The organism is Corallococcus silvisoli (assembly GCF_009909145.1).
Classification (GTDB): domain Bacteria; phylum Myxococcota; class Myxococcia; order Myxococcales; family Myxococcaceae; genus Corallococcus; species Corallococcus silvisoli.
This window is the reverse complement of record NZ_JAAAPJ010000003.1, coordinates 1-230,686: the sequence shown is the minus strand read 5'-3', so window position 1 is coordinate 230,686 and position 230,686 is coordinate 1. Positions and strand designations below refer to the sequence as shown.

The 230,686-nt window shown below is 71.3% G+C and carries 179 protein-coding genes (1 of these 179 cut by a window edge); 105 read left to right on the top strand and 74 right to left on the bottom strand.

The window, feature by feature from the left end; all coding sequences use genetic code 11:
* From GTY96_RS07455 to GTY96_RS07445, 3 genes are all read right to left on the bottom strand, one after another.
* Positions 1-471, bottom strand: the start of a protein-coding gene (locus GTY96_RS07455) for an RluA family pseudouridine synthase (protein WP_161664300.1). The gene continues 1,272 nt to the left of window position 1, outside the view; only the first 471 of its 1,743 coding nucleotides appear in the window; it begins with the start codon at positions 469-471; its stop codon lies beyond the left edge, outside the window.
* Between the two features lie 124 nt (positions 472-595).
* Entirely contained in the window at positions 596-1,318 is a 723-nt protein-coding gene (locus tag GTY96_RS07450) for a hypothetical protein (RefSeq protein WP_143899404.1), read from the bottom strand.
* 530 nt (positions 1,319-1,848) lie between these two features.
* On the bottom strand, positions 1,849-2,748 hold the full coding sequence (locus GTY96_RS07445; RefSeq protein WP_161664299.1) for a LysR family transcriptional regulator: 900 nt from the start codon (positions 2,746-2,748) through the stop codon (positions 1,849-1,851).
* Between the two features lie 103 nt (positions 2,749-2,851).
* Between GTY96_RS07445 and GTY96_RS07440 the strand changes: the two genes are divergently transcribed.
* Positions 2,852-3,466: a glutathione S-transferase family protein gene (locus tag GTY96_RS07440; RefSeq protein WP_161664298.1), complete on the top strand. Its 615-nt coding sequence runs from the start codon at positions 2,852-2,854 to the stop codon at positions 3,464-3,466.
* Positions 3,467-3,540: 74 nt separating this feature from the next.
* Here the strand turns inward: GTY96_RS07440 and GTY96_RS07435 are convergent, their stop codons facing one another.
* Together GTY96_RS07435 and GTY96_RS07430 are read right to left on the bottom strand one after the other, a co-directional pair.
* Positions 3,541-5,148 carry a hypothetical protein gene (locus GTY96_RS07435; RefSeq protein WP_161664297.1) on the bottom strand — a complete coding sequence of 536 codons (1,608 nt, stop codon included), beginning with the start codon at positions 5,146-5,148 and terminating at the stop codon, positions 3,541-3,543.
* 122 nt (positions 5,149-5,270) lie between these two features.
* Positions 5,271-5,486 (bottom strand): hypothetical protein, encoded by a 216-nt coding sequence (locus GTY96_RS07430; protein ID WP_161664296.1) that lies wholly within the window; start codon positions 5,484-5,486, stop codon positions 5,271-5,273.
* A gap of 265 nt (positions 5,487-5,751) precedes the next feature.
* On the opposite strand from GTY96_RS07430, the gene GTY96_RS07425 reads away from it, so the two are divergent.
* The gene (locus GTY96_RS07425) at positions 5,752-7,992 is read left to right on the top strand and encodes a hypothetical protein (RefSeq protein ID WP_161664295.1); all 2,241 of its coding nucleotides are present in this window, start codon (positions 5,752-5,754) and stop codon (positions 7,990-7,992) included.
* 366 nt (positions 7,993-8,358) lie between these two features.
* The gene (locus GTY96_RS07420) at positions 8,359-8,736 is read left to right on the top strand and encodes a hypothetical protein (RefSeq protein WP_161664294.1); all 378 of its coding nucleotides are present in this window, start codon (positions 8,359-8,361) and stop codon (positions 8,734-8,736) included.
* A gap of 107 nt (positions 8,737-8,843) precedes the next feature.
* Here the strand turns inward: GTY96_RS07420 and GTY96_RS07415 are convergent, their stop codons facing one another.
* Positions 8,844-9,890 (bottom strand): AraC family transcriptional regulator, encoded by a 1,047-nt coding sequence (locus GTY96_RS07415; RefSeq protein ID WP_161664293.1) that lies wholly within the window; start codon positions 9,888-9,890, stop codon positions 8,844-8,846.
* 61 nt (positions 9,891-9,951) lie between these two features.
* Here GTY96_RS07415 and GTY96_RS07410 point away from each other — a divergent pair, with 61 nt between their 5' ends.
* Positions 9,952-10,626, top strand: coding sequence for a hypothetical protein (locus GTY96_RS07410; protein ID WP_161664292.1), 675 nt, complete (start codon positions 9,952-9,954; stop codon positions 10,624-10,626).
* Positions 10,627-10,954: 328 nt separating this feature from the next.
* Positions 10,955-11,101: a hypothetical protein gene (locus tag GTY96_RS07405; RefSeq protein WP_161664291.1), complete on the top strand. Its 147-nt coding sequence runs from the start codon at positions 10,955-10,957 to the stop codon at positions 11,099-11,101.
* A gap of 339 nt (positions 11,102-11,440) precedes the next feature.
* On the opposite strand, the gene GTY96_RS07400 is transcribed toward GTY96_RS07405, so the two are convergent.
* The gene (locus GTY96_RS07400; protein ID WP_161664290.1) at positions 11,441-12,679 is read right to left on the bottom strand and encodes an MFS transporter; all 1,239 of its coding nucleotides are present in this window, start codon (positions 12,677-12,679) and stop codon (positions 11,441-11,443) included.
* A 271-nt stretch (positions 12,680-12,950) separates the two neighbouring features.
* Here GTY96_RS07400 and GTY96_RS07395 point away from each other — a divergent pair, with 271 nt between their 5' ends.
* Complete coding sequence (locus tag GTY96_RS07395) at positions 12,951-14,267, top strand: glycoside hydrolase family 2 TIM barrel-domain containing protein (protein ID WP_161664289.1); 1,317 nt, start codon at positions 12,951-12,953, stop codon at positions 14,265-14,267.
* Positions 14,268-14,295: 28 nt separating this feature from the next.
* Here the strand turns inward: GTY96_RS07395 and GTY96_RS07390 are convergent, their stop codons facing one another.
* Complete coding sequence (locus tag GTY96_RS07390; protein ID WP_161664288.1) at positions 14,296-15,402, bottom strand: hypothetical protein; 1,107 nt, start codon at positions 15,400-15,402, stop codon at positions 14,296-14,298.
* 121 nt (positions 15,403-15,523) lie between these two features.
* Between GTY96_RS07390 and GTY96_RS07385 the strand changes: the two genes are divergently transcribed.
* Entirely contained in the window at positions 15,524-16,666 is a 1,143-nt protein-coding gene (locus GTY96_RS07385; RefSeq protein WP_161664287.1) for a tetratricopeptide repeat protein, read from the top strand.
* Here GTY96_RS07385 and GTY96_RS07380 read toward each other — a convergent pair.
* From GTY96_RS07380 to GTY96_RS07370, 3 genes are all read right to left on the bottom strand, one after another.
* The gene (locus tag GTY96_RS07380) at positions 16,641-18,779 is read right to left on the bottom strand and encodes an FUSC family protein (protein ID WP_161664286.1); all 2,139 of its coding nucleotides are present in this window, start codon (positions 18,777-18,779) and stop codon (positions 16,641-16,643) included. The two genes, GTY96_RS07385 and GTY96_RS07380, sit on opposite strands and share 26 nt — an antisense overlap.
* 170 nt (positions 18,780-18,949) lie before the next feature.
* Entirely contained in the window at positions 18,950-20,053 is a 1,104-nt protein-coding gene (locus GTY96_RS07375) for a hypothetical protein (protein ID WP_143899390.1), read from the bottom strand.
* Positions 20,054-20,182: 129 nt separating this feature from the next.
* Positions 20,183-20,743 carry a DUF2378 family protein gene (locus tag GTY96_RS07370; protein ID WP_143899389.1) on the bottom strand — a complete coding sequence of 187 codons (561 nt, stop codon included), beginning with the start codon at positions 20,741-20,743 and terminating at the stop codon, positions 20,183-20,185.
* A 288-nt stretch (positions 20,744-21,031) separates the two neighbouring features.
* Here GTY96_RS07370 and GTY96_RS07365 point away from each other — a divergent pair, with 288 nt between their 5' ends.
* The 6 genes from GTY96_RS07365 to GTY96_RS07340 all read left to right on the top strand — a co-directional run bounded on the left by GTY96_RS07365 (position 21,032) and on the right by GTY96_RS07340 (position 25,911).
* On the top strand, positions 21,032-22,474 hold the full coding sequence (locus GTY96_RS07365) for a tetratricopeptide repeat protein (RefSeq protein ID WP_161664285.1): 1,443 nt from the start codon (positions 21,032-21,034) through the stop codon (positions 22,472-22,474).
* A gap of 107 nt (positions 22,475-22,581) precedes the next feature.
* Positions 22,582-23,457, top strand: a complete 876-nt coding sequence (locus tag GTY96_RS07360) for an ATP adenylyltransferase family protein (protein ID WP_161664284.1) — start codon at positions 22,582-22,584, stop codon at positions 23,455-23,457.
* 105 nt (positions 23,458-23,562) lie between these two features.
* Positions 23,563-24,375, top strand: coding sequence for an SAM-dependent methyltransferase (locus GTY96_RS07355; protein WP_143899386.1), 813 nt, complete (start codon positions 23,563-23,565; stop codon positions 24,373-24,375).
* 100 nt (positions 24,376-24,475) lie between these two features.
* Positions 24,476-25,123, top strand: coding sequence for a hypothetical protein (locus GTY96_RS07350; RefSeq protein ID WP_235685438.1), 648 nt, complete (start codon positions 24,476-24,478; stop codon positions 25,121-25,123).
* A gap of 8 nt (positions 25,124-25,131) precedes the next feature.
* Positions 25,132-25,593, top strand: coding sequence for an SMI1/KNR4 family protein (locus GTY96_RS07345; protein ID WP_161664283.1), 462 nt, complete (start codon positions 25,132-25,134; stop codon positions 25,591-25,593).
* 120 nt (positions 25,594-25,713) lie between these two features.
* Positions 25,714-25,911 carry a hypothetical protein gene (locus GTY96_RS07340; RefSeq protein WP_235685437.1) on the top strand — a complete coding sequence of 66 codons (198 nt, stop codon included), beginning with the start codon at positions 25,714-25,716 and terminating at the stop codon, positions 25,909-25,911.
* Between the two features lie 4 nt (positions 25,912-25,915).
* Here the strand turns inward: GTY96_RS07340 and GTY96_RS07335 are convergent, their stop codons facing one another.
* Complete coding sequence (locus tag GTY96_RS07335) at positions 25,916-26,491, bottom strand: isochorismatase family protein (protein WP_161664282.1); 576 nt, start codon at positions 26,489-26,491, stop codon at positions 25,916-25,918.
* Between the two features lie 3 nt (positions 26,492-26,494).
* On the bottom strand, positions 26,495-27,697 hold the full coding sequence (locus GTY96_RS07330) for an MFS transporter (protein ID WP_161664281.1): 1,203 nt from the start codon (positions 27,695-27,697) through the stop codon (positions 26,495-26,497).
* A 100-nt stretch (positions 27,698-27,797) separates the two neighbouring features.
* Here GTY96_RS07330 and GTY96_RS07325 point away from each other — a divergent pair, with 100 nt between their 5' ends.
* On the top strand, positions 27,798-28,250 hold the full coding sequence (locus tag GTY96_RS07325) for a MarR family winged helix-turn-helix transcriptional regulator (protein ID WP_161664280.1): 453 nt from the start codon (positions 27,798-27,800) through the stop codon (positions 28,248-28,250).
* Between the two features lie 20 nt (positions 28,251-28,270).
* On the opposite strand, the gene GTY96_RS07320 is transcribed toward GTY96_RS07325, so the two are convergent.
* Positions 28,271-28,861 carry a hypothetical protein gene (locus GTY96_RS07320; RefSeq protein WP_143899382.1) on the bottom strand — a complete coding sequence of 197 codons (591 nt, stop codon included), beginning with the start codon at positions 28,859-28,861 and terminating at the stop codon, positions 28,271-28,273.
* 142 nt (positions 28,862-29,003) lie between these two features.
* Between GTY96_RS07320 and GTY96_RS07315 the strand changes: the two genes are divergently transcribed.
* From GTY96_RS07315 to GTY96_RS07300, 4 genes are all read left to right on the top strand, one after another.
* Entirely contained in the window at positions 29,004-29,516 is a 513-nt protein-coding gene (locus GTY96_RS07315) for an RNA polymerase sigma factor (RefSeq protein ID WP_143899381.1), read from the top strand.
* Positions 29,509-30,234 carry a hypothetical protein gene (locus GTY96_RS07310; RefSeq protein ID WP_161664279.1) on the top strand — a complete coding sequence of 242 codons (726 nt, stop codon included), beginning with the start codon at positions 29,509-29,511 and terminating at the stop codon, positions 30,232-30,234. The genes GTY96_RS07315 and GTY96_RS07310 overlap by 8 nt, the downstream gene beginning before the upstream one ends.
* A 37-nt stretch (positions 30,235-30,271) precedes the next feature.
* Positions 30,272-31,819 carry a caspase family protein gene (locus GTY96_RS07305; protein ID WP_161664278.1) on the top strand — a complete coding sequence of 516 codons (1,548 nt, stop codon included), beginning with the start codon at positions 30,272-30,274 and terminating at the stop codon, positions 31,817-31,819.
* 68 nt (positions 31,820-31,887) lie between these two features.
* Positions 31,888-32,397, top strand: coding sequence for an FmdE family protein (locus tag GTY96_RS07300; protein WP_161664277.1), 510 nt, complete (start codon positions 31,888-31,890; stop codon positions 32,395-32,397).
* 6 nt (positions 32,398-32,403) lie between these two features.
* Here the strand turns inward: GTY96_RS07300 and GTY96_RS07295 are convergent, their stop codons facing one another.
* Positions 32,404-32,781: a DUF1304 domain-containing protein gene (locus GTY96_RS07295; protein ID WP_161664276.1), complete on the bottom strand. Its 378-nt coding sequence runs from the start codon at positions 32,779-32,781 to the stop codon at positions 32,404-32,406.
* Between the two features lie 92 nt (positions 32,782-32,873).
* On the opposite strand from GTY96_RS07295, the gene GTY96_RS07290 reads away from it, so the two are divergent.
* The 12 genes from GTY96_RS07290 (at position 32,874) to GTY96_RS07235 (ending at position 46,051) form a co-directional block, all read left to right on the top strand.
* A complete protein-coding gene (locus GTY96_RS07290) occupies positions 32,874-33,467 on the top strand; it encodes a TetR/AcrR family transcriptional regulator (protein WP_143899376.1) in 594 nt (197 codons plus the stop codon).
* Between the two features lie 88 nt (positions 33,468-33,555).
* On the top strand, positions 33,556-34,941 hold the full coding sequence (gene dbpA, locus GTY96_RS07285; RefSeq protein ID WP_143899784.1) for an ATP-dependent RNA helicase DbpA: 1,386 nt from the start codon (positions 33,556-33,558) through the stop codon (positions 34,939-34,941).
* Positions 34,942-34,997: 56 nt separating this feature from the next.
* Positions 34,998-36,200, top strand: coding sequence for a tetratricopeptide repeat protein (locus GTY96_RS07280; protein WP_161664275.1), 1,203 nt, complete (start codon positions 34,998-35,000; stop codon positions 36,198-36,200).
* 390 nt (positions 36,201-36,590) lie between these two features.
* Positions 36,591-37,826 (top strand): hypothetical protein, encoded by a 1,236-nt coding sequence (locus GTY96_RS07275; protein WP_143899374.1) that lies wholly within the window; start codon positions 36,591-36,593, stop codon positions 37,824-37,826.
* 42 nt (positions 37,827-37,868) lie between these two features.
* Positions 37,869-38,129, top strand: coding sequence for a hypothetical protein (locus GTY96_RS07270; protein ID WP_143899373.1), 261 nt, complete (start codon positions 37,869-37,871; stop codon positions 38,127-38,129).
* 124 nt (positions 38,130-38,253) lie between these two features.
* Positions 38,254-39,696: a porin family protein gene (locus GTY96_RS07265; protein ID WP_143899372.1), complete on the top strand. Its 1,443-nt coding sequence runs from the start codon at positions 38,254-38,256 to the stop codon at positions 39,694-39,696.
* Positions 39,696-40,580: a hypothetical protein gene (locus GTY96_RS07260; protein ID WP_161664274.1), complete on the top strand. Its 885-nt coding sequence runs from the start codon at positions 39,696-39,698 to the stop codon at positions 40,578-40,580. Before GTY96_RS07265 ends, GTY96_RS07260 begins: the two co-directional genes overlap by 1 nt.
* Positions 40,581-40,619: 39 nt before the next feature.
* Positions 40,620-41,336: a MotA/TolQ/ExbB proton channel family protein gene (locus GTY96_RS07255; protein ID WP_143899370.1), complete on the top strand. Its 717-nt coding sequence runs from the start codon at positions 40,620-40,622 to the stop codon at positions 41,334-41,336.
* Positions 41,336-41,752, top strand: coding sequence for an ExbD/TolR family protein (locus tag GTY96_RS07250; RefSeq protein ID WP_143899369.1), 417 nt, complete (start codon positions 41,336-41,338; stop codon positions 41,750-41,752). The genes GTY96_RS07255 and GTY96_RS07250 overlap by 1 nt, the downstream gene beginning before the upstream one ends.
* 12 nt (positions 41,753-41,764) lie before the next feature.
* A complete protein-coding gene (locus GTY96_RS07245) occupies positions 41,765-42,502 on the top strand; it encodes an energy transducer TonB (protein ID WP_161664273.1) in 738 nt (245 codons plus the stop codon).
* 19 nt (positions 42,503-42,521) lie between these two features.
* Positions 42,522-45,122, top strand: coding sequence for a TonB-dependent receptor domain-containing protein (locus GTY96_RS07240; protein WP_161664272.1), 2,601 nt, complete (start codon positions 42,522-42,524; stop codon positions 45,120-45,122).
* 2 nt (positions 45,123-45,124) lie between these two features.
* Positions 45,125-46,051: a hypothetical protein gene (locus GTY96_RS07235; protein ID WP_143899366.1), complete on the top strand. Its 927-nt coding sequence runs from the start codon at positions 45,125-45,127 to the stop codon at positions 46,049-46,051.
* Positions 46,052-46,240: 189 nt separating this feature from the next.
* Here GTY96_RS07235 and GTY96_RS07230 read toward each other — a convergent pair whose 3' ends face one another.
* The 3 genes from GTY96_RS07230 to GTY96_RS07220 all read right to left on the bottom strand — a co-directional run bounded on the left by GTY96_RS07230 (position 46,241) and on the right by GTY96_RS07220 (position 48,926).
* The gene (locus GTY96_RS07230; RefSeq protein WP_235685436.1) at positions 46,241-46,915 is read right to left on the bottom strand and encodes an abortive infection system antitoxin AbiGi family protein; all 675 of its coding nucleotides are present in this window, start codon (positions 46,913-46,915) and stop codon (positions 46,241-46,243) included.
* A 140-nt stretch (positions 46,916-47,055) separates the two neighbouring features.
* On the bottom strand, positions 47,056-48,309 hold the full coding sequence (locus GTY96_RS07225; RefSeq protein ID WP_143899781.1) for an APC family permease: 1,254 nt from the start codon (positions 48,307-48,309) through the stop codon (positions 47,056-47,058).
* Positions 48,310-48,392: 83 nt separating this feature from the next.
* Positions 48,393-48,926, bottom strand: coding sequence for a hypothetical protein (locus GTY96_RS07220; protein WP_143899365.1), 534 nt, complete (start codon positions 48,924-48,926; stop codon positions 48,393-48,395).
* Between the two features lie 127 nt (positions 48,927-49,053).
* Between GTY96_RS07220 and GTY96_RS07215 the strand changes: the two genes are divergently transcribed.
* A complete protein-coding gene (locus GTY96_RS07215; RefSeq protein ID WP_161664271.1) occupies positions 49,054-50,184 on the top strand; it encodes a hypothetical protein in 1,131 nt (376 codons plus the stop codon).
* Here GTY96_RS07215 and GTY96_RS07210 read toward each other — a convergent pair.
* Positions 50,168-51,217, bottom strand: a complete 1,050-nt coding sequence (locus GTY96_RS07210) for a GNAT family N-acetyltransferase (RefSeq protein WP_143899363.1) — start codon at positions 51,215-51,217, stop codon at positions 50,168-50,170. The genes GTY96_RS07215 and GTY96_RS07210 overlap by 17 nt on opposite strands.
* A gap of 244 nt (positions 51,218-51,461) precedes the next feature.
* Positions 51,462-52,463, bottom strand: a complete 1,002-nt coding sequence (locus GTY96_RS07205; protein ID WP_143899362.1) for an endonuclease/exonuclease/phosphatase family protein — start codon at positions 52,461-52,463, stop codon at positions 51,462-51,464.
* Positions 52,464-53,401: 938 nt separating this feature from the next.
* On the opposite strand from GTY96_RS07205, the gene GTY96_RS07200 reads away from it, so the two are divergent.
* A complete protein-coding gene (locus GTY96_RS07200; protein WP_143899361.1) occupies positions 53,402-54,952 on the top strand; it encodes a DUF4153 domain-containing protein in 1,551 nt (516 codons plus the stop codon).
* A gap of 25 nt (positions 54,953-54,977) precedes the next feature.
* Entirely contained in the window at positions 54,978-55,862 is an 885-nt protein-coding gene (locus GTY96_RS07195) for an EamA family transporter (RefSeq protein ID WP_143899360.1), read from the top strand.
* A 30-nt stretch (positions 55,863-55,892) separates the two neighbouring features.
* Here the strand turns inward: GTY96_RS07195 and GTY96_RS07190 are convergent, their stop codons facing one another.
* A complete protein-coding gene (locus GTY96_RS07190; RefSeq protein ID WP_143899359.1) occupies positions 55,893-56,507 on the bottom strand; it encodes a CAP domain-containing protein in 615 nt (204 codons plus the stop codon).
* 181 nt (positions 56,508-56,688) lie between these two features.
* Here GTY96_RS07190 and GTY96_RS07185 point away from each other — a divergent pair, with 181 nt between their 5' ends.
* The 4 genes from GTY96_RS07185 (at position 56,689) to GTY96_RS07170 (ending at position 60,288) form a co-directional block, all read left to right on the top strand.
* Positions 56,689-57,141 (top strand): putative toxin-antitoxin system toxin component, PIN family, encoded by a 453-nt coding sequence (locus GTY96_RS07185; RefSeq protein WP_328700791.1) that lies wholly within the window; start codon positions 56,689-56,691, stop codon positions 57,139-57,141.
* Between the two features lie 97 nt (positions 57,142-57,238).
* Positions 57,239-58,660 carry a LysM peptidoglycan-binding domain-containing protein gene (locus tag GTY96_RS07180; protein ID WP_161664269.1) on the top strand — a complete coding sequence of 474 codons (1,422 nt, stop codon included), beginning with the start codon at positions 57,239-57,241 and terminating at the stop codon, positions 58,658-58,660.
* A 15-nt stretch (positions 58,661-58,675) separates the two neighbouring features.
* Positions 58,676-59,389, top strand: coding sequence for a purine-nucleoside phosphorylase (gene deoD / locus GTY96_RS07175; protein ID WP_143899357.1), 714 nt, complete (start codon positions 58,676-58,678; stop codon positions 59,387-59,389).
* An 11-nt stretch (positions 59,390-59,400) separates the two neighbouring features.
* Positions 59,401-60,288: an alpha-ketoglutarate-dependent dioxygenase AlkB gene (locus tag GTY96_RS07170; protein WP_143899356.1), complete on the top strand. Its 888-nt coding sequence runs from the start codon at positions 59,401-59,403 to the stop codon at positions 60,286-60,288.
* A 625-nt stretch (positions 60,289-60,913) separates the two neighbouring features.
* Here the strand turns inward: GTY96_RS07170 and GTY96_RS07165 are convergent.
* On the bottom strand, positions 60,914-63,193 hold the full coding sequence (locus tag GTY96_RS07165) for an RIO1 family regulatory kinase/ATPase domain-containing protein (protein ID WP_161664268.1): 2,280 nt from the start codon (positions 63,191-63,193) through the stop codon (positions 60,914-60,916).
* Positions 63,194-63,494: 301 nt separating this feature from the next.
* Here GTY96_RS07165 and GTY96_RS07160 point away from each other — a divergent pair, with 301 nt between their 5' ends.
* A complete protein-coding gene (locus GTY96_RS07160; protein ID WP_143899354.1) occupies positions 63,495-64,232 on the top strand; it encodes a L,D-transpeptidase family protein in 738 nt (245 codons plus the stop codon).
* 65 nt (positions 64,233-64,297) lie between these two features.
* On the top strand, positions 64,298-65,800 hold the full coding sequence (locus GTY96_RS07155; RefSeq protein WP_161664267.1) for an amidase: 1,503 nt from the start codon (positions 64,298-64,300) through the stop codon (positions 65,798-65,800).
* Between the two features lie 9 nt (positions 65,801-65,809).
* Here the strand turns inward: GTY96_RS07155 and GTY96_RS37520 are convergent, their stop codons facing one another.
* Positions 65,810-67,228: a hypothetical protein gene (locus tag GTY96_RS37520; RefSeq protein WP_235685434.1), complete on the bottom strand. Its 1,419-nt coding sequence runs from the start codon at positions 67,226-67,228 to the stop codon at positions 65,810-65,812.
* Between the two features lie 170 nt (positions 67,229-67,398).
* On the opposite strand from GTY96_RS37520, the gene GTY96_RS07145 reads away from it, so the two are divergent.
* The 4 genes from GTY96_RS07145 (at position 67,399) to GTY96_RS07130 (ending at position 75,457) form a co-directional block, all read left to right on the top strand.
* Positions 67,399-70,524, top strand: a complete 3,126-nt coding sequence (locus GTY96_RS07145) for a tetratricopeptide repeat protein (protein ID WP_161664266.1) — start codon at positions 67,399-67,401, stop codon at positions 70,522-70,524.
* A gap of 342 nt (positions 70,525-70,866) precedes the next feature.
* Positions 70,867-71,733 (top strand): NAD-dependent protein deacetylase, encoded by an 867-nt coding sequence (locus GTY96_RS07140; RefSeq protein WP_161664265.1) that lies wholly within the window; start codon positions 70,867-70,869, stop codon positions 71,731-71,733.
* Positions 71,734-71,875: 142 nt separating this feature from the next.
* Entirely contained in the window at positions 71,876-73,903 is a 2,028-nt protein-coding gene (locus GTY96_RS07135; RefSeq protein WP_161664264.1) for a protein kinase domain-containing protein, read from the top strand.
* Between the two features lie 15 nt (positions 73,904-73,918).
* Entirely contained in the window at positions 73,919-75,457 is a 1,539-nt protein-coding gene (locus GTY96_RS07130; protein ID WP_161664263.1) for an adenylate/guanylate cyclase domain-containing protein, read from the top strand.
* Positions 75,458-75,460: 3 nt separating this feature from the next.
* Here the strand turns inward: GTY96_RS07130 and GTY96_RS07125 are convergent, their stop codons facing one another.
* The 12 genes from GTY96_RS07125 to xdhC form a co-directional block, all read right to left on the bottom strand.
* Positions 75,461-76,141: a Crp/Fnr family transcriptional regulator gene (locus GTY96_RS07125; RefSeq protein ID WP_143899348.1), complete on the bottom strand. Its 681-nt coding sequence runs from the start codon at positions 76,139-76,141 to the stop codon at positions 75,461-75,463.
* A gap of 413 nt (positions 76,142-76,554) precedes the next feature.
* The gene (locus GTY96_RS07120) at positions 76,555-78,990 is read right to left on the bottom strand and encodes a penicillin acylase family protein (RefSeq protein WP_161664262.1); all 2,436 of its coding nucleotides are present in this window, start codon (positions 78,988-78,990) and stop codon (positions 76,555-76,557) included.
* On the bottom strand, positions 78,987-80,396 hold the full coding sequence (locus tag GTY96_RS07115) for an MFS transporter (RefSeq protein ID WP_143899346.1): 1,410 nt from the start codon (positions 80,394-80,396) through the stop codon (positions 78,987-78,989). Before GTY96_RS07115 ends, GTY96_RS07120 begins: the two co-directional genes overlap by 4 nt.
* Before the next feature lie 101 nt (positions 80,397-80,497).
* Complete coding sequence (locus GTY96_RS07110; protein ID WP_161664261.1) at positions 80,498-85,078, bottom strand: type I polyketide synthase; 4,581 nt, start codon at positions 85,076-85,078, stop codon at positions 80,498-80,500.
* Entirely contained in the window at positions 85,071-88,394 is a 3,324-nt protein-coding gene (locus GTY96_RS07105; protein ID WP_161664260.1) for a non-ribosomal peptide synthetase, read from the bottom strand. The genes GTY96_RS07110 and GTY96_RS07105 overlap by 8 nt, the downstream gene beginning before the upstream one ends.
* Positions 88,395-88,396: 2 nt before the next feature.
* Positions 88,397-94,363: a type I polyketide synthase gene (locus GTY96_RS07100; protein WP_161664259.1), complete on the bottom strand. Its 5,967-nt coding sequence runs from the start codon at positions 94,361-94,363 to the stop codon at positions 88,397-88,399.
* Between the two features lie 45 nt (positions 94,364-94,408).
* Entirely contained in the window at positions 94,409-99,067 is a 4,659-nt protein-coding gene (locus GTY96_RS07095) for a type I polyketide synthase (protein WP_161664258.1), read from the bottom strand.
* A gap of 39 nt (positions 99,068-99,106) precedes the next feature.
* Positions 99,107-104,548 carry a non-ribosomal peptide synthetase gene (locus tag GTY96_RS07090; protein WP_161664257.1) on the bottom strand — a complete coding sequence of 1,814 codons (5,442 nt, stop codon included), beginning with the start codon at positions 104,546-104,548 and terminating at the stop codon, positions 99,107-99,109.
* A gap of 633 nt (positions 104,549-105,181) precedes the next feature.
* On the bottom strand, positions 105,182-106,330 hold the full coding sequence (locus GTY96_RS07085; protein ID WP_161664256.1) for a methanobactin export MATE transporter MbnM: 1,149 nt from the start codon (positions 106,328-106,330) through the stop codon (positions 105,182-105,184).
* Between the two features lie 13 nt (positions 106,331-106,343).
* Complete coding sequence (locus GTY96_RS07080; RefSeq protein WP_161664255.1) at positions 106,344-107,216, bottom strand: MbnP family copper-binding protein; 873 nt, start codon at positions 107,214-107,216, stop codon at positions 106,344-106,346.
* 84 nt (positions 107,217-107,300) lie between these two features.
* Positions 107,301-111,128, bottom strand: a complete 3,828-nt coding sequence (gene xdhB / locus GTY96_RS07075; RefSeq protein ID WP_161664254.1) for a xanthine dehydrogenase molybdopterin binding subunit — start codon at positions 111,126-111,128, stop codon at positions 107,301-107,303.
* Positions 111,125-111,943, bottom strand: coding sequence for a xanthine dehydrogenase accessory protein XdhC (gene xdhC, locus GTY96_RS07070; protein WP_161664253.1), 819 nt, complete (start codon positions 111,941-111,943; stop codon positions 111,125-111,127). The genes xdhB and xdhC overlap by 4 nt, the downstream gene beginning before the upstream one ends.
* 230 nt (positions 111,944-112,173) lie before the next feature.
* Between xdhC and GTY96_RS07065 the strand changes: the two genes are divergently transcribed.
* Together GTY96_RS07065 and GTY96_RS07060 are read left to right on the top strand one after the other, a co-directional pair.
* Complete coding sequence (locus tag GTY96_RS07065) at positions 112,174-112,611, top strand: DUF2383 domain-containing protein (RefSeq protein ID WP_143899336.1); 438 nt, start codon at positions 112,174-112,176, stop codon at positions 112,609-112,611.
* Between the two features lie 169 nt (positions 112,612-112,780).
* Positions 112,781-113,614 carry a hypothetical protein gene (locus GTY96_RS07060; protein WP_161664252.1) on the top strand — a complete coding sequence of 278 codons (834 nt, stop codon included), beginning with the start codon at positions 112,781-112,783 and terminating at the stop codon, positions 113,612-113,614.
* A 4-nt stretch (positions 113,615-113,618) separates the two neighbouring features.
* Here GTY96_RS07060 and GTY96_RS07055 read toward each other — a convergent pair whose 3' ends face one another.
* The 3 genes from GTY96_RS07055 to GTY96_RS07045 all read right to left on the bottom strand — a co-directional run bounded on the left by GTY96_RS07055 (position 113,619) and on the right by GTY96_RS07045 (position 117,318).
* Positions 113,619-114,713, bottom strand: coding sequence for a hypothetical protein (locus GTY96_RS07055; RefSeq protein ID WP_161664251.1), 1,095 nt, complete (start codon positions 114,711-114,713; stop codon positions 113,619-113,621).
* Between the two features lie 11 nt (positions 114,714-114,724).
* Positions 114,725-115,282: a DUF2378 family protein gene (locus tag GTY96_RS07050; protein ID WP_143899333.1), complete on the bottom strand. Its 558-nt coding sequence runs from the start codon at positions 115,280-115,282 to the stop codon at positions 114,725-114,727.
* Positions 115,283-115,413: 131 nt separating this feature from the next.
* The gene (locus GTY96_RS07045; RefSeq protein WP_161664250.1) at positions 115,414-117,318 is read right to left on the bottom strand and encodes a M4 family metallopeptidase; all 1,905 of its coding nucleotides are present in this window, start codon (positions 117,316-117,318) and stop codon (positions 115,414-115,416) included.
* A 255-nt stretch (positions 117,319-117,573) separates the two neighbouring features.
* On the opposite strand from GTY96_RS07045, the gene purL reads away from it, so the two are divergent.
* Positions 117,574-121,470, top strand: a complete 3,897-nt coding sequence (gene purL, locus GTY96_RS07040) for a phosphoribosylformylglycinamidine synthase (protein WP_161664249.1) — start codon at positions 117,574-117,576, stop codon at positions 121,468-121,470.
* Between the two features lie 24 nt (positions 121,471-121,494).
* Here purL and GTY96_RS07035 read toward each other — a convergent pair whose 3' ends face one another.
* From GTY96_RS07035 to msrB, 3 genes are all read right to left on the bottom strand, one after another.
* Positions 121,495-123,414, bottom strand: a complete 1,920-nt coding sequence (locus GTY96_RS07035) for a glycosyl hydrolase family 18 protein (RefSeq protein ID WP_161664248.1) — start codon at positions 123,412-123,414, stop codon at positions 121,495-121,497.
* 135 nt (positions 123,415-123,549) lie between these two features.
* Entirely contained in the window at positions 123,550-125,463 is a 1,914-nt protein-coding gene (locus GTY96_RS07030) for a glycoside hydrolase family 18 protein (RefSeq protein ID WP_161664247.1), read from the bottom strand.
* 113 nt (positions 125,464-125,576) lie between these two features.
* Positions 125,577-125,999: a peptide-methionine (R)-S-oxide reductase MsrB gene (msrB, locus tag GTY96_RS07025; protein ID WP_143899328.1), complete on the bottom strand. Its 423-nt coding sequence runs from the start codon at positions 125,997-125,999 to the stop codon at positions 125,577-125,579.
* A 213-nt stretch (positions 126,000-126,212) separates the two neighbouring features.
* Between msrB and GTY96_RS07020 the strand changes: the two genes are divergently transcribed.
* A complete protein-coding gene (locus GTY96_RS07020) occupies positions 126,213-126,632 on the top strand; it encodes a CBS domain-containing protein (protein ID WP_143899327.1) in 420 nt (139 codons plus the stop codon).
* Positions 126,633-126,703: 71 nt separating this feature from the next.
* On the opposite strand, the gene thrS is transcribed toward GTY96_RS07020, so the two are convergent.
* Both thrS and GTY96_RS07010 read right to left on the bottom strand, forming a co-directional pair.
* Complete coding sequence (thrS, locus tag GTY96_RS07015; RefSeq protein WP_161664246.1) at positions 126,704-127,906, bottom strand: threonine--tRNA ligase; 1,203 nt, start codon at positions 127,904-127,906, stop codon at positions 126,704-126,706.
* Between the two features lie 254 nt (positions 127,907-128,160).
* Positions 128,161-130,008: an OPT/YSL family transporter gene (locus GTY96_RS07010; RefSeq protein WP_161664245.1), complete on the bottom strand. Its 1,848-nt coding sequence runs from the start codon at positions 130,006-130,008 to the stop codon at positions 128,161-128,163.
* 136 nt (positions 130,009-130,144) lie between these two features.
* Here GTY96_RS07010 and GTY96_RS07005 point away from each other — a divergent pair, with 136 nt between their 5' ends.
* The gene (locus GTY96_RS07005; RefSeq protein ID WP_161664244.1) at positions 130,145-131,740 is read left to right on the top strand and encodes an MBL fold metallo-hydrolase; all 1,596 of its coding nucleotides are present in this window, start codon (positions 130,145-130,147) and stop codon (positions 131,738-131,740) included.
* Here GTY96_RS07005 and GTY96_RS07000 read toward each other — a convergent pair.
* Positions 131,692-132,723, bottom strand: coding sequence for a hypothetical protein (locus GTY96_RS07000; protein WP_161664243.1), 1,032 nt, complete (start codon positions 132,721-132,723; stop codon positions 131,692-131,694). The two genes, GTY96_RS07005 and GTY96_RS07000, sit on opposite strands and share 49 nt — an antisense overlap.
* A 190-nt stretch (positions 132,724-132,913) precedes the next feature.
* On the opposite strand from GTY96_RS07000, the gene GTY96_RS06995 reads away from it, so the two are divergent.
* A complete protein-coding gene (locus tag GTY96_RS06995) occupies positions 132,914-133,732 on the top strand; it encodes a methylase (RefSeq protein ID WP_143899322.1) in 819 nt (272 codons plus the stop codon).
* A gap of 302 nt (positions 133,733-134,034) precedes the next feature.
* Entirely contained in the window at positions 134,035-135,354 is a 1,320-nt protein-coding gene (locus GTY96_RS06990; protein ID WP_186001811.1) for a carboxylate--amine ligase, read from the top strand.
* Here GTY96_RS06990 and GTY96_RS06985 read toward each other — a convergent pair whose 3' ends face one another.
* From GTY96_RS06985 to GTY96_RS06975, 3 genes are all read right to left on the bottom strand, one after another.
* The gene (locus tag GTY96_RS06985; RefSeq protein ID WP_161664242.1) at positions 135,355-136,806 is read right to left on the bottom strand and encodes a type III PLP-dependent enzyme domain-containing protein; all 1,452 of its coding nucleotides are present in this window, start codon (positions 136,804-136,806) and stop codon (positions 135,355-135,357) included.
* Positions 136,807-136,820: 14 nt separating this feature from the next.
* Positions 136,821-137,681 carry a glycosyltransferase family 2 protein gene (locus tag GTY96_RS06980; protein ID WP_143899320.1) on the bottom strand — a complete coding sequence of 287 codons (861 nt, stop codon included), beginning with the start codon at positions 137,679-137,681 and terminating at the stop codon, positions 136,821-136,823.
* A gap of 229 nt (positions 137,682-137,910) precedes the next feature.
* Complete coding sequence (locus GTY96_RS06975) at positions 137,911-138,081, bottom strand: hypothetical protein (protein ID WP_161664241.1); 171 nt, start codon at positions 138,079-138,081, stop codon at positions 137,911-137,913.
* A 176-nt stretch (positions 138,082-138,257) separates the two neighbouring features.
* Here GTY96_RS06975 and GTY96_RS06970 point away from each other — a divergent pair, with 176 nt between their 5' ends.
* A complete protein-coding gene (locus tag GTY96_RS06970) occupies positions 138,258-139,028 on the top strand; it encodes an arginyltransferase (RefSeq protein ID WP_161664240.1) in 771 nt (256 codons plus the stop codon).
* 31 nt (positions 139,029-139,059) lie between these two features.
* Here GTY96_RS06970 and GTY96_RS06965 read toward each other — a convergent pair whose 3' ends face one another.
* A complete protein-coding gene (locus GTY96_RS06965; protein ID WP_328700790.1) occupies positions 139,060-139,959 on the bottom strand; it encodes an alpha/beta hydrolase in 900 nt (299 codons plus the stop codon).
* Positions 139,960-140,095: 136 nt separating this feature from the next.
* Between GTY96_RS06965 and GTY96_RS06960 the strand changes: the two genes are divergently transcribed.
* From GTY96_RS06960 to GTY96_RS06940, 5 genes are all read left to right on the top strand, one after another.
* On the top strand, positions 140,096-140,905 hold the full coding sequence (locus GTY96_RS06960) for a glycosyltransferase family 2 protein (RefSeq protein ID WP_161664239.1): 810 nt from the start codon (positions 140,096-140,098) through the stop codon (positions 140,903-140,905).
* Positions 140,905-142,071: a GNAT family N-acetyltransferase gene (locus GTY96_RS06955; RefSeq protein WP_161664238.1), complete on the top strand. Its 1,167-nt coding sequence runs from the start codon at positions 140,905-140,907 to the stop codon at positions 142,069-142,071. Before GTY96_RS06960 ends, GTY96_RS06955 begins: the two co-directional genes overlap by 1 nt.
* Positions 142,072-142,124: 53 nt before the next feature.
* Positions 142,125-143,261, top strand: coding sequence for a glycosyltransferase (locus GTY96_RS06950; RefSeq protein ID WP_143899316.1), 1,137 nt, complete (start codon positions 142,125-142,127; stop codon positions 143,259-143,261).
* A gap of 87 nt (positions 143,262-143,348) precedes the next feature.
* Positions 143,349-145,031, top strand: coding sequence for a glutamine--tRNA ligase/YqeY domain fusion protein (locus GTY96_RS06945; RefSeq protein WP_143899315.1), 1,683 nt, complete (start codon positions 143,349-143,351; stop codon positions 145,029-145,031).
* A gap of 185 nt (positions 145,032-145,216) precedes the next feature.
* Complete coding sequence (locus GTY96_RS06940) at positions 145,217-146,374, top strand: hypothetical protein (RefSeq protein ID WP_161664237.1); 1,158 nt, start codon at positions 145,217-145,219, stop codon at positions 146,372-146,374.
* Here GTY96_RS06940 and GTY96_RS06935 read toward each other — a convergent pair.
* The 3 genes from GTY96_RS06935 to GTY96_RS06925 all read right to left on the bottom strand — a co-directional run bounded on the left by GTY96_RS06935 (position 146,369) and on the right by GTY96_RS06925 (position 147,896).
* Positions 146,369-146,857: a GNAT family N-acetyltransferase gene (locus GTY96_RS06935; RefSeq protein ID WP_143899313.1), complete on the bottom strand. Its 489-nt coding sequence runs from the start codon at positions 146,855-146,857 to the stop codon at positions 146,369-146,371. The genes GTY96_RS06940 and GTY96_RS06935 overlap by 6 nt on opposite strands.
* A gap of 81 nt (positions 146,858-146,938) precedes the next feature.
* The gene (locus GTY96_RS06930; RefSeq protein ID WP_143899312.1) at positions 146,939-147,367 is read right to left on the bottom strand and encodes a tetratricopeptide repeat protein; all 429 of its coding nucleotides are present in this window, start codon (positions 147,365-147,367) and stop codon (positions 146,939-146,941) included.
* A 25-nt stretch (positions 147,368-147,392) separates the two neighbouring features.
* The gene (locus tag GTY96_RS06925; RefSeq protein WP_161664236.1) at positions 147,393-147,896 is read right to left on the bottom strand and encodes a DUF3592 domain-containing protein; all 504 of its coding nucleotides are present in this window, start codon (positions 147,894-147,896) and stop codon (positions 147,393-147,395) included.
* Positions 147,897-148,106: 210 nt separating this feature from the next.
* On the opposite strand from GTY96_RS06925, the gene GTY96_RS06920 reads away from it, so the two are divergent.
* Positions 148,107-148,940: a 3'(2'),5'-bisphosphate nucleotidase CysQ family protein gene (locus tag GTY96_RS06920; RefSeq protein ID WP_161664235.1), complete on the top strand. Its 834-nt coding sequence runs from the start codon at positions 148,107-148,109 to the stop codon at positions 148,938-148,940.
* On the opposite strand, the gene mug is transcribed toward GTY96_RS06920, so the two are convergent.
* Positions 148,941-149,495 (bottom strand): G/U mismatch-specific DNA glycosylase, encoded by a 555-nt coding sequence (mug, locus tag GTY96_RS06915; protein WP_201755909.1) that lies wholly within the window; start codon positions 149,493-149,495, stop codon positions 148,941-148,943.
* A 142-nt stretch (positions 149,496-149,637) separates the two neighbouring features.
* Between mug and GTY96_RS06910 the strand changes: the two genes are divergently transcribed.
* Complete coding sequence (locus GTY96_RS06910; RefSeq protein ID WP_161664234.1) at positions 149,638-150,906, top strand: glycosyltransferase 87 family protein; 1,269 nt, start codon at positions 149,638-149,640, stop codon at positions 150,904-150,906.
* Between the two features lie 85 nt (positions 150,907-150,991).
* A complete protein-coding gene (locus tag GTY96_RS06905) occupies positions 150,992-151,300 on the top strand; it encodes a hypothetical protein (protein WP_143899308.1) in 309 nt (102 codons plus the stop codon).
* Between the two features lie 12 nt (positions 151,301-151,312).
* On the opposite strand, the gene GTY96_RS06900 is transcribed toward GTY96_RS06905, so the two are convergent.
* Positions 151,313-151,687, bottom strand: coding sequence for a DUF423 domain-containing protein (locus GTY96_RS06900; protein WP_143899307.1), 375 nt, complete (start codon positions 151,685-151,687; stop codon positions 151,313-151,315).
* Between the two features lie 102 nt (positions 151,688-151,789).
* Here GTY96_RS06900 and GTY96_RS06895 point away from each other — a divergent pair, with 102 nt between their 5' ends.
* Together GTY96_RS06895 and GTY96_RS06890 are read left to right on the top strand one after the other, a co-directional pair.
* The gene (locus GTY96_RS06895; RefSeq protein ID WP_143899771.1) at positions 151,790-152,458 is read left to right on the top strand and encodes an SET domain-containing protein; all 669 of its coding nucleotides are present in this window, start codon (positions 151,790-151,792) and stop codon (positions 152,456-152,458) included.
* 50 nt (positions 152,459-152,508) lie between these two features.
* The gene (locus tag GTY96_RS06890) at positions 152,509-153,444 is read left to right on the top strand and encodes an acyl-CoA dehydrogenase family protein (RefSeq protein WP_161664233.1); all 936 of its coding nucleotides are present in this window, start codon (positions 152,509-152,511) and stop codon (positions 153,442-153,444) included.
* 66 nt (positions 153,445-153,510) lie between these two features.
* Here the strand turns inward: GTY96_RS06890 and GTY96_RS06885 are convergent, their stop codons facing one another.
* Positions 153,511-154,218, bottom strand: a complete 708-nt coding sequence (locus GTY96_RS06885; protein WP_143899305.1) for a DUF1178 family protein — start codon at positions 154,216-154,218, stop codon at positions 153,511-153,513.
* Between the two features lie 119 nt (positions 154,219-154,337).
* Here GTY96_RS06885 and GTY96_RS06880 point away from each other — a divergent pair, with 119 nt between their 5' ends.
* Positions 154,338-155,171, top strand: a complete 834-nt coding sequence (locus GTY96_RS06880) for a hypothetical protein (RefSeq protein ID WP_235685433.1) — start codon at positions 154,338-154,340, stop codon at positions 155,169-155,171.
* Positions 155,172-155,183: 12 nt separating this feature from the next.
* Positions 155,184-156,494, top strand: coding sequence for a M18 family aminopeptidase (locus tag GTY96_RS06875; RefSeq protein WP_143899303.1), 1,311 nt, complete (start codon positions 155,184-155,186; stop codon positions 156,492-156,494).
* A gap of 86 nt (positions 156,495-156,580) precedes the next feature.
* Here GTY96_RS06875 and GTY96_RS06870 read toward each other — a convergent pair whose 3' ends face one another.
* On the bottom strand, positions 156,581-158,701 hold the full coding sequence (locus GTY96_RS06870) for a M4 family metallopeptidase (protein ID WP_143899302.1): 2,121 nt from the start codon (positions 158,699-158,701) through the stop codon (positions 156,581-156,583).
* A gap of 441 nt (positions 158,702-159,142) precedes the next feature.
* On the opposite strand from GTY96_RS06870, the gene GTY96_RS06865 reads away from it, so the two are divergent.
* A complete protein-coding gene (locus GTY96_RS06865; protein WP_328700788.1) occupies positions 159,143-159,664 on the top strand; it encodes a DUF2378 family protein in 522 nt (173 codons plus the stop codon).
* 19 nt (positions 159,665-159,683) lie between these two features.
* On the opposite strand, the gene GTY96_RS06860 is transcribed toward GTY96_RS06865, so the two are convergent.
* A complete protein-coding gene (locus GTY96_RS06860; RefSeq protein ID WP_143899300.1) occupies positions 159,684-160,697 on the bottom strand; it encodes a S1 family peptidase in 1,014 nt (337 codons plus the stop codon).
* A gap of 177 nt (positions 160,698-160,874) precedes the next feature.
* Between GTY96_RS06860 and uvrA the strand changes: the two genes are divergently transcribed.
* The 3 genes from uvrA (at position 160,875) to GTY96_RS06845 (ending at position 168,070) form a co-directional block, all read left to right on the top strand.
* Positions 160,875-166,178, top strand: a complete 5,304-nt coding sequence (gene uvrA / locus GTY96_RS06855; protein WP_161664230.1) for an excinuclease ABC subunit UvrA — start codon at positions 160,875-160,877, stop codon at positions 166,176-166,178.
* A gap of 34 nt (positions 166,179-166,212) precedes the next feature.
* Positions 166,213-166,773 (top strand): glutathione peroxidase, encoded by a 561-nt coding sequence (locus GTY96_RS06850; protein ID WP_186001809.1) that lies wholly within the window; start codon positions 166,213-166,215, stop codon positions 166,771-166,773.
* A 151-nt stretch (positions 166,774-166,924) separates the two neighbouring features.
* Positions 166,925-168,070: a chemotaxis protein gene (locus GTY96_RS06845; protein ID WP_143899298.1), complete on the top strand. Its 1,146-nt coding sequence runs from the start codon at positions 166,925-166,927 to the stop codon at positions 168,068-168,070.
* Positions 168,071-168,085: 15 nt separating this feature from the next.
* Here GTY96_RS06845 and GTY96_RS06840 read toward each other — a convergent pair whose 3' ends face one another.
* The 5 genes from GTY96_RS06840 to GTY96_RS06820 form a co-directional block, all read right to left on the bottom strand.
* Positions 168,086-168,661: a DUF4136 domain-containing protein gene (locus GTY96_RS06840; RefSeq protein WP_143899297.1), complete on the bottom strand. Its 576-nt coding sequence runs from the start codon at positions 168,659-168,661 to the stop codon at positions 168,086-168,088.
* A gap of 128 nt (positions 168,662-168,789) precedes the next feature.
* Positions 168,790-169,278: a hypothetical protein gene (locus tag GTY96_RS06835; RefSeq protein WP_235685454.1), complete on the bottom strand. Its 489-nt coding sequence runs from the start codon at positions 169,276-169,278 to the stop codon at positions 168,790-168,792.
* Positions 169,279-169,283: 5 nt separating this feature from the next.
* A complete protein-coding gene (locus GTY96_RS06830) occupies positions 169,284-169,826 on the bottom strand; it encodes a zf-HC2 domain-containing protein (RefSeq protein ID WP_143899295.1) in 543 nt (180 codons plus the stop codon).
* Positions 169,826-170,449, bottom strand: a complete 624-nt coding sequence (locus GTY96_RS06825; protein ID WP_255441967.1) for an RNA polymerase sigma factor — start codon at positions 170,447-170,449, stop codon at positions 169,826-169,828. The genes GTY96_RS06830 and GTY96_RS06825 overlap by 1 nt, the downstream gene beginning before the upstream one ends.
* Positions 170,450-170,555: 106 nt before the next feature.
* A complete protein-coding gene (locus GTY96_RS06820; RefSeq protein WP_143899294.1) occupies positions 170,556-171,032 on the bottom strand; it encodes a peroxiredoxin in 477 nt (158 codons plus the stop codon).
* Positions 171,033-171,155: 123 nt separating this feature from the next.
* On the opposite strand from GTY96_RS06820, the gene GTY96_RS06815 reads away from it, so the two are divergent.
* From GTY96_RS06815 to GTY96_RS06795, 5 genes are all read left to right on the top strand, one after another.
* A complete protein-coding gene (locus GTY96_RS06815; RefSeq protein ID WP_161664450.1) occupies positions 171,156-172,322 on the top strand; it encodes a YcaO-like family protein in 1,167 nt (388 codons plus the stop codon).
* A gap of 104 nt (positions 172,323-172,426) precedes the next feature.
* A complete protein-coding gene (locus GTY96_RS06810; protein WP_161664229.1) occupies positions 172,427-173,596 on the top strand; it encodes a TfuA-like protein in 1,170 nt (389 codons plus the stop codon).
* A gap of 470 nt (positions 173,597-174,066) precedes the next feature.
* Positions 174,067-175,971, top strand: a complete 1,905-nt coding sequence (locus GTY96_RS06805; protein ID WP_201755907.1) for a serine/threonine protein kinase — start codon at positions 174,067-174,069, stop codon at positions 175,969-175,971.
* Positions 175,972-176,088: 117 nt separating this feature from the next.
* A complete protein-coding gene (locus GTY96_RS06800) occupies positions 176,089-176,994 on the top strand; it encodes a DUF2381 family protein (RefSeq protein WP_161664228.1) in 906 nt (301 codons plus the stop codon).
* A 71-nt stretch (positions 176,995-177,065) separates the two neighbouring features.
* Complete coding sequence (locus tag GTY96_RS06795; RefSeq protein ID WP_161664449.1) at positions 177,066-177,839, top strand: DNA-methyltransferase; 774 nt, start codon at positions 177,066-177,068, stop codon at positions 177,837-177,839.
* Here GTY96_RS06795 and GTY96_RS06790 read toward each other — a convergent pair.
* The gene (locus tag GTY96_RS06790) at positions 177,818-178,456 is read right to left on the bottom strand and encodes a hypothetical protein (RefSeq protein WP_161664227.1); all 639 of its coding nucleotides are present in this window, start codon (positions 178,454-178,456) and stop codon (positions 177,818-177,820) included. The genes GTY96_RS06795 and GTY96_RS06790 overlap by 22 nt on opposite strands.
* Before the next feature lie 110 nt (positions 178,457-178,566).
* On the opposite strand from GTY96_RS06790, the gene GTY96_RS06785 reads away from it, so the two are divergent.
* From GTY96_RS06785 to GTY96_RS06775, 3 genes are all read left to right on the top strand, one after another.
* Positions 178,567-179,850, top strand: coding sequence for a dicarboxylate/amino acid:cation symporter (locus tag GTY96_RS06785; protein ID WP_161664226.1), 1,284 nt, complete (start codon positions 178,567-178,569; stop codon positions 179,848-179,850).
* 72 nt (positions 179,851-179,922) lie between these two features.
* Entirely contained in the window at positions 179,923-180,405 is a 483-nt protein-coding gene (locus tag GTY96_RS06780; protein WP_143899289.1) for an FKBP-type peptidyl-prolyl cis-trans isomerase, read from the top strand.
* A 63-nt stretch (positions 180,406-180,468) separates the two neighbouring features.
* Entirely contained in the window at positions 180,469-182,364 is a 1,896-nt protein-coding gene (locus GTY96_RS06775; protein WP_143899288.1) for an OPT family oligopeptide transporter, read from the top strand.
* A gap of 14 nt (positions 182,365-182,378) precedes the next feature.
* Here GTY96_RS06775 and GTY96_RS06770 read toward each other — a convergent pair whose 3' ends face one another.
* The 3 genes from GTY96_RS06770 to fusA all read right to left on the bottom strand — a co-directional run bounded on the left by GTY96_RS06770 (position 182,379) and on the right by fusA (position 187,578).
* Positions 182,379-183,200 carry a flagellar motor protein MotB gene (locus GTY96_RS06770; protein WP_235685432.1) on the bottom strand — a complete coding sequence of 274 codons (822 nt, stop codon included), beginning with the start codon at positions 183,198-183,200 and terminating at the stop codon, positions 182,379-182,381.
* A 208-nt stretch (positions 183,201-183,408) separates the two neighbouring features.
* Positions 183,409-185,343 carry an ABC-F family ATP-binding cassette domain-containing protein gene (locus GTY96_RS06765; RefSeq protein ID WP_143899286.1) on the bottom strand — a complete coding sequence of 645 codons (1,935 nt, stop codon included), beginning with the start codon at positions 185,341-185,343 and terminating at the stop codon, positions 183,409-183,411.
* Between the two features lie 117 nt (positions 185,344-185,460).
* The gene (gene fusA / locus GTY96_RS06760; protein WP_143899285.1) at positions 185,461-187,578 is read right to left on the bottom strand and encodes an elongation factor G; all 2,118 of its coding nucleotides are present in this window, start codon (positions 187,576-187,578) and stop codon (positions 185,461-185,463) included.
* Between the two features lie 157 nt (positions 187,579-187,735).
* Between fusA and GTY96_RS06755 the strand changes: the two genes are divergently transcribed.
* Positions 187,736-188,098 (top strand): nuclear transport factor 2 family protein, encoded by a 363-nt coding sequence (locus GTY96_RS06755; RefSeq protein WP_143899284.1) that lies wholly within the window; start codon positions 187,736-187,738, stop codon positions 188,096-188,098.
* A gap of 25 nt (positions 188,099-188,123) precedes the next feature.
* Positions 188,124-188,456, top strand: a complete 333-nt coding sequence (locus tag GTY96_RS06750; protein ID WP_143899283.1) for a hypothetical protein — start codon at positions 188,124-188,126, stop codon at positions 188,454-188,456.
* A gap of 16 nt (positions 188,457-188,472) precedes the next feature.
* Here the strand turns inward: GTY96_RS06750 and sthA are convergent, their stop codons facing one another.
* From sthA to GTY96_RS06730, 4 genes are all read right to left on the bottom strand, one after another.
* The gene (gene sthA, locus GTY96_RS06745; protein ID WP_161664225.1) at positions 188,473-189,876 is read right to left on the bottom strand and encodes a Si-specific NAD(P)(+) transhydrogenase; all 1,404 of its coding nucleotides are present in this window, start codon (positions 189,874-189,876) and stop codon (positions 188,473-188,475) included.
* Positions 189,877-189,972: 96 nt separating this feature from the next.
* Complete coding sequence (locus GTY96_RS06740) at positions 189,973-190,800, bottom strand: pseudouridine synthase (protein WP_161664224.1); 828 nt, start codon at positions 190,798-190,800, stop codon at positions 189,973-189,975.
* A gap of 46 nt (positions 190,801-190,846) precedes the next feature.
* Positions 190,847-191,074 (bottom strand): hypothetical protein, encoded by a 228-nt coding sequence (locus GTY96_RS06735; RefSeq protein ID WP_143899280.1) that lies wholly within the window; start codon positions 191,072-191,074, stop codon positions 190,847-190,849.
* Between the two features lie 97 nt (positions 191,075-191,171).
* Entirely contained in the window at positions 191,172-191,918 is a 747-nt protein-coding gene (locus tag GTY96_RS06730; protein WP_161664223.1) for an RNA methyltransferase, read from the bottom strand.
* Between the two features lie 268 nt (positions 191,919-192,186).
* Here GTY96_RS06730 and GTY96_RS06725 point away from each other — a divergent pair, with 268 nt between their 5' ends.
* Positions 192,187-197,898: an alpha-2-macroglobulin family protein gene (locus tag GTY96_RS06725; RefSeq protein WP_161664222.1), complete on the top strand. Its 5,712-nt coding sequence runs from the start codon at positions 192,187-192,189 to the stop codon at positions 197,896-197,898.
* A gap of 5 nt (positions 197,899-197,903) precedes the next feature.
* Positions 197,904-200,261, top strand: coding sequence for a penicillin-binding protein 1C (gene pbpC, locus GTY96_RS06720; protein ID WP_143899277.1), 2,358 nt, complete (start codon positions 197,904-197,906; stop codon positions 200,259-200,261).
* Positions 200,262-200,283: 22 nt separating this feature from the next.
* Here pbpC and GTY96_RS06715 read toward each other — a convergent pair whose 3' ends face one another.
* On the bottom strand, positions 200,284-202,098 hold the full coding sequence (locus GTY96_RS06715) for a CotH kinase family protein (protein WP_161664221.1): 1,815 nt from the start codon (positions 202,096-202,098) through the stop codon (positions 200,284-200,286).
* A gap of 356 nt (positions 202,099-202,454) precedes the next feature.
* On the opposite strand from GTY96_RS06715, the gene GTY96_RS06710 reads away from it, so the two are divergent.
* A complete protein-coding gene (locus GTY96_RS06710) occupies positions 202,455-202,925 on the top strand; it encodes a hypothetical protein (protein ID WP_143899762.1) in 471 nt (156 codons plus the stop codon).
* Positions 202,926-202,946: 21 nt separating this feature from the next.
* Here the strand turns inward: GTY96_RS06710 and GTY96_RS06705 are convergent, their stop codons facing one another.
* The gene (locus GTY96_RS06705; protein WP_161664220.1) at positions 202,947-206,537 is read right to left on the bottom strand and encodes a PD40 domain-containing protein; all 3,591 of its coding nucleotides are present in this window, start codon (positions 206,535-206,537) and stop codon (positions 202,947-202,949) included.
* 183 nt (positions 206,538-206,720) lie between these two features.
* Here GTY96_RS06705 and GTY96_RS06700 point away from each other — a divergent pair, with 183 nt between their 5' ends.
* Complete coding sequence (locus GTY96_RS06700) at positions 206,721-208,169, top strand: LVIVD repeat-containing protein (RefSeq protein ID WP_161664219.1); 1,449 nt, start codon at positions 206,721-206,723, stop codon at positions 208,167-208,169.
* 99 nt (positions 208,170-208,268) lie between these two features.
* A complete protein-coding gene (locus GTY96_RS06695) occupies positions 208,269-209,273 on the top strand; it encodes an EAL domain-containing protein (protein WP_456318756.1) in 1,005 nt (334 codons plus the stop codon).
* Here GTY96_RS06695 and GTY96_RS06690 read toward each other — a convergent pair.
* The 3 genes from GTY96_RS06690 to GTY96_RS06680 form a co-directional block, all read right to left on the bottom strand.
* Positions 209,263-210,603, bottom strand: coding sequence for a hypothetical protein (locus GTY96_RS06690; RefSeq protein WP_161664218.1), 1,341 nt, complete (start codon positions 210,601-210,603; stop codon positions 209,263-209,265). The genes GTY96_RS06695 and GTY96_RS06690 overlap by 11 nt on opposite strands.
* An 84-nt stretch (positions 210,604-210,687) precedes the next feature.
* Positions 210,688-212,013 (bottom strand): flavin monoamine oxidase family protein, encoded by a 1,326-nt coding sequence (locus GTY96_RS06685; RefSeq protein WP_161664217.1) that lies wholly within the window; start codon positions 212,011-212,013, stop codon positions 210,688-210,690.
* 129 nt (positions 212,014-212,142) lie between these two features.
* Positions 212,143-212,748 (bottom strand): hypothetical protein, encoded by a 606-nt coding sequence (locus GTY96_RS06680; RefSeq protein ID WP_143899270.1) that lies wholly within the window; start codon positions 212,746-212,748, stop codon positions 212,143-212,145.
* Between the two features lie 279 nt (positions 212,749-213,027).
* Between GTY96_RS06680 and GTY96_RS06675 the strand changes: the two genes are divergently transcribed.
* The 23 genes from GTY96_RS06675 to GTY96_RS06565 all read left to right on the top strand — a co-directional run bounded on the left by GTY96_RS06675 (position 213,028) and on the right by GTY96_RS06565 (position 230,474).
* On the top strand, positions 213,028-213,306 hold the full coding sequence (locus GTY96_RS06675; RefSeq protein WP_143899269.1) for a hypothetical protein: 279 nt from the start codon (positions 213,028-213,030) through the stop codon (positions 213,304-213,306).
* 144 nt (positions 213,307-213,450) lie between these two features.
* Positions 213,451-214,008, top strand: coding sequence for a hypothetical protein (locus GTY96_RS06670; RefSeq protein ID WP_143899268.1), 558 nt, complete (start codon positions 213,451-213,453; stop codon positions 214,006-214,008).
* Positions 214,009-214,103: 95 nt separating this feature from the next.
* Positions 214,104-214,538 (top strand): tetratricopeptide repeat protein, encoded by a 435-nt coding sequence (locus GTY96_RS06665; protein ID WP_143899267.1) that lies wholly within the window; start codon positions 214,104-214,106, stop codon positions 214,536-214,538.
* A 25-nt stretch (positions 214,539-214,563) separates the two neighbouring features.
* Positions 214,564-214,959, top strand: coding sequence for a hypothetical protein (locus GTY96_RS06660; RefSeq protein ID WP_143899266.1), 396 nt, complete (start codon positions 214,564-214,566; stop codon positions 214,957-214,959).
* A 9-nt stretch (positions 214,960-214,968) separates the two neighbouring features.
* Positions 214,969-215,805, top strand: a complete 837-nt coding sequence (locus GTY96_RS06655; RefSeq protein ID WP_143899265.1) for a sigma-70 family RNA polymerase sigma factor — start codon at positions 214,969-214,971, stop codon at positions 215,803-215,805.
* Positions 215,687-216,247 carry an ATP-dependent helicase HrpB gene (locus GTY96_RS06650; RefSeq protein ID WP_235685431.1) on the top strand — a complete coding sequence of 187 codons (561 nt, stop codon included), beginning with the start codon at positions 215,687-215,689 and terminating at the stop codon, positions 216,245-216,247. The genes GTY96_RS06655 and GTY96_RS06650 overlap by 119 nt, the downstream gene beginning before the upstream one ends.
* Positions 216,248-216,355: 108 nt before the next feature.
* Positions 216,356-217,180, top strand: a complete 825-nt coding sequence (locus GTY96_RS06645; protein ID WP_143899264.1) for a type III secretion protein — start codon at positions 216,356-216,358, stop codon at positions 217,178-217,180.
* A 116-nt stretch (positions 217,181-217,296) separates the two neighbouring features.
* A complete protein-coding gene (locus GTY96_RS06640) occupies positions 217,297-219,441 on the top strand; it encodes a hypothetical protein (protein ID WP_161664216.1) in 2,145 nt (714 codons plus the stop codon).
* Positions 219,442-219,465: 24 nt separating this feature from the next.
* On the top strand, positions 219,466-220,143 hold the full coding sequence (locus GTY96_RS06635) for a FliH/SctL family protein (protein ID WP_143899262.1): 678 nt from the start codon (positions 219,466-219,468) through the stop codon (positions 220,141-220,143).
* A 31-nt stretch (positions 220,144-220,174) separates the two neighbouring features.
* Positions 220,175-221,488, top strand: a complete 1,314-nt coding sequence (gene sctN / locus GTY96_RS06630) for a type III secretion system ATPase SctN (protein WP_143899261.1) — start codon at positions 220,175-220,177, stop codon at positions 221,486-221,488.
* A 61-nt stretch (positions 221,489-221,549) separates the two neighbouring features.
* Positions 221,550-222,038 carry a flagellar assembly protein FliH gene (locus GTY96_RS06625; RefSeq protein ID WP_143899260.1) on the top strand — a complete coding sequence of 163 codons (489 nt, stop codon included), beginning with the start codon at positions 221,550-221,552 and terminating at the stop codon, positions 222,036-222,038.
* A 35-nt stretch (positions 222,039-222,073) separates the two neighbouring features.
* Entirely contained in the window at positions 222,074-222,982 is a 909-nt protein-coding gene (locus GTY96_RS06620; protein ID WP_143899259.1) for a flagellar hook-length control protein FliK, read from the top strand.
* On the top strand, positions 222,979-224,346 hold the full coding sequence (gene sctQ / locus GTY96_RS06615) for a type III secretion system cytoplasmic ring protein SctQ (protein WP_161664215.1): 1,368 nt from the start codon (positions 222,979-222,981) through the stop codon (positions 224,344-224,346). Before GTY96_RS06620 ends, sctQ begins: the two co-directional genes overlap by 4 nt.
* 93 nt (positions 224,347-224,439) lie before the next feature.
* Positions 224,440-225,096 (top strand): flagellar biosynthetic protein FliO, encoded by a 657-nt coding sequence (locus GTY96_RS06610; protein ID WP_161664214.1) that lies wholly within the window; start codon positions 224,440-224,442, stop codon positions 225,094-225,096.
* A gap of 10 nt (positions 225,097-225,106) precedes the next feature.
* Positions 225,107-225,931, top strand: a complete 825-nt coding sequence (gene sctR / locus GTY96_RS06605; protein ID WP_143899256.1) for a type III secretion system export apparatus subunit SctR — start codon at positions 225,107-225,109, stop codon at positions 225,929-225,931.
* Positions 225,932-225,947: 16 nt separating this feature from the next.
* Positions 225,948-226,214, top strand: a complete 267-nt coding sequence (gene fliQ / locus GTY96_RS06600; RefSeq protein ID WP_014398418.1) for a flagellar biosynthesis protein FliQ — start codon at positions 225,948-225,950, stop codon at positions 226,212-226,214.
* A 14-nt stretch (positions 226,215-226,228) separates the two neighbouring features.
* Complete coding sequence (locus GTY96_RS06595) at positions 226,229-227,029, top strand: flagellar biosynthetic protein FliR (RefSeq protein WP_235685430.1); 801 nt, start codon at positions 226,229-226,231, stop codon at positions 227,027-227,029.
* A gap of 18 nt (positions 227,030-227,047) precedes the next feature.
* A complete protein-coding gene (gene sctU / locus GTY96_RS06590; protein ID WP_143899254.1) occupies positions 227,048-228,130 on the top strand; it encodes a type III secretion system export apparatus subunit SctU in 1,083 nt (360 codons plus the stop codon).
* 10 nt (positions 228,131-228,140) lie between these two features.
* On the top strand, positions 228,141-228,422 hold the full coding sequence (locus tag GTY96_RS06585; RefSeq protein WP_143899253.1) for an EscU/YscU/HrcU family type III secretion system export apparatus switch protein: 282 nt from the start codon (positions 228,141-228,143) through the stop codon (positions 228,420-228,422).
* A 46-nt stretch (positions 228,423-228,468) separates the two neighbouring features.
* On the top strand, positions 228,469-228,951 hold the full coding sequence (locus GTY96_RS06580) for a hypothetical protein (protein ID WP_143899252.1): 483 nt from the start codon (positions 228,469-228,471) through the stop codon (positions 228,949-228,951).
* Positions 228,952-228,954: 3 nt separating this feature from the next.
* Entirely contained in the window at positions 228,955-229,431 is a 477-nt protein-coding gene (locus GTY96_RS06575; RefSeq protein WP_143899251.1) for a SycD/LcrH family type III secretion system chaperone, read from the top strand.
* A 99-nt stretch (positions 229,432-229,530) separates the two neighbouring features.
* Positions 229,531-230,112, top strand: coding sequence for a hypothetical protein (locus GTY96_RS06570; RefSeq protein WP_143899250.1), 582 nt, complete (start codon positions 229,531-229,533; stop codon positions 230,110-230,112).
* Positions 230,113-230,252: 140 nt separating this feature from the next.
* Complete coding sequence (locus tag GTY96_RS06565) at positions 230,253-230,474, top strand: hypothetical protein (protein WP_121725455.1); 222 nt, start codon at positions 230,253-230,255, stop codon at positions 230,472-230,474.
* Positions 230,475-230,686 lie beyond the last annotated feature (212 nt).

Below are 230,686 nucleotides of genomic sequence, written 5' to 3'. Positions count from 1 at the left end.
CATGGCTTCGCGCTCCGTGGCCTCGCGGGCCTGCCGTGCGTCGTCGTCCGAGCGCAGGCGGAGCAATTCCTCGGAGGTTCCCCACGCTTCGGCGCGGGCCAGCAAGGCCTTCACCGTGGCGTCGGCCACCGGCTCCACCCGGGAGCGGGCCTCGCGGTCGAAGACGGGTGGGACGAAGCCCGGCACGTCCCAGCTTCCCGCGAGCATCGCGGAGAAGGCACGCAGCACGCCCAGCGCCCCATCTGGCCGCCGCACCACGAGCACACCGAACATCTTCCCGCCGTCCGGTCCCTGCAGGATGTGGCTGGAGAGTCCCGGGGCGATGACTCCCTCGCGCAGCGACGCCTGCAATGACTCGGCGGCCCGTCGCGCGAGGTCATGTGGCCCCAGGGCGTCGAAGGGACTTGGGAACGTCCCGGGCACTTCATCCGTCCGGGGCGCCGGTTCGAGGAGCGTGACGAGCGAGTCCACGGCCTTGGGGTAGCACGAAACCGCCGAGAAGGGCGGAGTGGGGCCGGGACCAACTCCCGGCAGGCGTCCAGGGAGTCCAAATCGGCCCGAGGCTCGCTGGCCATCCCCGGCACGAAACGACCGGTCATGCGAAGAGCGGCTTGCCTTCCTCCATGGCTTCGCGGATGTGACGCGCGCTGACGCCTTCTTCCCCCTGGACGAGCGAGGGATGGAGGATGCCCTTGACCGAGATCGCTTCCTTCGGTGAGAAACCGAAATAGCTCGGCTTCTTCAGTTCCGTACCCTCGTCCCTGGCCCGCTTTTCCGCCTCCTCCGCGTACTGCGAGAACGCGTGGTAGCTGCTCTTCTCGACGCGGAGCAGCCGCGCCTGGGGCTTCTGGCCAATCTCGAAGAGGCCATCTCCCGAAGCATCGAGCCAGCTCCCGGCGATCAGCGCCTCCTTGACGGCGAAGTGCGCGGGCTTGCTGAGATTGGTGACGAGCAATCCCTCCACATGCATTGATTTGCCAACGTAAAGCATCGCGTCTGCGTCGACGAAGGCCTGCTGACAGAAGATCGATCCTGTCACGAAGAGCGCACCGTAAAAGTCGCCCTGGATGAAGAAGAGCGGACCGTTGACGGTGAGGTTACCGTCAATGACATGCAGCGTGACGTCCCCGTCGTCGGCCGCACCAAAACTCACGGGGCCGTCGATGACCACGTCGCCATCGTGGACGAGGTAGTGCGGGGGATCTTCGGGGAAGACCTCGCCGAGGCCGTCCTCGCTGATGCTGTTGATCTCGTACTTCGCGCTCGCGTCCTCGAAGGGGAGCTCACTCCACTCCAGTTCCTTGTTCTCCGTAAACATCGTTTCCTCTTTCAAGATGCGGTCGCGCCGGTGTCAAAACCCGCTCTCGAACGTACCTGTCGGTGCCCGGGCCTGTCGAGGTCGCGACGGCGAATGGGTCTCGAAACAAGTGTCCTGTGCCTGGTTCGTAGCCAGTATTCGGTCGTTGTCTCATGCGTGCGTCGCGGTCGTCTTCGACAGCGCGTCAAGGCGAGTGCGCGCGGCGCGCGGTGGTGGGCTTCGTCAGCTCGGCCTGTCTGCCGCGGCGACGTCGTCCTTGGCGAAGGGAGACGCTGGTGCATGTTCGCCGCGGGGTTGCTGGTGCCGCGGGTCGCTGGCAGGCGGTATATTCCGTCGAACCCATGGATGACGAGACGCAGCGGGCGATCCTGAGTCGTTATACCGAGCGCGATGGCGTCGTGGTCTGCACCCTCTCCGGCCTTGGAGAGGAGGTCGTCGTCGAGACGACCTTGGATCCGAAGACGTGGAGCGCTCTGGGCGATGGCTACGCCAAGGACGCTACTGAAGCCCGGCCGAGGAGCGCGGTCCCCTCACGCGCGCTTCCGCCGAGGCCTGCCGCGGGGCGGCGTCTCCGGCTGGGCCAGCGTTGCCATGGCATCCACGAAGCGCCGGACCTTGGCCGGGAGGTTCAGCCGGCTCGGGTAGACGACGTGGATGGCTCGCAGCGCCGCGGGCCTGGGGCCGAAGAGGACCTTGAGCCGGCCGTCGCGGATCGCGTCCTGGCTGAGGATGTCCGGGACGCGCGCGATGCCGACTCCGGCGATGGCCGCCTCGCACGCCAGCTCATGGTCATTCACGATCAGGACCGGATCGATTCGAGACTTCACTCCCTCCGCCTCCCAGGTCTCGAACGGGCTGAAGCCAATACAGCGCGCGGAGCGGAGCTCCCTGGCGCTCGGCGCGCCGTACTTCGCCAGGAAGCGGGGGCTCGCCACGAAGCGGACCGGCCCCTCGCCGAGCTTCTTCGCCACGAGCGACGAGTCGTTGAGCGGGCCGATGTGAACCGCGACGTCCAGCCCCTCTTCGATGAGGTGGATCCTGCGGTCCGCCAGCACCAGCTCCACTCGCACCTGCTCAAAGCGGGCGAGGTACTCCGAAATCACGGGGCTCAGGAATCGCCGCCCGTAGAGCATGGGGGAAGACACCCGCAGCAGGCCGACGGGCTCCTCATGCCGCTGTTGCACCTCGCTGTTCGCCTCGTCGATCAGCGCGGCGATGGCGGAGCAGCGCTCGTAGTACGTCGCTCCGGCCCCCGTGACCCGCAGGCGCCGCGTCGTCCGCTCCAGCAGCCGCACGCCAAGCCGCTCCTCTAGCTTGCTGATGCGCTCGCTGATGGTCTGCTTGGTGATGCCCAGCTGTCGCGCCGCCCGGGTGAAGCTCTCCTCACGGACGACCGCGGCGAAGAGCAGCATGTCGGCGGGTGGGATCATGACCGTCAAGCCTAGCCTGACAATGAGTTCGCCTGGGGCCAGATTGTCCGGGCGCCTGGGGCGCCGCATGTTGCCGCCTCTCGCGACCCGCAGGAGCGCACACATGAAGCTCTACGCTGCCCCCCGAACCCGAGCGGTCCGTGCCCGATGGCTGCTGGAGGAACTCGGAGTGCCCTACGAGCTGATCAAGCTCGATCTCACCCAACAGGAGAACCGCGCCCCCGCGTACCTGGCGGTGCATCCCCTGGGCGAAGTCCCTGCCTTGGTGGACGGGGACGTCACGCTGCTCGAGTCCCTGGCCATTTGTCTCCATCTGGCCGACCGGTTCCCGGAGAAGCGCCTGGCGCCGCCGGTGGGGGCCTCGGAGCGCGGCCCCTATTACCAATGGATGGTCTTCGCCGAGGTGAGCCTCGATCCGGTGGTGATGGAGTTCTTCAGACGCGCGCCGTTGACCGAGCAGAAGAACTCCGGCGCGCGCCCGGATGAAGAACTCTCGAAACACAGGGCCCGCCTCGCGGCCGTGCTCGACGTCATCAACGCGGGCCTCGGCGACCGTGAATTCCTCGTGGGAGGCGCCTTCACGGCCGCCGATGTGGTGATGGCGTCCATCCTCCACCTGGCGCATACGCTGGGGCTGCTCGATGGGCAGCCGAGGCTGATGGAGTACGTCAGGCGCCACACGCAACGTCCGGCGGTGCGGAGGGCGGTCTCGGGATGAGGGCGCCGTAGAAGCGCGGGGGGCGCCACGCCCGCGCCCTGGGGGCTCCTCCCGGGGCGCGGGCATGCGGCGGACTACTTCGCTTCGGCCAGGCCCGCCGGACAGGAGAAGCTGGCGGGCATGGACCACAGCTGGAAGGAGTTCGTGTCGTCGGCGGCGCGGAAGTAGATGCGGTTGCCGATGCGGGTGAAACCATCGGGGTTGGAGGAGCCCGCTCCGGGGCGGATCTCCGCGAGCTGTCCGGTGGTCGCCGCGCTCCCCTGGGTGAACCAGGGCTCGATGCCCGAGCCGCTCTTCGAGGCGACGAAGAGGACGGGGCCCGTGCCCGTGGGGAACAGCGGGGAGGCGTACTCGTCGCTCGTGCTCAGCGTGTGGGAGAGCTGGACGGTCCCCGCCCCCGTTCCATTCGACGCCCACAGCGACACCTCCCGAGGCGCCGGGCCCGAGGTGCCAATGGCCACGGAGAAGTAGAGCTTCCCGCCCGAGGTCGCGGTCCGCTGCACGCTGGGGTACGCGCCCTCCTGGTCCGCATAGGGATTGGGGAGGGTCGTGACGGAGGCCTTGCCTCCTCCAGCCAGGGAGACACTCTCGATGCGCAGCCGCTTCGTGTTGGAGTCCACCGAATACAGATAGACAGACGTGTTCAGCGCACCGAGCAGCTGGACGAATTTGCCGAACGTCTCCAGGCGGACGGTGCCTCCCGGCGTGCCATCCGTCTTCCAGACCTCGGTGTTGGGGCCGTCGCTCAACAGGAACAGGCCCAGGTTCCCGGCGAAGCCCGTCTGCGGGATGAGGACCGCGTCCGCATCCAGCTTCTTCACCCAGGAGGTGCCGGCCGGGGTGCCATCCGTGCGCCACAGGTGGGTGCCCTGGCCGGGCGTGTTGACGAAGAAGAGCCGGGCATTGCCCACCTCGAATGACGTGTAGGGGGGCGTCGCGAGGGGACCGAAGTTCCCCAGATGCAGGGTGCCTGCCGCGGTCCCGTCCGTGCGCCACAGCGAGGTGCCAGTGCCGGGAGTCTCCAGGAAGAAGAGCAGGGTGCTGCCCAGCATCGATGGGGAGACGAGCTTCCCAAGGGTGCCGAAGTTCACCACCTGCACCGTGCCAGCCGCGGTCCCGTCGGAACGCCACACCTCCACCTGCGGATTGCCGGGCGCGAAGGCCCACTCCCGGATGAAGGTCAGCCGCCCGTTCTGCGCGGCGGTGAACGCGAACCGGGTCCCTTGGGGGCCGGGCGTCACGTCCTTGACGAGGTGTGTCCCGGCGCCGGTGCCGTCGCTGATCCACAGCTCCTGTCCGGTGCCCGGATCATCGAACTGGAAGAAGACCTTTTTCCCCACGGGAACCAGACTGGTCATCCGGGGGACGCCCACGGAGGCGGGTGGAAACGACTTCACCTGGACGGTGCCAGCCTCCGTGCCATTGCTGCGCCACAAGACCGCGCTGCCGTCGAAGAGGTTGGTGGCGAAGTAGAGCGCCCCCTGCACGTCGACCAGCGATTCCGGGTAGGGGCCGTTGACAGAGGCGCCAGACCCCGGAGGAACCACGACCTTGACGCGCGAGGCCACCCCGGCGGGGCAGGCCTGCGCGGTGACCTCGCGGGTTTCAACGCCTTCGTCTGGGAGAGCCCCACACCCGGCCAATCCCAGCCACACCAGGGCACATCCACTCCGTACTCGCATGTCCGCTCCTCTCCGGCCCGAAGCTTGGGACGGTGGGGCGCGCGTTCGAGTTCGCCAATGGGGCCCGGAGGGCAGGGGTCCACTCCGGGACAGAGGCCCCCCAGGCCCCGGTGGGGCCGCGCTCAGCAGCGCTGCTGACAGCGGAGATAGGCTTTGTCGCAGTTCAGCAGGCAGAGGTCGTCCCCATGACACCCACCCACGCAGTAGCCATGGTTGTAGGAACAGGTCTCCCCGCACGTCATCGGGGCGGCGAGGTCGCCGGAGGACGTCGTGGCTCCCGCCACGGCACCCATGCCCACGCCCAATACGAGAGAGATTCCCACGAGCCATTTCTTCATTTTTTGCTCCTCGAGACGCGCCCATTCGCGCGGCGGAAGGGTGTGAGATGGGCAAAGACAGGCGAAGCGAGTAGGGTGTGACCCTGTTGAGTGGCTGACACAGGCTTTGGTGCATTCCCACCGGGTTGGAGACGACGCACGCGGCTTGTCTCCCGATACTCGGGGACGTGAGGTGAGGATGACCCGGTTCCGTTGTCCCAAGTGCAATAAGACGGTGGACAAGGAGTTCTACATTGGCCGGCAGCGGTGCCCTACGTGCAATGGGGTGATGGACAGGCTCGGCGAAGTCGATGCGCCGATAGAGAAGAAGCCGCTCCAACTGCAGCCCTTGCTCCCAAGGCAGAAGCAGCCCGAGCCGCCGCTCCAACTCCTGCACCAGGGCGGCGCGCAGCCGAACCTGCTCCGGCAGTCGCAGAAGCTGAAGCTCTGCCCCAACTGTCATGGCCCCATTCCGCCCGGGGGCGGGGGGTGTCCCGACTGTGGCCACAAGCTCCGTCAGCCGAAGCCCGGAGACGTCCAGCCGGGAGAAAACACGCTCGCACTCGAACTGGTCCTGACGTTGATCGATCGCTGGATCAATACCTTCAACTTCTGGAAGGACTTCGAGCTGCAGCCGTTCGAGCTGACGAAGAAGGACCTCGAGTCGAACACCTTCTCCGCGGCCAAGGTGGTCGACTCTCTGCTGCGACTGCTCGCGCGGCCCATCCCCTTCAGCAACCAGCGGAATGAGATGGCGCTGTTCCATGTCGCGCTTCGCAAGGTCGTCATCCTCGCGAAGACGCAGAAGGGCATGCTCGTCAAGCCCAATGACTTCGACCTGCTGTTCCGGCGGGTCTTCTTGAATCGTCTGAACATGCTGAAGTACCTGCTCCACCTCCATGAGCGAGGGGAGCAGCCCTCACCGATGTCGTCGCCGATGGTGCCCACGAGCAGTCTGATGGACGAGTGGCGGATCCAGCAGCGGCAGGTGTGGACGATGACGATGGGCGAGGCGATCTACCAGGAGTACCTCGAGAAGCATCAATCGCAATACGTCGCAGCCATGAAGCTGCTGAAGCAGCAGAAGGTCCTGCCGGGGACGTGCGGCCTTCGCCCGGCGTCGATCATCGAGCTGAGCGAGTGCAATCTCTGCTTCGTCATCGATGAGCTGAATACAAAGCTCAAGCCCAAGGGGCCGTGTGTCAGCAAGACCGAGTTCTATCAGCTATTGTACAGCGGGAAGATCTATCAGGCGTCGGGTTATTCGAAGTGGCAGATCGATCCCCTCGAAGTCAAGAAGACCTATACCCGGCTGTCGCAGGAGGAGGACAAGCGGCAGATCTCCCTGACGTGCGCGGAGTGGATGCTCTACGAGCACCTCATCAAGCTGCCCATGTACTTCAAGCATGGCACGGAGACAGAGGCGATCAAGGACAGCCACGCGTTGATGTCGCCAACGGTCGGGCACCAGAATCCGAAGTACACCAGCAAGACAATGGACGCCAAGTTCGGCCACATCGAGTACGTCTTCGGCCGGCTGGAGTTCACGTACAACGCCATGACCGGTGGATCCCGGTACGGCGACACGGTCCTGTGCATGGGCCTTGACGAGATCGGGCCAGAGCTGTGCATCTCCCTCCATGATCAGGGGATCCCCTTCGACAACGAGAACACCCACAAGAGTGTCGTATTCAAGCACCCGGTCCGGAAGATCTTGTTCAGGGATAAGCATTGCAGTGAGTGGCTTCAGGATTACGGAGAGGGGCTGAAGATCTACAACTGCTTCCTCTTCGAGGTCTTCTACGGGCAGTGGGGCTGTCGCGCCGCGCTCGCGCTCTCACTCATCCGGGAGCTGCGCCGATATCGAGGTCAGCAAAATCTACTCGACCTGATCATCGAAAACCTGTCCGTCCTACCTGCCACGATCGACAGTCCAGAGAAGAAATCCGTGGCCACCCTTCTGCATGAGATCGTCAAGGCGTTCTTCCGTACGGAGATCCGGGTGCCCTGCGTCCTGAGCCTTGAAGAGCCGACAGTCGTGACGATCTTCGACCAGACGGTCGACCAGGAGCCCCGGGTGCGCGACGCCACCAGTCAATGGGCGAGGCCCAGGGCGCTCCCGTACGTGGATTATGGTCGCGAGATGTCGGTCAAGCGGCTCATCTACTGCCTGCTGCGGATCGCGCAGATCAACCTCGAGGATGCGGGCTTCGACTTCGAAAAACAGATCAAGCAGAAGTTCCACGTCCTGCAGGGGCTCTGCACGTCCGCGGCGCAGGGCAACCGCGTCACGCTGAATCAGGTGCAGGAGTACTTCCGGCCGTACAAAGGGAAGTTGGACAAGCTGGACGCCAAGAAGAAGGTGAAGAAGACGAAGAGGCAGGCCTTTGTGTTGAACTGCGACAGCCTGTGTGGGGTGATTCATCAAATATTGCTCAACATCGCCGAGCTTGCCCGCACAGGTCACAGCGATCTGCTCACGCCGCTGCAACTGCGGTCGATGGTTCCCTTCAACAAGAACCTCTAGGCCTTTTCCTGTGCTTCCTGCCGTTCGGGCCTCACTCCCCCTCGTCCAGGCTCTCGCATCCCATGGCCAGTGCCCGTCCTGCCTGCACTCGCCCCCAAGGCGTCATCAGATGGGCATCCAGCCGAGGCGACAACGTCCCTGACGCAGGGGGATGCCTCGAGGGCTGCGCGGATGTGCCTCCGCGGCGAAAATTCATGATGATTTCGTGATTGGACGTCCGGGAAGGCTGCGCTGAAGAATCTCCACGCTGCCTTTGCCTGGAACGGAAGTTCGGGGTGGCCGAGCCATTGAATGCAGGCTGATGACCCACTGGGATGAACCCTGCCGAAAAACACCAGTTCCTCATCCCGAGGAGGAGAACCCAACGTGAAGAAGATCCTGATCGGCGTTGCCGCAATGGCCTCGCTTACTGCTTGCGGCAACAGCGTGTGCGAGAATCTCAAGGATGGATTCAATAAAGCGAATACCCAGAGCAGGGCCTGTGGCGCCGTGCCGGACGATCCCGACTACACGCTCGAATTCACGGACGAGCAGATGGAACGCTGTGAGAAGGGCATGATGGATAGCTGCTCGGACGACGACAAGAAGAAGCTTGATGCCCTTGCGGACTGTATGAAGGCCGTTCCAGCCTGTAAATCAGCTTCCGCGGAGGAACTGGACGCGATGGGGCTGAAGTACGATAACTGTTTGTTTGATAACCTCATGGGCCTCAGCGAGGCCTGCATCAACGGCCGCGCCGGATAGACCGCATCCGCAGTCATCGTCGTCATGTCATCTGAGCCTGATTCCCGCGCTGGCGAATCGGGCTCCCTTCGCTCAAACCGCGGCACAGGGCCGCGTGCTGTAGGTCATCAACGCGGCACAGGGCTTCCGCGCCGGGCGCGGAGCGCGTCGCTCTGTCCCCGTGCCTCGCTCGGAGTCATCCCCGTCCACCGTCGGAACGCGCGATGGAAGGCGCTCGGCTCGGAGTAGCCAAGCAGATAGGCGACCTCCGCGATGGCAATCCTTGGATCGGCGAGATGGCGGGAGGCGAGCTCGCGGCGGAGGTCATCCAGCAATCCGTCGAAGCTCGTTCCCTCTTGAGCGAGTCGGCGCTGCAAGCTCCGCTCGCTCATGCGCAGTCGCGCCGAGATGTCCGCGAGGGTCGTCGCTCCTTCTGGCAGGGCCGCCGCCAGCAATCGGCGCACCTGTGAGAGGGTGCTCTCGGGCCCCACGGGCCGGGAGGCCAGGAGGAGCTCGGCGAAGCGCTCCATCACCTGGGACAGCGATGGGTCCGCCGCCAGAACGGGGTGCTCGAGCACCCCGTGGTCGAGCTCCAGCGCATTCACCCGTGCCGAGAAGCTGGGCCGCACGCCAAACAAGCGCTCATGCTCCAAGGTCGACGTGGGCTCGAGATGGATGAACTCGACCTTGCGTGCGCGAACGGAGACTCCGGCGAGCTGCCGGCCCACCGCGATGATTGACGCAAGGGTGAACTCGCTCGCGTGACGACACGGCGCCATCCCGGCGACCTGGAACGCGTGCTCGACGCGCATCACGTCGCCCTTGTTGGAGAGCGTGAAGGCGGCGGCATCGTGAACGATGCGGTTGTAGCGAGCGAGGCGTTCGAGAGACGCGCGGACCGTGGGCGCGCTTCGAATGGCGTAATCCAGGACGTCGAACGTCCCAGGGCGCAGGCCCTCCGCCGCATGGAGTCCGAACTGGGCATCCCCGCTCAGGCGCTCCGCTTCCGACCAGAGCGCGTTCTCGACCTCGAGGGGGATCCGCGCATCCGGGTCCTCAGCCGACTTGGGGTCGAAGCCCGTCGCGGCCTGGAGCGCCTGAGGTGCCACGCCTGCCGCGCTCGCAGCGTGAACAATCAACGCCCCGATGCGGGCGGATACGCGGATCGCAACCACCGAGCGATTATCGCCCCCGGGGCGCAGGGGTGCAACAGACCCCAGTCTCGCGAAGGCCTGCGTGGCGCCCGCGGTCAATCGTTCTGTCGTCCGCGGTCACCAGGCCTTGGCCGAGGATGCGGCAGTCTCCGCGATGAACGGAGACCTCATGCGTCCAGCTTGGACCCTGCCTGCGACACCTTTGCTCTGCCTCGTTCTCGCCGTGAGCACCCCAGTCCTCGCCGCATCCCGCGAAGAGGTCGCGCTCGCTCCCTCGGCGTCGCCCGTCCGCGTGGACGTGGAGGTCGACCCCATCGCGTACGCGCTCGGGGGCTACTCCGTCCATGCCGGCATCACCTGGAGGCGTCTGCGGCTCGACCTGGGAGCATTCGCCCTGGACATCCCGCACTGGCTCGACGGCAACGAGGGCTTCAAGACCTCCTTCGACGGCTATGGCGTCAAGCTGCAATACTTCCTCTGGGGAGAGCAGCACGGCGGATTCATGGGGGTGGACATGGGCGCCAGCCGTCTCCTCGTCCGGCGGGATGGCACGGAGTTGGCCGCTCGCCCCAATCAGCTCACCGTGGGGGTGAATGCCGGCTGGCGATTCGATGTGGTCGCAGGATTCTATGTCACGCCATGGGTGGGTCTGAGCTGCGATCTCGCAGCTCGTGACGTCACCCTGGGGGATGGGATCTACACACGCAACACATGGACCGTCTTCCCGACCGTTCACCTCGGATACCGGTTCCGCTGAAGGCTCGAGCGCGTGCCTCCACTCCGCGCGTGCTCCGCTCCTCGTCCAGGCTTTTAAATCCCATGCCCCGTGGGGCGCAGCACCCAGTCGACGCTCAACCCCTCGTCGCCAACTACGCGAAGGAGCACGACTGCCTGCGCCGCCGTGACGAGGCCAAGACGCGCGTCGCCATCCAGGTGGATCCGAAGCTGATTGAACCGCGCGCCAACGCCATGGCCACGGTCTCCATCTACGTGACCATCTGGTTCGTAAAGCGAAGGTCGTATCCGTCGCTCGGGATGGTCATCTCGAGGTCCGGGTTGCAGCTCAGGCTTCCTCCCCGGGAAACGTGGACTCGAAGACCGGCGCGAAGGTGCTCGAGCAGTTGGCGGAACTGCACGGTGCAGGCTCAACGCTGGTCATGATGACGACCGACGCGGCGAGCGCGAACAAGGCCACGCGCACGCTGAACCTCGTCGACGGCCGCATCGTGTAGGACGGGCAGCCTCGCCAAGGCTCGGGAGCGTCATGGAACGCCTGCTCCATGACCTACGCTCCGTGTGGCGCGCGCTGCGAAAACGTCCCGACTTCGTGAGGTGGCTGTGCTCATGGCTTGAGGTTCGATTGCGGGAGCGGAGCCGGCAGGACCGACAATCGCGCGGTGGCGTGCTCGCAAGTGGCACATGGCCACAGAGAGAGTCGGAACCGTTTCAACCGAATGAAGCATCACCTCGACGAGCGCGCATCGAGGCTTCGGCCGACCGTGTAATCCGGGCTGGGGACCTGACGGTCGTGACCTACCGCCAGACCTCACGCCGCGCTCCTGCCTCCAGGCTTACGTGGACGGGCGTTCGAGTGTCTCGGGCATGGCCCGAGCGAAGAGCGCGAAGGCGACCGCCGCGACCGTCGCCAGGAACAGGAAGCCCGCGGAGTAGCCCAGATGGTGAACGAGCGTGCCGGCGATGACCTGGCTGAGCGAGGCGCCAATGCCCACCGCCATGGTGATGGCGCCGAGTGTGACGTTGAACCGGCCCGTGCCGCGTGTCAGGTCCGCGATGACGAGCACGGACACCACCCCGAAGATGCCCGCGCCCACGCCATCCAGCACCTGGATGGCCACCAACAGGGAGGGGTCGTGCGTGAGGGTGTAGAGCACACCACGGATAGGCAGCACGCCGAACGCGAGCAGCATCAGCGGCTTGCGTCCCCATGTCCCCGCGCGGTGCCCGGCCCACGAGGCCAGCAAGGAGATGACGAACTGGGTCGTCACCACGCAAGCGGACATGAACAGCATGGAGTCGCGGCCACGGCCCTTCGCCAGCAGCTCGCCCAGCAGGGGTAGCATCGCGGCGTTGGCGAAGTGGAACATCACCGCGCACGTCAGGAAGGTTCGCAGCCTGGGGTCCTGGAGCAACTGCCGGAGGCTGGCGGTGTGCTCGGGCCCGCCGTCCGGCTTCGCGCCCCGGGCTCGCTCGAAGTCGATCTCCTCGGGACGGATGAAGCGCAGGCTGAGGAGGGTAGGCACGGTGAGGGCCATCACGAAGTAGAAGACCGACGAGTTCGAGACGAAGTGGCCCAGCAGCCCCGCCACTATCGCGGTGTTCACATTGCCGGCGGAGTTGAAGGTCTGATTCCTGCCCTGTCGGCGGTCGAAGAGGGCAGGCCCCACCAACCCCAGGGAAATGGCGCAGGTGGTAGGGATGAAGATGCTGGAGACACCTCCCACAAGGGCCTGGGCGAGGATCTCCGGCCAGAACGTCGGGAAGCTCACGATGAGCCAGGCGCCCACGCCCAGGGTCGCGACGCCCGCGGCGATGAGGGAGCGCTTGGAGTGGACGCGGTCGGCGAGTTCGCCCGCCGGCAGTTGCGTCACGATACCTGCGATGCCTCCCACCGTGAGCGCGAGCCCGACGTGTTGTTCGTTCCATCGGTGGGCCGCCAGGTAGATGGCGAAGAAGGGACCGATGCCGGTCTGCACGTCGGCGAGGAAGAAATTGAGGCAGTCCAGTGCACGCAGCGACGTGCGGGATGGGGCTGGAGGACTTCCCGCGGACTGGATGGGGGCGGAGGGCATGGGCGTGTTCCGTGAGCGTACCCCGCGAAGATGAAAGAGACCGCGTGCCGGAGCTCATGGATGGCCAACGGAGCGGATGCGGCCATGAGGCCCCTCTCCCTGTGCCGGGGAGGTTTGTGTCTCGTCTGACGCACCGAACTGGCGATGCCTTCTGTGTGACATCGACGCGCACGGATGTGGATCTGCTCCTGAGCAGAGAGTAAGCGGACAGTTTGTCTATCCTTGATGCCGCTCGAGCCCCACCTCCTCCTCGTCCAGGCTTTCACATCCCATGGCCACTGCCCCTCCTGCCGCATTTGGTGTCCTGCTGGTGACCGCGCTGCTGCTCCCCATGGGGGGCGTGGAGGCCCGCACCTCCATCGTGAAGGCAGGGGAGGGGTGGAAGCTGGAGGTGGACGGCCAGCCCTACGTGGCGAAAGGCGTGACCTTCAGCGGCACGGGCGGTCCCTCGAACTTCGACGCGGATTGTGAACGCCTGCGCGCCCAGGGCGTGAACACGCTGCGCACCTGGGGCACCGGTGAGGAGACAGTCGCGCTGCTGGACGCCGCGCACAAGCACGGCCTGCGGGTCCTGGTGGGCCTGTGGCTGCGGCCGGGCCGCGCCGGCATGGAGAACGATGACGCCTTCGACTATGCGCGCGACGCGAAGGGCCGAGAGGCGCAGCTCCAGGCCACGCTCGCCCAGGTGCGCCGCTTCAAGGACCACCCGGCGGTGCTTGCCTGGGGCCTGGGCAACGAGGTCATCCTCAACTCTCCGGATGAGCCATCCAAGGTCGCCTACGCGCGCTTCCTGGAGAAGGTGGTCCGGGCGGTGAAGAAGACGGACCCCGGACACCCGGTGCTGTCCGTGGATGCCTGGACGCTGGGCGTGCCGTTCTGGGAGAAGTATGTCCCGTCGCTGGATGCATATGGTCTGAATGTCTATGGCCGGGGCATCCACGCGCTGCCGGACGCGGTGCGGCAGGCCGGTGGGCGCAAGCCGTGGTTCATCACCGAGTTCGGCGCCCAGGGCGAATGGGAGGTCCCGAAGGACGCTCGCGGCGTGCCCCAGGAGCCAGGAGACGCGGAGAAGTACGACGTCATCGTGGACGGCTGGCGCAACGCGCTGGCGCCCCAGGTCCAGGCGGGCCGGTGTCTGGGATTGTTTGTCTTCAACTACAGCTCGGCGTTCGACCACACCGGGCTGTGGTTGGGCATGCTGTCGGGCACCGCCATGCGGCCGGCGTGGCACGCGGTGCGCGAGGCCTACACGGGCACGAAGCCCGTGCCCGCGCTGCCGGTGCCGGTGCGGCTGGAGGTCCAGGGCCTGGAGAAGGAAGGCGCGGCCACCTGGGCGAACGTGGCCTTCGACGTCACCGCCGCCACGCCGCTGGAGGTCTCGTTCGCCTACAACGCACGGGGGGCGCCCACCCGCGAGGAGCGCGACCGCGTGACGGCGCTGGAGGCGCGCAAGGGCGCCACGCCGGGCACGTGGCGCGTGCGGCTGCCGGTCGTGACGGGCGCCATCAAGCTGTATGGGCTGGCGAAGGACGGCGCGGGAAATCTGGTCGCGGCCACGACGTCCGTGGCGGCGCAGGCCTCTCCGTGAACGGAGCGCTCCTGGCGCGAGGGCCTCCCTACTTGGTCCAGCTGTCCCCGTGGCCCTTGGTGAGGCCCAGGGCCTTCACCCAGTAGTTGGCGTGGAGCGAGGCCGGGGACAGGACGGGCCCACCGCCCTCGATCTGTCCGTCCTTCACGGCGTCCACCTCCCAGTTCTCGTCCTGCGGCCGGTAGTGCGCGTGGCGCCGCTTGTGCTCCGCCATGCCCGAATAGATGCTCTGGATGCCCAGCGCGCCCGCGAGGGTGCGTTTCTGCTGGGGGATTCCGTCCACGAACGAGTTGCGCATCTGGGAGCGCAGGCTCCCGGACTGGACGGGGCCCCCGCAGAAACCAAACGCCTCCGCCCGGGAGATGTAGTGGCGCGCGATGGTCCACATCATGGGGTGCCGTGCCGGCGCGTACATCGCCCACATGTCGGTGCCGTTGAACTCCGACATCTCGTCCGTGTCGTCCTCCTGCATCCCCATCTGGAGCGCCAGGTCATCCTTCATGAAGCCCGGAGGCTTCGCGTTGAAGGTGAGCGTGTCCTCCAGCTTGAGGAACGTGGGGACCTTGGGGGGCTTCGCGAGCATCTTCTCCAACTGCTTGGGCTCCTCGATGACGCAGTTCGCGTCGAAGAAGTAGCCGCCGTTCACGCCCAGCGTCAGGAAGGTCAGGATGTCCTTGGCGGGCGCGTGGCCTCGGTTGCCCAGGTAGAACTTCAGGAGCTGGTCCAGCTTGTCCAACTGGAGCGCCCCCAGCTCCTTGCGCACGACCGGAGCGCCCAGGACCTCGTCCAGGCCATGCACCTTCACCCGCTTGCCCAGGGCCTTCTCGAACTCGGGGGCCATCTGCGGCAGGACCCAGAAGTACACCGTGGCCGACGCGGAGAAGCGGGCCGCGATGTCCTTCGGACTTCGGGTGTTCGAGTCGTTCGGCTTGCCCGTCCCGTACCAGACGAAGTGGAGCGGCGTCTTGTGGCGGGCCGGGGCGCGGACGGGAAAGGACTCTGGCCCCTCGACGTCGACCTTCAGGACGCTGAACGGGTTCCAGGTGGGGTCCTGGTCCAGACTGGGCCCTCCTAAGCGTGGCCGGCCTCGGTCGACGACGGAGAAGGAGGACGAGGGCTTGGGGGGCTTCGGCATCCCCGTAGCATTCTGGGTTCTCCCCTGGGGGGCAACGCCGTGGGAGGTCGGGTCCGCGCCGACGTGTGTTTCCTGCGGACAGGTCGTGCCGGATGGGTCCGCGCGCATAGAGTGCGCAGCCATGCACTTGCGCCTCGTCTTCCTTCTCCTGGGGTGTGTCGCGACCGGCTGTGCCCACCGCGAGCTTCGTCCGGCCTTGCCTCCGCCGACCGCGAGCCATGGTCACCTGTCGCTGGCCATGGAGTACTTCCTGGAGGATCCGAACTCCGTCGAGGAGCGGATCGCCCGGACCCCGAACTTCGCTTCCTCCGGCTCCACACGGCCTCTGCTGGACGGTCCCACGCTGGAGCTGGAACCGGGGCAGGCTCCTGGGGTCTTCGAGGAAGCCACCCAGGTCCTGAAGGGGCAGCCCACCGAACCCCAGGTGCGTCAGGCCTTGAGCGAGCTCCAGGCCGCGTGTGACGCGGACCATGAGGCCGCCTGCCGGTTCCTGAAGGAGCAGAGCCTCCAGCCCGCGCGGCTCGAAGGGGACCTGAGCCACCCCCTGGGGCCCAGCCTGTCCTCCAGCCGCGAGTTCGCGGTGGTCATCGTCCAATGCCGTCTGGACGCGGACGGGCGGATGCGGGACTGCCAGGCCATCGAGGATGGGCCCCTGCCATTCGCACCCAATCTCATCGCGCAGCTGAGCGCGTGCCGTTACCGGCCCTGGACCCTCGCGGGGCATCCGATGAGCACCCCGTTCGGCATCACCTTCAACCTCCACCGCGGAGGCTCCAGCGAGCTCTCGCTGGAGCAGAAGGTGGGTTGGGCCCAGCAGCGCGCCGCCCGCTTCCCCGAGAGCAGCGCCGCGTGGGGCAACCTCGCCATGCAGCTCGCCGTGCAGCGGCCGGATGATCCGGCGTACCCGCGGGCCCTGGAGCGCGCCTACGCCATGGCCCCCCAGGACCGATGGACGGCCACCGAGATGGCGTGGCGGCGCGTCCAGTCCGGGCAGTACGCGGCGGCCCTGACGGCGCTTCGCCCGGTGATCCGCCGCTCCGCGCGACATGAACCGCTCAACCCCTATGTGCTGGAGACCGCCGCCGCCGCGCACTTCGGCCTGAGGCAGTGCACCGAAGCGCTGGCGGAACAGCAGCAGGCCGTGGCCCTGCTGCCGAAGGCGTGGCCCGAGCCGGAGCACGCGCGCTTCCAGCTCAAGCTCCAGGAGTATCAGACCGCGTGCGCCGCGCTCCCGGCCGTCAGCGCAACGCCGGATCCTCGCTGATCCGCGCCACCGCGCCGTGGAGGATGCCCAGCTGCCGGGGCACGCGCTCCAGCAGCGCGCTCAGCACCGGATCGCCGCTGGTGCGCGGCAAGGCCAGTGACGGCAGGGGCGGGGGCTCCCGCCGCTCCTGCAGCGCGCGGGCGAGCAGCTCCAGGCTGTCGCTGGCCCGCTGCGCCAACTGCTGCGGCAGCACGGAGGTCGTCCGGTCCTCGAACCGCCCCGTGCCCAGCGCGGTGACGGCCAGCGCGAACCTGCGCGTGTAGGTGAGCAGGGCCATGCCGGGCTCCAGGTGCTGGGGCGGGCCACGGTACTCCGTCATCAGCCGCTGGAAGGACGACTCGGCCTCCAGGAGCGCCTGGTCCAGCCTCCGGCGCTCCTCGTTCACCGCGGGCTCCGTGCCGCTGCGGTGCGTGGCCAGCTGCTGCAGGTACTTCCCGTCCGCGCGCAGGGCGGAGGCCGCCGCGTCCGGGAAGCGGCGGCGCTCCGGGCTGGGCCACAGCGTCCACGTGCCCAGCAGCGCCAGCGTCCCCGCGATGAGCACGCCCAGCGAGCGCTGCGACGCGACCGTCCAGTCCCCGGAGCTGAGCGTGGCCATCAGCAGGTAGTCCGGCGTGAGCAGCACCTGGAACGCACCGAAGTTCAGGGGGAGGAGCGCCACGGAGATGGCGGTCAGCACGCTGATGACCGCGACCATCAAGGGCGGCGTGTGCACCGTGGTCGCGATGAGCGCCGCCAGGCTCGCGCCCACCAGCGTCCCCATCGTGCGCTGGAGCACGCGCTCCTCCGTGCTCCCCGCGTGGGGCTGGAGGATGGAGATGACCGTCAGGCTCACCCAGTGCGCGTCGCCCACCTGCAGCGCGCGCGTCAGCCCCAGCGCCGCCGTGGCCACCATCCCCGTGCGCAGCGCGTGCCGGAGCACCAGCGAGTCCGGGTGCAGGTTGTCGCGCAGGGGCCGCCACGCGGAGAACCCAGGCGCCTTCGGGAGGCCCTTCACCGTGCCCTTGCCGCGCTGGGACACGGGGTCGCCGAAGAGCAGGCCGGAGGCCGTTTCGTGCGCCACGCCCGCGTACTCGCGCAGCCGCGCCAGCAGCGCGGCGACGTGCATGGACAGCGGCCCTTCCGCGCCCTGACGCACGGGCGGCGCGGCCATCCTCGCGGGTTGCCGGCGCTTGGGCCTCAGCACCAGCCGGGGTGGGGCGCTCATGCCTTCGTTGCGCTCCTGCCGCAGCGCTCGCGCCACCCACAGGTCCATCGCCGCGAAGGCCTCGCACAGCCGCGCCACGCGCTCCCGCGTCGCGTTCATGTGCGGGTCGCGCCCCACCACCTGCATCGCCTCCGCCAGCGAGCTGAGCAGGGCCACCATCGGCTCCGCCAGCTCCACCAGGACCAGCAGGTGTTCGCCGCGCCGGGATTCGTCCGGCCGCCCGCGCCGCGTGGCCGCGAGCACGCCGCGCGCCCGTTCAATCTCCGGGCGGATCCTCGCGTGGCGTTGGAGCCCATCCGCCCACTGCGAGGCCGTGGCCCCGTCCAGGGTCCCCGTGTGCAGCTCCTCCGCCGCGCTGGCGAGCCCCGCGTAGACGCGCGCCACGGCCCGGCGCGCGGGGCGGTAGGGCCTGAGCGGCCAGAGGACCAGCGACAGCGCCATCGCCCAGAGGCCGCCCATCAGCAGGGCCCCGCCGCGCAGCAGCGTTTCGCGCAGGGAGGAGGTGGGCGCCCCCAGCGACACGACGAAGATGACCGCGAGCTGGCCTCCCACGGAGCCCGCGGTCTCGCCGTAGCTGCGGGCGAAGTTGGCCGCCGTGACGCCCAGCAGCAGCAGGCTCGCGTCCACCCAGTACGTCCGTCCCGCGGGAGCGGCGAGCATGCCGACCAGCGACCCCAGCACCGTCACCACGCCCATGACGCGCGCCCGCGCGTGATACGAGCCGCCCTTGTCCGCGAGCGTGACGAGCAGGCCGGTGAGGCCCGCCCAGCTGGCTTCGGGCACGGTGGAGAGGAAGGCCAGGCACAGGGGCAGCGCGGTGGAGATGGAGGCCCGCAGGCCCGCCCACAGCGCCGGTCTTCCCGGCTCCACACGAAAGAGCGACTGGAGGTGTCTCAGCAGCCGGTGCATGGAGGTCGGGGAGGTGGCAAGCCGTCACCCCAGAGGGTGGCCATGGACGTCCTGCTCCACAGACAGGGACCGCCCCTTCCCCTCCTGTCCGGACGGCCCCGCGGCCCCGGGCCCGCGGGGTCCTCCCTCCCGCACGTCCAGGACAGGGGAGCGGACCGGCCCCTCCCGGCTCAGCCCGCTCCGCGCGCCGCTTCGCCAGCGGCTCCGGCCATGGCCCCAATCGCTGCCTCGGGCGGCTCCCCGGGCGAAAGCGAGGTGCCGTCCCAGGGGATGTAGCGCACGCCCGGCATCGGCTCCGGCCCGTGGAACTCCAGCGCGCCCACGGTGGAGGTGAGCCGCTGCGTGAAACGCCACGCGGCGAAGGGATGGGGACGGCGGAAGAGCTGCAGCTCGCACCGGGCCACGTCGCTCTGGGCCACCCGCACGTCCCAGCCCTGGGGATCGCGGTACAGGTAGCCCACCAGCGTGCGCGGGTCGCACCACGCGCGGCCCTCCACGGCCACCGTCGCGGACGTGGCGCGGAAGGAGAGCTCGCCGGAGGCGGGCGACGTCATCCGCGTGAAGAACAGGTTGGGCATTTCGTGGAACGTGTGCTGCGTGTCGCGCGTGCGCAGGAAGACGGGGGACAGCCTCGGGTGGCCCCGCTTGCGCTTCGCGCGCACCGCCATCGTCTCCAGTCGCGCCGCTGGGTCCTCACGGAAGCGCGGGCAGTACAGCCACGTGAGCTCCTCCAACCGCCGGTGGCCCCACAGGTGCTTCTGCAGGCCGGGAGCGCCCCTCACGGCGATGCGCTCGCCGTCCACCGTCACCGTGCCGTCGAAAGAGAGGTCATCGTGCACGTGGGCGACGCGCGTGGGCAGCGGCAGGAGCGCGGCGCCGCGCGGCTCGCGGCGCACCGGGAGGCTGCCCTCGGAGGTGAAGCGCAGGTCCCACGCGATGGCGTGGCCACCGGAGGCCACCTGTCCCTGGCAGCGGCCGGGCGACAGCTCCGAGTCCGCGATGCGCACTCCGCCGGACGGGAGCGCCGTGAAGGCGGAGGCCGGGTGGATGGACTTGAGCGCGACCGCGGGCCGGTCCTTCGAAGCGCAGTCGAACGCCGCCGCCCAGACCGTGGCGCGAGGCTCGCCCGCGGTGCCCGGGGCCGGGGTGAACAGCGTGTAGCGCAACCACCAGGCGCGGTCTCCGCCGGGGTCGAGCACCACCAGGAACCAGATCTCGAAAAATCCCCGCTGACCGTTCCAGCGCGGCAGGTTGGCGCGCTCGCTCGACGGCATTGGATGCATCCCCCTCTCGCGGCCTGGCACGGCCCCAGCTCCGCGCCCGGCGGCTTCACGCTGGCAGATGCGGCCCCGTGCGGGCAAGAGGGCCGCGGGTCGCGGATCCGCGGGGGGCGGCCCGTGTCGTCAGGAGCCTGACGCGCCCCAGGACACGCGATAGGTGACGCTGTCGTCATCGAACTGCACGACGTCCACCTGCGTGGCGGGGCCACTGGCGGCGCGCACCGTGGCCAGCATCACGCCCTGCTTGAAGTAGCGCAGCAGGCCGGGCTCGTTGAGCCACAGGTCCGCTTCGCGCTCGCCGCGCTCGGTGATGCGCACCTCGGTGTAGTTGTTGCCGGTGCGGAAGCTGTGCTGCGAGCGGTGCAACATCCGCTTGGGCCCGATGAGCCGCAGCACGCCCAGCAGCGCCCGGCCCACCATCGTGTCGCGGTAGCCGTCGATCATCCGCTCGCCCAGCATCCGCCACGCCACCGGCTCCGGCTGCTCCGGGTGGAGCGACTTCGCCGTCAGCGCCACGCAGCGCGTCCAGGTGTCCAGCGAGTACGCCGGTTGCAGCGGCCGGTCCAGGTCCAGCCCCTCCTTGCGCAGCTGCTCCTTGAGGGCGAAGGAGACCTTTCCGGACAGTCCCCGGACGAAGAGTCCCTCGACGATTGTCGGGAACACGAGCTTTTCGGCGGCGGCCATGAAGACCATTCCGCCCAGCCCTTCCGGTTCCGGTCAAGCCCTACCGGGTGCGTGTCGTCCAGAGTGAGAAAGCCGGCCCCTCCTCCGCGACGGTGGCGCGCCCCTTCCCGCCTCTGTCACCCGTGGTGGAGTCCTCCAAGCAATACATGAAAAACAAGTGAATCCATCCACGTCGGGTCGCGCCCCGGGCACCGGAGCGAGCCCTCTGGAGCGCGGGGGCCGGCGCCTTCGTCGGAGTGAATCCGCGAGGGGGCATCTGGTAGCGTGCCCCGTCCCTGGTTCCCCCTCATGACGTCCCGTGTCCTGACGTGCCTGCTGTTCTCCGCGCTGTGCGCGCTTCCGGCCCTGGGCGCGAGGCCGGTGCCCGCGCCGGCCGCGGACGGGATGGCGATGCTCCAGCGGATGGACACGGCCCGCGTCCAGGGGAGTCCCAGCACGCTGCGCACGGAGCTGGACGCCCAGGAGGCGAAGGCGCCCCGGGATCCGATGCCCCGGGTGTACCGGGCCTTCCTCGCGCTGCCTTCGGACGCGAGCTTCAGCGAGTTCAAGGCGCTCGCGGTGGTGTATCCGGAGAACCCCTGGCCGCACGTGGGCATGGGGCTCGTGTACGTGCGCTGGGGCATGTTGAAGGACGCGGCCGCTCCGCTGGAGGTGGCGCGCAAGGCGGTGCCCGGCTTCGCGCCCGCGCTCTGGGTGGACGGCCTGCGGCTCCAGGCGGAGGGCAAGCCCGTGGAAGCGGAGGCGCGGCTGCGCGAGGCGCTGGCGAAGCTGGACGTCCCGCGCTTCCGCACCGACCTGGCCTTGCTCCTGGCGGGCCGGCCGGGTGGGGCGGCGGAGGCGCGCGCGCTGCTGGTGCGGTCGGTGAAGGAATGGCCGGAGCAGCCGGAGGCGCTCCAGGTGCTGTCGCGGCTGGCCCGCGAGGCGGGGGACGCGAAGGCGGGCGCGGAGGCGGGCGCGTTGCTGGTCGCGCTCCAGCCTCACGACCGCGAGGCGCACCGGCGGCAGGCGGAGGCGTGGCTTGGCGCGGGGGACAAGGCGCAGGCGGTGAAGATGCTGGAGCGGTACTCGGTGCTCGGGGGCGCGGACCCGGCGGTGCTCGCCACCTGGGTGCGGCTCAACGTGGACCTGAACCGCCCGGAGGACGAGGAGAAGGCCCTGGTGCGGCTGGCGGCCGTGACGCCGAAGGATCCGGAGCCGCTGCTGCGGTTGGCGACGCTGGCGGAGGCGAAGCCGGACGCGGCCGGGACCGAGGCGCGCCTGGATCAGGCGGTGGCGCTGGCTCCGGAGCGCGCGGACATCCAGGCGCGGCGGGCGCGGCTGCTGCTCAAGCAGGAGCGCTTCTTCGAGGCCGTGATGGCGTATCGCGCGGCGCTCGCGGCCCCGGAGCGCCCGGTGCCGGAGGCCGCGGAGGAGTTCGCGCAGCTCTCCAAGCGGCTGCGGCTGCCCGCGTCGCCCGCGAAGGGCACGCTGGAGCAGGTCTACGACCGCGTGTCGCTGGGGCTCGTGGCGCTGTACCTGGACCACCTGATGGAGAAGCCGGAGCTCAAGGGCAACTTGAAGGTGCGCGTGGACCTGGACGCCACGGGGAAGGCGACGAAGGTCGTGGTGCTCTACGACAGCCTCCAGGACGTGCTCATCACCCACCACGCGCAGGTCGCCTTCATGGACGCCCAGTACCCGCCCGACAGCGAGTCCCCGGTGTACCAATACGTCTTCCGTCCTCCGCGCTGAGGTGGACACCCCGGCGCTTCCCCTCCGGCAGGCGGGTTGACGCTGGCGGCGCGGGACGGCACAGACTCGGGGGCACGCCTTCCAGGCACCGACCGGGAGCTCCGCCCTTGAACGCCACGCCGCCGCTGACGCCCGAAGCCCTGTGGCCGCGCACCCTGGCGGTCACCCGGCACGCGCTGGAGACCGGGGCGTTGCAGCCCATCACCACCGAGGCGCGCACGGTGGCGGACGCGGGCGCGACGTTCCAGGTGCGGGTGCTGGGCCGGGTGGCGCTCAAGGAGCGCAAGCCGCCCGCGCCCTCGGGTGGGGCGCCGTTCAACCCGTTCGCGCACCCGGAGCCGGACCTCGTGCTGGGCGACGTGCCTCCCGCGCACGTCTGTCTGCTCAACAAGTTCAACGTCGTGGAGCACCACCTGCTGCTGGTGACGCGGGCCTTCGAGTCCCAGGACGCGCTGCTGACGGCCGGGGACTTCGACGCGCTCGCGACGTGTCTGGAGGGCCTGGACGGGCTGGCCTTCTACAACGCCGGGGAGACGGCGGGCGCGAGCCAGCGGCACAAGCACCTGCAGCTGGTTCCCCCGCTGGGGCCGGACCGCCTCCGCGCCCCGGTGGAGGCGCTGCTTCCCGCCACGCTGCCCGCGCCCGGGCGCGTGGTGGCCGCGAGCGCGCTGCCGTTCCCCCACCTGCTGGCGGGCCTGGGCCCCTGGGAGGCGCCGGGGCAGGGGGCCCGGATGCTGGCGGCGTACCGGCTCCTGCGCGACGCGCTGGGCCTGGGCGAGGCGTCGCGCGCGCCGTACAACCTGCTGGCCACGCGGGACTGGATGCTGCTCGTGCCCCGGAGCCGCGCGGAGCACCTGGGGGTCAACGTCAACGCGCTGGGCTTCGCGGGCTCCCTCCTGGTGCGCGCGCCCGAGCAGTTCGACGCCGTCGCGGCGCTGGGCCCCCTGGAGTTGCTGCGCCACGTCGCGGGCCTCGCGCCGTAGGGACGGGTGCAACCGCGAGCGCGGAGCGGCACAATGCGCGCGCAGCTGGCTCACCCGTCGGAGGCAGGACGCGGGTGGGGGGCCCGGACCGATGGAGCGACGACCATGGATGTGAACGAGCTGGCCCGCGTGCCGGGCGTGAATCCCCAAGTCCCCGACGCGGCGCGCATCTACGACTACACGCTGGGAGGCATCCACCACTTCGAGTCGGACCGGCAGGCGGCGGAGTACATGTTCTCGCTGCTGCCTTCGACGCGGAAGTGGGTGCGGATGCTGCGCGCCTGCCTTCAGGCCGCGGCGAAGCGGCTGTCGGCGGAGGGCTTCACGCGCTGGGTGGACTTCGCGTCCGGCCTGCCGACCAACGACCACGTGCACGGGGTGCTGCCTCCGGACGTGAAGGTGCTGTACTCGGACATCAATCCGCTGACGATGGCGCAGGCGCGCGTGCTCCTGGGGGATGAGCCGCGCGTGCGCTACCTGGAGTGCGACATCCGTCAGGCGAAGGCGTTCCTGGAGCGCGCCGACGTGCGCGAGTTCCTGGGCGGCCAGCGCAAGGTGGCCCTGGGCGCCAACGGCATCACCGTGTTCCTCAAGCCGGAGGAGAACCGGCAGTTCTTCCGCGACCTGTATGACTGGGCCGCGCCGGGCTCGAAGCTCTTCACCACCTTCGAGACCAAGGACCCCGCGAAGACGACGCCCCAGTGGGAGCAGTTCGTGGGGATGTTCCAGAAGATGGGAGAGTCCTTCGAGCTGCTCTCCCTGCCTGAATACCTGGAGCTCTGCGGGCCGTGGACCCCCGGCCCTGGCGGTGTCGTGCCGGTGAGCCGGTTCCTGGGCCTGCCCGACGACGCCATCACCGAGGAGGACCGGCAGGGCGTGGGCATCGAGTTCTACGCCGTCGTCCTGGAGAAGAAGTAGGCCCTCACCCGCGGCCGAGCAGCGCGAGCAGCGCATCGGTGGTGTCCACCTCTCCGGCCTAGTTTAACTTGCAAGCTTGTCCGTGATTTCATTGCTTGCCGTGGCAGCCGCCATCCTCACTCCGCGCGCCGCGAGCTCCGTCCTCGTCCTCGTCCTCGCCCTCGTCGGGTGCGGCTCGGCCACCGTGACGGGTGGAGGCAGCCCCGCGCGGGCGAAGTGGGTGGGTCCAGTCGTCACCACGCCGGACGGCGGCCAGCTCCGGACGACCCTCTACTATGGGCCCTGGCAGTGCAGCGCCGCGTTCATTGCCCGGTGCGAGTCGAAGTGCACGAGGGAGGGGCGGGCGCTCATGGGCTGCATGTGGCTGGCCGACATCAAGGGCGACTGGCGGGGGCGATACCTCTTCTTGCCCGCTGAAGCTGGCGGGCGCCTCGCCATCACCCACTGCTGCTGCGACTACCCCAAGGTCGCGGACCTCCAGTCGCGACGAGATACCTGGGACAGCGCGCGCAAGGTCTTCCGGCACGAGTGGGGGGCGGAGTTCGGCGAGTGGCCCCAGACGGCTGGAAGTCTCTGGGCGGGCCACCACGTCTTCGACCTGGCGCACGGTGGTGCGCCCACTGCACCCGGAAACGTGCTGCCTGTCCCCGACGCCGTCCACAAGGTATTCAACGCCGAGTACCCCGCCTGCTACGCGCCAGGTGGCAGGTGGCTGACTCCCGGCCCTGAGCGCCCCTACGGGGATTGAGGGTACCCATGTCCATGGCTCGACTGCTGGCCGAAGTCTCCGCCCGTCACTTCCCCAACCCGCCCGCGACGCCTGCCCAGGTGGCAACGTTCGAGGCGCGCGTCGGCTGGAAGTTGGATGCGGACCTGTGCGCCTTCTACCTCCACTGCGATGGCGCTGCGCTCTTCGATGCTCCGCCCGAGATGAACTACCGCATCCTCCCGCTGGATCGGATTGAGCGCGCCCGAGCGGCCATCCGCGGTAGCGAAGAGGACAAGGACGGGTCGCCGTCGCACTACACGCTGGTGGACATGCAGGACACCAACTTCGTCATCTTGGACGTGGCCAGTCGCGAGCACGGCCGCTACCCGCTGCTCGACGCCTTCCACGAGACGTACCCGGAGGAGGCGCCGCGCATCGCCGCATCCTTCGAGGAGTTCCTGGCGAAGGCGCTGCGCAGCGGAAACAGGGCCTTCTGGTTGGCGGACTGAGGCTGTTGCAGCGGCCTCAATCAAGCCATTTGGCCAGAAGCCTCTCATACAACCTGGACGTGTGGAGGTGCTCCAACGCGCTCAACTCACCCGACGCCCCAGTGGGAGCAGTTCGTGGGGATGTTCCAGAAGATGGGAGAGTCCTTCGAGCTGCTCTCCCTGCCTGAATACCTGGAGCTCTGCGGGCCGTGGACCCCCGGCCCTGGCGGTGTCGTGCCGGTGAGCCGGTTCCTGGGCCTGCCCGACGACGCCATCACCGAGGAGGACCGGCAGGGCGTGGGCATCGAGTTCTACGCCGTCGTCCTGGAGAAGAAGTAGGCCCTCACCCGCGGCCGAGCAGCGCGAGCAGCGCATCGGTGGTGTCCACCTCTCCGATGCGCGGGAAGATCTTCGACATCGCGAAGTCGTGCGCGGCGATGTCCGTGTCCGTCATGGCATCGGACGCGAAGGTGAGGTTGTACGCGCGCTCGTGCGCGGCCCGCGCCGTCGTGTCGACGCCGATGCTCGTCGCCACGCCCGCCAGCACGATCCCCGTCACCTGCCGGCGCCGCAGCTGGAGGTCGAGCTCCGTGCCGTAGAACGCGCTCCACTGGTGCTTCGTGATGAGCAGGTCCCCCGGCTTCGGCCCCAGCTCTGGCACCAGCTGCGTGAACTCCGGCGCGTTGGGGATGGGACGCGCGGGCACCTGCGTGCGCGACCGGAGCCGGTCTCCGCCGTCCGGTGAGAAGGAAACCGTCACCAGCACGACGGGCAGCCCGACGCGCCGGAAGGCCTCCGCCAGCCGCACCGTGTTCGCGACGACCTCCTGGAAGGGGTGCACGCAGGGGACCTGGGACAGCCCCCGTTGGAGGTCGATGACGACGAGGGCGGTCCTGGAATCCAGCGTCGTGGCGGGCATGCTTCACCTTTCTTTCGTGGAGAGGAAACGGACTCCGATGAGCGCGGCGGCGAAGCCCGCGGCGGCACCCACGCCCAGCGCCCAGCGCGGGCCGAACGCGTCCGCCACCCAGCCGACGATGGGGGCCCCGATGGGCGTCCCCCCCAGGGCGATGGCCAGCAGGATGGCGAGCACGCGTCCCCGCATCACGGGCTCCGTCGAGAGCTGCACCACGCTGTTCGCCGTGGTGGTGAACGTCTGCGCGGAGACGCCGATGAGGACGAGCGCGATGCCGAAGAGGCCGTAGCCCGGCATGACCGCGGCGAGCGCCAGTCCGCCCCCGAAGATGGCGGCCCCCGAGACGAGCAGGCTGGCGCGGGGATGCGGGCGCCGGGCGGAGAGGAGCGCCCCCGCCACCGAGCCCATCGCCATGATCGACGTCAGCAGCCCGTACCGGCCCGCGCCTTCGTGGAAGACGCTGACGGCCATGGTGGAGATGAAGATGGGGAAGTTGAGCCCGAACGTCCCGATCAAGAAGAACATGATCAGGATGGCCCGCAGGTCGGGCCGCCTCCAGACGTAGATGAAGCCGTCCACCAGGCCCCCTCGCGTCCGCGGTGCCCGGTCGCTCCGGTGCAGCTCCTCCACGCGAAGCAGGCTCAGCGAACACAGCACGGCGATGAACGAGGCGGCGTTGAGCACGAACAGCCACCCGGAGCCCACGGCGGAGATGAGCACCCCCGCGATGGCCGGTCCAATCATCCGCGCGGCATGGAACGAGGTGGAGTTCAGCGCCACCGCGTTGGACAGGTCCTCTTCGCCCACCAGCTCCGACACGAACGTCTGCCGCGCGGGGGCGTCGAACGCGGTGACGCAGCCCAGGAGGAACGCGAACACGTAGACGTGCCACAGCAGGATGCGTCCGCTGAGCGTGAGCAGCCCCAGTCCCAGGGCCAGCGCCCCCAGCAGCGCCTGCGTGGCGAACAGCAGCTTGCGCCGGTCCAGGTGGTCCGCCGCGAAGCCCGTCAGGGGCAGGAGGAGCAACTGCGGCCCGAACTGGAGCGCCATGACCACGCCCACCGCGGTCGCGTTGTTGTGCGTCAGCTGGGTGAGGACGATCCAGTCCTGGGCGGTGCGCTGCATCCACGTGCCCACGTTGGACACAATCGCCCCGGCCGCCCATGTCCGGTAGTTGAAGCCTCTCAGCGAGCGGAAGGTCCCCTGCATTCGTATACCCGTGCATCAATATGATGCACCCGTGCACGATTCGTCAAGCGAACCGCCCTGTGCGTTGCGCGCGCTCCACCCGGCGACTACGCTTGGAGACGTGGACCGGCGCGACCCTCACGACTTCTTCGAGCAGCTCACCGCCGTGTCGCGGCGCCTCCGGTCGGTCGCGGCGCAGGCGTATTCGACCTTCGAGGTGGGGAGCGCGCAGGCGAAGTTCCTGCGGCACATCGGCCGCAACAGCCGCATCTCACAGGCGGACCTGGCGAGGGCCACGGAGACCGCTCCGACGCTGACCGGCCGAGCGCTCGAGACGCTGATCGAGCGCGGGTGGATCCGCCGCAAGCGCAGCGAGGAGGACCGCCGCCAGTACGCCCTGGAGCTGACCGCCTCCGGGCAGCGCGCGCGGGAGCGGGTGGAGGCGGTGCGCGAGGGGCTCATCTCGCGGCTCGCGACGGTGCTCGATGACCGGGACGTGGAGGACTTCGAGCGCATCGCGAAGAAGATCCTCGCCGCGTTCGAGCCCCCGTCCGACCCGCGCTCAGGGGAGTAGGGGCCTCGCGCGCGGAGGGCCTACTCGCAGCGCTCGCCCGCCAGCGCGCAGCGTCCGTACGCGCAAGGGGTGAAGGGCGCGTTGGCGCAGCCGGAGGACGGGCAGGCGCAGGTGGTGACCCGGTGGGTGTTCGGGTCGCAGCAGGGCCCATAGCCGGAGGTGTTCGGTCCCGCATCCACGGTGCCTCCGTCAGGCGCGCCCGCGTCGATGTCAGTGCCGCCGTCAGGCGTGCCCGCGTCGATGTCGGTGCCGCCGTCCTGGACGCCGGCGTCCAGGGGCATGCCGCCATCGGCTTCCGGGCCCGCGTCGGCGCCGCCTGCGTCAGCCGTGCCCGCGTCGATGTCGGCGCCGCCGTCCGCGGTGGAGGACGCGCCTCCGTCCTTGCCTGGGCCGCAGGACTGGCTCTGCGACTCCGCGCAGGTGCCGGCCGCGCAGGCCCGGAAGGTGGCCGGGCAGCCATCAGGAGCGTCGCAGGGACAGGTGTCCACCTGCCCGGAGACGCAGCAGACCGCCCACGTCACCTCGCCCAGGGGGTCCGGGTCTTCGTACAGCGGATCGAAGCAGCCGGCGCCCAGGAGCGCGAGCAGGGTGGCGGTGAGCAGTCGGTTCACGTGTGGTTGGGACACCCGGTGGGAGCGACCTGGGACATGCCCCCGGTGCGCGGCTAGTATCCCACACCCCATCGCGCGAGCGATGTCCCAGGCCACCGGGGCCGGGTGTCTCAAGGACGAACAGGAAGGTCGGACCAGGCGGATGGCGAGCGGGCTCGATGCGGAGGAGCTCAGGCAGCTCTACGAGCGCTTCGCGCCCGTGGTGCACCGTCGCGCGCTCGCGCTGCTCGGACGCGATGCCGACGCGTGGGACATCGTGCAGGAGGTCTTCGAGCGCATGTTGACGGCAGGCGCGCGGTTCCGGCGGGAGGCCCGCCCCATGACGTACGTGTACCGCGTCACCACCAACCTCTGTCTCAACGCGCTGCGCTCGCGCCAGCTGCGCGAGCCGGGGCTCGTGGCGGCGGAGGAGGCCACGGTGCCCACCCCGGGGCAGTGGGAGGCCGCGGACTTCATCCGCCACCTCGTCGGACGGATGGGCGAGCGCGAGCTGGAGGTGGCCACGCTGCACTTCTTCGACGGGCTGACGCAGGAGGAGATCGCCGGGATGCTGGACGTGTCGCGCAAGACCATCGTCCGGGACCTGGACTCCATCCGGAAGAAGGCCGCGGAGCTGGGGCGGCTGCCGGAGTCGCTGGAGGTGGAGCGTGGCTGAGCATCTCTCGCGGCTGGAGCTGGATGAGTGGTTGGCGGGGCTGGATGCGTCGGGGCGCGCGGAAGGCCACGTGGCGTCGTGCGCGGCCTGCGGACAGCTGGCGGAGCGGCTGCGGCGGGAGCGCGAGTCGAGCCTGCGAGCGCCCCGGGCGAACGCGGTGCTCGCCCGGCTGGAGGAGCAGCGGGCGCGGTCGGCGCGGTCGCGCTGGAGCTGGAGCTGGGGCGGGCCGCTGGTGGCGGTGCTGGCGATGGGGCTCGCGCTGGTCGTCTACGTGCCGAGGGGCCTGGAGGACGGCGTGAGGTTGAAGGGGGACGTGGCGCTGCGGCTCGTGTCGGAGGAGGGCCTGCCGGTGGCGAGCGCGCGGCCCGGTGCGCGGGTGACGCTGGCGGTGGGGACGGGGACGTTCCGGAACGTGCTGGTGCTCGCGGTGGACGAGGCCGGCGCGGTGGACGTGCTCTGGCCTCGAGGGGGACACACGAGCGGCGCGGTGGCGCCGGGCGCGCAGGTGCGGCTGTCGCCGCCGCTGGAGGTGACGCCAGGGTCGGTGGCGCTGCATGCGTTCTTCTCGGATGCGCCGCTGGCCGCGGAGCCCGCACGCGCGGCGCTCCTGGCGCGCGTCGAGGAGGCCCGGGCGAAGGGGCTGGGGCCGTTGGAGGCGGCGACGCCCGATGATGTCGGGAAGGCCCACGCCGAAGTGCGGCTGGGGGTCGAGCCGTGAGGAGGGGGAGTGCCCTGGCGTCAGGGGGGGCCGAGCGATGATGCGGCTTCTCGCCTTGGGCGCGCGGGGGCTCGCGCTCCTCCTGGCCGTGATGGGCGCGGCGCGCGCTGGCGCGGAGGAGGCGCCGCGCCGTTGGGCGTTGATCGTGGGAGAGAACCAGGGACTGCGCGGCGAGGAGCGCTTGCGCTTCGCGGAAGCCGACGCCCGCCGGATGCGTGAGGTCCTTCAGGAGGTGGGCACCGTGCCGCCGGAGCGCACCGTGACGGTGCTGGGCGCGGATGCCACGGCGCTGCGCGAGGCCCTGAGCCGCTTCGGCGCGAGGCTGTCCTCCGAGGCGTCTTCGCGCGACTGGCTGCTGCTCTACGTCTCCTCGCACGCGGGCGACGGCAGCCTGCACCTGCGCGGCACCGAGCTGCCCATGCGGGAGCTGGTGGACTTCCTCAAGGGCGCACCGGTCGGCGTGGGGCTGCTCATCCTGGACTCGTGCCGCTCCGGTGTCGCCACGCGCATGAAGGGCCTGAAGCCGGTGGAGGCCCCCGTCACCATGGAGGCGGCGGACCTGGAGGGCCGGGTCGTCATCAGCGCCTCGGGCGCGGATGAGTACGCGCAGGAATCGGATGTGTTGCAGGGCTCGTACTTCACGCACTACCTGGCGGTGGGCCTGCGCGGCGCGGCGGATGACTCGCGGGACGGACGGGTCACGCTGGAGGAGGCCTACCGCTACGCCTACGCGCGGACGTTGGAGTCCACCCTCGTCTCGCCAGGAGGCATCCAGCGCCCCACGTTCCGGATGGACCTGCGGGGACGCGGCGAGCTGGTCCTCTCCGAGCCCCAGCAGGCGCGCGGAAGGCTGACGCTCGACGTGAAGGCGCCGGGCCGCTGGCTGGTCATGGCCTCGGAGAGCGGCGCGCTGGTGGCGGAGGTGAACAAGGGCGAGGGCCCCACGACGCTGGCCGTGGCGCCGGGCGCCTACCGCCTGTTGATGAGCGCGGAGGAGGGCTACCTGGAGCGGTCGGTGCGGGTCCCCGTCAACGGAAGCGCTTCCGTGGGGGGAGCGCCCCTGGAGCAGGCCGCGCGGCTGCGGCTCGCGCGCAAGGGGGGCGCCGCGTCCTCGCTGCTGCTCGCGGTGGGGCCGTCGGTGACGTCTGGGATTGTCGCGGGCCTGCCGTCCGTCGTGGGCCTGGACCTGCGCCTGGAGCGCGACGGCCGCCTGGGCCCGGGGCTCGACGCGTCGGTGTTGGGCTTCGCGGTGCGGCGGGGGGCGGGCCGGCGGGTGTCCTTCCAACAGACGGAGGTGGAGCTGCGCCTGGGGGCGGGGCCGCGATGGCGGCACGGCGCCTGGACGTTCAGCGGCACCCTGGAGGCGGGGGCGCTGGCCGTCTTCCAGTCGCGGCTCCCATTCGATGAGTCGCGCTTCGGCCTGGAGCCCCTGGCGCTCGTGGCCGCGGGGGTGCGGCTGGACATGGGCCGCCGCCTGTCGACGTTGCTGAGCGCCTCCGCGGGAGGCGTGGTGGCCCGGCGCGAATCCGGAGTGTCGCTGGTGCCCAGGGGCTCCGCGTCCCTGATGGTGGGCTTCGCCCTCTGAATGTGCTGACGCGCAGGGCGGGTGGTTTCAGCTAGAACGCCGCGCGGGACCCTCTTCCCGGAGCCTCCATGTCCACGCGCCGTCACCTGCTGCTCGCCGTCATGCTGGGACTCACCCTGGGCTGCGCCGGAGCACGTCCCGCCGAGGCCACGTCCGACGAGCCCGAGGCCTTGACGCGGGTGGCCCTGGTGCACGGTGGCGCGGGACCCTGGGCGGTGGCGGGCTACCGCATGGGCGACTTCGCGCTCCATCAGCTGGGCCTGCCCCGGGGCAGCTTCAAGCTGGAGGTCATCCACCACAGCCCGGCGCAGGTCCAGTACACCTGCGTCGCGGACGGCGCCGCGGCGGCCACCGGTGCCAGTCTGGGCAAGCTCAACCTGTCGCTGGTGGCGGCGCCCGCGCCGGAGGACACCGCGACCACCTTCCGCAACCGCGACACCGGCCAGTCCCTCACCCTGCGCCCGTCCGCGAGCTTCGTGCAGCGCTTCCGCGACGTGCCGCGAGAGAAGCTGGGGGAGGCGGGCCGCGCCGTCCTCACCCTGCCGGACGCGGACGTCTTCGAGCCCGTCGCGCCCTGAGCGCCGTCAGAAGGCGACGAGCGCGATGGCCAGCAGCGGCAGGGCCCCCTGGACGAGGCTCGCCCGGAGGAAGTGGCGGTTGCTGCTCACCAGCACCAGCGCCGCCATCAGCATGCACGCGCAGCCGAACACGACGACGGCCACGCCCGACGCCACCGCGCCCGTGTGCACCAGCCCCACGCCGACGAACACGCCCAGCGCCAGGAACAGGTTGTAGAAGCCCTGGTTGAACGCCATCGGCTTCACCACGTCCGCGTCCGCCTGCGACTTCAGCCCGAAGCGCCGCCAGACCTTCGGCTGCGAGAACGCGATGCTCTCCAGAAAGAAGAACAACACGTGGATGAGCGCGGCGATGACCGCGAAGAGCTGTGCCAGTGGCGACATGATTGTTCCCCCTCCGGGGATGGATTATTCTGAACCAGTCAGTTCCGAATCCATATTGAAACGACCGGTTCAGAATTGTCAAGGAGGGTGACGTGGCGCGGACACGGGCGTTCGACGAGACGGAGGCGGTGCGGGCCGCGTTGGGGGTGTTCTGGTCGCGGGGCTACGAGGCCACGTCGCTTTCGGACCTGGAGGCCGCCACGGGGCTGAACCGCTCCAGCCTGTACCAGACGTTCGAGAGCAAGCGCGGGCTGTTCGCGCGGGCCGTCGCGCTGTACCTCCAGGAGGTCATCTCTCCCCGGCTGGGGGTGTTCGCGAAGGAGGCGCCGGGCCTGTCGCAGGTGACGGAGTACTTCGAGGCGCTCGCGACGACGATGAGCACCGCGCCGCCGGTCCTGACGCGGCGGGGCTGCCTGCTGGTGAACACGGCGACGGAGCTGGCGCCGCATGACGCGGAGGCCCACCGGGCGGTGGAGGACTACCGGGACCTGTTGCGGGGACACCTGACGCGGGCGCTGGAGGGGGCGGCCCGGGCCGGGGTGTTGCCGCGCAAGTCCGTGGGCCGCCGGGTGGAGCTGCTGCTGGGGGCGGTGATTGGCGTGTTGGTCACGGCCCGCGTGGACCCGGGCGCCGCGGCGAAGCTGGCCCGGGCGGCGGCGAGCGAGGCGGCAGGCTGGGCCGAGTAGGGGGGCGCCGGGCTTGTCCGGCCCGGGAAGGCTGGTACAAGGGCGCGTTCTCCCGAGGCGCCCCGTGCCTCCGTTCCCCGAGGCTCCGATGGACTTCTCCGCGCTCGCGCTGTCACCCCCGCTGCTCCAGGTGTTGGAGGAGCTGGAGTTCCGCACCGCCACCCCCATCCAGGCGCAGAGCATCCCGGTGTTGTTGCAGGGCAAGGACCTGGTGGGGCAGGCGCGCACGGGCAGCGGGAAGACGGCGGCGTTCGCGCTGCCCATCCTGCAGAAGGTGAAGCTCACGCAGGACCGGCGGCTCCAGGCGCTGGTGCTCTGTCCGACGCGTGAGCTGTGCGCGCAGGTGGCGGGGGAGATCCGCCGGCTGGCGCGGCGGATGCCGGGGGTGCAGGTGCTGGCGCTCGCGGGCGGGCAGCCCATCCGGCCGCAGGTGGAGGCGCTGGAGAAGGGCGTGCACATTGGCGTTGGGACGCCGGGGCGCATCCTGGACCTGCTGGACCGCGAGGTGCTGGACACGCGGCATCTGGCCACGGTGGTGTTGGATGAAGCGGACCGGATGTTGGACATGGGGTTCCGCGAGGACATGGAGCGGGTGCTCGGGGCGACGCCCTCGAAGCGGCAGACGGTGCTCTTCTCCGCGACGTTCCCGGACGACATCGAGAAGCTCAGCCGCGCGTTCCAGAAGGACCCGGTGCGGGTGTCCCTGGCGCAGGAGGAGGCCGCGCCGGACATCCAGCAGGTGGCGTACGCCTGCCAGCCGGAGGACAAGCAGGCCCTGCTGATGCGCCTGTTGCGCCAGCACCAGCCGGCCTCCGCCATCGTGTTCTGCAACTTCAAGGCGGTGGTGGTGGAGCTGACGCGCGCGCTGGTGCAGGCGGGGGTGAGCGCGGACGGGTTGCAGGGGGACCTGGAGCAGTTCGACCGGGACCGGGTGATGGCGAAGTTCCGCAATCACAGCACGCGCGTGCTGGTGGCCACGGACGTCGCGGGCCGGGGCATCGACGTGGAGGCGCTGGATGCGGTGGTGAACTACGAGATGCCGCAGCAGCCGGAGGCCTACGTGCACCGCATTGGCCGCACGGGGCGCGCGGGCCGGCGCGGTCTGGCGCTCTCGCTGGTCACCCGCTCGGACAGCCGCAAGGTGGAGGACATCGAAGCCACCACGGGCGTGAAGCTGGAGAAGGGGGACGTGGACGCGCTGGTGCCGGAGAACGTGACGGGCGTGTCGCTCATCTCCGGTTGGGAGACGCTGTCCATCTCCGCCGGGCGCAAGGACAAGATGCGTCCGGGCGACATCCTGGGCGCGCTCACGGGCGAGGCGGGAGGGCTGAAGGCGGAGGACGTGGGCAAGATTGAGATCCACGACCATCACGCCTTCGTCGCCGTCTCCAAGCGCGTGGTGAAGGTCGCGTTCCAGCGGCTGAGCGAAGGGCGCATCAAGGGACGCAAGCACCGCATCGAACGGGTGCGGTAGGGTCCATGATGCAATCATGATGAGAGGGTTCGGGGATGCCGTGAGAGATTGCGAGCATGCCCGGAAAACTCGTGTGTCTGGCTTTGTTGGCCTTGAGCGTGGCGTGCAGGACCGCCGCGCCCGCCGCCGTCCAGTTGACCCGAACGCCCGCCGCGGTGGAGTGGGAGGCGCAACTGGATGCGGTCCGGTTCTCGCCCGCGGGGCCCGCCCAGCAGCAGGTGTTCGAGCGGGTCCAGCAGGCGCTGGAAAAGGCTGTTCAAAAAGACACGGAGGACGCGCACCTGCATTACCTGTTGGGGCGCGTGTATTTCTATGGCGAGCGTGACGCGGAGGCGGGGCGGGAGTTCGACAAGGCGCTGGCGTTGGCCCCCGAGGTCGCGGAGTACCACTACCTCAAGGGCTATTCGCTAGGGGTCGTTTCGGACAGCCAGGGCTCCATCGCGGAGTTGACCCTGGCGACAGCGCTCGCACCTCGGGTGGTGAAATACTGGTCTGCCTTGGGCAATGCCCTGGCCTTGGCGGGGGACGCAGGCAGGGCGCGAAAGGCATTCGAGCATGCACTCTCATTGGATCCCGATGACGGGGAGTCCGCTGGCGCGCTCGGACTGATGCTGTTGGACGGGGGACAGGAGGCGGAGGCCTTTCAATGGCTGTCGAAGGTGACGCCTCAGGCTCCACGCCATCCGATGACCCGGTACAACATCGGGCAGGCCTACCAGAAGAAGGGCGACCACCCGCGGGCGCTGGCGCACTTCCAGGCCGCCGCGTTGGACCTGCCCGATGACTGGCGCACGCTCGCGAAGCTGGTGCAGGAGCACGAGGCGCTGAAGCAGTTCCCGGAGCGTGACGCCGCGCGTGCCCGGTTGGTGAAGCTCCACCAGGAGGGCAAGGTGGACAGTGGCGTCTTCGTCCGGGAGCAGTTCAAGGAGGGCGACGCGACGGTGATGGTCGCGGAGCACTTCAAGCTCGAAGGGGACTGGGCCGTGCGCTACACGTTCTACGTGGAGACGCCCGGGTCGGGAGGGGCCCCCGTCGCGTGGCGCCTGAGCCTGGGCTCGTACGCATTCACCAACGCCGCGCGAGAGCCCGGCGCCACGGGGCGGGTCTTCCACTTCGACGCCTATGCGGCGGACGACTCACACCGGACCTTCGCCTTCTTCAATGGCGAGCCGTCGTATGAGGACACCCGCAAGCTGGCGGTGGCCGTCCTTCGCGATGAGGTGAAGCCCCTCTCCGGCACCCGCGTCGAGCGCAAGTAGCTCACCGTCCCTCCGCAAGCCCGCGCCGAGGCCTTCGCCCGCTCCTCCCTTCTGCTGGGGGTGAGCGGGTTCGGCTGTGCCGCGCATCCCGCGCGGGCAAGGAGGGGCGCGTGACACAAACGACACGCCCACGGCTCGTGTTTCGCGTCCGTGACCATTCATCCCGGGGTTCGTGTCATTTCCGTATCGAAACCGTCACGACGCCAATCCCATTGAAAACTCTTGCGGCGACGCCATCTGGCGACTTTCGCCCTCTCCAAAACCCTGTAGAGAGCATCGCGAGTTCCCCGGCAGATCCAGCCATGGGAGTCGCGCCCGCAATCGCAGGCGCATGGCCTGGAGCTGCCGTCACTGGTTGAAACCCACCGCCTCCTGTCCAGGAGACCCACCATGCGTCGTCGTTTGACTGGATTGCTGGCGCTCGCTGCCCTCACCGGGGCGGCTCCGGCGCTCGCGGATGACTGTGCCACCCTCGCCACCAACCAGGGCAAGCAGCTGCTGCTGGTGACCGGCTCCACGGCCCTCAAGCCTCTGCTCAACGTCATGGGCCCGAAGCTGGCGGCGGCCCCCAACAACATCCTCATCGCGTACCTGGGCAACGGCTCGTGCAGCGGCGTCAACGGCGTGGTGGCTCCGGACCAGAACCTGGTCGCGGCGGGCTCCTCGCTCTCCTACTTCCCCGAGTCCTTCAACGACGGCGCCGCGGGGACTCCGCCCACGTGCACCCTGTCGGCGGCCGCCGCCACTCAGCTCGCCATCTCCGACGTCTTCGTGGAGACGTGCACCCGCGCGGTGCGCCCGTCCACCATCGGTGACTTCACCGGCCCCGCGCAGGTCATGACGTTCGTGGTGCCGCCGACCAGCACCCAGTCGGCCATCACCGCCGACGAGGCCTACTTCGCGTTCGGCTTCGGCGGCGCCCAGGGCAAGCAGGCCGCCCCGTGGACCGACCCCAACTTCTTCTTCATCCGCCCGGACAGCTCCGGCACCCTGCGCATCCTCGCCTCCGCCGTTGGCGTGCCCAACGAGAAGTGGTTCGGCCAGCGCAAGAACAGCGCGGGCAAGGACGCCGGCTCCGGTGACGTGCTCGCCTCCGTGAGCTCCAGCGCCAACGTCGAGGGGACCATCGGCATCCTCGGCATGGAGGTGGTGGACGCGGGCACCAACCGCGAAAAGGTGAAGGTGCTGGCCCTCAAGGGCCGCGGCCAGAAGTTCGCCTACTACCCGGACGCCACCAGCACCTCGCATGACAAGATCAACGTGCGCGAGGGCCGCTACGCCGGCCTGGGCTACGCCCACCTCGTCACCCCGGTGAACGCCCAGGGCGTGCCCACCAACGCCAACGCCAAGACGTTCATCGACGTGGTGCTGGGCACGAAGGCTCTCGCGGGCGTGGACCTGGTGAAGACGGTCGCCCAGGACGCCAAGCTCATCCCCCTGTGCGCCATGAAGGTCAGCCGCACCGCCGAGGGCGGCGACCTGCACCGCTTCAAGCCCGCCGCCGCCTGCGGCTGCTACTTCGAGAGCCTCGTGGGCACCGCCTCCTCCTCCTGCAAGGCGTGCACGGCGGACAGCCAGTGCAGCAGTGACCAGTCGTGCCAGAGCGGCTTCTGCGAGGCGAAGTAGGCCCGCGCGGCTTCAACCCCTGACTTCACTGAGGAAACCTCCATGTCGACCCGAATGATGCGGCTCCTGGCCGCGGGCGCACTCTGCGTGCTCGCCCTGACCGGCTGCGGCGATGACAAGAAGCCTGATTCCAATCCTCCCGACGACGACGGCAACCCGACGGAGGAGCAGACCTGCTTCAAGACCCCCGCCGACGTGAACAACGAGATCATCAACTCGTGCCCGCCCGCGGGCGTCACGCAAATCACCAAGAACCCCTCCCTCCCGCTCAACGCGGACGGCACCCTGCCGTCGCTGCCGTAGCGAGCATCCGTTGAACGTCCGTCCGCCGCGCTCTCCTCGTATGTCCCGCTCCCTGAACCCCCAGTTCTCTCGCCGCGCACACGCCCGCCTTCGCGGGGGCGCGTGGCCGCTGGTCACGGCCGCCGTGATGGCCACCGCCAGCACCGCGTGGGCCCAGACGCCGCCCGAGGCCCCCGGGGGCAGCGGCGTCCTCTCACCCGCGGGAACCCAGGAGTCCCCGTCCATCGCCGCTCCGCCGGCCGGTGGAGTGGGGAAGAGCGCGGCGGACGTGCGCCTCGAATCCCTCGAGCAGTCGCTCGCCGCCGAGAAGTCCAGCCGGGACGCGGAGGTGGCCGCCCTCAAGCTGGAGCTGGAGCGCCTGCGCCCCCCCGCGCCGCCCATCCTTCCTGAGGCGAAGGCGAGCCCGGTGGACTTCCGGCTCTCCGGCTTCCTCCAGTCCGACGGCGTGCTGATGCGCCAGTCCTCGGAGGACGAGCTGAACCCCGCCACGGGCGAGCCGCTCAACCAGACACGCTTCCTCATCCGCCGCGCCCGCGTGCGCGCCGAGCTCACCGCGCCGTGGATCTCCGGCGCGCTCGAGCTGGATGGCAACACCGTCAAGGGCCCCGCCGCCCGCCTCCAGGCGGCCGAGGTCAGCCTGCGCTACCAGCCGGACGCGGACGCCCCGCCGCTGGCCATGGCCACCGTGGGCCTCTTCAAGATCCCCTGGGGCCACGAAGTGCTGGAGAGCGACCGCGTGCGCCCCTTCCTGGAGCGCAGCAACGCCGCCTCGGCCCTCTTCCCCGGCGAGTATGACCTGGGCGCGCAGCTGTCCGGCGGCTGGCGCTTCCTGCGCTACGCGGTGGGCGTGATGAATGGCCACCCCCTGGGCGAAAAGTCCTTCCCGGGACGCGCCCCGCTGGCCCTCAAGGACGTGGTGGGCCGCCTGGGCGTGGACACCCAGCTGGAGCGCGTCGGGGTGCGGGCCGGCGTCTCGTACCTCGTCGGCCACGGCTTCACCCGGGGCGTCGCCGCCACGAAGGACCAGGTGACCTGGCGCGACATCAACGAGGACGGCCAGGTGCAGCTGCCGGAGATCCAGATCATCCCCGGCTACCCGGCGCAGGCCTCGCAGTCCTTCTCGCGCGACGCGATGGGCGCGGACCTCACGGTGACGGTGCCCGTCACGGAGCGGGTGACGCTGCAGGCCCTGGGCGAGCTGTACTGGGCCTCCAACCTCGACCGCGGCTTCCAGGTGGCGAACCCGGTGGGTGCCGGCCGCGCGCTGCGCGAGCAGGGCTATCTGGTGGGCCTCACCGCGCAGGTGGGCCCCCACCTCTTCGCCGGCGTGCGCTACGACTTCTATGACCCGGACCGCGACGCCAGCGAGGTGCGCAACGGCACGCAGGTGGTGCGCACCAACGCGCTGTCCACCACCGCGGTGGTGCTGGGCGCGCGGCTGGCTCCCTACGGCCGGGTGATGGTGGAGTACGACCACAACACCAACGCGCTGGCACGCACCACGAGCGGGGCCCCCACCACCCTGCCGGATGACGCGCTCACCGTGCGCGGCGAGGTGGTCTTCTGATGCGGCTCGCGACGACGATGGTGCTGGCGCTCCTGGCGCTGGCCGGCTGTGGAGAGACGAGTGATTCGGGGCTGGACGCCCTGATGCAGGTGGCCGGAGCACGGCACTACCCCCAGGAGCTGCAGGCCCCCGAGGGCGGCCCCGACCTGGTGGACGTCACCACGTCCAACACCCTGGTGCGCGCTGGCGTCCAGGCCAAGTCCTTCAGCGGGCTGGCCGTCAAGGGCGCGGAGGCGGTGGCGCTCAGCTTCTCCGGCGAGCAGGGCCACTGGCGCATCCCCACCGGCAACGTGGACACCCTCAACCAGGACCTGGTGACGTTCAGCGCGCAGCTCGCCTTCTCGCCGCGCGTGGAGGCCGGGCGCTACGAGGTGGTGGCGCGCGCGCTGGACGGACAAGGCCGCGCCGGCCCGCCGCGCGCGCTGGGCGTGGACGTGATGGCCAGCGCCGCCCCCGCGGGCAGCCTCGTCATCAGCCTCTCCTGGGACACGCAGGCGGACCTCGACCTGCACGTCACCATCCCGGACGGGGTGGAGATCTGGGCGCGCAACATCAACTCGTACACGCCGCCCACCGTGGGCGTCATCGACCCCTCGCAGGTGGAGGCCGGGGGCGTGCTCCTGTACGACTCCAACGCGCAGTGCGTGCTGGACGGGCGCCGCCAGGAGGACGTGGTGTGGAGGCAGCCGCCCCCTTCCGGCCACTACGTGGTGCGCGTGGACGCCTTCAGCCTGTGCGCGGAGGCCGGCGCCAACTGGAAGGCGGAGGTGCGCCTTGCCGGTGAGGTCCTCGGCCGCGCCGCGGGCAGCATGGTGGAGTCCGACACGCGCGGCGCCCACGAGAAGGGCGCCGGCTTGCTGGCCCTTGAGTTCGACATTCCCTGAGCCGTTCCGGGTTTCGCTTTCGCGCTTCGCGAGGAGTTGATGATGTTGGAGAAGATGCATGGTGCGGTGCAGATGGGCAGCACCGCGGTGCTGTGGCTGTTGATTGCCCTGTCGGTGATGTCGGTGGGCGTGGTGGTGGACCGCATCGTGTATTTCCACAAGCGCCGGGTGGACCCGCGCAAGCTGGGCCGCGCGCTGGTGGAGCGGCTGCGCGCCGGGGACGTGGCGGGCGCGCGCGCGGTGCTCGCCCACCACAAGAGCATCGAGGCGCAGGTGCTGACCGAGGCGCTGGAGTGGTACGCCGACGGCGCGGACGCGGTGGCGGAAATCCTCGGCAGTGGCCTGAAGGACCGGCGGCCGCAGTTCGAGTCCGGACTGCTCTTCCTGGGCACGCTGGCCAACAACTCGCCCTTCATCGGCCTGTTCGGCACGGTGCTCGGCATCATCACCGCCTTCAAGGAACTGGGCAGCGCGCAGGCCGGTGGTGGAGGCATGGGCAACGTCATGGGCGGCATCGCCGAGGCGCTCATCGCCACGGCGGTGGGCATCCTCGTGGCGCTGCCGGCGGTGGTGGCCTTCAACTACTTCCAGAAGAAGTGCAACGAGGTGGAGGACAACGTGGCGACGCTCGGCGGCCAGCTGCTGGCCCACCTGCGCAGCGCGCACCCGGCGCGCACCACGACCGAGGCGCCCTCGAACGGGGCGGCTGCGCTGGCCGCCAGGTCCCCCGTCCGTGAGCGCGAGGTGCAGACGTAATGGCTGGCACGCTCGGAGGAGGCGGGGGCCGCCGCGGCGGCACGATCTCCAACATCAACGTCACGCCCCTGGTCGACGTGGTGCTGGTGCTGCTCATCATCCTGATGGTGTCCTCGACGTACATCGTGGCGCAGACGCTCAAGGTGCAGCTGCCGCGCGCCTCCAGCTCGGACGGCATGGCGGAGAAGCCCACCACGGTGGTGGTCCAGAAGGACGGCAAGCTGCTGATGGACGAGCAGCCGGCGGAGGAGTCCCTCGTGCGCGAGCGCCTGACGGCCGCGGTGAAGGCAAACCCGGACATGAACCTGGTGGTGAGCGCGGACAAGGACACGCCGCATGGCGCGGTGGTGCACATCATCGACCTGGCGAAGGTGACCGGCATCACCCACTTCGCCATCAACGTGCAGGCCGACTGAGAAGACGACGCCATGCGCGGTAAGCCCCTTTTCATCTCCCTGGCGCTCCATGCGCTGGCGGTGGCGCTCATCTTCTGGTTGTCACGCACCCCTACGCAGCACCGCGCCATCGCCGTCGCGGTGGTGGAGGGGGCCAAGAAGAAGCCGGAGCCCAAGCCCGAGGAACCGCCGAAGCCCCCACCGCCGCCGCCGGCGCCCCGCCCGCGCCGTCCGGAGCCGGCGCCCGAGGTGGCCGCCGCGGCCCCGCCGCCTCCCGCGTCCGCCCCCGCGCCGGCCCCCCGGCCCGCGGCCCTCTCCACCGGCCTGACGCTGGGCAACGACGGTGGCGGCCAGGGCGGCGGCATCGCCGTGGGCGGGCTGACGCGTGGCCCGACGACTCGCGGCGACGAGCCCGCTCCCTCGAAGCAGCCCATCGCGCGCCGCGAGCCGGTGAAGCCCCCGCCGCCACCGGACGAGGACCCCTGCACGGAGGCGCCCACCAAGCCGGTGCCGCTCGTGCGCACGCCGGACATTGAGTACACCGCCCAGGCGCGCGCCGACGGCGTGGAGGGCCGCCTGGTGCTCTCCGTCATCATCTCCGCGGACGGCAGCGTCGCGAGGGTGGACGTGGTGAGCACCGTGGAGGCGGCCCTGGACGCCGCCGCGGTGGCCGCGGTGAAGCTGTGGCGCTTCAAGCCCTCCACCGCCTGCGGAAAACCCGTGACCGGCGGCGTCTTCACGCTCGCCCGGCGCTTCGAACTCGGAGACTAACGTGGTGCGCGAAGGGCGAATGTTGGTGGCGGCAGTGCTGGCGCTGGTGTGCGCGCTGGGGAGCGCGCGCGCCCAGGAGCAGCAGCAGGGGCAGCTCACGAAGGCCCCCAAGCTGACCACCTTCGTGGAGGCCGAGTACCCGGCGGACAAGCGCGAGAGCGGCGTCACCGCCTCCGTGCTGCTGGGCATCGAGATTGCCGCCGACGGCACCGTGGAGGATGTGAAGGTGGTGGAGAGCGGCGGGGCGGACTTCGACGCCGCCGCGGTGGCCGCCGCCCGCAGGTTCGTCTTCGAACCGGCCGAGGTGGACGGCGTGCCGGCGCCGGTGCGCATTGAATACCGCTACACCTTCAAGATCGACGAGGTGAAGGTGAAGCTGGGGCCGCAGGTGAACTTCGAGGGCGTCGTCCTCGAGCGCTTCACCAAGAAGCCCCTGGCGGGCGTCACCGTGACGGTCGTGGACACGGGCGCCACCCTCGTCACGGACGAGCAGGGCACGTTCTCCTTCATCGACGTGCCGGTGGGCACGCACCAGGTGCAGCTCTCCAGCGCCACGCTCATCACCGTCTCCACGCAGGAGGACATCGCCGAGTCGAAGAAGAAGACGGTGCGCTACCTGGCCGAGGAGAAGCAGGAGGGCGTGGACGAGGAGGTGGTGGTGCGCGCGCCGCGCATCCGCAAGGAGTCCACCGAGGTGAGCATCCGCACCGAGGAGGCCCGGCGCGTGCCCGGCACGCAGGGCGACACCCTCAAGGTGGTGCAGAACCTGCCGGGCGTGGCGCGCTCGTCCTTCGGCAGCGGGCAGCTCGTCGTGTGGGGCAGCGCCCCGCGCGACACCCGCGTCAACGTGGACGGAGTGGAGATTCCGGCCCTCTACCACGTGGGCGGCCTGCGCTCGACGATCAACTCCGGGCTGGTGAAGGGCATCGACCTGACGCCCGGCGCCTACGGCGGGGACTACGGGCGCGGCCTGGGCGGCCTCGTGCGGGTGGAGACGCGCGCGCCCCAGGCGGACGGCGTGCACGGCGTGGTGTCCGCGGACGTGATGGACGCCTCCGCGCAGCTCTCCGCGGCGGTCACCCCCACGCTGCGCGTGGCCGGCGCCGTGCGCTACAGCTACCTGGACCGCGTCCTCACCGGCGTGGTCTCCCAGGACGTGGGCGATTTCTTCCCCATCCCCCGCTACAACGACTACCAGCTCCAGGGGCAGCTGGACCTGCGCAAGGACGAGTCGCTGAGCGCGCTGGTGCTCGGCTCGAACGACTACCTCAAGCGCACGGTGGCCTCCAGCGACCCGGCGCAGGTGCGCTCGGAGACGACGGACAGCTCCTTCTCCCGCGTGATCCTGCGCTACAGCCGCATCCTGGAGGACGGCTCCAGCTTCGTGGTGACGCCGTCGGTGGGCATGGACTCCAGCCATCAGCTCGCCACCTTCGGGCCCACGCCGGCGCTGCTGGACATGAGCGGCGTGCGCTGGGGCGTGCGCGGCAGCTACCGGCGCAAGGTGGATCGCGGGGTGACGCTCGCGCTCGGCCTGGACCTGCAGGGCGCGCCCACCCATGTGCGGCGCCAGGGCTCGCTCAACCTGCCCGCGCGCGAGGGCGACATCTTCGTCTTCGGTCAGCGCCCCAGTGACGAGAGCAACGCGGACACCTGGGACGTCAACCAGGTGACGGTGTCTCCGTACGCCACCGCGGAGCTGCGGCTGGGCGCGCTCACCCTCAACCCCGGCCTGCGCCTGTCTGGCTTCCTGCTGGAGGCCAGCCGGCTGACGCCGAGCGTGGGCGGAACGCTGCCCATTGGCCGCTCCACCCTCACCCCCGTCATCGAGCCGCGCCTGTCCGCCAGCTACAAGCTGCGCAAGGACCTCACCCTCAACGCCGCCGCGGGCGTGTACTACCAGGCCCCCGCGCCCGAGGAGATGAGCGCCGTCTTCGGCAATCCCACGCTGCTGCCCCAGCGCGCCGTGCACGCCACCGCCGGTGCCTCGTGGCGCATCACCGGCACCCTCACCGCGGACGCGGTGGGCTTCTACAAGACGCTCGACAACCTGGTGGCCCGCAGCCCCTACGCCACGCCGCAGCTCGCGCGCGCCCTCACCCAGGACGGCACCGGACGCAGCTACGGCGCGCAGTTCCTCGTGCGCCAGGAGCTGTGGCAGAACTTCTTCGGCTGGGTGACCTACAGCCTCAGCCGCAGCGAGCGGCGGGACTCGCCGGACGCGGCCATGCGCCTGTTCGACTACGACCAGACGCACGTGCTGGGCGTGGTCGGCAGCTACCAGCTGGGGCCGTGGACGCTGGGAGCCCGCGTCCGCTTCGCCACCGGCGCGCCCCGCACGCCCGTGGCGAGCGCCTTCTACGATGTCCGCGACGACGTGTACCAGCCGCTGTTCGGCTCGCAGAACTCCGTGCGCATTCCGTCCTTCTACCAGGTGGACCTGCGCGCCGAGCGCGACTTCCAACTCGGGGGCGGCACGCTCAATGTCTACCTGGACATGCAGAACGTGACGAACCGGCAGAACCCCGAAGAAATCACCTACAACTTCGACTACCGCGAGCGGAAGTACATCGTCGGACTGCCCGTGCTCGCGGTCGCCGGCCTGCGATACCAGTTCTGACGATGAAAGCTCTCCAGACCCTCCTCGCCGTGGCCGTGCTCGCCGTGGGCTGCCGCCCGGACTTCGGCACCCGCTCCTCGCGCATCACCGAGCCCCGCATTCTCGCCGTGAAGGCCACGCCCGCGGAGGCACGCCCCGGAGAAGTCGTGGCGTACCGCGCGCTGGTGGCGATGGCGGACGGCGCGCCCGCGCTGAGCTGGTCCACCTGCGCCACCTCCAAGCCCGCCACGGAGAACAACGTGGTGGGCGCCAGCTGCCTGGGCAAGGATGTGCGCGCCTTCGGCGGTCGCGGCCCGGAGACGTCGGGAGAGGTGCCCGCGGATGCATGCACCCTGTTCGGTCCGGACACACCGGCGCCCCGCCCGGGCGAGCCGCCCTTCCGCCCGCATGATGCGGACGTCACCGGCGGCTACTACCTGCCGGTGCGCGTGGACCTGCCGGGGTCGGACCCGGCGGTGGCGCTCGAGCGCATCCGCTGCAACCTGGTGGGCGCCAGCCCCGAGGTGGCCCGCGACTTCCGCGAGCGCTATGTGCCCAACCTCGCCCCGCACCTGCTGGAGGTGACCGCGCAGGTGGACGGCGCCCCGGTGGCGCTCGACGCGCTGCCCGCCGGAGCCACCGTGACCTGGCGCGCCCGCTGGAGTGGCCCGGAGGACGTGGAGCCCTCGGCGGAGACGTACGTGGTGTTCGACGTGGTCTCCCAGTCACTCGTCGAGCGGCGTGAGAGCCTGCGCGTCTCCTGGTACTCCACCACGGGCGACTTCGAGGCGGACCGCACCGGCCGGGGCGAGGACGAGACCGAGTCCTTCAGCGAGAACACCTGGACGGCGCCGACCACGCCCGGGCCCGCGCAGCTGTGGGTGGTGTTGCGCGACGCGCGCGGCGGCGTGGACTTCCTCGCGCTGAACGGGGCCGTCGTCGCTCGCTGATGGCAGGAGGGCCGCCTTCGGGAGTCGTCCCCGAGGTGGCTCAGCCGCCTGGAGGCACGTGCTTCTCCCGGAGGGAGCTTCGGGAGAAGGCGTGTGCGCACCGCGCAAGGCGGGCCCTCGAGCGCTTCCGATGCGGCTTCGGCTTGATGGGGGCGGTGACCCCTCACGAAGGACCGCACGCTGTCTGCGTCAGCCCGGGGCGCTCTTGCGCTCCGGTGCCTCCGCCTGCTCCTTCAGCGCCTCCAGGATCTGCTCCGCCTTCCAGCCGGGATCCAACACGGGGCAGAAGTAGCCCGGGCCCGCGCGCTCGCGCACCGCCCAGGCGAAGAAGTCGCGCGCCACGCCGTGGACCTCCTCCGGGAGGAAGAGCGCCGCGACGTCGTACTCCGTGAAGCGCAGGAGCCCCGGGACCCGCCACTCGCGCTCCCAGTCGAAGCGGTAGCTGTAGGGCGCGTTGTGCGCATCCCCCTGGATGTCCACGAAGGGCGTCACCGCCCACACCGGCTCCTTGTGCGGCTCGCTCGCCGACAAGGCTTGATCCAACTGGTGCCGCATCGCCAGGTGCGCCGGGGAGCCATATTGGACGTACCAGACCGGTCCTCCGCCCTGCGACAGGATGAAGCTCTTGCGGAAGGCGATGCCGTACAGGCTCCGCCGCTGGACCAGCCGCGCGAGCTGATCGAGCGGAATCTCGCTGAAGCACACCGAGCGGTGCCGGTCCGCCACCGCCGTCTCCCGCCGCGCGATGCCAAAGCCCTCCGCGCCGGGGATGAGCGTGCGCGCTCCCAGGATGCTCATCATGTTCTGGTACGCGTCGTGGTACGGCGGCCCTGGCTTCGTGAAGTGCACCACGAAGTCGGACATGTCCCGCCACTGCGCATTCGCCTGATACCCGAGCATCGCCTCGAAACCCCCGCGCGAGTCTCCCGGTCCCATCCCCCCATCGCAACACAACGTGCGGGTGCGCCCCCGCGCCTGCCCCCTCCACGGCCGGGCGGAAGCGCTCAGGGCAGGCGGGCGGGCACGGGGAGCCTCGGCCGCGAGAGCCGCATCAGCGCGAGCCCCGCGAGCACCGCCACCGAAGCCACCCCCGCCTCGCGAGCGCTCGCGCCGAACGCCACCAGCGTCAGGCCCAGCCCCAGCGTGGGCACCGCGAGCAGCGCGTGCACCGGCCGCAGGTCGCGCTCCCGGCGCAGCGACAGCACCGCGAGCGCCGCGGCGGTGACACCGAACTGCATCAGCACCGCGATGGCGGAGAGCGCGAAGAGCTCCGACAGGTCGCCCAGGTTCACGAACCCCAGCACCAGCGCCCACGTCACGGCGAGCGCTCGCATGGGCACCCCCGACTCCGACATGCGCTCCAGCCCGAACAGCGAGCGCTCCCCGGAGGCCAGCGCGGACAGGTAGCGCGGCGTCGTCACCATCATCCCCACGCAGATGCCCAGCGCGGACACGCTGGTGCCCACGCCCACCAGCCGCGCCAGTCCCGCGCCGCCCCACACCTCCGCCGCCTGGGCCAGCGGCGCCGTCGCCCGCGCCAGGTCCGGCAGCGCCGCGACGCACGCCCACACGAGCCCCATGTACAGCAGCACCGCCACCAGCAGCGAGCCCACCGTCGCCATGGGCACCGTGCGCTCCGACGCGCGCACCTGCCCGGCGATGACCGGCACGATTTCAAAGCCCTGGTAGGCGAACATCACCGTCAGCCCCGCCTTCAGCCAGGACGCTCCCGTCACGGGCGCCGGGGGCGGCACCTGTCCGGCCGGCAGGAAGAAGAACGCGGCCAGCAGCGCGCCCAGCGGCACCAGCTTGAGCACCGTGAGCCCCGTCCAGGTCTTCGCCGACACGCGGATGCCGGAGGCCACCAGCGCCGCCAGCCCTGTCACCAGCGCGGAGGCCAGCAGCCGCTCGCCCAGCGGGCCTCCCAGCCCCACCGACGGCGCCACGGCCCGCGCCAGTCCCGCCATCACCGCGGACGTGCTCAGGAAGGCGCTGACGTAGGCCACCCAGCCGACCAGGAAGGACGCGCGCTCGCCAAACGCCGCGCGCGCGAAGACGACGGGCCCGCCATCCGAGTCGAACCGCCGGCCGAGCACCGCGAACGCGAGCGCCACCGGCACCAGCGCCAGCCCCGTGAGCGCGAAGGCCCACACCGCGCCCAGGCCCGGGGCCTGCGCCGCGACCTCCGCGGGCGCGAAGAAGATGCCGACGCCCACGATGCCGTTGACGCCCAGGGCCAGCAGTTGGAAGGGCCCGATGGTTCGCTCGGGCGCCGCGCCGGAAGGAGGAGGGGACACGGCGCGGACTTCACTACACCCGCGCCCCGGGCACCATCCCACGCTCAAGGATGGGAGAGCACCACGCTGAGCGCGGCCATCCGCCCGGCCGCGGACTCGTGCTCCAGCGCCTTCGGGATGACGACGTGCACGTTGTTCTCACGCTGGTCGCCGCAGGCCCGCGTCCCGATGTAGTGCTTGCGGTCGCGCTCGATGATGAGGTTGTAGCCGCACGGCCCCACCGTCCCCGCGATCTCATCCGGGCTGACCGTCAGCGACGAGGGCTTGCCCGCGAAGGTGCCCGCCACCTCCACCACCTCGTCCCGCTGTCGCACGGAGAGGTCCACCGGCTTCTGGTCCACGCTGCCCTGGATGCGCCGGTCCGACAGCTTCAGGTCCACGGGTTGCTGGAAGGCCTGTCCTTGCAGGGCGCTGTCCGTCATCCGGAGTCGCAGGTCCGGGCCCTGGAGGCCCTGCGCGTTGACGCTCGCGCGCACGGTCGTCCGGGGCGACAGCAGCTCCACGGTGTCGGTGCTCCTGGCGATGGCGGAGCCGCCCGCGAGCAGGGCGGCGACGGTGAGGATGCGGGCGGTTCTCATGCTCCAAAGCTGGGGCGTCGGGCCACGCGCCACCAGGGCCGCACCCTGGCTGCTTGGGGGGCGGTGCCCGGGCGGAGCGGTTCCTCCTCCCGCTCCAGCGAGGCGGCGCCGTGATATCCGTGCAGGCGTGTCCCGCGCGCGCCTGCTGGCCGTCCTCGTCGCCTTGGTCGCCGTCCTGGTCGCTGTCTGGCAACGCGCCCGGGCGGTCGAACGGCTGTCGCAGGACTTCGACGAGGCGACCTACCTGCCCATCGCCTACACCTATGCCCGCCTGTTGGAGCAGGGCCGCTGGGGCGACGTGGGCGAGGTGCGGGAGAACTTCGAACATCCGCCGCTGGTGAAGCTGCTCTTCGCGGAGGCGGTGCGGGTGTCAGGCGCGCCCGAGCCGGACTGGGCGAACGTGCCCATGGGGCAACCCCTGCCTGACGCCGCGCGCCCCGCGTTCCGGGTGACCCGAGGCCTGTCCGCGGTGGCCGGAGTGCTCCAGGTGGGGCTGGTGGCGCTGGTGGATCCGTTGGGAGCGCTCCTGCTCGCGTGGGACCCGTACCACACGAAGTACACGGCCCAGGCCTATCTGGAGGCGGTGCCCGGGCTCTTCGCGGTGCTCGCGCTGCTCGCCTTCGAGCGCGCCCGGCGGAGCGGCTTCGCGCCGGGCTGGACCGCGGTGTCCGGCGCGTTGCTCGGTCTGGCGGCGGCGGGGAAGTACCCCTATGGGCTGGTGGGCGGGCTCACGTTCCTGCCGTTCCTGGTGACGGGCGCGAGGACGCGGTGGCGCGCGTGGGCCGCCATCGTCGTGCCGACGGCGGCGGTGTTCGTGCTCGTGAACCCCGCGCTGTGGTCCTCGCCGTTCGCGTCCCTGTGGGAGTCCATCTCGTTCCACTGGGACTACTCACATGGCGAGCATGTGCGCCGCAGCGCGCTGCCCTGGTATCAGCCGCTGGCGTTCCTCGTGAGCCCGTGGCTGTCGCGCTCGCAGGAGGGCATCTACCTCACGGACTTCAACGCATGGGCGCTGCTGGCGCTGGCGTGCGTGGGCCTGCCGAGGACATGGCGCGAGCGGCCCGTGTGGGCCGTGGGCGCCGTCGTCGGGCTGGTGTTCCTGCTGCTGTGGAACACCAAGTGGCCGCAGTACCTGCTGCTCGTCCTGCCGGCGCTGTGCGTCTGCTCTGGCGGGGGCGTGCGGACCGTGGCGGGGTGGGGTGTCTGGCTGGGGCGGAGGGTCCAGCGCTCGCGCGGGCGCGTCAGTGCAGGTGCGTGAAGACACGCGGGGCCGCGGGGAGCTCCATATCGCTGGTGGGCAGCAGGCACGTCACCTTCGCGCGGCGGGGGAGCGGCACCCAGCCCGCGCGCAACAGCAGGGAGGTGGGCAGGCCGGGGCCCCGCAGCATCCCGGCGCAGGCCACGCCCCGTTGCTCCATGTCCTGCATCGCCACCTGGAGGAGCCGCTGCCGGTCGGTGGCGGACACGGAGTCCTCGAAGGCCACCAGGTCCACGACCTCCGTGGTGATCTCCCCGGTGCCGGTCATCAGGACGCTGTGGGAGCTCACCAAGCCCCGCACGACGCCGTCCTGCTCCAGCACGAAGGTCCGGGGCACGTCTCGATATTGGAGTTGGTGCGCCAGCTGTCCGGCCGTGTACGCGCAGCCCAGCGTCACGGGCCGAAGCATCTGCTGGACCAGCGTCATGCAGCGGTCCAGGTCGGTGGGGCGATAGCGCCGGATGTCCCGGGGGTCCGCCTCGCGGAAGCGGTGGCGCAAGAAGGGCCGTGCCAGTGAGAACAGCTTCCGCTCATGAGGCGTGAACGACCAGCGGGCCATGGCCTGGGCATCAAAGGCATACATCCAGAGTCCGAGCCCCCGGAACAGGCGCGTGTTCCAGGTCCGCTGCCAGAAGCCGCGCGGCCGGAGCTCACCCGTCGTGCATCCCAGCGCGATTCGCGCGGCCCGGTCCTGGTGGCGCCGCAACAGCTCCTGCGCCAGCCGGCCACCGATGCCCTGTCCGCGGTGTGAGTGCGCGACGGTGGCCCGGAGTCCATGGCTTCCGTCCACTTCCACGCGCCCCAGGCGGATGCGCGCGGGCTCCGCGAAGAGGGTGCCCACCAGCGTCCGGCCCTCGTAGGCGGCCAGCAGGTAGTCGCGCGGCGCCTGTCCGCCCCGGAACAGCCGCCAGTCGCAGAAGCGGGTGTCCCAGACCGGGAGCGGCGTCGTCCTGCCATAGGTGGATTGCCAGACGCGGTTGAGGAACCAGGAGGCCTCGGGGGCGTCGCCGTCGAACGTGCGCACCTCAATCATGGCCTGCCTCCGGGGACAGGATGCCGGAGGGACTGGAGGTGGCGTGTCGCCCACCCGCCTCGCCATGAGATTGCATTCATGGCGTGGAAGGTAGGGAGGGCGGCCGTGCGGGGAAGCGGTCGCCAGGGATGCTCATTCCCTGGCTGTCATTGATACATCAAACCCGCGCGTGCCTCGTGCGGTGGTCCACAGGCACCGCGCGGGAAGGGCGGGGGAGTGTGCGGGGCCCGGCGTCCTGGATGCGTCAGGGGCGCGAGGCGAACCCGAAGTCCGCGTACACGGCGCCGTGGTCGGAGCCGCCGTAGCTGTTGCCATCGCGGGCGACGCGGAAGGAGCCCGGCACGTAGGTGCCACCGCCGCGCGCGAGGAAGAGGTGGTCGATGGCCTGCCGCTGGCCGGAATAGACATACGTCCACGTCTCGCTGTCCGGGCGGTCGCTGGCGACGCGCAGCAGGGCGCCGTCCTTCTCCAGGGCGTTGATCGCGTCCGAGCCCGGGGTGTCGTTGAGGTCGCCTCCGAACACCACCAGCGCGGAGGGGAACTCCTTCGCCACGGCGGTGACGGTGTCCCGGGAGACGGTGGCTTCGGCGAAGCGGCGGCCGGGATCGTCGTCCACCTTGGAGCGGAAGTGCGCCGCGAAGACGATGGCCCGTTCGCCGTTCACGTCCACGTGCACTTCGAGCAGTTCGCGCGAGAAGCGCGTCGAGGAGCCGTCCGGCCGGACGAGGTAGTCGCGGTGGTGGCGGACTTCGATGATGGGGTATCGGGAGAGGACCGCGACGTCCACCGACGCCGGGGCTCCGGTCTCGCCCAGCTCGGAGTAGTCGAAGCCGGGCGTGTGGGCCTGGAGTGCGTCCAACGACCTCTGCGTTTCGACCTCCTCCAGCATCACCACGTCCGCGTTGAGCGCCGTGATGGCCCGGCCGAGCCGGTCCACCTTCTGCGCGAGCTCCGCCTCCGTGGGCAGCTCCTCATAGGCCGAGCCGCCACAGGAGCCCGAATCACAGACGGTGTCGAAGAGGCGGTGCACGTTGAAGGCCGCGATGCGAACGCGGGGGCCGGATGGATCCGGAGGCGTTCCGCTGTCGGCCTCGGTGCAGGCGCTGGTGAGACACGCGCCGGCGTCGGGGACCGACAGCGGTTGCGTAGGACGGCCGCCGCAGCCCGCGAACGCGAGCAGCAGACCCCAGAGGGCGGGGTTCGAGCGGAGACGGAGGGGGAAGGGGAGTCGCGACGAGGGTGACATCGGGGCGGCAACCTATCACCGCGTTTCATCGCGGACCGCGCGGACAATCTCGAAGTGTTTGACGACGCAGCGCGACTCGCTCGCTGCGTCGTACTTGGGGGCCGCGAAGCGTCCGGCCCGCGAAGTGGCGCGGGAAACCGAGTCGTCGCGGCTCGTCGTGAGGTGGATGCAGTGGAAGGCCGGTGGAGTCAGGGGTCGCTCACGCGGAGTGCGCGGGCCGGGCCTCGCGATGCTCGCTCCGCGTGGGTTGGCGGAATGCCACACACGGCTCACGTGAAGAGGAACGGTGTGTCCACGGGTCGCTTGCCTGGGCTGGGGCTTGGGCCACCGGAGGTTCAGGCCGCGTGGGCGAGCTGCGCGGCACCGCGAGGCGCCCCATGCTGAGCGGGTTGCTTGGGCTCCGGGAGATTCAGGCGGACTGGGCGGGCCGGGCACCACGAGACGCCTGAGCTGAGCGGGTTGCACAGGCCAGGGGAGACTCACATCGCGCGGCCAGGCCGGGCACCACGAGACGTCTGCTCTGAGTAGTTTGCTCGAGCCACGGGAGACTCACATGGCGCGGCCGGGCCGGGCACCACGAGACGCCTGAGCTGAGCGGGTTGCACGGGCCAGGGGAGACCACGTGGCGCGGCCGGGCCGGGCACCACGAGACGCCTGAGCTGAATGGGAGGCTGGGGCCCAATGCCGCTCACGGGGTGGCTGGGCGGACCGCGGGCCCCGTCGCTGCTCGCGGCGTGCGACCGATGCGGTGCCTCATCCGACCGCCCAGACCAGGAAGCCCCGCTCCCATGCCCACGCGCCCCGACCGGCCACGGGAGAGGGGGCGCCGTTCGGCGGGCTTCCGCGACCGCTCGTCCCCGAGGCGTGCCGCCGTGCCGCCGGGCGTGCGCATGCTGTCTTCATACCGGGCGCTGACGCGCTCGCGAGGTGCCGCCACCATGACCCCGTCCCTTCCGCTCTCCCCACTTCCTCCTCCGGCCACCGCGGCCGCGGCCCCGTCCCGTCCGTGGCTGCCCTGGGTGCGCGCGCCGCGCCAGATGCTGGGCGCGTCGCTGGCGCTGGGGGTGTTCGCGGAGGTCCTGCTGGACCGGGCGCGTTGGGGCCTGGGCTTCCCCGTGCTGGTCGCGGCCCTGGTCGGCGCGCTCGCGTGGCTGGGCGGGCGTGAGGGCTGGCAGCGGGCGCGGCCCAACGCGTGGCTGCTGTCGCCGCTGGGGATCGTCAGCGTCTTCGTGGCGGTGCGGGACAGCGAATGGCTCCTGTCGCTCAACCTCCTGACCGCGGGCGTGCTCTTGATGTTGCTCGCTCACTTCTGGGCCGCGGGCCGGCTGGAGCGGCTGGGGCTGACGAGCTACGTCTCCGTCGTCCTGGGCTCCGCGATCCAGACCCTGCGCTATCCTCCGGTGCTCGTGCGCGACAGCGTGGACGTGCGCGGCCTGCGCGCCCACGGCCCCCGCATCATGTCCCTGGTCCGCGGCCTCCTGCTGACGCTGCCAGTGCTGTACGTGTTCGCGCTGCTGCTCGACTCCGCGGACGACGTCTTCTCCCTGGCGATGCAGCGCCTGCTGTCCTTCAACCTGGGCCTGGACACCCTGGTGGGGCGCGGCATCGGCGTGGCGTTCAGCGCGTGCGTGGCCGCGGGGGTGCTGGGCCACGCGCTGCGCCGCCGCGCTCCGAAGGAAGCCGGTGAAGCGGAGGTGGAGCCCGCGAAGCCGCGCCTGGGCCTCATCGAAGCGCTCATGCTCATCCTCGCGGTGGACGTGCTGTTCTTCGTCTTCGCGGCCATCCAGGTGGCATACCTGTTCATCGGAGACGCGTCGGCCCCCGCGCCGGGCTACTCCTTCGCGGAGTACGCGCGCCACGGCTTCTTCGAACTGGTGGTGGTCTCCGTGCTGACCCTGGTCCTGGTGCTGGCCCTGACCCGCTGGACGCGGCGTGAATCGCCCGCCGCCCAGACCGCGTTCCGCGCGGGCACGTCGCTGATGGTGGGGCTCACGCTGGTCATCCTCGCGTCGGCGATGAAGCGCCTGTCGCTGTACGAAGACGCGTTCGGCTACACGCTGCTGCGCCTGTACACGCATGTCTTCATGGTCGCGCTGGGCGCGGCGCTGGCCTGGCGTGCCGTGACGCTGTGGTGGCAGCAGGAGCGCTTCGCGGTGGGGGCCTTCACCACGGCGCTGGGCGCGGTCATCGCGCTCAACCTCCTCAACCCCGAGGCCTTCATCGTCCGCCACAACCTGGAGCGGCATGCGCGCACCGGTTCGTTGGACATCGAAATGCTTTCCCAGCTCTCAGCGGATTCGGTGCCGGGCCTGGTGCGGTCGCTCCCGGCGCTCTCGGAGTCCCAGACGGTGCTCATGTCGGGCGTGCTGGCTCGGCACCAGGACCGGCTGTCGGAGCAGGACACGCTGCCCGAGTGGAATGTCTCCCGCTTCCTGGCCCGGCGAGCGCTCCTGCGCACCGGCACCTCGAGCGCCCCCGTGAATCCTTGAGGCGTCATGGCTAGAGTCCGGCGCCATGACCGAAGCCGCCGGACGCCGGACCTCGACACTGCCGCCCATCCCCGCGGTGCTCATCGCCGTGGTGAGCGTGCAGGGCGGCGCGGCGCTCGCGAAGGGGCTCTTCCCCGTGTTGGGCGCGGCGGGCGCGGCGGGCCTGCGGCTGGTGCTCGCGTCGGTGATGCTGCTGGCGTACTTCCGTCCCGCGCTGACGCGCTACACGTGGGCGCAGTGGTCCGCCGTCCTCCCGTATGGCGTGGCGCTGGGCGTGATGAACCTCACGTACTACCAGGCCATCGCGCGCATCCCGCTGGGCCTCGCGGTGACGTTGGAGTTCGTGGGGCCCTTCGCGCTCGCGGTGGTGGGGTCACGCAAGGCCCTGGACTTCGTGTGGGTGCTCTTCGCGGCGACGGGCATCGTGCTCATCACCCCGTGGACGGCGCGGCCCGGAGCCTTGGATCCGCTGGGCGTGGTGCTGGCGCTGACGGCGGGCGCCTGCTGGGCGCTCTACATCCTGATGGGCGGGAGGCTGTCGCGCCGCGTGCCCGAGGGAGAGGGCGTGGCGGCGGGCATGGTGGTGGCGACGCTGACGGTGCTGCCGTTCATGCTGATGGACGGCCACCTGGAGCGGCTGACCCCCGGGCTCTTCGCGGCGGGGCTGGGCGTGGCGCTCCTCTCCAGCGCGCTGCCGTACACGCTGGAGATGATGGCGCTGGGCCAGCTGTCCAGCCGCACCTTCGGCATCCTGATGAGCCTGGAGCCCGGCGTGGCCACCGTGCTGGGCTGGGTGTTCCTCCGCGAGCAGCTCACGCCGCTGCAATGGCTGGCGGTCGCGTTGGTGAGCTGCGCCTCGGCCGGGGCGACGCTGACGGCGAAGCGTCCACCTCCGCCCGTGGAGGCCTGAGCCTCCGGGACGGAGTTCACGAAGGGACGGCTACGGCGTGCCGAAGTCCTGCGTCCAATACGCGCGGTAGGTGCTGGAAGGCGCGTTGAAGTAGCCGATGCCGGTCTGCTTCAGCGCCCCGTTCATGATGTTGTTGCAGTGGCCCGTGCTGGCCATCCAGCCATCCACCACCGCCTGCGCGGTGCCGTAGCCCGCGGCGATGTTCTCCGCCGCCGTCCGGTAGCTGTAGCCCGCGGAGGCCATGCGCTGCCACGGCGAGGAGCCGTCGGAGCCCGTGTGGTCGAAGAAGTTGTTCGTGCCCATGTCCTTGGAGTGCTTGCGCGACGCGCAGCGCAGCTTCGTGTCGAGCGTGAGCGCTCCCACCGCCGGCTTCGCCACGCCTCCACAGGTGGCCCCCGCCGCGCGGCGCTGGTTGATGAGCGTGAGGACGTTGTTCTCGAGCGTCACCCACGCCGGGTCCCACGTCGTCACGTCGTCACAGTAGGCCGCGCTCGCGCTCAGCCCGTCCCCGGCGGCCTCGCTCTGGACCGGGGGCACGACGACGCCCTCGCCTCGCGGCGTGGGAACGTCCTCGCCACCACAGCCGCCCAGCAGGGAGGCGACGCCCAACAACGACAGACACAGCGTGCGGGGGAACACCGTCATGGACAGACCTTTCACCGGCGCGTGCCGGTCAGGGAGGGGATTTTGCGAAGTCCATCTTTGTCCGCTAATCCAGGTCTGCGCCATGGACGCCGCGTGTATTGCGATTGACGCGCGAGCGGGTGTGGTTGTGTTGGCGGCGTTGCTGGCGGAAAGTTCCTCATCCGTGAAGACACCTTCCGCTGTGGCTGCCATTCGTTCCGTCGTGCTGGACACCAACGTGGTGCTGGATGTGTTCGTCTTTGACGACGCCTTCACCCGGCCATTGAAGGAGGCGCTGCTCACGGGGGCGCTGACGGCGTGGGTGGACCGGCACACGCTGCGGGAGCTGGAGCTGGTGCTGGCCTACCGCTCGTTCGCGCTGAGCCCGGAGGCCCAGCGGAAGGTGCGCGATGACTATGGGGCGCTCGTGCGGGTGTCGGAGGGGGAGGGGGCTCCGGTGGAGCTGCCGCCGTGCCGGGACCGGGATGATCAGAAGTTCCTCGCGCTGGCGGCGCGCGTGGGGGCCGCGTGGCTGGTGAGCAAGGACAAGCGCGTGCTGTCGATGGGCGGTGGGCGGCGGCTGCCGTTCGAGGTCCTGTCGCCGCGGCGCGCATCCCAGCTCGTGGAGGCCGAGGTCCCTCCGCCGGGCGCGTGATCCGCGCCTGAAGCAAGCAGGCAGGGGTGCGCACAGGCAGTCAAAATCGCGATGCGCGCTTGGAGCCATGGGCTTTCTCGGGTCATTCTCGCCCCCGGTGCGTTCCTCACTCTTGATCCTCCTGTTCTGCGCCGGCTGTGCCGCGCGTGTCGTCACTCCCGCCCCGGCCTCCGCTCCGGCCCCGGCTCCGACCCAGGCCGCGCCGCCAGCGCCGCCCTCGGAGGCCCCGGCCGCGCCGCCGCCCGCCGAGGTCAGCACCCCGGGCGCCGCGGCCCCGGGGGAGACCCAGGTCGTGGCCCCGGCGAGCGTGGCCGCCGCGCCGGCCTCGTCGCCGTCCCCCGCGGAGATCGCCGCCGTCATCACCGACGCCGCCGTGCGCGACACCCCCTGCCCGGCGGAGCCCGAGGAGGACGATGACGACGCGACGGTGGCCACCGACGACGAGGGCGTGAGCGAGGAGGGCGAGATGCAGGCGCCGCTCGCGCCCGCCGCTCCGGCGGGGCCGCTCTACACCGCCGACCTGTCCGACGAGGCGCTCACCGAGGCGTGGAAGAAGGACCCGGCCACGCTGGGCTCCATGTCCATTGGCTTCGTGGAGAGCGGCCGGCAGATCAACAGCCGCCGCGTGCCGGATGACAAGGATTGGCTCGTCGTGTCGCCGGAGATCGCCTACGGCACGGAGGAGACGGTCAGCTACGTGGCCGCCGCCATCCACGCGGTGCGCGCGCAATACCCGAACGTGCCCCCGCTGCGCGTCAACCGCCTGTCCACCAAGGACGGTGGCTACCTGCGCCCGCACAAGAGCCACCAGAACGGCCGCGACGTGGACCTGGGCTTCTACTACCCGACGGCGGATCCGGTGCGCGAGCGGGAGCGGGAGCGCTACATCGACGTGGCCATGAACTGGGCGCTGGTGCGCTCGCTGGTGGTGAACACCGACGTGCAGATGATCCTCGTGGACAAGCGCGTCCAGAAGGTCCTCTACGACTACGCGCTGTCCATGGGCGAGGACAAGGCGTGGCTCGACTCCCTCTTCAACGGAGGGTTCAACTCGCTCATCAAGCACGCGCGGCGGCACCGCGACCACTTCCACGTGCGCTTCTTCAACGGCCGCGCGCAGGAGCTGGGCCGCCGGGTGGCGCCGCTGCTGGCGCTCCAGCCGGACCAGAACCTGATGATCTACAAGGTGCGCAACGGGGACACGCTGGGCGCCATCGCGATGCGCAACAACTCCAGCGTGGTGGCCATCAAGAAGGCCAACCGGATGCGCAACACGTTCCTGAGCATTGGCCGGAGGCTGGTGATTCCGCTGAAGGGCCCGTGCACGCACTGCCCCATTCCTCCGCCGGTGCAGCTGCCTCCGCGCCGCCTGCCACCCACGGTGGAAAGCCCCGCTTTGGTGAACACGGCGCCCGCGGCTTCAGGCAAGCTGCCCACCCCGTGTACTCCCGCCGCGCCGGCACCGACGCCGGTGGCGGTCCCGACGGGTGCTCCGTCCGGTCTGTCGACCGCGCGCTGAAAGGCCTCACGTTCCATGGCAACTCCGCACATCTCCGCCTCCCCCGGTGACTTCGCCGAAGTGGTCCTCATGCCGGGAGACCCCCTGCGTGCCCGCTACATCTCCGAGCGCTTCCTGGAGAACGCGCGCCCCGTCACGTCGGTGCGCAACATGCTGGGCTTCACCGGCACCTTCCGGGGCAAGCGGCTGTCGGTGATGGGGCACGGCATGGGCGTGCCCTCCATCTCCATCTACGCGACGGAGCTGGTGAAGACCTACGGCGCCAAGGTGCTCATCCGCGTGGGCAGCTGCGGCGCGCTGCGCACGGACGTGAAGCTGCGCGAGGTCATCGTGGCGCAGGGCGCGGGCACGGACTCCAACGTGAACCGCATGCGCCTGATGGGCTACGACTTCCCGGCGGTGGCGGACTTCACGCTGGTCCGCCGCGCGGTGGAGGCGGCGGAGAAGCGCGGCAAGCCGTCGCGCGTGGGCAGCGTGTTCACGTCGGACCTGTTCTACCACCCGCAGGAGGAGCTCAACGCGACGCTCGCGCGCATGGGCATCCTGGCGGTGGAGATGGAGATCGCCGGGCTCTACGGCGTGGCGGCCCAGTTCGGCGCGCGTGCGCTGGGGCTGCTCACGGTGTCGGATCACATCCTCACGGGTGAGAGCCTGTCGCCGGAGGACCGGCAGACGACGTTCGACGAGATGATCGAACTGGCGTTCGACGTCGCCGTCTCCGAGGCGTAAGGGACCCGCGCATGGCCTTGCCTCCCCGCAGGGGTCCGGGTTCCCCGCTGGCGCGCAAGGCGGCGCAGCGCACCCCGGGCCACCACTACAACGCGAGCTTCCTCGCCGCGGGAGAGCGCGCGGAGATCCTCGCGTGGCTGGGCACGCTGCACCCGCTGTGGGAGGAGCGCTATTCAAAGCACTTCCCCCCGCCGGAGGGGCAGGTCCAGCGGCGGTTGCTCCGGCCGGTGTACTGGCTGGGCAACTGGCAGTTCGCGTGCCTCGACTACTACCGGCCGCCGAAGGGTGTGAAGGACCGCTGCGTGAAGGCGGAGCCCTTCCCGGCGGTGCTGGAGCGGCAGATTCAAAAGGTAGAGGCGCTGGCGCGGCGCATGTTCCGTGGGCCGGACATGCCGCAGGGCTGGCACCTCAACACGTGCCTGGTGAACTTCTACGGCAGCCGGTTGGAGGACGGACGCTGGGTGGACACCGCGCGGGTGGGCGAGCACAAGGACTTCGAGCCGGGGCCGGTGGCGTCGCTGTCGCTGGGGGAGCGCGCGCTCATCCAGTTCGTCACGTCCACGCGGCCCGGCGAGCGCGACGCGGTGGTGCTGGAGCAGTGGCTGGATGACGGCTCGCTTCAGCTCTTTGGTGGGGCGCAGTGGAAGGAGCAGACGTTCCACCGGGTGCAGCGGGTGGACACGCGCGCCGGACACGTGATGCCGCCGGAGCTGCCGGACTTCCGCACGCGGCGCATCAACCTGACGTTCCGCTATGTGCCGGACGTGCACGTGACGCCGTTCGCGGCGCTGAGCGCGGAGGCCCGCGAGGACGTGCGGCCGTACATGGCGACGCTCGCGAAGGGCAGCCGCTTCTTCCGCGACGAGCTGGCGCGCGAACCGGAAGTGAAGGCGGAGTAGGGGACGCGGACTCTCCTGGGGCCGCGTTGCACGGGACGGGCGGGGCTCGGGAGTGCGTGGCCGGGATTGTCGCCCGCTCCGGTCGGTGGCGGGCCGGACCGGGCTCGGGAATCCGCCCACGCCGCTCGTCGGCGGAACTGGCCGGACGCGGGAATCCACCCACGCCGCTCGTCGGCGGAACTGGCGTGACGCGGGAATCCACCCACGCCGCTCGTCGGCGCAACTGGCCGGACGCGGGAATCCGCCCACGCCGCTCGTCGGCGGAACTGGCCGGACGCGGGAATCCACCCACGCCGCTCGTCGGCGGAACTGGCGTGACGCGGGAATCCACCCACGCCGCTCGTCGGCGCAACTGGCCGGACGCGGGAATCCGCCCACGCCGCTCGTCGGCGGAACTGGCCGGACGCGGGAATCCACCCACGCCGCTCGTCGGCGGAACTGGCGTGACGCGGGAATCCACCCACGCCGCTCGTCGGCGGAACTGGCGTGACGCGGGAATCCGCCCGCGCCGCTCGTCGGCGGAACTGGCCGTGAGCGCGAATCCGCTTACGCCGCTCGCTGGCGAGACTGGTCGGGCGCGCGAGGGGGTGGGCGGGGTTGCCGCCCACCTCGCTCGTGGGCGGGACTAGGAGGAGCCCGTCTCGGGGCCGTGGGACGCGGGCGGACGGCCCACGTAGCTCACCTGCGGCGCGGCACCTCGCGAGGGACGTCCCCCGCCGCGCTCGGAGCCCTGGCGGGGCATCCGGGGCGTGTTGCCGCGCGCTTCACGGGGACCGGATGACGGCCCCCTGCCTCCCTGACGCGGCTCTCCGTTCTGTGCGGGCGCGGCGTCCGGGACGGTGCTCGTGTTCCGTGGGGGCCGGCCGTTCATCCGGGGCTCGCCGCCCTGCGGTGCCGCGGCAGCCCTGTCCGGGCGCGAGTCGCCTTGCTTCCTCGGGGCGCCCTCCGTCCAGGTGCCGTCATTCGACAGGGGCTGGCCATTCGTCCGCGGCTCGTTGTTCCGCGACCGGGCGCCGGGTCCATTCTGGCGGGGCTCGCCGTTCTGCGGAGGCGGGCGGCCATTCGCGCGCCACTCGGTGCGAGGGGGGCGGCCGTTCTGTCGCTGCGGAGGACCGCTCACGCCCGGCTCGGGCTGTGACGGCGGACCGTTCACGCCCTGCTCCGACCGCGAAGTGCTCATGCGCGGCGCCTGGCTGCTCACGCCCTGCTCGGACCGCGCGAGCTGACCGTTCATGCGCGGCTCGCCGTTGCGCTGCCGCTGACCGTTCACGCCCTGCTCGGACCGCGCGGACTGACCGCCCATGCGCGGCTCGCCGTTGCGCTGCCGCTGACCGCTCACGCCCTGCTCGGGCTGACCGTCCATGCGCGGCTCGCCGTTGCGCTGCCGCTGGCCGTTCACGCCTCGCTCGCCGTTCGGTGGCTGGGACGGGTTGTTCTGCCTCTGCTGCCCGCTCCTTCGAGGCGACTGGCCGTTCAGGCGGGGTTCACCCGTCTGCTCCAAGCCGCTCGCGCTTCGCTCACCCTGCGGCGGCTGGGACTGGCCGTTCGCGCGCGCCTCGCCGTTCTGCCGAGGGCCGCTCGCGCTCCGCTCACCCTGCGGCGGCTGGGACTGGCCGTTCGCGCGCGCCTCGCCGTTCTGCTGGCGCGGCGGGCGTCCATCGCGGCGCGGACCCCCATCACGGGGGCCGCCCTGTTGCGGCCGGCCATTCGCGCGCGCATCACCCTGGGCCACCGGAGCGCTCGCCCCCTGCGAGGGAGCGCCGTTGCCCGCGCGCGGTCCGCCCTGCGGAGGACGCCCTGCGTTGCCGTTGGGCCGGTTGGCCCCCGCGCCCTGTGACGGACGCGCTCCCGCGTTCTGCTGCGGCCCCGCGCCACCGGGCCGGGGCGCGTTGCCGTTGCGCGGCGGCGGCTTGCCGGAGAACCCGCCACCCCGACGACGTCCATCGCGCGGGCTCGACGTGACGACGGGCCTTCCCCGCTCACCACCGCCCTGACGCAGCACCAGCGCCTCCAGCGCGCGCAGCTCCGCCTCCTCCGCGCTGAGGCCTTCCTCCACCTCCACCGCCGCCACGGGCGCCGGCTGCGGACGGAGCTCGTTGCGCCGCTCCTCCTGCCGGAACCCCTGGCGGCCCGCGCCACCCTGGCGCCTCGGAGCCTCGCGGAACGTGCCCGACGGCACGTACTCCGGCGTCAGGTCGCGCCGCACGTACGCGTTCCAGATTTCACCCGTGTCGCCCGCGCGGCTCATGAGCCGGTGCGAGAACCCCTCCAGGTACTGGCGCACGTTGTCCAGGTCGCGGCGGAAGTAGAACTCCGCCTGGCTGTTGCGCGCCGCCGCCACCGTCTGCGGGAAGTCGATGAGGGTCGGCCCCACCCCACTCATCAGGATGTTGTAGGGCGACAAGTCTCCGTGGATGAGGTCCGCGCACAACGTGCGAATCACCTGCGCGCGCAGGTCCAGGTAGAGGGCCTCGGCCTCCTCGGGCGTGCGGGGAGGGGCCTCCACCAGCCGGGGCGCGGGCTGGCCTTGTTCGTCCAGCACCAGCTCCATCAGGAGGATGCCTTCGTAGAACAGGACCGGGGTCGGGACGCGCACGCCCTGGGCATGCAGCTTGTACAGCGAGTCCGCCTCCGCGTTCTTCCACGCCTCTTCCGCGGCGGCCTGTCCGAAGCGGCTGCCCTTCTCCATGGCGCGGCGCGTGCGCGAGTTGCGCACCTCGCGTCCTTCTTTGTAGCCGGCGTTGTTGCGGAAGTTGCGCTCGTGGCGCTCCTTGTACAGCTTCGCGGCGACTACCTGGCCGGCGTGCTGGACGAGCCACACCTCTGCCTCCTTGCCTGTCTTCAGCTGGCCGATGACGGCGTCGATGATGCCGTCGGCGAGGAGGTTCTCGAGGGAGTCATTCATTCTTAGGCAAAAGGCCGGAACGGCACGGGGCGGGGAGCTTCAGTCGTAGCGCACAGCGGCGGCCCCTGCTCGCCATGATGCACGTTGGAGATGAGAACACCGGGCAGGCCCTGGTTTCCATCGCCGTCACGCTGAACGTCATCCAGAAGGCCCACGAACCGCTTGCTAGCAGCTTGGGAAGCAGGGGGCCAGGGGTGGCCACGTGCCTGTAACCTGTTCGCCGTCCCCCCATGCCCGGGGACCGGCTTGACGTCCGCCTTCCGGCGGCCCGCGCCGCGCCATCCTGGAGGAGTGTCCGCCCATGAAGGTCCTGTTCCTGTGGGGTGTCCTGCTGGCCTCGCTCTGCGCGCACGCGGAGGACCGGGTCGCGGAGGCCCGGAAGCGCCAGACGGCCGGCCTCGTCCAAGCGTTCAAGGCCGCGGGCCTGTCCTGGCCCCCGGAGGAGCTCTACCTGCGGGCCTTCAAGGTCGAGCGCGAGCTGGAGGTCTGGGCGGGCCCCCGGAACGGACCCCTGGTGAAGGTGCGCACGTTCCCCATCTGCGCGGCCTCCGGGGATGTGGGCCCGAAGCGGGCCGAGGGGGACTCCCAGGTCCCGGAGGGGTTCTACACGGTGGACCTCTTCAACCCGAGGAGCGCCTACCACCTGTCCCTGAGGGTGAGCTACCCGAACGCGCTCGACCGGAAGCAGGGCGCCGCGAAGCCCGGGGGCGACATCTTCATCCACGGCGACTGCGTGAGCATCGGCTGCCTGGCCATCGAGGACGGGCCCATCGAGGCGCTGTACGTGATGGTGTCCGAGGCCCGCGCGCGGATGGGCCGCGACGTGCCGGTGCACCTGTTCCCGCGCAGGCTGGACGCGGCGGGGCTCGCGGCGCTGGAGGCGCTTCCGGGGGTCCCCGCGGCGCGCAAGGCCTTCTGGCGCGGCCTCGCGCCCGCCTACCGTCTGTTCGAGGAATCCCGGCGTCCCCCGCGGGTGAAGGTCGACAGCGCCGCGTCCGCCTACGTGGTGACGCCCGCGCCCCCGGTCCTGGCGCGCTGAGGAGCTGCTAGAACCCGAGGGGAGGGTCCGCGCCGCTGGCGGGGCCTTCGGGGGAGGATGCGCACATGAAGTCCTCGGTCTTGTCGCAGGACCCCGGTGTATCCGGAGGCGCGCGAGCGCTGGTGTCCCTCACGACGACGGAGCTGGCCGTCGCCCTTCGCGAGCGCCAGGTCCGCGCCGTGGAGGTGCTGGAGGCCTTCCTCGCGCGGGCCCACGAGCACAACCCCGCGCTCAACGCCGTGGTGACGTGGGACGAGGCCCGGGCGCGCGCGCGGGCGCGCGAGGCGGACGCGGCGCTCGCGCGGGGCGAGTCGTGGGGGCCCCTGCATGGCGTGCCCTTCACGGTGAAGGACGCGTTCAGCACGGAAGGGCTGCGCACGACGTCGGCCCATCCGGCCCTGGCGGAGTACGTGCCCTCTCGGGACGCGACGGTGGTGGCCCGGCTCAAGGCCGCGGGGGGAATCCTCTGGGGCAAGACGAACCTGCCGCCGTTCGCCGCGGACCTCCAGACGCACGGGCCGCTCTGGGGCCGGACGAACAACCCGCATGACGTGGGGCGCACGCCGGGCGGCTCCAGCGGAGGGGCGGCGGCGGCGGTCGCGGCGGGGCTGACCCCCTTCGAGGTGGGCAGCGACATTGGCGGCTCCATCCGGCAGCCGGCGCACTACTGCGGCGTCGTGGGCATCAAGCCCACGGAGCACCGCGTCTCCAACGCGGGCCACATCCCGGACCTGCCGGACGGGCCCCGCAACGTGCGCCACATGGCCTGCTCGGGCCCGCTGGCGCGTTCGGTGGCGGACCTGCGGCTCATCCTGTCGGTCATCGAGGGCGCGGATCCACGCAACCCGGAGGTGCCGCCCGTCGCGCCGTTGGGGGCCGCGAAGCCCCGGGCGCTCAACGGCCTGCGGCTGGCGTGGGCGGACACCCTGGGCCCCTTCCAGGCCGACCGCGAGACGCGCCAGGTGTTCCAGCGCTTCACCGCCGCCGCGCGCGCGGAGGGCGTCGTCGTGGAGCGGGCCGTGCCTCCGGGGCAGGACTTCGCGGACCTGGTGGAGGTGTGGGGGCTGATGGAGGGCGGGGAGGTGGGCGCGCCGCTGCGCCCTCCCGAGCGAGCGGCCTTCCGGGATCAGTTCCTCCCCTTCGAGCACGACGACCTGATGGCGCGAGCCATCATCCAGGGCATCCGCCTGGACCTGACCGGCTACGGCGATGCGCTCACCCGGCGGGACGCGCACATCGCCACGCTGGAGGGCTTCCTCTCCGGCTGGGACGCGTGGCTGGTGCCGGTGGCGCTCACGGCGGCGCCCCCGCACACGCCCTTCGGCGGCCTGTTGGAGGTGGACGGCGCGCCGAGGAGCTACCTGGAGGCGTTGGGTGGGTTCACCTGCCTGTTCAACGCCACCGGAAACCCCGTGGTGGTGTTCCCGTTGGGGCGAACAGAGGCAGGCCTGCCGGTGGGCGCGCAGCTCGTGGGCCGGCGGTGGGCGGACGGGGCGCTGCTCGACGTGGCGGAGGCGCTGCTTCCGCTGGGCGGCGGCGTGCGGTGGCCGTCGGCGTTCACGCCCTGAGCCCCCGCGTCAGTAGACGCGCAGCAGGCGCGAACGGCATTCGAAGTGCGGGTTGCGCACGTCGATGACGTAGACGTCGCCGGTGGTCTCCTCGAAGCCACCGGCGAGCACGCCCGCGGCGGCGGCGGCGGCCAGGTACGCGCTGTCCGTGCCCTGCATGTCGCGGAGCTTGCGGATGTACACGACGCGGCCCTCGACGGCCCACACGCTGCGGATGCCCTCGGTGTGTACGCCCAGGGCGTCCGCGGGCGGCGCGGGGATCTTCTCCAACGCGGGCGGGACGGACTGGAGCACGTAGTCGTCGTAGGCGCGGTTGCCGCTGCGGCTGATGAGCTTCACCTCGCGCAGGATGCCGTCCTGCCCCTGAAGCAGCTCCAGCGTGACCACGAGCTTCAGGGTGCTGACGCCGTGGGCGAAGTCCTGGAGCTCCTCGCCGGCCTGCGCGCGGGTTCGCAGACTGTTGTACTTGGGGTTGTCGCGCCCCCGGTCCGCGAGCTTCTCCCCGGGAGTGGGCGCGGCGCTCAAGGGCATGTTGCCTCCGGGGGAGCCCGTGGCCCCGAACCGCCGGGCCTTCTCCGCGAAGGAGTACAGGAGCTGCTTGGGCAGGCTGGGCATGTCGAAGAGGGGCGGGGCGTCCATCTGCTTCTCCAGCGTCGCGCGCAGCTTGCTGAAGTACGGGTGGATGCGGCCGGTGTCCACGCGGTCGCGGGCCCGTCGATCATCGACCATGCCCCGCACCCGCTCCGATACGCGCGCGTGCTCCTCGGCGGCGAGGGTCTCGGCGGACAGGCTCGGGTCTCCGGGCCGGAGCGTGCGGCCCCCACCCGACGAGTTCTCCGGCGTCGAGATGATCACCCCGCCGCTCGCGCCCGGCGGCGGCAGCAGGTTCGGGGGCAGCGTGCCCGGGGCCTGGGCCCGCGGAGCGTCGTCCGTGGGGCGGTCCGCGCGCTCGCGGAGCTCCATGCCGGGCGGCGCCTCCGGGGCGTCGGGCCGCGTGCCAGTGTCGGGGGCGGGCGGAGGCTCCCGCGTCGCCACTTCCGGAGGCGCTGAAGGGGGCTTCCGGGGAGCCTCGTCCGGAGGCGTGGCGGGTGGGGGCCTCGGAGGTTCACGGGTGGCCACTCCTGGCGGCGTGGCCTTGGGCGGCTTGCGGGGGGCCTCGTCGGAAGGGGGTGGGGCCTTCGGAGGCCCTTGCGTCGCCACTCCAGCGTGCGGCCCCTGGACAGGCGGGCGCGAGGGCTCCGCGTCCGCGGCGGCCGGCGTCGGCGGTGGGGGGAGGATTTCCACCTCGATCGCCTTCGCGCGCAGCCGGGCCACGCGCGCGGCGGACGACGGCGCGGGGTCCATCCTCCCCAACAGCCACAGCACGATGGCGTGCAGCGCCAGGGAGATCAACCCGGCCCAACCGAGACGTCGCAGGCGCCGCCGCATGGCTCGACGCTTTCAGAAAGCCTCCCCTGGCTCAACCCACACCGGCGCGTGCGTTCGCGAAGCGACGTCCTCCTTGCCGAGCAGGCGACCCCTGAACGCACGGAACGACTCCGGGGTGACTCGACGCAGGCCGTGACACCTGCTGTGCTGCTGGGCCTCTCGTGCCCCCCATGCCCCTCGCTTGCCTGGACGAACCCACGTTCATGGACCTCCTGCTCGGGACGCTGCCGCCCGACAGGGCCGCGGTCGTGGACGAGCACCTGGACACCTGTCCCTCCTGCCGGCGCATGGTGTCCGAGGCGCTGAAGGTGCAACCGCCCTCCACCTCCGAACCCGCGCCGGACGAGGAGGTCCTCGACAGCCAGCTGGCGACGCTGGCCGTGGACCCGTGGCGGGGAAAGAAGCCGCGCCTGCGCCTGCCCACGCCGCCCCTCGCGCGAGGGACGGCGGTGGGGCGCTACCTCATCCTGGAGATGCTGGGCGTGGGCGGGATGAGCGTCGTGTACGCGGCGTATGATCCGGAGCTGGACCGCCGCGTCGCGCTCAAGCTCCTGCAGGTGGAGGCGCTGGGCTTGGGCGCGGAGGCCGGCCGCACGCAGGTGCTGCGCGAGGCGCAGGCGATGGCCCGCGTCTCCCACCCGCACGTCGTCTCCGTGTTCGACGTGGGCACCTTTGGCCGGCAGGTCTTCCTGGCCATGGAGCTGGTGGACGCGCACACGCTGCGCAAGTGGGAGCTGGACGGCCCGCACCCGTGGCGGCAGGTGGTGGACGTGTTCGTCGCCTCGGCCCGGGGGCTGGCCGCGGCGCACGCGGTGGGCGTCGTGCATGGCGACGTGAAGCCGGAGAACATCCTCGTCGGGCAGGACGGCCGCGTGCGCGTCACCGACTTTGGCCTGTCGCGCATGATGTCCGGCGCGGCGGCTCCGCCGGTGATGCCGGGCGGCCTCACGCGCCCGCGCGCCATGGAGGGCGGCACGCCCGCGTACATGGCCCCGGAGCAGTTCCCCCCGGAGGAGCGCACCGACGCGCGCAGCGACCAGTTCGGCTTCTGCGCCGCGCTCTACGAGGGCCTCTATGGCGAGCGCCCCTTCGCGGGCTCCACGGTGGAGGAGCTGTCCCAGGCGGTGCACGCGGGGCGCGTGAAGAGCGTGCCCCGTCACTCGGGCGTGCCGCAGTGGCTGCGCCGGGTGGTGGTGAAGGGCCTGTCGGTGAAGCCCGAGGAGCGCCACGCCTCGATGGAGGCGCTGATCGCCGCGCTGGAGGCCCACCCCGCCGCGCGCCGGACGTGGCGGCTGCGCATGGCCGGGGCGTCGGTGTTGCTGCTGTCGGTGGTGGGGATCACGCGCGCCCTGTACGGACGCGACGTCACGGGCTGCGAGGGCGCCGCGCACGCGGTGGACGGCGTGTGGGACGCCGCCCGGCAGCAGGCGGTGGAGGCGGCCTTCCTCGACACGCAGCGCCGCTTCGCGCACGACGCCTTCCGCCACGTGCGTCGGGGGCTGGACGCGTACACCGCCGCGTGGGTGACGACGCGCACGGCGGCGTGCGAGGCCACCCGCGTGCGGCACGAGCAGAGCGAGGCGGTGATGGCGCTGCGCATGCGCTGCCTGGATGGACGGCTCGCGGACGTGGCCGCGCTCACGCAGTTGTTCACGCAGGCGGATCCCGACATCGTGGAGCGGGCGCCGCGCGCGGTGGAGGGGCTGGCGCCGCTCGCGGGTTGCTCGGACGTGGACGCGCTGACGTCGCGGGGGCACTCCTCGCCGGACGACGCCGCCACGCGCGAGCGCACCGTGGCGCTGCTCCAGGCGCTCGTGGACGCGAGGGCCCTGCGCGCCGCCGGGCGCTATTCGCAGGGGGTAGGGCGGGTGTCGCCCGTGGCCGAGGCCGCGAGGGCCGCCGGGGACTGGTCCGGCGCCGCGGACGCGCTGCTGTTGCTCGCGGAGCTGAAGGACGGCGCCGGGGACTACCGGGGCGCGGAGGCCACGGTGCTCCAGGCCGCGTGGGCCGCGGAGGCGGGCCGCAACGACGAAGCCGCCGCGCGGGCGTGGACGCTGGCGGTGCGCGTGACGGGCGAGCGGCTGGACCGGTACGCGCAGGGGCAGCAGGCCGCGGAGCGCGCCAGCGCCGCGGTGGAGCGGCTGGGGGGCAGCGGGGAGTGGAGCGGGGCGCTCGCGGCGAACCTGGGCCGTCTGTTGTCGCGGCAGGGCCGCTACCCGGAGGCCCACGCGCAGCTCACGCGCGCGCTGTCCTTCCTGGAGAAGCGCTTCGGTCCGGAGGCCCTGGAGGTCGCGGACGTGCGTGTGGAGTTGGGCACCGTGCGCCGCTCTCAGGGGCGGGCGGAGGAGGCGCTGGCCCTCTACGAGCGCGCCCTGGGCACCGTGCGCGGCTCGCTGGGGCCCGAACACCCGGATGTGGCGCGCATCCGCCTGGAGCAGGCCAGCGTGCGTTGGCAGCAGGGAGACTTCGTGCAGTCGGAGCGGCTGGCCCGGGGCGCGCTGGCGCTCCTGGAGCGCTCGCTGGGGCCGGACCACCCGCAGGTGGCGGACGCGCTCAACAGCCTGGCGCTCGCGCTGCAGTACCAGGGCAAGCGCGAGGAGGCGCTGCCCCTGTATGAGCGCGCGCTGCATATCGCGGAGACGACGGAGGGCCGCGACAGCTCCACGGTGGCCATCATCGTGAACAACATCGGCACGCTGCTGGTGCACATGGGCCGGCTGGAAGAGGCCACGAAGCGCTTCGCCACGGCGCTGGAGCAGTTGGAGAAGAGCCTGGGCCCGGACCACCCCACGCTCGCGCTGGTGCTGCGGGGCATGGGCCAGACGCTGAGCTTCCGAAACCAGCCCCAGGACTCGCTGCCGTACTTCCAGCGCGCCGCCGCGCTCCAGACCTCGTTGCCGGACGACGTGAACGGCGGGTGGACGGGCGCGCTGGTGGACCTGGGGCGCACGTACATGGTGCTGGGCCGTCCGCGCGAGGCGCTGGCGCCGCTGGAGAAGGCCGTCACGGGCTGGGACCGGGCCCGGCCCCGGCCCGCGGAGCGTCCCGCCGCCCGCTACATGCTCGCCCGCGCGCTATGGGAAGCGAAGCAGGAGCCGTCCCGCGCCCTCCGGCTCGCGGCCGAGGCCCGCCAGGAGGTCGCCGCGCTGCCTGACGGTGAGTCCTCCGTTCCAGAGCTGCGCCAGGCGATGGACCGGTGGATCGCCCGACTGCCTCCGGCCGCGCGCCGGGACATCCAGGCGGCGATGGTGCCTCCGAAGCCCGCGGACCCCTCGCGGGAAGCGCTCAGCCGGTGAGCCCCCAGGAGGTCCGTGCGCGGGCTCGTCGCCGCCTGTGCTCGCGCCACGAGGCGGAAGGGCCCGCCGGGCGGCTCTGCGCGGGCCTGACTCCCCAGTCGTTTACGCAGTGAGGCGGAGCGGCCCGCCGGACTGGCGCGCGGGTCTGACTCCCCAGGCCTTCGCGCCATGAGGCGGAGAGGTCCGCCGGGTGGGTGCGCGGCTCTGACTCCAGGCCTTCGCGTCACGAGGCGGAGCGGCCCGCCAGGCGAGCGCGCGGGCCTGACTCCCCAGTCGTTTACGCAGTGAGGCGGAACGGCCCACCGGGCGGGCGCGCGGGAGCCGCATTATACGGAGGAGGCCATGACGCTCCTCCCGGAACCTCCCGTCGCCGCACTCCCGCCCGAAGCAGGCGCGGACGCCCTGGCCTCGCTCCTGCGCGGACGGCGCGTCGTGGTGCTGACCGGCGCCGGCTGCAGCACCGAGTCCGGCATCCCCGACTATCGAGGCCCGGAGACGCGCCACAAGGTGCGCAACCCCATCCAGCACCGCGAGTTCCTGCACCAGCCCGAGGTGCGCCAGCGCTACTGGGCGCGCAGCCTGCTGGGCTGGCCGCGCTTCACCTCCGCGCGGCCCAACGACGCCCACGCCGCGCTGGCGGCGCTGGAGAAGGCGGGCGTCGTGCCGGGCCTCATCACCCAGAACGTGGACGGGCTGCACCACGCGGCGGGCAGTGAGCGCGTGCTGGAGCTGCACGGCGCGCTGTCGCGGGTGCGTTGCCTGTCGTGCCAGGCGCAGGAGCCGCGCGCGTCGCTCCAGGCGCGGATGCTGGGCCTCAACCCGGACTTCGCGCACGCCGTCGTGGAGCTGAGGCCGGACGGCGACGCGGAGCTGCCCCCGGAGGCCGTGGAGGGCTTCCGCGTCCCCGCCTGCACCCGCTGCGGCGGGACGCTGAAGCCAGACGTGGTGTTCTTCGGAGACAACGTCGCGCCCACGCTGGTGCAGGACGCGTTCGCGCTGCTGGAGGAAGGGGACGCGCTGCTGGTGGTGGGCTCGTCCCTGACGGTCTATTCCGGCTATCGCTTCGTCACCCGCGCGGCGGACCGGCACATGCCCATCGGCATCCTCAACATCGGGGAGAGTCGGGGCGACAGCCTCGCGGATGTGCGCGTGGAGGCGCGCGCGGGCGACGTGCTGCCCCGGCTCGCGAAGGCGCTGACCCGCACCTGACGTCCCCCCTCCCACACCAGGCGTGCAGCCGTCGCGGGCGCACCCGGAATGGGCACGTCGGGAGAGGGGACAAGTGTGCCATCATCCCCAGCTTCGCGAGGCACGGGCGATGGGCCGTGCCCGGGACGGAGACACAGGGTCGATGGACACCGGACGCCCGCTGGGCGGCAGGTATGCGCTGGAGCGCAGGATTGGCGGCGGTGGCATGGGCGCCATCTGGCGAGCCGTCGACCTGCAGCTCCAGCGGCACGTGGCCGTCAAGTTGATCGCCTCGGACGTCGTGGCGCGCACACCCGAGGCCCACCGCCACTTCGAACAGGAAGCGCAGGCCGTGGCCCGGCTGCGCCACCCGCACGTGGTGCAGGTGCACGATTCCGGTGTGGACGGCGGCGTCCCGTACATCGTGATGGAGCTGCTGGAGGGCGAGGACCTGGAGACGCGCCTCACCCAGCGTGGGCGCCTGTCTCCGGCCACGGTGGCCGCGCTCGTCACGCCGGTGGCCCGCGCGCTGGCGGCGGCGCACGCGGCGGGCCTGGTGCACCGCGACCTCAAGCCCGCGAACCTCTTCCTCGCCCACGTGGACGGGGAAGAAGTGGTGAAGGTGCTCGACTTCGGGCTCGCGCGCTCGCTCGTGCCCGCGGGCGCGCCCTCGCAGGCCGAAGGGCTGACCGGCACGCTGCGCTACATGAGTCCGGAGCAGCTGCGCGCGGACCCGGACCTGGACGCGAGGGCGGACCTCTGGTCGCTCGCGGTGGTGCTCTACCGCGCCCTCACCGGGCAGTTCCCCTACGGCGCGGAGTCCGTGGGGCCGCTCCTGCGCGGCGCCTTCCACCCGCCCTCGGTGGCCGTGTCGCAGCTGGTGCCGGAGCTGGGTGCGAGCGCGGACGCCTTCTTCCAGCGGGCCCTCAATCCCCGGCCGGAGCAGCGCTTCACCTCCGCGCGCGAGCTGGCCGCGGCCTTCGTCGCGCTGGTGGAGGCGGGCCGGGCCGCGCGGGCGGCCACGGTGCTGGTGGTGGATGACGAGCCGGACGTGGAGGTGCTCATGCGCCAGCGCTTCCGCCGGCACGTGCGCGACGGCGTCTATGCCTTCGTCTTCGCGCGGGATGGCGAAGAGGCGCTGGAGGCCCTGCGCCAGCACCCGGACACGCACGCGGTGCTGTGCGACCTCAACATGCCGCGCATGGACGGGCTCACCTTCCTGTCGCGCGTGGGGGAGGTGGATCCGCTGGTGAAGGTGGTCATCGTCTCCGCGTACGGCGACATGCCCAACCTGCGCACGGCGATGAACCGGGGCGCGTTCGACTTCCTGGTCAAGCCGGTGGACCTGGAGGACCTGGAGTCCACGCTGGCGAAGACGGTGCGCCATGTGGCGGAGCTGCGCCGCGCGGTGCGCTCCACGGAGGAGAACGCGCTGCTGCGCATGTTCGTGCACGGCGGCATCGTGGACCGCGTGCTGCCGCTGGTGCGCGGCCCTGGCGCGCTCGCGGGCGAGCAGGTGGACGCCACGGTGGCCTTCCTCGACGTGGCGGGCTTCACCGCCGTCACCCGGCAGCACCCGCCAGAGTCCGCGCTGCGGAGGCTCAACGCCAACTTCGAGGTCATGCTCCCGGAGCTGGAGTCGCGCGGCGGCGTGGTGGACAAGTTCCTGGGCGACGCGGTGATGGCCGTCTTCCAGGGCGAAGCCCACGTGGCGCGCGCGCTGGACGCCTGCCTCGCGGTGAAGCAGCGGCTCCAGGCGCTCGCATGGAGCGGGGGCGACGCGTCACCCTACGCCCACGGCGTCTGCATGGGCGTGGACACCGGCCCGGTGGTCTCCGGCAACGTGGGCGCGGCGGGGCGCGGACGCCTGGACCACACGGTGCTGGGCGACGTGGTGAACACCGCGGCCCGGCTCGCCACCGTGGCCGGACGCGATCAGGTGCTGGTGAGCGAGGCGCTGGCCGCGCGGCTCGCGGACGTCTTCGACTGCCGGCCCGCGGGCGAGCGGCACCTGCCGGGGACGGAGGGCCAGGTGCTCGCGGTGCGCGAGGTGGTGGCCCGTAGCACCCACGCGTCGGGCTCCTCCGCGGAGCGCACCCCCGAGCAGGGCGTCCCCTCCGTCCTGGAGGCGCCCGCGCCCGGGGTGGGGGCCTTCACGGCCAAGGGCCCCAGCTGGTCCACGTCCTCCTGAAGCGGCTTCGAGCGCATGCGCCTCATCCTCAACCCAGGCCAGGTGGATGAACGGGCGGTGATGCTGCCGGAGGGCGTCACCACCGTGGGCCGCACGGAGGAGAACGGCATCCGCGTGCCGCACCCCAGCCTGTCCCGGCGCCACGCGCGGCTGGAGCGCATGGGCGAGCGCGTGGTGCTGGTGGACCTGGACAGCAAGAACGGCAGCTACGTGGGGCCGCATCGCGTCTCCCGCCAGGAGCTGACGCCCGGCCAGTCCTTCCGCTGCGGGGAGGTGTGGTTCCGGCTGGTGTCGTCGGACACGCCGCTGCCGGAGGGCTGGGGTCCGCTGCGCACGCAGCCGCTGGAGACGCGCTACTCCGGCGGGCCCATGGAGTCGCTGCTCGACACGCGCTCGCCGGACCGCACCCACGACAAGCTCCAGGTGCTGCTCAAGGTGGGGCAGCTCCTCTCGTCCCCAGGCCCGGTGGAGGGGCTGCTGGAGCGCGTCGTCCATCTCGTCTTCCAGATCTGGGCGGTGGACCGGGCGGCGGTGCTGCTGGTGGACCGGGACACCGGGGCGCTGGTGCCGCGGGTGTCCCGGGGCGCGCGAGGCGGGGCGCTCCCGGAGCGCTTCTACAGCCAGCACATCGTGGACTACGTGCACTCGCGCGGCGTGGCGGCGCTCTTCTCCGACGCGAAGGACGACGCGCGGCTGCTGGGCGCGGACTCCGTCTTCCGCCAGTCCATCCGCGCCTCCCTCTGCGTGCCCCTGCGCACGCGCGACACGGTGCTGGGCGTGCTGTACCTGGACAGCCTCAAGCAGGGTGGCCTCTTCACGGAGGAGGACCTGGAGTTCCTCACCGCCTTCGCCAACCAGGCCGCCATCGCCCTGGACCACGCGCACCTGGCGCGGCGGCTGGAGGAGGAGGCGGTGCTCAGGAACGCCTACCAGCGCTTCTTCCCACCGGACGTCGTGCGCCAGTTGAAGGCGCTGAGGGGCGTGCCGCTGGACGTGCGCGACGCGGACGTCACCATCCTCTTCTCCGACATCACCGGCTTCACCGCCATGTCCTCGCGCCTGAGACCCCGGCAGGTGGTGGACATGCTCAACGCGTACTTCCCGGTGATGGCGGACATCGTCTTCCGCCACGAGGGCACGCTGGAGAAGTACATCGGTGACGCGCTGATGGCGGTGTGGGGCGCCCCCTTCGCCCGGCCAGACGACGCGGACCGCGCCGTGCGCGCGGCCCTGGAGATGCAGCACGCGCTCGCGGCGCTCAACGCCCGCTGGCGGCAGGAGGGCGCGCCCGAGGTCCACGTCCACATCGGCCTCAACTCCGGCCCGGTGGCCGCGGGCAACATCGGCTCGGAGCGCTACCTCCAGTACGCCACCGTGGGGGACGCCACCAACGTGGCCGCCCGCGTGTGCGGCGTCGCGCGCCCGGGGGAGGTGCTCGTCACGGACGCCACGCGGGCCTTGCTGGACGCGGACGCCTTCACCCTGGAGCCGCTGGGCCCGGTGACGGTGAAGGGCCGCGAAGCGCCCGTGTCCCTCTTCCGCGTGCGCGGCTGAGGGTTACTCGGCGTCCTGGCCCAGCCGCTCCGGCTGGAGGAGGACGATCTGCCCCCCCTCGAAGGTGAGCATCCCCTCGCGCACGTAGTAGCGCAGCCACTTGTTGACGCTCTCGCGGGTGACGCCGCACAGGTTCGCCAGCTCCGACTGCGTGAGCTTCGGGGTGATGGCCAGCCCCTCCGGGGACGGCTTCCCCTGCGTCTTCGCCAGCTCCATCAGCACCCGCACCAACCGCGAGCGGGCGTCCAGGAAGGCCGAGTCGTAGACGAGCTGCGTCGTGCGCCGCACCAGCCGGCTCATGTTCGCCAGGAGCGCCAGGCTCACCTGCGGCCGCGTCTCCAGGTAGCGCCGGAAGTCGTCCCGCTGGAGCGTCAGCAGGTGCGCCTCCTCGCGCGCCATCGCGTCCGTGGAGCGCGACTCGCCGTCCAGCAGCGACAGCTCCCCGAACGCGTCCCCCCGGTCCAGCAGCGCCAGGGTGATCTCCCGCCCCTCGCTGGAGGACAGCCGGATGGCCACCTGGCCCCGCCGGATGATGAACAGCGCCGTGCCCACATCCCCTCGGTGGAAGATGACCTCCCCCCGAGCGAAGCGCCGGGGCTGGAGGAGCGACGACATGTTCTCCAGGTCCTCCCGGCCGAGGCTTTCGAACATGGGGATTTCGGCCAGCAGCTGCGCGTAGGACATGGGGGGACCGCCATTCTGCCCGGAATCCCCGGCTACAGGTAGGGAAGCCTCCCATCCAGGTCCGGCGGACAAGTCCGGCGGGTGTGAACGCCTTCACACACAGCTTGTGGGCCGCTTCACAGCCGGGAAGGGGGCCCCCGGGTACTGTTCCTTCATCGCAGCACGGGAAGCACGGGGGGCCCGCACACGCGACGGTGAGCCAGGGAGTCGGGGGACTTCTTAGCCCACCGCGGCATGAGCGGGAAATGGGGGGGACCGCGGGGCCGGCACATAGAAGGGGGAAGCGTTGAGTTTCTGAGGGGGAACTCAACGCGAACACGAGTGCCGGCTCCAGCAGGGGCCTCAAAGCAATGGACCCGGGCCTGGAGGCCCGTCGCTCCGGGGGGAGTGACGGCCTTCAAGTCCGGGTTGTTTTATTGGGCCACCAGGGCGACGGCGGGCGTGAGCGTCAGCGCCGCCTCGCGGTGCTTCTCCACGGCCTCGCGCGTGTGGAGCATCGGGTGGAACTTCACCTCGCGGCTCAGCGCCATCAGGTCATCGCGGTGCGGGTGGAACAGGTGCTCCGTCTGCCCCGGCGCGTGGACGGACACGGAGCGGGACAGGTCCGCCAGGTCGACGATCATCCGCAGCGCGGTGCCGTGGACCACCTTGAAGGGGTGGCTCCAGAGGAACGACGCCCCATCCACGGAGTAGTTGTCCCCGCGGGCGGGCACCGTGCGGGTGTTGAAGACGCGCCGGACCGGGGCGGGAATCATGGGGCCGCCCAGCGGCTGGTGCACGTAGGTGAGCTGGTGCACCCGCCCCCAGGCCCAGGCGTCCAGGTTGGGGCCGTACGTCTTCACGAGCCACGCGGTGGCGTCCGCCAGGGCGGCGCGGAGGATGTCGTCGCGGGTCTCCTTCGCGGGCGTCTTCGGGTCGTCCCACCAGGGGCTGTCCGGCTGGGACATCAGGCCGATGACGAAGGGCATGTGCAGGCTGCCATGCCGCTCGTACTGGCCCATCAGGTACTCGCGGACCAGCTCCGGCCCCAGCTTGTGCTGGAGCAGCTTGCGCAGCACCTCGATGTACCAGGCCTGGAACACCGTGGCGCCCACGCTCTCCGGTTCGAAGCGCAGGTCCCACGCCTTCAGCGCCTCCACCGCCTGCCGCTGCGTGTCGTCCGCGGGGGCCACCGACAGGAAGTACGGGCGCAGGGTCTCCGCGGGCAGCGAGTACGTCTCCGCCTGGATGCGCCGCATGTCCTCCACGGTGTGCTGCGTGCCCGCCTCCAGCAGGTCCGTGATGCGCTTCGCGCGGTAGCCGGGGAACCAGTTGTGCGCGATGAGGTGCGGGTAGTCGTCGGAGGTGATCTTGTTGTTCGCGGTGGCGGCGTAGCCCGCGGGCGGGTTGAACGACGCGGGCAGCTCCTCGAAGGGGATGAAGCCCGTCCACTCGGCTTCGCCCGTCCAGCCCGGCATGGGGATGAGGCCCTGGTGGCCCTGGCGGATGGGGATCTTCCCGGACGCCTGGTAGCCGATGTTGCCCGCCGTGTCCGCGTACACGAAGTTCTGGCCCGGCCCCTCCCACAGCTTCATCGCCCCGCGGAAGGACTCCCAGTCCGTCGCGAGGTTGAGCTTCAGGACGGCGTTGATGAGCGGCTGGCATTCCCTGTGCGCCCACTTGAGCGCCAGCGGCTCGCTGTCCTTCAGCTCGTCCGCCATCGCCAGGTTCATCAGCGGGCCGTGCCGGGTGCTCTTCACCTCCAGCACCACGGGCGCGCCGCCCTTCACCGGAATCTCCTCGCGGCGGATCTCCAGATCGTGCCACTCGCCCTGGAAGAGGTACTTCTTCGGGGCCTTCGGGTCGTCCAGCTTCTCGATGTAGAAGTCCTGGGTGTCCGGCCCCAGGTTGGACATGCCCCAGGCCACCTTCCCGTTGTGGCCCACGATGAGCATGGGCACGCCGGGCAGGGAGAAGCCCACGTGCTGGAAGCGGCCGCCGTGCAGGCCGTTCTCGTACCAGGTGGACGGCATGCCCAGGGGGATGTGCACGTCGTTGGCGAGCAGCGGCTGGCCGCTCTGCGTGCGCTTGCCGTGCACCACCCAGTTGTTGCTGCCGGAGACGATGTTCGGGTCCCCCATCACCGCGTCCACGCCGTCCAGGCCGGACAGCGTCTTCACGTTCTTCAGGCCGGGGAGGCGCGCCTCCTTGGGGACGATGAGGGGCGTCTCCGGCGCGTTCTGCGGCAGCAGCGCGTTGGCCACCTCCTCGCCGGCCGTCGCCACCAGCCGGGCGCGGAAGAGCTCCAGGCGGTGGTTGCCGCCCAGCATCAGCGCCAGCAGGTTGCCTCGCGCGAGCGAATCCGTGGGCGTCCACGGCGTGGGCGTCACGCCCATCACGGTGAACTCGTACGGCAGCGGCTCCGCGGCGATGCGCGCGTTGATGCCCGCGCTGTAGGCCTCCAGGATGGCTCGGGCCTCGGGGTCCACCTGCGCCCAGGAGCGCTCGGCCAGGTGGCGCAGGCCCATGGTGCGCAGGAACTGGTCCGCGGACACCAGCATCGGGCCCAAGAGGCTCGCGAGCCGTCCGTCCACCAGCCGGCGGCCCATCTCCATCTGCCACAGGCGGTCCTGCGCATGCACGTAGCCCTGCGCGAAGAACAGGTCGTGCTCGTCCTGCGCGAAGATGTGCGGCACGCCCCACGTGTCGCGCAGCACCTCCACCTTGCCGTGCAGGCCGGGCAGGGTGAGGGTGCCCTCGGTGCGCGTCCAGCGGCGGCGGGCGAGCCAGGGCCCCAGGCCGGGGGTGGCCACGGCCAGGGCGGGGGGGAGCATGCGCAGCATGCGCAGGACCTGGGTGAAGGCACTCATGAGGCGGAGGCTCCGGCGGTGGGGGCGGTCGGCGGGGGGGAGGCCGCGGCGTCCGCGGCGGTGGGCGGCGTGTCAGGCAGGGCGTCCGGCAGCTCGCGGTCCAGGTAGCGCACGCGCGGGTTGAGCCACGCCACCACCACGTTGGCGATGGTCAGCAGCGCCAGGGCGATGAAGATGACGGCGATGCCTCGCCCCGGGCCCACGCCCAGCAGGCGCCCCATGCTGCCGGAGAGCGCGCCGCCGGGAGCCATGGCCGGCTCGAAGAGGTCATCCGCGAGCGGGCCCGCGATGAGGCCCACGACGGGGGTCACGCACAGGAGCACCATGCGCTTCACCGCGGCGGCGCGGCCCTGGAGGTCCGCCGGAATCTTGCGCTGCCAGATGGACTGGCTGCCCGCCATCATGGGCGGCATGGTGAACAGGTAGAGCGCGGCGGCGGTGGCCACCAGCGGCACGCTGGGCGACGGCGCGGCCAGGAAGAGCACCAGGCCCGACAGCACCTGGAAGCCCAGGATGCCGTGGAGCTGGTTCTTCGGCCCGCCCCACACGCCCATGCTGACGGCGCCCACCAGCGCGCCCACGCCGGCCACCGACGCGATGATGCCCAGCGTGGAGATGTCCGTGAAGGCCAGCACCAGCGGGGTGATGAGCAGCATCACCAGGTCCATGCACAGCACGGCCACGACGGTGAAGCTCAGCAGCCCCACGAGGCCGGGCCGCGTGCGGATGAACGTCCACCCCTGCTTGATTTCATCGCGCAGCGACCCCTTGCCCCGCTGCCCCTCCGAGGACACCGCGGGACGGGGGAAGCGGACCATCAGGAGCGTGAGGACGGCGACGCTGAAGCTGCAGACGTCCACCGTCAGCACGCCCACCAGCCCCACGCGCTCGATCAGCGCGCCCGCGATGATGGGGGAGAGGATCTGGCTGGCGCCGCTGGCCACCTCCGCCACCGCGTTGGCGCGGCTCAGGTGCTGCTTGGGCACCAGCAGCGACACCGTGGCGAAGAAGGCCGGCCAGCGGAAGGCGCCGAAGCACGCGCCGATGGAGACGGGCAGGTAGAAGTGCCAGGCCTTGAGCTCGAACAGGCCCTGGTTGCTGGCCAGCACCATGCTGAAGATGAGCAGCGTGCTGAAGCCGTTGCCCAGGTCCGCCAGCAGCATGGCGCGGCGGCGATCCCACCGGTCCACCAGCGCGCCCGCCAGCGGCGACAGCACCACCATGGGCGCGAAGGCGAAGAAGGACAGCAGCGCGAACTGCGTGGTGGAGCGCGTGTCCAGGAAGATCTTGGCGCCCACGCCGAAGGCGGTGAGCCCGGAGCCGAGGATCGAGATGAGCTGGCCGAACCAGGTGATCCAGAAGACCCGCATGGGCTGGGTGATGGTCAGGCGTTGCGCGAGGCTCATTCCACGTCTCTTCTTCCTCCTGGGGGTAGGAGGGGCAAAGGGGCCCGCGCACCGTACTACGGGAGGGCGTGCGGGCCCGGCGTTCCAAGGGGGGAAGGGTTTCAGCCCTGCTCGAGCTCCGCGAGCATGGCCTCCAGGGCTTCAGGGTCGAGCTGGCTGGCGCTCGCCTCGACGATGGCCACCGTCATCACCTCCACGGTGGGGGATTCGAAGAGGGCGCGCATGGACAGCTCCACCTGGAAGGCCTCGCGGATGCGCGACAACAGCTGCACGCCCAGCAGCGAGTGTCCTCCCAGCTCGAAGAAGTTGTCGGTGATGCCCACCGACTCCACGCCCAGCAGGTCCTGCCAGAGGCCCGCGACCTTCTCCTCCGTCTCGTCGCGCGGAGCGACGAAGGCGTTGGCCAGGGGCGGACGGGGATGCCTGCCGCTGGCGCTGCCCCCCGCGCGGGGCGCGGAGGCCCCTTCGCGCGCGGACTGGAGCCGCGCCTCCAGCGAGCCGAGCGTCGCCAGGAAGCGTCCGCCGGTGGGCTGGGACATGAGCGCGCGCAGGTGGCGGAAGCCTTCGGCGGGGGCGATGACGGCGTCGGGCCGGAAGCCCTCGCCCACGCCCCACACGTCCCAGTCCACGGCGTACCAGCGGGTGCCGCCCAGCCGGGCCTGCCGGGCCGCCACCGCGTCCATTCCGGCGTGCGCCGCCGCCACCGCGCTGACCGCCATGCCGCCCAGCGCCACGGTGAGCGAGGACTGCACCACCACGAAGTCCGGGCGCCGTGACGCCAGGGCCTCCGCCAACTGCGCGAGGCCTCCGAAGCGGCCGGCCAGCAGCGGGGCGGTGGTGTCGGGCGTCGACTCGGCCACGGAGATGCGGGTGGCCATGCCGCCGTCGCCCGCGGCGTAGAAGACGCCGTCGATGCGGCCGAACTTCGCCTCCGCCACCTGGAGCGCCTTGTCGAGCTGTCCCGGCACGCCCGCGTCCGCGCGCAGCGCCAGCACCTGCGCGCCCGCCTGCTCCAGCGCGCGCATGCGCTCGATGGCCCGGGACGTGGCGTCCTGGGCGTCATGGCCCGCGCGCCACGCGTCCCACTCCCCGGGGGCGGGGAGCGTGCGGCGCGACAGCAGGACGAGCTTCGGCTTCACCGCCTGCGTCAGCTGCTCCGCGAGCGCGTGCCCCACGCGGCCCAGGCCGCCGACGATGACGTAGACGCCGCCGTCCTTGAGCCCTCCCTGCGCGGGGGCCCCAGCGGCGGGCTCGGCGTCTGGCCGGGACTCCGGCTCCATGCCCGGCGTGGCGATGGGGTCGAAGGACTCCACGTGGCGGTACGGGCCGCGCAGCGCCACCACGGCCTCCTTGCCGGTGGCCAGCTCCGTCACCAGCCGGTCCAGCCACGGGCCCGCCGCGGACTCCTCCGGCGCGGGCCGGGTGACGTCAACGGCGCGCACCGTCAGGCCGGGGAACTCCTGCCGCAGCACGCGGCTCGCGCCCACGGCGGCGGCCTGCCACGGCAGAAGCGGCTCCTCGCCCGTGACGTCCTGAGCGCCGCTGGTCACGACGTCCAGCGACACCGGTGCCTTCGCCGCGCCCGGCCCCACGGCCTTCGCCAGCGCGAGCAGGCCGTGGAAGGACACCGCGAGGCCCGCGTCCAGGTCGCGCGGCTCCCGGACGAGCGGCCACAGGTACGCGATGTGCGCGGGCGTCCAGTCCTCGCCGCGCAGCCGCTCCAGGTGCTCGCTGATGGCGTCCGGAGAGGACGGATCCACGGCGAAGCGCCGCGTCACCGGATCCGACGCGCCCTGGCCCGCGACGAGCGACACCACGTCCGCGCCCGCCTGGCGCAGCCGCTCCGTCACGCGCGCGGCCACGGGCGCGTCCGCCTCCAGCACCAGCCAGCGCTGTCCGGCGAGCGACGGCACCCGAGGCGAGGCGGGCGTGCGCGGCCACGCGGGCACGGTCCACTCCACGCCCTGGGCCGTCGCGGTCCTCGCGGCGATGGCGGCTCGGGGCAGCGCGGGCGGCGGGCCCTTGAGCAGGTCGTAGCGCTCGCGCTGGAAGGGGTAGGCGGGCAGCGGGATGCGGCGGCGGGCCTCGCCCTTGTAGAGGCGGGCGGCGTTCGACTTCGCGCCCGCGAGCCACAGCTTCGCGAAGGCGTCCGCGGCGTGCGCGAGCGCGTCCTGCTGGGCGTCGCGCGGCGCGGGCAGCGACGTGAGGATGGCCGGGAAGGTGCCTTCGGCGGCGTTGCGGCGCACCAGCGTGGCCAGCGCGTTGCCCGGGCCGACCTCCAGGAAGACGTGCTCCGGGTCGCCCAGCAGCTGCGCCGCCGAGTCCTGGAAGCGCACGGCGTCCCGCAGGTGGCGCGCCCAGTACGCGGGGCTCACCGCGTCCTCGGGCGTCACCCAGGTGCCGGTGACGTTGGACAGGTAGAGGTCCTTGGGCTCCTTGCGGGCCACCTTGCCCACCGCCTGGCGGAACTCCTCCACGATGGGGTCCATCATCGTCGAGTGGAACGCGTGCGACGTGTGCAGCCGCGACACCTCCACCTTCCGTGCCTCCAGCGTCGCCTGGAGCGCGTCCACCGCGTCGGTGGGGCCCGCGACGACGATGAAGCCCGGCGCGTTGATGGCGGCCACGGAGAGGCGCGCGTCCATCAGCGGCTTCAGCGCCTCCAGCGGCATCTTCACGGACAGCATCGCGCCCGAGGGCAGCGACTGCATCAGGCGTCCGCGCGTGGCCACCAGCGCCAGCGCGTCGTCCAGCGAGAACACGCCCGACAGGCACGCGGCCACGTACTCACCGATGCTGTGGCCCACCATCGCCTGCGGCGTCACGCCCCAGGACGCCCACAGCTTCGCGAGCGCGTACTCGATGACGAACAGCGCGGGCTGGGTGAGGGACGTCTGCTTGAGCTTCTCCGTGGCCTGCTCGCGCCCCTCCGGGGGCGGATACAGCACGGTGCGCAGGTCCAGGCCCAGGTGCGGCTTGAGCTTCTCCGCGCAGGCGTCCACCTCCGCGCGGAAGGCGGGCTCCTGCTCATAGAGGCCCCGGCCCATGTCCACGTACTGGGAACCCTGGCCGGAGAAGAGGAAGACCACCGGCCTTCGCGTGTTGGTGCCCGCGCCGCCCAGCAGCCGCCGCGCATCCCGCAGCGCGGCCTTCGCGTCCGCCAGGTCCTTGACCACCACCGCGCGGCGGTGCTCGTGCACGTGGCGGCCCACCTGGAGCGTGTAGGCCACGTCCGCCAGCGGCAGGGTGGGGTTCGCGTCCAGGTGCGCGGCCAGCCGCTCCGTCGCCGCGTCCAGCGCGGCGGGCGTGCGCGCGGACAGCGACAGCACGTGCCACGGGCGGCGCGACGGCGCGGAGGGCTCGGCCTTCGGGGCCTCCTCCAGGATGACGTGCGTGTTGGTGCCGCCGATGCCGAAGGCGCTCACGCCCGCGCGGCGCGGCCCGGCCGGGGACTTCCAGGGCCGGGGCTCGGAGGGCACGAAGAAGGGCCCTCCGTCGAAGTCGATGACGGGGTTCGCCTGCTGGAAGTGGGGGCTCGCGGGAATCTCGCCGTGCTCCAGGGCGAGCACCGTCTTCACCACGCCCGCGATGCCGGCCGCCGCGTCCAGGTGGCCGATGGCCGCCTTGAGCGAGCCCAGCGCCACGCGCTTCGCGCCCGTCTCCTTGCCGCCGAAGGCCTGGTTGAGCGCGGCCACCTCTATCGGGTCGCCCAGCGGCGTGCCCGTGGCGTGCGCCTCCACGTACTGGATGTCGTCCGGCATGACGCCCGCGATGGCGAGCGCCTCCGCGATGACGGCGGCCTGGCCCTCCACGCTGGGGGCGGTGAAGCCCACCTTGCCCGCGCCGTCGTTGTTCACCGCGGTGCCCAGGAGCACTCCGTGGATGGTGTCGCCGTCCTTGAGCGCGTCCGACAGCCGCTTGAGCACCACCACCGCCGCGCCCGCGCCGCGCACGGTGCCGTTGGCCTTCGCGTCGAACGCGCGGCAGTAGCCGTCCGGAGAGAAGATCATCCCCTCCTGGAAGAGGTAGCCCGCCGTCTGCGGGAACGACACGGAGGAGCCGCCCGCGAGCGCCATGTCGCTCTCGCCCGACAGCAGGCTCTGGCACGCCAGATGGAGCGCCACGAGCGAGCTGGAGCACGCCGTCTGCACCGTCGCGGAGGGGCCGCGCAGGCCCAGCCGGTGGGACACGCGCGTCGCCACGTAGTCCTTGTCGTTGGCCAGCATCACGCCGAACGAACCCGCCGCGTCCATCAGGTCCGGCTGCCGCATCAGCGCGCGCAGCAGGTACGAGCTGAGGCTCACGCTGGCGTAGACGGCCACCGCGCCCTTGAAGCGGCCGGGGTCATAGCCGGCGTGGTCCAGCGACTCCCACGCGCACTCCATGAAGATGCGCTGCTGGGGGTCCATCAGCTCCGCCTCGCGCGGGCTGTAGCCGAAGAGGCCCGCGTCGAAGTCCGTCGCGCCCTCCAGCACGTAGCTGGAGCGCACCCACTGGGGATGGGCGCGCAGGGCCTGCGGAACGCCCGCGTCGTCCAGCTCCGCGTCCGTGGGAACGCGGCGCGCATCGCCTCCGCGCCGGAGCATCTCCCAGAAACCCTCCAGGGTCTTCGCCCCGGGGAAGCGGCCCGCCAGGCCGACAATCGCGATGCGCTCCTCGCCACCACCCACTGCGTCACTCATCCGCGTCTCCATCCGTTTCCACCCGACCCCGCGAGGCCACCACACGGCGGTTGACCGTGCGTCGCGCCTCGGCACGGGAGCGGCCCGCCTGCGCCGCGTCCTCCGAGGGCGTGTCCTCCCGGCGCGACAGCCGCGCCGCCAGTGCCCGCACGGTGGGGTACTGGAAGAGGTCCGTCAGCGCCAGCGTCACGCCCAGCTCCGCCGTCAGCCGGCGGTGGAGCTGGAGCGCCAGCAGCGAATTGCCGCCCAGCTCGAAGAACGGATCGTCCAGGCCCACCCGCTCCACGTGCAGCAGGTCCTTCCACGCCTGGGCGATCTGCTGCTCGATGGCCGTCCCCGGCGCCACGAAGGGCCGCGACGCATCCGCGCCCCCCAGCTCCGGCGCGGGCAGCGCCTTGCGGTCCGCCTTGCCGTTGGGGCTGAGCGGCATGCGCTCCAACACCACCACGTTGGACGGGACCATGTACTCCGGCAGCCGCTCCAGCAGGAAGGCGCGCAGCACCGCCGCGTCCGTCTTCGCCTCCCGGCCGGTGACGTAGGCCACCAGCCGCTTCTGGCCCGGCCGGTCCTCGCGCGCGAGCACCACCGCCTGCCGCACGGACGGGTGCTTCTCCAGCGACGCCTCGATTTCGCCCAGCTCGATGCGCAGGCCGCGGATCTTCACCTGGAAGTCCGCGCGGCCCAGGTACTCGACTTCGCCGTCCGGCAGCCACCGGGCCACGTCGCCCGTGCGGTACATGCGCGCGCCCGCCACCGTCGCGTATGGGTCCGGGATGAAGCGCTCCGCGGTGAGCGAGGGCCGCGCCAGGTAGCCGCGCCCCACCTGCACCCCGCCGATGTACAGCTCGCCCGCCGCGCCCTGGGGCACCGGTTGCAGCTCCGCGTCCAGGATGCGGATCTGCGTGTTGTCCACCGGCCGGCCAATGGGCACGGAGCGGCGGCCGTCGTTCGCCTTGCACGCGTGGAACGTCACGTCCACGGCCGCCTCGGTGGGGCCGTAGAGGTTGTGCAGCCCCGCGCCGGGCAGCGTGCGCAGACACAGCTCCTTCAGCTCCAGCGGCAGGGCCTCGCCGCTGCACACCACGCGCTGGAGCGACGTGCACTGGTCCACGCCGGGCTCGTCCAGGAAGGCCTGGAGCATGGACGGCACGAAGTGCAGCGTGGTCACCGCCGCGGAGGTGATGAGCGCCTTCAGGTACGCGGGGTCCTGATGCCCGCCCGGCTTCGCGACCACCAGCCTCGCGCCCGTCATCAGCGGCCAGAAGAACTCCCACACCGACACGTCGAAGCTGAACGGCGTCTTCTGGAGCACCCCGTCGCGCGGCGTCAGCCCGTACGCGGACTGCATCCACAGGAGCCGGTTGCACACCGGGCCGTGCGCGTTCATCGCGCCCTTGGGGCGGCCCGTGCTTCCCGACGTGAAGATGATGTACGCCAGCGAGTCCGGCGTCGCGGTGGGGGCGGGCGCGGTGGTGGGCTCGCGGGCGATGTCCTCCCAGCCCGTGTCCAGCTTCACCACGGTCGCGTCCGACGGAGGCAGCCGCGCCAGCAGCCGCTCCTGCACCAGCAGCACCGGCGGGCGCGCGTCCTCCAGCATCCAGCCCAGGCGCTCCCGCGGATAGCCCGGGTCCAGCGGCACGTAGGCGCCGCCTGCCTTCAGCGTGCCCAGCAGGCCCACCACCATCTCCAGCGAGCGCTCCACGCACAGGCCCACGCGGACCTCCGGGCCCACGCCGTGCCGGCGCAGCGCGTGCGCGAGCTGGTTGGCGCGGGCGTCCAGCTCCCGGTAGGTGAGGCGCGTGCCCTCGAACTCCAGGGCCACCGCGTCCGGCGTGCGCGCCACCTGCGCCTCGATGAGCGACGTCAGCGTCGCCTCTCTCGGGTGGGGGATGGCGGTGTCGTTCCAGTCCTTCAGCACGCGCTGGCGCTCGCCGTCGGGGAGCAACGGCAGGAGGGAGATGGGCAGGTCCGGCCGCGCGACGATGCCCTCCAGCAGCGTCAGGTAGTGCCCCAGCAGCCGCTCCGCCGTGGCCCGCTCGAAGAGGTCGGTGCTGTACTCGGCGGTGACGCGCAGGCCCTGCGGCAGGTCCACCAGCAGCAGGGACAGGTCGTACTTGGTCGTGCCGGTGTCCACCGGCTTCGCCTCCATCACCACGCCCGGGGCCTCCAGGGCGGGCATGGGCGCGTTCTGGAGGACGAACATCACCTGGAACATCGGCGTGTGGCTGAGGTGGCGCTCCGGCTTGAGCGCGTCCACCAGCCGCTCGAAGGGGATGTCCTGGTGCGCGTAGGCGTCCAGCGTGGACTCGTGCACGCGGCCCAGCAGCTCCCGGAACGTGGGCCGGCCAGACAGGTCCGAGCGCAGCGCCAGCATGTTCACGAACAGGCCGATGAGCCCTTCGACCTCCGCGCGCGGACGGCCCGCGATGGGCGTGCCGACCACCACGTCCTCCTGGCCGGTGTAGCGCGAGAGGAGCACGTTGAAGGCGGACAGCAGCGTCACGAAGAGCGTGCGGCCCTCGCGCTGCCCCAGCGCCTTGAGCGCCTGGGTGAGGGCGGGGGACAGGTGCATCACCTGCCGCTCGCCCCGGGAGCTCATCAGCGCTGGCCGCGGCTTGTCCGCGGGCAGCTCCAGCAAGGCGTGCGGGTTGAGGCGGTTCTTCCAGTAGGTGAGCTGGCGCTCCAGCTCCGCGCCCTGGAGCCAGTCGCGCTGCCAGGTGCCCCAGTCCGCGTACTGCAAGGGCAGCGGGTTCAGCGGCGAGGGCTGGCCCTCCAGGCACGCGCGGTACAGCACCGCCAGCTCGTGCACCAGCACGCCCATGGACCAGCCGTCGGAGACGATGTGGTGCTGATCCACCAGCAGCACCTGCTCCCCGTCGCCCAGGAGCATCAGCACCGCGCGCAGCAGCGGCCCCTGCTCCAGGCTGAACGGCTGCTGCGCGAGCATCACCACGCGCCGCTGGGCTTCCGCTTCGCGCTCGGCCACCGGCAGGCCCCGGAGGTCCATCACCTCCAGCGGCACCTCACCGGTGGGGGCGATGAGCTGCACGGCTCCGCCCTCGCGCTCCTGGAAGGTGGTGCGCAGCGTGTCGTGCCGCTCCACCAGCAGGGCGAGCGCGCGCCCCAGCGCCTCCGTGTTCACGGTGCCGGACAGGCGCACCGCGGTGGGCATGTGGAACGCCGCGCTGCCGGGGCTCCACTTGTCCAGGAACCACATCCGCTCCTGCGCGAAGGACAGGGGCGCCTGCTTCGCGGCCGGACGCTTCTTGTCCTTCAGGAGCTGGGCCAGCCGTGCTCGCTTCTCTTCAGGCGTCATGGTCAGGCCGCACCCTCTTCGCCGGCGTCGCCCAGGTCATCGCTGGTGCCCGTGTCTTCCATCACCGCGAGCAGCTCCGCGACCTGCTCATCCGAAAGCTGGTCCATGTTCTCCAGCAGCTTCTCCGCCTCCGCCGCCGTCACCTTCTCCTTCGTGGCGGGCGTGGCCACCTGCGCCGCGACCGGAGCCGGGGCGGGCGTCGCGCCCTCCACGGAGTAGCCCAGCCGCTCGATCACCGCGTGGGTGGAGGCGTCGAACGCGCGGGGCCACTTGATGCGCTTCCACGACTCGCCCAGCTTCTTCTCGATGCCCTGGTGCTGGAGGATGTTGGGGTCGCCCAGACCGCCCATCATGCGCTCCTTCTTGCCGTCGTACGGCTGGACCATGCGCTCGTCGAAGGGCAGGCCCAGGAAGTCGCACACGCCGGTCATCACCTTCGTCGGATCCGCGACCAGGTCCTCGTAGCGCACCCAGTGGCAGCGCTCGCGGCCAATGCCGTCGAAGAAGTTCATCAGGTTCCGGTTGGACAGCGCCCACACCGTCTCCGCGACCACGTAGGGGTCCACGTCCGCGTCGCCGAAGAGGCCGGCGGCGAAGAGGCGGTCGAAGCGCATCCGGAGGATGGACTCCATCACCGGGAGCGGGTGGCGGTAGAGGTAGATGTACTTGTTGCCCTCGAACATCCGCTCCGCGCGCTCCAGCGTCTCCACGTCCATGGCGTACGTGGGCGTCTTGTCCACGAGCAGCCGGGGCGCGGACTTCTCCTGGAGGCGGCGGTAGACGTCCTGCGCGGACACGTCCTGCGACACCAGCGTGTCCACCAGCGCGGCGCCCGCGGCGGAGTCCAGCTTCTCCAGCTCCATGAAGGCCCACTGGAGGCCGCCCGTGGTCCACTCCATCTCACTGCCGAAGCCGATGTTCTCGCGCCACTCGCGCATGCTCTCGAAGAAGAGCAGGTTCACTTCCGGGGGGCAGAACAGCCGGGGGTGGCCCGCCAGCATCACGCGGAACAGCGTGGAGCCGGCGCGCGGGCTGGAGTGCACGAACACCATCGGCGGGTTCTTCTTCGCGGTGTCGGTGCGCGCCTTGCCGGAGGTCTGCGCGCGGTAGGGCTTGAGCGGGTACGCGGACAGCGGCTTGCCCTCCGCGAAGCGCTGCGGATCCGTCAGCCGGTCCATCTCCACGAGCAGGTACTTCGACAGCTCCGGGATGGACGGGTGGGCCTGCACCTCGTGCGGGTAGAGCTGGAACTTGAAGTCCTGCCGCAGGTCGTACTCCAGCTCGGCGCCCAGCGCGTGCAGGTCGTAGCCCTTGAGGCTGCCGTCGGCGGGCAGCTGCGCCTGGGGGATGCGCAGCCCTTCGGAGATGTGGTGGCGCAGGTATTCGGTGAGCAGGGCGGGGCGCTCGGTGGGGAACGCGGCGCGCAGGCGCTCCGCGATGGGCTTCTCCGTGGAGGCCGCGCGCTTGCCCAGCTCCTGCTCCACGCGCCCGGCGACTCCGGCCACGGTGGGCGTCTCGAACAGGCCGCGCAGCGACAGGTCCACCTTCAGCACCGCGTGGATGTGGTTGCGCAGCTGCGTGGCCAGGAGCGAGTGGCCCCCCAGCTCGAAGAAGTTGTCGTGGATGCCGATGCCGTCGATGCCCAGCACCTGCTCCCAGATGCCCGCCACGGTCTTCTCCAGCTCCGTGCGCGGCGCGGCGAAGGGCGTGAGGATGGAGGGCCGCGCGTGCTTGCCGCGCGAGGCGTCCTGTTTCGCCTGCTTCGCCTTCGCGGCGCGCGGGCCCTGCCGCTGTCGCGCGGCCAGGTCCCCGGTGGAGACGGCCAGCCGGCCGCCCTCGGCGTACGACAGCGCGCGGCGCAGGGCGTCCAGGCCCTCCGCCGGCTGGATGGCGAACTGGGCCAGCGTGGGGCTCAGCTCCGCCATGGCGCGGGCGTCCGCGAACTGCCACGCGTCCCAGTCCACGCTGAGCCACGGGTAGGCGGAGGACTCCGTGCGCGCTTCCGCGAAGGCATCCATGAAGGCGCTGGCGGACGCCTGCGCCACCTGCCCCAGGCCGCCCAGCACCGACGACAGCGAGGAGACCAGGAGGCAGAAGGCGGGGCCTTGCTTCGGGAGGACCTGCTCCAGCACCCGCACGCCGTGCACCTGCGGGCGGAAGTGCCAGGCGCACTCGTCCGGGCCCGTCTCCGCGATGGTGCCCAGCGTGGCGCCCTGCATGCCGCCCGCCGCGTGGATGACGCCGTCGATGTGGCCGAAGCGCGCCAGCGCCGCGTCCACCACGCCGCGCATGGAGTCCACGTCGGTGAGGCTCGCGGGCAGCACCAGCAGCTCCACGCCCGTGCGCTCCAGGGCCAGGGCGCGCTGGATGCGGCGGCTCACCGCGTCGTCCACGCCCTGCTTCTCCACCCAGGCCGTCCACTGGCCCCGGCTGGGGAAGTCCGCCGTCTCCACCAGGGTCAGCTTCGCGTGATGCGCCGTGGCCAGCTCGGACGCGAGCGCATGGCCGATGCCGCTGAGGCCGTCGGTGATGAGGTACACGCCGCCGTCGCGCAGGGTCGCCGGGCCGCTGGCCTCCAGGCGCACGGGCTCGAACGTCTGCACCCAGCGCTGACGGCCGCGCAGGGCCACCACCGCGTCACGCCCCTCCGCCAGCAGCTCCGGGGCCAGCCGGTCCGCGACCGCGTCCGCCGCTCCGGGCGTCACGTCCACGAAGCGGCAGGTGAGGTTCGGGTACTCCTGGGGCAGCACGCGCGTCGGGCCCACGAGCAGCGCCTGCTCCGGCAGCCGCGCGTCCGCCTGCTCCACGCGCGCCGAGCGGCTGGTCACCACGGACCACGCCAGCGGCTCCAGGTGGCCTGCCTCGCTCAACGCGCGGGCGAGGAACAGCTGGCTGTGGAAGCCCAGGTCCAGCGCCGTCTCCCGCGGCGCGGGCTCACGCGACAGGCTCCACAGGTGCACCACGTTCGCGAACGCGCGGCCCTGCTGCTTCAGCGCGTCCAGCAGCGCCCGGTAGTCCTCGCGGCGCTTCGGATCCACCGCGTACGTGCCGTCCGGCCGCGCTTCGAAGCGCGAGCCCGGGACGACGAGGAAGACGTCCCCGCCCAGCTTCGGCGCCAGGGCCTCCGCCACGCCGGTGTCGTCCGCGAACACGAGCCAGCCCGCCCCCGCGGCGCCCTGGGCCCTGGGCAGCGGCGACAGCTTCCACGACGGCGCGTAGAACCAGTCCGCCACGTCCGCGCGCTTCGCCAGCGACGCGGGCGCGTCCGCGCGAGCCCCGCCGCCCAGCGGCTTCGCTTCAATCCAGTAGCGCTCGCGCTGGAACGGGTAGGTCGGCAGCGGCACCCGGCGGCGCTGCTCGTTCGCGGCGAAGCCCTTCCAGTCCACCGTCATGCCGCCCAGCCACAGCCGGCCCAGCGCGCCCAGCAGGACCTGGAGGTCCGGGGACGCCTCGCGCGGGTGGCGCGTGGAGGCGACGAGCACGCGGCCCTCCGCGCCCGGCTGCTGCTTCGCGAGCGTGGTCAGCACCGTGCCCGGGCCGACCTCCAGCAGGGCCGCCTGCGGCCACTTGCGCGACAGCTCCTGGAGGCCCGCGGAGAAGCGGACCGCCTGGCGCAGGTGCGTGGCCCAGTAGCCCGGGTCCGTCGCCTGAGAGGCTTCGATCCAGGTGCCCGTCACGTTGGACAGGAAGGGCAGGGTGGGGGCGTTGAGCTTCACCTGCCGCACGCGCTCGGTGAAGGGCGCGAGGATGGGGTCCATCATCGCGGAGTGGAACGCGTGCGACGTGTGCAGCCGCGACACCTCCACCTTCTGGGCCTCCAGCTTCGCCTGGAGCGCGTCCACCGCGTCGGTGGGGCCCGCGACGACGGTGAAGCCCGGCGCGTTCACGGCCGCCACGGAGAGGCGCGCGTCCATCAGCGGCCTCAGCGCGGCCTCTTCCAGCTTCGCGGACAGCATCGCGCCCGCGGGCAGCGGCTGCATCAGCTTGCCGCGCGCGGCCACCAGGGCCAGCGCGTCGTCCAGCGAGAACACGCCCGCGAGGCACGCGGCCACGTACTCGCCGATGCTGTGGCCCAGCATCGCGGAGGGCTTCACGCCCCAGGCCATCCACAGCTTCGCGAGCGCGTACTCGACGGCGAAGAGCGCGGGCTGGGTCAGCTCCGTGCGCGTCAGCGCCTGGGTCGCGGCCTCCGCCTTGGAGGCCTCCGGGAAGAGCACCGTGCGCAGGTCCAGGCCCAGGTGCGGCGTCAGCTTCTCCGCGCACGCGTCCAGGTGCTTCTTGAACGTCGGCTCGGACGCGTACAGGTCGCGCGCCATGCCCACGTACTGCGAGCCCTGGCCGGGGAACAGGAAGGCCACCGGCCGCTCATGCACGTCCGGCGTCCGCGTCCACAGGCGCGGGCTGCCCTCCACCTCCAGCGCGGCGAGCGCGTCGTCGCGGTCGCGGCACACCAGCACGCGCCGCTTCGCCATCGCCTGACGGCCCGTCTGGAGCGTGAAGGCCACGTCCGCCAGCGCCTGCGCGGGGTGCGCCTTCAGGTGCTGGGCCAGGTTCTGCGTCGCCGCGTCCAGCGCCGCGTCGCTCTTCGCGGACAGCACCACGAGCTGCGCGGGCCGGGACGCGCCGGACACCGGAAGGGCGGGGGCCTCCTCCAGCACCACGTGCGCGTTGGTCCCGCCCACGCCGAAGGAGCTGACGCCCGCGCGGCGCGGGTGCTTGGGGTTCGCCTGCCAGTCGGTGAGCGTCGTGTTGACGAAGAACGGGCCGCCCGCGAAGGGGATCTCCGGGTTCACCTCCGTCACGTGGAGGCTGGGGGGAATCTGCCGGTGCTCCAGCGTCATCACCGCCTTGATGAGGCTGGAGACGCCGGCCGCGTTGGCCAGGTGCCCGATGTTGCTCTTGAGCGAGCCCACGGGAATCCTGGGCGGATTCGCCTTGGCCGCGGCGGAGCGGAACTTGAACGCCTTGTTGAGGGCGCGTACCTCGATGGGGTCCCCCATCTTCGTGCCGGTGCCGTGCGCCTCCAGGTAGCCGATGGTCTCCGGGGCCACGCCCGCGGCGCCCAGGGCCTCGCTGATGACGGTGGCCTGTCCCTCCACGCTGGGGGCGGTGAAGCCCACCTTCAGCGCGCCGTCGTTGTTGATGGCCGAGCCCTTGATGATGGCGTGGATGTGGTCGCCGTCGTCGATGGCGTCCGCCAGCCGCTTGAGCACCACCACGCCCACGCCGCTGCCGAACACCGTGCCCTCCGCCTGCGCGTCGAACGCGCGGCAGTGGCCGTCCGGGGACACGATGCCGCCGGGCACGAAGGGGTAGCCCTCCGGGTGCTTCACGTGCACGGACACGCCGCCCGCGAGCGCCAGGTCGCACTCCTCGTTCAGCAGGCTCTGGCAGGCCGCGTGCGTGGCGACCAGCGACGTGGAGCACGCGCTGGTGATGGAGTAGCTGGGGCCGCGCAGGTTGAGCTTGTACGCGACGCGGGTGGCCAGGAAGTCGCCGCCGTTGTTCACGTCGATCTGCACCTGATCCATGCCGCTCAGCTGGTCGAAGTTGGGGACCAGGTGGAACACCAGGTACGTGTTGGTGGCCGCGCCCGCGAACACGCCGATGGGGCCGTCGAAGCCCTCCGGCGTGTGGCCCGCCTTCTCCAGGGCCTCCCACGCGCACTCCAGGAAGACGCGGTGCTGCGGGTCCATCAGCTCCGCCTCGCGAGGCGTGAAGCCGAAGAAGCCCGCGTCGAACAGCTCCATCCCCTCCAGCGCGGCGCTGGCCTTCACGTGGCGCGGGTCCTTGCGCAGGACGGGGTCCACGCCCAGCTTCTCCAGCGTGGCGTCCGGCACGGGCTGGATGGACTCCACCCCCTCGCGCAGGTTCTTCCAGAAGGACTCCAGGTCGGGGGCGCCGGGGAAGCGTCCGGCCATGCCGACAATGGCGATGGCCTGCGCGTCGATGTTCGAATCAGCGGACATGTGGGGTGTGCTCGGGGCTGCGAAAGGTGGGGGGGCGGCGGGCGGCTACTCGTCGTCGGAGGCGCTGTCGCCCCGGCGGTTCGCGCGGCGGGCGCGGCGGCGCTCCCCCCGGCTGAGTGCCTCGGTGTCCTCGGGCGCGGGCTCCGCGTCCTCGGTGCCGCTGGCGGCCTTGAGCAGCCGCGCCAGCGCGCCCACGGTGGGGCCTTCGTAGAGGGTGACGGCTGGGAGCGCGACGCCGAACTGCTCGCGCACGCGGGCGATCAGCTTCACGCCCACCAGCGAGTTGCCGCCCAGCTCGAAGAAGTTGTCGTGCACGCCGACCTGCGCGATGCCGAGCGTCGTCTCCCACAGGTGGGCGATCTTCTCCTCCAGCGCATCGCGCGGCGGCACGTACGCGTTCTGGAGCGCCGGCCGGGGCGTGGTGCCCAGGGACGACCCGGGCTCCTGCTTCGCCTCCGCCTTCTCCTGGGAGGCCGCCGGCTGCGACCACTTGCGCGCGCGGGCGCGCAGGTTGCTCGTGGACACGGCCACGTGGGACAGGGCGCCCAGCTGGAAGAGCTGCTCGAAGGCGTCCTCGCCCTCGGCGGCGGTGATGGCCAGCGCGCCGAAGGGGCTCCGCGCGCCCCCGGCGTCGGACTCGAAGTGCCACGCGTCCCAGCCCACGCTCATCCACGGCACGGGCGATGTCTGCGCCTGCTTCATGGCGAACGCGTCCATGAAGGACGTGGCCGCCGCGTACGACGCGAGGCCCAGGCCGCCCAGCACCGCCGCCAGCGACGACGACAGCACGCAGAAGTCCAGCGTGCGTCCGCGCAGCGCCTCCTCCAGCGCGTACAGGCCGCGCACGCGGCCGTGGAAGGTGTCGCGCACGTCCTCGGGGCGGGTGTCCGGGATGGCCCGGAAGAGCGCCTGCCCCACGTCACCGGCCGCGAACACCACGCCGTGCAGCGCGCCGAAGCGGGCCACGGCTTCGTCCACCGCCGCCTTCACCTGGACCTTGTTGCCCGCGTCCACGCTGAGGGTGTGCACCTCGGCGCCCAGCGCCTCCAGCTCCCGCGCCTGACGGATGCGGCGGGAGATGGCGTCGTCCTCGCCGTGCGCCGTGACGTGCGCGTCCCACCCCGCGCGCTCCGGCAGCGCCGTTCGGCCCGCGAGGACCAGCTTCGCCTTCGCGCGCTTCGCCAGCGACTTCGCGTGGGAGAAGCCCAGCGTGCCGAAGCCGCCGATGAGCAGGTACACGCCGCCGTCGCGCAGCGGAACCTGCGCGGCGCGCGGGGCGTCCGCCGGCACGTGCTCGAAGGTCTGGACCCAGCGGGCCCCGCCCCGGTACGCGATGACGGTCTCCTGCTTGGACGGCGTCGCGGCCTCGGACAGCAGCGCGTCCACCAGCGCCGTCTCCTGCCAGCTGCCCGCGGGCGGAAGCCGCACGTCCACCGCCTTGGCGGAGAGGTGGCTGTACTCCTGCGGAATCACCCGCACGGGGCCCAGCACCGTGGAGAGCTCTGGGTTCGGCGCCTCGTCGCCCAGGGACTGCATGCGGTTCGTCACCGCGACCAGCGACACCGGGCGCGTGCCGGGCTGTCGCCCCAGCGCCTGGGCCAGGCCCAAGAGCCCCAGGAAGCCCTTGCCGAGCGCGGCCTCGAAGTCCGCCTCGCCATGCGCTTCACCCAGGCCCAGCGTGCCCAGATGCAGCACGTGGTCCGGCGCGCGGCCCTGCGCGGTGAGCGCCTCCAGCAGCGTGCCCTCGCCGCCCAGCGCGAGCGACCAGTGGTGCTCGTCGTGCTTCGAGGTGACGGCGGCCGGGGTGATGCGCACGACGTCCTGGCCGGCCTCGCCCAGCTTCAGCGCGAGCCGCGTGCCCAGGCCTTCGGGGGCCTCGTCGGGGAGCAGCAGCCACCAGGTGGCCTTCTTCCCGCTCCAGGCGCCCTGCGGCGACGGCAGGGCCCGCTGCCACGACGGCAGGTAGAACCAGCGGGCCACGGGCTGCTTCTGGTCCGCGGAGGCCCACTCGGAGCGCTCGCCGTCGGCGGCGGTCTCCTTGCGCGGATCCACCCAGTGGCGCTGACGCTCGAAGGGGGAGGTGGGCAGCGCGATGCGGCGGCGGCGCTCCGTGCCCCGGAACGCGTCCCAGTCCGCCTCCACGCCCTCCAGCCACAGCCGGCCCAGCGTGCCCAGCACGTGGTCCAGGTCCGCCACCTGCTCCTTCGGGTGGCGCAGCGAGTTGAGCAGCGCGTGCTTCGCGCCCTTGTCCGGGTGCTGCCGCGCCAGCGTGACCAGCGTGTTGCCCGGGCCGACCTCCAGCAGGATGGCGTCCGACTCCTTCAGGAGCTCCGCCACGCCGTCCGCGAAGCGCACCGCGCCGCGCAGGTGCCTGGCCCAGTAGTCGGGGCTGGTGGCCTGCTCGGGCGTCACCCAGGTGCCGGTGACGTTGGACAGGTACGGCTTCGTGGGCGCCTTGCGGGCCACCTTGCGCACCGCCTCGCGGAAGGCGTCCAGGATGGGGTCCATCATCGCGGAGTGGAACGCGTGCGACGTGTGCAGCCGCGAGCTCGCGATGCCCTGGAGCTTCAGCGTCTCCACGAACGCGTCCACGAGCCCCGTGGGGCCCGCGACGACGCAGGTGGCCGGGCTGTTCACCGCCGCCACGGACAGGCCGTCCGGCAGCATCGGGGTGACGTGCTCCTCCGGCAGGGACACCGCGAGCATCGCGCCCGCGGGCAGCGACTGCATCAGCTTGCCGCGCGCGGCCACCAGGGCCAGCGCGTCGTCCAGCGAGAACACGCCCGCGAGGCACGCGGCCACGTACTCACCGATGCTGTGGCCCACCATCGCGTGCGGCGTCACGCCCCACGCCTCCCACAGCTTCGCCAGCGCGTACTCGATGACGAACAGCGCGGGCTGGGTGAGGCCGGTCTGCTTGAGGCGCTCCGACGCCAGCTCGCGCGACTCCGCGGCCGGGTACAGCACGGTGCGCAGGTCCAGGCCCAGGTGCGGCTTGAGCTTCTCCGCGCAGGTGTCCACCTGGGCGCGGAAGAGGGCCTCCGTCTCGTACAGCTCGCGGCCCATGTCCACGTACTGCGCGCCCTGCCCGGAGAAGAGGAACATCACCGGACGGCCGCTGTTCTCCGCGCCGCCGCTGAAGACGCGGCCCGGCGTGCGCTCCGCCAGCGCGGAGGCCAGCTCGGCCGTGGTGCGCGCCACCACCGCGCGCCGCTTGCCGAAGCGCTTGCGCCCCACCTGGAGCGTGAAGGCCACGTCCGCGAGGTCCGCGTCCGGGTGCTCGCGCAGGTGCGCGGCCAGCTGGTCCGTGGCCACCTCCAGCGACGCCTCCGTGCGCGCCGACAGCAGCACCACCTGCGCGGGCAGCCGGGCCTTGTCGGTGGCGGGCAGCTCCGGCGCCTCCTCCAGGATGGCGTGCGCGTTGGTGCCGCCCATGCCCAGCGACGTGACACCCGCGCGGCGCGGCGTCGCCCCGCGGGGGAAGTCGCGCAGCTCCGTGTTCACGTAGAACGGGCTGTTGGGGAAGTCGCACGCCGGGTTGGGCGTCTTGAAGTTGAGGCTGGGGGGGATCTGCTTGTGGTGCAGCGTCAGGGCCGCCTTGATGAAGCCCACCGCGCCCGCCGCCGAGTCCAGGTGGCCGATGTTGCTCTTCACCGACCCCAGCGCGCAGAAGTTCTTCTTGTCCGTGCCCTGCCGGAACGCCTGCGTGAGCGCCGCGACTTCAATGGGGTCGCCGACCTTGGTCGCGGTGCCGTGGGCCTCCACGTAGCCGAGGGTGTCCGGCTCCACGCCCGCCACCGCCTGCGCCAGCGCGATGACCTCCGCCTGCCCCGCGACGGCCGGGGCCATGTAGCTGACCTTCTGCGAGCCGTCGTTGTTCACCGCCGAGCCGCGCACCACCGCGTAGACGGTGTCCCCGTCCTTGAGCGCGTCCGACAGGCGCTTGAGCGCGACCACCGCCGCGCCGTGCCCCGCGACGAAGCCCGCGGCCTCCTCGTCGAAGGTGTGGCAGTGGCCGTCCGGCGCCGTGGTGCCACCCTCGTGGTAGAGGTAGCCCGCCTTCTCCGGGAAGTGGATGGACACGCCGCCGGCCAGGGCCATGTCGCACTCGAACGACAGCAGGCTCTGGCAGGCGTAGTGGATGCACGTGAGCGACGTGGAGGACGAGGACTGGACCGTGACGGCGGGCCCCTTCAGGTCCATCCGGTACGCCACCTCCGTCGTCAGGCTGTCCTTGTCGTTGCCGATGGACGCCTGGAGGCTCTCCACCGACGCGACGTGCGCCAGGTGCGAGTACAGGTTGGAGAGCAGGTACGTGTTCATGCTCATGCCGCCGAACACGCCCACGCGGCCGGGCTGGCGCTCCGGGCTGTAGCCGGCGCTCTCCATGGCCTCCCACGCGCACTCCAGGAAGACGCGGTGCTGCGGGTCCATCAGCGCCGCCTCGCGGGGGTTCATCCCGAAGAAGGCCGCGTCGAACTGGTCCGTGTCGCCCAGCGTGCCGCGGGCCTTCACGTAGTTGGGGGCGCGCACCATCGCGGGGTCGGCGCCCTCCGCGATGAGCTCCTCGTCGGTGAAGAAGGTGATGCTCTCCACGCCGCCGGTGAGGTTCTTCCAGAACTCGGCGATGGTCTTCGCGCCGGGCAGGCGGCCTCCCAGCCCAATGACCGCGATGCCATCCACTTCGGGGGTGTCAGTGCTCATGGAGCCGTCCTTCGAAACCGGGATGCTTGAAAGTCGTCGTTACTTGCCACGGCCGCGCGCCTGCTGACGCCGCGCCTGGGCGGCGCGGCGGCGCTCCGCCTCGTCCTTGATCTTCTGGGAGGCCGCGCCCGCGTCCTCGCCCTTGTTCGCGAGGTGCTGGGCCAGCGCGCTCACCGTGGTGAACTTGAACATGTCCACCAGCGCGAGGTCCGCGCCCAGCTCCTCGCGGAGGCGGCGGTGCGCCTGCGCGATGAGCAGCGAGTTGCCGCCCAGCTCGAAGAAGTTGTCGTGCAGGCCCACGCGCTCCACCTTGAGCACCGCCTGCCAGATGGACGCCACGCTGCGCTCCACCGCGCTCTGGGGTTGGGCGTAGGCCACGGCCGAGGCGAGGCGCACCCCCTCCGGCGCCGGCAGCGCCTTCGCGTCCACCTTGCCGTTGGGCGACAGGGGCAGCGTGGAGAGCGGCACGTACGCGGACGGCAGCATGTACGGCGGCAGCGCCTCCGCGAGGAAGGTGTTCAGGTCCGTGTGCGTGGGCGCCGCGGCGTCGGAGAAGACCAGGTACGCCACCAGCCGCTTGTCACCGGGAGCGTCCTCGCGCGCCATCAGGAACGCGTCGCGCACGGCGGGGTGGCGGCGGACGGCGGCCTCCACCTCTCCCAGCTCGATGCGGAAGCCGCGGATCTTCACCTGATCATCCGCGCGGGACAGGAACGTGAGCACGCCGTCCGGCAGCCAGCGCGCGCGGTCGCCCGTGCGGTACAGGCGCTCGCCCGCGTGGAAGGGATTCGCGACGAAGCGCTCGGAGGTCAGCTCCGGCCGCTTCCAGTACCCGCGCGCCACGCCCAGGCCGCCCACGTACAGCTCGCCGGGGACGCCCACGGGGAGCAGGTTGCGCTCCGCGTCCAGCACGTACACGTCCGTGTTGATGATGGGCCGGCCGATGGGCACCCACGCGTGGCCCTGGAGGTCCTCCACCGCCATGCGGTGGTAGGTCGTGCACACGGTCGTCTCGGTGAGGCCGTAGCCGTTCACCACCGGCGTCGTGGCGAGCAGCTTCTCCACGTCGCTGGCCACCAGCGCCTCGCCGCCGGAGAGCACGAGCCGCAGGGGCGGCAGCTCCTCCAGGCGCGCGTTGAGCCCCGCGATGACCGCGGGCACCGTGCTCACGATGGTGACGGTGTGGCGGGTGATGAGCTGGAAGAGCTTCTCCTGGTCCAGGATCTCATCCTCGGTGGGCAGCACCAGCGCGCCCCCCGTGCACAGCAGCGGGAGGATCTCCCCCACGAAGCTGGCGGAGGCCACCGACGTGAGCGGCAGCATCCGGTCCTTCGCGGTGGGCGCGTACGACTCCACGAACGAGCGCACCAGGTTCGACAGGCCCCCGTGCTCCAGCATCACGCCCTTGGGCTGGCCGGTGGAGCCGGAGGTGTAGACGAGGCACGCCAGGTCCTCGGCCCGCACCGTGGCCGCGGGCGCGGCGGACAGCGCGCCGTCCAGGGGCTGGTCCACGAACAGCGTGCGCGCGGACGTGCCGGACGGCAGCGTGCGCTGGAGCCAGGACTGGGTGAGCAGCACCGGCGCCTGCGTGTCGCCCAGGATGAAGGCCACGCGCTCGGAGGGGTAGGCCGGGTCGATGGGCACGTACGCGGCGCCCGCGGCCATCACGGCCAGCACCGACACCAGCGTCTCCACCGAGCGCTCCAGGCAGATGCCCACGATGTCGCCCGGCTTCACGCCGGAGTCCTTCAGCCACGCGGCCAGCCGCCCCGCGCGCGCGTCCAGCTCGCGGTAGGTGAGCTGGGCGTCCTTGAAGAGGACCGCGACGTGGTCCGGCGTGCGCGCCACCTGCGCCGCGAAGAGCGCGGGCAGCATGTCCGCCTGGGTCAGCGCCACGCGCGGGCCCTTCCAGCCCTCCAGCAGCTGGTGCTGCTCCGCCCGCGGGAGCAGCGGCAGCCCCGCGAGCGCGCGGCCCGGCTGGGCGGCGATGCCGGCCAGCAGCGTGGACAGGTGCCCGGCCATGCGCTCGATGGTGCCGGCGTCGAAGAGGTCGGTGTTGTATTCGAAGGACGCGACCAGCTCGCCGTCCGCCTCGCCCATGGTGAGCGTGAGGTCGAACTGCGCGCCGCCGTGCGAGAGCACCAGCGACTCGATGGGCAGGCCCGCCACGGTGGACGTCGCGCCCGGGATGTCCAGGGCGAAGGGCGTGAGGCCCCGCTCATCCAGCTTGGAGGCGCGCTGGTAGACGAACATCACCTGGAACAGCGGCGAGCGGCTCTGGTCGCGCACCGGCTGGAGCCGGTCCACCAGCGCGCTGAACGGGTAGTCCTGGTGCTCCAGCGCGCCCAGCATCGTCTGGCGCGTCTGCGCCAGGTAGTCCGTGAAGGACAGCGCGGGGGCGGGGCGCGTGCGCACCACCAGCGGGTTGACGAAGTAGCCGGTGATGCCCGCCAGCTCCGCGCGTCCGCGGCCCGCGCTCACCACGCCGAGCGTGAAGTCCTGCTGGCCGGTGTAGCGGTGCAGCAGCACCTGGAAGGCCGTCTGGAGCACCATGTTCGGCGTGGCGCCGTGGTCGCGCGCCAGCGCCTTCACCGCGTTCGTGATGCCCGCGTCCAGCCGGGTGGTGTGCACGCGGCCGTTGAAGGTCTGCGCCGGGGGGCGCGGGTGGTCCGTGGGCAGGTCCAGCACCGGCAGCGGTCCGGAGAGCTGCTCGCGCCAGTACTTCTCCAGCGCCTGACCGCGAGCGCCCGCGAGCATCTCCGCCTGCCAGCGCGCGTAATCCGCGTAGGTGCGCGCGGGCTGCGCGAGCGTGGGCCGCTTGCCCAGCCGCAGCGCGGGGTAGAGCGCGTCCAGCTCCTCCGCCATCACCGCCAGCGACCAGAAGTCGGTGACGATGTGGTGCATCGCGATGAGCAGCGCGTGGTCCTCCGTCGAGCGCGACACCAGCCGCACCCGCAGGAGCGGCCCCTTCTCCAGGTCGAAGGGACGGCGCGCCTCGGCGGACAGGTGCTCGGCCACCTGCGCGTCGCTCCAGCCCTGCGCGTCGGTGGTGGTGAAGTCCAGCGGCAGCTCCGCGTGCACCCGCTGCACGGGGCCCGTGGCCGCCATCACGAACGTGGTGCGCAGCGCGGGGTGGCGGGCCACCAGCGCCTCGAAGGCCCCCTTGAGCGCGGCCGCGTCCAGCCCCGCGCGCACGCGCACGGCGACGGGCACGTGGTAGGCCGCGCTGTCCGGCGCCAGCTGGTGCATGAACCACAGCGCCTGCTGGCCTCCCGACAGGGGCGCGTCGCCCGTGGCGGACGTGACGGACACCGCGCCCGCCGCCTGCTCCGAGCGCGGCGTGGACAGCAGCGTCACCACCGTCTCGGCCAGCTTCGACAGGGACACGCCCTGGAGCACGTCCGACAGCGGCAGGTCGATGCCCAGCCCCGCGTCCACGGCGCTCTTGAAGTCCACCGCCATCAGCGAGTCCACGCCGTAGGCGTGCAGCGGCTTCTGCGCGTCCACCTGCGCGGTGGGCAGCCGCAGCACCTGCGCGGCCTGCTCCTGGAGGAACACCGCCACCATGGCCCGGCGCGCGGTGGGGTCCTGCACCACCGCGAGCATCTTCTGGAGCATGCTCGTGTCGGGGCCCACCTGCGAGGGCGCGGGCGCGGCTTCGGCGGCCGGAACCGTGGTCGCCGGGGCCGGGACCGGTGCCGCGGCGAGGACGCTCTTGTGCAGCGCCTCCAGCGTATCCGCGGCGTACTCCGCGCGGGTCGCGAAGCGCTGGATCTTCCCGCTGGACGTCTTGGGGATGGCGCCGGGCCCCAGCAGCACCACGCCCTGGGCCTGGAGGTCATGCCCGGCCGCGACGGCCTGCCGGATGCCCTGCGCGAGCGCGTCCAGGTCCACGCCGTCGCGCTCCACCGCGCGGCGGTCCACCTCCGTGACGACGATGAGGCGCTCCTCGTCGTCCTGCTCGATGGAGAACGCCGCCGTGCAGCCGGGCCGGATGGCGGGGTGGCTGGACTCCACCGTGCGCTCGATGTCCTGCGGGTAGTGGTTGCGCCCGCGGATGATGATCAGGTCCTTCAGGCGGCCCGTGACGAACAGCTCCCCGTCCGCGAGGAAGCCCAGGTCGCCCGTGCGCAGGAAGGGCGTCGCGTCCTCCGCGCCCGCGAGCGGCTGGCGGAAGGTCGTCTCGGTCTGCTCCGGGCGGCCCCAGTAGCCCTGGGCGATGCTGGGCCCCGCGACGCGGATCTCACCCACCTGGCCCGGCGCCAGCGGCCGGCCCGTCTCCGGATGCGCGATGACCAGCCGCTGGTCGGTGAGGTTGCGGCCGGAGCCCACCAGCGTCTGGGCGCCGGGGCTCTGGGCCTCCGCGGCCACCACGCGGTTGTCCTTCAGCGCGCCCGCGTCCACGGTGCGCTGCACGGGCAGCTCGCGCTTGTCGCCGCCGGAGGCGATGAGCGTGCCCTCCGCGAGCCCGTAGCAGGGATAGATGGCCTCCGAGCGGAACCCCTGCGGACCAAAGGCCTCCGCGAAGCGCCGGAGCGTGTCCGGCATGATGGGCTCCGCGCCGTTGAAGGCCAGGTCCCACTGGCTCAGGTCCAGCTTCGCGCGCTCCTCCGGCGTGGACTTGCGCACGCACAGGTCGAACGCGAAGTTGGGCCCGCCGCTCGTCGTGGCCTTGTAGCGGGAGATGGCCTCCAGCCAGCGCATGGGGCGCTTGAGGAAGTCCACCGGCGAGAAGAGCGTCACCGGGAAGCCGCCATACAGCGGCTGGAGGATGCCGCCGATGAGGCCCATGTCGTGGTACGGCGGCAGCCAGATGACGCCCTGGCTTTCGGTGGAGTGCCCGAAGCAGGAGTGGATCAGCTTCGAGTTGTGCAGCAGGTTGCCGTGCGTCAGCACCACGCCCTTGGGCGACGACGTGGAGCCGGACGTGTACTGGAGGAACACCCGCGTGTCGGTGGCCACGCCCGGGTCGCGCCAGCCCTCGGCCACCTCCGCGTCCAGCGTGTCCGTGGCGATCCAGTGCAGCTCGCGCAGCTCCGGCGCCTGCTCGAAGAGCATCTCCCCCATGCCGTAGATGAAGTCGGTGGTGAGGGCGACCGTGGCCTGCGCGTCCTGGCTGATGGCCAGGAGGCGCGGCAGCGTCCGCGCCAGCCGCATGGGGTCCGGCGGATAGATGGGGACCGCGATGACGCCCGCGTACAGACAGCCGAAGAACCCGGCGATGTAGTCCAGTCCGGGCGGATACAGCAGCAGCGCCCGCTGTCCCTGGGCCCCGCGCGCCTGGAGCGCCGCCGCGATGGCGCGCGCCTTCTGGTCCAGCTCCGCGTACGTCAGGTGCGCTTCGTCCGTCTCCCCGTCCAGCAGGAACGTAAAGCCGCGCCGGTCCCCCTGGTCGCGCGCGCGGATGCGCAGCAATTCAACCAGGGTGGAAAACGCAAAGTCGGAGGCCGGAGGAGAACCGGGCCGGGTTCCAGTGGGCATGGACGCGACTCCTGGGAGGCGGGGGTGTTCCGTGCTCGGAGAGCACGAAAACGCGGATTCAGGGGCCGGGGGGAAGCAGTCGCCCGGCGAGACAGGGTTTCAAGTGGTCAGTCGCAAGCAGCACCCGCCGTGAAGAGGCGATGTCCCGCGCATGTATCGTTTGACGCGCGAGTGAGCAATCCCCCCACCCCCACTGGGCGCCATGTGGCTTCGGACACGGCGGCGGGCTTGGGAGGCGGGGACGGGGGTGCGGATTTCATGGTGACGGAATTCGGAGAGCGTCAGGGCCGCCGGACTCTTCCGCGAGGAGGGGCGCGTTCAAACGACCCCCAAGGTCGGAAACCCGGGAACCTCCCCTGTTCACGGAACATCGCTCGTTGTCGGTCTAAACGTGACACATCGGTTCATGTGACGGGAACACGCGGCGCGTATGGGTCCGCAGCCAGGGCCCGTCACAGAGCGGGCCCGCGTCACATGAACTGGCGTTCATGTCTTTGAATTATGAGTGAAAATTGGATTCCTTGGATTTGGCTCGCGCCGTTCCGTTCCAAGGAAGGATAGGGGACCCGTCCGACATGGGGACCCATCCGGGCCGGGCGTCTGGGGAAGACGCACCTGGCGCGGACGGTCCGCTCAGGGCGTGACGGCGGGATCCGCGAAGCGCGGGTCGTTCAGGAAGGCGGTGTCCGTGAGCGACTCCAGGAACGCGATGACGTCCGCCTTCTCCTGGGGCGTCAGCGTGAAGCCGCGCACGAAGGGGCTCTGCAGGGGGCTGGCCTGTCCGCCGTTCTGGGCGCGGGCGCGGCCTCCCGCCGCGTAGTGGTCCAACACGTCGGAGAGCGTCGCCACGCTGCCGTCGTGCATGTACGGCGCGGTGACGGCCACGTTGCGCAGGGACGGCGCGCGGAAGCGCCCCATGTCCTCCGGACGGCCCGTCAGCTCGATGAGGCCGGGGTCCGTCGCCGGGTACGCCCCCTGGCCGTCGTCGTTGTAGAGGCCCGTGTTGTGGAACGGGAGGATGGGCTCCGGCGTCGTGTCGTGCGCGGTGGCGTCCTGGAAGTTGAAGCCGGAGTGGCAGTGGTCGCACTCCAGGCGCTCCGACAGGAACAGCTCCAGCCCCCGCTTGGCCGAGGGACTCAGCGCGTCCACCGCGTCGCCTCGCAGGTAGCGGTCATACGGCGACGTTCCGGAGAGCAGGGAGCGCTCGAACGCGGCCAGGGCCCGCGTCAGCGTCGCGAGCGACACGGGCGTCGCTTCCGTGGGGAACGCCTCCGCGAAGCGCGCCGTCAGGTCCGCGTCCGCCCGCAGCCTGTCGAGCAGCGCCTCCTGCTGATCCGCGAAGCCCAGCTCCACCGGCTCCGTTCCGAACAGCGGCACCAGCGCCTGGGCCTCCAGCGTGGTGAGCGCCGGGTTGGCCCAGGTGAGGCTCGTGGCGTACGCCACGTTGGCCAGCCCCTGTCCATTGCGGCGGTGCATCTGCCCCGTGCTGCCCACGGCATGCACGCGCCCGTCCGTGAAGGCCCGGGCCTGCTCGTGGCACGAGCCGCAGGACTGCGTGCCGTTGAGCGACAGGCGCTTGTCGTAGAAGAGGCTCCGGCCCAGCCGCACCTTCGCCTCCGACATCGGGTTGTCCGCCGGCACGCGCGGCGTGGGGAAGCCCGCGGGCAGCTTCCAGTCGTAGGGCTGGGGCCCGTCCGGAGGGGACTCGGGGTTGGAGCAGCCCACGGCCAGCAGCGCCGCCGCCGTCAGGAGTCTCCACGCCTGCCCTTGTCGTCGCGCCACGGCGGTGTCCTTCCTATTCGGCCCGGATGAAGGCCTGGGCGGCGGGGTTCGCCGCCTGCTCGCCGAAAGCGAGTCCCAGGCGCTCGAAGAGGGGAGCGCAGTCCACGTCGGTGGGGGACGACATGCAGCCCACGGCCGTGTTGGGCCCGCTGGCGTTCACGTCCAGGTTGGAGTCCGCGAAGAGCGCGCCCAGGTCCATCACCACCTTGCCCGTCGCCAGGTCGAAGCCCTCCAGGCTCAGCTCCGGCCGGTTGTTGTTCGCGCACCCGGCGGTGCCGTTCGTCTGGCCCGCGGGCGGCGGCGCGCAGTCGGTGCTGCCCAGGTGCATGACGTGCTGGGGCAGGCCCTTCGTGCGGCCCTCGATGCGCGCGAACACATAGCCGGAGCGCCAGCTCCAGAAGAGGCTGGTGTCCCCCAGCGGCGCGGGCGCGGTGGACACGTCCCCGTGGTTCAGGTCCTCCGGCACGCCCAGCGTGAAGCGCAGGCCCGTGTAGTCGCCCCCCGGCACCGAGCCCCGGATGGCGGCGTTCATGCCCGCCGTGCCCTGGGTGCACAGGCCGTCCTTGTTCGCGAAGTCCAGGAGCACCACGCCCGCGTGCTGCCACGTGTTGTCCTCGTCCAGCGTGACGGGCACCTCCTGGCCTCCGCGCGTCACCAGCCGCACGTCGTGCACGTACACGCGGAAGTCCATGGGCTCGTAGGTCGTCTTCGTCGTCCCGACGTTCGTGTACGTGCGGCCGCAGGCGAAGGGCTCGGCGCCCACGCGCGCGACGACGGGGATGTCCACCGTCAGCCGCGCGGGCGTCTGGGGTTCGTCCTCGCCACAGCCGAGGACGCCCATGAGGGCCAGCGGGAGGACGAGGCAGGAGCGCAGCAGTGAGTGCATGGGAGGCTTCCTTGAAAGAGGCTTCCGTCTAACGCAGCGGCCCCGCCACCCCGCCGTGGCATGTTGCCGCACCCGCGCCCATCCTCACGCCACCTCACGCGCCACGTCCGGAACCGGACGTCCAGCCCCGCGCGCGCGCCGCTTCTGGATGGAGAGGAAGAGCGCCTCGTGCGTGGCGGGCGAGGGCAGCTCCACGTCGCCGCCCGGCTCGCCGAAGGCCGCCACCGCGTCGCGCAGGGCTTCGCGCACGGAGAGGGCCAGCATCAGCGGCGGTTCGCCCACGGCCTTGCTGCCGTGGATGACGCCGCGCTGCTCCGCCCGCTCCAGGAGCGCCACGCGCAGGTCGATGGGCGCGTCGCTGAACGCGGGCACCGCGTAGGTGCTGGCCGAGTGCGTGAGCAGCCGCCCGTTCGCGTCCCACTTCAGCTCCTCGCCGGTGAGCCACCCCATGCCCTGCACGAAGCCGCCCTCCACCTGACCCCGGTCCACGCCGGGGTTGAGCGAGTCGCCCACGTCCTCCAGCAGGTCCGAGCGCACCACGCGCTTCATGCCCGTGTCGCCGTCCACCTCCACCTCGCTCACCGCCGCGCCATACGTGAAGTAGAGGAACGGCCGGCCACGGCCCTTCACCCGGTCGTAGCCGATGCCCGGCGTGCTGTAGTACCCCGTGACGGACAGGCCCACGCGCTCGCGGTACGCCTGCTCCACCACGTCCGCGAAGGGCAGGCCCTGCTCCGGCCGCGACGCCGCCGCGATGCGCCCGTCCTGGAACACCAGCGCGTCCGGAGACACCGCCTGCCCGTGCAGCTGCACCAGCAGGCGCGCCGCCACCGGGGCCAGCCGCTCGCGCACCGTGGTGCACGCCTCGCGCACCGCCGCGCCGTTGAGGTCCGAGCCGCTGGAGGCCGCCGTCGCGGACGTGTTGGGCACCTTGTCGGTGGCCGTCTGCGCCACGCGCACCTGGTCCGCCGGCAGGCCCAGCTCGCGCATGGCCACGCCTTGAATCTTGGTGTGCAGCCCCTGGCCCATCTCCGTGCCGCCGTGCGACAGCAGCACGGAGCCGTCGCGGTACACGTGCACCAGCGCGCCCGCCTGGTTGAGGAACGTGGCGGTGAAGGAGATGCCGAACTTCATGGGCGTGATGGCGATGCCGCGCTTGATGCGGGGGCTCGCCGCGTTGAACGCATCCACCTGGGCGCGGCGCCGCGCGAAGTTGGACGACTCCAGCAGGTCGCTCCACAGCTTCGGCAGCCGGTTGTCCTCCAGCTCCTGGCCGTAGTGCGTGGTGTTGGTGTCGCCCGTGCCGTCGTAGAGGTTGCGCTGCCGCACCGCCTCCGGCGCCAGGCCCAGCACGCGCGCGATGCGCGCCAGGATGTCCTCCATCACCAGCATGCCCTGCGGCCCGCCGAAGCCCCGGAAGGCGGTGTTGGAGACCAGGTGCGTCTTCGCCACGCGGCCGGTGTAGCGCACCGCGGGCACGTAGTAGCCGTTGTCCAGGTGGAAGAGGGCGCGGTCGGTGATGGACTCGGACAGGTCCAGCGACCAGCCGGCGTTGGACGTCAGGTCCGCCCGGAGCGCGAGCAGCCGCCCCGTGGCGTCGAAGCCCACCTCCCAGTCCGCGTGGAACGGGTGGCGCTTGCCCGTGACGACCATGTCCACGTCCCGGTCCATCATCCACTTCACCGGCCGACCCGTGTGCACCGCCGCCAGCGCCATCAGCGCCGCCGGCGCGTTGCCCTGCGTCTCCTTGCCGCCGAAGCCGCCGCCCATGCGGGGCGCCTTCACCACCACGCGGCTGCGGGGCACGTGCAGCACGTGCGCGATGACCGCCTGCACCTCCGACGGATGCTGGGTGGAGGAGGTCACCGTGACGTCGCCGTCGTCGCCCACCTCCGCGAAGGCCGCGTGCGTCTCCAGGTAGAAGTGCTCCTGGCCGCCCATGGTGAACTCGCCGGCCAGCCGGTGCGGGCTGGACGCGAGCGCGCTGTCCACGTCCCCCCGGCGGATGACGTGCGGGTCGGTGTGGTAGCTGCCCTGCGCCCGGGCCGCGTCCAGCGTGAGCACCGCGGGCAGGGGCTCGTAGTCGACCGCCACCTGGCGGGCCCCCTCGCGGCAGGCCTCGGGCGTCTCGCCGACGACGAGCGCCACCACCTGCGCGTGGAAGAGGACCTCGTCCTTCGCGAGCAGCGGCTCGTCGTGGCGGATGGGCCCGGTGTCGTTCATCCCCGGGATGTCCTCCGCGAGCAGCACCTTCACCACGCCGGGCACCTTCAGCGCGGCGCTGGCGTCGCGGCGGAGGATGCGCGCGTGCGCGTGCGGCGACAGCACCGGCCACGCCGTCAGCATGGGGCGGCGCTGCGCGAGGTCGTCCACGTACTGCGCGCTGCCCGTCACGTGGCCCAGCGCGCTCTCGTGGCGCAGCTCGCGTCCCGCGTCCGCCGTGGCGCAGGGCGCGCCGGTGACGAAGCGGGGGCGCTCGTCCAGCACCGGGCTGCGTTCACCCGACGCGAACTTCTCCAGGAGCGACACCACCAGCCCGCGCCGGTAGTCCGCGCCGCCGCGCAGGTCGTTGAGGGGGGTGAACTCTCCCGCCAGGGTGGAGCGCACGCGCGCCACGGCCTCCGCGTTCCACGGGTGGCCCAAGAGCAGGCCCTCCGTCTGCCTCGCCCGCGCCGGGGTGGCCGCCACGCCGCCGTAGCCCAGCCGCGCGGTGCGCACGATGCCCCGCGCATCCGTTTCGATGCAGAACCCCGCCGCGACGATGCTGATGTCCAGCTCCCGGCGCTTGGACACCTTGAAGCTGTCCGCATGGCGGGTCAGCCCGCTGTCCTGCGCCGGGGCGTGCGGGATGACGATGAAGCGCACGACCTCGTCCGGCTGGAGCGCCGTCTTGCGGTAGGCGAGGAAGAACTCCGACAGCGGCAGGGTCCGCTCCCCGCGCACGGAGGCCAGCACCAGCCGCGCGTCCAGCGCCAGCAGCACCGGCGCCGTGTCCCCGATGGGCGACGCCGTCACCAGGTTGCCCGCCAGCGTGGCGCGGTGGCGGATCTGCCGCGAGGCGAAGACGTTGAGCATCTTCGCGAGCGCCGGGACCTCCGCTCCCAGCGTGTCCTCCACGTCCACCAGCGACGCGGCGCCGCCCACGTACCAGCCGTCCTCCTCGCGGCGGATGGCGCGCAGGTCCTCCACGCCCTCCGTGGAGAGCAGGAAGGGGTAGCGGCGGGACTTCTTGGTGATGTCCACGCCCAGCTCGGTGGCGCCGGCCACCAGCATCGCCTCCGGGTGCAGCGCGCGCAGCGACAGCAGGTCCTCCCACGAGGTGGGGCGCAGGAACAGCCCGTCCTTCGCCTCGTAGCGCAGGAGCGGAATGGGCGACGGGGGGCCTTCCAGCGAGACGCCGGGGAGGCCGGGGGCCTTCGCGTCACGGGTGGCGAGCGCGTCCATCATCGCGTCGCGGATGGGGCGGTAGCCCGTGCAGCGGCAGATGTTGCCGCAGAGCTGATCCGCCACGGCCTCCGGCGTCCCGGCGTCCTTCCGGCAATAGGCCTCCACCATGGAGACGACGAAGCCCGGCGTGCAGAAGCCGCACTGCGAACCGTAGTGCTTCACCATGGCCTGCTGCACCGGGTGGGGCGCGGCGCGGCTGCCCACGCCCTCCACGGTGATGAGCTCGCGCCCGGCCACCATGGGGAGCAGCGCGATGCAGCTGTTGAACGCGCGCAGGGTCTTTTGTCCCTTCGCGTCCCGGTCCACCAGGGCCACGGTGCAGGCGCCGCAGTCGCCCTCCGCGCAGCCCTGCTTGGTGCCCGTCAAGCCGCGCGAGCGCAGGTGGTCCAGCAGCGTGGTGTTGGGCGACGCGTCGTCGACCCGGACGGTCTGGCCATTGAGCCGGAACTCGAAGGGGGTGCTCATTCCCCGGAGGATAGCAGGGGCGCGGGCTCGGGCTGAGTCCCCACCCCCTGGCCCAGCCCGTGGTGGAGCTGGAGCAGCCCCGCCGCGATGCTCACCGCCACCTCCTGCGGCGCCTTGCCACCAATGGGCAGCCCCATGGGGCACTGGACCCGCCCCACCTGCCGGGCGGACATGCCCTTCGCCTCCAGCCGTTGCCGGAACCGCGCCCACTTCGTGTCGCTGCCAATCAGGCCGATGTAGCGCGCCGGCTTCTGGATGGCGAAGGCGATGATGTCCTGATCCACGTCGTGGCGGTGCGTCATCACCGCCACGTAGGTGCGCTGGTCGTCCCAGACCGCGCGCGACGTGAAGTCGTCCCAGGCCTCCTCGTGGCGGACCACGGAGGCGGGCACCTGCGGGGACTGGACCCACTCCGCGCGCTCGTCCACCAGGTGGACGCGGAAGGCCGTGCCCTCCAGGATGCGGCACAGGGCCTGGCCCACGTGGCCGGCGCCGAAGAGATAGAGCTGGGGCCCGTGGTTCACGGGCTCGACGAAGACGTCCACGACCCCTCCACAGCACTGGCCCAGCTTCGCGCCCAACGGATAGCGGATCGTCCGCGCCTCGCCCCGGTCCAGGCAGGCGCGGGCGTCCCGGAGCACCAATTGCTCCAGGTGGCCGCCGCCAATCGTCCCGTGGAACGAGCCGTCCGCGCGCACCAGCAGCTTCGCGCCGGGGGAGGCGGGCGTGCTGCCCTTGCACTCCGTCACCGTGACCACGGCGAACGGCGTGTCTCCCCGTGCCCACTCCGCCAGCTGGTGAACCCAGTTCCACATGACCGCCGCCCAGTCTGCCACGGCTGGCGCCGGGGCGCGGACGGACTGGCGAACGTTCCGGCCCCTCTGTCCAGGACCCCGACGCGGGCCATTCCCCGCCAGCGCTCCCCTGGCCCCCTGCCGCGTGGACGGGGGGGGCAGCCCTCGTTGCCGACCGGGCGCGGCACACCACCTTTGCGCCAGACGATTTCCGTCCACCGGAATCAATCATCAATCAAGGAGATGACGTCATGGCCAATACCGACATCGAGACGCTGAACTCCTTCCTGCGCGGCGAGCTGTCCGCCGTGGAGACCTATCGACAGGCGAGCAAGCACATCAAGAGCGACATCGCGCGGACCGAGGTGGACGCGTGCCTTCATGACCACGAAGCCCGCGTGGTCGAGCTGAAGGAACGCATCCAGAAGCTGGGCGGCAACCCGTCGGAGAGCTCCGGCGTCTGGGGCGCCTTCGCCAAGGTCGTGCAGGGCGGGGCCGACCTGCTGGGTGAGAAGGTCGCCATCGACGCGCTGGAGCAGGGCGAGGACCACGGTCTGGCCGACTACAACCGGGACATGGACAAGCTCCATGGCGAAGCGCGCACCTTCGCGCGCCAGCAGCTCCTGCCGAAGCAGAAGCAGACGCACGACCGGCTCAGCCGCCTGAAGCACAACCCGAATCTGCACTGAGCGTCACGGATGCGCAGTGCCGGACATCGCGAGGCGCTCACCCTGGGTTCCGGGGGTGGGCGCCTTGTGGTGCATTTCACGTCACCGCATCCAGGCCTGGAGGTGGACGGAGGCGTGCGATATTCGAAGGGGGGTTCTTTTTCCGCCCGCGAAGGAGGCTGGAGCGCGCATGGGGCGTGAGCACGCGGCGCCGGGGCCGAAGGGGCCCGGGGCCGGCACCGAGAGCGAGGACGCAGGGGCCTCCCCGCGAACGCCCGACGTGCACGCCGACGCCGGCCTGCCCCCCATCCCCTCCCCGACGTTCGCCGACACCAGCCACGCCGCGGGCGCGCTCGGCACCGGCCTGGAGGTCCTCTTCACCACCTCCGAGCGCGCCCTCCAGTGGGCGTGGCGCGTGCTCCAGCTGGCCCGGGGCGTGGTGGACGCGGGGCCCCGGGGCGACGCCTTCATCCGCGAGTCCCGCGCGTGCGTGGTGGACTTCCTGGACCACATCCCTCCGCACGTGCGCCGCGGCGTCGAGGAGGTGCTGGTCTTCTGCAACCTCTGGCAGGCCGTGGGCGCGCGGCTGCGCCGCCGGGGCAGCTTCGCGGCCGGCGACGACCACGCCTGGCGCCAGCTCAGCGAGGACGTGGAGCTGCTGCAGCGCGCCGCCCAGGCCCGGCTGGGCACCGCCGCCGCGCTGGAGCAGGGCCTGCTCAAGGACCTGGGCCGCCTGCGCGCGCTGGCCCTGTCCAGCGGCGCCACCGCCAACGAGGTGACGGTGGGCATGGAGGTCTTCACCCGCTGCATCGCGGAGCTGATGGCCGTCGCCAGCGCCGTGCGCCGCGCCTGGGAGGCCGCCGCGGGCGAGCTGGCCGAGTCCGCCGCGTGGCTGCGCGCGGGCGACCCGGCCTTCAGCGAGTGGCTGGCGGAGCACCTGGTCGACTCCGAGCCCGCGTGGGAGCGCACCCAGAAGATCGCCCGCTGGCTGCGCGACGTGGGCGCCTTCGCGGGCCAGCCCTGACGCGCTAGGGCTCCACCAGGATGCGGTGCCGGTGCAGCTCCAGGAGGATGTCCGGATCCAGGTCCGCCTGCTTGTGGTCGCGCAGGTGCTGGCGGACGGCCTCCACGGGCTTCTGCCCGGTGAACTCCACCAGCAGCGCGTAGGCCTCGCCCGGCAGCGCCACCGCCTCGTATTCGCTGTAGTAGCCCAGCGCCACGCTGCCGTCCGGCAGCCACTTCACCGTCGCCTCCGGGTTGAAGCGCAGCACGCGCGGCAGGGTGGGGGCGTTGGCCTGCGTGTGCAGCTTCTCCAGCACCTTCAGCTCGATGGTGCCATCCAGGCCCAGCAGCCGCTCCAACCCGTCGCGGGGGACCGCGCGCACCACGTCGAAGCAGGCCCGGTAGAAGTCCCGCTCCCTGCCCGCGTGCTCCTTCCAGAGCGCCGCGTACACCTTGGCCGGGGGCGCCGCGTCGTCCAGGTCCTCCACGGACAGCGGGGCGGTGGCCAGCTCCGGCTTGTCGCGCCCGTCCATGAGGAACTCCGGCATCAACTGGAGCAGCGCGTGGCGCGACAGCTGGTACTCCGCCAGCGTCAGGTACGTCTTGAGCGACATCCAGAAGCGCCGGCCGTCCTGGCCCGCCACGTACTTGCAGAAGAACGTGGAGCACACCGACTCGCGGTAGGCCCAGATGGTGCAGCCCCCGGACTCCAGCGCGTAGTACGGGCAGCGCAGCGACGAGGCCCGGCCGAAGAACTGGTGCGCGTTCTTGTAGAGGTGGTTGAACTTCGCCGGCGGCTTCACCCACTGCGGGGTCACGCCGATGCGGCTGTCGATCTTCTGCTCGATGCGCCGGCGCCCCTCCGCCATCTCCGGCGTGTCGTCCGACAGGAGCGCGCCAATCAGGTAGTTGGGCAGGCGCGGGTAGTACGTGCAGCACTTGGTGTCCGGCCGGAACAGGTGCTCCACGCCGTCCACCGACTCCACGGCGGCCTGCGCGGAGGCGCGGCTCATGGCGCAGTTGGAGCAGGTGGCCTTCGTCTCCGTGGGCGCTTCCTTCTGGAAGAAGGCCGGGAGCAGGTCTTGGTAGAGGGCGGGCAGCGTCGAGAGGATGGAGGCCATGGGGTGCGGTGTCAGGAGGCCCCGCCGTCCCACTCCAGGTGGTACGTGATGGCCTCGGGCGAGTGGCGGGTGCGGTGCAGGTTGAGGCTCCGCACGCCAATGCGCAACAGCCCTTCTTCCAGCACGCCGTCCACGAACCCCTCCATCAGGTCGGGCTCGTTGAACCAGATGTCGACCTGGGCGGGGCCCAGCACGGTGAGGCGCGTCTCCGTGAAGTTGTTGGCGCTGCGGAAGTTGTGCTGCATGCGCTCGAGCGAGCGCATGGGCCCCACCACGCGCGCCAGCGTGAGGACGGCGCCGCCCATCAGCGTCTGCGAATAGCCTTCCATCATCCGGCGGCCCAGCATCCGGCGCGCCTGGTCCAGCGGCCGGTCGGGGTGCAGCGTGCGGGCCGTGTCGTCCAGGCACTCCACCCACGTGGCCAGGGGATACGCGGCGAGCAGCGGCATCTGGAGGTTCAGCCCCCGGGCCCGCAGGCGCTCCACCAGCTCCGGCCTCAGCGAAGGCATCAGCACCTTGCGGTACAGGCTGTCCACGGTGTTGCTGAAGATGACGCGCTCGTCCCGCATGGTCCCTGGGTCCTTGGTGGGGCCCCAGCGGCCCCGGGCGCGCATTCTTCGCCCAGGGCCCGGGAGGAGGCTAGTCCCCGGACGGCTCCGCCCCCACCGCGAGTGCGTGCGGTGGAGGCGGAGCAGGTGCGTCAGTAGCTCACGGACAGGGTCACGCCGCTGTAGGCGGTGTAGCCGTTGAGGAGGATCCACTGCCGGCCGTCGGTGGCCTGCGCCGCCAGGGCGCAGGTCTCGTTGTTGCCGGTCTTGTACGGACGGCAGCCGTAGGCCGACAGCGTGGGCTGCAGGCCGAAGCGCGTGTAGAGGTCCACGTCCCCGGTGCCGCCGGAGATGGTCACGGTGGACGGCGTGTTCGCGGGCACGTCGAAGCAGTAGTACCGCTTCGAGCCAGCGGGCCCGAAGATCATGGAGACGGTGGCGTTGTTGGGCAGCGGCACGCAGCCGCCGGGCGTCGGGCCCGGCTCGCCCACGCCCACCGCGAGCCACGCCGCGTCCACCGCGTCCTGGATGGCGGTGCTGTAGCCCAGGATCTGCGCCGCCTGCCGCGTCGCTGCCTTCGCGGCGTAGAGGGGGGTGTTGGGGGTGAAGAGGTTCGCGTTGGCGTAGTAGAAGATGCGGGCCGCGTCCTCCACGCCGATGCCCGGCACGTTCACCGTCGTCTTGCCGCGCGGGTGCGTGCCCCCCTTGGAGAGCAGCGCGAACGCCAGGTTGGGCACGCCGGAGCCGTAGTGCACGTCCGTGCCAGAGATCAGGTCGAAGAGGTGGTCCACGGATTCGCCATCCTGGGCGGGGTCGTCCATGTAGCGCAGGGCGTCCCCGGTCGCGCCCGGCGTCCAGGCCAGCTCGCCGATCTGCCAGACGGCCGGCCCGGTGCTCCAGGTGCCCGTCGCCCAGCTGCTGCACGTGGCGGCGAAGATGTCCGACAGGGACTCGCTGAGCGCGCCGGACTCGCCGCTGTAGACGAGGCGAGACGTGACATCCGTGACGGCGTGCCCGAGCTCATGCACGACGATGTCCGGGTCCTCGCACGCCGGGCCCAGGTAGACCCCGTCGCCGTCACCGCACACCATCGTCGTGCCGTCCCAGTACGCGTTCGCGTACGAGTTGCCGTAGTGCACCTTCGCGGGCAGCTGGCCGCCGGTGCCGTTGTACGAGTCGCGGCTGAAGTTCTGCAGGAAGCAGTCGTGGAAGAGGCCCAGGTTGTCGTAGGTCTTGTCGAGGGTCGAGTCGCCCGTCTCCAACTGCCCCTCCAGCCGGCACCAGCCCTTGGTGGGGCCCCCCACCGAGCACACCTTGCGGTCGCGCGCGGCGTGGATGTCCGACGTGCGCAGCACCTGCGCGCCGTCCTGCGCGCCGATGAAGACGTGGTCGCGCAGCGCCATGCCATCCTCGCGCTGGCCAGACACCACGACCTCGAAGGCGCGGACCAGCGCCGCGTCCGGGGACGGGCGCACGAACACCTCCCGGGGGGCCTCCGCCGTGCTCCCCCGGGGCGACGCCGCCAGGGCCGCCTCCCGCGCGGCCTCCGCGGAGATGCGGGCCGGGTCCGGCACGGGCTCGCCGTCCCTCGCGGTGCCGTTCGCCGCGTACACCTGTCCCTGCGCGTCCAGGTGGAGGATGAGCTCCTCGTGCACCACCGGCAGGCCCGCCTTCACCTGCTGATAGCGCACGTGCGTGTGTCCCAGCTCGTCGCGCTGGATGCGCTGGGGCAGCACGTCCTTCGCCGTCAGCCGGAAGGCGGGCAGCACGCGCCGCAGCGTGGGCTCCAGGAGTGCGTTCGCCTGCCAGGCGCTGGCCCCGGGGATGGGACGGCCCGTCGAGCCCAGGGCGCCCTGGATGAGGAGGGGGACGCCGTCCCCGTGCACGCCCATCACCCGCGCCCCAGGCAGCGCGCCCAGCGCCGCCTCCAGGTCTCCCCTCCGGGCTTCCGTCGAGGAAGGCGATGAGGCGGGCGCCTCCGCCTCCGGACCTCCCGCGCCACAAGCGGACAACGTGAACGTCAGGCCAGCGAGGAACCAGCGGGTAATTCGTGTCATGGACCCTACCCCCGAGTGACGAACAGGTCTGTGAAGCCTCACAAGCAAAGCATGGAAATCTGACTGCAATTTCAATTCTTGAAAGGCATGGCCCTGGGGGCTGTAGGGTGACGGGGGAGGGCGCACGTCGGCGGTGGCGCTCCCACCTGGATGGGGAGCGGGCGTCCGGCGATGAACTCCGGCCGTTGTGACGCGGGGCGCGGTGATAAGGACGGCCCCGCTGTTACCTCCCGTCACCCGTTCGCAAGGACCTTCATGCTCACGCTGCGCGGGGCTCCGGCCCTCTCCGAATTCAGGCTCGCCAAGCTGCTCGTCCGTTGCCGGGAGCGCGTCCCCACGGTGGCCACGCTCTACTCGGAGTTCGTGCACTTCGCGGACGTGTCCGCGCCGTTGACGGACGCGGAAGGAGAGCGGCTGGGGCGGCTCCTGGAGTACGGCCCGCGCGTGGCGAAGCGCGAGCGCACGGGCACGCTGCTGCTGGTGGTGCCGCGCCCGGGCACGGTGTCGCCCTGGTCCTCCAAGGCGACGGACATCGCGCACCACTGCGGCCTCTCACAGGTGCGCCGCATGGAGCGCGGCGTCGCGTTCTTCCTCACCGGTCCGGGAGGCCGGCCGCTGGACGCGAACGAGGCGGAGGGCGTGCAGGCGGTGCTCCACGACCGGATGACGCAGGCGGTGTTGACCCGGATGGAGGACGCGGAGGTGCTCTTCCGCACGCACGCGCCCCGGCCGCTCACGCGCGTGGACGTGCTGGGCGGAGGCCGCGCGGCGCTGGTGACGGCCAACGGCGAGCTGGGGCTGGCGCTGGCGGAGGATGAAATCGACTACCTGGTCGCGCGCTTCACGGAGCTCAGGCGCAACCCCACCGACGTCGAGCTGATGATGTTCGCGCAGGCCAACAGCGAGCACTGCCGCCATAAGATCTTCAACGCCTCGTGGACGCTGGACGGCGCGCCGCGTGAGCGCTCGCTGTTCCAGGCCATCAAGAACACCCACGCCGTGAGCCCCGGGGGCGTGCTGTCCGCGTACAAGGACAACGCGGCCGTCATCGAGGGCTTCGAGGTGGAGCGCTTCTTCCCCCAGGGCGAGGCGCGCGAGTGGGGCACCGTCCGCGAGCCGGCCCACATCATGATGAAGGTGGAGACGCACAACCACCCCACCGCCATCTCCCCGTATCCGGGCGCGGCCACGGGCGCGGGCGGAGAGATTCGCGACGAGGGCGCCACCGGGCGCGGCGCGAAGCCCAAGGCGGGGCTCACGGGCTTCTCCGTCAGTCACCTGCGCCTGCCGGAGTATCCGCGGCCGTGGGAGGTGGCGTACGGCAAGCCGGACCGCATCGTGTCCGCGCTGGACATCATGGTGGAGGGCCCGCTGGGCGGCGCGGCGTTCAACAACGAGTTCGGCCGGCCCAACCTGTGCGGCTACTTCCGCAGCTTCGAGCAGCAGGTGCCCACGCCGGAGGGCGTGGAGGTGCGCGGCTACCACAAGCCCATCATGCTGGCGGGCGGCCTGGGCAACATCCGCCCGGGGCACGTGAAGAAGGCCCAGCTTCGCGCGGGCGACAAGCTCATCGTGCTGGGCGGCCCGGCGATGCTCATCGGCCTGGGCGGCGGCGCGGCGTCGTCCATGGCGCAGGGCGCGAGCGCGGCGGACCTCGACTTCGCCTCCGTGCAGCGTGACAACGCGGAGATGGAGCGCCGCTGCCAGGAGGTCATCGACCAGTGCTGGATGCAGGGTGACGCGAACCCCGTGCGCTCCATCCACGACGTGGGCGCGGGCGGCCTGTCCAACGCGTTGCCGGAGCTGGCGCACGACAACGACCTGGGCGGGCGGCTGGAGCTGCGCGAGGTGCCCAACGACGAGCCGGGCATGTCTCCGGTGGAGATCTGGTGCAACGAGGCGCAGGAGCGCTACGTGCTGGGCGTGGCGCCGGAGGACCTGGCGCGCTTCGCCGCCCTCTGCGAGCGCGAGCGCGCCCCCTTCGCGGTGCTGGGGGACGCCACCGCGGAGCAGGTGCTCACGCTCACCGACGCGCGCCTGGGCGACACGCCCATCGCGCTGCCCATGGACGTCCTCTTCGGCAAGGCGCCGCGCATGCACCGCGAGGGCGTGTCGCGTCCGCTGAAGCACGCGCCCCTCAGCATCCCGGCGGACCTGAAGGCCGTGGCGCACGCGGTGCTGTCGCACCCGACGGTGGCGGACAAGTCGTTCCTCATCACCATCGGTGACCGCACCGTGGGCGGCCACACCGCGAGGGATCAGATGGTGGGCCCCTGGCAGGTGCCGGTGGCCGACTGCGCGGTGACGCTGTCGTCGCTCTGGTCCACCACGGGCGAGGCCATGGCGGTGGGCGAGCGCACCCCGGTGGCGCTGGTGGACGCGGCGGCCTCCGCGCGGATGGCGGTGGGCGAGGCGCTGACGAACGTGGCGGCGGCGCGCATCGAGAAGCTGTCGGACGTGAAGCTGTCCGCGAACTGGATGGCGGCGGCGGGCAGCCCCGGCGAGGACGCCAACCTCTACGCCGCGGTGCACGCGGTGGGCATGGAGCTGTGCCCCGCGCTGGGCATCGCCATCCCCGTGGGCAAGGACTCCATGTCCATGCGCACGCAGTGGCAGGAGGGCGGCGCGAAGAAGGCCGTGACGTCCCCCCTGTCGCTCATCATCACCGCGTTCGCGCCGGTGCTGGACGCGCGGGGAGCGCTGACGCCCCAGCCGGTGGACGTGGCGGGCGACACGCGCCTGCTGCTGGTGGACGTGGCCGCGGGCCGTCAGCGCCTGGGCGCGTCCGTGCTGGCGCAGGTGCACCAGCAGGTGGGCCCCGAGTGCCCGGACGTGGACGACCCGGCCCTGCTGAAGGGCTTCTTCGCGGGCGTGCAGGAGCTCCAGGCGGCGGGCGTGCTGCTCGCCTACCACGACCGCTCCGACGGCGGGCTCTGGGCCACGCTCGCGGAGATGGCCTTCGCGGGCCACTGCGGCCTGGACGTGGACGTGTCCGCGCTGGGCGGCGACGCGGTGGCGGCCCTCTTCAACGAGGAGCTGGGCGCGGTGGTGCAGGTGCGCGCGGCCGACGTGGCGCGCGTGCGCGACGTCTTCTCCCGTCACGGGCTGGGGGCGCACGTCCACGCGCTGGGCCGGCCCACGCCCGCGCAGGTGGTGCGCGTGCGCCACGGGGGCCAGGAGCTGCTCGCGGAGGACACGGTGGCGCTCAAGCGCACCTGGTCGCGCGTGAGCTACGAGATCCAGAAGCTGCGCGACAACCCCACCTGCGCGGAGGAGGAGTACGCCGCGAAGTGCGACGCGAGCGACCCCGGCCTGTCGCCGGTGCTCACCTTCGACCCGACGGTGGACGTGGCGGCGCCGTACATCGCCCGGGGGGCGCGGCCCCGCGTGGCGGTGCTGCGCGAGCAGGGCGTCAACAGCCAGCAGGAGATGGCGGCGGCGTTCACCCGCGCGGGCTTCACCGCGGTGGACGTGCACATGAGCGACCTGCTCGCGGGCCGCGTGTCCCTGACGGACTTCCACGGCCTGTTGGCGTGCGGCGGCTTCAGCTATGGCGACGTGCTGGGCGCGGGCGGCGGCTGGGCGAAGTCCATCCTCTTCAACCCGCGCACGCGCGACGCCTTCTCCGCGTTCTTCGCGCGGCCGGACAGCTTCGGCCTGGGCGTGTGCAACGGCTGCCAGATGTTCGCGCAGCTGGGCGAGCTCATCCCCGGCGCGGACGCGTGGCCGCGCTTCGTGCGCAACGCGTCCGAGCAGTTCGAGGCCCGCCTGGGCACGGTGGAGGTGGCGCCGTCGCCGTCGCTCTTCTACCGGGGCATGGAGGGCAGCCGGCTGCTCATCGCCGTGTCGCACGGCGAGGGTCGGGCGGAGTTCCCGGATGCCGCCACCGCCGCGCGCGTCAACGCCTCCGGGCTGGTGACGACGCGCTGGGTGGACAACCGGGGGCAGGTGGCCGCGAAGTACCCGGCCAATCCCAACGGCTCGCCGCACGGCATCGCGGGGCTCACCACGACGGACGGCCGCTTCACCCTCACCATGCCGCACCCGGAGCGCGTGCACCGCACCGTGCAGCACTCCTGGCACCCGGCGGGGTGGGGCGAGGACGGCCCCTGGATGCGCATGTTCCGCAACGCCCGCGTCACCCTGGGGTGACGCGAGCGCGGGGCGGCCTCCTGGCTACTGGAGGAAGGCCGCCTTCACCGCGTCCAGCAGCGGGTTGGCGCCGGTGGTGGGGTTGGTGCAGCCCTGGTTCACGGTCCAGATGATGGTGCCGCCATAGCCCTGGGCCTTGGCGAAGGCGCCCTTGGCGGCGATGGCCCGGGGCCCGTCGTAGGAGATCCACGTCACCGTCCCATCCTCCGGCAGGTTCGGAGGGGCGAAGGTGAGGTAGTCGGCCTGCGCGGTGTCATCCCAGTGGTAGGTGCCCTTGGGGGCATAGCCGGTGATCTTCTTGTACGTGAAGGAGTTGTCCCCGCCGACGTAGTCGGACCAGTCGGTGAAGGGCTGGTACGGGCCGGTGATGTGGCGCCACGCGAGGCCGTAGAACGGGATGCCCATGCCCAGCTTCGCCTTGGGGATGCCCGCCTGCACCCACAGCGCCAGGCTGGAGGCCACCGACGTGGGGTGCACGCCGGTCTCGCCCTTGAGCGCGGAGGTGAACCAGGACTGCCACCCGTCCCACGGACCAATCATCTCGTAGGACATGACGTTCACCTGGTCGAGGTAGGGCGCGAGCTGCGCGTACCAGGGGTCCGCGTCCTCCGGGAAGTTGATGTTGATCCAATGGATGGGGAAGGTGAGCAGCATGTTCGGCCGCGCCTGACGCAGGGCCTTCACCAGGGCGAGCAGGTTCGGCCGGTCCGCCACGTCCACGGGTTCCCAGTCCAGGTCGAGCCCGTCGTAGCCGAAGTCGTCCATCGCCTTGAGCAGGTTGGTGACGAACTTCGTCCGGTTCGCGTTGGAGGCGGCGCCCACCCAGCCGTCGTGTTCACCGGAGCCGCCCACCATGATGATCGCCTTGCGGCCCGCGGCGTGCGCGCGCTGTGAGAGCGTGCGGGCGATCTGCGGACCCTGGTCGTTGTCGAACTGGGTGCTGAGCGTGCCATCCGCCTTCGGGACGGCGCGGCCCACGAGGATGTGGGTGATCGCGCTGAAGTCCACCTTCTCCGGCGGATAGTCGTCCGCGTTCCAGCCCGTGTAGTAGCCCGACACCCACTTGCCCGTCGCGGTGGGCGGGGTGACGACGATGGTGGCGATGGCCTGCTTGCTCGGGTCCGCCTGGCTCTGGGCGACCACCCGGTACGTGCCCGCGGTCGCGGGCGCCGTATAGACGCCCTGGGCGGTGACGGTGCCGCCGTTCTGGGCGGGATCCACGGACCAGGTGACCGCGGTGTTGGGGCTGCCCGTCACCGTGGCGGTGAAGGCCTGCGTGGCGCCGGGAGCCAGCGTGGCGCTGGTGGGGCTCACGGTGACCTGCACCGGCGCCGCGGCCTGCTCCACGCCGATGTCGTCGAAGTAGAGCGGCGCCAGCGTCTTGCCGCTGTCCTCCTGGATCCAGATGCCGGTGAAGCTCGTCCGGCCCGCGGGGATCAGCTGGCTCATGGGAACGCGGCAGCTGACCCACTTCCCGGCCTGGACGGCGCCCCCGTCACAGGTGGGCCCCAGGGGGACGCCCACCGGCTGTGACGCGCCGATGATGGCTCGCACGCGGAGCGCCACGTTGTTGCTGTTCGTCCCCCCGTGCACCTTCAGCACCAGCGTGTCCCCGGTCGCGACCGGCACCACCGTCGGATGGGCGAAGTACAGGCCCTCCCAGGGCCCCATCGTCACGGAGATGGAGTATTGGCCCGTCGCCACGGGATTGGTGTTGCTCAGGGAGTGGACCTTCGCCCAGGTGGCGTCCACCCATGGCGACGCCAGCTGGTCCTGGTAGATCCACGCCGTCGAGGCCGCCTGGGCGCTCTGCTCGGTTTGCTGTTCGGCTTGCGGGGCGGCCTCCATCCCGCCCATGTCCCCGGGGCAGGCCGCCAGCGTGAGGCCCATGAGCAGCGCGGTGGCCATCACCCCGATCAACCACGTTGTCGAATGTCTTCGCATGGCACTCCTCCCCGGGAAGGTGAGCTGGACTGGCTCACGCGCCGCGCCGTGATGGCGGGCTCCTTCAGCTTCGGGATGGAGGCTGGGCCGGGCACCCCGACCTGGAGGAGGCCAGGGGAGGTCCTGGCGGACGTGCTACGGGAGGAAGGCCTTCTTCACCGCGTCCAGTAGTGGATTGTCGCCGGTGGCGGGGTCGGTGCAGCCCTGGTTCAAGGTCCAGAGGATGGTGCCCCCATAGCCCTCCTGCTTCACGAAGGCGCCCTTCGCGGCGATGGCCTGCGGGCTGTCGTAGGAGATCCACGTCACCGTGCCGTCCTCCACCTGCTTGTCCGGCGCGAAGGTCACGTAGCTGGCCTGGGCCTTCGCGTCCCACCGGTAGGTGCCCTGCTTCGAATAGCGGAGGATCTTCTTGTAGGTGAAGGAGTTGTCCCCGCCGACGTAGTCGGACCAGTCGGTGAAGGGCTGGTACGGGCCGGTGATGTGGCGCCACGCGAGGCCATAGAACGGGATGCCCATGCCCAGCTTCGCCTTGGGGATGCCGGCCTTGACCCACAGCTCCAGGCTGGAGGCGATGGACGTGGGGTGCAGCCCCTGCTCCCCGCGCAGCGCGGAGGTGTGCCAGGACTTCCACCCGTCCCACGCGCCAATCATCTCGTAGGACATCAGGTTCATCTGATCGAAATAGGGCGCGAGCCGCGCGAACCAGGGGTCGGCGTCGTCGGGGAAGTTGGTGTTGATCCAATGGATGGGGAAGGTGAGCAGCATGTTCGGCCGCGCCTGGCGCAGGGCCTTCACCAGGGCGAGCAGGTTCGGCCGGTCCTCCTGCTTCACCGGCTCCCAGTCCAGGTCGAGCCCGTCGTAGCCGAAGTCATCCACCGCCTTGAGCAGGCGGGTGACGAACTTCGCGCGGTTCGCGTCGGAGGCGGCGCCCACCCAGCCGTCGTGTTCGCCGGAGCCGCCCACCATGATGATCGCCTTGCGGCCCGCGGCGTGCGCGCGTCTGGCCAGGGTCCGAGCGATCTCCGGTCCCCGGTCGTTGTCGAACTGGGTGCTGAGCGTGCCATCCGCCTTCGGGATGACGCGGCCCACGAGGATGTGCGTGAGCGCGCTGAAGTCCACCTTCTCCGGCGGATAGTCATCCGCGTTCCAGCCCGTGTAGTAGCCCGACACCCACTTGCTGGAGCCGCCGGGCGAGGGCGGAGGGCTGGCCGGTGTGGACGCGTCCACCACCACGCGGGCCTCGGCCAGCTGGCTGGGATCCGCCTGGCTCCGGGCCATCACCCGGTACGTGCCCGGCTTCCGGGGCGCCGTGTAGACGCCGTCCGCGGTGAGGACGCCCCGCTCGTTGCCCGGCTCCACGGTCCAGGACACCGCCGTGTTGTCGCTGCCCATCACCGTGGCGGTGAAGGCCTGCGTGGCACCCGGCGCCAGGAGGATGCCCCGCGGCTCCACCGCGATGCCGACGCCCTTGGCCTCCGGCGCGGCCCCGCGCTCCACGCCGATGTCATCGAAGGAGAGCGGCGGCAGCGTCTTGCCGCGGTCCTCCTGGAGCCAGAGGCCGGTGATGCGCGTCCGCCCCTCGGGGAGCAGCTGGCTCATGGGCACGCGGCAGGTGATCCACTTCCGTGCCGCGATGGCGCCCCCGTCACAGGTGGGGCCCAGGGGCACGCCCACCGGCTGCTCCGTGCCAATGACGACGCGCACGCGCACCGCCGCGCCCTGGCCGTCCTTGCCTCCATTCACCTTGAGGACCAGCGTGTCTCCCGGTGCCACGTCGAAGCCCGGGTGGCCGAAGTACAGCGCCTCCCACGGGCCCAGCGTCACGGAGATGGCACGCGCGCCCGAGCCCCCAGCGACAGTGGCGCCCAGCGAGTGCGCGCCGGCCCAGGTCAGGTCCTCCCACGGCGGGGCCAGCCGGTCCTGGAAGAGCCACTCCGTCGCGCGGCCCGGAGGCGGCGCGGGCTTCGGAGGGGGGGCACCCCAGGCCACACCGTGGAAGAAGAGCGCGGTGACGAGCGCCGCCAGGAGTCCGGTCGAGGTTCGGCGCATGTCGCTCCAGCAGGGGCGGCGGGGCAGGGACTGGCGGGGGCCCGGAAGCAAGGGGAACCCCACGTCCGGGGCGGGTGCCTGAACGTGGGGAGCGGCGCGGCGGCCTGGGGTGCCTACGCCTGGACCAGCTCGATGGGGCTGCCTTCCGGGACGTGCTTCATGGCCACGGAGTTCATGCAGTAGCGCAGCCCGGTGGGCGGCGGGCCATCCGGGAAGACGTGGCCCAGGTGGCCGTCGCAGCGGGCGCAGCGGACCTCGGTGCGCACCATGCCGTGGGACACGTCGCGGATCTCCGTGACGGAGTCGGGCGACAGCGTCTGGGTGAAGGACGGCCAGCCGGTGCCGGACTCGAACTTCGTCCCCGATTTGAAGAGCGGGTTGTTGCACCCCGCGCACACGTAGGTGCCGGGCGTCTTGGTGCCGAGGAAGCAGCCCGTCCCCGGGTACTCGGTGCCGTGCCGTCGCAGCACGTCGAACTCCTCGGGGGTGAGGCGCTTGCGCCACTCGTCGTTGGAAAGGTTGAGCTTGTCCGCCATGGGTCCTCCTCCACGTTTCGGGCCTGGGCCCGGAGCACCGCGTTGGATGCTCCGCCGCGTCCTGCGTCGCACCGTATACCAGGGAGGCAGGCGGGGGGCTGGCACTCCGGCGTGACCCCGCACGTCCCAGCGGGCCTTGCCGCGCGTGGCGAACAGAGCGGTGCGCCATTTGTACTTCTCCGGAGCACCCCGCCCGTCACGAGGAGTTTCCCCATGCGGATTTCGGAGCTGATGCACAAGGACGTGGAGACCATCGACGCGGGGGAGTGCCTGCGCGCCGCCGCCGAGCGGTTGGACACCTGTACGCTCGGCGCGCTCCCCGTCACGGAGCACGGTGAGCTGGTGGGCCTGCTCACCGACCAGGACCTCTCCATGCGCTCCACCATCCACGGACAGGACCCCTACGTCGCCACCGTGCGCGACGCGATGACGGCCGCGCCCGTCACCTGCTCGGCGGACGACACGCTGGATGACGGCGAGCGCCTGATGGAGGAGCACCGCGTGAACCGGCTGGTGGTCGTGGACGCGGAGCACCGCGCGGTGGGCATCCTCCGCCGGGACGACGTCGCCTCCGTGCCCGACACGCTCCTGCGCCCCGGCGAGCCGCTGGAACACCTGAGCCTCTACTCCTGACCCTTCGACGGGCCCGGCGCCCCCCCTTCGGGTGAAGGGAGGACGCCGGGCCCTGGTTCACGTCGACGCGCTCAGCCCGCCACGGCCGGCTGACACGCCGCGGACAGCCACGCCACGGCCTCGTCCAGCGGCAGGTCGCGCTGGGCGCCGTCGCGCTGGCGCAGGCGGACGCCCTGGGCTTCCACCTCCCGGCCTCCCACCACCGCGAGGAAGGGGACGCCGTCCTCGTGCGAGCCCAGGACCTTCTTCGACAGCGACTCGTCCCGCACGTCCGCCCGGGCGCGGCAGCCCGCGCGCCGCAGCCGCGCGGCCAGCGCTTCCGCGTACGCGGCGGCCCCCTCGCCCACGGAGGCCACCACCACCTGCTCGGGCGCGAGCCATGCGGGCAGCGCGCCCCCGTGGTGCTCCAGCAGGACCCCGATGAAGCGCTCCAGGCTGCCGAACAGCGCGCGGTGAAGCATCACCGGGCGCAGGCGTTCTCCGGACGGCCCGGCGTAGTGCAGGTCGAAGCGCTCCGGGAGCACCAGATCCAGCTGGATCGTCCCGCACTGCCACGCGCGGCCCAGCCTGTCTTGCAGCACGAACTCCAGCTTGGGCCCGTAGAAGGCGCCCTGGCCGGGCTGCTCCACGCAGCTCAAGCCCGCCTGCCGCGCGGCGGACTGGAGCCACGCCTCCGCCTGGTCCCAGACCGTGTCATTTCCCGCGCGCGCCTCCGGGCGGCTGGAGAAGGCCACCTGCACGTCGTCGAAGCCGAAGCCCGCGTAGAACGCCTTGAGCGAGCGCACGAAGCGGACCACCTCGGCCTCCACCTGCTCCGCCGCGCAGAAGATGTGGCCGTCGTCCTGCGTGAACTGGCGCAGGCGGAACAGGCCGTGCAGCGCGCCGCTGCGCTCGCTGCGGTGCACCAGCCCGAACTCCCCCAGGCGCAGGGGCAGGTCGCGGTGGCTGGGCGCCATGCGCTGCACGAGCTGGATGTGGCCCGGGCAGCTCACCGGCTTGAGCGCCAGGTGCCGGTCGCCTTCCTCCAGGCAGAACATGTTCTCGCGGAAGTTCTCCCAGTGGCCGCTGCGCTCCCAGAGCGGCTGGGCGCAGAGCTGGGGCGTGCGGACTTCGCGGTAGCCCTCGTCGCGCATGCGCTGGCGGACGTGCTCCTCCAGCAGCCGGTACAGCATCAGTCCGCGCGGGTGCCAGAACACCATGCCCGGGGCTTCCTCCTGCAGGTGGAAGAGGTCCAGGCGCTGGCCCAGCGCGCGGTGGTCGTGTTCGTCGAGCATTGTCGTCTCCGTGTGTCGGTCGGGTTGAAGCAGCCGGGGCCGGACACGGGGCGTGTGAGGTTGCACGGTCGCCCCGGCCGGACTTCGGCGGGGCGGGAAACCGTGCGCTCGTCAGACCCCCGACACGCGCACCGCACCCACTCCCGCCGAAGCGGTGGTGGTGGTGGTCGCGGTGGTGGCGATGACGAGGTTCACGCGACAACAAGTGCTCCCGTAAGCACGGAAAGTCAAGCCGTGCTCCGGGGCAGGGGGGCTCAGCCCAGCAGCGCCATGAGGCCGTACAGGCCCACGAACAGGTAGAAGAGCGACTCGCCGGCGATGAGGCCGCCGCCCACCAGCGACATGGTGCTCATGTCCTCCGGCAGGACCGTCTCGCCAGGGGCGGGCGGACGCTGGAGGCGCTTGGAGACGGTGTTGAAGGCGGACGTGAGGATGCCGCCCGCGCCGAACCAGATCGTCGCCGGCAGCGCGATGAAGCCGCCGAACGCGTACGCGTAGGGGCTGGCCAGCACCACCGAGTCCATCACCCAGCCCACGCCGAACCCCGCCTTCGAGCCCTGCACGAAGCGCAGGTACGCCGGGTGGCGGCGGACGACCTTGCGGAGGATCTCCAGGGAGAGCCCGATGGCGAGGCCGATGAGCAGCGCCTTCACCTTGTAGTCCGACAGCGCGCCCAGGTCGCGGATGGCGCCCACGAACTTGTACGTCATCGCGGAGCTCCACTGGCCCACGTGGGTGTCCGGGTGATCCAGCTGGTTGACGGACAGCACCGGGTAGGCGCCCATGAACACGCGCGCCAGCGTCACGCACAGCACCGCGCCCATGCCGATGCCCAGCACCTGGTAGCGGAACTGCACCACGCGGTTGGTGCCCAGGCGCCACCCGGTGGAGCGGTCCTGCTGCATGTCGCAGCCCACCGACGTGGAGATGAGCAGGATGGAGGACGCCATCAGGCCCACCAGCGGATCCTTCAGCCCCAGCAGCGACATCAGCAGCACCGACATCACGAAGGCGCTGGAGATGGGGTTGTTGTCGCTGATGCCGTAGGCGATGCCGTTGATGAGGACGAAGAGCAGCGACAGCGCGAGCCCGAAGAGGATGAAGCCCGGGGGCTGGTGCAGCACCTGCGTGGCCACCACGACGACGGCCGCGCCCCAGCCCACCACCCAGGCGATGAGCCGGGGCACGTTGACCTTCTTCCACGCCGGCTCGTCGTCCACTGGCGCCTGCGCGCGGCCCCGGATGCGCGCCACCGCCTGCACCGCCAGCAGCGACAGGTCCACCAGCGCCGCGCCGCAGATCATCGCGAGCGAGATGAGGAAGCCGATCTTCCGGTACGGATCATTGGGCCCCAGCCACCCGATGTCGCGCAGGTACGGGGTGAGCGCGAAGCCGACGAGGCCCATGCCCATGGCGGGCACGGTGATGCGGCTGCCCACCACCATGCCCGCGCCCACCGTGGAGCTGCTCACGCTGAGCGCGGCGACCGCGGCCACCTTCTCCGTGAGCCACGCGGCCAGGATGCCCAGGCCGGTGCCGCCGCCCAGCTTCGCGATGGAGGCCTTGAGCAGGCGCTTGTCCGTGAGCGCGCGCAGGATGTTGGCCACCGCGTAGCCGGACGGGTAGTCCAGCTGGAGCTTGTCCACGAGCAGCGGCGTGTAGAGCATGCCCACGCCCACGCCGAACATGCCCACGCACCCGACGAAGAGCATCAGCTGCCACGCGGGAGGCTGGGGCATGCCCAGCCACACCATGGCCTGGATGAGCACGGACATGGCGCACAGCGAGGCCACCGACGCGGCCATCGTCTGCATGTAGTTGGCGCCGTGCTTGCCCTCCGCGCCGTAGCCGTAGGTGACGACGCTGCCGAGGATGCCGGAGAGCACCTGGCTGGCGACGAAGAAGCCCAGGCTGAAGTTCATGTACGACGCGGCCACGCCTCCCAGCGGGCCCAGGATGAAGATGGCCACCGTGGCGAGCAGCAGGTGGTACTTCCAGGTGTCCACCGCGGGCAGGAAGCGGAAGCGCGGCGTGACGGCGTCGGGCACGGAGGACAGGGGGGCGGAGGGCTCCGGGGGGAGCGGCGCGGCGGGGTGGGCCATGGGTGCGGACGAGGGTACCGGCCCCGCCGGGAGCCGACAACTCGGGTCGTCCCATCGCCGAGCGCGAGCGGCCCGGCGGCCGGTCGCCCGTGGAGTCCCCTTGCGAAGGCCGGTGCTCCGTGCGACGTCGCACCGCATGCGACTCACCCTGCACCGCGGCGTCAGCCTGGCCGTCCTCGCCTCCGCCCGCACGGAGGCCGACCATCACGAGGACCTGGGATGCAGCATCCAGGGGCCCACCGCGCGTCCGGTGCGCCGCGCGCAACTGCCGCTGAAGCGCCACATCGCCGCGCTCGGGCGGGAGGGCGCGCTGCGCGAGGCCCAGGCGCTGATCCGCTGGCTGGAGCAGACGCCCCGCTACGCCGCGCTCTGCCAGGGCACGAAGCGGCGCATGGGGCGGCGCGTGCTGCGCGAGGACGTCCTCTTCCCGGATCCGCTGCGCCACCGTCCGCGCGTCCTGCACCTGCGCCAGGAGTCGCTGGGCCTGGATGTGCCGGTGCGCGCGAAGGACTGGCCGGCGGTGGCGGACCTGTTCGCCGCGCTCGCCCGGGGCGCCACGCGCGAGGAGCTCCGGGTCCTGGCCTCCGCGCCGGTGGTGGGCGAGCTGCTCGGCGACCTGTCGCAGGCCGGATGGCTCACGCGTCACGCGGGGCCGGTGCGGGTGCCCGCGCCGGGCGCCCTCTTCGTGGGACACAACACGGTGCTGGTCTCGGGCAGGGAGGGGCGCGTGCTGGTGGATCCCTACTTCCGTCCCGCGGGCGACGTGGACCTGCCCGGCTACGCGCCGTTGCAGGCAGGGGACCTGGGGCGGGTGGACGCGGTGGTCATCACCCACTCACACGGGGACCACTTCCACCTGGGCTCTTTGCTGCCCCTGCCGCGCGACACCCGCATCTTCGTGCCGGCGGTGGCGCGAGAGAGCCTCTTCTCCACGGACTGCGCGCTGCGGCTGGCCCAACTGGGGTTCTCGCGCGTGGAGGCCCTGCGCTGGGGCGAGCAGCGGCAGGTGGGCGACGTGACGGTGCACGCGCTGCCGTTCCACGGCGAGCAGCCCACGGACGGCGAGGGGCCCCACCCGGACCTCTTCAACGAGGGCAACACGTGGCTGGTGCGCTCGCCGGACTTCTCCGCGGCCTTCTTCGCGGACGCCGGCCATGACGTGCGAGGGGACATGGACGCGGTGTGCCGCCGGGTGCGCAAGCAGCAGGGCCCGGTGGACGTGCTCTTCTGCGGCGTGCGCGGCTTCCGGCTGCCGCCCATCTTCTTCGGCTTCACGACGTTGGATGCGTTCCTCGTCAACGTGCCCCGCGACGCCCTCACCACGCCGCAGCGGCTGATGGCGGGACCGGAGGAGGCGCTGCGCTACGGACAGCTGCTGGGCGCTCGCTATGTCGTGCCCTGCGCGGATGGCGGCGCCCCCTGGTACTGGCGCGAGGGCATGGGCCCCCGCTACGCCGGCTATCCGGGCGAGCCCGTCGCGGGCGCCAGCGCCATGGATGAGAATCCGGACGCGGATCCGTATCCGGAGCGGCTGGCCCAGGTGCGCGAGGAGCGGGGCGAAGGACCGGAGGCGCTCCTGCTGCGCCCCGGCGAGGCGCTGCGCTGGCGCGGGAAGCGGAAGCCGGAGGTGTCCCGCACGCCGGGCTTCGAGTGGCCCTTCGGCGACTGGCGCGAGCCCGCGCTTCAGCCGCCTCGCAGCACGTCGCGCGCGCGCCAGAGGGCGGCCAGGTAGAGCGAGCCCAGGGCGGCGAGGCAGGCGAGGCCCACGTTCACGTTCCAGTGGATGACGCGGCTCACGTTCCAGCCGTAGAGGTCCACCAGGGTGCTCGGGTCGCTCAGGCCCACGCCCTCGATGCGGCCGAAGGGGATGCGGTCCGCGTCGGTGCGTGCCCCCCACCACTGCTCGAAGCCGTCCATGAACGCCGCCGCGCCGATGACGACGAAGCCCCAGCGCAGCGCCTGCTGGCGCAGGTAGTGGCGCTCGGGCACGTAGAACGTCGCCATCAGCAGCGTGCCCAGCACCATCAGGCCCGCGTCTCCGCCAAAGAAGGTGAGGGCCTTGGCCTGGGCGTGGGTGAGCCCGAACGTGCACACCGCCTGGAACCCGAGCAGCACCCCGCCCACGCCCACCCAGCTCCAGTGGCGGCGCTTCCAACCCCGCCACGCCAGCGCGCAGGACAGGGCCGCCATCACGAGGATCATGAAGACCGACCGGTCCTCGGACATGTGCGTCACCCAGAGCGTGGGCGTGGCGCTGAAGCCGCAGAACCACGCCGTGACGGCGTGCCCCAGCTCGTGCACCGGCATCGTGAGGAAGATGCGCAGCAACGCGTGGAAGCCAGGCGAACGGACCGCGAGGAGGGCGACGACGAGCGCCGCGGGCAGGACGCCCACTCGCAGCCACGCCTCGAACCGCGCTTCGGCGCCGTCGCGGTCGTCGAAGGGGAGCTCCGGCGTCGCGGGCGCCGGCATCGCCTCCACGTGGGGCGGCACGAACGAGGGAACCGCGTGGGCCTCCAGCGCCTCGCGCAGCGCGAGCCGTTGGTCCTCCGCCTCGCGCAGGGCCGCGTCGCGGGCCTCGCGGTCGCGGGCCTCGGCCTGCTGGGCGGCCGCGCGTGCCTCCGCGCGCAGGTAGATGACGCCGCAGGCCGGGCACTCGGGCCCGGTGGTTCGGGGCGCGCTACAGCGGGGGCAGCGGGCGGACGGAGCGCTCACGGAAAGCCAGATTCTAGGAGCACCGCGAGCGCGACGAAAATCACCTGAGATGGAGCAGGGGGGCCGTGCTGGGTGAAGGCAGGCGCCTGCTCCCTGGGGCCGGCGGTGAAAGGCCGAGGGTCCCTTGCTCCAGCGTGTCATGCCGCTTCCGGCCTTGACGTTCCAGGCCCCGCTCCCCCATGTCGGAGCGATGGACGCCGACCTGGACATCCGCACGCGGGGACGGACGGCTCCCGGACGCCTGCGCGCGCTGGATGCGTACCTGTGCCACTTCGAGTCCGAGCTCCTCTCCCGGAACGACGACGCCTGGGCCCGGGCCGCCTTCGTGGACGTGGGCTTCGGCGAGCATCCCTGGACCACGCTGGAGAGCGCCGTGGCCTTCCGCGCGCTCAACCCGGGCCTGCCCGTCGTCGGCGTGGAGCTGGACCCCGAGCGCGCCGCCGCGGCCGCGCGCGCCCACGCGGCTCCCCGCACGCACTTCCGCGAGGGCGGCTTCGCGCTGCCCCTGGCCCCGGATGAACCCGCGCGGCTGGTGCGCGCCATGAACCTGCTGCGCCAGGGCCCGCAGGAGCGCATCCCAGAGGCCCACCGCGCGATGGCGCGGGCGCTGCTGCCCGGGGGACTGCTGGTGGAGGGGAGCTCCGACACGGAGGGGGCGGTGCTGGTGGCCCACCTGCTGCGTCGGGTGGCCGGGGACGACGCGCCCGTGCGCGAGGGCCTGCTGTTTCACACCGACTTCTCCCGGGGCTTCGCGCCGCTGCTTCTTCGCGACTGGCTGCCCCGGGACCTGCGCCGCCGCGTCCGCCCCGGCGAGCCGATCCACGCCTTCTTCCAGGCCTGGGATGCGGCATGGAAGGCGGCGCGCGCCGCCGGCCATTCCGCGCCACCGGAGGCGTTCGCCGAATCCGTCCTCCGGCTGGCGCGCACGACGCCGGGTGTCACGCCCGACGCCTGGCTGCTGCCCCGGGGCGGCCTGTGCTGGCGGCCTCCCGGGGGGATCGCCCCCTGAAGTCAGCCCCGCCCCTGGGCGCGCAATCGTCTGGGGAGACCGTCGCAAGCGCAGCGGGAAAAGGTATCCTGCCGGGAATTGGGTTTCCGGTGGGGTCCCGACCCTCCGGACTCAGACGGCTCGACATGAACAGGCACCTTCTGACGCTTCTCGCCGCGGGGCTGATGGCCAGCACCTCGGTCGCCGGCCCGTCCACCCCTGATCTCGGGGGAGGCCGCCTCGCGCAGCGCCCCGACCGCCATTCCCGTCGTCCTTCCGCGCGGCCCCGCCGCGAGGCCGACCCCGCGAACCTGGAGCATGAGATGGAAGAGGCCGCTTACTCCGATGAGGCCCCCGCGGCCGTCATCGCGGCCCGTCCCCCCGCGTTGCTGTTCTCCGCCAACTTCTACGGCACCCTGGCCGCGGCGCGGTGTCTGGGCCGTCATGGGGTGGACGTGACGGTGGCGGACACCGGCCGCTTGGGGCCCGCGAGCTACTCACGCTTCGTCAGTCGCCGGGTGCAGTGTCCGCCGGAGTCGCAGCCGGAGGCCTTCCTCCAGTGGCTGGTGGACTTCGGCCTGCGCGAACCCGTCAAGCACGTGCTCTACCCGACGAGCGACGAGCTGGCGTGGCTCATCTCCGCGCACCGCTCCAAGCTGGAGGACCTCTTCCACCTCTACGACCCGGGCGTGGACGCGGTGTACGGCCTGCTCAACAAGCGCCGCCTCTACGAGGTGGGCACGGAGGTGGGGCTGCACCTGCCGCGCACCTGGTTCCCCCAGTCCGAGGAGGACCTGGAGCAGGTGCGCCGCGAGGCGAACTTCCCGGTGCTGCTCAAGCCCACGACGCAGATCCTCCACGCCACCCACCGCAAGGGCCAGCCGGTGGCGTCCCCGGACGACCTGGCGCGCGAGTACCGCGAGTTCGCGCGAGACACCTACGCGCCCATGCTCGTGAAGTTCGACCCCGCCGTGGTGAACCCCATGGTGCAGGAGTTCCACCCGGAGGCCGCGGAGGGCATCTACAGCCTCTCCGGCTTCGTGGACGAATCCGGTGAGCTGTTCGAAGCCCGCGCCGCGATGAAGGTCCTCCAGCGTCCGCGCCGCCTGGGCGTGGGCGTCTGCTTCGAGTCCGCGCCGCTGCGCCCGGACCTCGTCGCGGGCCTCACCCGGCTGTGCAAGCGGCTGGGCTACCACGGCGTCTTCGAGGTGGAGTTCATCCAGACGAAGGACTCCTACCTCCTGATCGACTTCAACCCGCGCTTCTACGGGCAGATGGGCTTCGACATCGCGCGGGGGCTGCCCCTGCCGCTGCTCGCGTACCACGCCGCCACGGGGGACCGGGACGCGCTCACCCGCGCCGTGGAGGACGCGCGCGAGGCCTGCTCCGCGCATGACGACGCGGTGTTCTGCAACCGCATCGCGCTGGAGATGCTGCTCAACCTCCAGCGGCTGTCCGGCGCGCTGCCGGCGCACGAGGCCCGGCAGTGGCGGGAGTGGTTCAACCTCCACAAGGCGAAGGCGGTGGATCCGCTCATCGACCGGGACGACATGATGCCCGCGGCGGTGGAGCTGGCCACCATCTCCTACGGGGCCGCGCGCCACCCCCGCGCCTTCCTGCGGATGATGGTCCTCAACCGCTAGCTAGCCGGCGGCGGCCGTGCGCGGGGCCGCGGAGCCCGGGTCGTCGAAGGTGATCAGGTCCTCGTGCGTCTCCGCCCGGCGCAGCAGGCGCACCTGCCCGCCCTCCAGGCCCACGATGGCCGGTTGCGGAAAGGAGAAGGAGGTGCCGAAGGGCACGAAGTACGCGCCCGCGTCCATGATGGCCAGCGTGTCACCCACCTTCAGCTCCGGCAGCCGCACCGCGTGGTACAGCGTGTCGGCCGGGGTGCAGATGGGGCCCACCACCGTGTACGCCCGGTGCGCCGGCGCGTCCGGCCGCTCCACGTGGAAGAGCTGGTGGTATTCGTTGCGCACGCACTCCGCGTGGTTGATGCCCATGTCGAGCACCGCCCACATCCGCTCGCCGCCCTCCTTGATCGCGTGCACGCGGCCCAGCAGCAGCTGGGTGTTGCCCGTCATCGCCCGGCCCGGCTCCAGGAAGATGCGCGGCCGCTTGCGGCCCTGCTTCGCGTAGTGCGACTCCACCTGGGCCACCACCTTGGCCACGTACCGCTCGATGGAGAGCGCCGCCGCGAAGTCCGGCGCGGGCAGGTCGCGCTGGAAGGTGAGGTTGAGCCGCCAGTCCCGCTGCTCGATGTGCTCCACCGTCGGCGTGCAGAGGCTGCCGCCCAGGTCCAGCACCTCCAGGTCCAGCCCCAGCTCCCGGTGCAGCTCGTCCGCGAAGTCCAGCACGGAGGCGACGAAGGCCTCCAGCTCCGCCTCCGTGCGGATGAGCTCACCCCGGTGCGCGTGCAGGCCCACGACGTCCAGCGTCCCCGCCGCCAGCGCCTGGCGGTACGCCGCGAGCGCCTGTCCTCCCGCGATGGGCGTGCCGAACTGCGACGTCCAGCCGGAGGCGGTCGTCACGCGCACCGCGACGCGGGGGCGCTTGCCCAGCTCCGCCGCGTGGCGCGCGAACACGTCCAGCTCCTCGCGGTGGTTGGCCGCCAGCAGGCCGATGCCCCGGGTGATGGACTCGCGGATGGACGCGTCCGACTTCACCGGGCCGTTGTAGACGATGCGCTCCGGCGCCACGCCCAGCTTGAGCGCGAGCCACAGCTCGTAGGCGGAGATCACCTCCGCGCCCACGCCCCGCGCGTGCAGCGCGGACAGCACGCCCGGCACGGGGTTCGTCTTGTACGAGTAGTACACCTCGCAGCCGCCGGCCGCCCCCGGGGGCACCGCCTGGAACGCGTCCGCGTTGCGGTGCAGCGCGGCCAGGTGCACCACGTGCAGCGGCGAGCCGTGCTCCCGCGCCAGCTTCGACAGCGACACGCCCTCCAGGAACAGCCCCTGGCCGGCGCGCGACTCCAGCTCCCACGTCCCCGGGGGGAGGGAGGCGCGCGCGGGGGCCATCGCGCGTTGCACCACGGGCCCCAGGGTCTGCTTCAGCTGCCGCTTGGCGGTTCCAACGAGACGACGGCGCAGGCTCACGGGGTGGGGCCCTTTCAGGAAGCGTCAGGCAGCTTGAGGGGGAGGAAGCGCGTCAGGCCGAAGCGGCCCTTCAGCGCGCGCGTGGCCAGCTGGAGCAGGCGGTACTCCAGCTCACCGTGTTCGCGCCGGTACTTGTTGTGGATGATGGCGTTGGACTCCGCCACGGACTTCTCCACCTTCTCGCCCTTCTTGCCCAGGTCGTGCATCAGCGACGGCTTGCCCACGCGGTAGTTGAGGATGGGCCGGTTGACGTAGACGTGGCCGTAGCGGCGGATGCCGCGCAGGTAGAAGTCCACGTCCTCGTAGACGGGGATGTTCGGATCGAACCCGCCCAGCGGCTGGAAGTACTCGCGGCGCACCATGCACGCGGAGTTCACGTACAGCGTGCCCAGGAACAGGATGTGCGCCACCGTCCAGGCGCTGTTGGGCGTGGTGGCCCCCACCTTCGCGACCCGCTCGAAGTAGGTGCTCTTGTCCTCCAGCCACTCGGGGTCCTCGCTGAAGGGCACCACCCAGCCCACCGCCACGCCCGCGTCCGGCCGCGCGTCCAGCGCCGTGACCATCGACTTGAGCGCGCCCTCCGCCAGCAGGTCGTCGTCGTCCAGGAAGTGCAGGTAGCGGCCCCGGGCCAGCGTGGCGCCGTGGTTGCGCACCAGCGCGGGCCGGCCCTTCGACGGCACCTCCTGCTTGAAGTAGCGCACGCGCGCGTCGCCCATGCCCTGCACCGCGTCGCGCGCCGTGCCCTCGGCCGAGTCGTCCAGGACCAGCACCTCCACCTGGACGCCTTCCTGACGCAGCGCGGAGTGGATGGCCTCCACCACTTCCTTCTCGCGCTTGTACGTCGGCATCACCACCGAGACATCGATTGAGGACATATGCCCCGGACTTATACCGGTGGCGCCCCACGACTGAGAAGCCAGCCCGCGACACCCCGTGTCCGGGGCATTTCGCCACGGGGGCATTCCGCCCCAGGTCCCCCCTGTGTCCGGCTTCACCCGCCCGCTGCTCGAGGAAGCGGACGCGCTCCGTCGACTGCAAGAACGGCACGGTTTACAGGGCAGGCGCGACAGACTTGCCACACCGTGGCCGGCCGCCCGCGGTGCTTCAGAAGCTGGCGATGGCGAAGTCGAACGTGTGGGGTTCCTCCGCCACGTCCCCTGCGGCGGAGCAGGGGGCCGGGCCGTCCTCGTCGAGGAACGCGCCGCTGTAGAGGGGGCCGTCCGCCTCCTCGGGTTCCATCAGCGGCCATCCGGGGTGCAGCTCCTCGCGGGCCATGGGCGTCCATCCCTTCGCGCAAGCGCTACGGCGACGAGCCAGGGCTTGCAGTCGTTGTGCCACCTTCGGATACGAACAGGCCCGGCCATCCGGGTCGGTTTCGACGGAGGGTGGGTCGCCGGACGGGCAGGCATGGCTTGACGCGAAGCCCTGGGGCCGACAGGAAGGGAACACCGATGGCCGTCCTGCTGGCACATGAAATCGAGAACCCGCGTCCGTGCAGCTACCTGCCGGAGCGGGAGGCGTCCCTGGAGACGCTGTTGATGCGCGACGTGACGGCCCAGGAGTACGAGCACCTGCTCGTGCGCGGCTGGAGGCGGTTCGGGCCGCAGTACTTCCGGCCCGCGTGCGCGGCGTGCCAGGAGTGCGTGTCGCTGCGCGTGCCGGTGGCGGGCTTCACGCCCAACCGCAGCCAGCGCCGGGCCCGCGCGGCGTGCGCGCACCTGCGCGTGGAGGTGGGGCCGCCGCGCGTGGACGAGGAGCGCCTGGCCCTGTACCGCGCGTGGCACGCGGAGCGGGAGACGGCGCGCGACTGGGATGCGTCCGAGCTGGGCGCGCGGGAGTACTCGCTCCAGTTCGCCTTCCCGCACCCGTCCGCGCGCGAGGTGGCCTGGTACGACGACAGCGACCCGGCCGGCCCGAAGCTCGTGGGCCTGGGCCTGTGCGACGAGACGCCGCGCGCGTGGAGCGCGGTGTACTTCTTCTACGACCCCGCCTACGCGCGGCTGTCGCTGGGCAAGGCGAGCGTCCTGTTCCAGGTGGAGCTGGCGCGCGAGCGGGGCATCCCATACGTCTACCTGGGCTACCGCGTGCTGGCGTGCGACTCCTTGCGCTACAAGGCCGGCTTCCGTCCTCACGAGCTGCTGGAGGGCCGGCCCGCGCTGGACGCGCCGCCGGAATGGCGTGCCGCGCCCGAAGCACCGCCGGAGCCGTCGGGCGCGTCCTGACACGTCCTGACGCGGTCGGACGCAGGGGCCGTCAGGCGCCGCCGAGCAGCGCCGCGTCGAAGAAGTCGCGCAGGTGGTGCGCGTACGCCTCCGGGGCCTTCTTCGCGTACTCGCCGTGGTGCGCGCCGGGCACCACCCAGTACGACTTGGGTTCGCACGCGGCCTGGAACAGTGCGTCCTGGAGGAACGCGGGCGCGTACGGATCCACGTCGCCGTTGATCAACAGCAGCGGCCGGCCCTTCAAATCACACAGGCGCTTCATGGGGTCCACCGCGTCCACGTCCACGCCGGACAGGCGCAGGGTCCACAGCACCGGCTGCACGCTCAGCGGGCCCCACTTGCCGTAGCTGTAGCGCGTGTCCGCCTCCAGCGACGGGTACGCGCCCGCGGCGGCCACCGCCTTGAGCCGTGGGTCGTCCAGCGCCCCCAGCATCGCGGTGGTGCCGCCCATGGAGAAGCCCAGCACGCCCAGCCGGGAGGGGTCCACGTCGTCGCGGTGCGAGAGGAAATCCACCGCCGCGCGCAGGTCCTCGCGCTCGCGGTCGCCCCAGGTCACCAGGTCGCCCTCGCTCTCGCCGTGGCCGCGCGAGTCGAAGAGCAGCACGCCGTAGCCCGCGCGAGAGAGCACGTCCGCTTCGAAGAGCATCTGCGTGCGGTTCTCCGCGAAGCCGTGCATCACCGCCACCGCCGCGCGGTTGCGCGAAGGCAGGTACCAGCCGCGCAGCGTCAAGCCATCGCGCGTGCGCAGCGCCACGTCCGTGCGCTCCGCGAGCATCCCGGCGTCGAGCGGCCTCAGCGACTGGCGCACGGGGTGCATCACGGCGCGCGCGGTGCGGACGTTGCGCAACGCGATGACGGCCACCACCGCGAGCGCCCCCAGCAGGGCGAACGCGAGAAGCCGGAGGGGAGGGGGACGGATGGGTTTCTTCACGAGGATGGATTGTGAGCCTATACCCAGCGTCCGGTTCCCGGCAGCAGTCCCCCCCGGGTTGTTGATTCACCAAGCAGTGAAGGCCGAGTCCCGCCCCACATGGCGCACCGGGGGTGCCGTGGCTGGAGGTGCTGACATGACGCCCGATGTCTCCGTGGTGGTGCCCACCTTCCGCCGTCCCGCGCTCGTGGTGGAGGCGGTGCGGAGCGCGCTGTCGCAGGACGGCGTGCGCGTGGAGGTCCAGGTGCTGGACGACAGCCCGGAGGGCTCCGCGCGAGAGGCGGTCCTCGCGCTGGGGGACGCGCGCGTGCGGTACGTGAAGCGCGACGTGCCCACCGGCGGCAACCCCGCCACGGTGCGCAACGAGGGCTGGCCCGGCGCCACCGGCCGCTACCTGCACTTCCTGGACGACGACGACCGCGTGGCCCCGGGCGCCTACCAGGCGCTCGCGCGGGCGCTCGACGCGCGCCCGGAGCGGGGCGTGGCCTTCGGACGGGTGGAGCCCTTCGGGGACGACCCCGCGGTGCTGGCCCGGCAGACGGCGTACTTCGAGGACGCGGCGCGCAGGGCCCGCGTCGCGCAGCGGCTGGGGTCGCGGCGCTGGATGGTGGCGAACATGCTGTTCCGGCCCACGGTGCTGGTGAACTCCGCGTGCCTCATCCGCCGGGAGCTGTTGCCCGAGCTGGGCGGCTACGACACGCGGCTGCCGCTGGTGGAGGACGTGGACTTCTACCTGCGCGCCATCCGCCGCGCGGGCGCCGTGTTCCTGGACCGCGCGGTGCTGGAGTACCGGACCGGCGCGCCCTCGCTGATGCACAACGAGCGCGACGCCAGCAAGGCCATGAGCGCCTACCGGCTCATCCACGAACGCTACCGGCGGGAGTGGGGCGCGGTGGAGCACACCGCGCTCAAGCTCGCCACCCGTACCGTCCTGCGGTGGCTCTGATGCGCCTCTTCGTCCAACAGGTGGACACGGTGGAGGGGTTCCACGCGCTGGGCCCGGAGTGGCGGGCGCTGGCGGAGCGGGTGGGGCAGGGGCTGCCCTTCGCCACCTGGGAGTGGAACATCACCTGGTGGCGCCACTTCCAGGAGCAGCGCCACAGCGTGCGCGACCACCTCTTCGTGCTCGCGGTGAGGAGCGCGGACGGGACGCTCCGGGCGGTGGCTCCGCTCATGCGCACGGAGCGCCCGGGGTCCGGCCCCGTGCGCGCGCGCGTGCTCCAGTTCCTGGGCGCGGACCCCAACGTCACGGAGCTGCGCGGGCTCATCTGCGCGCCGGAATGGGAGGCCCCCGCCTACGCGGCCCTCACCCGGCATCTGCGCGCGCACGCGTCCGAATGGGATTGGATCCTCTGGTGCGGCATGGACCTGCAGGGGCCCGCCATGGGGGAGCTGTCCCGCATGGCGCCGCTCACGCCGCTGCGCGAGGTGCCCGCGTATGTGTTGCCGCTGGCCCCGACCTGGGAGGCGTTCAAGGCGGGGCGCTCGCGCAACATCAAGGAGTCGCTGCGCAAGTGCTACAACTCGCTCAAGCGCGACGGGCTGTCCTTCACCTTCCAGGTCGCGCGGACGCCCCAGGAGGTCGCCGGGGCGCTGCCCGACTTCTTCCGCCTGCACCAGGCCCGCGCGGAGGCGGAGGACGCGGGCGTGCGGCACCGCGACGTGTTCGGTTCGGAGCAGGCCCGGGGTTTCCTCACGGACCTCTGCCAGCAGCTCGCGCGCCAGGACGCCGTGCGGGTGTTTCAACTGTGTATTGGCGGCGCCGTGGTTGCCAGCCGAGTCGGCTTTGTCCGCGGTGACACACTTTATCTCTACTATTCCGGTTATCTGCCGCGCTGGGGGGACTACAGCGTGATGACCACCACCGTGGCGGAGGCGCTCCAGTACGCCATCCAGCAGGGGCTGAAGGTGGCGCACCTCTCCTCGGGGAGGGACGTGTCGAAGCTGCGCTGGGGGCCCCAGGAGATCCAGAAACACGACGCCCTGCAACTGTCTCCAGAGTGGCGGGGGCGCGCGGCCTTCGCTACCTATCGCAAGGTGCGTGAGCTATTGAGCAACGAGCAACTCCAGGGATGGGCCCGTCGGACGCTCGCGCGCCGGGCGGGAGAATAAAAATCATTTCTTACCGGGAATCCCAGACATTGGACCTGCAGGCGCGGCGAGACATGACGGCCTCGGTCCCTGAGCGGCGGCGAGTGCTGTTCACGCTCGTCTTCATGGGGACGGGCGGCATCGAGCGCTCGGTGTGCAACGTGCTGGCGGGCCTGGACCGGGAGCGGTTCGAACCCTCGCTGTTCTTCCACCACGGGCCGCCGCCGCCGGACACGCGCGGGCGGATCCCCTCGGACGTGCCCATCTCCTGGGGCGTGGGGGTGGAGGCGTACCGGCGCTGGGAGCTGCCCCGGATGCTCTGGCGGCTGTTCCACGAGGCGCGCAAGGCGGACATCATCGTCTCCGGACAGGAGGGCCGGGCGGCCCTGCTGGCGCGGATGGCGGGGGCCCTGCTGGGCAAGCCGGTGTTGGGGATGGTCCACTTCGATTGGGGGGCCTTCCACCGGGAGCAGCCGCGGCGCCAGCTCTGGGGCTTGAAGGTGCTCTACCCGGGGATGGACCGCATCGTGGCGTGTGGCTACGACTCCGCGAAGGCCTTCGCGGAGCTGGTGAACGTGGACCGGGAGCGGCTGGAGGTCATCCCCAACTTCGTGGACGCGGAGCGGATCCGCGCCGCGTCGGACGCGCCCCTGCCTGCCTGGGCGGAGCCGGTGTTCCAGAAGCCGGTGGTCATCGCGGTGGGACGGCTGGAGCCGCAGAAGTCCTTCGACGTGCTCATCCGCGCGCACGCCCGGATGCGGGCGGCTGGCTCCGACACCCACCTGCTCATCCTGGGGGTGGGGTCGCTGGAGGCGGACCTGAAGGCGCTGGTGGAGGAACTGGGCGTGGGGGCTTCGGTGTTCATGCCTGGGTATGCCGACAACCCGCATGCGCTGATGCGCCGGGCCACGGCCTTCGCCTTGTCGTCCCGCTTCGAGGGGCTGCCCATGGTGCTGTTGGAGGCGCTGGCGCTGGGGTGCCCCATCGTCAGCACGGACTGCCCCTCGGGCCCTGCGGAGGCCCTGGACGGGGGCCGGGCGGGCGTGCTGGTGCCCATGGAGAACGACGGGGCCATGGCGGAGGCCCTGGGCCGGGTGGTGACGGACGGGGACTGGCGGGCGCAGCTGCGCCAGCGGGCCCTGGCGCGGGCGGAGGAGCTCTCCGCCGAGCGGGCCCTCAAGGCCTGGGAGTCGCTGCTGGCGGAGGTCTGAGGCGGTCCGCCCCAGACGGGAGGACAGGCGATGGGGTCAGGAAAACCTTGCCCCCCCTGTCCGGCTTCACGAGGATTCGCACCCATCATGACGACGACGAATGAGACGCAGGGCCTCAACTTCCTCCAGGAAGTCGTTGAGGAAGACCGGCGGACGGGAAAGCACGGCGGACGCGTGCACACCCGCTTCCCGCCCGAGCCCAACGGCTACCTCCACATCGGTCACGCCAAGTCCATCGCGCTGAACTTCGGCCTGGCGCAGCAGTATGGCGGCAAGTGCAACCTGCGCCTCGACGACACCAACCCGCTCACCGAGGACACGGACTACGTGGAGTCCATCCAGCGCGACGTGCGCTGGCTCGGGTTCGACTGGGACGACCGGCGCTTCTTCGCGTCCGACTACTTCGACCGGCTCTACGCCTTCGCGGAGCAGCTCATCTCCCAGGGCCAGGCCTACGTGTGCAGCCTGTCGCCGGAGGAGATCAGCCAGTACCGCGGTGACTTCACCACCCCGGGGCGGGACAGCCCGTACCGCACGCGCACGGTGGAGGAGAACCTGGACCTGTTCCGCCGGATGAAGGCGGGCGAGTTCCCCGACGGCAAGCACACGCTGCGCGCGAAGATCGACATGGCGTCGTCGAACCCCGTGCTGCGCGATCCGCCCATCTACCGCATCCGGCACGCGCACCACCACCGCACGGGCGACACGTGGCGCATCTACCCGCTCTACGACTTCGCGCACTGCCTGTCGGACGCCATCGAAGGCATCACGCATTCGGTGTGCACGCTGGAGTTCGAGAACCGCCGCGTGCTGTACGACTGGATCGTCGACGCGCTCATCAAGGGCGACCGGCCCTACCAGTACGAGTTCGCCCGGCTGAACCTCACGTACACGGTGATGAGCAAGCGCAAGCTGCTCCAGCTGGTGACGGAGCGGCTGGTGTCCGGCTGGGATGATCCGCGCATGCTGACCATCAGCGGCCTGCGCCGCCGGGGCTACACGCCCGCGTCGCTGCGCGACTTCGCCAGGCGCATCGGCGTGAGCAAGTCCGACAGCCTCATCGACATGGGCGTGCTGGAGCTGAGCATCCGGGACGACCTCAACGAGACGGCGCCGCGCGCGATGGCCGTCCTGCGCCCGCTCAAGGTCGTGCTGGAGAACTACCCGGAGGGGCAGACGGAGGAGCTGGAGGTCGCCAACCATCCGCAGAAGCCGGAGCTGGGCACGCGCAAGGTGCCCTTCGGCCGTGAGCTCTACATCGAGGCGGAGGACTTCCAGGAGGTGCCGCAGAAGGGCTTCTTCCGCCTGGCGCCGGGCAAGGAGGTGCGCCTGCGCGCGGCGTACTTCATCAAGTGCGAGCAGGTCATCAAGGACGCGGCGGGCAACATCACGGAGCTGCGCTGCACCTATGACCCCGCGACGCGCGGCGGGGACTCGCCGGATGGCCGCAAGGTGAAGGGCACGCTGCACTGGGTGCCGGGCAACGCGCCCGTCGCGCAGGTGCGGCTGTACGACCGGCTCTTCTCGGTGGAGCAGCCGGACCGCGACAAGGAGAAGGACTTCAAGGCGTTCCTCAACCCGAACAGCCTGGAGGTCGTGGCCGACGCGCGCGTGGAGCCGGGGCTGGCCGCCGCGAACCCGGGGGACCGCTTCCAGTTCGAGCGCCTGGGGTACTTCTGCGCGGACTCGCTGGACTCCAAGCCGGGCGCGCCGGTCTTCAACCGCACGGTGACGCTGAAGGACTCGTGGGTGAAGGAGCAGAAGAAGTAGGGCGCTGCTTCCAGGCCCCGCTGTTGAATGAAGCCCCGGGCCTGTCCGCCCGGGGCTTCGTCGCTTCTCGAGCCGGTGTCGGTGATGCCGCTCCCGCCCCGCCCCGTGGGGTGATGGCGGGGGGCGGGGCCGGTCGTTCAGGCTGGCGTGGGCACTTCGCCCCTGCCTCCGGAGGCCGTCCCGTCATGGTGCCCCAGCCGCTGCCGCGCCCCTGGCTTCCGCCGACGTACGCCGAGGTGGAGGCGATTGTCCGGATGCAGGATGCCGCCCTGCGCAACCTCCACATCACCCAGGCGTACCACGTGCTGAAGCTCGCCTTCACCGCTGTGCTGGGGGACGTGGACGTGTCGTGGTGTGGCTTCGCCACCTGGGCGTCGAAGACGGCGGGGACGTTCATCCGCAAGGACATGGTGTCCGCGCTGGAGCGCAACCTGCTGGCTCGCGCGGAGGACCTGATGCGCACGCTCGGCGTGACGCAGGCGCGGCTGTTGGTTTCGTGGGGATTGCCGTCGGCCGTGAGCGCCGTGCTGTCGCGGGTGATGGAGCCGGTGGTGGACGGGATGGCGAAGCAGGTCGCCATCGGCAACCTCATCGTGTTCGAGGACCTGGGGCCGCTCTACGTGGCGATGCTGGAGCACTTCACCGGCCCCGGGGGGACGGGGCCCGCCGCGCTGGCGCGCGTGGTGTCGCGGCTGAAGCCGGGGCCGCTGGAGCCCGGGGGGCAGGACCTGCTCATCCAGGCGGCGCGCGCGTACCAGGACGCGCTGCGCGTGGCGCGCCCCAAGGACCGCGCGGAGCGGGTGTTCCTGGCCAACGCGCTGGTGGGCTACCACGAGCAGACGCGGCTGCAGGGGCCCATCGTCGGGGCGCTCGGGGCGCCGTTGAAGGCGCTGTTCCTGGTGAACCTGCTGGAGCTGTTCCGCACGAGGGCGTCCGGGCTGCCGGAGCCGTGGTTGCTCGCGGCCTTCACGCCGCTGGCGGAGCAGCTGGAGCGCTGCTGGCGCGAGCTGATGACGCGGGAGCTGATGACGTTGGAGCTGCCGGACCGGACGCTGCGGTTGGGCGAGGACATCCCGGCGCTGACGCCCTCGGCGGACTTCCCCAGGGACCTGCTGCGGCTGGAGCACCCGGAGCTGCTGCGGCTGATGAAGCGGCTGGACCGGACGCCGGACGACACGGCCGGCAGCGCGGCGCGGGACTGGGGGGCCTTGAGCGACCGGATGAACCTGGTCGTGGACCTGTTCCGTTCGCGGCAGCAGGACCGGGGGCTGTACCAGGCGCCCTTCACGCCCTCGCAGGTGGAGGCGTTCCAGCACGGCCGGATGCCGCACGGCCGGCTATGAGCGAGGGGGCGCCTCGCGGGTCATCTCCACCATGGTGGGGCGCCAGCCCAGCCGTTCGAAGAGCCGCCGCGCGGATTCATTCTTCGCGGCGGTGGAGAGCACGACGCGCGGGGCGCCCATGTCGGTGAGCCGCTGGACCATGGCCTCCGCGAGCAGCCGGCCGGTGCCGGTGCCCCGGGCCTTCGCCTCCACCCAGATGTCGTGCAGGGCGCCGTGCTTGTCGAGGAGCATGTTCCAGTCCACGCCCTCCAGCCGTCCGTAGCAGTAACCCACGACGTCGCCGTCCAGCTCCGCGACGAGCACCACGGCCTCCTGGGGGCGGCGGGCCTCCTTGCCCAGCCACCAGCGGTAGCCGGCCTCCACGTCGTCGGGGACCATGAAGCGCTGGGCGTCGAAGCCATGGTGCTGGTGCGCGAGCGCCGCGCCCATGCGGCCGAGCGCGGGCGCGTCCGAGTCCTTCGCGGGGCGGATGATGACGGGCATGCGTTCTCCAGGAGGCGCGGGTGTCGGCTCCAGGATGGGCATCGCGGGCCGCGTCTGTCGAAGCCTTCCGGTGGGAAATGCTCAGCGGGCCACGCGGGCGAGCGCCGCGCCGATGCCGTGCTCGACGACGCTCCGGTAGGGGCCCTCGGAGACCTGGGGGAGGGCGTCGAGGGCCTGCTGATAGTGGGCGCGGGCCAGGGGCAGGTCTCCCTGGTCCTCGGCGCACCGGCCCAGGTTGAGGTGCAGCGAGGCGAAGAAGGGGCGCACGCGCGCGTCATCCACGGCGAGCGCCCGGTCGAGCGACACCTGGTTCCAGTGCCGCGTGTCCTCGGGCGTAGGCTGGTGCCGCGCGAGGTAATGCGCCGCGATGCAGGCCTCGTAGTCGTCGGAGGCCACGTCCCACGCACGCTGGAAGCAGTCGCGGGCCTCGTCATCCCGCCGCGCCAGCTCCGCCTGAATGCCCTGGCCGCACAGCTTCACGACGGGATTCTCCGGGTCCATGCGCCGCATGATGCGACGCGGGGACGCCTTCCGCCTACCGGGCCTTCGCGCGCATCGGGGGCGCCTGGCGCTTGCCATCGCGCAGGCCCGTGCGCGCCATCTCCACCAGCCCCCACGCGGCCACCAGGGCGAACACCGCGCCGCCCAGCGTCACCAGGTAGTTCACGAAGCCCGTGCTGCCGCACTCGATGCACGCGACGGAGGGATCCTCCGGCTCGTAGTGCAGCGTCACCGGGGCCCCCGTGGGGTAGTGGCGCGACACCGCCTGCGCGTCCGCGAGCCCGCCGGAGCCGTTGCCGTCGAAGGCCACCGTGTCGGACGTGTACGGGATGCCGTTCACCTCGTAGCGGTAGCTCACCTCCGGCCGGAAGCTCACCGCGCGCTTGCTGCGCAGCGTCTCCACGCGGGAGCTCAGCACCGTGCCCTGCACCGTGGGCCAGTCCTTGCTCACCTTCGAGCGGTACACCATCCGCCCACCCGCGAACGCCAGCGCCACGCCGATGCCCAGCAGGGCCAGTCCCATCAGCCACTTCATCATCGCTCGAGTCCTTGCCGCGCCCGGCCGTCCCGCCGCCAGCGCTGAAGTCGCAAACCCCCAGGGATTGCAGCCACCGGGCCAGCACGCCTTCCCTCGGAACCGATGCACGCCCCCACGGGGCATTTTTCCCCGCGAGGGGCAATCCGCCCCAATCCATCCCCTACCGTTGGTTTCCAAAGCAGCGCCGAGCGGGCAGACTGGCCGCCCTCCATGCCCGCACTCGCCCATGAACTCGAAGTGGCCCGGCGCATCGCGCGTCAGGCCGGTGACATCCTCCTCCAGGTCTACGCCACCGACTTCTCCGTCACGGACAAGGCGGGCGGCGCCGGGCCCGTCACCGTGGCCGACGAGCGCGCCAACGCCTTCATCGTGGGCGAGCTGCGCAAGGCCTTCCCGGCGGACGGCGTGGTGGCGGAGGAGAACGAGGACGCCTCCGACGCGAAGCGCTTCGAGCGCTGCTGGTACGTGGATCCGCTCGACGGCACGCAGGAGTTCGTGAACCGCAACGGCGAGTTCGCCATCCACATCGGCCTCGCGGTGGAGGGGCGCGCGGCGGTGGGTGTCGTCTACCGCGCGGTGGGTGACGTCCTCTATTCGGGCATCGTGGGCGAGCAGGGCCATGTGGAGGACCCCCAGGGCCGGCGCGTGTTGCGCGTGTCCGACGTGGCGGATCCGGCGGCGCTCCGGCTCGTCGTGTCGCGCTCGCACCGCTCGAAGACGACGGACGCGGTGGTGCAGCGGCTGGGCATCACGAAGGAGACGGAGTCCGGCTCCGTGGGGCTCAAGTGCGGCCTGCTGGCCGAGGCCCGCTGCGACCTCTACGTGCACGTCAGCGACAAGAGCTACCGCTGGGACAACTGCGCGCCGGAGGCCGTCATCCGCTCCGCGGGAGGCGTGCTCACGGACCTGGCCGGAGCGCCGTACCTGTATGACGGCTCCGAGCTCCAGAACCGCCGGGGCCTGCTCGCATGCAACGCCGCCGCCTTCGACCGGGTGCTGCCCGTCGCGGCGCAGGTGGCCCGCGAGGCCGGCCTGCTGAAGTAGTCAGCGGGGCTCCGCCGCGCGGCGCAGCTCGCCATACAGCCGCGCGAGGTCCGGGAGCTGGTAGCTGGCGTTGAGGCCGCTCGGATTGGGCAGCACCCACAGCCGCGTGTCGCCCAGCGTCTCCTCCTGCGGCCCGAACCTCGCCTTCGGCCGCGCGAAGGCCGTGCGGTACGCGCCCAGCCCCAGCACCGCGAGGAACGCCGGACGGCAGCGCTCCACCTTGCGCGCCAGCGACTTCGCCCCCTGCGCGTAGTCCGCCGCGTCCAACTGGTCCGCGCTCGCGGTGGCCCGGTCCACCACGTTGGTGATGCCCAGCCCGAGCGCCAGCAGCTCCCCCTGTTCGGACGGCAGCAGGCGCCGCGGCGTGAACCCCGACGCATGCAGCGAAGGCCAGAAGCGGTTGCCGGGCCTCGCGAAGTGCATGCCCACCACCGCCGAGTAGAGGCTGGGGTTGATGCCGCAGAAGAGCACCCGCAGGCCCGGGGCCAGCAGGTCCGGCACGGTGCGGCCGGCGGCCGCGAACAGTTCGTCCTTCGTGGGGCGGTGGAGCTTCATCGCGTGGGCTTGCAAGGGGTGGAACCTAGCGGGCTGGATGCGGGCCCGCACGTGCACGCGCCTGGACGTGGCCCGGGCAGGGGAGGGGCCGGGCGCCTTTCCCGGCGACAGCGCCCCCTTTCCGTGGGCAGAGTGCCACCCCGTGTCCGAACCGACTCCGCCCGCGCCCTTCCGCTTCCGGCCCGGGCCCCCGCACTGGCTCGCGCTCGCCGTGAGCGTGTTGCCGCTCGCGCTCTATGCGTTCTCCTCGCGCGAGGGCGACCTGCCGCTGTACTTCAACACGGCCCGGGCGTTCCTGGACGGCGCGGTCCCCAACCGCGACTTCCGCTTCGAGTACCCGCCCTACGCGCTCCTGTGGTTCGTGCCGGCGACCTGGGTGGGCGGCGACGTGCGCGGCTTCATCCTCGCCTTCGGCCTCCAGCTCACGCTGTTCGACGCGCTCATCAAGTGGCTGCTCCTGTCCGAGGGCGCGCGCAGGTGGGGGACCGGGTGGCGCGCGTGGGCGCCGTTCGCGGCGTACTCGGTCGTGAGCTGGATCCAGAGCCTGCACTACCTCAAGCGCTACGACCTCCTCCCGGCGGCGCTCACCCTGTTCGCGCTGGTGGCCCTGATGCGCCGCCGCGAGGGCTGGGCCGGCGTGGCGCTCGCGGTGGGGGCCGTCACCAAGCTGTACCCGGCGGTGCTCGTGCCGCTCGCCCTGGCCGTGTGCTGGCGGCGGGGCGCGAAGCCCACGCGCGCGCTGGTCGCGGGGCTGGCCGCGGGCGTGTTGCCCCTGGTGCCGCTGAGCTTCGTGTGGCCGTGGTGGAAGTTCGCGTCCTTCCACGTCGAGCGGGGCCTCCAGGTGGAGTCGCTGAGCGCGGGCCTGCTGTGGGCCGCGCACCTGCTGGGGTTCGCCCACGCGCAGTGGGTCCACGCGCCCGCCGCCTATGAGCTCCAGGGGCCGGATGCCGAGGCGGTTCGCGCCGTCACGCGCCAGCTGTGGGTGGCGGGCTCGCTGCTGGCCGCGGCGGTGTCCGTGCGTGGCGCGTGGCGCAGGCCCCCCGTGCACATGGAGGACCTGGCCCGGCTGGCCGGGGTCCCGCTCGTGGCCTTCGTCATCCTCAATCCGGTGCTGAGCCCGCAGTACCTCATCTGGCTCACCGGGGCCGCCGCGCTCGCGCTGCTGTCGGGCTCGGTGGGGCCGGCCGCCGCGCTGCTGGTGGCCGCCGCCATCACCCGGGGCATCTTCGCGGGGAGCACGTACCGGACGGGAATCCAGCCGTCGTTCACGCTGCTGCTCCTCGCCCGGAACGCGATGGTGCTGGGCGCGGGAATCGCCTGGGCCCGCGAGGCCTGGCGGCTGGGATGGCCCGGTGTCGAGGCGCTCCCCGAGGCGAAGGACGCTCCCTCGCCGACCCTCTCGGGCGGCTAGGCCCGCCTGCCTGCCTGGCGCCCATGAGGAGGTCAGGGGCACCGAGGCCGCTGCGAAGCGCTGGCCTCGCTGTTAGGGGGAGGCCATGGCCCGACCGGTGAACATCAACGCCCTGCTGCCCGTGGAAGCGGACTTCCAGCGCGAGCGCGCCTCCGGGTTGCGCCGCTCTGGCGACAAGCTGGAGGAGGCGCTCGCGCACCTTGCCCAGGCGGAGCAGGCGCTGCGCGCCCTGCGGGGCATCGCGCGGATGGAGGGCTACGCGGCGTACCGCGCGGTCTGGAAGGAGGCGGAGCGGCTGCGCTGGAACCTCACCGTGCAGCGCGAGGCCTGCGGGCTGCGCAACCACCGCGACCTGGACGCCATCTACCCGCTGCCGCCCCTGTTGAAGGAGTGACGGCCCCTCGCCTCACGGGGCGGTGCGCCACGCGGCCACGGCGAAGAGCACCCAGCCGGCCAGGAAGCCCAGGCCGCCCAGCGGCGTGATGGCGCCCAGCACGCGCACCCCGGAGAGGGCGAGCGCGTAGAGGCTGCCGGAGAACAGGACGATGCCCGCGAGCATCGCCCACCCGGCGGAGGACAGCAGCGCCGAGGGACGCACCGCGCCCAGCAGCCCCACCGCCACCAGCGCGAGCGCGTGGTACATGTGGTAGCGCGCCCCGGTTTCAAAGATGACCTGCAGGTCCTGGGAGAGCCGGGCCTTCAGGGCATGCGCCCCGAAGGCGCCCGCCGCCACGGACAGGAAAGCGTTCACCGCGCCCACCACGAGCCACCACCGCATCATCGAGTGCCTTTCTTCGCGCGCTTGACTGCGGCACGCTACACCGCGCCTCAAGGCAGCGTCCTGGTTGAACACGCACCCGCCCCAGCCGCTCCCATCCCGATGATGACTTCCCCTTCCTTCCAGCAGACCCCGTCGATCCCCTTCGAGCTGCGCCAGTCCCCCATCCAGGGCATGGGCGCCTTCGCCACCCGCCGCATCCGCAAGGGGGCGCGCATCATCGAGTACATCGGTGAGCGCATCACCCAGTCGCAGGCGGACGAGCGCTACGACGACGAGTCGATGGAGCGCCACCACACGTTCCTCTTCAACCTGGATGACGACACGGTGCTGGACGCGGGCACGCTCCACAACGAGTCGCGCTACATCAACCACTCGTGTGAGCCCAACTGCCAGTCGCTCATCGACAAGGGCCACATCCACATCTACGCGCTGCGCGCCATCGAGCCGGGGGAGGAGCTGACGTACGACTACGCGTACGAGCGCACACCGGAGATGGACGCGGAGGCGGAGGCCCTCTACGTCTGCCGCTGTGGCACGCCCTCCTGCCGGGGCACCATCCTCGCCCCGGACAAGAAGGCCCCCGCGCGGCGCAAGAAGCCCGCGCGCAAGGCCAAGGCTCCCTCCAAGTCCAAGGCCGCGTCGAAGTCCAAGGCCACCTCCAAGGCGAAGTCCGGGGCGAAGACGAAGAGCCCCTCGCCCGCCGCCGCGAAGAAGAAGCGGGGCACCCAGCGCGCGAAGTCCCAGGGCCGCGGCCGTCGCGCCGCGAGCTGAAGCCCCAAACGGACGCGCGCACTCCGGGGCCGGGCATTAGAGTGGGGGGCGTGAACGACGTCCTGCGCTTCCTGCTCACCGAGGCCCCCGACTCTCCTTCGCTCGACTCCGTGGACGCCTGGTGGCGCCGGCACCTCGCGGTGCTGCCGCGCTTCCCGGCCCCGGCGGACCTGGCGCTCGCCAGCGGCTTCCGGATGGACCGGCTGGGGTTCGCGTTCGCCTCCGGCTACCAGGCGGCGCTGCGCTCCCTCTTCCCCCAGCTCCCCGCGGACCGGCGCGTCGCGCTCTGCGCCACCGAGTCCGGGGGCGGGCACCCCACCGCGATGCAGACCCAGCTCACGCCCTCTGGCGCGGGCTGGAAGCTGGACGGCGTGAAGACGTACGTCACCCTGGGCACGCACGCGGAGGTGCTGCTGGTGGTCGCCTCCGAGGGGCGCGACGCCCAGGGCCGCAACCGCCTGCGCATGGCCGTGGTGGACGCGAAGAAGCCCGGCGTGCAGGTGGAGCCGCTGCCGCCGCTGGGCTTCATCCCGGAGGTGCCCCACGCGGCGCTGCGGCTGGAGGGCGTGGTGCTGGCCCCGGAGGACGTGCTGCCCGGCGACGGCTACACCCGCTACCTCAAGCCGTTCCGCACCGTGGAGGACTGCCACGTCAACCTGGCCGTGCTGGGCTGGCTGGTGAAGGTGGGGCGCCGGTGCGGCTGGCCGGTGGCGCTGCGCGAGGAACTGGTCGCCGTCGCGGTGATGATGCGCGCGCTCGCGAAGGAGGACCCCAGCGACCCGGGCGCGCACGTGGCGCTGGGCGGGGCCTTCACGCAGATGCACCGCGCGCTGGAGCGCTGCGAGGTGGCCTGGGAGGGCGTGGACGTGGAGATGCGCGAGCGGTGGCAGCGCGACCGGCGCGTGCTCGACCTGGCGTCCAAGGTGCGCGCGAAGCGGCTGGAGGTCGCGCGCCAGCGGCTGGCCGGCGGCGCGGGCGACGACTGAGACACGAAGCCCGCGCGGGAGGGGCCGGGGCCTCCTCCGCCGCGCGGGCCGGAACTTCCGTGAGGCCTAGTACCGCCCGCCGCCCAGCGCGGAGACGATGGCGGACAGGACGCGGTTCTCCACGCCCCAGACGGCCTTGTTCACGCCCTTCACGCCCGCGCCGCGCATGTAGTCGGTGAAGTCGTGCAGGGCGGTGGAGCGCTGCATGCGCTCGGTCTTGGCCGCGTAGAGCAGCGGCGTGTTGGGCGCGCCGGTGAGGCCCAGGTCGGGACAGGCCTCCGACAGCGCCGCGCGGTCGATGCCCGTCACCGCGGACATCATCGCCACGGTGAAGTGGTGCACGGGCAGCTCGCGCGCGTTGGGCACGCGCTCCAGCACCTTCGCGCGCGTCTCCGGATCCGTGGCCAGCTTGTCCATCGTGACGCGGGACATCTCCAGGATCTGCTCGTTGGTCACGTGCTTGTTGTCCAGGATGGCCCGGTCGAACAGGCTCTGCGGCGTGTCACCCTTGATGGTGATGTTCACGTCGGACATGCGCTGGCGCATGGTCTGGATGGCGCGACCGACCTCCGTGTTCGGCCCCCCGCGCCACGAGCCCGGCGTCGCCTGGACCGGCGCGGCGGTCGCGCGGGCCCGCGCCAGCTCCGCGCGGTTGAGCACTTCCGCGCGCGAGGCCGCGGTGGCCTGATTGGTCCGCGCGGGCTGCGCGGCGGGCGCCTGCGTGCGGGCCGGGGCGACGGAGGGAGCGGCGGGGCGGTTGCGGATCTCGGTCATGGAGGCTCTTTCTATCCTGGATGTCGGAGTACCGGATTATCGCCGGGAGGGCAGGGGAGTTGCCTCCCAGGTCCCCCGCCGCGCGTGCGTTCCGCCTCCGGACCGGTATGGTGCGCGCCATGTCCCCGCGCCTGCCCACCCAGTTCGCTGATCTCCTCACCCCCCGAGGCCGCCGCATTCTCGAAGGTCGAGACCCCGAGACATGTGGCGCGCTCCTGGACCCCACGCGCCCCTTCATCGCGCTGCAGGGCGTCATCGACGTGAAGAAGGCGCAGCAGGCCCGCGACGTGCTGGATGCCGCGCTGCGTGACACGTTGGTGACGATGGAGGACCCCATCCCGGAGGACTCCATCTCCGGCATGGTGGAGAACTACACGGAGGCGCTGCCCAAGACGGTGCGGGTGCGCACCGCGCTGCTGGAGAGCCGGCGCTCGCGCTCGTGGCGCGCGGCGGAGGCCGTGGGGTTGGTGGGGCTCTTGCGCTCGGACACGTTCGCGGCCTTCGCGGCGGCGGTGAGCGGCCGGGCCCTCAAGCGGGCCTGGGGCATCCAGGTGCTCTGCTACGGCCCCGGGGACTACACGGGCCCGCACAACGACCATCACCCGGAGGAGGCGGACGCGCGCGACGGCTACGTGGACATGCACGTCAGCCTGACGATGCCCGCCGTGGACCACCAGTACCTCGTCTACGCGAAGGACGGGCACTTCTCCGAGCTGACCCCGGTGAGCACCGTGGGCGGCGTCACCGTGTACCGGCTGCCCTTCTGGCACTACACGACGCCGCTCGTCGCGAAGAAGGCCCGCGAGGACGCCGCGCGCCGCTGGGTGCTCCTGGGCACCTTCCTGGACGCGGGGCCGGGGACGCGCCCTTCCTCCACCGTCCTGCCTCCGGGCGCCCCGCCGCCCGTCCGGGCGGCGACAGTCGGACGTGGCACCGGGGCCGGACGGCGTTAGCGTGCCGGGCCCATGAGCCCGACCGACATCGACACCCAGGCCAACGACCTCCTCCAGTACATCGACGCGTCGCCCACGCCGTACCACGCCGTGCGGGAGACGGCGCGCCGCCTCACCGCCGCGGGCTACCGCGAGCTCGACGAGCGCGAGCCCTGGGCCCTCGAGCCCGGCGAGAAGGTCTTCGTGGTGCGCGGCGACACGAGCATCGCCGCCTTCCACCTGGGCACGAAGCCCGTGGACGCCACCGGCTTCCGGCTGGTGGGCTCGCACACGGACTCGCCCAACCTGCGCCTCAAGCCGAACGCGCCCGTCAACCGCCACGGCTACCAGCAGCTGGGCGTGGAGATCTACGGCGGGGTGCTCCTGCACACCTGGACGGACCGCGACCTGTCCCTCGCGGGCCGCGTGGTGGTGCTGGACAACGGCCGTCCCCGGCACCACCTGGTGGACTTCCGCCGGCCGCTCTTGCGCGTGCCCAACCTGGCCATCCACCTCAACCGCGCCGTCAACACGGAGGGGCTGAAGCTCAACCCGCAGGAGCACATGGTGCCGGTGTTGGGCCTGGAGAGCGCGGGCCCCGCGGAGCTGCGGGCGCTGCTGGTGGAGGAGCTGGGCCGCGCGGGCGTGAAGGCCAGCGCGGACGACCTGCTGGGCTATGACCTCTGCCTCTACGACCTGCAGCCGTCCACCCGCTCCGGCCTGCACGGCGAGTTCCTCCACGCCCCCCGCCTGGACAACCTGGCCAGCTGCCACACCAGCCTCACCGCGCTCGTGTCCGAGCCCGGCCCGCGCGAGGCCACGTGCGGCGTGGTGCTCTATGACCACGAGGAGTGCGGCAGCCGCAGCGCGCAGGGCGCCGCGTCGCCGTTCTTGAAGGACCTGCTGGAGCGCATCGTCCAGGGGCACTCGGATGGCCGCGCGGACGCGTTCCACCGCGCCATCCGCCGCTCGTTCCTGGTGAGCGCGGACATGGCGCACGCGGTGCACCCCAACTACGCGTCCATGCACGAGCCGAAGCACCAGCCGCAGCTGGGCGGGGGCCCGGTCATCAAGACCAACGTCAACCAGTCCTACGCGACGGACGGCGAGTCGTGGGCGCACTTCGCCGCGCTGTGCAAGGAGGCGGGCGTCACGCCCCAGCACTTCGTCACCCGCACGGACCTGGGCTGCGGCAGCACCATTGGCCCCATCACCGCGGGGCAGCTGGGCATCCGCACGGTGGACGTGGGCAACCCCATGCTGTCCATGCACTCCATCCGCGAGCTGGCCGCCGCCTCCGACGTGGCCCGCATGGTGGCGGTGCTGACGCGCTTCTTCGCCTGAGGCGCCGGGCGTCTGGAAAAGAAAGAGGCGGGCCCGGTGTCACCACCGGGCCCGCCTCGGATGTTTCAAGAAGCGTCAGACGGCGACTAGTTCACGCCCACCGCGGTCCAGGCGTCCTTCACCTTCTGCACCTGGTTGGAGTCCGCGCCGAACAGGTCCGTGGCGGACTTGATGGTGGCCTCGCGGGCCTGGGCGAACGTCGTCTTCGGCGTCATGTACGTGGTGAGGGCGCGGCCGAAGATCTTCAGGCCGTCCTCCATCCCGACGCCGCCCTTCACTTCCAGGCCGGAGGTGCGGTTCTTGCCACCCTCCACCAGGAGGTAGAAGGCGTTGTTGGAGATGCCGCTGGAGCCGTGCACCTCCGTCTGCTTCGGGTAGTTCTTGTAGTTGTCGACCGAGTAGCCGTCCTTGGTCGGGTCGTTCATGTAGCGCAGGCCGTCATCCGGGTCGCCGTTGTTCGGGGTCCACGCGGCCTCGCCCACGGTCCAGTTCCACTTGGCCTCGGGGTTGTTCTTCGCGGCGTACCACTCCACGCCCGTGCCCATGATGTCGGAGAAGGACTCGTTCAGGCCGCCGGACTCGCCGCTGTAGATGAGGCCCGCGGTGCGCTCCGTGAGGCCGTGCGCGATCTCGTGACCCGCGATGTCCAGCGTGGTGAGCGGGCCGGACTGCTTGCCGTCGCCGTCGCCGTAGCTCATCTTCTCGCCGTCCCAGTACGCGTTCACGTAGTTGTTCTTCACGTGCACGTAGTTGACGAGCTTCTCGCCCGCGCCGTCGATCGAGTCACGGCCCAGGACGTTCTTGAGGAAGTCGTAGGTCATGGCCGCGCCGTAGTGCGCGTCGATGCCGGCCTTGGCGCGCTCCGGGTCGGTGGCCTCGCCCCACTTGTCGTTGTTGTCGTTGATCTTCGTCTGGCCGCTGGCCGTGGACTTGTTCATCGCGTCGTAGGTCACCACGCCCTTGCCGCGCGTCGTGTCCTCCAGCGAGTACGTGCCGTCCGCGTTCTTCGTGGTCTGCAGGTCCACGTGGCCGCTGTACATGGACAGGTCGTCGCGGTTGCCCGCGGGCGGGTTCTGCGGATCCGTCGGAGGAGGCGTGGTCTCCTTCGCGGAGATGTTCAGGCTCCAGTTGTTCAGGGTGCCCGTGTCGCGCGCGGCCTTGTCCTCGACGGTGAGCTTCCACTCGCCCTTGGTGCTCTCACCGGCGAAGGCGGTGCTCAGGTCGAACGTGCCGACGATGTCGTCCTTGGAGCCGCCCTTGCGGTCCTGCACCACGGCCGACTTGCCGGAGGGGCTGGTCAGCGTGACCTTGAGGTCGCCGCTCCAGGTGTGCTTGATGTTGAGGTCCAGCGACAGCTTGTCGACCGTCACGCCGTCCGGGATGTTGATCTTCGACTCGACCTTGCCCTTGTCCGGGATGGCGACGTTCGGGCTCGCGGTGCCGTTGACCTGGATGGGGGCCGGCGCGGCCTTGCTCCAGCCGCCGATCTTGTTGAAGCTCTCCAGCACCTTCCCCGTGTTGGCGTCGATGATGTAGTTCTGCTTCTTGGGCTTCTCCTGGCCGGCGATCTGCGTCACTTCCACCTGGTAGGCGGAGTGATACTTGCCTTCGGCGTCCTGGTAGACGACGCGCTCGGAAGAGGGCTGCTTGTCGGCCTTGCCGCCCAGCTCCTTCTTCGCGATGTCGATGGCCTGCTGCGGCGCCAGCTTGGGCTTCTGCGAACCCAGGCCCGCGGGGATGGGGTTCTGCTCACCGGTGACGCTGGACACCTTGCCGTCCTGGCCCAGGTGGCTGATGACCTGCTCGCCGAAGACCTTCACGCCCTCGTGCATGCGGTCCAGGCGGACGTGGGTCATGCCCAGCTCGTCGCGCTCGACGCTCTTGGGCGCCAGCGTGGGGCCGGACTTGTTCGCCGCCAGCAGCGACGAGGCCGTCATCGGCGGGGTGAGGTACTTCAGCGACGTCTGGATGGCCTGCTGCGCCTCCTTGCTGTCCAGCGCGAGGCGGCCCGGCTGGGCCCCCGTCGACTGGGTCGCGGACGTCTGCGCGGCGGTCGTCTGCGGGACCGCGGCGCCGCCAACGCGCGAAACGGACTCGAAGCCGTCCTTCACGCGCAGCACGTTCTTGGCCTTCGCCTGCGTCGTCGAAGTATCGGTGGTGGGACGGAGAGTAACGGGCGTCTGACCTTCGGTGCGGCGAATGCTCATGGATCACTCACACTGCAAGGGGGATGAACAATTCTCGCGTGTGAACTCCGAGAGTTTCCGATGGGTTGAAGAAGATAACGAGGAGTCCCAGAAAAATGCGGATACCACTGGTGGACTTCCTGTGAATTCAGCGGTTGACACGGAAATTTTGCTTTTCGTGGGGGTCCATCGAGACCCGAACTCCAGAAATCCCCGACGCAGGCCGTCATGAAATGATCCGGCGGGCCCGGGAAAATGCGGGAAAAATCACTGAAATAATCCATCCAAGCGGCATCCAGGCGGGCGGGGCGGGCAGGGCCGGGGCGCGGGGGCTGATACACTGCTTCGTGGTTTCCCGGCCGGGAGGGATGGGGAACCGAACCCTGGGGGGGTTGCTACATGGAGTCGTGGATTCAACCCGAGACACGGGACGGGCCCGCGCATTCGCCATTGGCGGTGCGGGTGCCTCGCCGGAACTTCGATGGGCTGTTCCTGCATGCGTTGAGGCCGTCGGGTCCGTTCGCGCAGGCCTTGCGCAACGTGGGCTACGACCTGGATGCGGTGGAGGAGTCCTTTCCGCTGGAGGTGTGGCGCTCGGCGCTGGCGGTGGCCCGGCGGCATGCGTGTCCGGGCCTCGCGTGCGAGGACGCCAACCGCGTGCTGGGCACGCACTACGTAGAGGGGTTCGCGCAGACGCTGGTGGGGCGCATCTTCGCGGCGGCGGCGCCGCTGCTGGGCGCGGAGCGGTGCCTGACGCGGCTGCCCACGTACCTTCGCGCGGGCCGGGAGGACATGAAGTTGTCGCTGACGCCGGTGCGCGAGCGTGAGTGGCGGGCGTCCGTGGAGGACGCGGATCCGCTGCCGGACTTCGTGGCGGGGGTGCTGGAGCAGGTGCTGCGCCGCACGCGGGTGTTGCCGCGCGTGGACGTGCTGGAGCGTTCGGCCCACGGCTATTCGCTGAGGATCCGCTGGGACGAGGTCTGACGCCGGACGGCGGCCCCCGCTAGTTGAGGTACGTCTTGGGCGGGGGGCGTCTGCCGGAGGGAGTGGGGGGCGTGGGGCGGGCCTGCCTCCACCGGCCGATGACGTCCATCAGCCCGTCGAAGGTGTCGCGCAGGGCCCAGGCGCGGTCCTCCGCATCCGGCAACCCCTCGCAGCGCAGGAGCCCGTCCCTCAACGCGCGCTGTACGCCGGGGCAGTCATCCCGCTCGTCGATGAGCTGTTCGGCGGTGTGGGCATAGAGCCGGTAGCAGCCCTCCACGTCCCCCCGGTTGTAGGCGGGCGCGCCCACGTTGATGGCGTGGCCCAGCAGCGCGGCCACGGACTCCACCGCGGGCGAGGCGCACCCGTCCAGCAGGCCCACGGGGTGCTGGGGCACCTTCCTCACGCGGGTGATGCGCTGCCGGGGCGTGTCCAGCGCGGACAAGGGGCGCAGCGGGCCGGGCGTCTTCAGGAGCGGCGTGATGTAGCGCACCGGGATGACCAGCCCCAGCGCGCGTCCGTTCGCGAGCGCGGCGGTGGCGAGCCCCACCAGCTGCCCTCGCGTGTCGAGCGTGGGCGCGCCCGACGCGTCCTCGGGGAGGGTGCGCGACAGCTCCAGCAGGGTGAGCCATTCCCCCAGCACTTGCACCGCGCGGACCTCCAGGGCGCGCGCTTCGGGGGGGCGGTCCCCGCGGGCGTGGAGCACGTACAGGGGTTCTCCCTCGGTGGGCAGCGTGTCCGCGCCCAGTGCGAGCGCGGGCACCAGGTCCGGGACGGACAGGCAGAGGACGGCCAGGTCGCGGCGCTCGTCCACCGCCGCCACCTGGACCACGGGGGAGCGCAGGCCGTCTGGTAGCACCGCGGTGATGGCGCGCGCGCTGGCCACCGCGTGGAGGCTGGTGACGACGTGTCCCTGGGAGGAGATGACGAAGCCCGTGGCGGTGTGCCCGCCCAGCTCCAGCAACACCAGGGAGGCGCTCGCGCGCCGCAGGGCCTCTTGGGCCCGCGCATGGCGTGCCTGGTCGTCCTCGGACATGGCAACCCCCGCTTGTGATGCCGCGACCGGCATTCCCGCCGGGCCAGCGCGGGGACCTCGGCCGCACCGCGTTGTATCAGCCCGCCCGCCCCCCACCCAACCCACCCAGGCGACGCGGTGTTGTCCGTCACGTTGTGATTGGCTCGCGAGTGTCCGGTCGTTAAACCTCCGGCCGGCATGCACAAGACCCACCTCGTCGGCGCCCGCACCCACAACCTGAAGGATTTGTCGGTCGACCTCTCGGAGGGAGAGTTCGTCTGCGTCACCGGCGTGTCGGGGGGCGGCAAATCGAGCCTCGCGCTGGACACCCTCTACGCGGAGGGACAGCGCCGCTTCGTGGAGAGCTTCAGCCCGTATGCCCGGCAGTTCCTCGAGCGGCTGGAGCGGCCGCCCATGGACGCGCTGGAGCCGGTGGCGGCGGGCGTGGCGGTGGACCGGCGCGCGCCGGTGAAGAGCTCACGCTCCACGGTGGCGACGCTGGCGGACGTGGAGCCCTACCTGTCCGCGCTCTTCACCCGCGAGGCGATGCCGGTGTGTCCGGACTGCGGCCTGGAGGCGGTTCGCACCGACGCGCGCGTGGCCGCCCAGACCGCCCTGCGCGAGCACCCGGACGCGCCCGCGGTCTTCACCCATCCCGTGCGCATCCCCGACACGGCGGCGTTCCTGGACGCGCGGGCCCGCCTGCTCAAGGACGGCTACCACCGGCTGATGGTGCAGGGCGAGGTGAGGGAGCTGGAGACGCTCAAGCCCGGCGAGGCCACGGACCCCGCGGGCGTGGCGCAGGTGGTGGTGGACCGGGTGAAGCTGTCGGAAGCGAGCCTGTCGCGCGTTACCCAGGCGCTGGAGGGCGCGTGGGCGCGGGCGGACGGCGAGGCGATGCTGTTCCTCCCGGAGTCCCCGCCGACGCGGCTGCGCCGGGGGCTCGTGTGCCCGAAGTGCGCGCGGGAGTTCGAACCCGCGCGCCCGGGACTCTTCAGCTACCAGAGCCCGGTGGGCGCGTGCGCGCCGTGCCGTGGCTTCGGGCGCACCATTGGCATCGACTGGGGGAAGGTGATCCCCAACCCGTCGCTGAGCCTGACGGAGGGCGCCATCCGCCCGTGGTCGGGGCAGTCCACCAGCTGGGAACGGGACATGCTCCAGCGCTGGTGCCGGCAGAAGCACATCCCGCTCGACAAGCCATGGGAGAAGCTGACGGGCGCGCAGCGCGAGTCGGTGCTGGAGGGCTCGGGCGGCTACGACGAGGGCCGCGCCTATCCGGGCGTGCGCGCGTGGTTCAAGTGGATGGAGGGCCGCACGTACAAGATGCACGTCCGCGTGCTGCTGGCGCGCTATCGCGCGTACACCCTCTGCGAGAGCTGTCACGGCGCGCGGCTGAACGCGCAGGCCCGCGCGTGGCGCGTGGGAGGTCTGGACCTGCCGGGGTGGCACGGCCTGGAGCTGACGGACGCGCTGACGCGGCTGGAGGCGCTGCGCACGCTCACGGGGCAGGGAGAGCTGGCGCGGCGCGAGCTGTCCGCGCGCCTGCGCTACCTGCAGCGCGTGGGCCTGGGCTACCTCACGTTGGATCGCCCCGCGCGCACGCTGTCCGGCGGCGAGGCGCAGCGCGTGTCGCTCACCGCGGCGCTGGGCACGTCGCTCACGGGCGCGCTCTTCGTGCTGGACGAGCCCACCGTGGGGCTGCACCCGGGGGACGTGCCGCCGCTCACGGAGGCCATCGCGGAACTGGCGGACCGGGGCAACATCGCGCTGGTCATCGAGCATGATCCGCTGGTCATCCGCTCCGCGCACCGCGTGCTGGAGCTGGGGCCGGGCGCGGGCCGCCAGGGCGGCACGCTGTGCTTCGACGGCACGCCGGAGGGCCTGGCGAAGCGCCAGGACCTGCCCACCGGGCGGATGCTGGCCGGGGGCACGGAAGCCCCTCGCACGCCGCGCACCCGGACCGGTGAAATCGTCATCCGCGAGGCGCGCGAGCACAACCTGAAGGACGTGTCGGTGCGCGTGCCGCTGGGCGTGCTGTGCGCCATCACCGGCCCCAGCGGCTCCGGCAAGAGCACGCTGATGGACGAGGTGCTCTACCGGCACCTGGCTCGCGGGCTGGGCGTCAAGGACGTGGAGGCCCCGGGCGAGGTGGCGGCTGTGGAGGGCGGCGCGCAGGTGGAGGCCATCACCTTCGTGGACCAGTCCCCGCTGGGACGCACGTCGCGCGGCAACGCGGCCACGTACACCAAGGCCTGGGACCGGCTGCGCGAGCGCTTCGCGTCGGAGCCGGACGCGGAGGTCCGTGGCCTGACGTCCGCGCACTTCTCCTTCAACGTGGACAAGGGCCGCTGCGAGGCGTGCTCGGGCGAAGGCTACGAGACGGTGGAGATGCAGTTCCTCGCGGACGTGGCCCTGCTGTGCGCGGTGTGCCGGGGCCGGCGCTTCAAGGAGGAGGTGCTCGCCGTCCGGCACCAGGGCTTCAGCGTGGCGCAGGTGCTGGAGATGACGCTGGACGAGGTGCTCCAGCACTTCGGCGACGACGCGGCGCTCAAGCGCACGCTGGGCCCGGCGCAGCGGCTGGGCCTGGGCTATTTGCCCCTGGGGCAGCCCCTGTCCACGCTGTCCGGCGGCGAGGCGCAGCGGCTGAAGCTGGCGCGCGCGCTGGCGAGCGACGCGAAGGGCACGCTGTTCCTCATCGACGAGCCGAGCGCCGGCCTCCACGCGGAGGACGTCCGCCACGTGATGGCGTCGCTCCATGCGCTGGTGGACCGGGGCGCGAGCGTGCTGGTGGTGGACCATGACGTGTCGGTGATGAAGGGCTCGGATTGGATCATCGACCTGGGACCCAAGGGAGGCCGCGACGGGGGCCGGCTGGTGGCGGAGGGCACGCCCACGCAGGTGGCGAAGGTGAAGGACAGCGCCACCGCCGCCGCGCTCCGGGGCGACGGCAAGCCGCTGGCGCGCGCGGTGAAGCTGCGCAAGCCGGGCAAGGAGGCACCCCCCGCCATCGAGGTGGAGCACGCGCGCGAGCACAACCTGAAGGACGTGTCCTGCCGCATCCCCCTGGGGAAGATGACGGTGGTGACGGGGCCCAGCGGCTCCGGCAAGAGCTCGCTGGTGTTCGACGTCGTGTTCGCGGAAGGGCAGCGCCGCTTCCTGGAGACGCTGACGCCCTACGCGCGGCAGTTCCTGCCCACGCTGCCCCGGCCCGACGTGGAGCGCATCAGCAGCATCCCGCCCACCGTGGCGCTGGAGCAGCGCACCTCCCGGGCGGGCGCCACCAGCACCGTGGCCACCGTCACCGAGGTCGCCCACTACCTGCGGCTGATGTACGCGAAGATCGGCGAGCCGCACTGCCCTCACGATGACACGCCCATTGGCGCCACGACGCCGGCCGCGCTCTACGCGCAGCTCACCGTGATGAAGGGCGACGGGCAGGTGCTGGCGCCCGCGGTGCGGGCTCGCAAGGGCACCTACCTGGATGTCTTCACCGCCGCGGCCCGCGCGGGCATCGCCCAGGCCCTCGTGGACGGCGAGCTTGCGTCCACGGACGACCCGCCGCGCCTGGCGAAGACGAAGGAGCACGACATCGACCTCGTGATGTACGAGGGCCGGCTCGCGAAGCTGCCGCGCGAGGTGTTCGAGTCCTCGCTCAACTGGGGCAAGGGCGCGGTGAAGGTGCGCGCGGGCAAGGTGGAGACGCTGCTGTCCAGCGAGCGCACCTGTCCGAAGTGCGGCACCGCCGTGCCGGAGCTGGATCCGCGCTGGTTCTCCTTCAACACGAAGCAGGGCCGCTGCGAGTCGTGCGAGGGCACCGGCGTGCAAGGCGGCGCCGCCGCGATGGCCGAGGGCGAGACGGCGCCGTGCAGGACGTGTGGAGGCACCCGGCTGGCCCCGGTGCCGCGCGCGGTGCGGCTGGAGGGCGCGCGCTACCACGAGGTGGTGCAGGCGTCGGTGACGGCCACGCTCGCGCGCGTGCGCACCTGGAAGCTCAAGGGCGACCGGGCGCTGCTGGGGGAGACGGCGCGGCAGGAGATGCTGCGCCGGTTGGAGTTCCTGGAGCGCGTGGGCCTGGGCTACCTGTCCCTGGACCGCAACGCCGCCACGCTCTCCGGTGGGGAGATGCAGCGGCTGCGGCTGTCCGCGCAGCTGGGCGCGGGCCTCACCGGCGCGATGTACGTGCTGGACGAGCCCACCATCGGCCTGCACCCTCGCGACACGCACCGGCTGCTCGACAACCTGCGCGCGCTGGTGGACACGGGGTCCACGGTGCTGGTGGTGGAGCACGACTCGGACACCATCCGCGCCGCGGACCACCTGCTGGACCTGGGGCCCACGGGCGGCCGGGGCGGAGGCCACATCCTGGCGGAGGGCTCGCCAGACGTGGTGCTGGAGTCGGATTCGCCCACCGCGCTCGCGCTCCGGGCCGCGCAGGTGCGGCCCCCGTCGGGCCGGGGCGAACCCCAGGCGTGGGTGGAGTTGAAGGGCGCGCGCGCGAACAACCTCCAGCGCGTGGATCTGCGGCTGCCGGTGGGACGGCTCAACGTCGTGTCCGGTGTGTCGGGCTCCGGCAAGAGCACGCTCATCCGGCAGGTGCTGTTCCCGGCGCTGCGCGACCGGCTGGGGCTCGTCACGGCGAAGCCCGGCGCGTTCGACTCGCTCAAGGGCGTGGAGTCCATCAAGCGGGTGCTGTCGGTGGATCAGTCGCCCATCGGCCGCACGCCGCGCTCGGTGCCGGCGACCTTCCTGGGCATCTGGGACGAGCTGCGCCGCGTGTTCGCGGCCACGCCCGAGGCGAAGATCCGCGGCTTCGGGCCCGCGCGCTTCTCCTTCAACACGGCGAGCGGTGGCCGCTGCAAGGTGTGCGAAGGGCAGGGCGCCATCTCCCACGAGATGTCCTTCCTGCCGGACGTCGTCACGCCGTGCGAGGCCTGCAACGGGGCGCGCTTCGACGCCGCCACGCTGGAGGTGCGCTATCACGGGCTCACCGTGGGCGACGTCCTGCGCCTGTCCGCGGACGAGGCGAAGGACGTCTTCCGCGCGCTGCCCAAGGTGGCCGCGCCGCTGGCGTGCCTGGCGGACCTGGGCGTGGGCTACCTGCAGCTGGGGCAGGGCTCCAACACGCTGTCCGGCGGCGAGGCGCAGCGGCTGAAGCTGGCCGCGGAGCTGACGGCCACCTCCCGCCACGAGCCCACGCTGTACGTGCTGGATGAGCCCACCACGGGGCTGCACCTGGGCGACGTGGAGAAGCTCATCACCTTCCTGGGCCGGCTGGTGGACCGCGGCGACACGCTGGTGGTCATCGAGCACCACCCGTCGGTCATCGCCGCGGGCGACCACGTGGTGGAGCTGGGGCCGGACGGCGGCGAGGGCGGAGGCCGCATCGTGGGCGAGGGCTCGCCGCGCGAAGTGGCGAAGCTCAAGACGCCCACGGGCCGGGTGCTCAAGACGGTTTTTTCCACCGGGGAACCCAGGACCCGCGCCGCCGCGCGGGGACGGTGAAACGTTGAACGCCTTCCGGCATCCTGCGCCCGCCATGCGAAACCCACTGCTGTTCACCGTCGCGACGGTGCTCTCCCTCTCCACGGCGGCCTCCGCCGCGGACAAGACCGAGAAGAAAGCCATGTCCTTCCACCAGCTCTCCGCCAACCGGCTCGACGGCAAGCCCGAGAAGCTGTCGGACTTCCAGGGCAAGGTCGCCCTCGTGGTGAACACCGCCTCCGAGTGCGGCTACACGCCGCAGTACAAGGGCCTGGAGGCGCTGTACGAGGGCTACAAGGACAAGGGCGTCGTCGTCCTGGGCTTCCCCTCGAATGACTTCGGCGGACAGGAGCCGGGCACCTCCGAGCAGATCGCGAAGTTCTGCGAGCTGCGCTTCAAGGTGACGTTCCCCATGTTCGAGAAGGTGAAGACGAAGGGCGACGGCCAGTCCCCCATCTACGCGTTCCTCGCGAAGGACCACGGCGAGCCCAAGTGGAACTTCCACAAGTACGTGGTGGGCAAGGACGGTCAGGTGAAGGCCGCCTTCCCCAGCAGCGTCACGCCTGACAGCCCGGAGCTGAAAGCCGCCATCGAAAAGGCGCTCGCGGAGAAGTGACGGTGCGCTCCCGGCGCGGGCTCCCCTGTCCCTGACATGGAGCCGCGCTGGGCGCGGGACGGGAGCTCTGCTGTCGCCCCCCCGACGCTGGAGGGCCCCCCAGGGACTGCTCGGCGTCGCGGGGGGGCATGCGCAGCTTGGGTCCCGGCCCATGTCCCCGGTTCCCACCTGCTCCCGCGTCGTGACCGTGGCGTTGCTCGCGGCGCTGTGCGGCGGGTGCGCGTCGGTGAATCCACAGCGCTCGGAGCTGGCCACGCGCGTGGGCCGCTCGGACCTGTCGGTGGCGGTGCTGCGCACCCGCGTGCGCGACCTGGCCCGGCGCTTCTCCGGCCTGCTGGAGGCCATGGCGGATGACCTGGCCGCGCGCTCCGGTTCGCCCCGGGTGGCCGCCTCCATGCTGCGGTTCAAGGCCAACGCCGTGCCCGCGGTGCAGACCTCGCTCTTCCAACCGGACCCCGTGGCGGCGCTCATCGACACCTGGGCGCTGCTGGCCCAGCTTCGGGACACGCTGCCGCGCTACGCGCAGGACGTGTCCCCGGAGCTGCTGTCTCACGCGGATGCCTCGCTGGCGGACCTGGAGTCACAGGTGGAGGCCCAGTGGCGTGAGGTCACCGGGCGCGAGGACGTCTCGCCCGCCCGCGAGCGCGTGCGCACCTGGGCCCGGCAGCATCCGCTGACCGGGCCGCTCGTCACGCGCGAGTCCACCACGGGCCTGCTGGCCTCCGTCACGGAGGTGTCCGGCGGCGGGCTGCTCTCCACGGCGGCGGGGCTGGTGGAGGACACGCGGGACCTCACCGCGCGCGTGGACCTGTACGCGTCCAGCCTGCCCCGTCAGGCCCGCTGGCAGGCGGAGCTGGTCGCGGATGACGCCATGCGCGCCCCCAACATCCAGTCCGCGCTGGCGGAGCTGGGGCGCACGGTGGACCTGCTGGAGCGCGTGGGCGCGGTGGCCGCGAACACGCCCGCGCTCATCGACCGGGAGCGCCGCGCCGTGCTGGACGCGCTGCACGCCGAACGGCTGGGGCTCCAGGACTTCGTCACCGGTGAGCGACAGGCGGTGCTCGCGGACGTGGGCCAGGAGCGGCAGGCGGTGGTGGACGCGCTGCACGCCGAGCGCATCGCCACGCTCCAGCAACTGGACGGGCTGGCGCGGGGGTGGGTGGACCACGCGTTCGACCGGCTGGGTCCGCTGGTGGACCGGGTGTTCCTCTGGCTCACGCTGCTCGGGGTGCTGGTGGGCGCGGGCGCGCTGCTGGGCGGCCTGATGCTGACGCGCGCGTGGCGGCGCGCCCGCTGACCCCGGGGCCTGGGGCTACTTCTGCTTCCCAGGCTTGGGCGGGAAGCGCTCCATCATCTTCTGCACGCCCTCGTTGAGCTTGTTGTTGGTGCCCTGGATGCTCGGGCTGGCGCCGAGGTCCGCCTGGGCGGTGCCGCGCCAGACGAGCGTCTTCGCCTTCGCGTCCACCACGTCGACGATGAGCGTGCCCACGTCGTACTGGCGCACGTACGTCTGGGTCGGTCCGTAGAACGAGCCCCAGAACGGATCCCACGGATAGCCGTAGTAGCTGTCCACCGTGTCCGCGGACAGCTGCTGGGTGATGGCACCCTGCCAGCCGATGAGGAAGTCCGGGTTGTCGCTCTCGTCCACCCGCTTGTAGCCGCGCGACTGGAGGTCGCGGTCCACCGCTCCCTTCACCTGCGCGTCGGTGATGTCGTTGTTGACGCGCGTGTCCTGCGAATGCTGGGGCTGGGACAGCCAGGAGTAGGTGCGGAACGAGTCGATCCGCTGCACCGCGGCGGGGTCGTAGTTGGTACCAACGTCAACGCCCGCGCAGGACGCGAGCCCCAGGCCCACGAGCACGGGAACGACACGGGACAACAGACGCATGATGGCCTCCTGAAGGACGGTGCGCATCCCGGGGAGGGACACGGTCGGCAAGACGACGTTGGGGACGTCCCGAAAGGATGGCCCGGTCACGTCCGCCCGTCCGGCTCCGACTCCAGGGAGGGGCGCCCTCAGTCGTCGTGCGGTCCCTTGCCGCCCCGGGCCTTCATCCACTTCGCGCCTTCGGAGCGCGCGAGGACGACGGCCAGCCGCGCGCGCTTCTGCGGGGGCAGGTCCTTGGCGAGCGCCTGGTACATCTCCCGGTCCAGCACGGTGATGCGCTCCCGCGCGTCGAAGATTCTCTGCGCCGCCGCGTCCACCTGCGCCTGCGCCGCGCTGTCGCCCCGCGACGCCCGCTGGAGGATGCGCGCGGAGTCCCGCACCTGCTCGCGCAGCGGCCGGCGCCGGTCCTCGAACTGGCGCAGCGTCTCATCCATCTTCAGGGCCTGCGCGCTGTCCAGCTCCAGCGTGTCCGCCAGCTCCAGCACCTGCCGCAGGCGCTGCCGCTGTTCGGCCCTCGCCATGCGGTCGGGGTCGCGTGCCCCGGGCTCCTGCGCCGCGGGCTGCGCCAGCGCCATCGTCGGCAGCGCGAGCACGAGCGCCCAGGTCGTCCGCATCATCGTCTTCACAGGGTCTCTCCCAGGTCGAAGTCCGTGTCCGGGTTGGCGTCACCGCCCTCCCACGTCAGGTCTTCATCCATGCTGTATCCCGAGGCGTCATCCTCCAACGGATCCAACCCGGCCCACGCCTCGAACGCGGCCAGCGTCTCCGGATCCACGTCGTCGCCGGCGGCCGCCACCCGCGTGGGGGCTGGCGCCACCGGCCGGGGCGCCTTGAGCCGCTCCAGCGCGGACGGGCCCAGCATCAGCGCCACCACCGCGGCCACCGCGGCGAGCGACCCCATCGCCCGGCGTCCCATCCACCGGCGCGACTGTTCGCGGCGCCACTCCGACAAGGCTCGCGCACCCAGGCCCTCCTGCGCGCGCACCTCGACGGGCGTCTGGGGCGGCAGCGCCACCAGGTCCAGCACCTCGCGGGCGGACGCCACCTCCGCCCGGCATGCCGCGCAGGACTCCAGGTGGGCCTGGAAGCGCGCGGCCTCCTCGCCCTCCAGCGCCCCCGCGGCGTGGAGGCTCGCCTGCTCCTCGTATTCCACGCACGCACCCATCACTGCGTCTCCCCAGAGGTTGCGGCCACGTCGGCCTTCAAGCGTTTCACCGCGTGGTGGAACTGCACCTTCGCGTTGTTCTCCGTGATGCCCAGCGTCTCGGCGATGTCCTTGAACGGCAGCCCGCCGTCCACCCGCAGCGTCAGCACCTCGCGCTGGCGGCGGGGCAGGGCCAGCACCGCCTGACGAACCCGCTGGGCCTGCTGGGTGCGCTCCAGCGACGCATCCGCGCCCTCCCCGGGGTCGGCCGCCAGCTCATCCGCCAGGGCCTCCACCAGCACCGGCCGCCACCGCAGCCCCTGCCGCGCGTGGTTCTTCGCCAGGTTGAGCGCCACCCGCACCAGCCACGAGCGGAAGGGCGCGGGCGTGGCCGGCGTGAAGCGCGCGAACACCCGCCGAGAGGCCTCCAGGGCCCGGAGGAACGCCTGCTGCGTGAGGTCCGCCGCGTCCTCCGCGCTCGTCGTGTAGCGACGCATCAGTGAGAAGATGAGGCCCCGGTGGCGTTCGAAGAGCTGGGCGAACGCCGTCGCGTCCCCCGCGAGGAAGGCCCCGCACAGGGCCTCGTCCGAGAGAGCGCTCAGGGCCCCTCCGGGCCGCACCAGTCCTAGGACCCGTCCGCTCACAGGGGCTCCAACCCTCCAGGGGTTGGAAGGTTATTTTCCGGCCCGCTTTTCGCCCGGGCGGAGTCCGCGAGACGTCCGGAACCGGGCAGGCGGGCGGCCGGGAGCGTCAGGGGGAGGCGCTGTCGGCGCCGGGGAGGGGGTGGGCCTGGAGGTACTTCAGCACGTCGTCCAGGTGCCGGTAGACGCGCACCTCGTGGTGGATGACGTGCTCGACGGTGCCGTCCGCGCCGATGATGAAGGTCACGCGCCGGTCGATGTTGAGGACGGGCCACAGCACGCCCCACGCGCGGCTGATCCTCCGCTCCTCGTCACCCAGGAGGGCGAAGTGGATGCCCTCCTGTTCGGCGAACTCGCACTGGGTGCTGAGCGTGTCCACGGAGACGCCGACCAGCTCCGCGCCCAGCTCGCGGATCCGCTCGTGGTTGTCCCGGAACGCGCGGTTCTCGATGGTGCAGCCCACCGTGAAGGCCCGGGGGAAGAAGAAGAGCACCACGCGCCGGCCTCGCAGCTCCGACAACCGCACGCTCTTTCCGTGGCAGTCGGTCGCGGCGAAGTCAGGGGCGAGGTCTCCGACCGAAATCATGCGGTACACGCTCCTTCCCGACGGCGGGGACCGCCTTCCCCTACCACGTTTTCCCTGCCATCCCATGCCGCGTCGCGCCGGGTGCCCGCTCCCTGGGGAATCTGGCTAAGGTCAGCCATCGTGTTGCCTGCCACGACGGACCCTCTCTCTCCCGCCTTCCTCGAAGCCCTGGCCCGTGCGCTGGGGGTGACCCGGGTCGCGCGTGTCACCGGCCTGGACCGCACGGGCGTGGAGGTCGCCTGCGCGGTGCGTCCGGGTGGGCACGTGCTCCAGGTGTGCAACGGCAAGGGGCTCACCTTCGAGGCGGCGGCCCGGGGCGCGCTCCTCGAGACGGCGGAGCTGTGGGCGGCGGAGACGGTGCGTCCGGAGCGGCTGCGCTGGGGCTCCCAGCAGGAGCTCGAGCGGGCGGGAGGCGACGTGTGGGGCGTGGAGGCGCTGGGGTCGGCGGGGGCGGTGGTGGAGCCCCGGCTCGCGGGCCCGGCGGTGCGGCTGGCGTGGTGCGAGGCGTCCCGGCTGGGCTCGAAGGAGCGCGTCTGGGTGCCGGCGCAGGGGGTGTACTGCCCACCGTCGGGGACCGCGGAGCTGGGGCCGGTGTCGGTGGCGTGGACGACGAACGGCTCCGGCGCGCACCCGGAGCCCGAGCAGGCGCTGCTGCATGCGCTCCTGGAGGCCACGGAGCGCGACCAGCTGTCGCGCGCGTTGCCGGAGGGGTGGTCGGAGGAGGGCGTGGTGGCCCGGATGCTGCGGCCCGAGGACTTGGAGGATGGGGCGCCGCGAACGGCCGCGCTGCGGGAGGCGCTGCGGGCGCGAGGGTTCCAGGTCTACCTCTTCGACGCCACGCCCTCACCCCGGACGCACGGCCGGGTGGGGCTGCCCGTGGCGGCGGCGGTGCTGGTGGACGCGGAGGAGGGGCCCGTGCCGCTGACGGCGGGCTACGCGTGCGCGCTGGACCGGGACGAGGCGTTGCTCAAGGCGCTGCTGGAGGCCGCGCAGTCGCGGCTGACGGACATCCACGGCGCGCGCGAGGACGTGGCCGCGTCGGACCGCGAGGCGGCGCTGGGGTTCGCCCAGGCCCTGGCGGAGGTGCGGCCCCGCCGCCAGGTGGGGGAGATGCCCGACGGGGCGGACCGGAGGGCCCGGAATGGGGCGGCGCGGGTGCGCACGGTGCTGACCCTGTTGGAGGCCGCGGGCTTCACCCGGGCGGCGGGCGTGGCGCTGGACTCGCCGGTGCCCGGGCTGCACGTGTGGAAGGTGGTGGTGCCGGGCATGCGCGTCTCGGAGCTCCTGTGAAGCGGCGGGTGGGTGAGGGCGGCGGGCGTGGCGCTGGACGCGCCGGTGCCCGGGCCGCGCGTGTGGAAGGTGGTGGTACCGGGCATGCGCGTTTCGGAGCTCCTGTGAAGCGGCGGGCGGACGAGCTGGTGGTGTTCCTGGGGCCCTCATTGCCCGCGGCGGAGGCTCGGCGGATTTCGCCGTGCACGGTGCTTCCCCCTGCGCGCCAGGGAGATGTGTGGCGGGCCTTGTCGCTCAAGCCCCGGGCGCTGGTGTTGGTGGATGGCGTCTTCGAGGCGCAGCCTTCCGTGTGGCACCACGAGCTGCTCGCGGCCCTGGAGGCAGGCGTGGCCGTGTTCGGCGGCGGCAGCATGGGCGCGCTGCGCGCCGCGGAGCTCTCCGCGCACGGGATGGTCGGCGTGGGTCGCGTCTTCGGGTGGTACCGCGACGGCGTGGTGGCGGATGACTCGGAGGTGGCGCTGCTGCACGCGGACGCCGAACACGGGTGGCGTCCGCTCACCGTGCCGCTCGTGAACGTGCGCCACGCGGCGGAGCGTGCGCTCAAGGCCCGCGTGCTGGGACGCCCCGCCGCGCGCGCCCTGGTGGACGCGGCGGCGGGGCTCTTCTACCAGGAGCGCAGCTGGGCGCGGATCCGCGAGGCCGTGGCGCCCTCCTGGAGCCGCGCCGTGCTCCAGGCCTGGGATGCCTGGTTCGCGGGCGGCGTGGAAGACCTCAAGCGCCTGGACGCCATGGACTGCGTGCGCACGGCGGCGGAGTTCGTGCGCCACGCCGCGCCCCCGGCGCCCGGTGCGCGGCGCAATCCCTCGTCACTGGTGCGGCGCAGGCGGCTGGTCGAGGACGTGACGCGCGTGGGTCCGCGCCCCGTGGACTCAGGCCGCGTGATGGAGCTGCTCCGGGGCGCGCCCGATGCGGCGGCCTGGGCGGAGGCCGGCCTGCGGCGGGCGTTGCTGGCGGGGTGGGTGCGCTCCCTGGGCCTCCAGGCGACGGACGAGGAGGTCGCCGCCGAAGAGGCCGCCTGGTGGCAGGAGCGGGGCGTGCGCGCTTCACGCCGCCAGGCCTTCCTCGCCGCGAACGGGCTCGACGGTCCTGCCCTGCGCCAGCTGTGCGAGGCGCGCGCGCTGGAACGTCTGGCATTGACGCACGCGGCGCGGCTGCTGCCAGACGGGCCGTCGTGGGATGAAGCCCTGGCATCCGAAGCCCGTCTGGGTGGCCAGTGGGAACAGGCCGCCCGAGCCCTGGCGGAAGCCGGTGACCCACCCTCCGAAGAGGAATGAAGGCTCCGCTGCGCCCCCCCGCCGGCACGGGCCGGAGCCCGATGGCGGCTGGGTTCCACGGGCTGCGTGCGCCTCCCGGCCGGCCGAGGACAATCCCATACAGAGACAACCCGTTGGCAGGGTCCGAGCCGTCAAGCCCTGTCGCACCCGAGACATGGGATTGCGCCCCCCACGATGCTGCCTGGCGGGTTGGACGTCTGTTCAGGGCCGGACTCCCCGGCACGTCACGAAAAAACGTGACAGCCCCGCAGGGCCGGGTAGGGTCAACCCCGGAGGTTGTCCGCATTGAACACCGCTCCCTGGGTGGTTCCGCCAAGCAGGTCCGCGCCGTCGTCGGCCGGGCATGCTCGCGGATTGCGGGGAATCCGACCTCCGTGGTGGGGTGTGAAAGGGGCGGTCCCCTTGCCGGTCGTGAATCGCCGAAACCGTGTCCCGACCTCCCAGGTTGTGTCACGGCTTGAGTCCGGGTCATGACCACGCCGCTTCATCCGGATCAGCTGGAGGTCGGCCACCACGTTGGACCGTGGCGCATCGTCGGCTCGTTGGGAGCGGGGGGCTTCGGCCGGGTCTTCAAGGTGGAGCGGGGTGGGAACGTCTACGCGCTGAAGCTCGCGCTGCGTCCCGCGGGCCAGCACGCCGCGGATGAAGAGGACGTCAACGGCCGGCTCGCCCGCGAGGTCGCGGCCCTGCTCGCCTGCGCGCCGCATCCGAACCTGCCGCGCGTGCACGCCGTGGATCGCTGGCCGGAGCCGCCGGACGGCTACTTCTTCCACGTCACCGACTTCGTGGACGGCGAGACCTTCCACGAATGGCGCTGGCGGGTGAAGCCCACCGCCGCGCACCTGCTCACCGTCTACACGGAGCTGGTGCGCGTGGTGGCGGACCTGCACCGCCGGGGCGTGCACCACCGCGACCTCAAGGCGGACAACCTGCTCATCCGCCGCGTCGACGAGCGGCCCATCCTCATCGACCTGGGCACCGCGCGCATCCCGGGCGCCTCCACGCTGACGGTGGGCGTGGCGCCCGCGTCCCCGCACCTGCTGCCGCCCGAATGCGTGGCGTTCCTGCGAGAGGGCTCCTGGAAGGCCGGCGCGAACTTCGACGCGGGCATCCCGGGCGACCTCTACGCGCTGGGCGCGCTGCTCTATGAGTCGTTGACGGACGGCTACGCCTTCGACCCGCGCCTGCCCTACGACCGGCTGCTGCCCGCCATCGAGACGGTGGTGCCGCGCGCTCCGAAGGACATCAACCCCAAGGTCCCCTCCAGCCTGTCCGACATCGCGATGCGGCTGCTCTCCAAGCGCCCCGAGGATCGCTATTCGGGCACGGAGACGCTGCTGCAGGCGCTCTGGGACGCGGCCAAGGACAAGCGCCAATCGGACTGGAAGGTCTCGCTGGATGTCCCGGCGGATCCCGACGCGCCCTCGCTCGACCGGGGCGTGGTGCTGCTGTCCCAGTACTCCGGGAGCGCCCCGGAGCCCGCGCCCGTCCCCGCGGGACCGCAGCCCGCGAGCCCGCCCTCCGGCGTCCTCGGACTCCCCGCCCCGGCGGAAGCCCCCTCCGTGAGCGCGCCCGCGGTGCCACGCGGTCCCGCCGGGGTGCTCGGGCTGGGGGCGTTGCTCCTGGGCCTCCTCGCCTTCGGGCTGTTCCAGCTGGCTCCGAACCGACCCCCACCTTCCGTAGCGCCTGTGCCTGAGAAAGGAAGTTCGTCCGTGACCCCAACCCCGAGTCTTCCTGATGCCACCATGCTCGCGGTGGCGTCTTCCCCGGATGCGGGAGCTTCCCCGGCGGTGGAACCTGCTCCTCCCGTCCCGGACGCCGAGCCGGCCGAGGCCGTCCGCCCCCCCGTCAGAGCCCTGCGGGCAGACGGTGGCGTCATCCGCAAGCTCGCCAGCGCGGCCGCCGCGGCGTGCGTCGGCGTGTCGTGCGCCGGGGGGACCGCCAACACCCGCCGCGACGAGGCCGAGCCGTGTCCTCCGGGTTCCGCGGAGGCCATGGTGAAGCTGCGGCTCAACAAGAAGCCGATGGAGGCGATCTTCCTGGAGGACGACCTGTCGGGAATGAAGGAGGTCCGCGAGGGCGAGCGCACCTTCTTCGTCCGCGAGCAGGTCGGTCAGCGGGTCAACGCCGGCTCCACCATGCGGGGCCGCGTGGTGTTCAAGAAGAACGTCACGCGCATCTTCTTCACGGAGGCCATCCTCAAGGACGGCACCGCGTATCCCGTGTGCATGGAGTACTTCGACATCTTCGGCAACCGCTGGGGTTGGAAGCACCGGCCGCAGGACCCCGAGGAGACGGCCACCGTGCGCTATATGCCGTCCCAGTTGGAGAACGTGATCGCGGTCGAGCGCTTCAACCTGCCCCACGAGGAGTAGTCACCGCGTTGGCCCTACTCCAGGAGGCGGGTTCATCACCGGAGCAGGGCTGTGTCAGGGCCCCGTGCTAGATAGACGGCACTGTATGTAGCCCCGGTTCGAGGAGCCCTCCCCACCGTGCCCTCCTGTCTGTCCGTAGCGCTTCCAGTTCTTCTCTGGTCGACGTGTGTCCTGGCGGCTCCCCTGGATGTGGGAGGGAAGGGGGAGGGGATTCTCCGGATGGAGGTCGGGCCGGAGCATCCCGGGGTGCGCCCCATCCGGATTGGCGCGGGGGTGAGCACGACGCTGCTGTTCGACAGCGACATCGTGCCGGACCAGGTGAGCCTGGAGGGGCGGGCGCAGTTCTCGCGCGTGAGCATGGGCAGCGCGGTGGTGGTGCTCATCCCGTCCGACGACCTGCGACAGGGGGAGGTCCTCAAGCTCTCCATCCCGTTCAAGGACACGACCCTTCCGCCGCGGGTGGTGTTGACGCTCCAGGTGCAGGCCGACGCGGTGGACCGCCAGGTGGAGGTCTACCGGCGGGCGCGCTCGGCGGAGTCCTACCGGCAGGAGGTGGGGCAGCTGCGCGCGGAGCTGGAGCGGCTCCGGCAGGAGCGCAAGCAGCCCCCGGCCGCGGCCCCCGGGGTGGATGGCTTCCGGGGCCTGCTCGCGGGCTCGACCGCGTTTCCCGGCCTCACCGTCCGGCGGGAGCTGGGGGCCATGCGGTGCGTGGCCCCGTGTCCGCTGCGCATCGACGTGGGGGCCCTGTTCGTTTCGGGGCAGCGGCGGGCCCTGCGCCTGTCGCTGCGCTCGGCGGACAAGGAGCCCTGGCGCGTCGGGCGGGCCGTGTTGGTGGACGCGCAGGGGCATGAGTGGGAGTCGCTCACGCCCGTCCAGTCCGCCCTGCTGACGGTCCGGTCCGCGGCCTCGGTCATCGTGGAGTTCGAGATGCCCGCCGACATCTCCGTGGGCCCCTACTCGCTCCGGCTCTGGGACACGGCGGGCAAGCGGGTGGCCCAGTTCGGGGACGTGCCGCTCGACTGAGGCACGGCGCCCTCGCGCGTCGGAATCCCGGCATGCGGGGGCTCATGCCGGGTAGGGTGCGGCTCCACACGATGACCTCCGACCTGACGCCCGAATCCCCGCGCTGCGTCCGCGCCGATGCGCGCGAGCCCGAGGGCTACCGGGCCGCCCTGGGCGACACCCGCGCCGCGCTGCTGCACACCGACCCGCCGTATTGCCTGCTCACCCGGCGGCGCAAGGGCGGCGACCTGCGCGACCCCCGCGCGCACAAGAAGATCGACCGCAACCCCATCGTCCGCTTCGAGTCCGTGCGCGACTACCGCGTCTTCTCCGAGGCCTGGCTCTCCCGCGCCACCTCGCACCTCACCCCCGACGCGCCGCTCATCATCTGGACCAACCTGCTGGGCAAGGAGCCCATCCTCGGCGCCGCGCGCGATCTGGGCTACGCGCACCTGCGCGGCGAGTACATCTGGGGCAAGCGCACCACCGACAAGAACGCCAACGAGCAGCTGCTGCGCGTCTACGAAGTCGCGCTGGTCATCGCCCGCACCCCGGCGCCGCCGCTCGCCCTGGGGGACGCGCCCACGGTGTGGGCCGTCGTCGGTGGCTATGACGACGACGCGGAGGCCGCGCAGTGGGGCGGCCACCCGCACCACAAGCCCTTCTCCGTGCTGGAGCCCCTGGTGCGCACCTGGAGCCGCCCCGGCGACACCGTGTTGGATCCGTTCGCGGGCAGCGGCTCCATGCCCTCCGCCGCGCTGCGCCTGGGCCGCCGCCCCGCCTGCATGGAGGTGGAGCCCGAGTGGGCCGAGCGCGTCACCCACCGCCTGCGCGACACCGCCCGTCAGCTGGCCAGCGCCCGGTAGTAGCGCGTCTCGCTCCACGTGGGCACGTCGGTGGGGCGGTGGCCCCACCAGTTCATCACGAGTGTGCGCCGCTCGCGCGAGGGCCCCGGCAGCTTCCCGTCCGGCACCTGGTTGTCCGCGTCCAGCACCCCGTGCGTCAGCGTCCCGTCGAACACCACCAGCCGGTTGGGGCGCGGCGCCACCAGCGTCCACTCCTCCGGCCGCTCTGGCGCCAGCGAGGGGTTGTCCTCCGACGGCAGCTCCCGCGTCACCGCCAGCGCGCCGCCACGCACCCGGTTGAGGAACAGGACGGACGAGCGCTTCGGGTGCACCAGCTTCCCCGTGGCCAACGCCAGCCGCTCGTCCCGGTCCTGGTGGAAGTCCACCCGCACGTCCGTGGCGCGCATGCGCGACAGCCACCACTCCACGCCGGCGATTCCGCGCCCCTTCGCCACGCCGGGGCGCAGCGCGTGGATGACCTCCTCCACGACGTTCTGGGGCGGGCCGAAGGCGTACCAGAACGTCGTCTGGTACGTGTGGCGCAGGCGCTCCCCCTTCAGCGCCCCCACTCGGCGTGAGAGCCGGAGGAAGAGGGGCGGGGGCAGGGCGGTCTCTGTGAGCTGGACGAGGGATTCCACGGTGGGCCCGGAGCTTTCCCCCGAACGCGAGGTGGGCGCCACCCTCTTTCGCCGGTAGGCTTCGCGCCCTTTCCCCTCCGGCTGGACAAGGAGGGCGTGGAGACTCCCGGATGAAGGCCCACCAGAAGATGCTCCTCGGTATCTCCGTCGGCGCGGTGGCGGGGCTCGTGGCCAACGCCGCCTTCGGGAGCGCGGACTGGCTCGTGTGGACGGTCGAGCACGTCACCAACCCGGTGGGGCAGATCTTCATCCGCCTGCTCCTGATGCTCGTCGTGCCGCTGCTGTTCTCCGCGCTGGTCATCGGCGTGGCGGAGCTGGACCTCAAGCAGGTGGGCCGCCTGGGCGCCCGCACGCTCGGCTACACGGTGGTCTTCTCCGTCATCTCCGTCCTCATCGGCCTGCTGCTCGTCAACTCGCTGCGGCCCGGTGACGGCTTGAGCGACGAGGCCCGCGCGCTGGCCCGCACGGGCACGCAGATCAAGGCGGCCCCGCCCCCCGGAGACACCTCCGCGGGCGCCATCTTCATGTCCATGGTGCCCACCAACCCCATCAAGGCCGCGGCGGACGGGGACATGATTGGCCTCATCGTCTTCTCGCTCATCTTCGGCCTGGGCCTGGCGCTCACCGTGGGCGAACCCGCGCGGCGGCTCAAGGACGTCGTCCAGGGCCTCTACGACGTGATGATGCGCCTCATCGACGGGGTGCTGAAGCTCGCGCCCGTGGGCGTGGGCGCGCTGCTGTTCTCCATGACGGCGCGGCTGGGCTTCCACATCCTGGCGCAGCTGGCGTCGTACGTGGGCGTGGTGCTGCTGGCGCTGAGCATCCACATGTTCGTCGTGTATTCGCTGTCCGTGCGCTTCCTGGGCGGGAGGAACCCGGTGGAGTTCTTCCGCTCCTGCCGGCTCGCCATCGTCACCGCCTTCTCCACGGCCTCCTCCAGCGCCACGCTGCCCACCGCCCTCAAGGTGGCCGAGGAGAACCTGAAGCTGCCGCGCAACGTGTCGCGCTTCGTGCTCACCGCCGGCTCCGCGATGAACCAGAACGGCACCGCGCTCTTCGAGGGCGTCACCGTGCTCTTCCTGGCGCAGGTGTATGGCGTGCCGCTGGGGCTGGGCCAGCAGGCGACCATCATGTTCATCTGCGTGCTGGCGGGCATCGGCACCGCGGGCGTGCCGGCGGGCTCCATCCCCGTCATCGCGATGATCCTCGGCATGTTCCACATCCCCGTGGAGGGCCTGGGGCTCATCCTCGGCGTGGACCGCTTCCTGGACATGTGCCGCACCGTGCTCAACGTCACCGGCGACCTGGCCGCCGCCGTGTACGTGTCGCGCGGGGAGCCCCCCGACCGCCCGGTCGGCGAGGAGGCGGCGGAGTCCACGGCGGGCCTGACATGACGCCCCCGGGGGGCCACCTTTGACCGAAGTTCCCACACCCCGCCGTCCCCGAAGCCAAGGAGCTTCCGCCGCATGAAAGTCACCAACGGTCGCGTCGTCGCGCTCGAGTACCGCCTCCACCTGGGGGACGGAGAGGTCATCGACCAGAGCGCTCCGGGCCAGCCGCTCGCCTATCTGCACGGGCACAAGCAGATCGTCCCCGGCCTGGAGGGCGCGCTGGAGGGCCTGGGCCTGGGGGAGAGCAAGCAGGTGGTGGTGTCGCCGGAGCAGGGCTATGGCGTCCACAACCCGGAGGGCGTCCGCACCGTCCCCCGCACCATGCTGCCGCCGGGCTTCACGCCCCAGGTGGGCCAGACGCTGATGGCGCAGACGGAGGAGGGCAACATCCCCCTGCGCATCCAGACGGTGAATCCGGACTCCGTCGTGGTGGACCTCAACCACCCGCTCGCGGGCAAGACGCTCCACTTCGACGTCACCGTGCGCGAGGTGCGTGACGCGACGCAGGAGGAGCTCACGCACGGCCACGTGCACGGGCCCGGCGGCGCGCACGAATAGCGCAGGGCCCCGGGCACGGAGCGTTTCGTTCCACCGGGGGGCGTGCACTATCTTCGCGCCCCCATGTCTCCTCCTGTCCCGAACCCCAGCCAGCTCCGCGTCCCCGCGCCCGACCCCGCCGCCGTCCCGGAGCGGCCCGGCGCCTCCGCGGCCATGGATCCGGAGCTGTACTGGCGGGAGCACGTCTACCAGGGCGGCGCGCGGCAGCTCACCGTGCGCGCAGTCATCGCCGGGATGCTCATTGGCGCGGTGATGTGCCTGTCCAACCTCTACGTCGTCTTGAAGACGGGCTGGAGCCTGGGCGTCACCATCACCGCGTGCATCCTGGCCTTCGCGGTGTTCGGCACGCTGCGCTCGCTCAAGGTGCTGCGCAACGAGTTCACCGACCTGGAGAACAACGCCATGGGCTCCGTGGCGTCCGCCGCGGGTTACATGACGGGCGGCGGCAACATGGCCGCGGTGCCCGCGCTGCTGATGCTCACCGGCACGCTGCCGTCCTCGGGCTGGCTGATGCTGTGGTTCGCGGTCATCTCCGCGCTGGGCGTCTTCACCGCCATCCCCATCAAGCGCCAGCTCATCAACATCGAAGCGCTGCCGTTCCCCACCGGCACCGCCACCGCGGAGACCATCCGCGCGCTGCACGGCCACGGGGACGTGGCCCGCCAGAAGTCGCGGCTGCTGGGCGCCGCGGGGCTCGTGGGCGCGCTGCTGGTGCTGGTGCGCGACGCGCGCTTCGGCTGGCTGCGCAACCTGCCGGAGAAGGTGAGCCTGCCGTTCACCATCCTGGGGCGCGAGGCCGGCAAGTGGTCGCTGTCCATCGACTTCAGCCTGCTGCTGATCGGCGCGGGCGCGCTGGTGAGCTTCCGCACCGGCTGGTCCATGCTGCTGGGCGCCTTCCTCAACTACGGCTTCCTCGCGCCGGAGATGTTCTCGCGGGGCGTCATCCCGGAGGTGACGTACAAGGCGATCAACGGCTGGTCGCTGTGGACGGGCTCCGCGGTGCTGGTGTCGTCCGGCCTCTTGTCCTTCGCCTTCCAGTGGCGGAGCGTGGTGCGCTCCTTCGCCGCGCTGGGCGGGCTGGTGGGCCTGAAGCCGAAGGAGGGCGCGCGCGAGGATCCGCTGGCGGACATCGAGTGCCCCCCGGCGTGGTTCCCGCTGGGCTTCGCGGTGCTGGGCCCCGTGGCCGTCTTTCTCATGACGTGGCTGTTCCAGATTCCCTGGTGGGCTGGCGTGCTCGCGCTGCCCCTGGCGGTGGTGATGGGCGTCGTCGCGTCGCGCGTGACGGGCGAGACGGACACCACGCCCACCAAGGCGCTGGGCCCCGTCACCCAGCTCGTCTTCGGCGGCCTCGCCCCGGGCAACATCCCCGCCAACGTGATGAGCGCCAACGCCACGGGCGGCGTGGGGCTGCACGCCGCGGACCTGCTCACGGACCTCAAGTCCGGGTGGCTTTTGGGCGCGGCGCCGCGTCAGCAGTTCTTCGCGCAGCTGTTCGGCGTGGCCGCGGGCGCCGTCGTGGTGGTGCCCATCTTCAACCTGCTGGTGCCGTCCGCGGACGTGCTGGGCACGGAGCAGTTCCCCGCGCCCTCGTCCATGGTGTGGGCCGGCGTGTCGAAGATGCTCGCCTCCGGTGTGTCCGCGCTGCACCCCACCGCGCGCATCGGCGCCCTGGGCGGCGCGCTCCTGGGCGTGACGCTGGTGCTGCTGGAGCGCTGGGCCCCGCCGAAGGTGAAGTCCTTCCTCCCCACGGCGTCCGGCCTGGGGCTGGCCATGGTCATCCCCGGCTCCAGCTCCATCAGCCTCTTCGTGGGCGCGGGGCTGGCGGCGCTGCTCCGGCGGGTGAAGCCGAAGCTCGCGGAGGACGCGGTGCTGCCCGTCAGCTCCGGCTTCATCGCGGGCGAGAGCCTCCTGGGCATCGCCATCGCGATGGTGAAGGCCTTCGGCTTCATGCCGAAGTAGGGCGGGGCCTGCCTTCAGTCCACCTTGTCGGTGGACCAGGCCAGGCCCGCGACGAAGCGGAAGGTGGGCGTGTCGAACCCCGCGCCCACGCCCGGTCCGCCCATGACATACAGGTCCAGGCTGGTCAGCGCGTGGCGGCGGATGGCGATGAGCAGCTCCGCGCCCACGCGGCCTCCGTCCAGGGGGATGCCCACCAGCGTGCTCACCTCGCCGCGCGTCGTCTCTCCGCCCCGCGACGTCACCGTGGCGCCCAATCGCAGCTCATTGCCGGCGATGTCGCGCGGATCATAGGACACGGGCCCCAGGTCCTGGCGCTTGCGCAGGAACACCCCCGCCTCGCCGCCCACCTGGAAGCCTTCGCCCACGTAGCCCAATTGCAGACGCGGCTGGAACGCGTAGTCCTCATGCGCCTGCGCCGCGCGGCTGCCCACCGGCAGGCCCGCGGTCAGCTCCACCGCGACGTTGATGGGGGCGCCCAGCGTCTGGCGCAGCAAGGCCGCGCGCGCGCTCAGCCACGGCGTGGCCAGCCCGCCGGACTGCGGCCCGAAGTACTCCAGCGTGGGCTTCCCCCCCTGCGTCAGGATGAAGGGCAGCTCCGCTCCCACGTCCAGCCACGGCAGCACGCCGTAGGCCAGCGTCAGGTGCGCGGTCATCTTGTTCTCGACCAGGCCCGTGCCGTCCCCCGGCTCCCAGCGCGTCTGGAAGTGCATCGGCAGCTGCTCGTAGTGGTAGTTCAACCCCACTCGCAGTTGCCCCCGCTCCAGCGTCCGCCCCGTCCCCACCACCAGCGAGCCCAGCGCGGCGGGGTCCAATCGCAGTCGTTGTAAGTCAAACATCGGCAGCGGGCGTCGTGGACCGCTGTCCAGGGCGTGGGCGGAGAAGGGCAGGGTGAACAAGGCAGCGGCGAGAACCGAGGCCGGACGAAACACGTGACGACTCCCAATGCGGAGGACGCTGAGCGCGAACTCTATGCTGAGTCCCCCAGCCCGCGAATCATGCACGCGAGAGTCACCGGTTGTCGGTTGCCCTACGCATACGCCTGAATCAGGCGCTGCCAGCCGCCAGGTCCTGCAATTCCTGCCATCGTGAATAGAGCCGGTCGACTTCAGCGGTGATGGCTTCCAGGGCCTGATTGACTTCCGCGACCTTGGAGCCGTTGCTGTAGACGGTGGGGTCGGCCAGCTGGGCCTCCAGCCCCGCCTTGCGCTGCTCCGCGGCCTCGATGGTGGCCTCCATTCCGTCCAGTTCGCGCTGGTCCTTGTAGGAGAGCTTTCCAGGCTTCTTCTGCGCGGGCTTCGCGGCGGGCTCCTCGCGGGCCTCGTCCTTCTTCGGCTCGTCCTTCTTCGAGGCGGCCTTGAGGGCGGCGGCCTGGGACTGCTCGCGCAGCCGCTTGTACATGTCGTAGTTGCCCTCGTAGCGGGTGACCTTGCCCTGGCCGTCGAAGGAGAGGATGGCGGTGGCCACCTTGTCGAGGAAGTAGCGGTCGTGCGTCACCAGCAGCGTGCTGCCGGCGAAGTCCAGCAGCAGCCGCTCCAGGATGTTGAGGGTGACGATGTCCAGGTCGTTGGTGGGCTCGTCCAGCACCAGCACGTTGGCGCCCTCCAGGAACAGCCGCGCCAGCAGCAGCCGGTTGCGCTCGCCGCCGGACAGCGCGCCCACCTTCATGCGCTGCATGGGCACCGGGAAGAGCAGGTCCTCCAGGTAGTCGCGCAGGGCCACCTTGCGGTCCGCCAGCTCCACGTGGTCCTCGCCGTTGGAGGCCGCGTCGTACACCGTCTGGTCGGGATCCAGCTGGGTGCGCTGCTGATCGTAGTAGGCGACCTTGGTGTTCTTCCCGATGACGAGCTTCCCGTCGTCCGCGGGAATCTCCCCCAGCATCACGCGCAGGAAGGTCGTCTTGCCCACGCCGTTGGGCCCCAGGAAGCCCACGCGCTCGCCGCGCTGGAGGCGGAAGTCCACGCCGTCCAGCACCTTGCGCTCGCCGAAGGACTTCTTCAGGCCCTCGGCTTCGATGACGGTGTGGCCCAGCCGCGGCGCCGCCACCACGCGCAGGTCCGCCACCTTGGGGCGCTGGAAGCCCTTCTCCGCCAGCAGCTTCTGGGCTCGCTCGATGCGCGCCTTGCTCTTGGTGCGCCGCGCCTCCGGGCCCTTGCGCAGCCACGCCACCTCCTGGGCGATCCAGCGCCCGCGCTTGTGCTCCGCCGTCTCCGCGTTCTCCTGCGCGACCAGCTTCTGCTCCACGTAGGCCGCGTAGTTGCCGGGGTAGGAGATGAGCCCTCCGCCGGGCTGGATCTCGACGATGCGGTCCACCAGGTCATCCAGGAAGTAGCGGTCGTGGGTGACGAGCAGGAGCGCCCCGGGCAGCTTGTCCAGCTCGTCCTCCAGCCAGTCCACGGTGTCCGCGTCCAGGTGGTTGGTGGGCTCGTCCAGGAGCAGCAGGTCGGGGCGCGTGAGCAGCGCCCGGGCAATGGCCACGCGCTTTCGCAGGCCTCCGGACAGCTGCGCCACCGGGCGGTCCCAGTCCTTCACGCCCAGGCGGTCCAACAGCGTCTTCGCGTGGTGCTCCGTGTCCCAGCCGCCCGCCTGCTCGATGCGGTCGCTGAGGGCGGACAGCTGCTCCAGCATCTTCGGCGTGGCGTGCGCCGGGTCCGCCTCCAGCCGGCGCGACAGCTCCGCGTGCGCGTCCAGGGCCTCCTTGAGCGGGGCCTGGGACACGGCGAGCTCGCTCTGCACCGTGGCGCCTTCGGGGAACTCCGGCTCCTGGGGCAGGTAGGTGACGCGCGCGCCCCGGCGCAGCTGGAGCTCGCCCAGGTCCGGCTTCGCGGCGCCCGCGAGGATCTTCATCAGCGACGACTTGCCGGAGCCGTTGACGCCCACCAGCCCCACCCGCTCCCCCTCCTCGATGGTGAAGGTGAGCCCCTCGAAGACGGTGCGGCTGCCGAAGGCGAGCTGGACGTTGGCGGCACGGAGCAGCGTCACGGGAAGGACCTCCTGGAAGGCACGGCGGATGCGAAAGGGGGGAAAGCGAAAGGGCGCCCCCCACTTGAAGCGGGGAGCGCCCTTCCTACTGCCAGAGCGGCGTCGCGGACACCCGGACTACTTGCGGGCGGCCTGCTCAGCGGCCTGCTTCTCCTTGTACTGCACCATCAGGGCGTCCGCCTCGTTGCGCGGAACCTGCGAGTACTTGGCGAACTCCATCGTGAACTCGCCCTTGCCCTGGGTCGCGGAGCGCAGGTCGGTGGAGTAGCCGAACATCGTGTTGAGGGGCACCTCCGCCACGGCCGTGACGTAGCCCTCCGCCGTGCCCGTCTCCAGGATGGTGCCGCGGCGCTGGTTCAGCTGGCCGACGACGGAACCCTGGAAGTCCTCCGGCGCGGTGACCTCCACCTTCATGATGGGCTCGAGGATGATCGGCTTGGCGGCGGCGTAGCCCTCGCGGAAGCCCATGATGGCGGCCGTCTTGAACGCCATTTCGGACGAGTCCACCGCGTGGAACGCGCCGTCGTTGATGACCACGCGCAGGCCCACCACGGGGAAGCCGATGAGGCTGCCCTTCTTCACGGCCTCCTGGAAGCCCTTGTCGCACGCGGGGATGAACTCGCGCGGGATGGAGCCACCGACGATGTCGTCCACGAACTCGTACTGCTGCACGGCGTCCGAGGGCAGGGGCTCCACGTAGCCGCACACGCGCGCGAACTGACCGGAACCACCGGTCTGCTTCTTGTGCGTGTAGGCGAACTCGCCCTTCTGGGAGATGGTCTCGCGGTACGCCACCTGCGGCTTACCGGCGACCACCTCGCAGTTGTACTCGCGCTTCATGCGCTCGATGTAGATCTCCAGGTGGAGCTCGCCCATGCCGCTGATGATGGTCTGCGCGGACTCTTCGTCGCGGCGCACGCGGAACGTGGGGTCTTCCTTGTGGAAGCGGTTGAGCGCCTTGGAGAAGTTCGCCAGCGTGTCGCGGTTCTTCGGCGTCACCGCCAGCGAGATGACCGCGTCCGGGACGAACATGGACGTCATCGTGTAGCTCACCGCACCGTCGGTGAACGTGTCGCCGGAGGCGCACTCGATGCCGAACAGCGCCACGATGTCGCCGGCGGTGGCCTCGTTGACGTCGTGCATCTCCGACGCGTGCATGCGGACGATGCGCGGAACCTTGACCTTCTTCTGGTTCACCTGGTTGATGATGAAGTCACCCTTGCTCACCTTGCCCTGGTAGATGCGCATGTAGGTGAGCTGGCCGTACCGGCCGTCTTCCAGCTTGAACGCCAGGCCGACGAAGGGCTTGGTGGGGTCCGACTCCAGGATGACCTTGGCCTCGCCGTTCTTCTGGTCGAGGGCCTCGTTGGTCGCTTCCTTGGGGTTGGGCAGGTAGCTGCACACCGCGTTCAGGAGCAGCTGCACGCCCTTGTTCTTGTACGCGGAGCCGCACATCACCGGCGTCATCTTCAGCGCGATGGTGGCGCGGCGCACGGCCGCGCGCAGCTGCTCCTCGGTGATGGCGCCCGGGTCCATCAGGAACGCCTCGCCCAGCACGTCGTCCACGTTGGCGACGCCCTCGAGCATCTCATCGCGGCGCAGCTTGGCCTCGTCCAGCATGTCCGCGGGGATGGCCTCCTCGCGCACGTTCTCGCCGTTCTCGCCGTCGAAGTAGTACGCCTTCATCGAGAGCAGGTCGATGAGGCCCTGGAAGCGGTCCTCGGCGCCGATGGGGTACTGGAGCTTCACCGCGTGGTGGCCCAGCTTCTCCTTCAGCTGCGCGGCGACGCGATCATAGTTCGCGCCCGAGCGGTCCATCTTGTTGATGAACGCGATGCGCGGAACCTTGTAGCGCTTCATCTGGCGGTCCACCGTGATGGACTGCGACTGCACGCCCGACACGGAGCAGAGCACCAGGATGGCACCGTCGAGAACGCGGAGCGCGCGCTCCACCTCGATGGTGAAGTCCACGTGTCCCGGCGTGTCGATCAGGTTGATGTTGTAGTCGCCCCACATCGCGTACGTGGCGGCGGACTGGATGGTGATGCCCTTCTCACGCTCCAGGTCCATCGAGTCCATGATCGCGCCCACGCCGTCCTTGCCGCGGACCTCGTGGATCTCGTGGATCTTGCCCGTGTAGAACAGGATGCGCTCGGAGAGCGTCGTCTTGCCCGAGTCGATGTGGGCAGAGATACCGATGTTACGAATCTTCTCGATGGGTACGTTGGAGGCCACGATCCGGTCCTTCTTCGTTTGAAAAAATTGCCTGAGGGAACAGAGCAGGCGGGGCCCTTACTTCCCACAGGACCCAGTTACCAGACAAATCCGCATGACGTCGGGCGTACATCCGCCTACGTTCAAGCCGTCCTGTTCCGACGGAGGTCTTCTAACAATGAGCGCGAGTGAAAACTTCTCCCTGGCCCGAGCCTGGCTGCACGCCTTCAACGCCCACGACGTGACGGCCTTGATAGCGCTGTACGCGGAGGATGCAACACACACCTCACCCAAGATTCGCGTCCTGCACCCGGAGACGGGGGGCCGGCTGGTGGGGCGGCCGGCCCTGGAGCGGTGGTGGCGGGACGCCATCGCCCGGCTGCCAGGGCTGCGGTACGAAGAGACGGCCCTCACGGCGGACGGGGACCGGGTGTTCATGGAGTACCTGCGCCATGCTCCCAACGAGGCCCCGCTGCCGGTGGCGGAGGTGCTGGAAGTGAAGGGCGGGCGCATCGTCGCGTCGCGCGTCTATCACGGCTGAACCCACGCGGATAAGGTGCCCCTCCATGGCGAACCCCAACAGCTTCGACCGGGACTTCGGATACCTGGCGCCCTTCATGGACAAGGTGGCGGCGGCGGCCTCGGACCTGCCGGACGCGTCCGCCCGCGAGGAGCTGGTCCGGCTGATGGCGGAGGAGAAGGTTCGCTGGGAGCGGATCCGCGAGCTGCTCCAGGGCGCCCCGGGGGGCCGCGCCGCCTCCTCCGGCCCGTCCGCGAAGGCCCCGGCGAAGCCGCCCGCCGCGGCGCTGGCCCTGTCCCGGGCGTCCTCGGACGAGGTGAACCGGGTGGCCCGGCGCGAGGCGGGCTTCACGGTGGGGAGCCTCAAGGACTCGCGCTAGCCGCGCGCCCGGGGGCTCAGGCGCTGCTGACGCGCACCTGATCCAGCGCGTCGTAGGTGGCGGCCTTGTAGGCCTCCGACAGCGTCGGGTAGTTGAAGCAGGTCTCCACGAAGAGCTGCGCGGTGGAGCCGGTGAGCATCGCGACGAGCCCCACGTGCACCAGCTCCGAGGCCTGCTCGCCCAGCACGTGCACGCCCAGCAGCTTCAGGTCGTCGCGGTGGAAGAGCAGCTTCAAGAGGCCCTGCTTCTCTCCGATGATCTGCCCGCGCGGGTTGTGCTCGAAGGGCGCGCGGCCGACGACGTACGGGATGCCGCGCGCGCGCAGGGCCTCCTCCGTCTCGCCCGCCATGGACACCTCCGGGATGGTGTAGATGCCGTAGGGCAGGAGCGGGGTGAGCGTCCGCTTCCCCGGCCCGAAGGCGTGCTCCACCGCGATGCGGGCCTGCTCCATGGACGTGGAGGCCAGGGCGGGGAAGCCGATGACGTCCCCCACCGCGTAGATGTTCGGCACGGCCGTCTGGTACGCCATCCCCACCTCAATCTGGCCGCGCTTGCCCTGCTTCACGCCCAGCGCCTCCAGGCCCAGGCCGGCGGTGTTGGAGGTGCGGCCGGAGGCCACCAGCACCTGATCCGCCTCCAGGACCTCGCCGGTGGACAGCTTCAGCAGGATGGCCTCCGCGTGGGACTCCGGCACGTACGCGGACTCCACCGTCTGGCCCAGGCGCAGCCGGATGCCCAGGGCTTCCATGCAGTCGCGCAGCAGCTCAGCGATCTCCGCGTCCAGGAAGGACAGCAGCTCGTTCTTCACCTCCACCAGCGTCACCGGGATGCCGAGCGCGGCGAACATGCACGCGTACTCGCAGCCGATGACGCCACCGCCCACCACGACCAGCGTGTGGGGCAGGGTGGTGATGTCCAGGATCTCATCCGAGTCGTGCACGCGCGGACTGCCGAAGGGGTAGAGCGGCGGCCGGTACGGCGTCGAGCCGGTGGCGATGAGGGTGGTGCCGGCGGCGAGCTTCGCCACCTCCACGCCGTCGCGCTTCACCAGGACGGTGTGCGCGTCGAGGAAGGAGCCCATGCCCTGGAACAGGGTGACGCCGTGGCGCTGGAGGTTGCGGTGGATGCGCGTTCGCTCCATCTGCTTCACGCGGCGCTCGCGGAAGAGGAAGTCGGAGACGGTGGCCTCGTGGCGCAGGGTGGCGTCCACGCTGTAGAGGCCGCGCGCCTTGAAGCCGGAGAGGTGCAGCGCCGTCTCGCGCAGCGTCTTGGAGGGGAGGGTGCCGGTGTTGGCCGCGGTGCCGCCGAGCACCGGCTCACGCTCCACCACCGCCACCCGCTTCCCCGCGAGAGAAGCCTGCACCGCGCCCCATTCCCCCGCGGGGCCTGAGCCGATGACCACCAGGTCGAAGTCCGCCATGGGCCGCACCCTAACCCTTCCCCGGGGGGCCAGGGCACCGGGAAGTCAGCCTCGCCGGGACAGGGCCCAGGGCGCGCCCGGCCCCGGGGACCGGGCTCAGGCGTCCTCGGCGTCCGGGGCCCCTTCCTTGGGCGCGCGGCCGGTGTAGTGCAGCTTCTCCCGGACCTCCTCGTCGGTGAGGAGCCGGAAGCCGCTCTCCGGCAGGCCGTCCAGGGTGATGTCGCCCACCGCCTCCCGGTGGAGCGCGCGGGCGGGCAGGCCCACGGCGCCCAGCATCCGCTTCACCTGGTGGTGGCGGCCCTCCGTGAGCGTCACCTCCACGGTGTGCTCGTCGCGCACGCGCACGGTGGCGGGGCGGGCGGGCCCGTCGTCCAGCGTCATCCCCTGGCGCAGCGGCTCCACGCGCGCGTCATCCGCGGTGCTGAACACCGTGGCCACGTAGCGCTTGGGCAGCAGCGTCTCCGGGGACGTGACGTGGGCCACCAGCTTGTCGTCGTTGGTGAAGAGCAGCAGGCCCGTGGTGTCCACGTCCAGCCGGCCCACGGCGTGCCAGGTGAAGCGGGACAGCTCCATGGGCAGTTGGGGCAGGAGGACCTCGAACACCGTGCCCGTGCGGTGCTGGCGCGCGGTGGAGGTCAGCACGCCCGCGGGCTTGTGGAAGGCGAGGACGTGCGTGGGCGCCACCTTGCGCACCGGCAGGCCATCCACCTTGAGGACGGCGTCGGGCGGCACGGGCGTCAGGGGCATGGTCGCCACGCGGCCGTTGATGCTCACCCGGCCCGCCTTGATGGCGGCCTCCGCCTCGTCCTGGGGCATCGCCCCGGCGCGGGCCAGCGCCCGGGACAGCCAGTCCGGCTTCTCCCGGCCCTCCCAGCGGTTGGGGCGGGGAGGGGACTTCGGTGGCCGTTCGGGCTTGCGAGGCATGGGCGCGGCACTGTAGCCGCGTGGGGCGGCTCCATGCGCGGTGTTGTTAGAAGCGGGTGGGCGCGTCCGAGTCCTCGCCCTCGGCGGAGCCCGGCGTCCTGCCCGGCTCATCGCCGTCCGCCATGCGGTGGGGCTCCTCTTCCAGCCCGCCGTCCTCCGCCGTCTCGGGCGTGCGGCCGGGCTCCTCCAGGACGTCCTCGTGGGCCGGGGCCTGCCGGCCGGGGCCGGGCTCGCTGCCTCCCACGATCATCGATTCATAGGGCATGTGGTTCATGCGGCGCTCCTTCCAGGCGGGGGTTCCAACCGCTCCGTTCAAAGGTAACGACGCTCCCGCATCCCGCCGCGCCGGGGCGGGACGTTCCCCCGCCTGCTCAGTCGTCGGCCCCGGGAGGCGGCCCTCCTCCGGGGAAGTGCTTGCGCACGGTGTGCAGCGCGGCCAACCACAGGCGGGCCTCGTTGCGCGTGAGCCGCGAGCGGCGCAGGGGGGCGAACAGGTCCCTCACCGCCGTGCGCCCGGGCTGGGCGTCCACCAGGAAGCCTCCGGTGCTCAGCAGCGACTCCAGCGTCGCCTCCACCCGGGCCAGCTCCGCGTCCGTGGCGGCCAGGGGCAGGGGCCCCGGCGGCGGCGCGCTGTCGGCGAGCACCGCCATCCTCACTTCGTAGGCGTAGAGCAGCACCGCCTGCGCCAGGTTGATGGAGGGCTGCTCCGGCGCGGTGGGCACCGCGGACAGGTCGTGGCAGCGCTCCACCTCCGCGTTGGTGAGCCCGCTGCGCTCGTCTCCAAAGACGAGCGCCACCGGCCCCTGCCGCGCCCGCGCCACCAGCTCCTCGCCCACGGCCCGGGGCGACAGGCGGCGCTTGCCCTCCACCTTGCGCGAGCTGGTCCCCACCACCCAGACGCAGTCGGACACCGCCGCGTCCAGCGTGTCCGGCCGCTTCGCCCCACCCAGCACGTCCTCCGCGTGGACCGCCAGCCGGTGCGCCGGGCCCAGGTCCTCGACCTCGGGCGTCACCCACGCCCAGTCGGAGAGGCCGCAGTTCTTCAGGGCGCGGGCGGCGGCGCCCAGGTTTTCCGCGTTGCGCGGGCGCATGAGGACGAATCGGACGGGCAGCACCATGACCGCGCACCCTACCGCCCCGGTGGACGTGTCAGTGCCCCCGTTGACCGTCGAGCCTCCCTCCCGCCAGTCTGCGGCGCGAAATCCCGCACCCCCGCGCGTCCGGAGGCCACCTGGAGTGTGGCTGCCCGGACACCCTGTGGGCCCGCGGACGCGCGAGGGGGAGCGCCGGCGCGCGGTCGCCGGGCCGCACTTCCCGTGTGTCTCCGGGCTGCCCATGCGCGGCACGCGGCATGAAATCGGTTCCGCCGCCACCCCTGGAGGAAACATGTCCCCGCAGTTCGCTGTCCCGCCGAAGGCCCCGCGCGCACCCCGTGCCCGCTGGCTGCTGTCGGCGTTGCTCGTGGGCGCGCTCGCCGCCGGCTGCACGCAGGAGCCCGCATCCCCGCCGCCCCCCGCCGCTCCCCCGGCTCCCACGACAGCCGCCGCGCCGGTGTCCTCGAATGCGCCCCTCCCGGTGCGGGCGGAGACGCTGTCGCCCATCATCCGCGAGCTGGCCAGCGAGAACTCCCTCCCCGCGGGCGTGGCCATCGAGTTCGCCCTGCCGGTGCGCCCGCACTACGAGCGCACCGAAGGCACGGCCGTCACGTTCACGCCGGAGGTGGCCGGCAGCCTGCGGTGGACGGGCCCCTCGTCGCTGCTGTTCACCCCGTCGGCCGGCTTCACGGCGGGCACGACGTACGTCGTGTCGGTGGACGCGGTGAACACCACCGCCGGCGTCATCAAGCCGCCGGCGGAGCGGGACTGGCGCTACGGCTTCACCACCTACGCCTTCAAGTTCGTCCAGCTCGTCCCCACGCGCATGGATCTGCTGAAGGGCAGCGTGGAGCTGAACGTGGACTTCTCCGGGCCGGTGGACCTGGCCGCGGTGCGCTCCCTCGCGAGCTTCCGCGTGGGGGATGCCACCCTCACCGACGTGAAGTGGAGCACGCGCGCGGACACCCGGACCTCCCTGGCGGTGGTGCTCACCCACCCGAAGCTCAAGCCCGCGGCGGTGCTGCAGTTCTCGCTGCGGGAGGGCCTGAAGCTGGCGGGCGACTCGCGGGTGCAGGCCCCCTCGGCCACCAGCGTCCTCGCGCTCTCGGGGGGCAAGCGCATGGACATCACCTACGTGAGCGCGGAGGAGGGCGCCAACGGCCACTTCTTGGAGGTGAGCTGCCGCGACGTGGCCGCGGATGCCCCCGCGAGCCCCACCACCGAGGATCGATGGGATTCGTACTACTACGACGACGACAACCGGGGCTGCTCGCTGAGCGACGCCGTGGCCCAGGAGGCGATCCGCTTCACTCCGAAGGTGAAGTTCACCGTGGCCCCGTCGCGCCGCGGCTTCCGCATCTTCGGTGACTTCAAGCGCGGCCCGTACACGCTCTCCATCGCGGGGGGCACGCTCTCCGCGGGCGGCGGCACGCTCATGGGCGGCTGGTCGCGCGCCTTCTCCGTGCCCGCGCGCCAGGCCCAGGTGCGCTTCAACGCCAATGGCCGCTACCTGCCGCGCAGCGCGTGGCGCAACCTGCCCTTGCAGCACCAGAACGTGGACGCCGTGACGCTCACGGTGCGCAACGTGCCGCCGGAGAACCTCGTCTACTGGATGAGCAGCGACTACCAGGAGAGCGCGGATGAGCGGACGAGCAACGTGCTCGTGCGCAAGGTGGTGCCGCTGAAGTCGACGCCGGACACGCTGCTCACCACGTACATCGACGTGGCGTCGCTGGTGCCCGCCAACACGCGAGGACTGGTGGAGATCCTCGCCGAGCGCGGCGACAACAGGGCCGCCGCCCGCATCCTGCTCACGGACCTGAGCCTCGTGGCCAAGCAGGGCGGCCCCGCCGTGGGCTCCAAGGACTCGGGCGAGGTCTGGGTCTGGGCCCTGGGCATCGAGAGCACGGAGCCCCTGTCCGGCGTGGAGGTGTCGCTGGTGAAGAAGAGCGGGCAGGCCGTGGCCCGCTGCACCACGCAGGGCGAGGCGGGCTGCCAGCTGAAGGTGCCCGCGCCGGGCGTGGATGAGAGCGCGCCGTTCGCGCTGGTGGCGCGCAAGGGGGAGGAGCTGACGTATCTGAAGTACGACGAGCTCAAGACGGAGATCGCCAACTCGGACGTGCAGGGCGAGCCGTACCGCGCGGAGCAGCCCTACCGCGCCGCCATCTGGTCCGACCGCGGCGTGTACCGCCCCGGGGAGACCGCGCACGTGGCCGCGGTGCTGCGCGGCCAGGACAACCTGGCGCCGCCCGTGGGCATGCCGGTGGAGGTGCGCGTCACCGACCCGCGGGAGCTGGAGGTCCGCAAGGCGACGCTGACGACGAACGCGGCGGGCGTCGTGTCGCTCGACCAGACCTTCGCGGCGTTCCAGGACACGGGCCGCTACTCCGTGCGCATGAAGGTGGCGGACCGCGAGGTGGCGTCCTACTCGCTGAACGTGGAGGAGTTCGTCCCGGAGCGCATGAAGGTGACGGCCACCACGCAGGCGCCGGGCTACGCGCAGGGCACGGAGATCCCCGTGGCCGTGGAGGCCGTGTACCTCTTCGGCGGTTCGGCGGAGGGCAGCCCGGTGGAGATGACGTGCCGGCTGGAGTCCATCCCCTTCAAGCCGAAGCAGAACGCCCAGTACACCTACGGCGTCTGGCGCCAGGACGGCGGCACGCCCCGGCCCGTCACGCTGGGGCAGGTGACCGCGGAGCTGGACGCGAAGGGGCAGGCGGTCCTGAAGTGCCCGGCCCAGGCGGCGTCGGGGCCCATCAAGGGCGCGGCGCGGCTGGCCGCGGTGGCCAGCGTCCTCGAGTCCGGCAGCGGCCGCGCCAGCATCGGCGAGGCGTACGTGCCGGTGCACCCGGAGGCCTATTACCTGGGCCTCCAGGCCAGCACGCAGAAGGTGAAGGCGGGCACGCCCTTCACGCTGTCGGGCGTGGTGGTGGACTGGGACGGGAACCTCGTCACCGGCGGCACGGGGCCGAAGACGGTGTCGCTGGAGTACCAGCTGCTGGAGGAGAACTACGGCTACTACTACGACGAGGAATCCGGCTACGAGCGCTACCAGCGCTACCTGCGCCCCCAGCGTGAGGGCGAGGTGACGGTGAAGGTGGAGGGCGGCCGCTTCAGCGCCAACGTCCTGCCGGGCCGCGACGGCGCGGGCTACCTGGTGCGCGCCCGCGCGGGGGCCACCCAGACGGACCTCGCCATCGAGGGCGAGGGCCGCTACTACTGGTGGGGCGAGGGCTCGCGCGTGGACCAGACGCCGCGTCCCCTGAAGCCCACGTCGCTGGACCTGGCGCTGCCCGCGAAGGGGAAGGTGGGGGAGGCCCTCACCGTGAAGATGAAGGCGCCCTACCGTGGCCGCGTCCTCTTCACCGTGGAGACCGACCGCGTCGTCGCCACGGGCTGGAAGCAGGTGGAGCCGGGCGAGGTGTCCTGGACCTTCACCCCGAAGGAGTTCGCGCCCAACGTGTACGTGAGCGCGTTCCTGGTGAAGGACCCGCATCTGGAGTCCGCGCAGGCGTTCATGCCCGACCGCGCGTTCGGTGTGGGCAGCATCACGCTGGAGCCGGTGGACTTCACCCAGGCCGTCACGCTCACGGTGCCCAAGGAGGTCCGCTCCAATGACACCCTCACGGTGGACGTGGCGGTGGAAGGCGTGGAGGGCCCCACCTTCGCCACCGTGGCGGTGGTGGACGAGGGCATCCTGTCCCTCACGCGCTTCCAGAGCCCGGATCCGCTGAGGGAGATCTTCACCCGGCGCGCGCTGGGGGTGCAGACCTACGAGACGGTGGGCTGGGCGCTGCTGGTGCCTCCCGGCGGAAACTCCAGCTCCACGGGCGGTGACGAGGGCGGCTCCGAAGGCCGCGTGCAGCCGGTGAAGCCGGTGGCCCTGTGGAGCGGCGTGGTGGAGGTGCCCGCGAACGGCAAGCTGCGCGTGCCCTTCAAGCTGCCGCAGTACCGGGGCGCGGTGCGGGTGATGGTGGTGACGGCGGGCAAGAAGCGCATCGGCCGGGCCAGCGCGCAGGTGCTCGTCCGCGACCCGCTGGTGCTCCAGACGACGCTGCCTCGCTTCCTCACCCAGAACGACGAGATTCAGATCCCCGTCTTCGTCACCAACCTGTCCGGCAAGGCGCAGGACGTGAAGGTGTCGCTGTCGGCGGAGTCGCTGGCGGTGCCGGGGCTGGCGCTGCCCGCGGACCTGGGCTCGCCGCTGGAGCTCATGGGCAAGAGCGAGGGCCGCGCGCGGGTGGAGGATGGCAAGTCCCATACGTTCGTCTTCCAGGGCCGCGCCGTGCAATCGGTGGGCGCGGCGAGGCTGGCGGTGACGGTGGAGGGCGGCGGCTACACGTCGCGCGAGCAGCTGGACGTGCCGCTGTCCCCGGCGGGCCCGCGCGAGCGCCGCATCCAGCAGGTGGAGCTGGCGCAGGGCACGACGGACCTGAAGCCGCTGCTCCAGGGATGGGTGCCCACCACGGAGCGCACCACGGTGTGGGTGACGAACAATCCCTACGCACGGTCGCTCCAGCACCTCTCGTACCTGGTGCGTTATCCGTACGGCTGCATCGAGCAGACGACGTCCTCCACCCGCCCGCTCCTGTTCGTGAGCCAGCTGGTGGAGCGCGTGGACCCCACGCTCGTGTCCACCGCCAAGGTGGAGGACATGGTCGCGTCGGGCATCAACCGGGTGCTGTCCATGCAGACGTCTTCGGGCGGCTTCGCGTACTGGCCGGGTAGCACGGAGCCCGTGGCCTGGGGGACGGCCTATGCCACGCACATGCTGCTGGACGCGCGCAAGCTGAAGTACCCCGTGCCGGAGGACCGGGTGGCCAGCGCCATCGCGTGGATGGGTGACGAGCTGACCCGGAGCGAGGGCAGGGTGGGGCAGGACGGCCACGGCGAGCACGCGGAGCCGTACATGCACTACGTGCTCGCGGTGGCGGGCAAGGGTCGCAAGGCGCGCGCTCAGGCCCTGGTGACCGCGCTGGAGACAGGCGCGAAGAAGGTGCCGCTCACCGGAGAGCAGCAGGAGGACCTGTACCTGCTCAAGGCCGCGCTGTGGTTGTCCGGCGACCGGCGCTACGAGAAGGACCTGCGCGCCCCGGACCTGTCCACCGTCACCGACGAGCGCCGCAACAGCTGGTCGTTCTATTCGGACCGGCGCCGCCGCGGGATGGTGCTGAGCACCTTCCAGGACCTCTTCGGCGACGCGCCGGAGGGCGAGCCCCTGGCGCGCATGGTGGCGACGGCGCTCGAGTCGCGCTCCTCGTCCTACTACACCACCCAGGAGCTGGTCTGGGGCATCACCGGCCTGGGCAAGCGGCTGCAGGGCACGGCCACCACCTATACCCCCGCGACGCTCACGGTGGCGGGCAAGGCCGTGGCGGCCAGCCCGGAGAAGGATGCGCGCGTGTCGGACCGCACGTGGGCCCTGGCGCGCGCGAGCGAGCGGACCGCCATGTCCCTGGAGCTGAAGGAGAAGGGCTCGGGCTCCGTGTTCCTCGTCCTCAACAGCGAGGGCGTGCGCACCGAGCCCTCGGCGCGCGTGGGCGGGGAGGGTTTGAAGCTCAAGCGCGGCTGGCGCACGCTGTTGGGCTCCGCCATCGACGCGAAGAAAACGTCGGCGGAACTGGGGGATCTCATCTACGTGGAGTTGGAGATCACCAACACCACGGGCGAGCGCGTGCAGAACATCGCGCTGGTGGACCGGCTGCCGGCGGGCTGGGAGATCGAAAACGCCCGCTTGCGCAGAGGGGGCAGCGTGGACTGGGTCGTGGAGGAGACGCTCTGGACGCCGGACTATGTGAACGTGCGCGATGACCGGCTGGAGGCGTTCGGTTCGCTGCAGGCCCACGAGACGAAGAAGCTCGTCTACGCGGTGCGCGCGGTGACGGCGGGCTCCTTCACCCTGCCGTCCGCGGAGGCCGAGGCGATGTACGACTCCTCCATCTGGGCCCGTGAATCCGCGGGCACGGTCCAGGTGTCGGGCCCCTGGAAGGACGAGCTGCTCTAGGCCCCATGCGTCGCGTGCGTCTCGACAAGAAGTGGGTGGGGGGCGCGCTGGCGGGGCTCGTGCTGCTGGGCACGGGCCTGCTGGCGGCATGGTGGGTGCCGCTGCCGGAGCGGTTGGCGGCGCCCCCCTCGGTGGTGATGGCGTACCGGGACGGGGCGCCCGCGTACGTCTTCCTCGCCCCGGACGAGCGGTGGCGCATCCCCGCGCCGAAGGACCGCGTCGACCGGGCCTACGTCCGCGCCCTGCTCGCGCTGGAGGACAAGCGGTTCTTCCATCACCCGGGCGTGGATCCGCTCGCGGCCCTGCGCGCCCTCGGGCTCAACCTGAGCCGGGGGCGGCGGGTGTCGGGGGCTTCCACGTTGACGATGCAGCTGGTGCGCGTGCTGGAGCCCCGTCCCCGCACGTTCACTTCGAAGGTGGTTGAGTCCTTCCGCGCCGCGCAGCTGGAGGTGCGGCTGACGAAGCAGGAGGTGCTGGAGGCATATCTCCAGTTCGTGCCCTACGGGCGCAACGTGGAGGGGGTGGAGGCGGCGGCGCTCGCGTACTTCGGGCACACCGCGCAGCACCTGAGCCCGGCGGAGATCGCCACGTTGCTGGCGGTGCCGCAGAACCCGAACCGGCGCTACCCGTCGCCGGAGAACCTGGGCCGCCTGCGCTCGGCCCGGGACGACATCTCGGCCCGGCTGTTGGAGTCCGGCGGGCTGGTGGTGGACGGGGTGGAGTCCGGCGCGGTGCTGGCGGAGGTGCGGGCGACGCCGGTGCCGGACACGCTGAGGCCCTTTCCAAGGGAGGCCCCGCACGCGGCGGCGTGGCTCAAGGCGCAGCGGCCGGGGACGTCGTGGCTGGCGACGACGCTGGACGCGGGCACGCAGCGGTTCGTGGAGCGCACGCTGGCGGATTCGGCCCGGCGACTGGAGCGGCAGGGCATCCACAACGGCGCGGTGGTGGTGGCGGATCGCGAGGCGGGCGAGGTGCGCGCGCTCGTCGGCAACTTCGACTTCTTCGACGCGAGGAACGGCGGGCAGATCATCGGCTTCGCCACGCCGCGCTCACCGGGGTCGGCGCTCAAGCCGCTCTTGTACGCGCTGGGGATTGATCAGGGGTTGGTGGGGCCGGAGACGCTCGTGCCGGACATCCCGGTGGCGTATGGCGGCTACCAGCCGCGCAACTTCGACGGGCGCTTCCAGGGGCTCGTGCGCATGGAGTCCGCGCTGTCGCAGTCGCTGAACCTGCCGTTCGTGCGGCTCCTGGAGCGGGTGGGCGTGGAGGGCTTCCTGGGGTCGCTGCGGCAGGCGGGCGTCACCGGCCTGGATCCGCGCCCGGGCCACTACGGCCTGTCCGCGGCGGTGGGCGGGCTGGAGCTGACGCCGCTGGAGCTGACAGGGGTGTACCTGGCGCTGGCGGGGGATGGGCGGGCGAGGCCGTTGCGAGTGCTCACCGAGGACGCGCCGCCGACGACGGCGCATGCGCTGGTGTCACCGGGAGCGGCGTGGCTGACGCGGCAGGCGTTGTCCCTGCGCGACCGGCCGGACTTCCCGGAGCGGCGGCGGCTCACGGGCCTGCCGGCGCGGGTGCACTGGAAGACGGGAACGAGCTTCGGCAACCGGGACGCATGGGCGGCGGGCTCGGGGCCGAAGCACACGGCGGTGGTGTGGCTGGGCAACTTCGATCATGCCTCCAGCGTGCACCTGGTCGGAGCGGAGAACGCGGCCCCGCTGCTGTTCGACATCCTGGAAGGCGTGGGGCCGCGCGGGACGACGTTGAAAGAGGAGGACGCGGCGCCGCCGAAGGACCTGGTGAGCGTGGAGGTCTGCGCGTATTCGGGGCACCTGCCCACGGAGGCCTGCACGCAGCGCAAGAGGGTGGACGCGGTGCGCACGGCGGTGCCGACGACGCCGTGCCCCTACCACCACCGCGTGGAAGTCGACGTGGATGCGGGCCTGGCGGTGGGGCCGGGTTGCCGCGAGGGCCGCCGGACGGAGATGCGCGTCTACCTGACGTGGCCCTCGAGCCTGCGGCGGTGGCTCGCGGAGCAGCAGCGGCAGTTGCCCGAACCGCCTCCGCTCGCGCCCGGCTGTGTGGCGGGAGGCGAGCGCGACACGCCCCTCATCCTCTCCCCGCCGGAGGGGCAGGTGGCGCTGCTCATCCCCGGCATGGCCCCGGAGGAGCAGAAGGTGCCACTGGAGGCGGAGGCCGCGCACGACCGGGAGCTGACCTGGTTCGTGGATGGCGCCGTCCTGGGAACCGCGCGCGCCGCGGAGCGCCTCTGGTGGCGGCCGAGCGTGGGGACGCACGACATCCTCGTCACGGACGACCGAGGCCTCACCGCCCGTCGCACGCTGGTGGTGCGCGAGCGCCGGTGACGGCCGGCGCCCGCGCGGCGACTCAGCGCGCCTCCCAGCCCGCCTCGCCGCGAGCGTAGTGCTGGCCCGCGGGCAGCTCGCCGTAGAACAGCAGGTCCTTCACGCCCACCACCGACTTGCCGTCGAACAGGCCGACCTCGCCACGGGCGGGGAAGGTGATGCCCAGCGCGGAGCCGTTGATCCTCACCGTCTGGCCCGGCGCCACCGTCACCTTGCCCAGGACCGCGCCCATGGGCGCCTGCACCTTCGTGGGCGCATGGTCGCCCGCCGCCAGGCTCACGCGCAGGTTCGTCGTCAGGGTCATCCCCTCGAGCGACACCGCCTGCGTGCCGTGGTTGGCCACCTCCACCCAGCCCCCGCGCGGGTCGAACGCCTCCAGCAGCAACGTGGGCTGCTGTTCCTTCAGCCGCTTCACCTCCGCCCTCACGAAGTCCCGGCGCACCTGCACGAAGCGCTTCATGTACGCCTTGCCCGCGGCGAAGCGTGCGGGGTCCATGTACGGGTCGGTCCGCATGGAGTCGCCGATGAGCGCGTGAAGCGCGTCGATGTACGGGTTCATCACCTCGGGGGTGAAGAGCTCCACCAGCGCCTTGTCCAGCCGCGCCTCCAGCCGGGCGCGCAGCACGGGGTTCATCACCACGCGCGTGCCCAGGTTGGAGAACACGGGCAGGTAGCCCGGGTAGCTGGCCGTCTCCAGCTTGCGCTGCTGATACATCTGCTCCACCCAGCCATCCAGCAGCGTGAAGTTGAACAACGGATGCTTCATGTTGCTGGTGGTCTGCGACATGTTCTCCACGGTGTTCACGTACCACCAGCGCGCGTCCACGTTGTTCAGGTCCCACGGCACGTAGCGCCAGCGGCCGGTGATCTTGTCCTGGAGGAAGTAGCTCTCGGAGTCCTCCACGTAGTTGTTGGACATCAGCGCGTCCATCACCATGGAGCGCACGTAGGACTCCACCTCCAGGTTCTTCTCCAGGGCGGCGACGAGCTGCGGCTCCGGCGTGTGGTTGATGACGTCCAGCACCGCCCACAGCGCGTCGCTGGGCTCGCTCTCATTCGTCTTCTTCACCCAGTCGCCCTGGTAGGGCACCTTCCACGTCTTGAACTCGGTGTCCTTCCAGCCCGCGCGGTAGATGGACGCATCGTCGTCCGGGAACGCGTTCGCCTTGAGGAAGGCCTTGTTGATCTGCTCCACCTCCAGGAACACGCCCTCGTAGTGGCCATTCACCGTGAGCCGCACGTACGTCGTCCGGGACGCCGGCACCCGCATCGCCGCCAGCAGGTCGTAGGCCATCTTCTCCGCGATCATCGACGCGTCGGCGTACTCGGCGATGAGGTTGAGCGACGTGCGCCCCTGGAACCGGGTCTTGTCCACGAAGCTGACGTTCCAGCTCTTCTTGTCGAAGAAGCGCGCGGAGGCCCCGCGCAGCCGCACCTTCACCGGCAGCGTCTGGCCGTTGGCCTGGAACGTCGCGTCCTGGTCCTCCGTCCACGGATCGGCCTGGAACTTCGCCATCGCCTCCGGGGGGATGACGAGCGCGTACTCTTCCATCCGCGGTTGGAGCTTCGGCAGCGTGTAGGGCCGCTCCACCTCCGGCACGGGCGGAGGATCCGTGGGCCCCGCATCCGGCGTCCCGCCATCGACGGGCCCCGCGTCCGGCGTCCCGCCATCCGTGGCGTTCGGATCCGTCGTGCCGGCATCCTGGGAGTCGGGTTCCGTCGTGCCGGGATCCGTGATGCCGGGATCCGTCACGGCGGGCGGTGGAGCATCGGGCCCCGAGGGACCGCAAGCGCCCAACAGCATCGACAGGCTGAGCAGGAGTCGTAAACGCATCATTCCCGGCGCATGAGCAAGCGCCATGCCTCCCTGGCACGCGCCAGAAGCGCCCCTCGCCGCCACGAAGGAGGGCGCGGCGGGGCTTGCACAGGCCCGCCAACACCCCGCGGGAGGAAAACGATTTCCCTCCCTGGAAGGCTCCCTTGCCCTTGTCCGGACTCCTGACGGACCGCGTGAGAGGCAGGCGCCTCGCCTGCCTGAGCGTCCTTGGCTGTGGGAGGCGGGGACGCCATCGCTCCCGGGGCGAGCAACCGGGCGTCGGCGACCGTGAGGCGCGCTGTGCACGGACGGGTGCGTCGGCCCTAGCTTGCTGGGAGCAGGCTGGAGGACGGCCCGAGTCCGACAAGGGAGTGATGATGGAGTCCTGGAACCAGACCTCGAGCGACACCGTGCGAATCCACGCGCCATCCACGGTGAACCGGCGCATCGACGCCCACGTGGAGTCCTGCGTCCGCTGCATGGCCGAGCGGGCGGACCGGGCGGAGATGAGCCGGTACCTCGAAAAGCTGGAGCACGAGTGGGAGATGCACCGCGCGCTGGGCGTGGGGGGCTCCGCGCTGGCCCTGGTGGGCCTGCTCCTGGGACGCCGGGGCGGACGTGGCTGGCGGGTGCTCAGCGGCGTGACGCTGGCGCTGCTCTTTCAACAGGGCATCACCGGCTTCGGGCCGCTGTCCGCGCTGGTGCGCGCGCTGGGTGTGCGCACCCGGCGGGAGATCGACCTGGAGAAGTTCGCCATCAAGGCCCTGCGCGGGGACTTCGAGCGCATCCCCAACGACGGGGGGCCGCTGGCTCGCGCCAACGCCGCCCTCGTCGCCGCGCAGTCCTAGGGGAGCGCCCGTGCCGTCCGCTCAGTGCACCATGGGCGTCGTGTAGCCGCCGCCCAGCGCGGGCATCAACGCGGGACCCGGCGTGGAGGGCCCCGGCCGCCTGCCGGTGTCCTTCTGGTCGAAGAAGCCGTTGAGGCCCGCGACGCCGATGGAGAAGTTCGTCACCCAGCCGTCGTCGGGCTTGCCCGCGGCGGCCTTGATGTCGAACGGCCGGGCGAAGTGCAGCCGCAGCAGCAGGGGCCCCAGCGACAGGTTGACGCCGATGACCGCATCGAGCACGCGGTGGTCCCACAGGTCCCTCGCGCCGTCGCCCACGCCACCCGCGTCCAGCGCGACGATGGCCTCCAGGTCGCTCAGGAAGGCCACCCGGATGATGTCGTTGAGGGGCAGCTGTGCCTCCAGCGTGGAGTAGACGAAGTGCTGGCCCAGCAGCCATCGCTCGTCGCCGAAGTTCACGCCGCGCAGGGTGTCGAAGCTGGACAGGTAGTAGGAGCGCGCGTAGCGGCCGCCCACCGTGGTGCCAGCGCCCACGCGCGCGAAGAAGTTGGTGCGGCCGTAGATGGGGAAGTACCGCTCCGCGTCCAGGCGCAGGTTGCCGTAGGCCTGCCCGTCGAAGGGCTGCACGCCGGCGGTGGCCTCCAGCAACACGGAGCTGCCCGAAAGCGGTCCCGTCGCGTAGTGGTACTTGATGGTGTCGTAGCCGATGCGGCCGCTCAGCTCCGTCTGGAAGCGGATGTGCTGGTTGTCAGCCCGCCACACGGACAGGAGATCCTGGTTCGCTTCATTGCGCTCCGGGAACTTCAAGATGAACTCGCTGAAGTCATCCAGGAAGTACTTCGTGCCGCCGATGCTCAGGTCGCCCTGGAGGTAGAAGAAGGTGCTGAGCGGGTAGCGCACGCTGCCCAACGCGCCGAAGTAGCGCTCCGACGAGACGAAGAACGGGCGCTGCTCCGCCGGCAGGTAGTTGAACGTCTTGTCGATGCGGAAGCGCAGCGACTGGAACAGACCGCCGCCCCACGTCGCGCGCTTCGAGTCGTTGACGTACAGCAGCAGGCCGTCCGTCAGCTCGAAGGAGCCGTACACCGCCAGCGTCAGGACCAGCTGGTGGTCGCGCAGCCGGTCCGACGCGGAGGCGAACACCTGCCCCACGAAGCCACCGCCGCCCGCGCCCGCGAAGCCGAAGATGGGGCCCAGTTCGATGTTCTCGCGCTTGAAGGGCCGGTAGGCCAGCGCGTCGGTGAGGGGGTGGATGGCCAGCGGAGCGGGCGGATCCGCGACGGGCTCCTTCCCATCCTCCAGCGACAGCATGCGCGGCGGACGCAGCAGGGACGGCTTCCGCTCGCCGGACATGTGGAAGAGCATCCACAAGCCACCGTCGGGGCCGGCGCCCGGCTCGAAGACGCCCGTCGTCAGGTCGGTGCGGCGCACGATGCGGCCGTCCGACAGCCGCTCGTGGAGGTCGGAGCTGCTCTGGTTGAAGGCCACGAAGAACACGCGGCCATCCGGCAGCGCCAGCGGATCCGCCTCGTCGCGCTCCTCGGTGGTGAGCCGCTCGGCCTGCCCCAGCGGCGCGTCCGGCTTCACGCGGAAGAGGTTGTACTTGCGGTGCGACGTCGCGTCCGACGTGTAGATGATGCCGGACGGTCCCCAGGTGAGCTGACGCTCCGCGAAGACGTCGTCGGTGAGCTTGCGGACCTTCGCGTCGGTGCCCTGCGTCAGGTCCACCATGTAGACATCGCGCAGGCCCGCGTCGTTGATGCCGATGAACGCCACGTAGCGGCCATCCGGAGAGAAGGCCGGTGAGTAGATGGCCAGCACGCCCTGCTTGTCGATGCGGTACTGGCGCCGGTCGCCCGTCTCCAGCTTCACGCTCAAGCCCACCTCGTGCCCGATGCCGGTGCGGATGGCCGAGCGTCTCACCAGCACGTCCGTGGTCTTCTTCTCCTGAAGGTGCACGTAGTCCTGGACGTACAGCACGTCACGGCCGGTGCGCTCCGCCACGAACGCGAGCTTGTCCTTGGTCAGCGCGAAGTTGCGCCCCGACACCGGGTGCAGCGATTCGATGCCCGGCACGCCGTCGCCCGCGACCTTCACGGTCTTCTCCGGCGCGCGCGGATCCACCAGGTACAGCCGGCTCTCGCCCGTCTCCGGCACGATGGTGCGCAGCGCCAGCACGTTGCCATCCGGACCGCTGGCCATCGCGGTGACGATCCCCGGCGTCTCGCCCAGGGAGTCCAGCGCGGGCGCCGTCTGCGCGGAGTCCAGGTACGTCTTGAACGCCCGGCGCTTGAGCCAGTTCTCGAACCGCGCGGAGACGCGCTTGGGGTCGTCACCGGTCAGCCGCTCCAGCAGCTCCTCGAACTTGAGCGACGGCGAGTCGCGCGAGCCGCCCACCAGCCGGGGCGCCTCCTCCAGCAGGCGCTGGGTGATGCCCGCGCCATATTCGTCCTCCAGGAACGCCACGCGCGCCTGACCGACCTTGTAGATCCACAGGTAGCCGTACGGGCCGGGGGAGAAGAAGTCGAGGAAGGCATAGCCCTTCATCAGGTCCGGGTTCACCAGCAGGTCCCGGACCATCATCTCCGCCTCCGGATCCAACCCGCGCTTGGCGTAGAACTCGGCCAGGCCTTCGATGAACCACAGCGGATAGCCGCCCAGCGGATCCCCGAAGGTCTTGGCCTGCTCGGCCACGGTGCGCACCTTCTGGATGGTGAACTGGTGCGCCATTTCGTGGGTGCTGATCTCCTCGAAGAGGTGGTGGTCGCCCAGGTACGGCAGGGACAGCTTCAGGTCCTCCGTGGACGTGACGCCCAGCGTGCCCTCGGAGACGGCGAACACGTTCGTCTGGAGGAACTCCGCGTAGCTGCTGTAGAGGATGTACGGGAACGTCTGCGTGGGGACGTACTTGAACTGATCCACCAGGTACCGGTACGCGTCCTCGATGATGGGCGCCGCGCGCTCCGCCACCTCGCGCTCGCGCTCGTAGAAGTAGAAGCGCACGCCGCCCGTCTTCGTGCCCAGGTCCTTCGCGTAGGTGTAGTTGAAGCCGCCGTCGGAGTTGCCCAGCAGCAGCGGTGCGCCGGAGAACACCGCGCCGCCGTCGGCTCCGGTGGCACCCGCGATCGTGCCCGCGTCTCCCGCCACGCCGCCGTCCGCCAGCGCCACCACGCCCGGGGGCGGGATGCCGCCGTCGGACAGGCCCTCGACGCTGGGGGGAGCGCTGCCCGCGTCCGTCCGGGTCATGTCCAACGTCACGCCCCCCAGCTTCGAGCTGCCCTCGCTCGGGGCCGGCGTGTTGCCCAGTCCGGAGGGGCTGACCTCCGGCGGGGCAGGCGGAGACTGCGTGTCGCTCGTCTGGGGCGAGGTGGTGGGCGCCTGAGGAATGGCGCCGCCCTGGACCCCGGGCGGTTGATCATGCGCGGAGGGGGCGCTGGGCTTCGCGACGCCGGTCGCGCCGGGGCCCACGAGGATGTCGATGTGCCGCCACTCGAAATCGTAGCTGTTCACGGGCGTCTTCCCCGCGCGACGGGGAACGACGAAGACCTGGGCCAGCGCGAGCTCCGGAAGGAGCAGGGCCAACAGCACGGCGACCACGTGCGGACGGGGGTTCAAAAAGCACCTCGTAAGGCGAGGAGACAGGCGTATCAAGGGCCCGACGGAAGGCTCCCTCTCTCACCGCAAACGCACAAGCGGTCCTTTTGTTTCTTTGCGTTGCGGTGGACGTCAGGGCTCTTCCCCCTCGGAACGAACCACGGGACTTGGCTCCGGTCGGCATCGCCCGGTATGGAGGAGGGAATGAATCGCCTCTCTCTGCTGGCTGCTACCGCGGTCCTTGCCATCGGTTGTGGCAAGGACAGTTCCGACAACAAAGCCGAGTGTCAGGTTGAAGCCATCGACCTGACCGGTTGTGACCGTTCGACGTTGAGTGCAGTCCAGGCCGAAGGCGTCTGGAACACCAACATCCAGTTCGACGACGGCTACACGGGGCCCTCCGCGATCCGCTTCTCCCCAGGGGATCCCCTGCTCATCGGCCTGGCGATGACGACGAAGCAGATCACCCCGGACACCTTCTACCTGGCCAGCGACGTGACGGGCTCGGACGGCTCCGCGGTGCGCTATGCGTTCTCGGGCTGCAAGGCCTCCGGGCCGGGGACGGTGCTGGGCGTCGCGCGCGTGTGCCGCAACGGGACGACGGTGCGTCAGGGCACCTTCACCGCGATGCGCGTGACGCGGCGCGAAGGGGAGGCCGAGGCCAACCACGTGGAACTCGTGGGCCAGGCGACGCTTCCCAAGGGGAAGCCCTCCAGCGTGGTGGCGGCGGGCGGGTATGCGTACGTGCTCGCGGGCGAGGAGGGCTTCTTCACCTATGACGTGAGGGACCCCGCGCACCCGGTCCTCGCCTCCGAGCAGAAGTTCGCCGCGGAGATCTTCACCACCGCCCTTGTCAATGGCACGACGCTCTACCTGGGGACATACGACAAGGGCGTCCGCATCTGTGACCTGTCGACGAGCCCCGAGGCCCCGCGCTGCGGCAAGACGGTGCTCGCGGACCAGACGGTGCGCGTGGACGCGATGGCGAAGGACGGCAACCTGCTCTACGTGGCGTCGCCCCAGCCCAAGTCGGACGTCATCGTCCTGGACGTGACGCAGCCGGAAGCGCCGGTGGTGGTGGTGCGCTACACGGTGGAGGGCTCCTCGGCCTCGTTGGGGGAATACCCCTACGCGCTGGCGACGCAGGACGACCGCCTCTACGTGAGCAACTGGAGCTACGGCGTGACGGTGTCGAACGTCGCGAACGTGGCGACGACGAAGGCGCCCAAGCTGATGGGCCGCTTTGGCGGTCCCTCGACGAGCAGCCTGGCCGTGGGGAAGAATGGCGACGCCGTCACCGTCTTCCAGGGCTCGGACGCGTGGGGCTCCTCGCTGCTGGCGCTGGACGCCACCCTGCCGGAGGCCATCGTGCAGCGTGGGGAGCTGGTGCTGCGGCCGCAGGCGTCGCTGGGCGGCATGGCCCTGTCGGGCACGACGCTCTACGTGGCCAACTACCAGGACGGCCTGCGCGTCTACGACGTGTCCACGCTGGGGACGCTGAAGCCCGCGGGCTACTTCAACACCTGGAACGAGACCGACTCGGGCCGGGGTCTGTCCTTCTTCGAGGGCCTCCAGGGCGTGCACGTGGCGGGCGGCCTGGTGTATGGGTGGGATACGTCAAGGGGGCTGCTCATCTTCCGCCACACCCCGTGACGCCAAGGTTGCTTGATGACCCCGCCGAACGGATGCGGCCGTTGCCAGACCCTGCCCGGGACGCCCGATGAACCGGGGCGGCTGTTTCTTTGGCCGCCCTTGGGCCACAGCCTGGGCAAGCTGGTGGCGCACCTGCGCGAATCCGGCGGCAGCTACCAACTGCGCGCGGACGCGCAGTGCGTCGTGGTGGGGATGGGGCAGGGCGGTCTGCGACAGCTCTCCGCGCACCTGCCCAACGTGCTGACGGCGGAAGAGGTGCGGGGCACGCGCGCGCTGTTCGTCCCCGGGGACTCCGAGCCGGGCATGGCGGACTTCCCGCGCGTGGACTCGCTGCAGCGGCTCACCACGCTGCAGCAGTCGGGGTGGCTGGTGGACATGCTGGCGGAGGGGCGGCTCACCACGTTCTTCCAGCCCATCGTCCACGCCCAGGACACCTCCCACATCTTCGCGCACGAGGGGCTCCTGCGCGGCCGCGACGCAGGCGGCGCGCTGGTGCCTCCGAACCGGCTGTTCGACACGGCCCGCGAGGCGGACCTGCTCTTCCAACTGGACCTGGCCGCGCGCACCACCGCCATCCGCGAGGCGGTGCGACACCAGCTGCGCACGCACCTGTTCATCAACTTCACGCCCACGGCCATCTACGACCCTGCCCACTGCCTGCGCTCCACGGTGGCCGCCATCCGCGAGGCGGGCATCCCGGAGTCACACGTCGTCTTCGAGATCATCGAGTCCGACCGGGCCGCGAACGCCGCGCACCTGCGCGCCATCGTGGACTTCTACCGGCAGGCGGGCTTCAAGGTGGCGCTGGATGACCTGGGCGCGGGCTACTCGTCGCTGAACCTCATCCACCAGCTCCGGCCGGAGTTCATGAAGCTGGACATGGAGCTGGTGCGAGGCGTCCACGCGGACCCCTACAAGGCGTCCATCGTGCAGAAGCTGCTGGAGATCGCCCGGCAGCTCGGCATCCAGACGGTGGCCGAGGGCATCGAGACCCCCGAGGAGCTCTCCTGGGTGCGCCGACACGGCGTGGACTTCGTGCAGGGCTACCTCATCGCGAGGCCTTCGGACGTCCCGGCCCGGTCCACCCCCCGCATCACGGATTGAGCAGGGTGTTGGACGTGCTCGGCCGCTGCAGGTTCGCGCTCCGCGCCAGCCGCAGCTCGTCCCCGGCGTTCTGAAGGGCGATGCGCGCGGCGTAGATGTCCCGGCGGCTGGCGGCATCCCGGGCCAGGGCAATCTGCGCACGGATGCGGTCGGACTGGACGACGACCGTGCCCTGGCCCTCGGCCGAGGCACTCGAGCGAACCACGGAGAAGTCCTGGTCGGCGATGCTCAAGGCGTTGTCCACGCTCAGCTCGCCCTGCTCCAGCGCCTGATCCGCCGCGAGCATCCACTGGCCCCCGGATTGGATCCGCGCCAGCCGCTGCTGCCGGGCACGCTCGGTGTCGTAGGCGCGCTGCTCATGCGTATCGACCTGCGACTGGACGGCCTGCGTGCGTTCGGTGGCCAGGGCGTCGCGGTCCGCCACGTCCTGCTCGAGATCGGCCACGCGTTGGCGCAGGCGGTCCAGCTCCTCGGCGGGGGGCTGGGGCTGTCCCTGCGGCGGGACCGTCGTCGCCTGCCCCTGGTCTGTCTGGGCAGGGGCGGCCTGCGCCGTCTGGGGCTGCGCCTGCCCCTGGTCGGGTGTGGCCTGCGTTGTCTGGTTCGGCTGGGGCGCGCTCGGAGTCGCGCCCTGATCAGGAGCCGTCGTTCCCGTTGACGGCGGCGCATGGGCCGCCGCCGGTGGGGCCGTGGTGGATGGCCCCGTCGTGCCCGCGGCGCCGGAGCCGCCGGTCGCGCCCGTATCCACCGTCCCGCCGAAGCCCGGCGCGGCGGTCTGGGTGGGCTCAGCGGAGGGGGGCGTTCCCGTCACGCCCGTGTCGGACGGGCCCGCGGCGGTGCCGCTCCCGGTCGAAGGGGCCTCCGCGCCCGTGCCATACGGGGCCGCGGTGGAAGGGGAGCCCGCGCCCGTGTCCGTGTCGGACGGGGCCGCGGTGGAAGCGGAGCCCGCGCCGCCCGTGCCCGACTGCGCCTGATTGTCGGATCCGGCCGATTCATCGGGTGAGGGCTGCGGCTCGAAGACCGTGGGAACGGGGGGAGGGACATAGGTCTGGGATTGCTGGACCGCGACCTGCCCCGAAGTGACGGGCGTGTCGCCATCGGGCAGCAAGGGAACCGGGTCGGAGTAGGTGCCCTCGGTTGGATCCGACGGTGCCTGGTAGCCGTATCCCTCCGGGGGGCGTGCGCCATCCTCGTCGCTCGCGGCCTGTTCGTTGGCATCCTGCAGGGCCGCGGCGGCCGGATCCGTCACGGACGGATCTTCCGGGGGAAGGGGTTCCACGTCCTGTGCCTGTCCAAGGCTCAATCCCGCGACGATGGCGATCCAGAGGCGCATGCCGTGAAGATGTTCACGCGCGAACGCTTCCACAGCATCCCCAGTCCCGGTCGGCTGCTGGCCCGCCAGCAAGGCGGCTGACGCTCAGGCCTTTCGGCGTCGGGCCAGCAGCTCGTCCGCGGCGCGCCGACCCGTCTCGAGCGCGCCATGCACGGTGCCTTCCTCGCCGCCCACATGCGTGGCCTCGCCCGCGAAGAAGAGCGTCTGGCCCACGGGCCGGGCGAGCGTGTCGACCGCGTCCATCGCTCCGGCGGGGATGACCGCGTAGCCGCCGCGCGTGTACGGCTCGTGCTGCCAGTTCTGCGGGCGCCACGATTCCAGCTGCGCGTGAAGGTCCCGCACGGAGCGGTGGAAGAGCCGGGAGAGATCCTGGAGCGCGAGCGCCAGCACGGCCTTCTCGCTCAACCGGGACAGCGCGGCGGCGGTGGGGCCTCCGCTCCAGCCCACCAGGTGTCGCGTCCGCCGGTGGGGCGACAGCGTCCACCACGTGGGAAAGGAGGACTCGGGCGCGTGGAAGAACCCGAAGCGCGCGGTGTCTTCCTGCTCCCGCCAGAAGGCGGTGCGGAAGCGCAGCAGGACCTTCACCAAGGGCCCCATCTCCAACCTGTTCCAGGCGCGCTCATGCTCGCGCACGCGGGGCACGAAGCGCACGGCGCCCGGCGTGGGATGCCGCGCCTGCAACACGCCGACGGGGAGGGTCACGATCGCGTGCGTTCCCTGGAACGTCCCGAGCGGCGTGCCCTGCTGGGTCCGGGCCCGCACGTGGACCGCGCCCGGCTTCCAGCGCACCTCCTCGGCCACGGCGTTCAGGTTCAGCGCGCCCGGCGTCGCGAAGAGCTTCTCGGCCATCGCGTGGAGCACGCGGTCGTAGCCTTCCAGCACTCGGGACGGCGTCGTGCCCCCGGCCGAGGAGGCGGACTGCTCCATTCGCGCGATGGCCAGCGTGCTCGCGATGTCTGGATCCGCGGCGTAGAAGCCCCGCACATACGAGCGCGCCATCGCGCGGACCACGGGAGGCCACTTCCGGGTGCGAGCCTGCTCCTCCACCCATTCCGCCATCGGGCGGTCGGGGGCCTTCGCCGACACCAGGGCCTCCTGGAATGAGAACGCAGCTCCGGCGTCGCCCAGCTTGCCCCGCCACAGGAGCGCGTATGTGTCATTGCACGGGCTCACCGTCAGCCCGGCCCTTCGGATGCGCTGGAGCAACAGGGAGGGCCTGCCGTGGACGAACTCGGCGCCCAGCTCCAGGGGCACGTCGGCCACCGTGTCCCGCAGGGTCACGACGCGTCCGCCCACGCGGTCCCGCGCCTCCAACACGATGACCCGCAGGCCCTTGCGCATCAGGCGCTCGGCGGCGCAGAGCCCGGCGGCCCCCGCGCCCAGGATGATGACGTCGGCCTCTCGGTCCATGCAGCTCCTGCTCCGGCCTCGCGGAGCTTCCACCAGGGACAAGAACCCGCGGCCCGCCAGATGACAGCGGACCGCGAGTGGAGGACCCCTCCTGCGTGAGCGCGGGACCGGGGACGTGCTGACGCGGTGCTAGTAGGTCTTCGGCGAGCTGCTGGAGTCGTGCGTGCTGGAGCCCGTGTCCGGGTTCATGCTGGAGCCGTTGTCCTGACCCGTGCCCTTCGAGCCCTGGTTGATGGACGAGTCCGGCGACATCGCGTCGGAGCCCGAGCCGCCCATGCCCTGACTCGGCGCGATGTTGATCGCCATGTTCTTCTCGTCCTTCACCTGGAAGCTGGCGCGGATCTCCTGGCCCTCCCTCAGGCTCTTGGCGTTTCTCAGGCTCGGGTCGGTGAACTGGGTCTTGCTGTCGATGTCCAGCGGCACCACCGCGCCGCTGGCGCTGCTGACGTAGACCTTCTTGCTGTCGCTCTTCACGACCTTGCCCGTCAGCTCATTCTCGCCCGCCATGCTCGAGGAGTGGGTCGAGGAGGAGCCCGACCCGCCCATGGCGTCCGAGCTGCCCGTGCTACCCGAGGAGCCTTGCATGCTGCTGTCCGACCCCGTCTGGCCCGAACCTCCCTGGGCCGACGTGGAGGTCGACGGCTGCTGCGAGTCCTTCGTCATGCTGTCCTGAGCCATGGCCACGCCAGAACCCAGCAACGCCACGGACGCGAAAACCCCAATGAGCTTCTTCATCGCATCTCTCCCGGAATGTGTGAGTGGGGCGGGTGGCACTTGCGTGGCCCCCCGCTGGGAAAAAGCTAGGGGTGGTGGGGGTGGGCGACAGGCCCGGGGGGGAAGACCGGGTGCGTGCCCGTTCGCCCTCCGGGCCATGGGGCGTGGTCTGGACGCGACAGCCGGCCCTTCCACCCCTGGGTGGGGTGCTTGAAGCGCGTGGCGGATTCACCTAGCGTGCTGGGCAAAGAGCGGGGGCTGGCCGCACGGTCGTCCTCCCGCCAGGAGCTAGTGACTTCGATGCCCCCGCCCGCCAGGACCCCGGCACCGCCGCCCCAGGAGCTTCCCGTTCCGTCCTATCCCGCCGTCGAGACCTTCATCGAGAAGGCCTCCGCCAATGACGTCCAGGCGCTCTTCGCTCCGGTGAAGGAGGAGCTCGCCGGCCTCAAGGGGCCCCGCGCGGAAACCGGCAAGAAGGCCCAGGCTGCGATCGCCCGCGCCGAGGAGCTGCTGAGCATGCTCGTGGATGTCCGCGAGAAGCTCGTCGCCGAGTCGAAGCAGTCCAAGGGTCGGAAATAACTGGGTTTTCGGGAGCGCGGACGATTTCTTGCCCCCAGCAGGCAACCCGCGGCCGACTCTCCCGATAATCCCCTGAAAGAGCCAAGGGATGATCCCAGGCTCCCATTTTGAATCTGAATCGCTGGCACCAGCGCGGAGGCTGAAATGAGCGTCAAGATCGACAGCGGCATGATGGGTCCGAACCTGCGCATGAACACCCAGATGACCACGGCCCGGCAGACGCCGAACACGAGCTTTGGCGCGCGGGTGCAGAATGGCCTGAACAACACCGTGGGCGCCGTGGGCGCCGGCGTGGGCGCCGTGGCCGGCTTCGTGCCGGGCGCGGGCATCGTCTCCGCCGCGGTCTCCTCCGCGCAGACCTTCTCCGGCGCCGCGGGCTCCGGCATGGCGGGCGGCCCCTACGTGGGCGTGATGAGCACCGGCTCCGGCGCGGTGCCCTCCACCAACCTGCCCGGTGCGGGCAGCGGCCTGCCCGTCTCGGGCGGCTCCACGACGATCGGCACCAGCGTCGGCTCCAGCACCGGCACCGTGAGCGACCAGCTCACGAACAACAGCAGCCTCAAGACGATGATGGACGACAACGTCAAGCTGCTGAACATGCAGTCGGCCATGCAGCACGAGTCGCAGCTCTTCACGGCTGTTTCCAACGTGATGAAGTCGCGGCACGATACGACCAAGAACTCCATCGGCAACATCCGCTAGTCTACGCGGACAGCGGAATCTGACCGATGCAAGGAAGGCGGCCCTCGACGGCCGCCTTCCGTGCTTCGGGCGACCGGAAAGGCAGCGCGACATCCATGGCGGAGACCCCCTCGGAGATTGCCAACAGCCTCGTGCCCCTGGCGCGCCAGCCAGTCATGGTCCTGCTGGAGTCCGGCTACCTGTGGCTGGACATGGGTCACTTCGACAAGGCCCGTGAGGTCTTCGTCGGCGCCTCCGCGCTGATGCCCAAGAGCGAGGTGCCGCAGATCGGCATCGGCGCCGTGGAGTTCGCCCAGGGGCGTCACGACAAGGCCCTGGCGGCCTACCGGGTCGCTCAGCGGCTGGCGCCCCTGTCGTCCCTGCCCCGGGCACACGCGGGTGAAGCCCTGCTGTTCATGGGGAAGGTGCCGGAGGCCCTCAAGGAACTGAAGGCCGCCATGGACCTGGAGCCGGACAGCGACGGCGCGAAGCTGGCCCAGGCCCTCATCCAGGCCAAGGAAGCGGGGGCCCTGCCACCGCCGAAGAAGTAGCGGGTCGGAAGAAGGAGGTACGTCGATGGCTGTCGGTGGAGTCGGACGTGGGGGTGGGAAGGGCCGCGCGGGTGGCGTGAAGGGGGCGTCCGGTCCGGCCGGTGCCTCTGGCGCGTCCTTTGGCGGCAAGGTGGACCGCACGGAGTCTCTCGTCGGGCCTTCAGGTCTGGTAGGCTCCAGCAATGTCCAGGGCCCCCAGGCCACGGATCCGATCGCGGCGCAGGCACTCGCCATCGCCAAGCGGCTGAAGAACGGGGGCTTCAAGAGCAAGGAAGAGGCGACGAAGGCGCTCGTCTCCGAAGTGCTCCAGGAGAAGTTGAACATGAAGTCCGCGGCCCTGACGGGCCGCATCGCCGGGGCGCTGCAGGATGATCCCCGGCTGAACCAGGTTCTCGAGCGGCTGTGGTCCAAGGCCGAGTGAGCGCGCCGCTTGCCTCTGGGTGAAGACAGGAAGGTCATCCTGGAGAAGTACGGCCCGTACGTGCGGTCGCTCGCGGCCACCGTGCGCAAGCAGTTCAATGCCCAGCTGGAGCTGGATGAACTGCTGGCTTATGGACAAATCGGTCTCTTGGAGGCCGCGGAGCGCTTCGATCCCAAGGTCGGAGCCAACTTCCTCACCTTTGCCCACTACCGCATCAAGGGAGCCATCTTCGACGGGCTCCGGAAGATGGGGGTCCTGCGGGGCGCGGATGCCCGCACGGCCTACCAGGGCGAACGCGCGACGGCGTATCTCGGAAATCTCGCCGATCGCGAGCAGGGCGCAAGCAACCGCGGGTCGTCATTCGACGATGATATTGGAGATATCTCGGATGCCGTGGCGGGCCTTGCCGCGGTGTTCGCGGCGGGGGCGGAAGGGGCGGAGGCGGCGGGATACGTGGATGAATCCCTCCCGGCGGATCAGCGCCTGGAGATGGAGCAGTTGAAGAACCGGGTGCGCTCGGCCATCGAGAAGCTTCCGGAGAAAGAGCGCAAGCTCCTGCAGGGCTATTACTTCCAGGGCCGTACGCTGGAGGAAGCAGGAGCGGAAATCGGGCAGTCGAAGAGCTGGGCATCGCGGCTTCATGCGCGGGCCATTGACCGGCTCAAGGAACTCTTGAACGAGGAGGAGGAACTCCCTCCCCCCTCGACGGATGCAAGGAGGGTGTCACATGGCGGCTCCGATGAGCGGCATCTCCGCGGGACAGGTGGCGCAGCAAAAGCTGCAGGATCAGGGCGCCCAGCAGACGCAGAAGACGGGCGCCTCGAAGTTCGACGGAGTTCTCGCTGACAAGGCGCAGGGCGCCGGTCAGGTGGACGCCGCCCAGAACGTGAACAAGGCCCATGCCGCGCAGGCCACCCAGAAGGTGGACTCCGTCCGCCAGGTGGAGACCGTCAACAAGGCGGAGAAGGCGAACCTGAACAAGGTGAGCGGCGCCGCCCAGCAGCCGGCCACCGCCAAGGGCGCGCAGCCCGTGGACGCGAAGGCGGAGGCCGCCAAGACGGGCAAGTCGGGCGGCATGGTGTCCGACCTCGTCTCCGGCCTGGAGAAGGGCCAGATCAGCATGGACAAGCTGATCAAGGAGGCCAGCTCCGGAAAGAACATGTCCAACGCGGAGATGCTCGGCCTCCAGGCCTCCATGTACAAGTACTCGCAGGAACTGGACCTCACGTCGAAGGTCGTCGAGAAGGCCACCAGCGGCCTGAAGGACGTCGTCAAGACGCAGGTCTGAAGTCCCCACCCCGCCGGGCCATGGCGGCATGCGAAGGGCGGTCCCTCCCAGGTTGGGAGGGGGCGCCCTTCCGCGTTTTGCAAGGGCCCTGTTAAGCTACCCGCGCCCATGACTCGCCGAACGTCCGTCTTCGCCGCCCCGCTCCTCGCCCTGCTGTTCCTCACCGGCTGCTCCATCGAGCTGCAGCACGAGCTGACGGAGGCGGATGCCAATGAAATCTACGTGCTGCTCAGCAAGAACGGCATCAACGCCAAGAAGGAGAAGGCGGAGGGGGGCAACGAAGTGCGCTTCACCATCGTCGTCCCCAAGGGCGACGCCGCGCAGGCCGCGGAGCTGCTGAAGCGCAACTCGCTGCCGCGCCCGGTGGAGAAGGGCCTGTCCCACTTCGCCAAGGGCAGCATGGTTCCCACCGCCACGGAGGAGCGCGCCATGCTCCTCAAGGCGATGGCTGGAGAAGTCTCCAACGCGCTCAACCAGATCGACGGCGTGCTGGAGGCGCGCGCCATCGTGATGGTGCCGGAGAACAACGACCTGTCGCAGCCGGAGAACCGGCCGATGCCGTCGGCCTCCGTGTTCATCAAGTACCGCCTGCTCGAGGGCGGCAAGGCCCCCGTCACCGTGGAGGCGGTGAAGCAGTTCGTCGCCAGCTCCGTCGCGGAGCTGAAGCCGGATGCCGTCACGGTGCTGATGACGGAGGCCATGGCCCCCACGGCGGAGACCACGGAGACCAACCGCCTCCAGGACGTGCTCGGCGTGCGCATGACGGCCGCCAGCGCGGGCACCTTCAAGATGATCCTCGGCTGCGCGTTCGCGCTCATCCTGGCGATGATGGGCCTCACCGCGTGGACGTTCATGCGCGGCGGTTCGGGCGGCGGCAATGCCGCGGCGACGGCGGCGCGTCCCGCCCGTGCGCGCGGCGGTCGCGCGGAGTAGGAGCCGTCCGGAGTCGCCCCCGCGGCCCTCCTGGGGCGGACCGCGGGACGTGTCCCCCAGGCCGGGGACACGCTCTCTTTCTTCCGCGGGCCACCTGGGGGCCCGCGAGGTGACCGTTGGATTCCTTCTTCACCTCGCTCAGCAAGCGCCAGACCATGATGCTGCTCACCGCGGTCACCTTCGGGGGCCAGGAGAGCGTGGCGGCGCTGGAGCATCTGCCGGACGAGGAAGGCGCGCTGCTGCGGCACCGCGCGCAGGAGATCCTCCAGATTCCGCGCGAGAAGCGCCTGCCCGCGGTGGTGCAGGAGCTCAAGCGCCTGATGAAGGACCGGCGCGGGCAGCTGTGGACCGCGGACCCGGAGCGACTCGCGGCGCTGCTCCAGCGCGAGCGCGGGGCCCTGGTGGAAGTCACCCTTCGCGCGCTGCCCGGCAACATGGCGGACGCGGTGCGCGGCCACCTGCCGCCCTCGCGGGTGAAGCTCACCCGCGAGGTGCGCCCGCAGGTCCTGGACATCATCCGCTGGAAGCTGGAGGAGGCGCTGGCCCGCGAAGTCGCTGGCCAGTCCGCGGGGTTCAAGTTCGCGGACGTGCTCAACCTCCAGACGCGTGAATTGCTCACGGTGAGTGATCGCCTGGGCGCGCGCGTGCTGGGCCCGGCGCTGGCGGGGCTGCCGGAAGACGAGCTCAACGGCCTCATGGAGTCGCTGCCGCCGGACCTGCTCCAACTCGCGAGCAAGTCCGTGGCGGCGAACGCGCCGCGCAAGCTGCCGGAAGAGGATGCTCGCGCGCAGATCAACCTCCACGAGGGCTTCAACCGGTTGGCGGGCGCCATCCGCAGCGCGGGGGTGCAGCGTCTGGCGCGTGCGTGCGTGGCGCAGTCCCCGGAGTTCGCAGCGCGCATGCTGGAGAAGCACCGCGGCGAGTTCGGCCACCTGCTGGCGAAGTGGGTGCGTGAGGAGCGGTCGCGTCCCACGGCCCGAGGCGACGGGGGACGCACCGACATCGTCATGGACCTGGAGCGGCTGGCCGTGCGCGGCCTCATCGAGCGGCCCGTGCGGCTGACGGCGCAGCCGCCGCGCCCCTCCGCCGTCCTGCCGCCACCGCCGGGCGCACGCAAGCCCGCGTCGGCCCCCGCGGCCCGTCCGGCTCCAGCCGGCGCACCCGCGGCCCGTCCGGCTCCGTCTGGCGCCCCTTCGGCCCGTTCGGCTCCGTCTGGCGCCCCTTCGGCCCGTCCGGCCCCGTCCGGTGCCCCGGCCCCCCGCGAGGGACTGCGCACCAGCGCGCCGGATCCGTCACGCGCTCCAGCGCTCCGGGCCCCGAAGGCGCTGAGGGGCGGCGCGGGTGGCGGTGGGGAGGATGCCGGAGATGCCGCTGCCCGGCGCGACTTCATGGCCGAGCGCGCGGCCCGCCGCGCGGGCGCCGCATCCAGCCGAGACGCGGCGCCGGCCAACCCTCCGCCGGGAGGGCGTCCGCGCCCGGCGCCAGGGGAGGAGCGGGGCTCGTCGGTGGGGCCCGCGCCGCGCGCGTCCATGGCCTCCCCGGAAGGGGACGCGAACGGCTCGCGGATGCGCCGGATGCCGGTGGAGCGCGAGCGATCGCCTGCGCCGCGTGCGCCCGTGGTGCTTCCGGAGGGAGAAGTGGGCGGCTCGCAGATCCGCCGGATGCCGGTGGACCGAGGGCCCGCGCCGCGCGCGTCCACGGCCGCCCCGGAAGGGGACGCGAACGGCTCCCAGATGCGCCGGATGCCGGTGGAGCGAGGCTCGGCGGTGGGCCCCGCGCCCCGCGCGCCTACCGGTGCGGTCCCCAGCCGCCGTGAGCCGGAGGGCGCGGCGCGCCCCTCGCGTCCCGCGCGGGTGGATCCGGAAGGGGCCCGCATCGGACCTCCGCCCTCGCGGCTGGGCGCGCGCGGCGACCCACGCCCCGCGGCGCCAGAGGAGCCGCAGGGCCGCTCCGTCCGTGTCGAGCGCCCCACGCGGCCTCCCGCCGAGCCAGAAGCCCGGCCCGGCCGGCGTCCGGAGCCCCCGGGTGAGTCCGCCGACGGCGCCCGGGTGCTGCGCTCGCGCACCGGCTCGCGTCCCGTGGCACGTCCCGAACCGGGCGCCGAGCCCGAGCGTCCCCCTCGCGTCCTCTCCAGCCAGGCGTCCTCACGGGCCTCGGAGGGAACCCAGGTGGGCCGCAGGCGCCCCGCTCCCACGGACCCGCCAGGCCCGGAAGGCGCGGGAGGCCCCGGAGGGCGTGGACCGCGCGGCGGAACGCGCTAGCATCCGGTCTCCAAGGAGCGGCCCATGGCGATCGGCAAGGTAATCAAGGGGGACGGGTTGGCGGAGCCGGTGGCGGTCGCCTCGTCCGAGCGTCCCGCGCTGCGTCCGCCGCGCGCGGGCGTGATGAACGCCGAGGTCTTCGAGGCCCGCCAGGGCGCCCAGGGCATCATCGAGGACGCCCATCGCGAGCGCGAGCGCATCCTCGCCGAGGCCCAGCGCGAGAAGGAGGAGCTGTTCGCCAAGGCGCGCGACATGGGCCGCCAGGAGGGCCTGGCCCAGTCGACGGAGCTGCTCCTGCGCGCGAAGATGCAGGCCGGGGAGCTGCTCAACACCCAGGAGCAGGACATCATCGCGCTGTCGCTGAAGATGGCGGAGAAGATCCTCGGCCGCGACCTGGAGCGCGACCCGGACCTGCTGGTGGACATGTGCGCCGCGGCCATCGACAACCTGCGCAACGCGCGCGCCATGGTGCTCCGCGTGCACCCGAAGACCGCCGCGGTGCTGCGCGCCAAGCGCCCCGTGCTGATGGAGCTCATCGGCCGCACGGTGGACCTGGCCATCAAGGAGGACCCGGAGGTCGCCGCGGTGGGCTGCATCGTGCAGACGGAGTACGGCACGGTGGACGCGCAGCTGCCCACCCAACTGGAGATGCTCCAGAACCTCCTGATGCCGGACCCCGCGCGCAAGAGCGGTCCGGCCTGAGGGCCAAGGCCCGCGCCCCACGGAGTCCCCCATGGCCATCGACCTTTCGCGCTACTTCGAGCTCATCAAGGAAGCGTCCCTCGTCCGGGTGCGCGGCCGCGTCACCGAACTGACCGGCCTCGTCATCAAGGCGAGCGTGCCCAACGTGCGCATTGGCGAGGTGGTGCTCGTCAAGAACCGCCAGCGCGGCCTGATGAAGTCGGAGGTGGTGGGCTTCGTGGGCGACGAGGTGATGCTCATGCCCCTGGGCGAGCTGTACGGCATCGGGCCGGACAGCGAGTGCATCCCCACCGGCCGCCCGCTCACCATCAAGTGCGGGGACGCGCTCCTGGGCCGCGTGCTCAACGGCATCGGCGAGCCCATGGACGGCAGGCCCCTGGAGGGCGAGGGCTTTGTTGACTGGTCCGTGGACCGCGACTGTCCGGACCCCTTCACCCGCCAGCGCATCGAACGGCCGCTGCCCCTGGGGGTGCGCTGCATCGACGGACTGCTCACGGTGGGCGAAGGCCAGCGCGTGGGCCTCTTCGCGGGCTCCGGCGTCGGCAAGTCCACGTTGATGGGCCAGATTGCACGCAACACCCAAGCGGACCTCAGCGTCGTGGCGCTCATCGGCGAACGTGGTCGCGAGGTGCGCGAGTTCATCGAGGACGCGATGGGCGAGGAGGGCATGAAGCGCGCCGTGCTCGTGTGCGCCACGTCGGATCAGCCCAGCCTCGTGCGTCTGCGCGCCGCCTATGTCGCCACGGCCATCGCGGAGTACTTCCGCGAGCGCGGCGGCAACGTGCTCTTCATGCTCGACACGGTGACGCGTCTGGCGCGCGCCCAGCGCGACATCGGCCTCGCCATTGGCGAGCCCCCCGCGCGTCAGGGCTATCCGCCCAGCGTCTTCTCCATGCTGCCGCGCATCCTGGAGCGCACGGGCAACTCGGAGAAGGGCAAGTGCACCGCCATCTACACCTGCCTCGTGGCCGGCGGTGACATGGAAGAGCCCATCGCCGACGAAGTCCGAGGTATTCTCGACGGCCACTTCATCCTCAACCGTGCCCTGGGCGAGCGAAACCAGTGGCCCGCGATGGACGTGCTGGCCAGCCTCAGCCGTGTGATGAGCGGCATCGTCACCAAGGAGCACAAGAAGGCCGCGGGGAAGCTGCGCGAGACGCTCTCCACCTACGAGAAGCAGCGCGACCTCATCCTGCTGGGCGCCTACCAGGCGGGCGCCGACCCCAAGACGGACTACGCCATCGAGAAGTACGACGCCATCATCGACTTCCTCAAGCAGGACACCCACTCCAACTCCCCCTACGAGGAGACGGTGGAGAAGCTCATCGCCCTGTTCGAGGACTGAAGCGCCTCCATCCGGGGGGAGCCGCGTGGACAGGGCCGTTTTTGGGTAGGATGCCCTCACCATGCCCCCGTACCGGTTGCAGGTGTTGTTGGACATGCGTGAGAAGGCGAAGGAGGAGGCCGAGCGGGCCTTCTCCGACGCCATCAAGGCGCTGGAGAAGGAAAAGCAGGAGCAGGTGCGCCTGGAGGCGGAGCTGGAGCGCCGCCGCAAGGAGCGCAAGGCGAAGGTCGCCGAGTACTTCCAGCAGCTGATGGCCAAGGGCGCCGGCATCAACGGCATGAACATGATGGGCCGCTTCGAGGAGCGCCTGAAGGACGACGAGGCCCAGGTCGCGCTCCAGATTGAGCACCAGAAGGAGGTGGTCCGGACGGCCGCCCGCCTGGTGGAGCAGCGCCGCATGCTGATGGCCGAGGCCGCCAAGGAGCTCAAGGCCATCGAAAAGAACAAGGAAACGTTCCAGAAGCAGGTGCGCAAGGAACGTCAGGAGCGCGAGGAACTGAACCAGGAGGAGATCGGCAACGCCTTGTTCCTGGCCCGCCAGCGCAAGTAACCTCCCGCCGCCCGCTTTGAGTCTGGAGAGACCCCATGAGCCGAGTTGATGATGATCGCGATGCCGCGCGCTTGGCGGAGCGGATGATCCAGGAGCGCAAGCTCGCGGAGGCGAAGACCCAGAAGCGCCTGCAGGGGGACTCCGTCTTCTCCAAGCTCGTCCAGCAGGGGCAGGCCGAACAGGCCCAGCCGAAGGCGGCGCAGGAGCAGAAGCTGCCCCTGGGCAAGCAGGTGCTCGCGCGCGCCGCCCAGGGCCAGGCGAAGACCTTCGACGAGAAGCTGGCCCAGAAGGAGGCCCCCACGGCCCGGCCCGGCGAATCCGCTCAGGGCGCCCAGCAGTCCCAGCGCAACGGCGAGACCCAGAACCTGTCGAAGCAGTCGGAGACCCGCAAGTCGGAGGTCGTGGAGGAGAAGCGCTCCAACGACGTACGCGAGGGTGACCTGTCCAAGTCGGAAGGGCAGGCCGGGCGGCTGAGCCAGGAGAAGGGCGAGCTGAAGATCGACGTCAACGCCGGCGGCGGCAAGGGCGCGGGCGGGGGCGGAGCCAGCAAGGACAAGGACGACAAGGGCGGGCAGATGGCCGCCGCGGGCTTCCGCTTCAACCCCGCGCTGATGGCGCCGGTGCCGGTGGCCAAGCCCAAGGACACGGCGGGCTCGGAGCGCCTGCGCGCCATGGCCAACGAGATCGCCCAGAAGATCGTGGAGCGCGTGCGCGTGGGCACCAACGCCGCGGGCAACGCGGAGTTCCAGATCGACCTGCGCGGGGACGTGCTCAACGGCCTGTCCATCAAGGTCAGCGCGAAGAACGGCAAGATCTCCGCGGTCTTCAGCGGCAACGACCGCGACACGCTGAAGCTCCTGGAAGAGCAGAGCGATGGCCTGCGCAGCGCCCTGGGAGGCCGGGGGCTGGCGCTTGAAACGTTGAGGTTCGAGGCGAAGACATGAGCCTGGAGCCGGAAGACGAGCCCGGAGTCTTCGAGCGCACCATGTTGGTCGACACCCGGAAGCTGGGACCTCCCCCGAAGCCCGCGGCTCCGGCGCCGGCCCCCGCGCCGGTCTCGCCGTGGCGGCCGTTCGCCTTCACGGGCCTGGAGAAGGTGTCGCGGATGCAGGGCCAGCTGGCCGAGCGGCTGCGCTGGCTCACGCCCAACGCGGGCACGCTGGAGACCGTCTGCGCGCGCCTCAAGGCCCTGTTCGACGTGGACGTGCGCCTGTCGGTGGAGTCCGCCCAGGCTCGCCCCATGACGGAGCTGCGCCGCTTCCTGGGCGACCCGTCCTTCCTGGCGGTGCTGGCGCCCGGCGCGCTCAAGGGCCGGGTGGTCCTGGAGATCGAGCTGTCCCTGGCGCACTCGGCGGTGGACCTGCTGCTGGGCGGCGCCGGTGAGACGGTGGGGCTCAGGCCCCTGACGGACATCGAGGAGGGCGTGATGGGCTACGTCGTCCTGGAGGCCCTGAAGGAGCTGGTTCCCGGGCTGCAGCCGGGCGTCCCCCGGCCCCGGCTGGACGGCGTGGCGCGCGGCGTGGACGAGGTCTCCGCGCGGCTGGGCGAGGACGGCCCGATGCTGGCGGTCCACCTGAACGCGGTGCTGGGGTCGCACCGCGGCATCGTGCGGCTGGTGGTTCCGTCGGCGGTGCTGGAGGCGGCCGAACCCGCGGTGGAGAGCGCGCAGCGGCGCGAGCTGCGACGCCAGGACATGCGGGCCAACGGGCGGCGGCTGTCCTCGCTGCGCGACTGGCTGCGCGCGGAGATTGGCGTGGCGGAGCTGTCCGCGCAGGACCTGACGTCCCTGCGCATCAAGGACGTGCTGCTGCTGGACCTGCTGTCGGCGCGGCCGGACCGGGGTGAAGCCGGCACGGCCCAGCTGCGGCTGGGCCAGGGCCGCACCGGCCACTTCGCGGCGGACGTGTTCGTGGAGAACGGCCGCTATCGAGCGCGCATCACGGACATCATCCCCGGAGAGGCGGGCAACCCGCAGGGTGGGGAGTCCGGGGGTGGCTCGGAAGAGAAAGAGGACTTCACCAACCCGGAGCTGGGCGTGCCTCCGGAACTGGAAGGGGCGGCATTGGACGACAACAACCGGGACGGAAGCGATCTGCTCAGCGACCTGCCCTTGCAGGTGGCGGTGGAGCTGGCTCGCGTACCCATCACGGCCGAACAGGTGGTGGGCCTGCGCACAGGTCAGGTCATCGACCTGCGCCGTGGGGCCGGGGAGCCCGTGGACCTGTCCGTCAACGGCAAGGTCGTGGCCCGGGGCGAGCTCGTCGAACTGGAGGGGCAGTTGGGTGTGCGCATCATCCATCTCAGCTGAGCGCTCCGCGCCCAGGGCAGGCGGGCAGGGGGGCCTGGTCCTGTCCGGCCCCGTGGCGGTCCTGACTCGGGTGCACTAGGCTCGCGCCCATCCATGGCAGTCCTTCGCCTCTCCTCCTCGCGCCTGTTGCTCGGCGCCGTGCTGTTCCTCACGTCGCCCGCCGCCCTGGCGCAGGCGTCCGCCATCTCCGCCTCGCCCGATGCCTCCGTGAAGGAGTCCTCGGTGGCTCCGGTGGAGGCTTCGCCCGCCGAACCCAAGGCGGCGCCCGCGGCCGCGGACGCCATCAGCGGGGCGGCCCGCGCCACGCGCCACGCGGACGAACTGGACCGCGAGCTGGGCGTGGCCGCGCCCGAGGCCGCCGAGGAGCAGGAGAGCCTGGTCTGGGTGGTGGTGCGCACGGTGGCGCTCCTGGGCGCGGTGCTCGCGTCCATCTACCTGACGCTCAACGTGGGCCTGCGCCGGCTGATGGGGTTGCAGGGCGTGCCCGTGGGCAAGGCGTCGGTCGTGTCGGTGATGGAGCGCATTCCGCTGGATCAGCGGCGCACGCTCTTCGTCCTGAAGGCCGCGGACGAGTACCTGCTGGTGGGCGGCGGCGAGGGTGGCGTTCAACTGGTTTCCAAGCTGGACCGCGACGCCGTGGAGCGCATCCGCGCCGCGCGGCCTCCGGCGGCTCCGGTGTCCCTGAGTCCTTTCCTCCAGAAGCTCCTCTCCCGCCGGACCGGTGGCACCACGCCGCCGCCGGGCGTCTGAAGGCCGTCCCGTGAACCGTTCGTCTCCCGCCCGTCCGCCGCTGTTCCGCGCTCCGCCCTGGCTCTTCGCGGCCCTCGTGTCGCTGCACCCCTTCGTCGCGTCCGCGGCGAAGAAGGGTGGGGACGCGCTCCCGGACGAGCTGTTGAAGGAGGCGGTGAACACCGACTCGTTCACCTCCCGTCCGCTCATCCTCATCCTCGCGCTCGCGGCCATGTCGCTGGTCCCGTTCGCGCTGATGATGGTGACGAGCTTCGTGAAGATCTCGGTGGTGCTCTCCATCGTCCGCTCGGCGCTGGGCACCCAGCAGATTCCCCCCACCCAGGTCATCACCGGGCTGGCCATCATCCTCACCGTCTACATCATGGCCCCCGTGGGGCAGGAGATGTACCGGGCGGGCGGCGTGGACGTCTGGTCCCGAGGCACGTCGGTGTTCTCATCGGAGACGGTGGGCACGCTGCTGGGGGCGGCGGACAAGTCCAAGGAGCCGCTGCGCGAGTTCCTGATGAAGAAGGTCACCAACAAGGACCGCACGCTCTTCTACAGCCTGGCGAAGAAGATGCGGAAGGAGGAGGACCGCAAGGACATTGGCCCGAATGACTTCATGGTCATCGTGCCGGCCTTCGTCGTGTCCGAACTGAAGGAGGCCTTCCAGATTGGCTTCCTGCTCTTCGTGCCCTTCATCGTCATCGATATGGTGGTGGCCAACATCCTCCTGGCGCTGGGCATGCACATGCTGTCGCCCACGACCATCTCCATGCCCTTCAAGCTGCTGCTGTTCGTGCTCGTGGACGGCTGGTACCTCATCGCCAAGGGCCTGGTCATCGGCTACCTGTAAGGAGCGCCGCACTCCCATGAATCAGCTCACGTTCATCACCCAGGAGGCGCTGTTCCTGGTGCTCGTGGTCTCCGCGCCGCCGGTGCTCATGAGCCTCCTGGTGGGCTTCCTCATCTCGCTGTTCCAGGCCACCACGCAGATTCAAGAGCAGACGCTCACGTTCGCGCCCAAGGTCGTCCTGGTCTTCGGCGTGCTGGCCATGACGGGCCCGTGGATTGGCGGCCAGCTCCTGCGCTTCACCTTCCACGTCTTCGACCGGTTCCCGGCGCTCATCGGCAGATGAATATCGGCGAACTCATGGCCGAGCTGAGTTCTCGGGTCAACCTGTCGGTCGTCATCTTCACGATGGCGCTCATCATGTGCCGGGTGATGCCCATCCTCATCTTCAGCCCCTTCCTGGGCGGCGAGGTCGTGCCCTCGGAGATGAAGCTGGGGCTGGGCCTGCTGATCTCCGCGGTGCTGTTCCCCTCCGTGGCGGACCGGATGGACCGGATTCCCCTGAGCGCGCTCCCGTACATCGGGCTGCTGCTCAAGGAGGTCTTCATCGGCGTGGCGCTGTCGTACATCGTCAACGTCGTGTTCGACGCGGCCCGCGTGGCCGGCACGCTGATGGACACCATGTCGGGCAGCAACAACGCCCAGCTCTACGTGCCGCAGCTGGGCACCCAGGTGTCGCTCTTCTCCAGCCTCAAGGTGCAGCTGTGCGTGGTGCTGTTCCTGTCGCTGAACGGGCACCACATCATCATCCGGGCGCTCGGGGACAGCCTCGCCATCGTGCCGCTGGAGGGCTTTCCGCACTTCAGCCGCGGCGTGTGGCCCTTCTTCGACCTGATGATCCGCTCCTTCGCGGACCTCCTGAAGATCAGCCTGGCGCTGGCCGGCCCTGGCATGGTGGCGGCGTTCGTCACCGACCTGTCCCTGGGCGCCATCAACCGCGTCGCGCCGCAGATCCAGGTGTTCTTCATCTCCATGTCGCTCAAGCCCCTGGTGGGCGTGCTGATCATGTTCATCGCGGTGCACGTGATCATCGGACGCATGCAGCAGGAGCTGGCCAACATGCTCCGCATGGTCCAGCACGCCATCCGGCTGCTGGCCTGAGCCCCCCGGGATTCCTCCATGTCGGACGAGAGTGGCGACAAAACAGAAGAACCGTCGCAGAAGAAGCTCGACGACGCGCGCAAGAAGGGGCAGACCTGGAAGAGCAAGGACCTGACGGGCGTGGCCGTGCTCGTCGCCGGCCTGGGCATCGTCAAGGCAACCTGGGACAACGTGGAGACGGAGATCTCCACGCTCTTCCGCTTCAGCTTCGACGCCATCGCCCATTCACAGGACCTGGGGCTGGCGACGACGCAGCTGCTCTACATGGGCCTGCGCACGCTGCTGCTCCTGACGGTGCCGGTGGTGGGGGGGGCGGCGGTGCTGGGCGGCCTCCTGGACTTCCTCCAGGTGGGGTCGCTCTTCACCATCGACCCGCTCATCCCCAAGTTCGACAAGCTCAACCCCATCGCCGGGTTGAAGAACATGTTCTCGAAGAAGTCCTTCGTGGAACTGCTCAAGAACCTCATCAAGATCTCCGTCGCCGCCTACGTCGTCTATGGCGTGGTGCGCGACTCGATGCCCCTGGTCATCGAAACCGTGCGGCAGGACACGCACGGCATCATGGCCATCCTGGGGGAGCTCATCTACCGGGTGAGCGTGCGCATCGTGATGCTCTTCGTCATCTTCGGCGTGTTCGACGTGTGGTGGCAGCGCAAGTCGTACATGAAGGACATGATGATGACGAAGGAGGAGGTGAAGAAGGAGTACAAGCAGAGCGAAGGCGACCCGCACCACAAGGCCAAGCGCAAGGAGCTCCACCACGAAATCATGGAGGGGGCCCAGATGGAGGCGGTGAAGGACGCGAGCGTCATCGTCACCAACCCGGACCACGTCGCGGTGGCGCTGATGTACGACCAGAACAAGGACGGGGCGCCCCGGGTCATCGTCAAGGGCATGGACGCCAAGGCGGAGCGCATCAAGGCGCTGGCGCGCGAGTCGGACGTGCCGCTGCTGCGCAACGTCCCGCTGGCGCACGCGCTGCTTCGCGTGGAGGTGGGGGAGGAAGTCCCGGAGGAGCTCTACGACGCGGTCGCCGAGGTGTTGAACTTCGTCTACGGGCTCAAGCAGCAGCAGACCGCGGCGCCGCCAGCGCGCGCCTGAGGAGAAGGCCATGGCCAGCGACGAAGAGGCGGACATCGCCATCGCCATCAAGTACGACAACAAGGCGGACGGCGCGCCCCGCATCGTGGCGAAGGGCATGCGCCTCAAGGCGGAGAAGATCCGGGAGATCGCCAAGCAGTATGGCATCCCGGTGATGCGCAACGTGTCCCTGGCGCACGCCCTGTACCGGGTGGACGTGGGGCAGGAAGTGCCCGAAGAGCTCTACGACGCGGTCGCGGAAGTGTTGAACTTCGTCTACGCCCTCCAGCGCGAGCAGACGGGCGGACGCTGAAGGGGGCTGGACGCGGGCCCCCTACCTGTATTGAAGTCGGGCCACCATGGCCAGAATCAACAATCAGCCCCCCAGCACCGCGCTTTGGCCCTGGGGAGGTCCTCGCAGCGTCCGTGAGCGGTTGGTGGATCCCGCCCAGCTCGAGCGGGCGAAGAAGGCGCGCAAGGCGGGCAACATCAAGAACCCGTCGATGCCCTCGGCGGCGCTGCTGGACTTCATCGGTCCCGCGCACTCGTCGGAGGAGCTTCGGCTGCCGCTGCCGCCGCACCCGGGCGGGCACGACGCGGACCTGGAGGGCTTCAGCGACCGGCCCCACCTGGCCAGCGTCGCCGGCCGTGGGGATGACGGGCAGCGCCGGATGCTGGAGCGCGGCCTGTCCCGCGTGAACGCGCCGCCGGAGCGCCTGGAGCGCCTCAAGGCGCTGCTGCAGCGCGAGTCCGCGATGCTCGGCCTGGTGGACCAGGTGAGCGCGGAGTCCCAGGAGATCATCCGCCGCATGTGGGAAGAGCAGAAGGACGAGGGCTACTGACCCATGGCGGCGCTGGACCCGGAAGATCCGCAGGACGAGGCCAAGCTCACCGCGCTCCTTCAGCGCTGGGCGGAGGGCAAGGCCACGCTCCGCGAGGTGCGCGGCTATTCCAACGACGAGCTGTACGCCATCGCCAAGACGGCCTACTTCTTCTTCTACCAGGGCCGGGTGGCGGAGGCGCGCACGCTGTTCCAGGGCCTCTACGCGGTGAACCCCACCGACGTGTACTTCGCCAAGGCGCTCGGGGTGGTGGAGATGGCCGCGGGCAACGGCCAGGGCGCGCTGGCCGCCTTCGACGTGGCCGCGAAGCTGGCGCCGCAGGATCCCGCCGTCTACGTGGGCCGCGCGGAGGTGAAGCTGGCCATGGGACAGAAGCCCCAGGCGCTCGAGGACCTCCGTCGCGCCGCGGCGATGACGCCCGTGGATGATCCGGTGGTGCGCAAGGCGGGCGCCATGGTGAACGCGCTCACGCGCCGCTGATCCGCTGGCCGGGCCTCGCGCCTGCCCCGCGCGTCGGATGTGGAAGCCCCGTAATATCTGTTAGGCTCGATTCATTCACCTCAACCGATGGAGAGGTTCATGGCCCCCCCCAAGAAAGAGATTCCGCCGCTGCCGCCGGAGCCGCCGGAGCTGACGGCGAAGCGCGAGAAGCTGCTGGTGGAGCTGGACGAGCAGTCCAAGTCCGCGACGGGCACGTTCCAGCAGGTGCTGCGCAACATGCGCAAGCTGGTGGCTTCCTCGGCCCCGACGGCGCCGTTGGATCAGCAGCTCTACACCGACGTGAAGGACGCGCTCACGCGCTTCATGAAGGAGCCCATCCTCCCGCCTCCGCCCATCCTGGGCCAGGTGGTGGAGTACCTCCAGCACCGCATCTCCACCTACGGCATGACCATCCAGAAGGCCGTGATGGAAATGAACCCGGAGATCGGCGCCAAGCTGGCCATCACCCCTCCGGGCGCGGCGGCCCCGACGGCGGCGGCGCCCGCTGCTTCCCGTCCGGGCCCCAAGGGCAGCTCCGACGGCTTCGAGAGCTCCAGCCGGGGCAAGATGAACCTGAACCCGGAGCCCGCGGGCACGCCTGATCCGAAGGCGGAGCAGCAGCAGCTGGAGTCCTTCAAGGCCTGGATGAAGAATCCGGCACTTGGGAAGTTGAAGGGCTGACAGTCCCGTCCTTCTCCCGGCGGGTAGGGGACAGGAAATGATCCAGGTAATCTCCCAGGAAACTCTGGACCCCCACCACCGATAATCTTTTTGTAGCTGTCGCCGTACAAACCTCCGTCGTCCTCCTGAAGGAGTACCCCATGGCCAGCGGCCTCGCGAACGTCCTCTCCACCGCCATCAGCACCTCCAACTCCCAGCGCTCCTCGATGGACGACATGATCGCCCAGGCCCCGCCGGAGCAGCGCGGCTTCCTGGAGGCGCAGAAGAAGGTTCAGCAGGACTCGCAGATCATGAGCACGATCACGAACCTGATGAAGAAGATGGACGAGATGGCGATGGCGGCCATCAACAACCTGAAGTAGTCGCAGGCAGGTTGAGTGGTTCGCTCCGGCCCCGCGCTGGTGCTCCTTCGGGGGTACTGGTCCGGGGCCGGCGGCGTTTCGGGGGGCCGGTGGCGGGGCGCGTGGGGGGCGGAAATGATCCTGGAAATCCCCCAGGAAACTCCGGGAAGGCACCACCGATAATCTTTTTGTAGCTGTCGCCGTACAAACCTCTCGTCGTCCTCCTGAAGGAG

Coding starts and splice junctions, on each gene's coding strand:
- GTY96_RS06750 (WP_143899283.1), top strand. CDS start 188,124: ATGGCGAACCCCAACAGCTTCGACCGGGACTTCGGATACCTGGCGCCC.
- GTY96_RS06740 (WP_161664224.1), bottom strand. CDS start 190,800: ATGCCTCGCAAGCCCGAACGGCCACCGAAGTCCCCTCCCCGCCCCAAC.
- GTY96_RS07315 (WP_143899381.1), top strand. CDS start 29,004: ATGGCGAGCGGGCTCGATGCGGAGGAGCTCAGGCAGCTCTACGAGCGC.
- GTY96_RS06570 (WP_143899250.1), top strand. CDS start 229,531: ATGGCCCCCCCCAAGAAAGAGATTCCGCCGCTGCCGCCGGAGCCGCCG.
- GTY96_RS06895 (WP_143899771.1), top strand. CDS start 151,790: ATGACTTCCCCTTCCTTCCAGCAGACCCCGTCGATCCCCTTCGAGCTG.
- GTY96_RS06980 (WP_143899320.1), bottom strand. CDS start 137,681: ATGTCCTCAATCGATGTCTCGGTGGTGATGCCGACGTACAAGCGCGAG.
- GTY96_RS07045 (WP_161664250.1), bottom strand. CDS start 117,318: ATGACACGAATTACCCGCTGGTTCCTCGCTGGCCTGACGTTCACGTTG.
- GTY96_RS06945 (WP_143899315.1), top strand. CDS start 143,349: ATGACGACGACGAATGAGACGCAGGGCCTCAACTTCCTCCAGGAAGTC.
- GTY96_RS06680 (WP_143899270.1), bottom strand. CDS start 212,748: ATGAAGAAGCTCATTGGGGTTTTCGCGTCCGTGGCGTTGCTGGGTTCT.
- GTY96_RS06660 (WP_143899266.1), top strand. CDS start 214,564: ATGGCTGTCGGTGGAGTCGGACGTGGGGGTGGGAAGGGCCGCGCGGGT.
- GTY96_RS06610 (WP_161664214.1), top strand. CDS start 224,440: ATGGCAGTCCTTCGCCTCTCCTCCTCGCGCCTGTTGCTCGGCGCCGTG.
- GTY96_RS06710 (WP_143899762.1), top strand. CDS start 202,455: ATGGAGTCCTGGAACCAGACCTCGAGCGACACCGTGCGAATCCACGCG.
- GTY96_RS06870 (WP_143899302.1), bottom strand. CDS start 158,701: ATGAGCATTCGCCGCACCGAAGGTCAGACGCCCGTTACTCTCCGTCCC.
- GTY96_RS07300 (WP_161664277.1), top strand. CDS start 31,888: ATGTCCACGCGCCGTCACCTGCTGCTCGCCGTCATGCTGGGACTCACC.
- GTY96_RS07125 (WP_143899348.1), bottom strand. CDS start 76,141: ATGTCCTACGCGCAGCTGCTGGCCGAAATCCCCATGTTCGAAAGCCTC.
- GTY96_RS06620 (WP_143899259.1), top strand. CDS start 222,074: ATGAGCCGAGTTGATGATGATCGCGATGCCGCGCGCTTGGCGGAGCGG.
- GTY96_RS06780 (WP_143899289.1), top strand. CDS start 179,923: ATGAAAGTCACCAACGGTCGCGTCGTCGCGCTCGAGTACCGCCTCCAC.
- sthA (WP_161664225.1), bottom strand. CDS start 189,876: ATGGCGGACTTCGACCTGGTGGTCATCGGCTCAGGCCCCGCGGGGGAA.
- GTY96_RS06690 (WP_161664218.1), bottom strand. CDS start 210,603: ATGCGCCTCTGGATCGCCATCGTCGCGGGATTGAGCCTTGGACAGGCA.
- GTY96_RS07140 (WP_161664265.1), top strand. CDS start 70,867: ATGACGCTCCTCCCGGAACCTCCCGTCGCCGCACTCCCGCCCGAAGCA.
- GTY96_RS07330 (WP_161664281.1), bottom strand. CDS start 27,697: ATGCAGGGGACCTTCCGCTCGCTGAGAGGCTTCAACTACCGGACATGG.
- GTY96_RS06580 (WP_143899252.1), top strand. CDS start 228,469: ATGGCCAGAATCAACAATCAGCCCCCCAGCACCGCGCTTTGGCCCTGG.
- GTY96_RS07055 (WP_161664251.1), bottom strand. CDS start 114,713: ATGGCCTCCATCCTCTCGACGCTGCCCGCCCTCTACCAAGACCTGCTC.
- GTY96_RS07230 (WP_235685436.1), bottom strand. CDS start 46,915: ATGTCCGACTTCGTGGTGCACTTCACGAAGCCAGGGCCGCCGTACCAC.
- GTY96_RS07355 (WP_143899386.1), top strand. CDS start 23,563: ATGGATGTGAACGAGCTGGCCCGCGTGCCGGGCGTGAATCCCCAAGTC.
- GTY96_RS07050 (WP_143899333.1), bottom strand. CDS start 115,282: ATGCGGGACGAGCGCGTCATCTTCAGCAACACCGTGGACAGCCTGTAC.
- pbpC (WP_143899277.1), top strand. CDS start 197,904: ATGCGTCGCGTGCGTCTCGACAAGAAGTGGGTGGGGGGCGCGCTGGCG.
- GTY96_RS06730 (WP_161664223.1), bottom strand. CDS start 191,918: ATGGTGCTGCCCGTCCGATTCGTCCTCATGCGCCCGCGCAACGCGGAA.
- mug (WP_201755909.1), bottom strand. CDS start 149,495: ATGAAGCTCCACCGCCCCACGAAGGACGAACTGTTCGCGGCCGCCGGC.
- GTY96_RS07445 (WP_161664299.1), bottom strand. CDS start 2,748: ATGATCCCACCCGCCGACATGCTGCTCTTCGCCGCGGTCGTCCGTGAG.
- GTY96_RS07020 (WP_143899327.1), top strand. CDS start 126,213: ATGCGGATTTCGGAGCTGATGCACAAGGACGTGGAGACCATCGACGCG.
- GTY96_RS06735 (WP_143899280.1), bottom strand. CDS start 191,074: ATGAACCACATGCCCTATGAATCGATGATCGTGGGAGGCAGCGAGCCC.
- GTY96_RS07165 (WP_161664268.1), bottom strand. CDS start 63,193: ATGAATGACTCCCTCGAGAACCTCCTCGCCGACGGCATCATCGACGCC.
- GTY96_RS07195 (WP_143899360.1), top strand. CDS start 54,978: ATGACCGAAGCCGCCGGACGCCGGACCTCGACACTGCCGCCCATCCCC.
- GTY96_RS06775 (WP_143899288.1), top strand. CDS start 180,469: ATGTCTCCTCCTGTCCCGAACCCCAGCCAGCTCCGCGTCCCCGCGCCC.
- GTY96_RS07080 (WP_161664255.1), bottom strand. CDS start 107,216: ATGCACTCACTGCTGCGCTCCTGCCTCGTCCTCCCGCTGGCCCTCATG.
- GTY96_RS07110 (WP_161664261.1), bottom strand. CDS start 85,078: ATGAGTGACGCAGTGGGTGGTGGCGAGGAGCGCATCGCGATTGTCGGC.
- sctQ (WP_161664215.1), top strand. CDS start 222,979: ATGAGCCTGGAGCCGGAAGACGAGCCCGGAGTCTTCGAGCGCACCATG.
- GTY96_RS06970 (WP_161664240.1), top strand. CDS start 138,258: ATGGCCGTCCTGCTGGCACATGAAATCGAGAACCCGCGTCCGTGCAGC.
- GTY96_RS06960 (WP_161664239.1), top strand. CDS start 140,096: ATGACGCCCGATGTCTCCGTGGTGGTGCCCACCTTCCGCCGTCCCGCG.
- GTY96_RS06650 (WP_235685431.1), top strand. CDS start 215,687: ATGGCGGCTCCGATGAGCGGCATCTCCGCGGGACAGGTGGCGCAGCAA.
- GTY96_RS07380 (WP_161664286.1), bottom strand. CDS start 18,779: ATGCACCGGCTGCTGAGACACCTCCAGTCGCTCTTTCGTGTGGAGCCG.
- GTY96_RS06575 (WP_143899251.1), top strand. CDS start 228,955: ATGGCGGCGCTGGACCCGGAAGATCCGCAGGACGAGGCCAAGCTCACC.
- GTY96_RS07305 (WP_161664278.1), top strand. CDS start 30,272: ATGATGCGGCTTCTCGCCTTGGGCGCGCGGGGGCTCGCGCTCCTCCTG.
- GTY96_RS06905 (WP_143899308.1), top strand. CDS start 150,992: ATGGCCCGACCGGTGAACATCAACGCCCTGCTGCCCGTGGAAGCGGAC.
- GTY96_RS06920 (WP_161664235.1), top strand. CDS start 148,107: ATGCCCGCACTCGCCCATGAACTCGAAGTGGCCCGGCGCATCGCGCGT.
- GTY96_RS06665 (WP_143899267.1), top strand. CDS start 214,104: ATGGCGGAGACCCCCTCGGAGATTGCCAACAGCCTCGTGCCCCTGGCG.
- GTY96_RS06820 (WP_143899294.1), bottom strand. CDS start 171,032: ATGATTTCGGTCGGAGACCTCGCCCCTGACTTCGCCGCGACCGACTGC.
- GTY96_RS06940 (WP_161664237.1), top strand. CDS start 145,217: ATGGTGCCCCAGCCGCTGCCGCGCCCCTGGCTTCCGCCGACGTACGCC.
- GTY96_RS07105 (WP_161664260.1), bottom strand. CDS start 88,394: ATGACGCCTGAAGAGAAGCGAGCACGGCTGGCCCAGCTCCTGAAGGAC.
- GTY96_RS06565 (WP_121725455.1), top strand. CDS start 230,253: ATGGCCAGCGGCCTCGCGAACGTCCTCTCCACCGCCATCAGCACCTCC.
- GTY96_RS07190 (WP_143899359.1), bottom strand. CDS start 56,507: ATGACGGTGTTCCCCCGCACGCTGTGTCTGTCGTTGTTGGGCGTCGCC.
- GTY96_RS07220 (WP_143899365.1), bottom strand. CDS start 48,926: ATGAGAACCGCCCGCATCCTCACCGTCGCCGCCCTGCTCGCGGGCGGC.
- GTY96_RS06770 (WP_235685432.1), bottom strand. CDS start 183,200: ATGTTTGACTTACAACGACTGCGATTGGACCCCGCCGCGCTGGGCTCG.
- GTY96_RS37520 (WP_235685434.1), bottom strand. CDS start 67,228: ATGCGGCGGCGCCTGCGACGTCTCGGTTGGGCCGGGTTGATCTCCCTG.
- msrB (WP_143899328.1), bottom strand. CDS start 125,999: ATGGCGGACAAGCTCAACCTTTCCAACGACGAGTGGCGCAAGCGCCTC.
- GTY96_RS07235 (WP_143899366.1), top strand. CDS start 45,125: ATGAAAGCTCTCCAGACCCTCCTCGCCGTGGCCGTGCTCGCCGTGGGC.
- GTY96_RS06700 (WP_161664219.1), top strand. CDS start 206,721: ATGAATCGCCTCTCTCTGCTGGCTGCTACCGCGGTCCTTGCCATCGGT.
- GTY96_RS07345 (WP_161664283.1), top strand. CDS start 25,132: ATGTCCATGGCTCGACTGCTGGCCGAAGTCTCCGCCCGTCACTTCCCC.
- GTY96_RS07390 (WP_161664288.1), bottom strand. CDS start 15,402: ATGCCGAAGCCCCCCAAGCCCTCGTCCTCCTTCTCCGTCGTCGACCGA.
- GTY96_RS07155 (WP_161664267.1), top strand. CDS start 64,298: ATGAAGTCCTCGGTCTTGTCGCAGGACCCCGGTGTATCCGGAGGCGCG.
- GTY96_RS06835 (WP_235685454.1), bottom strand. CDS start 169,278: ATGATGCGGACGACCTGGGCGCTCGTGCTCGCGCTGCCGACGATGGCG.
- GTY96_RS07250 (WP_143899369.1), top strand. CDS start 41,336: ATGGCTGGCACGCTCGGAGGAGGCGGGGGCCGCCGCGGCGGCACGATC.
- GTY96_RS06795 (WP_161664449.1), top strand. CDS start 177,066: ATGACCTCCGACCTGACGCCCGAATCCCCGCGCTGCGTCCGCGCCGAT.
- GTY96_RS07100 (WP_161664259.1), bottom strand. CDS start 94,363: ATGTCCGCTGATTCGAACATCGACGCGCAGGCCATCGCCATTGTCGGC.
- GTY96_RS06925 (WP_161664236.1), bottom strand. CDS start 147,896: ATGATGAAGTGGCTGATGGGACTGGCCCTGCTGGGCATCGGCGTGGCG.
- GTY96_RS07335 (WP_161664282.1), bottom strand. CDS start 26,491: ATGCCCGCCACGACGCTGGATTCCAGGACCGCCCTCGTCGTCATCGAC.
- GTY96_RS06950 (WP_143899316.1), top strand. CDS start 142,125: ATGACGGCCTCGGTCCCTGAGCGGCGGCGAGTGCTGTTCACGCTCGTC.
- GTY96_RS07295 (WP_161664276.1), bottom strand. CDS start 32,781: ATGTCGCCACTGGCACAGCTCTTCGCGGTCATCGCCGCGCTCATCCAC.
- GTY96_RS07270 (WP_143899373.1), top strand. CDS start 37,869: ATGTCGACCCGAATGATGCGGCTCCTGGCCGCGGGCGCACTCTGCGTG.
- GTY96_RS07365 (WP_161664285.1), top strand. CDS start 21,032: ATGACGTCCCGTGTCCTGACGTGCCTGCTGTTCTCCGCGCTGTGCGCG.
- sctU (WP_143899254.1), top strand. CDS start 227,048: ATGTCGGACGAGAGTGGCGACAAAACAGAAGAACCGTCGCAGAAGAAG.
- GTY96_RS07440 (WP_161664298.1), top strand. CDS start 2,852: ATGAAGCTCTACGCTGCCCCCCGAACCCGAGCGGTCCGTGCCCGATGG.
- GTY96_RS07280 (WP_161664275.1), top strand. CDS start 34,998: ATGCCCGGAAAACTCGTGTGTCTGGCTTTGTTGGCCTTGAGCGTGGCG.
- GTY96_RS06860 (WP_143899300.1), bottom strand. CDS start 160,697: ATGTCCGAGGACGACCAGGCACGCCATGCGCGGGCCCAAGAGGCCCTG.
- GTY96_RS07240 (WP_161664272.1), top strand. CDS start 42,522: ATGTTGGTGGCGGCAGTGCTGGCGCTGGTGTGCGCGCTGGGGAGCGCG.
- GTY96_RS06955 (WP_161664238.1), top strand. CDS start 140,905: ATGCGCCTCTTCGTCCAACAGGTGGACACGGTGGAGGGGTTCCACGCG.
- GTY96_RS07115 (WP_143899346.1), bottom strand. CDS start 80,396: ATGAGCCTCGCGCAACGCCTGACCATCACCCAGCCCATGCGGGTCTTC.
- GTY96_RS06900 (WP_143899307.1), bottom strand. CDS start 151,687: ATGATGCGGTGGTGGCTCGTGGTGGGCGCGGTGAACGCTTTCCTGTCC.
- GTY96_RS06670 (WP_143899268.1), top strand. CDS start 213,451: ATGAGCGTCAAGATCGACAGCGGCATGATGGGTCCGAACCTGCGCATG.
- GTY96_RS07260 (WP_161664274.1), top strand. CDS start 39,696: ATGCGGCTCGCGACGACGATGGTGCTGGCGCTCCTGGCGCTGGCCGGC.
- GTY96_RS07430 (WP_161664296.1), bottom strand. CDS start 5,486: ATGAAGAAATGGCTCGTGGGAATCTCTCTCGTATTGGGCGTGGGCATG.
- GTY96_RS06845 (WP_143899298.1), top strand. CDS start 166,925: ATGTCCCCGGTTCCCACCTGCTCCCGCGTCGTGACCGTGGCGTTGCTC.
- GTY96_RS06685 (WP_161664217.1), bottom strand. CDS start 212,013: ATGGACCGAGAGGCCGACGTCATCATCCTGGGCGCGGGGGCCGCCGGG.
- GTY96_RS07065 (WP_143899336.1), top strand. CDS start 112,174: ATGGCCAATACCGACATCGAGACGCTGAACTCCTTCCTGCGCGGCGAG.
- GTY96_RS07395 (WP_161664289.1), top strand. CDS start 12,951: ATGGCCACTGCCCCTCCTGCCGCATTTGGTGTCCTGCTGGTGACCGCG.
- xdhB (WP_161664254.1), bottom strand. CDS start 111,128: ATGAGCACCCCCTTCGAGTTCCGGCTCAATGGCCAGACCGTCCGGGTC.
- GTY96_RS06885 (WP_143899305.1), bottom strand. CDS start 154,218: ATGACCGAGATCCGCAACCGCCCCGCCGCTCCCTCCGTCGCCCCGGCC.
- GTY96_RS07010 (WP_161664245.1), bottom strand. CDS start 130,008: ATGGCCCACCCCGCCGCGCCGCTCCCCCCGGAGCCCTCCGCCCCCCTG.
- uvrA (WP_161664230.1), top strand. CDS start 160,875: ATGCACAAGACCCACCTCGTCGGCGCCCGCACCCACAACCTGAAGGAT.
- GTY96_RS06715 (WP_161664221.1), bottom strand. CDS start 202,098: ATGATGCGTTTACGACTCCTGCTCAGCCTGTCGATGCTGTTGGGCGCT.
- GTY96_RS06675 (WP_143899269.1), top strand. CDS start 213,028: ATGCCCCCGCCCGCCAGGACCCCGGCACCGCCGCCCCAGGAGCTTCCC.
- GTY96_RS07060 (WP_161664252.1), top strand. CDS start 112,781: ATGGGGCGTGAGCACGCGGCGCCGGGGCCGAAGGGGCCCGGGGCCGGC.
- GTY96_RS06585 (WP_143899253.1), top strand. CDS start 228,141: ATGGCCAGCGACGAAGAGGCGGACATCGCCATCGCCATCAAGTACGAC.
- GTY96_RS07210 (WP_143899363.1), bottom strand. CDS start 51,217: ATGATTGAGGTGCGCACGTTCGACGGCGACGCCCCCGAGGCCTCCTGG.
- GTY96_RS06850 (WP_186001809.1), top strand. CDS start 166,213: ATGCGAAACCCACTGCTGTTCACCGTCGCGACGGTGCTCTCCCTCTCC.
- purL (WP_161664249.1), top strand. CDS start 117,574: ATGCTCACGCTGCGCGGGGCTCCGGCCCTCTCCGAATTCAGGCTCGCC.
- GTY96_RS06830 (WP_143899295.1), bottom strand. CDS start 169,826: ATGGGTGCGTGCGTGGAATACGAGGAGCAGGCGAGCCTCCACGCCGCG.
- GTY96_RS07170 (WP_143899356.1), top strand. CDS start 59,401: ATGGCCTTGCCTCCCCGCAGGGGTCCGGGTTCCCCGCTGGCGCGCAAG.
- GTY96_RS06785 (WP_161664226.1), top strand. CDS start 178,567: ATGAAGGCCCACCAGAAGATGCTCCTCGGTATCTCCGTCGGCGCGGTG.
- GTY96_RS06755 (WP_143899284.1), top strand. CDS start 187,736: ATGAGCGCGAGTGAAAACTTCTCCCTGGCCCGAGCCTGGCTGCACGCC.
- GTY96_RS07205 (WP_143899362.1), bottom strand. CDS start 52,463: ATGTCACCCTCGTCGCGACTCCCCTTCCCCCTCCGTCTCCGCTCGAAC.
- GTY96_RS07400 (WP_161664290.1), bottom strand. CDS start 12,679: ATGCCCTCCGCCCCCATCCAGTCCGCGGGAAGTCCTCCAGCCCCATCC.
- sctN (WP_143899261.1), top strand. CDS start 220,175: ATGGCCATCGACCTTTCGCGCTACTTCGAGCTCATCAAGGAAGCGTCC.
- GTY96_RS06935 (WP_143899313.1), bottom strand. CDS start 146,857: ATGCCCGTCATCATCCGCCCCGCGAAGGACTCGGACGCGCCCGCGCTC.
- GTY96_RS07385 (WP_161664287.1), top strand. CDS start 15,524: ATGCACTTGCGCCTCGTCTTCCTTCTCCTGGGGTGTGTCGCGACCGGC.
- GTY96_RS07130 (WP_161664263.1), top strand. CDS start 73,919: ATGCGCCTCATCCTCAACCCAGGCCAGGTGGATGAACGGGCGGTGATG.
- GTY96_RS06875 (WP_143899303.1), top strand. CDS start 155,184: ATGAGCCCGACCGACATCGACACCCAGGCCAACGACCTCCTCCAGTAC.
- GTY96_RS06725 (WP_161664222.1), top strand. CDS start 192,187: ATGTCCCCGCAGTTCGCTGTCCCGCCGAAGGCCCCGCGCGCACCCCGT.
- GTY96_RS07340 (WP_235685437.1), top strand. CDS start 25,714: ATGTTCCAGAAGATGGGAGAGTCCTTCGAGCTGCTCTCCCTGCCTGAA.
- GTY96_RS06805 (WP_201755907.1), top strand. CDS start 174,067: ATGACCACGCCGCTTCATCCGGATCAGCTGGAGGTCGGCCACCACGTT.
- GTY96_RS07095 (WP_161664258.1), bottom strand. CDS start 99,067: ATGAGCACTGACACCCCCGAAGTGGATGGCATCGCGGTCATTGGGCTG.
- GTY96_RS07145 (WP_161664266.1), top strand. CDS start 67,399: ATGCCCCTCGCTTGCCTGGACGAACCCACGTTCATGGACCTCCTGCTC.
- xdhC (WP_161664253.1), bottom strand. CDS start 111,943: ATGTGGAACTGGGTTCACCAGCTGGCGGAGTGGGCACGGGGAGACACG.
- deoD (WP_143899357.1), top strand. CDS start 58,676: ATGGCAACTCCGCACATCTCCGCCTCCCCCGGTGACTTCGCCGAAGTG.
- GTY96_RS06595 (WP_235685430.1), top strand. CDS start 226,229: ATGGCCGAGCTGAGTTCTCGGGTCAACCTGTCGGTCGTCATCTTCACG.
- GTY96_RS06880 (WP_235685433.1), top strand. CDS start 154,338: ATGTCCCCGCGCCTGCCCACCCAGTTCGCTGATCTCCTCACCCCCCGA.
- GTY96_RS07090 (WP_161664257.1), bottom strand. CDS start 104,548: ATGCCCACTGGAACCCGGCCCGGTTCTCCTCCGGCCTCCGACTTTGCG.
- GTY96_RS06995 (WP_143899322.1), top strand. CDS start 132,914: ATGGACGCCGACCTGGACATCCGCACGCGGGGACGGACGGCTCCCGGA.
- GTY96_RS06625 (WP_143899260.1), top strand. CDS start 221,550: ATGCCCCCGTACCGGTTGCAGGTGTTGTTGGACATGCGTGAGAAGGCG.
- GTY96_RS07450 (WP_143899404.1), bottom strand. CDS start 1,318: ATGTTTACGGAGAACAAGGAACTGGAGTGGAGTGAGCTCCCCTTCGAG.
- GTY96_RS06930 (WP_143899312.1), bottom strand. CDS start 147,367: ATGCGGCGCATGGACCCGGAGAATCCCGTCGTGAAGCTGTGCGGCCAG.
- thrS (WP_161664246.1), bottom strand. CDS start 127,906: ATGCTCGACGAACACGACCACCGCGCGCTGGGCCAGCGCCTGGACCTC.
- GTY96_RS07160 (WP_143899354.1), top strand. CDS start 63,495: ATGAAGGTCCTGTTCCTGTGGGGTGTCCTGCTGGCCTCGCTCTGCGCG.
- GTY96_RS07200 (WP_143899361.1), top strand. CDS start 53,402: ATGACCCCGTCCCTTCCGCTCTCCCCACTTCCTCCTCCGGCCACCGCG.
- GTY96_RS07245 (WP_161664273.1), top strand. CDS start 41,765: ATGCGCGGTAAGCCCCTTTTCATCTCCCTGGCGCTCCATGCGCTGGCG.
- GTY96_RS07375 (WP_143899390.1), bottom strand. CDS start 20,053: ATGCCGTCGAGCGAGCGCGCCAACCTGCCGCGCTGGAACGGTCAGCGG.
- GTY96_RS07275 (WP_143899374.1), top strand. CDS start 36,591: ATGCGTCGTCGTTTGACTGGATTGCTGGCGCTCGCTGCCCTCACCGGG.
- GTY96_RS07030 (WP_161664247.1), bottom strand. CDS start 125,463: ATGCGCCGAACCTCGACCGGACTCCTGGCGGCGCTCGTCACCGCGCTC.
- GTY96_RS06975 (WP_161664241.1), bottom strand. CDS start 138,081: ATGGCCCGCGAGGAGCTGCACCCCGGATGGCCGCTGATGGAACCCGAG.
- dbpA (WP_143899784.1), top strand. CDS start 33,556: ATGGACTTCTCCGCGCTCGCGCTGTCACCCCCGCTGCTCCAGGTGTTG.
- GTY96_RS06635 (WP_143899262.1), top strand. CDS start 219,466: ATGGCGATCGGCAAGGTAATCAAGGGGGACGGGTTGGCGGAGCCGGTG.
- GTY96_RS06990 (WP_186001811.1), top strand. CDS start 134,035: ATGGAAGAGGCCGCTTACTCCGATGAGGCCCCCGCGGCCGTCATCGCG.
- GTY96_RS06645 (WP_143899264.1), top strand. CDS start 216,356: ATGACTCGCCGAACGTCCGTCTTCGCCGCCCCGCTCCTCGCCCTGCTG.
- GTY96_RS07035 (WP_161664248.1), bottom strand. CDS start 123,414: ATGCGAAGACATTCGACAACGTGGTTGATCGGGGTGATGGCCACCGCG.
- GTY96_RS07370 (WP_143899389.1), bottom strand. CDS start 20,743: ATGGCCGCCGCCGAAAAGCTCGTGTTCCCGACAATCGTCGAGGGACTC.
- fliQ (WP_014398418.1), top strand. CDS start 225,948: ATGAATCAGCTCACGTTCATCACCCAGGAGGCGCTGTTCCTGGTGCTC.
- GTY96_RS07120 (WP_161664262.1), bottom strand. CDS start 78,990: ATGAGTGCCTTCACCCAGGTCCTGCGCATGCTGCGCATGCTCCCCCCC.
- GTY96_RS07255 (WP_143899370.1), top strand. CDS start 40,620: ATGATGTTGGAGAAGATGCATGGTGCGGTGCAGATGGGCAGCACCGCG.
- GTY96_RS07435 (WP_161664297.1), bottom strand. CDS start 5,148: ATGCGAGTACGGAGTGGATGTGCCCTGGTGTGGCTGGGATTGGCCGGG.
- GTY96_RS07005 (WP_161664244.1), top strand. CDS start 130,145: ATGCGACTCACCCTGCACCGCGGCGTCAGCCTGGCCGTCCTCGCCTCC.
- GTY96_RS07135 (WP_161664264.1), top strand. CDS start 71,876: ATGGACACCGGACGCCCGCTGGGCGGCAGGTATGCGCTGGAGCGCAGG.
- GTY96_RS06840 (WP_143899297.1), bottom strand. CDS start 168,661: ATGCGTCTGTTGTCCCGTGTCGTTCCCGTGCTCGTGGGCCTGGGGCTC.